The sequence below is a fragment of the Neotabrizicola paludis genome, assembly GCF_044142105.1.
Taxonomy (GTDB): Bacteria; Pseudomonadota; Alphaproteobacteria; order Rhodobacterales; family Rhodobacteraceae; genus Pseudogemmobacter.
The window spans coordinates 226,857-398,607 of record NZ_JBGTYM010000003.1 but is presented as its reverse complement, the minus strand read 5'-3'; the positions used below and the strand labels follow the sequence as shown (position 1 = coordinate 398,607).

The 171,751-nt window shown below is 64.2% G+C and carries 156 protein-coding genes and 1 pseudogene (1 of these 157 running past the window's edge); 62 read left to right on the top strand and 95 right to left on the bottom strand.

Annotation, left to right across the window (positions count from 1 at the left end):
* Positions 1 to 91 precede the first annotated feature (91 nt).
* Genes ACED67_RS10345 through ACED67_RS10325 form a run of 5 tightly spaced genes read right to left on the bottom strand, consistent with a single transcriptional unit; the run spans position 92 to position 7,102 of the window.
* The gene (locus ACED67_RS10345; protein ID WP_395541518.1) at positions 92 to 2,755 is read right to left on the bottom strand and encodes a phosphoenolpyruvate carboxylase; all 2,664 of its coding nucleotides are present in this window, start codon (positions 2,753 to 2,755) and stop codon (positions 92 to 94) included.
* 3 nt (positions 2,756 to 2,758) lie between these two features.
* Entirely contained in the window at positions 2,759 to 3,730 is a 972-nt protein-coding gene (locus ACED67_RS10340) for a 2-hydroxyacid dehydrogenase (RefSeq protein WP_395541517.1), read from the bottom strand.
* 13 nt (positions 3,731 to 3,743) lie between these two features.
* A complete protein-coding gene (gene sucD, locus ACED67_RS10335; protein WP_395541516.1) occupies positions 3,744 to 4,637 on the bottom strand; it encodes a succinate--CoA ligase subunit alpha in 894 nt (297 codons plus the stop codon).
* Positions 4,637 to 5,833 carry a malate--CoA ligase subunit beta gene (locus ACED67_RS10330; RefSeq protein ID WP_395541515.1) on the bottom strand — a complete coding sequence of 399 codons (1,197 nt, stop codon included), beginning with the start codon at positions 5,831 to 5,833 and terminating at the stop codon, positions 4,637 to 4,639. The genes sucD and ACED67_RS10330 overlap by 1 nt, the downstream gene beginning before the upstream one ends.
* A gap of 21 nt (positions 5,834 to 5,854) precedes the next feature.
* Positions 5,855 to 7,102, bottom strand: coding sequence for a pyridoxal-phosphate-dependent aminotransferase family protein (locus ACED67_RS10325; protein ID WP_395541514.1), 1,248 nt, complete (start codon positions 7,100 to 7,102; stop codon positions 5,855 to 5,857).
* A gap of 310 nt (positions 7,103 to 7,412) precedes the next feature.
* Between ACED67_RS10325 and ACED67_RS10320 the strand changes: the two genes are divergently transcribed.
* The 4 genes from ACED67_RS10320 to ACED67_RS10305 all read left to right on the top strand — a co-directional run bounded on the left by ACED67_RS10320 (position 7,413) and on the right by ACED67_RS10305 (position 12,177).
* Positions 7,413 to 8,015 (top strand): LuxR C-terminal-related transcriptional regulator, encoded by a 603-nt coding sequence (locus ACED67_RS10320; protein ID WP_395541525.1) that lies wholly within the window; start codon positions 7,413 to 7,415, stop codon positions 8,013 to 8,015.
* Positions 8,016 to 8,106: 91 nt separating this feature from the next.
* Positions 8,107 to 9,084 (top strand): HpcH/HpaI aldolase/citrate lyase family protein, encoded by a 978-nt coding sequence (locus ACED67_RS10315; RefSeq protein WP_395541513.1) that lies wholly within the window; start codon positions 8,107 to 8,109, stop codon positions 9,082 to 9,084.
* The gene (locus tag ACED67_RS10310) at positions 9,071 to 10,339 is read left to right on the top strand and encodes a glycerate kinase type-2 family protein (protein WP_395541512.1); all 1,269 of its coding nucleotides are present in this window, start codon (positions 9,071 to 9,073) and stop codon (positions 10,337 to 10,339) included. The genes ACED67_RS10315 and ACED67_RS10310 overlap by 14 nt, the downstream gene beginning before the upstream one ends.
* Positions 10,340 to 10,632: 293 nt before the next feature.
* Complete coding sequence (locus ACED67_RS10305; protein ID WP_395541511.1) at positions 10,633 to 12,177, top strand: acetolactate synthase large subunit; 1,545 nt, start codon at positions 10,633 to 10,635, stop codon at positions 12,175 to 12,177.
* A gap of 304 nt (positions 12,178 to 12,481) precedes the next feature.
* Here the strand turns inward: ACED67_RS10305 and ACED67_RS10300 are convergent, their stop codons facing one another.
* The 8 genes from ACED67_RS10300 to ACED67_RS21665 all read right to left on the bottom strand — a co-directional run bounded on the left by ACED67_RS10300 (position 12,482) and on the right by ACED67_RS21665 (position 18,103).
* Positions 12,482 to 13,477, bottom strand: a complete 996-nt coding sequence (locus ACED67_RS10300) for an MDR family oxidoreductase (protein ID WP_395541510.1) — start codon at positions 13,475 to 13,477, stop codon at positions 12,482 to 12,484.
* A complete protein-coding gene (locus tag ACED67_RS10295) occupies positions 13,474 to 14,244 on the bottom strand; it encodes a FadR/GntR family transcriptional regulator (protein ID WP_395541509.1) in 771 nt (256 codons plus the stop codon). The genes ACED67_RS10300 and ACED67_RS10295 overlap by 4 nt, the downstream gene beginning before the upstream one ends.
* Before the next feature lie 171 nt (positions 14,245 to 14,415).
* Positions 14,416 to 15,141 carry an MFS transporter gene (locus ACED67_RS10290; protein ID WP_395541508.1) on the bottom strand — a complete coding sequence of 242 codons (726 nt, stop codon included), beginning with the start codon at positions 15,139 to 15,141 and terminating at the stop codon, positions 14,416 to 14,418.
* 233 nt (positions 15,142 to 15,374) lie between these two features.
* On the bottom strand, positions 15,375 to 15,785 hold the full coding sequence (locus ACED67_RS10285; RefSeq protein WP_395541507.1) for a sensor histidine kinase: 411 nt from the start codon (positions 15,783 to 15,785) through the stop codon (positions 15,375 to 15,377).
* Positions 15,786 to 15,800: 15 nt separating this feature from the next.
* Positions 15,801 to 16,655: a cache domain-containing protein gene (locus tag ACED67_RS10280; RefSeq protein WP_395541506.1), complete on the bottom strand. Its 855-nt coding sequence runs from the start codon at positions 16,653 to 16,655 to the stop codon at positions 15,801 to 15,803.
* Positions 16,656 to 16,661: 6 nt separating this feature from the next.
* Positions 16,662 to 17,153: a hypothetical protein gene (locus ACED67_RS10275; protein WP_395541505.1), complete on the bottom strand. Its 492-nt coding sequence runs from the start codon at positions 17,151 to 17,153 to the stop codon at positions 16,662 to 16,664.
* Entirely contained in the window at positions 17,146 to 17,199 is a 54-nt protein-coding gene (locus ACED67_RS10270) for a hypothetical protein (protein WP_395541524.1), read from the bottom strand. Before ACED67_RS10270 ends, ACED67_RS10275 begins: the two co-directional genes overlap by 8 nt.
* Positions 17,200 to 17,293: 94 nt before the next feature.
* Positions 17,294 to 18,103, bottom strand: coding sequence for a response regulator (locus ACED67_RS21665; RefSeq protein ID WP_508436220.1), 810 nt, complete (start codon positions 18,101 to 18,103; stop codon positions 17,294 to 17,296).
* A gap of 176 nt (positions 18,104 to 18,279) precedes the next feature.
* Here ACED67_RS21665 and ACED67_RS10255 point away from each other — a divergent pair, with 176 nt between their 5' ends.
* From ACED67_RS10255 to ACED67_RS10235, 5 genes are all read left to right on the top strand, one after another.
* Positions 18,280 to 19,089 (top strand): 2OG-Fe(II) oxygenase, encoded by an 810-nt coding sequence (locus ACED67_RS10255; protein ID WP_395541504.1) that lies wholly within the window; start codon positions 18,280 to 18,282, stop codon positions 19,087 to 19,089.
* On the top strand, positions 19,086 to 21,842 hold the full coding sequence (locus ACED67_RS10250) for an AMP-binding protein (protein WP_395541503.1): 2,757 nt from the start codon (positions 19,086 to 19,088) through the stop codon (positions 21,840 to 21,842). The genes ACED67_RS10255 and ACED67_RS10250 overlap by 4 nt, the downstream gene beginning before the upstream one ends.
* A 111-nt stretch (positions 21,843 to 21,953) precedes the next feature.
* Positions 21,954 to 24,530, top strand: coding sequence for a condensation domain-containing protein (locus tag ACED67_RS10245; RefSeq protein WP_395541502.1), 2,577 nt, complete (start codon positions 21,954 to 21,956; stop codon positions 24,528 to 24,530).
* A gap of 1 nt (position 24,531) precedes the next feature.
* Positions 24,532 to 25,665, top strand: a complete 1,134-nt coding sequence (locus tag ACED67_RS10240) for an amidohydrolase family protein (protein WP_395541501.1) — start codon at positions 24,532 to 24,534, stop codon at positions 25,663 to 25,665.
* Positions 25,658 to 26,404, top strand: a complete 747-nt coding sequence (locus tag ACED67_RS10235; protein WP_395541500.1) for a hypothetical protein — start codon at positions 25,658 to 25,660, stop codon at positions 26,402 to 26,404. The genes ACED67_RS10240 and ACED67_RS10235 overlap by 8 nt, the downstream gene beginning before the upstream one ends.
* A gap of 62 nt (positions 26,405 to 26,466) precedes the next feature.
* Here ACED67_RS10235 and ACED67_RS10230 read toward each other — a convergent pair whose 3' ends face one another.
* From ACED67_RS10230 to ACED67_RS10215, 4 genes are read right to left on the bottom strand one after another with little or no spacing between them, the layout of a single operon-like run.
* Positions 26,467 to 26,616 (bottom strand): hypothetical protein, encoded by a 150-nt coding sequence (locus ACED67_RS10230; protein ID WP_395541499.1) that lies wholly within the window; start codon positions 26,614 to 26,616, stop codon positions 26,467 to 26,469.
* Positions 26,617 to 26,645: 29 nt separating this feature from the next.
* Positions 26,646 to 27,752 carry a tricarballylate utilization 4Fe-4S protein TcuB gene (gene tcuB / locus ACED67_RS10225; RefSeq protein ID WP_395541498.1) on the bottom strand — a complete coding sequence of 369 codons (1,107 nt, stop codon included), beginning with the start codon at positions 27,750 to 27,752 and terminating at the stop codon, positions 26,646 to 26,648.
* Positions 27,742 to 29,148 (bottom strand): FAD-dependent tricarballylate dehydrogenase TcuA, encoded by a 1,407-nt coding sequence (gene tcuA, locus ACED67_RS10220; protein WP_395541497.1) that lies wholly within the window; start codon positions 29,146 to 29,148, stop codon positions 27,742 to 27,744. The genes tcuB and tcuA overlap by 11 nt, the downstream gene beginning before the upstream one ends.
* A complete protein-coding gene (locus ACED67_RS10215; protein ID WP_395541495.1) occupies positions 29,145 to 29,813 on the bottom strand; it encodes a GntR family transcriptional regulator in 669 nt (222 codons plus the stop codon). Before ACED67_RS10215 ends, tcuA begins: the two co-directional genes overlap by 4 nt.
* A gap of 78 nt (positions 29,814 to 29,891) precedes the next feature.
* Between ACED67_RS10215 and ACED67_RS10210 the strand changes: the two genes are divergently transcribed.
* Complete coding sequence (locus ACED67_RS10210) at positions 29,892 to 30,962, top strand: AbrB family transcriptional regulator (protein ID WP_395541522.1); 1,071 nt, start codon at positions 29,892 to 29,894, stop codon at positions 30,960 to 30,962.
* Here ACED67_RS10210 and ACED67_RS10205 read toward each other — a convergent pair.
* The 4 genes from ACED67_RS10205 to ACED67_RS10190 form a co-directional block, all read right to left on the bottom strand.
* Entirely contained in the window at positions 30,907 to 31,872 is a 966-nt protein-coding gene (locus tag ACED67_RS10205) for a D-2-hydroxyacid dehydrogenase family protein (RefSeq protein WP_395541494.1), read from the bottom strand. The two genes, ACED67_RS10210 and ACED67_RS10205, sit on opposite strands and share 56 nt — an antisense overlap.
* Entirely contained in the window at positions 31,869 to 32,960 is a 1,092-nt protein-coding gene (locus ACED67_RS10200) for a 4-oxalomesaconate tautomerase (RefSeq protein WP_395541493.1), read from the bottom strand. The genes ACED67_RS10205 and ACED67_RS10200 overlap by 4 nt, the downstream gene beginning before the upstream one ends.
* A gap of 60 nt (positions 32,961 to 33,020) precedes the next feature.
* Positions 33,021 to 34,955, bottom strand: a complete 1,935-nt coding sequence (locus ACED67_RS10195) for a tripartite tricarboxylate transporter permease (protein WP_508436221.1) — start codon at positions 34,953 to 34,955, stop codon at positions 33,021 to 33,023.
* A gap of 169 nt (positions 34,956 to 35,124) precedes the next feature.
* Entirely contained in the window at positions 35,125 to 36,231 is a 1,107-nt protein-coding gene (locus ACED67_RS10190) for a type 2 periplasmic-binding domain-containing protein (RefSeq protein ID WP_395541491.1), read from the bottom strand.
* A gap of 151 nt (positions 36,232 to 36,382) precedes the next feature.
* Here ACED67_RS10190 and ACED67_RS10185 point away from each other — a divergent pair, with 151 nt between their 5' ends.
* Positions 36,383 to 37,048, top strand: coding sequence for a response regulator (locus ACED67_RS10185; protein WP_395541490.1), 666 nt, complete (start codon positions 36,383 to 36,385; stop codon positions 37,046 to 37,048).
* A complete protein-coding gene (locus ACED67_RS10180; RefSeq protein WP_395541489.1) occupies positions 37,048 to 38,415 on the top strand; it encodes a sensor histidine kinase in 1,368 nt (455 codons plus the stop codon). Before ACED67_RS10185 ends, ACED67_RS10180 begins: the two co-directional genes overlap by 1 nt.
* Positions 38,416 to 38,684: 269 nt before the next feature.
* Here ACED67_RS10180 and ACED67_RS10175 read toward each other — a convergent pair whose 3' ends face one another.
* A complete protein-coding gene (locus ACED67_RS10175; protein ID WP_395541488.1) occupies positions 38,685 to 39,587 on the bottom strand; it encodes a LysR family transcriptional regulator in 903 nt (300 codons plus the stop codon).
* 103 nt (positions 39,588 to 39,690) lie between these two features.
* Here ACED67_RS10175 and ACED67_RS21660 point away from each other — a divergent pair, with 103 nt between their 5' ends.
* On the top strand, positions 39,691 to 40,956 hold the full coding sequence (locus ACED67_RS21660; RefSeq protein ID WP_508436219.1) for a PrpF domain-containing protein: 1,266 nt from the start codon (positions 39,691 to 39,693) through the stop codon (positions 40,954 to 40,956).
* Here the strand turns inward: ACED67_RS21660 and ACED67_RS10160 are convergent.
* The 8 genes from ACED67_RS10160 to ACED67_RS10125 form a co-directional block, all read right to left on the bottom strand.
* Complete coding sequence (locus ACED67_RS10160) at positions 40,932 to 41,531, bottom strand: glutathione S-transferase family protein (protein ID WP_395541487.1); 600 nt, start codon at positions 41,529 to 41,531, stop codon at positions 40,932 to 40,934. The genes ACED67_RS21660 and ACED67_RS10160 overlap by 25 nt on opposite strands.
* Positions 41,532 to 41,535: 4 nt before the next feature.
* On the bottom strand, positions 41,536 to 42,894 hold the full coding sequence (locus tag ACED67_RS10155; RefSeq protein ID WP_395541486.1) for an MmgE/PrpD family protein: 1,359 nt from the start codon (positions 42,892 to 42,894) through the stop codon (positions 41,536 to 41,538).
* Positions 42,895 to 42,907: 13 nt separating this feature from the next.
* Positions 42,908 to 44,272, bottom strand: coding sequence for an MmgE/PrpD family protein (locus tag ACED67_RS10150; protein ID WP_395541485.1), 1,365 nt, complete (start codon positions 44,270 to 44,272; stop codon positions 42,908 to 42,910).
* A 4-nt stretch (positions 44,273 to 44,276) separates the two neighbouring features.
* On the bottom strand, positions 44,277 to 45,680 hold the full coding sequence (locus ACED67_RS10145) for an MmgE/PrpD family protein (RefSeq protein WP_395541484.1): 1,404 nt from the start codon (positions 45,678 to 45,680) through the stop codon (positions 44,277 to 44,279).
* A 52-nt stretch (positions 45,681 to 45,732) separates the two neighbouring features.
* The gene (locus tag ACED67_RS10140; RefSeq protein WP_395541483.1) at positions 45,733 to 46,509 is read right to left on the bottom strand and encodes an amino acid ABC transporter ATP-binding protein; all 777 of its coding nucleotides are present in this window, start codon (positions 46,507 to 46,509) and stop codon (positions 45,733 to 45,735) included.
* Between the two features lie 21 nt (positions 46,510 to 46,530).
* Positions 46,531 to 47,637, bottom strand: a complete 1,107-nt coding sequence (locus ACED67_RS10135) for an amino acid ABC transporter permease (RefSeq protein ID WP_395541482.1) — start codon at positions 47,635 to 47,637, stop codon at positions 46,531 to 46,533.
* 3 nt (positions 47,638 to 47,640) lie between these two features.
* Positions 47,641 to 48,837, bottom strand: a complete 1,197-nt coding sequence (locus ACED67_RS10130) for an amino acid ABC transporter permease (RefSeq protein WP_395541481.1) — start codon at positions 48,835 to 48,837, stop codon at positions 47,641 to 47,643.
* 86 nt (positions 48,838 to 48,923) lie between these two features.
* Entirely contained in the window at positions 48,924 to 49,964 is a 1,041-nt protein-coding gene (locus ACED67_RS10125) for an amino acid ABC transporter substrate-binding protein (protein ID WP_395541480.1), read from the bottom strand.
* Positions 49,965 to 50,081: 117 nt separating this feature from the next.
* Here ACED67_RS10125 and metC (ACED67_RS10120) point away from each other — a divergent pair, with 117 nt between their 5' ends.
* Positions 50,082 to 51,248, top strand: a complete 1,167-nt coding sequence (gene metC / locus ACED67_RS10120) for a cystathionine beta-lyase (protein WP_395541479.1) — start codon at positions 50,082 to 50,084, stop codon at positions 51,246 to 51,248.
* A gap of 128 nt (positions 51,249 to 51,376) precedes the next feature.
* Entirely contained in the window at positions 51,377 to 52,033 is a 657-nt protein-coding gene (locus ACED67_RS10115) for a GntR family transcriptional regulator (protein ID WP_395541478.1), read from the top strand.
* 161 nt (positions 52,034 to 52,194) lie between these two features.
* On the opposite strand, the gene ACED67_RS10110 is transcribed toward ACED67_RS10115, so the two are convergent.
* From ACED67_RS10110 to ACED67_RS10090, 5 genes are read right to left on the bottom strand one after another with little or no spacing between them, the layout of a single operon-like run.
* Positions 52,195 to 52,965 (bottom strand): SDR family NAD(P)-dependent oxidoreductase, encoded by a 771-nt coding sequence (locus ACED67_RS10110; RefSeq protein ID WP_395541477.1) that lies wholly within the window; start codon positions 52,963 to 52,965, stop codon positions 52,195 to 52,197.
* A gap of 3 nt (positions 52,966 to 52,968) precedes the next feature.
* Positions 52,969 to 53,790, bottom strand: coding sequence for an ABC transporter permease (locus ACED67_RS10105; RefSeq protein ID WP_395541476.1), 822 nt, complete (start codon positions 53,788 to 53,790; stop codon positions 52,969 to 52,971).
* A 7-nt stretch (positions 53,791 to 53,797) separates the two neighbouring features.
* On the bottom strand, positions 53,798 to 54,649 hold the full coding sequence (locus tag ACED67_RS10100; RefSeq protein ID WP_395541475.1) for an ABC transporter permease: 852 nt from the start codon (positions 54,647 to 54,649) through the stop codon (positions 53,798 to 53,800).
* Between the two features lie 4 nt (positions 54,650 to 54,653).
* Entirely contained in the window at positions 54,654 to 55,814 is a 1,161-nt protein-coding gene (locus tag ACED67_RS10095) for an ABC transporter substrate-binding protein (protein WP_395541474.1), read from the bottom strand.
* Positions 55,815 to 55,834: 20 nt separating this feature from the next.
* Entirely contained in the window at positions 55,835 to 56,926 is a 1,092-nt protein-coding gene (locus tag ACED67_RS10090) for an ABC transporter ATP-binding protein (RefSeq protein ID WP_395541473.1), read from the bottom strand.
* 107 nt (positions 56,927 to 57,033) lie between these two features.
* On the opposite strand from ACED67_RS10090, the gene ACED67_RS10085 reads away from it, so the two are divergent.
* Complete coding sequence (locus ACED67_RS10085) at positions 57,034 to 57,840, top strand: helix-turn-helix transcriptional regulator (protein ID WP_395541472.1); 807 nt, start codon at positions 57,034 to 57,036, stop codon at positions 57,838 to 57,840.
* A 339-nt stretch (positions 57,841 to 58,179) separates the two neighbouring features.
* Here the strand turns inward: ACED67_RS10085 and ACED67_RS10080 are convergent, their stop codons facing one another.
* Positions 58,180 to 59,190: a LysR family transcriptional regulator gene (locus tag ACED67_RS10080; RefSeq protein ID WP_395541471.1), complete on the bottom strand. Its 1,011-nt coding sequence runs from the start codon at positions 59,188 to 59,190 to the stop codon at positions 58,180 to 58,182.
* A 36-nt stretch (positions 59,191 to 59,226) separates the two neighbouring features.
* Here ACED67_RS10080 and ACED67_RS10075 point away from each other — a divergent pair, with 36 nt between their 5' ends.
* Positions 59,227 to 59,946 (top strand): isochorismatase family protein, encoded by a 720-nt coding sequence (locus ACED67_RS10075; RefSeq protein ID WP_395541470.1) that lies wholly within the window; start codon positions 59,227 to 59,229, stop codon positions 59,944 to 59,946.
* A gap of 9 nt (positions 59,947 to 59,955) precedes the next feature.
* On the opposite strand, the gene ACED67_RS10070 is transcribed toward ACED67_RS10075, so the two are convergent.
* On the bottom strand, positions 59,956 to 60,861 hold the full coding sequence (locus ACED67_RS10070; protein ID WP_395541469.1) for a LysR family transcriptional regulator: 906 nt from the start codon (positions 60,859 to 60,861) through the stop codon (positions 59,956 to 59,958).
* Between the two features lie 155 nt (positions 60,862 to 61,016).
* Here ACED67_RS10070 and ACED67_RS10065 point away from each other — a divergent pair, with 155 nt between their 5' ends.
* The 7 genes from ACED67_RS10065 to ACED67_RS10035 all read left to right on the top strand — a co-directional run bounded on the left by ACED67_RS10065 (position 61,017) and on the right by ACED67_RS10035 (position 67,665).
* The gene (locus tag ACED67_RS10065; RefSeq protein ID WP_395541468.1) at positions 61,017 to 62,081 is read left to right on the top strand and encodes an ABC transporter substrate-binding protein; all 1,065 of its coding nucleotides are present in this window, start codon (positions 61,017 to 61,019) and stop codon (positions 62,079 to 62,081) included.
* 25 nt (positions 62,082 to 62,106) lie between these two features.
* Complete coding sequence (locus ACED67_RS10060) at positions 62,107 to 63,015, top strand: ABC transporter permease (protein WP_395541467.1); 909 nt, start codon at positions 62,107 to 62,109, stop codon at positions 63,013 to 63,015.
* Positions 63,015 to 63,830, top strand: coding sequence for an ABC transporter permease (locus ACED67_RS10055; RefSeq protein WP_395541466.1), 816 nt, complete (start codon positions 63,015 to 63,017; stop codon positions 63,828 to 63,830). Before ACED67_RS10060 ends, ACED67_RS10055 begins: the two co-directional genes overlap by 1 nt.
* A gap of 12 nt (positions 63,831 to 63,842) precedes the next feature.
* The gene (locus tag ACED67_RS10050) at positions 63,843 to 64,913 is read left to right on the top strand and encodes an ABC transporter ATP-binding protein (RefSeq protein ID WP_395541465.1); all 1,071 of its coding nucleotides are present in this window, start codon (positions 63,843 to 63,845) and stop codon (positions 64,911 to 64,913) included.
* A gap of 19 nt (positions 64,914 to 64,932) precedes the next feature.
* Complete coding sequence (locus ACED67_RS10045; protein ID WP_395541464.1) at positions 64,933 to 65,934, top strand: dipeptidase; 1,002 nt, start codon at positions 64,933 to 64,935, stop codon at positions 65,932 to 65,934.
* Positions 65,935 to 66,419: 485 nt separating this feature from the next.
* Positions 66,420 to 66,635, top strand: coding sequence for a hypothetical protein (locus ACED67_RS10040; RefSeq protein WP_395541463.1), 216 nt, complete (start codon positions 66,420 to 66,422; stop codon positions 66,633 to 66,635).
* Position 66,636: 1 nt separating this feature from the next.
* Positions 66,637 to 67,665 (top strand): FUSC family protein, encoded by a 1,029-nt coding sequence (locus tag ACED67_RS10035; RefSeq protein WP_395541462.1) that lies wholly within the window; start codon positions 66,637 to 66,639, stop codon positions 67,663 to 67,665.
* 269 nt (positions 67,666 to 67,934) lie between these two features.
* On the opposite strand, the gene ACED67_RS10030 is transcribed toward ACED67_RS10035, so the two are convergent.
* Positions 67,935 to 68,558: a methyltransferase family protein gene (locus tag ACED67_RS10030; protein WP_395541461.1), complete on the bottom strand. Its 624-nt coding sequence runs from the start codon at positions 68,556 to 68,558 to the stop codon at positions 67,935 to 67,937.
* Position 68,559: 1 nt separating this feature from the next.
* Complete coding sequence (locus ACED67_RS10025; protein ID WP_395541460.1) at positions 68,560 to 70,800, bottom strand: heavy metal translocating P-type ATPase; 2,241 nt, start codon at positions 70,798 to 70,800, stop codon at positions 68,560 to 68,562.
* A gap of 84 nt (positions 70,801 to 70,884) precedes the next feature.
* Between ACED67_RS10025 and ACED67_RS10020 the strand changes: the two genes are divergently transcribed.
* From ACED67_RS10020 to ACED67_RS10005, 4 genes are all read left to right on the top strand, one after another.
* Entirely contained in the window at positions 70,885 to 71,310 is a 426-nt protein-coding gene (locus ACED67_RS10020) for a MerR family transcriptional regulator (protein WP_395541459.1), read from the top strand.
* Positions 71,311 to 71,479: 169 nt separating this feature from the next.
* Complete coding sequence (locus tag ACED67_RS10015) at positions 71,480 to 72,994, top strand: sensor histidine kinase (RefSeq protein WP_395541458.1); 1,515 nt, start codon at positions 71,480 to 71,482, stop codon at positions 72,992 to 72,994.
* A complete protein-coding gene (locus ACED67_RS10010) occupies positions 72,991 to 73,599 on the top strand; it encodes a response regulator transcription factor (RefSeq protein WP_395541457.1) in 609 nt (202 codons plus the stop codon). Before ACED67_RS10015 ends, ACED67_RS10010 begins: the two co-directional genes overlap by 4 nt.
* Positions 73,600 to 73,687: 88 nt before the next feature.
* On the top strand, positions 73,688 to 74,176 hold the full coding sequence (locus tag ACED67_RS10005) for a GlcG/HbpS family heme-binding protein (protein WP_395541456.1): 489 nt from the start codon (positions 73,688 to 73,690) through the stop codon (positions 74,174 to 74,176).
* Positions 74,177 to 74,352: 176 nt separating this feature from the next.
* Here ACED67_RS10005 and ACED67_RS10000 read toward each other — a convergent pair whose 3' ends face one another.
* Together ACED67_RS10000 and ACED67_RS09995 are read right to left on the bottom strand one after the other, a co-directional pair.
* Positions 74,353 to 76,752, bottom strand: coding sequence for a hypothetical protein (locus ACED67_RS10000; RefSeq protein WP_395541455.1), 2,400 nt, complete (start codon positions 76,750 to 76,752; stop codon positions 74,353 to 74,355).
* 4 nt (positions 76,753 to 76,756) lie between these two features.
* Positions 76,757 to 77,398, bottom strand: coding sequence for a hypothetical protein (locus ACED67_RS09995; protein WP_395541454.1), 642 nt, complete (start codon positions 77,396 to 77,398; stop codon positions 76,757 to 76,759).
* A 184-nt stretch (positions 77,399 to 77,582) separates the two neighbouring features.
* On the opposite strand from ACED67_RS09995, the gene ACED67_RS09990 reads away from it, so the two are divergent.
* The gene (locus ACED67_RS09990) at positions 77,583 to 78,263 is read left to right on the top strand and encodes a hypothetical protein (RefSeq protein ID WP_395541453.1); all 681 of its coding nucleotides are present in this window, start codon (positions 77,583 to 77,585) and stop codon (positions 78,261 to 78,263) included.
* A gap of 603 nt (positions 78,264 to 78,866) precedes the next feature.
* On the opposite strand, the gene ACED67_RS09985 is transcribed toward ACED67_RS09990, so the two are convergent.
* The 11 genes from ACED67_RS09985 to ACED67_RS09935 all read right to left on the bottom strand — a co-directional run bounded on the left by ACED67_RS09985 (position 78,867) and on the right by ACED67_RS09935 (position 90,460).
* On the bottom strand, positions 78,867 to 79,208 hold the full coding sequence (locus tag ACED67_RS09985) for a RidA family protein (RefSeq protein WP_395541452.1): 342 nt from the start codon (positions 79,206 to 79,208) through the stop codon (positions 78,867 to 78,869).
* A 26-nt stretch (positions 79,209 to 79,234) separates the two neighbouring features.
* On the bottom strand, positions 79,235 to 81,562 hold the full coding sequence (locus ACED67_RS09980) for a molybdopterin-dependent oxidoreductase (protein WP_395541451.1): 2,328 nt from the start codon (positions 81,560 to 81,562) through the stop codon (positions 79,235 to 79,237).
* A gap of 15 nt (positions 81,563 to 81,577) precedes the next feature.
* Entirely contained in the window at positions 81,578 to 82,273 is a 696-nt protein-coding gene (locus ACED67_RS09975; protein WP_395541450.1) for a GntR family transcriptional regulator, read from the bottom strand.
* Positions 82,273 to 83,670 carry an FAD/NAD(P)-dependent oxidoreductase gene (locus ACED67_RS09970; protein WP_395541449.1) on the bottom strand — a complete coding sequence of 466 codons (1,398 nt, stop codon included), beginning with the start codon at positions 83,668 to 83,670 and terminating at the stop codon, positions 82,273 to 82,275. Before ACED67_RS09970 ends, ACED67_RS09975 begins: the two co-directional genes overlap by 1 nt.
* On the bottom strand, positions 83,667 to 83,951 hold the full coding sequence (locus tag ACED67_RS09965; protein WP_395541448.1) for a (2Fe-2S)-binding protein: 285 nt from the start codon (positions 83,949 to 83,951) through the stop codon (positions 83,667 to 83,669). Before ACED67_RS09965 ends, ACED67_RS09970 begins: the two co-directional genes overlap by 4 nt.
* Entirely contained in the window at positions 83,935 to 85,038 is a 1,104-nt protein-coding gene (locus ACED67_RS09960) for an NAD(P)/FAD-dependent oxidoreductase (protein ID WP_395541447.1), read from the bottom strand. The genes ACED67_RS09965 and ACED67_RS09960 overlap by 17 nt, the downstream gene beginning before the upstream one ends.
* 4 nt (positions 85,039 to 85,042) lie before the next feature.
* Positions 85,043 to 85,759 (bottom strand): aspartate/glutamate racemase family protein, encoded by a 717-nt coding sequence (locus tag ACED67_RS09955; protein WP_395541446.1) that lies wholly within the window; start codon positions 85,757 to 85,759, stop codon positions 85,043 to 85,045.
* Between the two features lie 25 nt (positions 85,760 to 85,784).
* Entirely contained in the window at positions 85,785 to 87,671 is a 1,887-nt protein-coding gene (locus ACED67_RS09950; protein WP_395541445.1) for a TRAP transporter permease, read from the bottom strand.
* Between the two features lie 68 nt (positions 87,672 to 87,739).
* Positions 87,740 to 88,726, bottom strand: coding sequence for a TAXI family TRAP transporter solute-binding subunit (locus tag ACED67_RS09945; RefSeq protein ID WP_395541444.1), 987 nt, complete (start codon positions 88,724 to 88,726; stop codon positions 87,740 to 87,742).
* A 102-nt stretch (positions 88,727 to 88,828) separates the two neighbouring features.
* On the bottom strand, positions 88,829 to 90,010 hold the full coding sequence (gene metC / locus ACED67_RS09940) for a cystathionine beta-lyase (protein ID WP_395541443.1): 1,182 nt from the start codon (positions 90,008 to 90,010) through the stop codon (positions 88,829 to 88,831).
* A 303-nt stretch (positions 90,011 to 90,313) separates the two neighbouring features.
* On the bottom strand, positions 90,314 to 90,460 hold the full coding sequence (locus ACED67_RS09935; RefSeq protein ID WP_395541442.1) for a hypothetical protein: 147 nt from the start codon (positions 90,458 to 90,460) through the stop codon (positions 90,314 to 90,316).
* A gap of 101 nt (positions 90,461 to 90,561) precedes the next feature.
* Here ACED67_RS09935 and ACED67_RS09930 point away from each other — a divergent pair, with 101 nt between their 5' ends.
* Both ACED67_RS09930 and ACED67_RS09925 read left to right on the top strand, forming a co-directional pair.
* A complete protein-coding gene (locus ACED67_RS09930; protein WP_395541441.1) occupies positions 90,562 to 90,954 on the top strand; it encodes a carboxymuconolactone decarboxylase family protein in 393 nt (130 codons plus the stop codon).
* A gap of 73 nt (positions 90,955 to 91,027) precedes the next feature.
* Positions 91,028 to 91,500, top strand: a pseudogene (locus ACED67_RS09925) (transposase family protein); the annotation flags it as partial.
* Positions 91,501 to 91,508: 8 nt separating this feature from the next.
* Here ACED67_RS09925 and ACED67_RS09920 read toward each other — a convergent pair.
* From ACED67_RS09920 to katG, 12 genes are all read right to left on the bottom strand, one after another.
* Complete coding sequence (locus tag ACED67_RS09920; protein ID WP_395541440.1) at positions 91,509 to 92,984, bottom strand: sensor histidine kinase; 1,476 nt, start codon at positions 92,982 to 92,984, stop codon at positions 91,509 to 91,511.
* Positions 92,985 to 93,192: 208 nt separating this feature from the next.
* Positions 93,193 to 93,885, bottom strand: a complete 693-nt coding sequence (locus tag ACED67_RS09915; RefSeq protein ID WP_395541439.1) for an N-acyl amino acid synthase FeeM domain-containing protein — start codon at positions 93,883 to 93,885, stop codon at positions 93,193 to 93,195.
* A 22-nt stretch (positions 93,886 to 93,907) separates the two neighbouring features.
* Positions 93,908 to 94,531, bottom strand: a complete 624-nt coding sequence (locus ACED67_RS09910; protein WP_395541438.1) for a class I SAM-dependent methyltransferase — start codon at positions 94,529 to 94,531, stop codon at positions 93,908 to 93,910.
* Positions 94,532 to 95,465: 934 nt separating this feature from the next.
* Positions 95,466 to 96,899, bottom strand: coding sequence for an aldehyde dehydrogenase (locus tag ACED67_RS09905; protein ID WP_395541437.1), 1,434 nt, complete (start codon positions 96,897 to 96,899; stop codon positions 95,466 to 95,468).
* A gap of 144 nt (positions 96,900 to 97,043) precedes the next feature.
* Positions 97,044 to 98,627 (bottom strand): GMC family oxidoreductase, encoded by a 1,584-nt coding sequence (locus tag ACED67_RS09900; RefSeq protein WP_395541436.1) that lies wholly within the window; start codon positions 98,625 to 98,627, stop codon positions 97,044 to 97,046.
* 37 nt (positions 98,628 to 98,664) lie between these two features.
* Positions 98,665 to 100,551 carry a dipeptide ABC transporter ATP-binding protein gene (locus ACED67_RS09895; protein ID WP_395541435.1) on the bottom strand — a complete coding sequence of 629 codons (1,887 nt, stop codon included), beginning with the start codon at positions 100,549 to 100,551 and terminating at the stop codon, positions 98,665 to 98,667.
* Positions 100,548 to 101,468 (bottom strand): ABC transporter permease, encoded by a 921-nt coding sequence (locus ACED67_RS09890; RefSeq protein ID WP_395541434.1) that lies wholly within the window; start codon positions 101,466 to 101,468, stop codon positions 100,548 to 100,550. The genes ACED67_RS09895 and ACED67_RS09890 overlap by 4 nt, the downstream gene beginning before the upstream one ends.
* Positions 101,468 to 102,457 (bottom strand): ABC transporter permease, encoded by a 990-nt coding sequence (locus ACED67_RS09885; RefSeq protein ID WP_395541433.1) that lies wholly within the window; start codon positions 102,455 to 102,457, stop codon positions 101,468 to 101,470. Before ACED67_RS09885 ends, ACED67_RS09890 begins: the two co-directional genes overlap by 1 nt.
* 142 nt (positions 102,458 to 102,599) lie before the next feature.
* Positions 102,600 to 104,150: an ABC transporter substrate-binding protein gene (locus ACED67_RS09880; protein ID WP_395541432.1), complete on the bottom strand. Its 1,551-nt coding sequence runs from the start codon at positions 104,148 to 104,150 to the stop codon at positions 102,600 to 102,602.
* A 271-nt stretch (positions 104,151 to 104,421) separates the two neighbouring features.
* Positions 104,422 to 105,447 (bottom strand): helix-turn-helix domain-containing protein, encoded by a 1,026-nt coding sequence (locus ACED67_RS09875; RefSeq protein ID WP_395541431.1) that lies wholly within the window; start codon positions 105,445 to 105,447, stop codon positions 104,422 to 104,424.
* A 167-nt stretch (positions 105,448 to 105,614) separates the two neighbouring features.
* Positions 105,615 to 105,980: an IS3 family transposase gene (locus ACED67_RS09870; RefSeq protein ID WP_395541430.1), complete on the bottom strand. Its 366-nt coding sequence runs from the start codon at positions 105,978 to 105,980 to the stop codon at positions 105,615 to 105,617.
* 233 nt (positions 105,981 to 106,213) lie between these two features.
* On the bottom strand, positions 106,214 to 108,430 hold the full coding sequence (gene katG / locus ACED67_RS09865) for a catalase/peroxidase HPI (protein WP_395541429.1): 2,217 nt from the start codon (positions 108,428 to 108,430) through the stop codon (positions 106,214 to 106,216).
* A 141-nt stretch (positions 108,431 to 108,571) separates the two neighbouring features.
* Here katG and ACED67_RS09860 point away from each other — a divergent pair, with 141 nt between their 5' ends.
* The 3 genes from ACED67_RS09860 to ACED67_RS09850 all read left to right on the top strand — a co-directional run bounded on the left by ACED67_RS09860 (position 108,572) and on the right by ACED67_RS09850 (position 112,374).
* Entirely contained in the window at positions 108,572 to 109,510 is a 939-nt protein-coding gene (locus ACED67_RS09860) for a hydrogen peroxide-inducible genes activator (RefSeq protein ID WP_395541428.1), read from the top strand.
* A 211-nt stretch (positions 109,511 to 109,721) separates the two neighbouring features.
* Complete coding sequence (locus ACED67_RS09855) at positions 109,722 to 110,222, top strand: hypothetical protein (protein ID WP_395541427.1); 501 nt, start codon at positions 109,722 to 109,724, stop codon at positions 110,220 to 110,222.
* A 133-nt stretch (positions 110,223 to 110,355) separates the two neighbouring features.
* A complete protein-coding gene (locus ACED67_RS09850; protein WP_395541426.1) occupies positions 110,356 to 112,374 on the top strand; it encodes a sigma-54-dependent Fis family transcriptional regulator in 2,019 nt (672 codons plus the stop codon).
* 83 nt (positions 112,375 to 112,457) lie between these two features.
* Here the strand turns inward: ACED67_RS09850 and ACED67_RS09845 are convergent, their stop codons facing one another.
* From ACED67_RS09845 to ACED67_RS09805, 9 genes are all read right to left on the bottom strand, one after another.
* Positions 112,458 to 113,501 (bottom strand): NAD(P)-dependent alcohol dehydrogenase, encoded by a 1,044-nt coding sequence (locus ACED67_RS09845; protein WP_395541425.1) that lies wholly within the window; start codon positions 113,499 to 113,501, stop codon positions 112,458 to 112,460.
* Between the two features lie 72 nt (positions 113,502 to 113,573).
* On the bottom strand, positions 113,574 to 115,208 hold the full coding sequence (locus ACED67_RS09840; protein ID WP_395541424.1) for a molecular chaperone GroEL: 1,635 nt from the start codon (positions 115,206 to 115,208) through the stop codon (positions 113,574 to 113,576).
* 72 nt (positions 115,209 to 115,280) lie between these two features.
* A complete protein-coding gene (locus ACED67_RS09835) occupies positions 115,281 to 116,096 on the bottom strand; it encodes an iron-sulfur cluster assembly protein (protein WP_395541423.1) in 816 nt (271 codons plus the stop codon).
* 3 nt (positions 116,097 to 116,099) lie between these two features.
* The gene (locus ACED67_RS09830; RefSeq protein ID WP_395541422.1) at positions 116,100 to 117,122 is read right to left on the bottom strand and encodes an amidohydrolase family protein; all 1,023 of its coding nucleotides are present in this window, start codon (positions 117,120 to 117,122) and stop codon (positions 116,100 to 116,102) included.
* 35 nt (positions 117,123 to 117,157) lie between these two features.
* Positions 117,158 to 118,237 carry an NAD(P)-dependent alcohol dehydrogenase gene (locus ACED67_RS09825; RefSeq protein ID WP_395541421.1) on the bottom strand — a complete coding sequence of 360 codons (1,080 nt, stop codon included), beginning with the start codon at positions 118,235 to 118,237 and terminating at the stop codon, positions 117,158 to 117,160.
* Between the two features lie 61 nt (positions 118,238 to 118,298).
* Entirely contained in the window at positions 118,299 to 118,670 is a 372-nt protein-coding gene (locus tag ACED67_RS09820; RefSeq protein WP_395541420.1) for an MmoB/DmpM family protein, read from the bottom strand.
* Between the two features lie 11 nt (positions 118,671 to 118,681).
* Positions 118,682 to 119,740 carry an aromatic/alkene monooxygenase hydroxylase subunit beta gene (locus ACED67_RS09815; protein ID WP_395541419.1) on the bottom strand — a complete coding sequence of 353 codons (1,059 nt, stop codon included), beginning with the start codon at positions 119,738 to 119,740 and terminating at the stop codon, positions 118,682 to 118,684.
* A 52-nt stretch (positions 119,741 to 119,792) separates the two neighbouring features.
* Positions 119,793 to 120,851, bottom strand: a complete 1,059-nt coding sequence (locus ACED67_RS09810; RefSeq protein ID WP_395541418.1) for an NADH:ubiquinone reductase (Na(+)-transporting) subunit F — start codon at positions 120,849 to 120,851, stop codon at positions 119,793 to 119,795.
* Positions 120,852 to 120,950: 99 nt separating this feature from the next.
* Positions 120,951 to 122,618 carry an aromatic/alkene/methane monooxygenase hydroxylase/oxygenase subunit alpha gene (locus ACED67_RS09805; protein WP_395541417.1) on the bottom strand — a complete coding sequence of 556 codons (1,668 nt, stop codon included), beginning with the start codon at positions 122,616 to 122,618 and terminating at the stop codon, positions 120,951 to 120,953.
* 746 nt (positions 122,619 to 123,364) lie between these two features.
* On the opposite strand from ACED67_RS09805, the gene ACED67_RS09800 reads away from it, so the two are divergent.
* A complete protein-coding gene (locus tag ACED67_RS09800) occupies positions 123,365 to 123,814 on the top strand; it encodes a hypothetical protein (RefSeq protein ID WP_395541416.1) in 450 nt (149 codons plus the stop codon).
* 5 nt (positions 123,815 to 123,819) lie between these two features.
* On the opposite strand, the gene ACED67_RS09795 is transcribed toward ACED67_RS09800, so the two are convergent.
* Positions 123,820 to 124,086, bottom strand: a complete 267-nt coding sequence (locus tag ACED67_RS09795; RefSeq protein WP_395541415.1) for a hypothetical protein — start codon at positions 124,084 to 124,086, stop codon at positions 123,820 to 123,822.
* 47 nt (positions 124,087 to 124,133) lie between these two features.
* Between ACED67_RS09795 and ACED67_RS09790 the strand changes: the two genes are divergently transcribed.
* The 3 genes from ACED67_RS09790 to ACED67_RS09780 are packed head-to-tail and all read left to right on the top strand — an operon-like array spanning position 124,134 to position 125,774.
* Positions 124,134 to 124,415 carry a hypothetical protein gene (locus ACED67_RS09790; protein ID WP_395541414.1) on the top strand — a complete coding sequence of 94 codons (282 nt, stop codon included), beginning with the start codon at positions 124,134 to 124,136 and terminating at the stop codon, positions 124,413 to 124,415.
* Between the two features lie 10 nt (positions 124,416 to 124,425).
* Entirely contained in the window at positions 124,426 to 125,571 is a 1,146-nt protein-coding gene (locus tag ACED67_RS09785; RefSeq protein ID WP_395541413.1) for a WD40 repeat domain-containing protein, read from the top strand.
* 17 nt (positions 125,572 to 125,588) lie between these two features.
* Positions 125,589 to 125,774: a hypothetical protein gene (locus ACED67_RS09780; RefSeq protein ID WP_395541412.1), complete on the top strand. Its 186-nt coding sequence runs from the start codon at positions 125,589 to 125,591 to the stop codon at positions 125,772 to 125,774.
* On the opposite strand, the gene ACED67_RS09775 is transcribed toward ACED67_RS09780, so the two are convergent.
* The gene (locus ACED67_RS09775) at positions 125,749 to 126,738 is read right to left on the bottom strand and encodes a hypothetical protein (protein WP_395541411.1); all 990 of its coding nucleotides are present in this window, start codon (positions 126,736 to 126,738) and stop codon (positions 125,749 to 125,751) included. The two genes, ACED67_RS09780 and ACED67_RS09775, sit on opposite strands and share 26 nt — an antisense overlap.
* A gap of 29 nt (positions 126,739 to 126,767) precedes the next feature.
* Here ACED67_RS09775 and ACED67_RS09770 point away from each other — a divergent pair, with 29 nt between their 5' ends.
* Positions 126,768 to 127,991 (top strand): RNA polymerase factor sigma-54, encoded by a 1,224-nt coding sequence (locus ACED67_RS09770; RefSeq protein WP_395541410.1) that lies wholly within the window; start codon positions 126,768 to 126,770, stop codon positions 127,989 to 127,991.
* Here the strand turns inward: ACED67_RS09770 and ACED67_RS09765 are convergent.
* On the bottom strand, positions 127,988 to 129,859 hold the full coding sequence (locus ACED67_RS09765) for a sigma-54-dependent Fis family transcriptional regulator (RefSeq protein ID WP_395541409.1): 1,872 nt from the start codon (positions 129,857 to 129,859) through the stop codon (positions 127,988 to 127,990). The two genes, ACED67_RS09770 and ACED67_RS09765, sit on opposite strands and share 4 nt — an antisense overlap.
* Before the next feature lie 322 nt (positions 129,860 to 130,181).
* On the opposite strand from ACED67_RS09765, the gene ACED67_RS09760 reads away from it, so the two are divergent.
* The 7 genes from ACED67_RS09760 (at position 130,182) to ACED67_RS09730 (ending at position 137,615) form a co-directional block, all read left to right on the top strand.
* Positions 130,182 to 131,234, top strand: coding sequence for an NAD(P)-dependent alcohol dehydrogenase (locus ACED67_RS09760; RefSeq protein ID WP_395541408.1), 1,053 nt, complete (start codon positions 130,182 to 130,184; stop codon positions 131,232 to 131,234).
* 37 nt (positions 131,235 to 131,271) lie between these two features.
* A complete protein-coding gene (locus ACED67_RS09755) occupies positions 131,272 to 132,804 on the top strand; it encodes a type 2 periplasmic-binding domain-containing protein (RefSeq protein ID WP_395541407.1) in 1,533 nt (510 codons plus the stop codon).
* Positions 132,805 to 132,926: 122 nt separating this feature from the next.
* On the top strand, positions 132,927 to 133,796 hold the full coding sequence (locus ACED67_RS09750; protein ID WP_395541406.1) for a carbohydrate ABC transporter permease: 870 nt from the start codon (positions 132,927 to 132,929) through the stop codon (positions 133,794 to 133,796).
* Positions 133,793 to 134,635: a carbohydrate ABC transporter permease gene (locus ACED67_RS09745; protein ID WP_395541405.1), complete on the top strand. Its 843-nt coding sequence runs from the start codon at positions 133,793 to 133,795 to the stop codon at positions 134,633 to 134,635. The genes ACED67_RS09750 and ACED67_RS09745 overlap by 4 nt, the downstream gene beginning before the upstream one ends.
* The gene (locus ACED67_RS09740; RefSeq protein ID WP_395541404.1) at positions 134,635 to 135,693 is read left to right on the top strand and encodes an ABC transporter ATP-binding protein; all 1,059 of its coding nucleotides are present in this window, start codon (positions 134,635 to 134,637) and stop codon (positions 135,691 to 135,693) included. Before ACED67_RS09745 ends, ACED67_RS09740 begins: the two co-directional genes overlap by 1 nt.
* Positions 135,686 to 136,744, top strand: coding sequence for an ABC transporter ATP-binding protein (locus ACED67_RS09735; RefSeq protein ID WP_395541403.1), 1,059 nt, complete (start codon positions 135,686 to 135,688; stop codon positions 136,742 to 136,744). Before ACED67_RS09740 ends, ACED67_RS09735 begins: the two co-directional genes overlap by 8 nt.
* A gap of 259 nt (positions 136,745 to 137,003) precedes the next feature.
* On the top strand, positions 137,004 to 137,615 hold the full coding sequence (locus ACED67_RS09730; protein ID WP_395541402.1) for an MFS transporter: 612 nt from the start codon (positions 137,004 to 137,006) through the stop codon (positions 137,613 to 137,615).
* 279 nt (positions 137,616 to 137,894) lie between these two features.
* Here the strand turns inward: ACED67_RS09730 and ACED67_RS09725 are convergent, their stop codons facing one another.
* From ACED67_RS09725 to ACED67_RS09695, 7 genes are all read right to left on the bottom strand, one after another.
* Positions 137,895 to 139,151, bottom strand: a complete 1,257-nt coding sequence (locus ACED67_RS09725) for an aminotransferase class III-fold pyridoxal phosphate-dependent enzyme (RefSeq protein WP_395541401.1) — start codon at positions 139,149 to 139,151, stop codon at positions 137,895 to 137,897.
* A 27-nt stretch (positions 139,152 to 139,178) separates the two neighbouring features.
* Positions 139,179 to 140,465: a TRAP transporter large permease gene (locus tag ACED67_RS09720; RefSeq protein WP_395541400.1), complete on the bottom strand. Its 1,287-nt coding sequence runs from the start codon at positions 140,463 to 140,465 to the stop codon at positions 139,179 to 139,181.
* A 7-nt stretch (positions 140,466 to 140,472) separates the two neighbouring features.
* A complete protein-coding gene (locus ACED67_RS09715; RefSeq protein WP_395541520.1) occupies positions 140,473 to 140,919 on the bottom strand; it encodes a TRAP transporter small permease in 447 nt (148 codons plus the stop codon).
* A gap of 2 nt (positions 140,920 to 140,921) precedes the next feature.
* A complete protein-coding gene (locus ACED67_RS09710; RefSeq protein WP_395541399.1) occupies positions 140,922 to 141,902 on the bottom strand; it encodes a DctP family TRAP transporter solute-binding subunit in 981 nt (326 codons plus the stop codon).
* A 189-nt stretch (positions 141,903 to 142,091) separates the two neighbouring features.
* A complete protein-coding gene (locus ACED67_RS09705) occupies positions 142,092 to 142,991 on the bottom strand; it encodes a LysR family transcriptional regulator (RefSeq protein WP_395541398.1) in 900 nt (299 codons plus the stop codon).
* Between the two features lie 96 nt (positions 142,992 to 143,087).
* Entirely contained in the window at positions 143,088 to 143,861 is a 774-nt protein-coding gene (locus ACED67_RS09700; protein ID WP_395541397.1) for an SDR family oxidoreductase, read from the bottom strand.
* A gap of 22 nt (positions 143,862 to 143,883) precedes the next feature.
* On the bottom strand, positions 143,884 to 145,566 hold the full coding sequence (locus tag ACED67_RS09695) for an FAD-dependent oxidoreductase (protein WP_395541396.1): 1,683 nt from the start codon (positions 145,564 to 145,566) through the stop codon (positions 143,884 to 143,886).
* 127 nt (positions 145,567 to 145,693) lie between these two features.
* Between ACED67_RS09695 and ACED67_RS09690 the strand changes: the two genes are divergently transcribed.
* Positions 145,694 to 146,569 carry an NAD-dependent epimerase/dehydratase family protein gene (locus ACED67_RS09690; RefSeq protein WP_395541395.1) on the top strand — a complete coding sequence of 292 codons (876 nt, stop codon included), beginning with the start codon at positions 145,694 to 145,696 and terminating at the stop codon, positions 146,567 to 146,569.
* Here ACED67_RS09690 and ACED67_RS09685 read toward each other — a convergent pair.
* From ACED67_RS09685 to ACED67_RS09670, 4 genes are all read right to left on the bottom strand, one after another.
* Positions 146,566 to 148,446, bottom strand: a complete 1,881-nt coding sequence (locus tag ACED67_RS09685) for a bifunctional sugar phosphate isomerase/epimerase/4-hydroxyphenylpyruvate dioxygenase family protein (protein WP_395541394.1) — start codon at positions 148,444 to 148,446, stop codon at positions 146,566 to 146,568. The two genes, ACED67_RS09690 and ACED67_RS09685, sit on opposite strands and share 4 nt — an antisense overlap.
* Before the next feature lie 84 nt (positions 148,447 to 148,530).
* Entirely contained in the window at positions 148,531 to 149,697 is a 1,167-nt protein-coding gene (gene pobA, locus ACED67_RS09680; RefSeq protein WP_395541393.1) for a 4-hydroxybenzoate 3-monooxygenase, read from the bottom strand.
* Positions 149,698 to 149,713: 16 nt separating this feature from the next.
* Entirely contained in the window at positions 149,714 to 150,274 is a 561-nt protein-coding gene (locus ACED67_RS09675; protein WP_395541392.1) for an NIPSNAP family protein, read from the bottom strand.
* A 100-nt stretch (positions 150,275 to 150,374) separates the two neighbouring features.
* On the bottom strand, positions 150,375 to 151,271 hold the full coding sequence (locus ACED67_RS09670; RefSeq protein WP_395541391.1) for a helix-turn-helix domain-containing protein: 897 nt from the start codon (positions 151,269 to 151,271) through the stop codon (positions 150,375 to 150,377).
* A gap of 111 nt (positions 151,272 to 151,382) precedes the next feature.
* On the opposite strand from ACED67_RS09670, the gene ACED67_RS09665 reads away from it, so the two are divergent.
* From ACED67_RS09665 to ACED67_RS09655, 3 genes are read left to right on the top strand one after another with little or no spacing between them, the layout of a single operon-like run.
* Positions 151,383 to 153,062, top strand: coding sequence for an FAD-dependent oxidoreductase (locus ACED67_RS09665; RefSeq protein WP_395541390.1), 1,680 nt, complete (start codon positions 151,383 to 151,385; stop codon positions 153,060 to 153,062).
* The gene (locus tag ACED67_RS09660) at positions 153,059 to 153,832 is read left to right on the top strand and encodes an SDR family NAD(P)-dependent oxidoreductase (RefSeq protein WP_395541389.1); all 774 of its coding nucleotides are present in this window, start codon (positions 153,059 to 153,061) and stop codon (positions 153,830 to 153,832) included. Before ACED67_RS09665 ends, ACED67_RS09660 begins: the two co-directional genes overlap by 4 nt.
* Complete coding sequence (locus tag ACED67_RS09655; protein ID WP_395541388.1) at positions 153,825 to 154,571, top strand: SDR family NAD(P)-dependent oxidoreductase; 747 nt, start codon at positions 153,825 to 153,827, stop codon at positions 154,569 to 154,571. The genes ACED67_RS09660 and ACED67_RS09655 overlap by 8 nt, the downstream gene beginning before the upstream one ends.
* A 79-nt stretch (positions 154,572 to 154,650) precedes the next feature.
* On the opposite strand, the gene ACED67_RS09650 is transcribed toward ACED67_RS09655, so the two are convergent.
* From ACED67_RS09650 to ACED67_RS09620, 7 genes are all read right to left on the bottom strand, one after another.
* Positions 154,651 to 155,373, bottom strand: a complete 723-nt coding sequence (locus ACED67_RS09650; RefSeq protein WP_395541387.1) for an ABC transporter ATP-binding protein — start codon at positions 155,371 to 155,373, stop codon at positions 154,651 to 154,653.
* A gap of 3 nt (positions 155,374 to 155,376) precedes the next feature.
* Entirely contained in the window at positions 155,377 to 156,123 is a 747-nt protein-coding gene (locus ACED67_RS09645) for an ABC transporter ATP-binding protein (protein WP_395541386.1), read from the bottom strand.
* Complete coding sequence (locus ACED67_RS09640) at positions 156,120 to 157,094, bottom strand: branched-chain amino acid ABC transporter permease (RefSeq protein WP_395541385.1); 975 nt, start codon at positions 157,092 to 157,094, stop codon at positions 156,120 to 156,122. Before ACED67_RS09640 ends, ACED67_RS09645 begins: the two co-directional genes overlap by 4 nt.
* Complete coding sequence (locus ACED67_RS09635) at positions 157,091 to 157,969, bottom strand: branched-chain amino acid ABC transporter permease (protein WP_395541384.1); 879 nt, start codon at positions 157,967 to 157,969, stop codon at positions 157,091 to 157,093. The genes ACED67_RS09640 and ACED67_RS09635 overlap by 4 nt, the downstream gene beginning before the upstream one ends.
* 115 nt (positions 157,970 to 158,084) lie before the next feature.
* Positions 158,085 to 159,212, bottom strand: a complete 1,128-nt coding sequence (locus ACED67_RS09630; RefSeq protein ID WP_395541383.1) for an ABC transporter substrate-binding protein — start codon at positions 159,210 to 159,212, stop codon at positions 158,085 to 158,087.
* Between the two features lie 117 nt (positions 159,213 to 159,329).
* Positions 159,330 to 160,142 (bottom strand): shikimate dehydrogenase family protein, encoded by an 813-nt coding sequence (locus ACED67_RS09625; protein WP_395541382.1) that lies wholly within the window; start codon positions 160,140 to 160,142, stop codon positions 159,330 to 159,332.
* 179 nt (positions 160,143 to 160,321) lie between these two features.
* Positions 160,322 to 160,444, bottom strand: coding sequence for a hypothetical protein (locus ACED67_RS09620; protein WP_395541381.1), 123 nt, complete (start codon positions 160,442 to 160,444; stop codon positions 160,322 to 160,324).
* 42 nt (positions 160,445 to 160,486) lie between these two features.
* Here ACED67_RS09620 and ACED67_RS09615 point away from each other — a divergent pair, with 42 nt between their 5' ends.
* From ACED67_RS09615 to ACED67_RS09590, 6 genes are read left to right on the top strand one after another with little or no spacing between them, the layout of a single operon-like run.
* Positions 160,487 to 161,554: a Gfo/Idh/MocA family protein gene (locus ACED67_RS09615; protein WP_395541380.1), complete on the top strand. Its 1,068-nt coding sequence runs from the start codon at positions 160,487 to 160,489 to the stop codon at positions 161,552 to 161,554.
* A 27-nt stretch (positions 161,555 to 161,581) separates the two neighbouring features.
* Complete coding sequence (locus tag ACED67_RS09610) at positions 161,582 to 162,412, top strand: IclR family transcriptional regulator (RefSeq protein ID WP_395541379.1); 831 nt, start codon at positions 161,582 to 161,584, stop codon at positions 162,410 to 162,412.
* 44 nt (positions 162,413 to 162,456) lie between these two features.
* Entirely contained in the window at positions 162,457 to 164,181 is a 1,725-nt protein-coding gene (locus tag ACED67_RS09605; protein WP_395541378.1) for an FAD-dependent oxidoreductase, read from the top strand.
* Position 164,182: 1 nt separating this feature from the next.
* Complete coding sequence (locus ACED67_RS09600; RefSeq protein ID WP_395541377.1) at positions 164,183 to 164,794, top strand: NIPSNAP family protein; 612 nt, start codon at positions 164,183 to 164,185, stop codon at positions 164,792 to 164,794.
* Between the two features lie 5 nt (positions 164,795 to 164,799).
* A complete protein-coding gene (locus ACED67_RS09595; RefSeq protein ID WP_395541376.1) occupies positions 164,800 to 165,618 on the top strand; it encodes a sugar phosphate isomerase/epimerase family protein in 819 nt (272 codons plus the stop codon).
* Between the two features lie 50 nt (positions 165,619 to 165,668).
* Positions 165,669 to 166,586: a LysR family transcriptional regulator gene (locus ACED67_RS09590; RefSeq protein WP_395541375.1), complete on the top strand. Its 918-nt coding sequence runs from the start codon at positions 165,669 to 165,671 to the stop codon at positions 166,584 to 166,586.
* Between the two features lie 18 nt (positions 166,587 to 166,604).
* Here ACED67_RS09590 and ACED67_RS09585 read toward each other — a convergent pair whose 3' ends face one another.
* Positions 166,605 to 167,534: a LysR substrate-binding domain-containing protein gene (locus ACED67_RS09585; RefSeq protein WP_395541374.1), complete on the bottom strand. Its 930-nt coding sequence runs from the start codon at positions 167,532 to 167,534 to the stop codon at positions 166,605 to 166,607.
* A gap of 66 nt (positions 167,535 to 167,600) precedes the next feature.
* Between ACED67_RS09585 and pcaD the strand changes: the two genes are divergently transcribed.
* The 6 genes from pcaD to ACED67_RS09555 form a co-directional block, all read left to right on the top strand.
* Positions 167,601 to 168,392 (top strand): 3-oxoadipate enol-lactonase, encoded by a 792-nt coding sequence (gene pcaD, locus ACED67_RS09580; protein WP_395541373.1) that lies wholly within the window; start codon positions 167,601 to 167,603, stop codon positions 168,390 to 168,392.
* The gene (pcaC, locus tag ACED67_RS09575; RefSeq protein WP_395541372.1) at positions 168,389 to 168,781 is read left to right on the top strand and encodes a 4-carboxymuconolactone decarboxylase; all 393 of its coding nucleotides are present in this window, start codon (positions 168,389 to 168,391) and stop codon (positions 168,779 to 168,781) included. The genes pcaD and pcaC overlap by 4 nt, the downstream gene beginning before the upstream one ends.
* Entirely contained in the window at positions 168,778 to 169,515 is a 738-nt protein-coding gene (gene pcaH, locus ACED67_RS09570; protein ID WP_395541371.1) for a protocatechuate 3,4-dioxygenase subunit beta, read from the top strand. Before pcaC ends, pcaH begins: the two co-directional genes overlap by 4 nt.
* Positions 169,515 to 170,129 carry a protocatechuate 3,4-dioxygenase subunit alpha gene (pcaG, locus tag ACED67_RS09565; RefSeq protein WP_395541370.1) on the top strand — a complete coding sequence of 205 codons (615 nt, stop codon included), beginning with the start codon at positions 169,515 to 169,517 and terminating at the stop codon, positions 170,127 to 170,129. The genes pcaH and pcaG overlap by 1 nt, the downstream gene beginning before the upstream one ends.
* 6 nt (positions 170,130 to 170,135) lie before the next feature.
* Positions 170,136 to 170,972, top strand: a complete 837-nt coding sequence (locus tag ACED67_RS09560; RefSeq protein WP_395541369.1) for a 3-oxoadipate:acetyl-CoA acetyltransferase — start codon at positions 170,136 to 170,138, stop codon at positions 170,970 to 170,972.
* A gap of 84 nt (positions 170,973 to 171,056) precedes the next feature.
* Positions 171,057 to 171,751 carry the 5' portion of a lyase family protein gene (locus tag ACED67_RS09555; RefSeq protein WP_395541368.1) on the top strand. Its footprint extends 616 nt past the window's final position, so the window shows 695 of its 1,311 coding nt (coding positions 1-695); it begins with the start codon at positions 171,057 to 171,059; the stop codon falls past the right edge of the window.

Here is a 171,751-nt window from a genome sequence, read left to right as displayed (position 1 = left end):
ACCGCGCCGTAGAGCTCGGGGTCGCGGGACGAAAGCGCTTCCGTGAAGAAGCCGGTATCGCGGTGGGGGGCGTTCATCAAGATCTCCTTGTTCAACCGGTCCAGCCCAGGCCGGCGGCGATGCTGTTCATCGATTGGATCAGGGGTACGGCGGCGCGGTTGCTGGGCTTCGTCCTGGTCTCGCGCAGCAGGCTGACCTGCAACCGGTTGATGCGGTCAAGCTGGGGTTGCAGACGCGCGAACCTGTCGCGCATCAAGGGGAACCGCATGCCGATGGCGGCGCTGCCCGTCAGGGCACGCATCGCCGCGATCGTGCGGGCATGTTCGTCGCGGATGCGGGTGAAGATGCGGGCGCGGATCTCGTCATCCTCGACCAGACCGGCATAAAGCGCCGCGATCTCCATATCCGACAGCATCAGCGATTTCTCGACCTCGTCCACCATCAGCCGGAACAGCGGATGTCGGGCGAACATTTCGCCAAGGAGCCGGTCGCCATCCGTACCCCGCACCTGCCGGAACGAGGCGACGGCCGAGCCGAAGCCATACCATCCTGTCAGCAGGTGGCGGTTCTGCGACCAGGCGAACACCCAGGGAATGGCGCGCAGATCGGCCAGACTCTTGGCACCGAAGCGGCGCGCCGGACGGGAGCCGAGCTTGAGCATCGCCAGCTCCTCGACTGGACTGGCCATCTGAAAATAGTCGATGAAGCCCGGCAGTTCGAGCAGGTTGCAATAGGCTGTCTGCGACATGGCCGACAGCGCCTCGAGCGCGTCGGCATGTTCGGGATTGGCGGCGGGCTGCACCCGCGTCTGCATATGCGCCAACACGGAAGAGGCCAGGAGTTCAAGCTGGTTCAGCGCCGTGCCGCGATTGGCGTATTTCGACGAGACGACCTCGCCCTGTTCTGTGATGCGCAGCTGGCCATGGATCGTACCGGCGGGCTGGGCCGCGATGGCGCGTTCCGTGGGCGCGCCGCCCCGGCTGACCGATCCGCCCCGGCCATGGAAGAAGAGCGGTCGCAACCCGTGCCGTGCCAGCATCTGGGTGATGCGGCGCTGTGCCTTGTCCAGCTCCCAGGTCGAGCATATGAAGCCGCCATCCTTGTTGCTGTCGGAATAGCCGAGCATGATCTCGACCATGCCGTTGCGCATTCGGATGCTGCGCTGCGCGAGCGGAACAGTGAGAAGATCGTCATAGATGGCAGCGGCGCGACGCAGGTCGCCGATGGTTTCGAACAGCGGCACCACCCGCAGGTCAAGCTTCTCGGCCCCGAATCCGGCATAGCGCGCCAGCAGGTAGACGCCCAGGATATCGTCGCTCGACCGGCTCATCGACAGGATGAAGGGTCCGATCGCCTCGGGGTCGCAGGACAGTTGCGTGGCGCGCATCAGCGCCAGAACATCCAGAAATTCGCACGCCTCGGGGGACAGGCGGGCGCGGTCGATATAGGGCAGGTCGGGCTGGCCCAGCTCGCGCCGGAGCTGGTCTGACCAGGCTCGACTGCCGAATTCGGGCGCGGCCCCGGCCAGTTTCCAGATCTCGGCCAGCACGGCGGTGGTGACGGTCGAGTTCTGCCTTATGTCCAGCGTCGCGGTGCGGAAACCAAAGGTTTCGGCCCGCCAGCGGATTGGCCGCAGATGGCGTTCGGCGATGACATGGGCGTCGATGGCGACAAGCGCCGCGTCCAACACCGACAGGTCGGCCACGAATTGCGCGACCGAGGCATAGGCCCGGCCCGTGCCTGCGCCGGTTGCCTCGATCCGCTCGGCCATGACGCTGAGCGCCTGGCGGAACAACTCGCCCGGATTGCGGGATTCCTGCAAGGCCGGATCGCCGGTGCGGGCGATGATGGCGCGCAGGCGCGTCTCATCGGACAGGGGAAGCCGGACGATGCGTGACGTGATGCTGATCGCCCCCGCAGCGGCGCGCAGGGTGGCAAGATATTTGTCGAGAACCGTCTGGCGCGACCGGCGGATCGCTTCGGCGGTCATCGCCGCAGTGACGTTCGGATTGCCGTCGCGATCACCACCGATCCAGGAATGGAATTTGATGCAGGGCGTGATTTCGGGCATCGCGCCGAAGCGCGCCGTCGCGGCCGAGGCAAAGCGGTCGAACACCTGCGGCACGGCGTCGAAGATGCTGTCGCGAAAGAATTGCAGACCCCAGTCGATTTCATCCTTCAGGCTGGGCCGTTCCAGGCGCAACTCGCCCGTCATCCACAGAAGATCGATCTCGCTTTCGATATCGCGCAGGATCTCGTCGCGCTCGCGCGGGGTCCAGCGCTGGGTTTCCAGCGCGACGAGATGGCGATAGATTCGGCGGTGGATTTCCAGAACCGTCACCCGCTTGGCCTCGGTCGGATGGGCGGTCAGCGTTGGTCCGACCGAAAGCTGGCGCGCCATTTCGGCAAAAGCCGCGCCGGACATGGCGGGATCAAGCTCGGCCAGGGCCTTGGCGAAACTGCCGTCGACCGCGGCCGCCCCTTGCTGGGCCTCGGTCTGGCGCCTGTCGCGCATCGCAACATTCTCGTCCATGATCCGGGTCAGCTGGAACCAGATCGTGATCGCCTGAAGGCAGGGAATTGCCGCATCCCCCGGCGGCAGGTCCATCTCGGGCCCTTCGATCAAAGCAGCAACCTGCGGGGCCCGGCGCCCGATGACGTTGCGCCAGAGCCTGTGCAGGTCGGCGCGCAGGCTATCCGAATAATCGTAGGTCTCTGCCGGGATGCTGTCGCGCGGCTTCAATGTGGCGGCCATGACCTAGGCCACCCGATCGCGCGGCGTCTTGCCGTCGAAGAAATCGGTCAGGTTGTCGAAGACGCGGAAACCCATCGCCTCGCGCGTTTCCCGCGTGGCCGAGCCGAGATGCGGAAGAAGCACAAGATTGTCGGCGTTCAGAAGCGCGTCAGGCACCTGCGGCTCGCGTTCAAAGACGTCCAGGCCCGCCCCGCCGATGGTGCCGAACCACAGGGCCTGGGCCAGCGCATGTTCCTCAACCACCTCGCCGCGGGCGGTGTTGATCAGGAAGGCGCCGGGCCGCATAAGATCAAGCCGGTGGGAATTGATCAGATGGCGGTTCGCCTTGCCGCCGGGGCAATGAAGCGAGACGAAATCGCATTCCGGCAGCAGGTCTTCGATGGTCGGCACCTGCACCGCGTTGTAGCGGGCCAGAATCTCGGCGGGGACGGCAGAGCGGTTCTGGACCAGGATCTTCATGCCGAAGCCGAAATGTGCCCGCTGTGCCATAGCCTGGCCGATGCGGCCAAAGCCGATGATACCCAGCGTTGCACCCGAAACCTTGGTGCCGATCAGATGGGTCGGTCGCCAGCCCGACCACCGGCCCTCGCGCAGCTCGCGTTCGCCTTCGCCGGCCCGGCGTGCGACCATCAGCATCAGCGTCATGGCAATGTCTGCGGTGCATTCAGAAAGGACATCGGGCGTGTTCGTCACGGTGATGCCGCGCGTCTTGGCCGCTTCGGTGTCGATATGGGCAAAGCCCACTCCGTAGTTGGCCAGTATCTTTGTCCGCCTGCCCGGGCCGTCGAAAACCGGCGCGGGCAGGCGATCTGTCACTGTGGGAAGAATGGCGTCATACTGGCCCAGGGCGTCGCGAAGCGCCGCCTCGGACAGCGGCTTGTCATCGCGGTTCAGGTCAAGGTCAAAGACCTCGGCCATCCGTGTTTCGACAGCCTGCGGCCAGCGCCGCGTCACCAGAACCTTCGGCTTCGCCATATTTCCCTCCCGTTTATGCTGCCTTGCGGCCCATGACCCGTGCGACCGTCTCGCCGATGACCGAGGGGTTCTCGGCCACGGTGACACCGGCAGCGGTCAGGATCTCGACCTTCTCGGACGCGCTTTCGCCAAAGGCCGAGATGATCGCGCCCGCATGTCCCATGGTGCGCCCCTTGGGCGCGGTCAAGCCGGCGATATAGGCGATGACCGGCTTGGTCATGTGCTCCTGGATATAGGCAGCCGCCTCAGCTTCCTGCGGCCCGCCGATTTCCCCGATCATGCAGACGATATGGGTTTCGGGGTCCGCCTCGAACCGCTCAAGGATATCGCGGAACGAAGAGCCGTTGATCGGATCCCCGCCGATGCCGACCGAGGTGGACACCCCGATGCCGCGATCCATGAGCTGTTGCGCGGCCTCATAGCCCAGCGTGCCCGAGCGACCGACGATGCCAACATGGCCCGGCAGGTAGATATGGCCGGGCATGATGCCGAGAAGGGCCTTGCCCGGGCTGATCGTGCCGGCGCAGTTCGGACCGGTCAGCACCATGCGGCGCTCGCGCGGGTAGCGCATCATGTAGCGCTTGACCCGGATCATGTCCTGCGCGGGGATGCCGTCGGTGATGCAGACGCAATAGCGGATGCCGCCATCGGCCGCTTCCATGATGCTGTCCGCAGCAAAGGGCGGCGGCACGAAGACAAGGCTCGAATCCGCCCCGGTCGCTTCGACGGCCTGTTTCACCGTGTCAAAGACCGGCACGCCGAAGACGGTCTCGCCGCCCTTGCCGGGCACCACCCCGGCCACGACATTCGTGCCATAATCCAGCATTTCCTTGGTGTGGAACTGTGCCATGCGGCCCGTGATGCCCTGAACGACAACGCGGCTTTGCCGGTCGAGGAAAATGCTCATCAGATCGCCCTCATCTTGGTGTTCTGTTTCTGATCGTTCTTCCAGGCCGTGACCGCGCGCTCGGCCGCTTCCATGAGCGAGCCTGCACGAAGGATCGGCAGACCGGAATTGGCAAGGATCTTCTGCCCCGCCTCGACATTGGTGCCCGCCAGCCGGACGATGACCGGCACATCGACAGGGTTCGCCGTCAGCGCCTGCACGACACCTTCGGCCACCCAGTCGCAACGGTTGATGCCCGCGAAGATATTGACAAGGATCGCCTGGACATTCTCGTCCGACATCACCAGCCGGAAGGCCTTGGCCACCCGCTCGGGCGTGGCCCCGCCGCCGATGTCGAGGAAGTTCGCAGGCTCGCCCCCGGCAAGCTTGATCGTGTCCATCGTCGCCATGGCAAGGCCCGCGCCATTGACGATGCAGCCGATATTTCCGGTCAGGCCAATATAGGCCAGGCCGCGATCCGCCGCGCGCGCTTCGCGCGGGTCTTCCTGGCTTTTGTCGCGCAGTTCGGAAATCTGCGGATGCCGGAACAGCGCGTTGTTGTCGAAGGTCATCTTGGCGTCCAGCGCCAGGATGCGGTTGTCGGCGGTGATGACCAGCGGATTGATCTCGACCATCGTGGCGTCAAGCTCGCGGAAGGCCCGGTAGCAGCCGGTCAGGGTGCGGACCATCTGCTGCGTCAGCGCAGGCGGGATATTCAGCGCATAGGAGATTTCGCGGGCCTGGAATTCCTGCAGGCCGACCGCGGGTTCGACCGTCGAGCGCACGATCGAGTCGGGGCGAGTCTCGGAAATCTCTTCGATCTCCATCCCGCCTTCCGAAGAGGCGACGATCATCACCCGCTGCGTCGTGCGGTCCAGCACGAAGCCGAGATAGATCTCGCGGCCGAAATCCACGGCATTCTCGACATAGACGCGATAGATCCCCTTGCCCTCGGGCCCGGTCTGATGCGTCACCAGCTTGCGGCCGAACATCTCGTTCGTGGCATCCTGGATTTCGTGCTCTGACTTGCAAAGCTTGACGCCACCCGCCTTGCCACGCCCGCCGGCATGAACCTGCGCCTTGACGATCCAGCGGTCGCCGCCCAGTTCGCGGGCGCGGTAGGCCGCCTGCTCGGGGCTGTAGGCCAGGCCGCCCTGCGGCACGGCGACGCCGAACCGCGCAAGGATTTCCTTGGCCTGGTATTCGTGAATATCCATCTTAGCCTCCCTCTCTTCCGGCTATTCCGCGGCCATCAGGTTCTTGTAATAGGCTTGCAGCCCCTGGGTGGCGCGGGCGATGTCCACCCCGGCCCCCATGTCGTTCATCGCCGTGGCAAAGCGCGTCACGATGTCGGTGATCGCGGCCTCGGACAATTGGTTCAGGATGCCGATCCGAACCTGGACCGGCTCGGACAGGGTCGGCCAGATGCCGAAGCCCTTGGCGCGGCAGGACTGGACCAGCTCCTTTTCACGCCCCGCCAGCGCGCCGGGCAGGTTAAGAACGACAAGGCTGGTCATGTTCGACGTGACCTCGCAGCCCATCGCCGACACGGCTTCGCGCAGGGCGCGTTCATGATGCGCATAGTCTGCCGCCTTGCGGGCCCTGCCATGCTGAAGGTTGATGCGCAGCGCCTCGTGGAAAGCGGCAACCGCATAGCCGGAATGGGTGCGGTGATAGCTTCCCGCGGCCACGTCCTTGCCATCCACGATGCCCCAGTGCCGGGCCTCGAGAATCGGATGGTGGACATAGGTGTGGCAGCCATTGGCGCGCACTTCCTCGATATACTTGTCGCTGAAGCTTACGGGCGCATAGGTCAGCGGCAGGCAGAGCACGCCCTTCTGCGGGCAGGATGCCCAGCCCACGACTCCCGGATAATCGTCGATCGAGAAATCCGCGATCCCCAGCGACGAGACAGCGTCGACAAGGCCAAGGGCGGAATGGCGCTGGCAGGCATCCGAGAAGCCCTGCAGGTCGTTGATGCGGCCCGACCCGGTTTCCCAATGCGCCATGAAGGCCCATTTCGGTTTCTTCTCGGCCAGGACCCGGTCCACCAGTTCGCCGCTGACCGACTGGCCATGCGGAACGGTGACGATGGTCACATTGCCTGGGTGCGGATCCATCGGATTGGCGCGCAAATCCTCGCGGCTCGAGGCCTTCATGCGTATCGAGAGCCCGTCGATGCCGCTGAACGTGCCGTTCACAAAGACAACGACAGTGTCTCCCGGCAGAATGGCCGAGACGAGGCAGTCCAGCCCGCTGAATCCGGTGCCGCCGACGCCATAGGTATAGGTGTTCTTCGTGCCCCAGACCTTGCGCAGCATTTCCTTGCATTCGATCATCCCGCGCAGGACATCGGCCTGCATGTGATCGGCAAGGCCTGCATTGGCAAAGCTTGCCAGAACACGCGCGTCGGTGTTGCCCGGACCGGGGCCGGCGGCCAGGGTCTCGGGAATCGAGAGTTGCGGGAAAATTTCGGTATCTGTCATGCGACGCCCCTCCCAAGGCGATTGACGGCGTGACCGAGCGTTTCGGAAGACCTGCGACCTTCCGGGTGCAGCGGAAGAAAGGGTCGCGGGGCCTGCCTGGGACGTCGGTCCTGACGCTTAGGAAAGCGGCGCTCGACAAATCCCACAACAGTCGAATATCCTGCTTTTGGGCATCTATTTGGATGGGTAAATACCTACCCAAAAAGGTTGATATACTGCGGTATGCAATTTGCACCCTACCAAAACGGGTAGGGCGGAGGTCGGAATGGCTGCTTTTGAGGCACAGAACAAGGCCGAACGGATCACGCTGATGCTGGCGGATGCAAACCCGCTCATGCTGACCGCGCTGTCCGAGATTTTCGAGAAGGATCGCCGATTCTCTTTGGTGGCGACTGCGGCCACAGCCGAAGGGTTTCTTGGCATGGCGATGCGTATGCCGGTGCAGGTTGGCGTGATCGGTTGGACCTTGCCTGCCCTTGGCGGTGCGCGCCTGATCGACGTCTTGCGCGCCCAGGCCAATGCGCCGCGCCTGGTGGTCTATGCCGAAGACAGCGGCGACATCCCGCGCAAGGCCATGACCGCGGGGGCTGCCGGATTCGTCTCGCGCTCCGAATCGGTCGAGCGGCTTTTGGAGACCTGCCTTGCCGTCGCCAACGGCCAGATGGTCTTTCCGTTCCTGGATGTGCGCAGCCTGAAACAGGATCCGATCGAATCGCTGTCGCCGCGCGAACGGATTCTGCTGGAAGCCCTGTCCAAGGGGCTGACCAACCGCGAGCTGTCGCGCGAGCTGAACATCAGCGCGAATACAGTGAAATTCCACCTCTCGAACCTGTTCGAGAAGCTGGCCGTGAAGAACCGCGCCCAGGCCATCGCCTTTTTCTATGCCAATCGCATGACCCGAGGCGAGGTTTAGGCCGCGACATTTTCTGTCTTGACGAAGCACCCTGCCTTCGCGGATGCCTTAAGACGGGTGCAGCTCCTACGTCTTGGCAGGAGCCCAAACAATGTCTTTCCACGTCATCCAGCAGGCGCCCGCGCGCTTGAACCGCAGCGAGCTGGCCGTTCCAGGCAGCGCCCCCCAGATGTTCGAAAAGGCGGCCGCTTCGGATGCGGACGTGATCTTCCTTGATCTGGAGGATGCCGTCGCCCCCGATGACAAGGCCCAGGCCCGCAAGAACATCATCAAGGCCCTGAACGAGATGGATTGGGGCAAGAAGACCATGTCGGTGCGGATCAACGGCCTTGATACCCATTACATGTATCGTGACGTCGTCGATGTGGTCGAACAGGCCGGCGAACGTCTTGACCTGATCATGATCCCCAAGGTCGGCACCGCCGCCGATGTCTATGCCGTCGACATGATGGTGACCCAGATCGAGGATGCGAAAGGGTACAAGAAGCGGATCGGCTTTGAGCATATCATCGAGACCGCTCTGGGGATGCAGAATGTCTCGGACATCGCCGCCGCCTCGAAGCGCAATGAAAGCCTGCATTTCGGCGTGGCCGATTATGCCGCCTCGACCCGCGCCCGCACGACGATCATCGGCGGCGTGAACCCCGACTACTCGGTTCTGACCGACAAGCTGGACGACGGCAGCCGGGCCGTGCATTGGGGCGATATGTGGCACTATGCCCTGGCGCGCATGGTCGTGGCCGCGCGCGCCAACGGCCTGCGTCCGGTCGATGGTCCCTTCGGCGATTTCTCGGATCCCGACGGCTATCGTGCCGCGGCCAAACGTGCCGCCGTGCTGGGTTGCGAGGGCAAATGGGCGATCCATCCCAGCCAGGTTGCGCTGGCCAATGAGGTGATGAGCCCGTCCGAGGCCGAAGTCACCCGAGCCCGCCGCATCCTCGAGGCGATGGAACAGGCCGCGCGCGAGGGCAAGGGTGCCGTGTCGCTGGATGGCAGGCTGATCGACTATGCCTCGATCCGTCAGGCCGAGGTTCTGGTCGAGAAGGCCCGTCAGATTGCCGGAGCCTGACCTCGTCATCGGCCTGCGCGAAAGGGCACAGCAGCTCTTCGCGCAGGCCTGCGCCGCCGCCGATCCGGCCCGTGCACTGGCAAATGCGCTGGCCGAGGCGCCATTGCCCCGACCTGATCCCGGCGGCATCTACCGCATCGTCGCGGTGGGCAAAGCCGCCATTCCCATGGCCGAATACCTTCTTGGTCGGCTGGGGCGCGCGGCATTCAAAGCGGTCGTGGTGACGAATGCGGAAAATGGTCGCCCGCTGCGCGGTGCCCGTGTCTATGTCGCGGGCCATCCGGTGCCTGATGATCGGGGCGCGCGCGCGGCTGCGGCGGTCGAGGCGCTGCTGACGCCCGCTGTTGCGGCGGATCGCGTGATCGCTCTGATTTCAGGGGGCGGATCGGCGCTGCTGCCTGCGCCCGTTGCCGGCCTGACTTTGGCCGACAAGGCCGAGGTGAACCAGATTCTTCTGGCGGGTGGCTTTGACATCACCGAAATGAACCTTGTCCGCCAACAGCTTTCGCGGCTGAAAGGCGGCGGGCTGCTGCGGATCGCCAGCCCTGCTCCGGTGACGGCCCATATCCTGTCCGACGTGATCGGCGATGACCTGCGGGTGATCGCATCGGGGCCGACCGTTGCGCCGATTGGAGACCGCAAGGCCGCCCGCGACCTGTTGCACGCGCGCGGTGCCTGGCAAAGCCTGCCCGAAGCCGCAAGGCTCGTGCTGGCACAAGAGGATGTCGCTCTGGCACCCCTGCCCCCGGCGCGGAACATCCTCATCGGATCAAACCGCAAAAGTCTGGACGCCGTCGTGGCGGCAGAGGGGCCGCAGGCGGTTGTGGTGAACGACTGCCTGACCGGAGATGTCGCCGATGCCGCTGCCAAGGTCATCGAGGCGGCGCGGCGGGAAAGCCATGGGCGACCGGCCTGCCTGGTCTTCGGCGGCGAGACGACGGTGACACTTCGGGGCGATGGCCGGGGCGGGCGAAATCAGGAGCTTGCGCTGCGCATCGCGATGGCGATGCCGGATCTGGGCCGAAGCTGGGTTTTCCTCTCGGGCGGCACCGATGGGCGCGACGGGCCGACAGATGCCGCCGGCGGCTTGGTCGATGCCGCGACGCCGGGGCGCATCCGGGCCGCGGGTGGGGATCCGGGGTTGCTGCTTGCCCGAAATGACAGCCATGCCGCCCTTGGCCTGGCGGGCGACCTGCTGAAGACCGGACCAACAGGGACAAATGTCGCCGATGTCCAGATCCTGCTCTTCGCTTGATCGACCCGGGTTTTCGTTCGTCTGACGAGCCGGGCCGCCCCCGGCCCGTCCCCGTCGCAGAGCCGGGATTGCGCGTCCCGCCACAGGGCATTCGGGTGGCAGCACCCTGCGCCGGCAGCTGGCGATTGAGCTTGCGCGAGGCTGCGGAAAAGCACGCCGCGATGGAAGCCGCGATTGCAGCCTGCGCCGCGCGGAAATACGCTGCCTTCTCAGCCTGATCGACGCTGCCCCTCCTTCTGGCCTGGGCGTGCCGCGCGCCGGGCCGAGGTTGAACCACCTGCCCGGAGGACGGAATGAACGGCGCCGACATTCTTTGCGAAACATTGCTGGCGAACGGGATCGACACCTGCTTTGCCAACCCGGGCACGTCCGAGATGCATTTCGTCGCCGCGCTGGACCGCCAGCCGCAGATGCGCTGCGTCCTTGGCCTGTTCGAAGGCGTGGTGACCGGCGCCGCCGATGGCTATGCCCGCATGGCTGACCGCCCCGCCGTCACGCTGCTTCACACCGGGCCGGGGTTGGCGAACGGGTTGGCCAATCTCCACAATGCCCGGCGGGCGCATACTCCGATGGTCAATATCGTCGGCGACCATGCCACCTATCACCTGATCTATGACGCCCCGCTGACTTCGGACATCGATTCGCTTGCGCGGCCGATGTCGGATTGGATCGGCCGGGCCGACAGCACCGCGAATGTCGGAGCGCGCACCGAAGAGGCGATCCGCGCCGCCCTGACCGGGGCAGGCGGGATATCGACCCTGATCCTTCCTGCCGATGCGGCCTGGACCGAGGGCACCTTTCCGCCCCCCACCGTTATCGCCCCTCCGCCGCTGCCCCTGCCCGATCCCGCGCAGCTGCGAGCGGCAGCCGAGGCCTTGCGCAACGGGCGCCAAACCACGATCCTTGTCAGCGGCCTGGCCTTGCGCGCGCCGCAACTGGAACTGCTCGACCGGATCGCGCAAAAGACCGAGGCGCGGCTTCTGGCCCAGCAGGCCAATGGCCGGATGCAGCGCGGCGCGGGGCGGATCGCGCTGGATCGCGTGCCCTATGTCATCGACCAGGCCCTGGCCTGTTTCGCCACCACCGAGCAGGTCATCCTGATCGGGGCCAAGGCGCCGGTCGGCTTCTTCGCCTATCCGGGCAAGCCCGGCAGTATGCTGCCGGAAAGCTGCGCCGTGCTGGAGCTTGCACCGCCGCATCACGATCTGCCCGCCGCCATCGCCGCGCTGGCCGATGAAGTGGGCTTGGCCCCGGTGGCCCGGCTTGCGCCGCGCCAGCGCCCCGACCTGCCGCGCGGCGTGCTGACCCCAGACGCCATCGCGCTGGCGCTGGCCGCCGCGATGCCCGAGGGCGCGATCATCTGCGATGAATCCATCACCTCGGGACGCGATTTCTTCGGCGCAACCTATGGCGCTGCACCACATGACTTTTTGCAACTGACCGGCGGCGCGATCGGCGACGGCATCCCCATGGCGGTCGGTGCTGCTGTCGCCTGCCCCGACCGCAAGGTCATCGGCCTTCAGGCCGATGGCAGCGGCATGTACACGGTTCAGGGCCTCTGGACCCAGGCACGCGAGCGCCTGGACGTGCTGACCATCGTCTTCGCCAATCGCCGCTACCAGATCTTGCACGGCGAATTGCTGAATGTCGGGGCCGGTCCTGCCGGGCAGAATGCACGCCGAATGCTCGATCTTGACGATCCAGCGCTGGACTGGGTCGGTCTGGCACGGGCCATGGGCGTCGAGGCCGCCCGGGCTGACACCGCCGAAGCCTTCTGCGAGCTGCTGCGCGCCGCGCTGACCCGCAAAGGCCCTTTCCTGATCGAGGCGGTGATCTGAGTGTTTGCAGAGTGGGTCCACCGCGTTGTGGAGTGCAGCCATAGGGGTGCTTCGCCAGGGTAAGGCCTATCTCTTCTCGTTTGCGATCGCGCCCGTCTGCAAAGGGCGCGCCGGAAACGAGGCTTGACGTGCGGTCTTTGTGCGACGGGATGTCTCGAGGAAAACCCGTCGCCAAACGCGGAAAAACGTGCTCACTGACCAGCCGCAGCGTGCCGCTGTCAAGATGCCCTTCGGCGCGGACACTGACGGACTGGGTCGCCACGCGCCCCCATCGGGCGTATCGACCCGTCCCTTTCCCCTGGCCTCAGGCGGAAATGTCGATCACGACCCGCCCCCGAATACGTCCCGCGACGATATCGGCGGCGAGGGTGGGCACGGCAGAAAGCGGCTCGACCCGTGCAATGGCGGCCAGGTATGCCTTGTCCAGCCGGGCCGCCAGCAGCGCCCAGGCGCGGTCCCGCCGGGCCTGCGGTGCCATCACGCTGTCAATGCCCAGAAGAGCCACGCCGCGCAGGATATGCGGGGCCACGGTGGCCGGCAGATCCATGCCGCCGGCCAGACCGCAGGCCGCAACCGCGCCGCCATAGATCGTCTGCGCCAGCACATTCGCCAGCGTGGTAGACCCGACCGAATCCACCGCGCCGCCCCAGCGCTCTTTCTGCAAGGCGCCCCCCTTCTCGGCCAGCGCAGCCCGGTCGACAAAGCCGGTGGCGCCCAGAGCCGCCAGATAGTCATGCGTCTCGGGTCGTCCGGTGGCGGCGGTCACGCGATAGCCCGCCGAAGCCAGCAACGGGATCGCGGTGGACCCGACACCGCCGGCAGCGCCAGTGACCAGAACTTCGGCTCCGCCGGGCTGGATCACGCCCCAATCCTCCAGCGCGTTCACCGACAGGGCCGCCGTATAGCCCGCCGTCCCCACCGCCATCGCCTGTTCCGGGGTGAAGCCTTCCGGCAGGCGCGTGAGCCATTCGGGCTTCAGCCGCTGAAAGCGGCTATACCCGCCCCACTCGGTTTCAGAGAGGCCCCAGCCATTGACGATCACGCGGTCGCCAGGCGACCAGAGCGGCGAGCGGCTTTCCACGACCGTTCCGGCAAGATCGATCCCTGCGACCATCGGCAGCCGTCGCGCGATCCGGCCCGTGCCGCTGACGGCCAGCCCATCTTTGTAGTTGAGCGTGGAATGCGAGATCTCGACCAGAACGCCGTGATCCGGCAGGTCGCTCAGCGCGATCTCGCGAAATTCAGCGCGTGGCTTGCCCTCGTGGTCGACGATCATCAGGGCGCGGAAGGTGTCGGTCATTTGTTGTTTCCTTCTGAAGAGGCGGCTGCGGCATTGCGGCTGGCGCGCCGGGCAAGGGCCCGGTCAAGAATGGCATGCATTCCGTTCAGATGCTCGCGCATCGCCTTGGCGGCACGATCGCCATCGCGGGCGGAAACCGCATCCAGCACATGGGCATGCCCGTCGACGGTGAGGCGGCGCTCGTGGTCGGCATAGATCAGCAGATTGGTCACCGGAACGAAGCTCTCGATCACCGCATACATCATCAGGCACAGAGGTCCGTTGCGGGTGGCTGTCGCCAAGGCACGGTGGAACCGCACATCCGAGGCGCAGAATTCCTCATCCGACAGAGATTGGTCCCGTTGCCTGGCGATCTCGGCGGCAAGCTGCTCCAGATCCTCGTCGCGGCGATACTCGGCTGCCAGGCGGCAGCAGACAGACTCGGTCTCGAGCCGCGCAGAGACGATTTCATCTACGCTGAACGTGCCGACACCGATCAGCAGGGTTGCCGCATCGGTCAGAGTGCGGCCGATCTGCTCGGGGTCGGGGCGGCAGACAAATGTCCCGCCGGTCGGGCCGCGGCGGGCGCGGATCAGATTCTGCGCCGCCAGCACTTTGAGCGCCTCGCGCACGGTGGGCCGTGAAATGCCAAAGCGCTGTGCCAGTTCCTCTTCGGTCGGAAGGCGTTCATCGACTTTCAGCCGCCCTTCCAGAATGGCGGTGCGGATCAGGTCCGCCACCTGCCGCGGCAGGCCGCTGCGCACGATTTCTTCATATTCCAGCGCCATGCCACTCTCGGGTTGTTCAGAATCGCCTCGAGGATAGCACGAGCGCAGATATACTAAAAGGTTTGACAAATAGACAAATGATTGGCTGAATAGGCTGACGGCGCCTCGGGCGCAACGAAACTGCGCCAAACTGACCCCACCCGCGAAGGTGCAAAAGGGCGCGCGCCGCTTTCAGCCGGCGGGCGGGATGCGATAGCCGAAGGCGCCGCCCATCATGAAGACCAGATAGATCGCCGCCATGGTCAGGAAGGTCTGCCAGACCCCGATCGAGCCATCGGCACTGAAATGTTCCATCAGCTTCTGTGCCAACGGCGAGCCGACCATGGCACCGCCGCCAAAGCCCATGATCGCCATGCCGGTCGCCATGCCGCGCCAGTCGGGGAACCATTTGATCAGGGTCGAGACCGGCGAGATATAGCCCAGGCCCTGCCCGATGCCGCCGATCACCCCCGCCCCCAGCCACATCAGCCAGAGCTGATGGGTCATCACCCCCATCGTCGCCACCGCGATGCCGCCCGACCAGCACAGGGCCGAGACAAAGCCCGCCTTGCGGGGCCCGCCGCGCTCAAGCCAGCCGCCCCAGATCGCGGCCGAACAGCCCAGAAGCGCGAAGAACAGCGTGTAGATCCAGCCCAGATCGGCGATACGCCAGTTGCATTCGGTGGTGAACAGCGCCGTGCCCAGCCCCATGGCCTTGCAGGCTTCGCTGGCCTCGCCGGGAATGGCATTGGTCAGCGGCAGCCAGAACACCGAGAAGCCATAGGCCATGCCGATACACAGATGGATGGCCAGGGCCGCGGGGGGCACCAGCCAGCGGTTGAAACCCGGTTTCGCGATGATCCTTTCCCGGTCAAGCAGCCCGGGGCTGCCCGCCATCCCTTCGGTTATTGCAGTCATCTTTCCCTCCCTCGGCCTCTTTGGCCCTTTGCGGGGGAAGGCCCTTCGCAGAGCTGCGCCTGCGCCTCCTGGCCTGTCTTGCTGTAAGACCAGGCCCCTGCCCCCGCCTTTCTGCAAGCGCAGATCGTGCCAAACTGCGACAGCCTGCCTTTCTGCATGAAATCAATGTGTTGAATTGGAAGAAGGGCGACGCGGGCGGACAGTCTATCCTGCGCTGCGGTCAATCTGTCCGGTCAGACCGCTTCGGGCAGCCAGATGGTAAAGGTCGCGCCCTCACCCAGACGGCTTTCGGCCTCGATGCTGTCGCCCTGGCGGTCGATCAGCGTGCGGCAAATCGACAGGCCAAGCCCGGTACCGCCGCGTGCGCCGCGTGTGGTGAAGAAGGGATCGAATATCCGCGCCAGGGTCTCTTCCGCTATGCCGGTCCCGGTATCGCTGAACCGCAGGCAGATGCCGCTGACCCCGTCGCGGTCGGCGTCGCTGGCGTTGATGGTGATCGTGCCGCCTGCGGGCAGTGCATTGCAGGCATTGGCGATCAGGTTGACGATCACCTGCTGCAATTCGGTCCGGTTCATCGATACCTGTCGGCTGGCCCGCCCGTCCAGCCGCAACTCCACCCCCACCTCGGCGAGCTGATGGCGCACCAGCGGGAGAGAATCCTAAACCACCTGCATCGGGTCCACCCGCTGGGTCCAGCCGGCATATTCCTCGGGCCGGGCGAATTGCAGCAATTGGTTCACGATCGAGGAGATCCGGTGGACCTGCGCGTCCATCAGCCGGAATTCGGTCTCGACCTCGTCCATCCGTTCCGCCATCACCTCGCGCAACACGTCCAGATTGCCCTGGATGACCGCGACCGGATTATTGATCTCATGCGCGGCGGCGGCGGTGATCTCGCCGATGGTCGCCTGCTTCACGGACAAGATCAGCTTGCGCGTCGTCTCTTCGACCCTGGCGTTCAGCTCGTCATTCCAGCGCCGCAGTTCTTGATCGCGCGCTTGCAACTGGTCCAGCAGAAGGTCCAGATGCTGCGCCACCCGAACCACCTCGTTGTGCTGGCCGGTCACGCCGGTCCGCGCGCCAAGATTGCCCGTCTCGACCTGACCCATCGTATCCGTCACCTGTTCCAGCGGCCGGAACACGCTGCGCGCCCAGGCCAGGAACACCGGAACCGTCACCAGCGTTGCGGCCAGGAAAGCCGCCAGCACGTACCAAAGGGTGCTGCGCTTGGCTTCGGCAAAGGGTGCATCAAGGAAACCGACATAGAGCATCCCGACTCGCGTGCCCTGCCGGTCGCGGATCGGCTCACAGGCCGAGACATACCAGTCGTTCATTACAAAAGCCCGGTCCAGCCAGGTCTCGCCCCCGGCCAGCACCCGCTCGCGCACCGCCGCCGAGACGCGGGTTCCTAGGGCCCGGCGCCCCTCGAACAGCCGCACATTGGTCGAGATCCGCACATCGTCGAGAAACAGTGTCGCTGTGCCCTGCCCGCCCCCGGGCAGCGTCACCGGCACGAAGGATTACACGACCATGCCGCGATCTTCGCTGGCGCGGTCGGTCGGCACCGCATTTTCAGTCGGCACCAAATCCAGGCGCGCCCGCGCCGCCAGATCCGGCGACAGGGCCGCGATGACTGCATGGGGCAGGATGTCGATGGCCGTGCCGCGCAGGCCTGGCTGTGTCGGTGGCGGCCGCGCGCCCACCGGGCTGACCCCCATCACCCGCCCTTCGGCATCCAGAAGGTAGAGATAGTCCAGCCCCAGCGCGCGGCGCCAGGTTTTGGCCTTCTCTCCGCCGCCCTGCGCCCGCTCATCCGTCGTCTCGAGAATCCGCTCCAGATACTGGCGCGCCACGGTCAGGTCGCTGTTGACCTTGGTCATCAACCGATCGTCGACCTTGCCCGTCCAGCGCAGCATCGTTGTGCCAAGAAACAGGAGCAGCACCACCAGCATCGGCAGCAGCAACCGGTGCCGGACCGAGCGAAACAGGCCCGGCGACGCGGTCTCAGCCATTCCAGTCGGCCAGCCGCCGATCGATGGTCTTGCGCGAGATGCCCAAGCGCTGCGCGGCCGCCTATCGGTCACCCCCGGCTGCTGTCAGCGCGGCCAGGATCGCCTGTCGCTCCACACCGGCCAAGGTCTCGGCCGGAGCTTCAGCCCCAGCGCCGGTCCGAGGCGTGATCGGTGCCTCCAGCTCTGCCGGGAACCGCCCCAGGATCAGTGTCCGCTCGATCATGTTGCGCAGCTCGCGCACATTGCCGGGTCAGTGATAGGCGGCCAGGCCCGCCTCGAGCCGGGGCGTCAGCGCCACCTCCGGCCCGCCCATCTGCTGTGCCATCCGGTTCAGAATCAGCCGCGCCGCCACTTCCTTGCCGGTGCCCGATGGCCCGGTCAGCAGCACCGAAGAAGGCAGCGGCGCCAGCCGGCGATGGTCTGCCGCACCGCCTCAATGGCCGGTGAGTTCCGATCAGCCGGTCGCGCAGCAGCCGGTTGTCGGAATTGGCGTGCCGCTCATGGCGCGGCATGTGGTTCTCGCGCTCAAGACGCACTCGCTCCAGGCAGCGCGCCACCGCGTTCAGGATCTGGTTCGATCGGAACGGCTTGAGCAGGAAATCCGAGGCACCCGCCTTCAGCGCTTGAATGGCGGTTACCAGATCGGCGAAGGCAGTGATCAGGATCGCCGGCGGCAACAGGCCCTTCGCCCGCTGTTCGGCCAGCCAATCGACGCCACGCTTGCCCTGCATCATGTTGTCGACGATCACCAGATCGAAGTGCCGCGCTTCCATGAGCGCCATGGCCGCGTCGCAATCCTCGGCCACTGCCACCGCCTTGCAGCGGCTCGACAACGAGCGCGCAAGAAAGTGCCGCATTCCCGCCTCGTCATCGACCACCAGCACGCTGGCGTGTGCCAGCGCATCGCCGAAACCCCGTTCCGGCTCGGTGACTTTGGTGGCAGCGTCCATCCTTTCCTTCGGGCGCGGCGCAATTCCCGCCCGCCCTCGCCAAGGCGCAAGGCCGCCAGGGCTTAGCTGACGGCGAGCCCGATGTTCGTGCCCGACCCTTGCGGGGCACGATTGACGGAGGGATGGCAGCTGCCTAGTAGAACAGGTCATGTGCGATTGCTTTCGGGAGGCATGACTTGGAGGGAATCGTCATGCCCTGGGCGCGGGCTGACCTGACGCTGCGCCAAGACCCCTTTCCCCAGGGCCATGTCGACGATTTCCTGCCCGCCTCGCTCTATCAGCGCCTTGCTGCTGCTTTCGTGGAGCCGGAGCTCCATCCCGATCTTGAAATTCTTGGCAAGGGAAAAAAGCGTCTGCGCTTCACGGCGCCCCGCGGCCCAGCGGGCTTGGCCGAGCAGGCGCCGGCCTGGGCCGATTTCCTGGCTTTCCTTGACCGCGAGGATATTAGGGCCGCGGCGCTTGACTGGGTGCGCCGCCTGATCCCGCTTGGCAGCCTGCCCGAAGGCCCTTACCGCGCCCTCTATGCGCTGCGTCACGCGCTGCGCCCCGACCAGCTTTGCTGGTCTTGTGAATTCTCCAGCCTTGATCCGGGCGTAAGCCTGCCACCGCACAGCGACTCGACAGACAAGTTGCTGACCTTCGTGCATTATTTCGCGTCGGAGGCTTGGCAGGACGACTGGGGCGGCGGAACGCAAGTCTACGCGGCAAAAGACCCCGCCCAGAACCTGAACTTCAGCAACTTCTTTTTGACACAGGACAAGGTGACGGTCCTGGACAACTGCGGCTACCGACCGAACCGGCTGTTCTTTTTCGCCAAGACCCCAGCCGCCTGGCATGGCGTGGCCCCGGTCAGTCCTGCCACGGCGCTGGCCCGCCGGTCGTTTAATTTCAGCCTCAGGACTTCACCCGAGGTCGATCTGCTGCCGCGCATGACCGAGCTGATGACTGAGATCCATGCCCTCGAAGCGGCGGCTTTTGCCCGATGACCCAGGCCTTAATCGACCGCCTGCAGCGTCTTGCCGCAACCCGCGACGGGAGGCCCGCCCTGTTGGCGCCCGGCCGCGCCCCGCTGCACCATGGCGACCTTCCCGGGGCGGTGGCGCGGATCGCCGGCCTGCTGCCACCCGGCGGCCATGTGGGAACGGTTCTGCCGCCGGGGCCGGATTCGGTGCTGGTTGCGGTGGCGGCCATGCAATCCGGGGTCGTCCTGCCACTGAATCCTGAAAGCACGCCGCATGAGCTGACAATCGCGCTTGACCGGCTGCGACCGGATCTCGTTGTAACGGCGGCGAATATGCCTGGCGATGTTGTTGCCGCAGCGCGGGCGCGAGGCATTGCGGTGGCGCTTGCTACCAATGGCGACGCCATCGGGGATCTGTCGCTATCGACTGAACCGGGCGCAGGGCAAATGCGGCTTGCGTTGCCGGCGGGCACGCGAATGCTGCTGCAAACCTCGGGAACGACAGCGCTGCCGAAACTCGTGCCGCTGACAGAGACGAATCTGATGGCCGCCGCCGAAGCGCTGCGGGGGTCTCTGGCGCTTGGTCCTGATGATCGGGCGCTGAATCTCTTGCCGCAATTCCATATCGGCGGGCTCTGGGATCTGGTCGCGGCCCCTTTGCTTGCCGGGGGAAGCGTCATTTTCGGCGGCAGCTTTTCCCGGCGCTCCTTTGCCGCGGGCATGGAGCTTGCGCCGACCTGGGTTCAACTCGCCCCGCCGATGATCGCCGATCTGGTCGCTGACCCCGACCAGGGTCCGCTTGGGTTGCGTTTCCTGCGCTCGGTTTCCGCCGCACTGCCCGCATCGCTGCGGCGGGATGCCGAGGCAAAGCTGGCTGTGCCGGTGATCGAGATCTATGGGATGACCGAAACGGCCGGCGTCATTGCGAGCCAGCCGCTCGACCACCAGGACGGATCGGTCGGCGTGCCGGTCGGGCCGAAGGTTACAATCCTCGCAGGCGAGATCGTTGTCCAAGGCCCGCAGGTGTCACCCGGCTACGTTCTGGCAGAAGAGGACGAAACCGCCCGGTTCGGATCGGCGGGGTTCCGCACAGGCGATTTGGGCCGGTTCGATGCGATGGGGCATCTGTGGATCACGGGCCGGGCAAAAGACCAGATCAACCGCGGCGGCGAAATGATCGCCCCGGCGGAGGTGGAAGAGGCGCTGCTGACCCTGCCATGGATCACCGATGCCGCCGCCTTCTCGGTGCCGCATCACACATTGGGCGAGGAGATTGCCGCCGCCATCATCGTGGCAAATCCGCCAGAGGATGCCGAAGCCGAGGCCCGCCGCGCAGTGCGGCGGCTCCTGGGGCACGGGCGGATGCCGGCCTCGGTTGATATCGTTGATGCGATCCCGCGTTCGGCGGTGGGCAAGTTGCTGCGGCGCGTCCTTTCCGAACGTATTGCGAACCCGCCCGCGCCACGCACTCCGGACGCATCGGCGTTGGCGGTGGGGCTGACGCCGGTCGGCGATTGGGTCGCCGCGATCCTGGCATCAGTGCTTGGCCGCCCCGCCATCGGCGGCGGAGACGATTTCTTTCTGCTGGGCGGCACATCCTTGCAGGCCGCGCAGGCGATCGCGCTGATGCAGGACCGCTTTCCCGATGCCATCCTCTATGTCTCATCGCTCTATGAAGCGCCCAGTCCGGCGGCTTTCGAGGCATTGCTGCGCGACAGCTATCCTCAGATTTGCGCCGAGATTCTGCATGGTCGCATGCCCGCGGCGCCTCCCCTTCTTCCACTGACGCAGGCCGAGCAGGAGGCATTCGATGCCAGCCTGCGCTGTCCCGCCCCGCCTGTGCTGAACGCTGTGCCAAATGACCGTGCAGTGTTCATCCTTAGCGCGCCACGGTCAGGCTCAACGCTCTTGCGGGTGATGTTGGCGGGCCATCCCGCCCTGTTCGCGCCGCCTGAGCTTTATCTCCTGTCCTTCCGCGATATGGCAGCGCGGCGGGACTGGTTCGGTCAGGCCCATCGCTCGCAGCTTGAGGGCCTGCCCAGGGCGATGATGGCCGCCAAGGGCATCGGGGCCGAGGCCGCCCTTGCTGCCATGCAGCAAGCGGAAGCGGATGCCCGGCCGGTTGCCGAGGTTCTGAAAGACTTGCAAGCCGCCGTCGCCCCGCGCCTTCTGGCCGAGAAGACGCCGTTCAATGCCGTTCATCCCGAAACGCTCAGGGCGATGGCAGATCTTTTTCCCGATGCACGGTACATCCATCTCACGCGCCATCCCTATGGCATGATCCGTTCGTTCGAAAAGGCGCATATGGAGCAGTTGTGGTGGCCCCGGCTGACCGGACCGGGGGGGCCCGCCCTGCCCTTCGCACCGCGGCAGCTGGCGGAACTGCTTTGGACACGGATCGCCGAAACGACGGTCGCCTTCCTGCGCGATATCCCGGCGGAGCGGCAGATCCATCTGCGTTACGAGACCCTGGTGGCCGAGCCCGAGGTGCAAATGCAGCGGCTTTGCGCCTGGCTTGACCTTACCTATGACGCGGCGATGTGCGCGCCGCAGGGACATGGGCGGCAACGGATGACGGATGGGCTTCATGCTGGATCGCGGATGATTGGCGATCCGCTATTCCATCGCCACAGCGTGGTGATTCAAGCCAGCGCCAGTCTCTGGCGTGCCGAATTTTCCGCCGATTTCCTTGCGCCCCGAACCCTCGCCGTCGCGGCCGGGCTGGGACATGATGAGAAACTCTCGCGGGATGATAACTTCATCTCTTTCGAGCTTTGATTGTGCCCGCGCGATTTGCCTTCCATAGTGCCAAGGCAGGGCCGCGCGCGGGGCACTTTTCGCGCCTGCTTCCTGACAGGCCACATTAAAAGTTAAACGGCGCTCATATTTGTGACCCAAACAGTCGACCTTCTAAATGATCTTGCCGCGCAGGGAATCTGCCTCACGCTGGATGGCGACCGGATTTCGGTGAGCGGACCCGCCACGGCGCTGGGACCGGCGATGCGTGAACGGCTGAAGGCGGCGCGCGAGGATCTTGTCATCTTGCTCCAGGATCAATCCGCCGCGGTCGCGCCGACTACGTTGACATTGGCGCAGGCCGCCCTTCTGCCATTGGCGCGAAGCTTTCGTGACGATGCCCGCTATCACGTGCCACTGGTGGTCGAGGTTGAGGGGACGATCGACCTATTCCGGCTGATCGAGGCGCAGAATATCCTTCAAGATCGGCACGATGCGTTGCGCCAGTGCTTTCCATTGGATCAGGACGCCCCAGAGCTGCGTCCGCGTGGTGCGCGGCTGGGGCTTGATGCGGTTCTCGAGCTTGACCGAGAAGCCGCGGATGGGGCGCTCCGCACGTTTGTTGGCCGATCCTTCGATCTGGAGCAGGGGCCACTGTGGCGGGCGCTGGCCATCCAGCTTCGTCCCGACCGCTTTCTGCTCGCCTGGGTATTTCATCACCTGATCTTCGACGGATTCTCACGCGATGTCTTTCTGGGCGAACTCGCGGCCATCGACCGTGAGCTTTCGCAAGGCGCGGCCCCGGCGCGGACTTCCGGGGCCTGGCAGATCGGCGATGTTGGGCGCTGGGAACGGGGGCAGTCCAGCCCCTCGCGTCAGGCGATGGCGCTGAACTGGTGGCGGGGCCATCTGGAAGGCCGGCAGACGGCAACGGCGCTGCCGCTGTCCCGTCGCGACTGCGACCCCGAGGCGTCCCGCAGCCATGCTTTCGCGATCGCGCCCGAACTGGCGTCGGGCCTTCGCGCGGATGCTCGGGCGTTGGGCATTCCTATGGGCGCCATCGCGATCGCCGCCGTGGCGCGGGCGATGGGCGCGGCGACGGGGCAAAGCCGCATCGTCGTGACAACACCAGTGCTGAACCGTGACCATCCGCAATCGGCAGGCACCATCGGGTATCTGAACCGCGTTCTGGCGATCTCGGTCCCGACTCAGCCCGGAAATGCCGCCGAGATCGGACGGCTGCTTCTGGCCGCCAACGACCACCGGCATGTGCCGGGCGCGGAACTGGCAAAGCTTGCCGCCGTGCCGCTGAACCGGCTGATGGTCGGCTGGCAAGAGCGCGGACCGGCCGGGCTGCTGCAAGGCCAAGCCTTGCGGCCGGTCTTTGTTGCGCGCGCGCAATCTGATTTCGACCTTGCAGTGAATTTCGAGGCCCAGGGGCCCGATCTGGCATGCCGGATCGACTGGGCGGAAGGCGTATTCGACCCGGACCAGGCCCGGGCCTTTGCCGCGCTGTTGCAATCCGCGCTGCGCGGCATCGATATGCTGGCGGGGCCCGATCTTTCTGCGCTGTTGGCAGCGGCCGAAAGCCTGCCCGCTGTGGCAGCCGCGGCTGGCCATACCGACAATCGAAGTGGCGTGACGACGCTCTGGCTGGAGCTTGATGAATTCCATCCGGTCGCGCGCCCGGCGTTGCTTACGGCTCTTGCAGGGTCGGCGGCAAAGGTGCTTCCGGCGATCCGTTTTGTAACTTGTGCCGCGCTTCCCCGCCGGGCGGACGGGTCGGTGGATCTGGACCGGCTGCGGGTCGAACACCCTGCGGCCCGGCCCGGTGCGGTTCCGCCCGAGACCGCCTTGCAGCGCGCCATTGCGGCGATTTGGCAGCGGTTGCTCATGGCAGAGACCCCGGTGGGGATCGACGACGATTTCCGCGATCTTGGCGGCCATTCGCTTCTGGCGGTGCGAATGCTGACTGAGGTGGCCGCGCTTGCGGGCCGCAAGAGCCCTTCGGTCGCAATGGCCTCGGCGCGGACGATCCGTACGCTGGCCGAGACGGTGACGGCGCCGGAAAGCGTCCACCTAAGCAATGGGCTTGACCCCGAAATCCTGGCGAGACTGCGCAGCTTTACCGGAATCTGGCAAGGAACACGCCATTCCAGCGATGCCCTGATCGTCGGGCGCAACGCGGATGGTCCCCGCTTGCCGCTGTTCTGGTGCCTACAGTCGGAACGCGAACTGGACGCGCTGGCCCGCTATCTGGGCGCGGACCAGCCGGTCTACGGGATGCGGTCCGGGTATGAGGTGATGATCAAGTCACCAGAGAACATTGAGCGCCTCGCCTTGGTCTATGCCGGCGAGATTGCCGAAATCCATCCGAAGGGCCCGCTTTTCATCGGGGGAAATTGTCAGGCGGCTGTCATCGCCTTTTCGCTTGCCCGGCAATTGCGTGCAGCGGGTCGGCAGGTCGACCTGCTGCATCTGCATGAAAAGATGGTGCCGACCTCCTATGATGGTCGCATTGCCCTGACTTTCGGCCGGGACAGCGACCGCAACCCCTATCTTGCCGGCGGAGATCCGGCGGCTGATTTCGCCCGCTACTACACCGGAGAGCTGAGCGTCGAGCTGGTCTCAGGAAGCCATGGCATCTATTTTCAGGAGCCGCATGTCCTTGATCTCACAGGGGCGATCAAACGGCTTCGCGATGCGGTGCCCAGCCTGCGCAAGGAGTGACATGTCCCGAATCTGGTACAAACGGCTCAAGGACGCGGTGCAGATGCAAGGCGGGCTGTTCAACGCCCATTTGCATCTGGACCGGGCCGGAACTTTCGAAGATCGCTATCTCGCCAGCGCCGATCATCGCGCCTATGAAGACTTCCACATCTCGCTTCAGCAGAAACATGCGATGATCGCCGATCTCCATGCCGGGCCGGCCTTTGACCGCGACGACTTTTTCGCCAGGGTGAACGAGACGCTTGAGGAAATGCACGAGGTCGGCACCCGGCGCGCCGACACGATGGTCGATGTCACCCCCGACCGGGTAGGTCTGACAGGCCTGGAATGGATGCAGGAAATCAAGGCGACCTGGGCGGACCGGATCGACATCCGGCTGGGCGCCTATACACCGTTCGGATTCAAGGACAGTGAACCGCAGCGCTGGCGGGTGTTCGAGGCGGGGGTGCGTGAGGCCGATTTCATCGGATGCCTGCCCGAAGCCGACGATATCGACGATTACCCCGATCATATCGGCTTCGAGGAAAGCTGCCGCCGCGTGCTGGCCCTGGCGCAAGAGACCGGGAAGATGGTCCATGTCCACACCGATCAGCGCTTCGAGGATTCCGAACGGGGCACCGAGCGCCTGGTCGAAGTGGTGCGCCAGCACGGCGCGCCGGTTTCGCCCAATGGTGAACCGATGGTCTGGGCGGTGCATATGGTCTCGCCCTCGACCTATGACGACGCGCGCTTCTACCGTCTGGCCGAGGCCATGGCCGCGCTTAAGATCGGGCTGATCGCCTGCCCGTCGGCGGCGCTGGGAATGCGGATGCTGCGGCCGCTGATCGCGCCCACAGGCAATGCGATGCCACGGATTCTGGAACTGGTGGCGCGCGGCGTGCATATACGGATGGGATCGGACAATATTGCCGATATCTGTTCGCCCAGCACGACCGCCGATCTGATCGACGAAGCGATGATCCTGTCTGCGGCACTGCGTTTCTACAATCCCGAAGTGATCGCCAAACTGCTGTGCGGCGAGGCGCTGGATCAGGCGGATCGGGCCTTCGTCACGGATCATCTGGCGCGCAACAGCGCCGAGATCGACAAGGCGCTGGCAAAACGCGAGCGGCGGATGGGGGCGACAGGTGCCTGACCAGACCGTCCATATCAACTGCTTCAAATGGGGCAATCTCTATTCCGCAGACGATGTGAACCGGCTTCATGCCATGTTTGCCCGCCAACTCTCGATCCCGCATATTTTCCACTGTGTCACCGACGATACGCAGGGCCTGCGCGACTCGATCCGTGCGCATCCGATGCCTGATTATGGATTCGCGCCACGGGATTGCGGCAATGGCAAGAAGCTCGCAGTGTTCATGCCCGGTTTCCTTGGGCTGGAAGGGCAACTGCTGCTGCAGGTGGATATCGATGTCGTGTTGATCGACAAGGTCGATTTCCTGTTCGATCATCCCCAGAATGATTTCATGGTCGCCCGCGGGCGCAACCAGGCGGGCAATACGCGTGGCCATTGCGCCGTCATGCGCGTGCGGGTTGGGGCGATGCCGCATCTCTGGACAGATTTCGTTGCCGATCCCGAAGGGACTGTTGCCCGCTGCCAGCATCATCGCGGCGCGGCGGGCTTTGTCTCGGATCAAAGGTATCTGGACTGGAAGCTGCAGGAGATGGCCTATTTCAGGGATGGGTCTATCGTCTATTTTCGCCAGGATTGCGGTGCCTATGCCGATCATCCCTTGCCGCAAGGCATAGCTGCGCCGCCAGCCGGGGCGTCGATCATCTCCTTTGCGGGGCAGATCAAACCGGCCATGGTCAAGGACGGTCCCCACGGCACCTGCCGCCACGCGCCCTTCGTCGCGGAACATTGGCACGAATAGCCCGCGACGCGGTCTGCAGCGCCACAAACTTCCGTACCTGGTCTGAATGGAGGCACCGCGTGTCAGGCGATCTTGGTATCGCTCTGGCGATAGCGGAACTTCACATCGGTCAGGCCAAGGGCATCCGACAGGGTAGCCGCCAGAAGCTGCGGCGCAAGAATGTCCAGGACGGCCTGCGCGGCGACGCTCGCCTGGACACGTCTCTTGATCATGCGGTGATCCTGCCTCGGCTCGCCGATTGCTATTCCGCCCCGCCGACGGGTGCCGGTTTGCCGGCCTCGGCTACCAGCGCGGCCAGCCGGAAGAAGCCATGCACCATCTTGGAAAAGGGCATAAGCAGGAACAGCACCATCACCGACGCCAGGTGGATCGCCAGAAGCGGTCCGACCGCACCCGTGCCGGTGGCTGCATAAAGCGCAAGGCCAGTGAGCGCGACGAAGCCCAGAAGCAGGATGAAGGCCATCTCGCCGCCCCAGACCCGCCGGGCCCCCAGCGCCGGATCGGCCCGCAGCTTCAGCAGCGCCAGCCCCGCCGCCCCCGCCAGCATCATCACCCCGCCCGGCACGCCCAGAAGCTTGGGCAGCGAGAACAGCGGATAGGGCGCTTCCCAGCCAAAGGCATAATGCATCACCGTGCCGCTGGCGGTTGACGCGAAGCACAGAAGAAAGCCGTACATCATCAACTGGTGGAACAGCCGGCGGCGGTCGCTGAAGCGGTCGCCCTTCTCGAAGTTGCAGCCCTCGCCATGGCCGCCCGACAGGTTCTTCATCCGCGCGGCACTGTCCATCGCCTGCAGCAGATGCGCCAGGCGCACGCGGCCGCCGCCGACCTCGCGCCAATAGTCGCGCAGCGACAGCGCGATCAGCGCCAGGGGCAGCAGGAAGGCCGGCACGAAGATCGCCACCAGCGTGTTATGCGCCAGATGGGCATAGAAGCCCGCGCCCGCCAGGGGCTTCAGCGCCGCCAGCGCCCAGAAGAACCCCGCCAGCGCCGCCACCAAGAGCCCCGCCATCGCCACGCCATGGCTTTGGAACAGCCGCGCCAGCGCCTGCGGCCGCGCCAGCCTTTCCCAGCTTTCCACCCGCACCTCGGCCAAGGCCGCCGGGATGTTCAGCGCGAATTCATGCGGCGCGGTATATTGGCAGGCGTAATAGCAGCCGCGACAGTTGTGGCACAGGTTCGCCAGCTGCGTCAGGTCGCCATCGGCAAAGGCCTTCTGCCGGGTCATCGCCGGAAAGACCGAGCAGAAGCCCTCGCAATAGCGGCAGGCATTGCAGATCTCGATCTGGCGGCGCGCTTCGCCGGTGGCCGACAGAAGCGGGGCGGTGGGGGTCAGGTCAAGCGACATGGGCGGCGGCCTCCTTGCCCGCGATGCGTCCGAAGACGGTGCCGATGGTCATGCCGAAGCCGGCAAGATAGCCCTGGCCCAGGATCGAGCCGGCCATGATCTCTCCGGCCGCCCAAAGGTTGCGGATCGGGCCGCCGGGGCCGTGAACCTGGGCCCGGGCATCGACCTTCAGGCCCAGATAGGTGAAGGTCACGCCGGGGCGCAGCTGGTAGCCATAGAAGGGCGCCGTATCCAGCGGCCGCGCCCAGTTGGTCTTGGCGATGTCCAGCCCTTCGGTGCGCAGCCCGTCCAGCTCGGTCGGGTGGAATTTGCCGGGGCGGCAGGCGGCGTTGAACCCGTCGACCGTGCGGCGCACCGCCTGCGGATCCAGGCCCATCTTCGCCGCCAGTTCCTCGATCGTGTCGGCCTTTACCGGCGGAAAGACCGAGGGCATGAACAGGTCGATCGACTTGGCGTCGATCAGCGCATAGCCGACCTGATCGGGCTGGGCCGCGACCAGCCGCCCCCAGATCGCATAGCGCTTGGGCCAGACATCCTCGCCCTCGTCATAGAAGCGCTCGCCCTTCTGGTTCAGCACGATCGAAAACGGCACGCAGTCCAGCCGGGTGACGATGCCGCCATCGTATTTCGGGGCCCGCCCGTCGATGGCCACGGCATGGCACTGGGTCGGATCGCCGACCGATTCCGCGCCCTGATCCAGCATGTCGCGCAAGACGACGCCGCGATTGTAGGGCGTGCCGCGGATCAAGAAATTGCGCGCCGAGGGCCCCCAGGCCCGGGCCAGCCAGTCGATATCGGCCTGAAGCCCGCCCGAGGCCAGCACGAAGGCCCGCGCCTGCACCGTCACCGGCTTGCCCGCGATCTCGGCCTGAAGATGGGTGATCCGGTCGCCGTCCAGATGCACATGGGTGACCTGCGCCTCATAGGCGACCTTCACCCCCAGATCCTGGGCGGTGTTGTAATAGGCATTCACTAGCGCCTTGCCGCCGCCCAGGAAGAAGGCATTGGTCCGCCCCAGGCTGAGCGTGCCCGACAGCGAGGGCTGGAAGCGCACGCCATGCGCCTTCATCCAGGGCAGGCATTCCTCGGACGAGCGGATCGCCATCCGCGCCAGGCCCTCATCCGTCTTGCCCTTGGTCACCAGCATCAGGTCGTGGAAATATTCGTCTTCCTCATAGCTGCCGACCAGCGGGTCCATCGGCGCGCGGTGCATGCAGCGGAAGTTGCGGGTGTGCCGGCTGTTGCCGCCGCGATAGGGCTTCGGCGCGCCTTCCAGCACCAGAACGCTGGCCCCGGCCTCGGCCGCGGTGATCGCGGCGCACAGGGCGGCATTGCCGCCGCCCACCACGGCCAGGTCGAATGTCTCGGGCCAGGATGTTTGCGGCCAGTCCGTCATGCCTCGTCCTCCAGGGGAATTTCGCGTCCGCGCATGCCGCGCAGCCGGGCCGACAGCGCCGCCTCGACATGCACGCGCATGGCCGCTTCGGCCGCGGCGCCATTGCGCATTTGCAATGCCGCCAGAACCGCGCTATGTTCCTCGACCGCCGAAACCGCCCGTTCGGGTTCAGCCAGCGTCGTCGGACCCAGGATCAAAAGTGTTTTCTGCAGGGCACTCATCGATTTGACGAGAAACCGGTTGCGCGCCGCCTCGATCAGCGTGCGGTGGAATTGCCGGTTCGCTTCGCGCGCTTCCGGCCCTACCGCCGCCTGGGCCAGTTCGCCGTTCAGCGCCACCAGTTCCGCCAGTTCGATGTCCGAGGCGGCCCGCGCCGCCAGCCGGGCCGCCGTGCCTTCCAGCACCGCCCGCATCTCGTACAGCTCGACCACTTCGGCATGGTCCAGACTGCGGATCGTCGCGCCCTGACGCGGCAGATGCACGACCAGACCATCCGCCTCAAGCTGGCGGATGGCCTCACGCACGGGGGTGCGGCTGATGCCCAGCCGCTCGGCCAGTTCGGTTTCGCGCAGCCGCATGCCGGGCGGCAGCGCGCCATCACGGATCTCGTCCAGAAGGCGGCGATAGGCCCCCTGCCCCTGCGGAATTTCAGAGTCATCTGCCATGATGCGACTCGCTTGCAATTTTTGTATCCGAACGTATACAGTTGGATACAATTTGATGCAAGGAGAACAGTCATGCCCATGTCGATGCTGCACCGTTTCGGGACACTGGCATTGGCCTTGCTGGGGACCGCGCTGTTCCACCTTGCGGGCCTGCCACTGCCATTCCTGTTCGGGCCGATGTCGGCCTGCCTGATCGCGGCGCTGGCGGGGGCGCCACTCAAGGGGATGGGCACGGTCTCGATCCTTGCGCGCACGATCCTGGGCGTCGCGGTCGGCGCCTCGATCACCCCCGAAGTCGTCGCCCGCATTCCGCAGATGGCGGGCAGCGTGGCGCTGGTGCCGCTCTATGTCGTGCTGATCGGGCTGGTTGGTGTGCCCTTCTTCCGCCGCCTGGGCTACGATCCGGTGACCGCCTGGTATGCGGCCATGCCCGGCGGACTTCAGGACATGGTGATCTTCGGCACCGAGGCCGGCGGCGACGGCCGCGCCCTGGCGCTGATCCATGCAACGCGTGTCCTGGTCATCGTCACCTTGGCCCCGATGATCCTGGCGGTCTTCTATGGCGCCGGGCTGACCGGTGCGGTCGGCGCGCCGCTGCGCGATCTTCCGGCGCTGGAAATCCTGCTCATGGCCGCTGCTGCGCTGATCGGCTGGAAGGGAGCCGAGCGGATCGGCCTTTTCGGTGCGACGATCCTTGGCCCGATGATCCTGACTGCGGCCCTGTCTTTGGGCGGGTTGATCCACAGCCGCCCGCCGGCCGAGGCGGTCTGGGCCGCGCAATTCTTCATCGGCATTGGCATTGGCGTGCAATATGTGGGCGTGACCTTCCGGGAACTGCGCAGCTTCATCCTCTCAGGGCTGGCCTTCGTGCTGCTGCTTGCCGCCCTTGCGGCCGTTTTCACCGAGATCGTGACGCTCAGCGGACTTGCCCAACCGATTGAGGGCTTTCTTGCCTTCGCGCCCGGTGGTCAGGCGGAAATGACGGTGCTGGCGCTTGTTGCCGGGGCCGACCTTGGCTTCGTGATCCTGCATCACCTGACCCGGCTGGTCATCGTGATCCTTGGGGCGCCAGTGGCGGCGCGGCTGATGGGCGTCAGAGCGCCCCCGGGCCAACCAGATGCAGGGGCCGGCCCGCGGCAAAGGCGTTGACCTGCGCGAAGACATCGGCGAACTGCAAGTCCAGCTCCTCCTCTGTGACGAACCCGATATGCGGGGTGGCGATCACCCTCGGATGAGACAGCAAAGGATCGGTCGCGTCGGTCAGCGGCTCGCTCTCGAACACATCCAGAGCCGCGATTTCGGGTCGACCTGCCTCCAGCCCGGCCAGCAGCGCGCCGGGCGCGATCAACCCCGCCCGGGCTGTATTCACCAGGATCGCGCGTGGCGGCATAAGCGCCAGATCTGCCGCAGTCACGATAGCTTGCGTCTCCGGCGTCAAGCGTAAGTGCAGCGTCAGGATCTCGGCCTGGGCGAAGAAGGCCGCACGACTCTCCGGCACTTCGCCGCCCTCAAGGGCCGCGCGCGCCCTTCCGGCCTCAGAGCCCCACCAGATCACCCGCGCTCCGAAGGCGGTAGCGCAATTGGCAACCAGCTTGCCGATCCGGCCATGTCCATAGATCGCGACGGTCCGGCCGCGCAGGCTGCGCCCGATCCCGTGTTGCCAGAGCCCGGCCTTCGCCCGGGCGATTTGCCCCGGAAGATCGCGCAGCGCCGCAAGGATCAGCGCCCAGGTCAGCTCGGCCGCCGCATGGTTCGGCGCCTCGGGCGGGCGGTGGCTTGAAAAGGCAACGCCGCGCGCTGCACAGGCCGCCACGTCGACATGCGGCCAGGCGCCACGCCCCGAAACCAGCCGCAGCGACGGCAATGCCCCAATCAGATCGGCGGTGATGCGCGTCCTTTCGCGGAACAGGCAAATCGCCTCTGCGTCCCGAAGGCGCGCCTTAAGGTCTGCGCCTTCGGCCCGGTCGGTCCAGACAGTGACCTCATGTCCTGCCAATGCCGCGAAGCAGGGAAGATGCCGGAGGCTATCCGCCCAGTCGTCGAGGATATGAACTTTCACCTGCCGTCCCAGACCGCGTGAGGAACCATCACCTCGCCGCGTGCAAGAAGGCGCGCCGTGCGCAACAGGCCCGCCGACTTCAGCGTGAACCCGTCCTTGCCTGTCTCGTAGTCGACTGTCACATCAATGGCGCCCGATGGATGCTCGATCAGGACCAGCGCAGGCGCGCCCTCGGGTGGCGTGAACAGCCCTTCGGCCACAGTGCCCGGCGTCAGGACGCAGGAGGCGAGGCATTGTGCCCCGGTCACCGCCATCGTCGGATGGCATTTCCACGGCATGAAATACCGGGCCGTGATCGTGCCGCCATGCTGCGGCGGCGCCAAGACCGCGAATTTCGGCGTGACCGAATTGGCGACATCGCCCATGCCCATGCGACGCCCGGCCTCTAGCCGGATCGGCTCCATCCGGGCGAAGAAGGCGCTGTTGGCGTCCAGCTCTTCGGCAGTCTCGACGCCGGTCAGGCCGAAATCAGCGGCGCGGGCCACAACGACGGGCATGGCCACGTCCATGCAGGTGACCTCGATCCCATCGATCACATCACGCAGGTTGCCGGTCGGCAGAAGCGCACCCGTGGCCGCGCCGACAACGTCCATGAAATTCAGATAGACTGGCGCCGCAGTCCCGGGAACACCGTCAATGGCCGCGTCGCCCGCGTATTCGACCTGTCCCCCCGGTGTCCGCACAACCGCCTCGACCTTGGCGCCGGTGTTGACAGACCGGATCCGGATCCGTGTCACATCGCCCTGCGGCGCGATCAGCCCCATCTCGACTGCTGCGGGCCCGACGCCCGACAGGATGTTGCCGCAGGTCGGCTTGAAATCGACCTTGCCGTCTTCGACGCTGACCTGGGCAAAGAAATAGTCGATGTCGGCGTCATTCGTCTCGGAGGCCGACAGCATCGCAACCTTGGTGGTGACGGCGGCGCCGCCGCCGATGCCATCGATGTTCAGCGCCTGACCCGAGCCAAGGGCCGAGACGAGCACGCGCGCAAGTGCTTCGGGGTCCTGGGGCAGATGCTCGCGCCTGAAATAGGGACCGCGCGAGGTGCCGCCACGAAAGAAATGAAAGGGGATCGCTGTCTGGGTCATTCCGACCTCCTGAAAGAAAGGGAAATGGGCCCGCGCTTGCTGCGCGGGCCTAGTGCCGTCTCAGCGCAGCGGCCAGGGCAGATGCACCAGCGATTGCAGCAGGCCCGACGGGAAGTTCAGCGTCAGCAGCCAGGCGGCCAGAACGATCCCGCCCACGGCCCAGGCCGTCATGTGGATGCTGCGGAACCAGCTTGCACCGGCCCGGAGCCGCATGAAGGCCAGGAAGAACAGCGTCACTCCCAGGACAAAGCCCACCAGCGTCGACAACACGACCAGAGCCGCCAGCCAGCCAAGGCCCGACCACATTCCGTGGACGCCGTCCTTGCCGACATGTTCGCCGGTCAGTTCGGCATCGAAATGCGAGTGGTGCCCCGGCTTGCCGGCCCAGAGCTCCCAAAGGAGCACTCCGACAATCACCAGACCGACGATCGAGACCGACAGCGGGAAGACCTTGCCCAAGAAGTCGTGCTGCAAGGAGTCGACCAGCGCGAAGCCCATGGCCGCCAGCACCACCGCCGCAAAGCCGATCTGGGGCAGATGCGCCTTGAGCTGCGGCACGTCCGGCACATTATCCTGCACCGGGCCGACCTGACCATGCTCGTCCACGCGGTTGCGCAGGCCGAAATAGATCGAGGCCAGCGTCAGCACGCCAATGATGATCACCCCCGGGCGACCCAGGAAGGACCAGCCGTTGAACTGCACCGCCTGATAGAGGAAGGTTTCGGCCTGCGGCGCCAGAACGTAGCCGATCAACAGCGCCGGGCGCGACCAGCCGAAGCGCTTCATCAGCACGCCGACACAGCCGAGGATCAGCAGGGCGATCAGGTCGTCGATCGACCGCGTGGACTGGAAGGCCGCGAAGGCGATCATCACGATCAGGAAGGGCGCCATGTACTGGAACGGCACCTTGGTCAGGCCGGCAATCGGGCGGGCCAGCAAGACGCAGGCCAGCGCGCCGAAGATATTGGCCAGAGCCAGAGACCAGATCATCGTATAGGTCAGATGCAGGTCGGTCGTGACCATCGAGGGGCCGGGCTCGATCCCGATCAGCACCATGCAGCCCAGGAAGACCGCCATCGAGCCCGAGCCGGGAATGCCGAACAGGATCGTGGGCAGCATGGCCCCACCGGTCATCGCGTTATTGGCACTTTCCGGCGCGATGACGCCGCGGATATCGCCCTTGCCGAATTGCGACGTGTCCTTGGTCGTTTGCACGGCATGGCCATAGGCGATCCAGTCCACGACCGATCCGCCCAGACCCGGAATTACCCCGACGATGCAGCCCACGGCCGAGCAGCGCAGCGACAGGAACCAGTTGTTGGCCCAGTCGCGGATTCCGCGGCCCCAGCCCTTGCCCAGGGGCATCTCACCCGCGATGGCTTGGTTCTGTCGCATCAGGTCGACGATCTCGGGTATGGCGAAAACGCCCATGCCCACCACGACCAGCGGGATGCCGTCGTAGAGATACTCGATGTCAAAGACCATGCGGAATTCGCCCGTCGCAGGCGCAGCGCCGATCGAGCCGATGACAAGGCCGATGCAGCAGGCGCCGATCCCCTTCACCAGGCTGCGCCCGGACAGGACCGCCACCATCGACAGGCCCAGAAGGGCCAGCATGAACAGCTCCGCCGAACCGAAGGCCAGGATGACCGGCCGGGCGATGAAGACGAAGCCGGTCAGAACAATGGCACCGAACACACCACCAAACATTGAAGAGATGAAAGCCGTGGAAAGCGCTCGCGCCGCCTCGCCCTTCTTGGCCAACGGGAAGCCATCCAGCACCGTGGCCTGACTTGACGATCCGCCCGGAATTCCAAGCAAGATCGACGAAAACGTGTCGCCGGTGGGCATGATCGCCAGAAGACCGATCAGCATGGCCAGGGCCGAGACCTGGTCCATACCGTAGATGAACGGGATCAAGAGCGACAGGCCGGCGATCCCGCCAAGGGCCGGCAGGATGCCGATCAGCAGGCCCACAAACAGGCCCAGGAACATATAGGCGAGGTGCTTCAGGCTTAATAGCTCGGTCAGAGCCTGCAATAGGGTATCGACCACGGAGGGAACTCCCGTGTTGGTCGCCTGCGTGGCGACGGGTGGGGTGTTGAGGAAAGCTTCGGGTCAGGATGGCGGGCCAAGCGGCCCGCCGCTGATCAGGGCTGCGGGGTCACTCCTCGCCCAGCTTGACGCCATATTCCGCGCCAAGCATGGTCGCGACGCTGCTGCGCAACTCGGGCGTGATGGTCGTGCCCTTCTCGAACAAGGCCTGAGCAAGAGCGCCGGTGACCTGACCATAGCTTCCAAGCACGGCTTCGGCATTGGCCTGATAATCAGGATCGGCCTTCATGTCCTCGAACGCCTTTTGATAGGCTTCGACGATATCGTCCGGCGTGCCCTTGGGCAGGAAGACCATCTTCTGTGCCGGGAAACCGGCAGTGAAAAAGGCGAAATAGGCATCGTAGTCAGGACCCGAGGGGGCCGCACCCGTCATTGTCTCATACGCTTCGACGAAGGACGGCAGGTCCGGGAAGGTCGGATCGCGCACCACCTCGCCTGCTTCATTCAGGACGCCCCAGCTGAACAGCGGAACAGCCTGGCCGGCATCCACCAGCGGCTGCACGTTCTTCAGATAGGCCGACGAGGTCTGGTAGTCGATGTTCACCTCGCCACGCTCGAAAGCCAGACGGCCATCGCCGCGGCCCTTGAAGCCGAACACATGCTGCACTTTCATGCCCATGAGCCGGAAGCCCAACAGCGGCACCAGATCCAGCGACGTCGCGCCCTGGCTGGCATAGACCAGATCCTTGTCCTTCAACTTGCCGATATCCTCGGGCCCCTTCAGGCCCAGCGACGGCGTCGTATAGACCACGCCGCCGGTCGGGCCGGCCATGGCGATCTTCCAGTCCTTGTATTCATAGCGCACGCGGGGATCGCCCAGAAGATAGGGGAACTGCGTCGAGCCCGAAGTGCCAAGAATCATCAGCCCGTCCGGCTCGGCCCGCGCGGCGAACAGGTTCGTGCCCTTGGTCGACCCGCCGCCTGGCTCGTTCACCACGACGACCACCGGATTGCCGGGCAGGTATTTCGACAGAAGCGGCGCGTTGAACCGCGCCCAGGTATCCGACCCGCCACCGGCCGAGAACGGGATGATCCATTCAATCGTCTTGCCGGCAAAGTCGACTTCGGCCGCCGCCGGACCAGCCAGACCCAGCGCAAAGGCACCGGCTACCAGACCAAAGGTGGCACGGCGGGTGAATCCCACAGGTTCCGTCATTGCTTTTCTCCCTCTGTTGTCCCACACGCCCTCCCCTGCGTTCAACGCGACAGGACGCGACGCCGTTCTTGATTTCTCCTCCCAAGAACAGCCTGATGCAGAGCTAAGGGGGAATTCTGTCGGCAACCTGTCTAGCGCAAAAGGGTTTTTCATGCGTATCGTTCTGGTGGAAGACAATCTTAGCCTGGCGAGAGGCATCGAAAATGCCCTTAGAGATCAAGGGCATGCGGTTGATCATCTGGATGACGGGCTTGACGGTGACACCTTCCTGTCGCGCCAGCGCGCCGATGTCGCCATCGTCGATGTCAACCTTCCCCGGCTGTCCGGGATCGAAATCATCCGTCGTGCCCGCGCGCGGCGCGACACTATTCCCATGCTGATTCTGACCGCTCGGGGAAAGACCTCGGAACGGGTCGAGGGGCTGGATGCCGGGGCGGACGACTATCTTGTGAAGCCCTTCGATATGGAGGAACTGATTGCCCGCCTGCGGGCCCTGGCCCGCCGCCGCCCCGAAGTGGCGCTGGCGCGCGAAGCGGTGGGTCAGCTGATCTATGACCGCGAACAGCGCGCCGTTTTCTATGGCGAATGCAATCTGGATCTGCCCCGGCGCGAACTGGCTCTGTTCGAACTGCTCCTGGAAAATCGGGGCCGTCTGATTGAAAAGGACCGGATCGCCGACGCGCTTTACGGCACCGGCGCGCCGGTCGAGCCGAACGCGATCGAGCTTCTAATCTCGCGGCTCAGGCGCAAGATCGAAGGGTCCGGCGTGTCGATCCGCACGGCGCGCGGCCTTGGCTACATGCTGGACGGCGGCTGATGCTGCGGCGGTTGTCGCTGCGCGGGCGACTATATCTCCTGCTGATGATGCCCCTGATCGCGGTGGCCACCATTGCCGCCGTCGCGCGGTATCAGGCCGCGAACCGGCTGTCGCAGGAACTCTACGACAATATGCTTCTTGCCGTCGCCCTGACGATCTCGCGCGATGTGGTGCTCTCGGAAGGCGACATGCTGACCGAGACCCTGCTGGAAGATCTGACCTCTGCGCTTGGCGACCCTGTCTATTATCGCATCACCGGGCCCGGGGGCAGCTTCGTTACCGGCTATTCCGACCCCCCCGATCCGCCCGAAGGGGTGGAAGCCCAGGGTGGCGCGCCCATGTTCTATGACAGCATCTCGCTCAGCCGCACGGTCCGCGCCGTGACCCTGCGCGAATTCATCAGCGAGCCACAATTCGGTGGCTGGGTCACGGTCGAGGTCTGGCAGACCACGACGCAGCGCCACGCCCTGTCTCGCGAGCTCGTCATCCAATCAATCATGCTGCTTGGCTCGGTCCTTGTCACCGCCGCCATCATCCTGTGGTTCGGCATCCAGCTTGGCCTGAAACCGCTTCTCGACTTGCGTGAGGCTATCGGACAGCGCAGCGCCGACGACCTGCGCCCGATCCGGCGCTGGGTTCCGCCCGAACTTCGCCCCTTGGTCCGAACCCTGAACTCACTCTTCGACCGACTCTCCAAAGCCATCGCCCTGCGCGACGGCTTCATCTCGGATGCGGCGCATCAGATGCGAAATCCGGTGGCCGCGATCCAAAGCCTTGCCGAAGCCGCCATCAGCGCGCCTGACGAGGCCGAACTGCGGTCGCGTGTACAGGATGTCGCTGAAAGTGCCCGGCAGACAAGCCGCCTTACCTCGCAGCTGCTTTCGCTGGAGCGGGTGCGCGGCCGCAGCCTGCGAGAGCTGGCCAAACCGCTGGACCTGGTCGCTTTGGTGCGCGAAAAGATACGGCCCTTCGCCGAAACGCAGTTGCGCCGAGGTGTCGATGTCGGGTTCTCGGTAATCGGACAGCCCGAGCCGGTGCGCTGCGATCCTATTCTGATCGAAGAGCTTGTCACGAATATCCTCGACAACGCCGCGAAATATGCCCTGCAACCAGGCGGCCTTCTTGATGTAGTCATCAGCTTTGAAGCTGATACCGTCTTCTTGCGGTTTCGCGATGACGGCCCAGGCGTTCCGGCCGATCTGCAGGAACGCATCTTTGACCGGTTCTTCCGCGTCGATACGGATCAGTCGCTCGGCTGCGGTCTGGGCTTGGCGATCGTGAACGATGTTGCACAGGGCCATGGCGGCTCCGTACGCTGTATTTCCAGTTCAGAAGGCTCGACCTTCGAGGTTGCCTTGCCGCTATAGCCGCCGCCAGATCCTCTCATCGCCTTCCCATATGCAAGTGAACGGCACTGGCTTTGCCGACGGCTGATGGTCATTCGTTGCGCGGCGGTGGGGTCAGCTTTCAGCGCGGCGCAGGCAGCCCGCGCGGAAAGGGGTTAACAAGTGGTCGTCTCGTTCGGAGCGGGCCCTATCGGCGCAGCAAACAGGGCGATGCGACGGGTCGGGTTGCGGCCCTAAAGGCGGCGATTGACACGCAGGCAATCGTGAACCCTGGCAAGATTTACGCCACGCTATTCGCCGGGCTGCCAGGAGCCGATCAGCATCTTCATGAACCGCTCGGCGGCGGGCGACAGCGTGACACTGCGCCGTTTGAGGATGCCGATCGTGCGCGTCACTTCGGGTTGCCCAATCGGGACGGCTGCCAGAAACGGGTGATCGAGCTGGGGCATTGCCAAGCGAGGCAGAACGGCAATGCCCAATCCTGCCTCCACCAAGCCAAGCGAAGTGGACAGATGCGTGACCTCATAGGTCCAGGGCAGATTCTGGTTCGACTTGGCCAAAGCTGAATCAAGCAATGTGCGGTTAGCCGAGGAACGGTGCACCGATATCAGCGGGAAGCGCTGCAGATCGGCCCAAGTAACCTGCGGTTCTCTGGCCAGCCTGTGGTCTTTGCGCAATGCGAGGACGAATGGGTCTTCGATCAGCCGGATGAACTCCGGCTCCGGTTCCGTGTTTCCCATGAAGTTGATGCCGAATTCGACCTCGCCCTGCCCCACCGCCTGCACCCCCTGCGTTGCCGGAAGGTCGAGAATCGAGAAGCGGACCTGCGGGAACTCCTCCGAAAAGCGGCGGATTACCGAAGGCAGAAAGTAGAAAGCAGCTGTCGGTATGCAGGCCATGTTGATGATCGCTGCGCGCTGAGGCCGCGTAGCGCGTGACGCAAAAAGCGAACTGTCAAACTCTTCCAACATGCGCCGCACCAGCGGAACAAGTTCCATCCCCATGGCAGTCGTGGTGACATGACGCGTCGAGCGATCCAGCAGCGCCCCGCCGATGGTCTGTTCCAGTTTCTGGATCCGACGGCTCAACGCGGGTTGCGACATATTCAGCGCCTCAGCCGCAAGATGAAAGTTCCCCAGTTTGACGATCATGAGGAACGACGTGAGATCGAGGATCTCGCAATTGATACGCAAGACGGATCACTCTCTAGATTCTTTGCATTTCAAGTACTATTCGATTTGCGAAATGCTTCATTGAGACCAGCCGCTGCAATTCACGCATCGAAAGTTATGTACATTGCATCAATTAGCAGAGAGCCAATCGAATGAACGATCGATCGGGTATCCCCTGTGGATGATGCGCGGCGGGACATCTCGCGGCCCCTTCTTTCTGGCGAAGGACCTGCCGGTAGACCCGCAATCGCGGGATGAAATCCTGATTTCGGCAATAGGTTCGGGGCATCCGCTGCAAATCGATGGCATCGGTGGCGCGAATGCGGTGACCAGCAAAGTGGCAATCGTTTCCCGCTCCAGCCGACCGGGCGTGGATGTAGATTATCTCTTTGCCCAGGTTGGAGTTGGAAAGCGCTTTGTGGACACATCGCCCAATTGCGGCAACATGCTTTCTGCCGTGGGTCCTTTTGCCATCGAGTCGGGGCTTGTCCGCGCCACCGATCCGGTCACCATCATTCGCACCTATAACGTGAATGCGCGGTCTGAGATCGAGGCTGAAGTCCTGACCTCAGGCGGCGTGGTTGCCTATGCCGGCGCGGCCAAGATCGATGGCGTCCCCGGAACTGCAGCGCCCGTGATGCTGATTTTTCTTGACGCATCCGCTCGGTCGCATGAATCGATGTTCCCGACGGGCCTCGCGCGTGAGCGGATCAGCGGGATTGAAACGACCTGCATCAACGCCGCGATGCCGATGATGATCCTGCGCGCGTCGGACATCGGCGTCACAGGCAATGAAAGCACGCAGGACCTGACTGAAAACACCACTCTGCTCGCCCGGCTCGAGGAGATGCGACGTGAAGTCGGGCGCCGAATGGGGCTTGGCGACGTTTCGGAAAAGTTGTTCCGGAACCTTTGCTCATCGCGCCGCCTGCGCAGGATGACGATCTGCTTGTGCGCTATTTATGCCTCACAGCTGTCATCAGACCCTCGCCACGACCGGCGCAATCGGCCTTGCGACGGCGGGCATGATCAAAGGAACGGTGGTCGAACGGGTCGCCGGTCTTCGTACCCCGTCATCGGTCATCGTTTTCGAGCATCCGATGGGCCGTTTGGATGTCGGCATGCGCCTGCGCGAGGGCCGGCCTGTCGCCAGCCTCTTGCGCACCGCGCGCCGCCTGTTCGAAGGACGCATCATGGTGCCGGCCGACATAGGAAAAGACCGAAAGCCTCTGGCGGGTGCGGAGGGCAAAACGGGAATGCCTGTCCATATATGACGCCGACGGATGCCGAGCTGAGATGTCTGAAAGGCAGCCCGTGGCGGGCCCTGCCGCGGTCGCGGCTCCGGGCGCAACGACGCCGACCAGATCAGCCAAGCGCCGAACGGATATGACGGACATATCCCTCATTCCTCTCCAACCGGTCACGATAGCGCGCCAGCGCCGGCAAAGACAGACTGCTTTCCGGCAGGCGAAACCAGCGATACACCGACGGGGCTGCGGCGATATCGGCCAGCGAAAGTTTCTCGCCTGCCAAGAATGACCGTGGCGCCAGCCAGGTATCCAACGCTTTGGCCGCATTGATCACAGCCGCCAGATCCGCCTCGCTGCCGGGCTTGCCGTCCGCCCGCGCCTTGCGCAGCCGTGTCATCGGCGGGGTCAGCGAGATCGAGGCCCAGTCCATCCAGCGATCCGCCAGGCTGCGCCCGGCGGGGTCGGCGGGCCAAAGCGCGTTGGGCTTCCGCCCGGCCAGATAGCGCAGCACCGCATTCGATTCCCACACCACCGTTTCGCCGTCGCGCAGGACCGGCACCTTGCCGAACGGGTTCAGCGCCAGGAATTCCGGCGTATCGGTCGGGGCAAAACTCCGGCCGGTCAGGATCAGCTCATAGTCTTCGCCCAATTCCTCCAGCAGCCAGAACACCTTGGCGCTGTTCGAGGAATTGGCGCGTCCATAGACTGTCAACATCGGCTCAGCCTTTCTTCCCGGCAACCCGCGCCAGCAGGGGCGCAAGCGGCGTGTCCGGCCCCAGCGCCAGGAAGGCGGCATAGACATCGGCCGCATCGCCCAGCCGGTCCCCGGCGCAATCGGTGAACTTGTCGCCCAGTTCGGCATCCGACATCGGGTTCAGCGGCCCGCGGCCGAAATTGGTCGAGGCGTGATCGGTGAAGACCCGGCCGTCCTTCATCTCGACCCGCACCTCGCCCAGATAGGCATCGGCCTGTTGGTGACCCACCGAGTGGACGCGCGGCAGCAGGTCCGCGATCTCGGGCGTCAGGAAGCTGGCATCGTCGAAATCCGAAAGGCGGATCCGGCCGGTGGTCAGGGCCTTGGCGGTCAGGAACTGCACGCTGAACTTGGCATCCAAACCCGAGCGCGGCGTGGGCCGGTTTGTATGGGCAAGCCTGCGCTCATGCGTGCTGGTGTCGATCCGGGCGATGGCATCCGGGGAAAGCAGCCCCTCGCGCGCGACGATGCGCATCGCGGCGTCGATGGCGGAATGTGCGCTGCCGCAGCAGGGATGCTGCTTGATCGCGATGCCGGGGGTCAGTACTTCCAAAGCGCCGTCCCAATCCGCCAGGATCGCATCGGCATCATAGGTGCCCGCGTCGTTGAACAGGTTGAAGAAGCCGTAAGTATGCTCGAACGCTTCGGGATTGGCGGTCATGCCGCGCTGGGTGACCAAGGCCGCCATGATGCCATTATGCGCGGCCTGGCCCACATGCAGGGGTTTCACCGGCGTGCCGAAATTGGATTTCAGACCCGAGGCCATCGACACGGTCACCGCCAGCGCGGTGGTCATGTGGTCTTCGTCCAGATCCAGCATCCGCCCCGCCGCGGCCGTGGCGCCGAAGACGCCCAGCGTGGCGGTCGGGTGCCAGCCCTTCTCGTAATGATGCGGCAAGAGCCCGCGCGCCAGCCGAGTTTCCACCTCGACCCCGGTGACCCAGGCTTCCAGCACCTTGCGCGCCGGCAGGCCATAGGCTTCGGCCAGACCCAGCACCACCGGCACCACCGGCGCCGAGGGGTGACCGCCCATCGTGGTCGAGCAATCGTCGAAATCCAGCGCATGGGCGGCGGTGCCGTTGATCAGCGCCGCATGCAGGATCGAGGCGCGCTTGCCCCCCCTGCCCCAGAGCGAGACCTGCCCCGGTGCGGCACCGATGGCCAGCACGTCTTCCAGCGCATCCAGCGCCGGCGCATCGGCGCCGGCCAGCGCCACGCCGACCGTGTCGGCAAGGGCGCGGCGGCCGATATGCAGCGCCTCTTCGGGCAGGGCGTCGTAACGGATGCCAAGGGCGCGGCGGGCCAGTTCGCGTGCAAAACTCATCTCTCGGGCTCCTTCAGCGGGTCGCGGCTTCGATGGCGGCGGTCAGGTCGGCGGCGCGGGGCAACGTGTCGAGGCGCATCAGCAGGTCGAACACCGCCTGCGCGCCTTCGGGCGTCAGGCTGGCGCGGGCGCAATCGAGGAACTTCGCCTCCAGCATCTCTTGCGGCAGCGGCACTTCGGGGCCGCGGCCCAGGGGGGCGGCCACCGCCTGGCGCAGCACCTGCCCATCGGCCAGCGTCACCACCACTTCGGCGCCGTAATCATTGGCGTCATCGTCATGCGGTTCCATCCGGATCAGGCCCGAGACGCGGGTGACCTCGGGATCCTGCAGCGCCGCATCCTCGAAATGCTCCAGCAGCACCGCGCCGTTGACCAACCCGCGCGCCACCGCATAGGGCAGCGAGAATTTTGCGTTCAGCGCGCTGGTGGCGGGATTGCGCACATGCGGCAGCAGGCGGCGCGGATGCATGCGCACCAGCACGTCAGAGACCTGCGCCGCGCCCTTCAGCGCGCCGTCATGCAGCATGATCGCCGCGTCGATGGCGCCATGAACGCTGTAGACACAAGGGTATTTCTTGATCGAGATCCCCGGCGCCAGCAGGTCCAGCGGTTCGGCCCAGCCGGTCAGCATCCGTTCGGCCTGGTAATTCCCCGCACCGTTGAACACTTCCAGGAAGCCCTGCGGATGTTCCAGCGCGACCGGCGCCCCGTTCACGCCCTGCGCCGCCATCATCGCGGCAAACAGCCCGTTGCGCGCGGCGATGCCGGCATGCATCGGCTTGGTCGAAGTGCCGAAATTCGCCTTCAGCCCCGAGGCGAGCGAGGCCGAGATCGCGATCGCATGGGCGATCTGCTCTTCGTCCAGATCCATCAGCACGGCCGCAGCGACTGCGGCGCCGAAGATGCCCAGCGTGGCGGTCGGGTGCCAGCCCTTCTCGTAATGCTGGAAGTTCACGCCCCGGGCAAAGCGCGTCGCGGCCTCGACGCCGATGATATAGGCGTCGGTCAGTTGCTTGCCGGTGGCGCCGCGCTGTTCGGCCAGGGCCAGTAGGCCCGGAATGATGATCACCGTCGGGTGGCCCGACAGCGATTTCGACGTGTCGTCATAATCCAGCGCATGGCCGGCAGTGCCGTTCACGAAAGCCGCATCCAGCGCGCCCAGCCGCACCTTGCGGCCCAGCACCAGGCAGGGGCCCGGCCCGTAGAGATCGGGCATCAGCACGGCATCGGTCGTCTCGGTCGGCGCGCCCAGAAGCGTGCAGCCGATCATGTCGGCAATCGCATTGCGGGCCCATTTCACCGCCTCGGGGTCGAACCCCGCCGGATCAAGCGCGACAACCCGCTTGGCGAGTTCGCGGGAGAGAGGCATGGAGGTCATCGGATCACCTTTCGTGCTGCGCGCCCGGGGCGGCGCGGTCGGATTCGGGGCGGGGAGAGGTAAGAGAAGCGGGCTGCATCAGCGCGGTCAGCGCCCGGGTCGAGCGCTGGTCGGCCAGCGCGGACAGGCCCGCATGCAGCGCATCGGCCTTTGCGGGGGGCAGCACGGCGCGGGTGCAATCGTCGAACTTGGCGCGGAACTGCGCTTCGGTCATCGGGTTGGCGGGGCCGCGGCCCATGGCGACGCTGGCGCTGGCCTTCAGCCGGCGGCCATCGGCCAGGGTCACGGTCACATGGCCCAAGGACAGATCCTCCGCGTCATGCGCGCTCAGCCGCACCCGCGCCGCCAGCGCCTTGGTCGCGGCATCGTCCAGCAAGGGCGGCTCGAAATCGGCAAAGCCGACGCGGCCGGCCAGCAGGGCCCGCGCGGTCAGATACTGGGTCGAGAATTTCGCATCCAGCCCGTCGCGCGGCTGCGGCCGGTCGATGTTCTTTAGCCGGCGGGGATGCAGGGCCACCTCGACCGCGGCGATCTCGGCCCCGTCGATATCGTCGCGCAGCGCCGCGGCGGCGTCGATGGCGCAATGGATGAAGGCGCAGCAGGGATATTGCTTGATCGCGATCCCCGGCGCCAGCAGCGCATAATCTTGCCCCCAGCCGTCCAGCGCCGGCGACAGATCAGCGGGCACGCTGCCGTTGAAGGCGGCCATATAGCCGAACTTGTGTTCAAGCGCCGCCGGATTGGCGGTGAAGCCCGCCTGCGCCAGCAAGGCCGCCTGCAGCCCGTTGCGATTGGCCTGCCCCGCATGCAGCGGCTTGGTCATCGTGCCGGAATTGGCCCGCAGCCCTGCGGCACAAGACGCGGCAATGCCAATCGCCACCGCCATTTGCGGCGCCTGCAGGTTCAGCAGGCGCCCGCAGGCGACGGCCGCGCCCAGAACGCCGAAGGTTACGGTCGGATGCCAGCCGCGATCGGCATGGGCGGGGTTCGACAGCCGCGCGATGCGGATTTCCGCCTCGACCCCCGCGACATAGGCGGTCAGAAGATCGGCGCCGCTGACATCCTGCCGGTCGGCCAGCGCCAGAAGCGCCGGCACGATTGACACGGACGGGTGACCGTCCATTTCCAGATTGCAATCGTCGAAATCCAGCGCATGCGCCGCGATGCCGTTGACCTGCGCCGCATCCAGCACATGCGCCTGCCCCGGCTGACCGATCAGCGCCGCAGGGCCCGGGGCCATCGGCAGCACGGCCTGCACCTGACCCACCACCGCCTCCGAAGCGCCGGCGATCGCGCAGGCGACGGTATCGGCAAGGGCGCGGCTGGCCCAGTGCCGCACGGCGGGATCAAGATCGCCAAGAGAAAGGCCTGCGGCGCGGGCCGCAAGTTCGGGCGTCAGAGACGTCACGCGGGAAGCTCCTTCAAGGCGCGGCCCCCGGCTTTCGACCGGGGGCGCGGCATCAGTGTTTCAGGATCTGGTCAAGGAAGGCGCGGGTGCGTTCCTCGCGCGGGTTGCCGAAGAACTCTTCGGGCGGCGCCGCCTCGACCTTGCGGCCATCAGCCATGAAGACGACCTGATCGGCCACGGTGCGGGCAAAGCCCATCTCATGGGTCACGACGATCATCGTCATGCCGCTTTCGGCAAGCTCGATCATCGTATCCAGCACTTCCTTGATCATCTCGGGATCAAGCGCCGAGGTCGGCTCGTCGAAAAGCATGATCTCGGGCTCCATGCACAGGCTGCGGGCGATGGCCACGCGCTGCTGCTGGCCGCCCGACAGTTGCAGCGGGTATTTCTGCGCCTGTTCGGGAATGCGCACCTTGCGCAGGAAATGCATCGCCAGTTCTTCGGCGGCGGATTTCTTCATCTGCCGCGTCAGCATCGGGCCAAGCGTCAGGTTTTCCAGAACGGTCAGATGCGGGAAAAGATTGAAGTTCTGGAACACCATGCCGATGTTGCGGCGGATCTTGTCGATGTTTTTCACATTGTCGGTCATCTCAAGGCCGTTGACGAAGATGTCGCCGGACTGGTGCACCTCCAGCCGGTTGATGCAGCGGATCAGCGTCGATTTACCCGAGCCCGAAGGGCCGCAGACGACGACGCGTTCGCCCTTCGCAACATCAAGGCTGACTTCGTGCAGAACCTGGAACTGGCCGTACCATTTCGAGACGTTCTTCATCTGGATGACCGGCTCGGCGGTCGCGGCAAGCGGGGCGGTGGGGGCGGTCTGGGTCATGGGAAACTCCGGGAAGGGGCGCTAGATGCGGCCCGCAGCGATCCACTTCTCCACCTGCCGCGCGTAACGCGAGAGGGCATAGCCGAAGAAGAGGTAGACAGCGGCGACGAAGAGATAGGCCTCGACATAGAACTTGCGCCAAAGCGGGTCCTGCATCACGGCGGTGGTCGCGGTCAGGATGTCGAACAGGCCGATGATGATCACGAAAGAGGTGTTCTTCATCGCCGCGATGATGTGGTTGGTGATCGCGGGCAGGCTGATGCGCAGGGCTTGGGGCAGGATGATACGGGTGGTCGTCTGCCAATAGGTCAGGCTCAGCGAGGTTGCGGCCTCGTATTGCCCACGCGGGATGGCCTGAAGACCGCCGCGGATCACCTCGGCCTGATAGCAGGCGAAGAAGATCGCGATCCCCACGGTGATGCGCAGCAGCTTGTTCACCTCGACGCCGGCGGGCAGGAACAGCGGAAAGACGTTCACCGCGACGAAAAGGATGGTGATCAGCGGCACGCCGCGCAGCGATTCAATGAACACAACCGAAACGCCCCGGGCGACCGGCAACGGCGCGCGCCGGCCCAGGGCCAGAAGCACTGCGATGGGCATCCCGATCAGCACCGTTCCGGTGAAGAGCAGCATGGTCAGCGGCAGCCCGCCCCATTCCGAGGTCGGCACGAAGCGCAGACCTAAGACGCCGCCAAACATCAGCACCCCAATCGAGACGACGGCAAAGATCCACAGCGGCACCAGGAAGCGCAGGTTCCAGCAGCGCGGCCAGAGCGACAGGACGACGGTGGCAAGATAGATCACCATCATCAGCACCAGCCGCCAGTGTTCCTCGTAAGGATAAAGCCCGAACAGCATCGGCCGGTGCTTTTCCACGATCACCGCCCAGCAAGCGCCGGTGGCGGCGCGGCAGAGCTCGGGGTCGGTGGTGTAGAAGACGGCGTTCACGACGCCCCAATCCAGCACGAACCACAGCACGCGGATCACCACCGCCGCGACGGCCAGCGTCAGCAGCGTCTGCCAGATCGAGCTGAAGAGGTTGGTCTTCAGCCACAGCCCGGCGGAGAACCGGGCGTTCGGATCATAGGCACTGACCGGCGCCGCAGCTTCTGTTGTTGCAAGGGCCATGTCTCAGCGCTCCTTGATCGCGACGAGGCGGTTGTAGAAATTCATCGCGATCGAGGTGACGAGGCTGACGATCAGATAGACGACCATCATCACCGCAATGGCCTCGACCGCCTGGCCGGTCTGGTTCATCACCGTGTTGCCGATGTTCACCAGATCCGGGTAGCCGATAACGACGGCGATCGAGCTGTTCTTGATCAGGCTGACATATTGGCTGGTCAGTGGCGGCACGATCACCCGCAGCGCCTGGGGCAGAACGACATAGCGCAGGATGAAGCGCGGCCGCAGCGCGATGGACCGGGCGGCCTCGACCTGACCGCGCGGGGTGGCCTGAATGCCGGCCCGCACGATTTCGGCGATGAAGCCCGAGGAATACAGCGCAATCCCCGCCATCAGCGCCACGAATTCCGGGCTGATCGTTGCGCCGCCGGCGAAGTTGAAGCCCTGGCGTTCGGGAAAGCTCAGCTCATGCGGGGCGCCGAAGCCCAGCCAGGTCAGCAGCGGCAGACCCAGGATCAGCCCGACCGAGGGCCAGAGCATGTCGATATAGCGCCCGGTCGCCTCGCGGTGGCGGCGCGCCAGACGGGCCGCGATCACCGCCGCCACGATCCCGATCGCCAGCGCGGCCAGCATCCAGGCATGCGCCGGATCGGCGACCGGCATCAGGAAGGTCAGCCCGCGGTTCGACAGGAAGCCCAGACCCCAAAGGTCCAGCGCCTGACGCGGGGCGGGAAGGTTGCGGATCACCGCGGCCCAGAAGATCACCTGCAGGATCACCGGAATGTTGCGGACGATTTCCACATAGGTCAGCGCGATCCGCTGCAGAAGCCAGTTGCTGGACACCCGCATGATGCCGACCGCAAAGCCGATCACCGTGGCCAGCACGATGCCCGCTGCGGAAACCGACAGCGTGTTCATCAGCCCGACCATCAGCGCCCGGCCATAGGTATCGCGCGAGGAATAGCCGATCAGCGTCTCGCCGATCTCGAATTGCGAGACTTCCTTCAGAAAGCCGAAGCCGGTGGCGATGTTCTGCCGGCTCAGGTTCTCGACCACGTTCTGATATAGATAGAGGCCCAGAAGCGCGACGGCCGCTGCCAGCGCGATCTGATAGATCACGGTGCGGAAGCCTTCGCTGTAGAGGATATCTTTAAGGGGGCGCTTCGGCGGCTTTGCGCTGCGGCCCGCAGTGGCATCGGTCATGTCGGAATCCCGGCGATGGCAGTGTCGGCTAACCCTCCGCAGGCGGCTGGTCCGGTGCGGAGGGTCGTTTCAGATGTTTGCCAAACCTACTGCATCGGGAAGCCGTAGAGCAGCCCGCCTTCGGTCCAGAGGGCGTTCAGATCCCGGTCCAGCGCCACCGGGCTTTCCGGGCCGAAATGGCGCATGTAGATATCTTCGTAGTTCCCCACCTGCTTGACGATCGCATAGGCCCAGGTGTTGTCGACACCCAGTTTGGTGCCGTTGTCGCCGATCACGCCCAGAAGCGTCTGGATATCCGGGTCGTCCGAGGCCTTCATCTCGTCGACATTGGCCTGGTTCACGCCCAGTTCCTCGGCGTTGAAAGTGGCGAAGGTAACCCATTTCACCAGATCGTACCACTGGTCGTCGCCCTGCCGCACCGCCATGGCCAGCGGTTCTTTCGAGTAGATGCCGGGCAGGATCATGTGGTCGGCGGGATTTTCGGTGTCAAAGGCTGCCACGCCCGGCAGGGCGGCCTTGTCCTTGGTCAGCGCATCGCAACGTCCGGTCACATAGGCGTCGACCAGTTGCTTGTTGTTCTCGATCACGACCGGCGTGTAGGTCATGCTGCGGGCGGCGAAGATCTGCGCCACATTGCGCTCGGTGGTCGAGCCGGGCGCCATGCAGATCGCCGCGCCGTCCAGATCCTCGATCTTCGCGATGCCATCGGCCTTGCGGACCAGAAAGCCGGTGCCGGTGTAAAAGATCGGGGGCGCGAAATTCAGCCCCAGCGCCGTGTCGCGGCTGAGCGTGGCGGTGACGTTGCGGGCCAGAACATCCACCTCGCCCGACTGGATGGCCGGAAAGCGCTGTTGCGATGACAGCGCGACGAAGCGCACCTTCGTGGCATCGCCAAAGACGGCCGCCGCAATGGCGTGGCAGAAATCGACCTCGAAGCCGCTCCAGTTGCCCTGACTGTCAGGCGCGGCAAAGCCGTGACGCGCCGGGTGAACCCCGCACAGCAGCTCGCCCCGCGCCTTCACGGCTGCCAGTGTATCGCCCGATTCCGCTTGCGCCATGGTCGCGCCAGTCGCCGCAAGAGCCATAGTCGCAGCTGCGGCAAGCCGGGTCAGCTTCGCTTCTTTCATCGTCTTCCCTCCTGTTGCGGGGCTGTTCCAATGATCAGGTTGACGCCCCTTGCTTCACTGTATACAAATGTTTTGCGATGCATGCAACAGTGAACTGATCGAACGAAGGTGCCGGGAATGAGCGAAGAAAATCTGGGATTTGACACGAGGCTGGCCCATGCCGGCCGCTCTCCGGCGGATCATTCCGGGGCCGTGAACACGCCGGTCTACCGCGCGTCGACAATCCTTTTCCCGAATCTTGCCGCCCTTGATGCCAAAGAGGGGGCAAAGCTGCGCTACGCCCGCCGCGGTACGCCGACGACGCATGCGCTGGAAGATGCCATTTGTGAACTGGAGCAGGCCGACCGCGCGCTGGTGTCGCCCTCGGGCGTCAATGCAATCAGCACCATCTTGATGAGTTTCGCCGAACCGGGCGCGCATATCCTGATGACCGACAATGCCTACGGTCCGGCGCGCAAGTTTTGTGAATTCACGTTGAAGAAATTCGGGGTGGAGACCACCTACTACGATCCAGTGATCGGTGCCGGGATCGAAAGCCTGATCCGGCCGGAAACCCGGCTGATCTGGATGGAATCCCCCGGCTCGCAGACTTTTGAGATTCAGGATGTGACTTCCATCTGCGAGGTCGCCCGCAAGCATGGCATCGCCACCGCAATCGACAACACCTGGAGCGGTGGTTATTTCTGCCAACCGCTGATACAGGGCGCCGACATCTCGGTCCAGGCAGGAACGAAATACATTTCCGGCCATTCCGATCTGATGCTTGGCACCATCGCCTGCCGCGACGGCGTCTATGACCGCCTGCGCGATACCTATCTGCGCTTCGGCGTCTGCATCGGCGGCGATGATGCCTATCTGGCGCTGCGCGGCCTGCGCACCCTGGCGGTGCGGATGGCGCAACATCAAGCCAGCGGCCTCAAGGTGGCGAACTGGCTGGTGCAGCAACCCGAGGTGATGCGGGTCATGCATCCCGGCCTGCCGAGTGACCCCGGCCACGCGCTATGGGCGAAACACTTCACCGGGGCCTCCGGGCTTTTCGGCTTTGTGATACGAGAGACTGATCGCGTAGCCCTTGCCCGGATGTTCGACGGTTTGCGCCTCTTCGGCATGGGTTCAAGCTGGGGTGGCTTTGAAAGCCTTCTGGTTCCATCGAACCCGTCGGTCTACCGCAGCGCCACACAATGGGCGCCTGGGGGGCAAACCGTGCGCATCCATGTCGGGCTTGAGAACGCGGACGACCTGATCAATGAATTGCGCCGCGGTCTTGATCGCCTCAACGGCTAGTGCCGGGCATAGCAGGACCGGCAGTGCAAGCGTCTGGCGCGAAAGGCAGAACATTTGTATACATGACTCAACCACATGCCTCAAAGCTGTTAACTGGCGGGGCAGCGACGCGAAGGGCAGGCATAGGCATGAAGCGCGAGATCGAACCCGACGAAGCCAAGCGCAGCCCGCTGGACCACATCATGACGCTCATCGAGCAGGGTGAATTGCGCCCGGGCAGCCGACTGACCGAGGTGGAGCTTGCACAGCGGCTTGGCATCAGCCGCACGCCGGTGCGTGAGGCGCTGCACCGGCTGCATGCCATGGGCTTGGCCGAACATGGCCCGCAGCGTGGGTTGATCGTCGCCCATATGAGCTATGATCAATTGCGCCAGCTCTTCTCGGTCCGCGAAGGGCTGGAAGGCATGGCGACCCGCCTTGCCGCAGAACATGCGTCACGCGCCGAGGTTGGGCTTCTGCGCGACATGGTCGAGGCCGACAAGGGATTGCGCGACCCGGTCAAACTGCTCGAGCGCAATAAGATGCTTCATCGGCTGATCGTGCAGGCGTCGCACAACAAGTTCATGATCGAAGCTCTTGGCAATCTTCGGGTGCATCTGAGCCTGCTTTCCGGCTCGACCTATGCAAGTGCCGAACGTGTCGAAGCTGCTCAGAAAGAACATGAGGAAATCGTGGGCGCCATCGCCGACGGCGACGGTGACCGCGCGGAGCGGGCGGCGCGTCAGCACATACTGTCAGGCTACAGGGTGCGGCTGAAGATGATGGCGGAGGCCGGTCAAGGCTGATCACCTCAGTCCTTCGCCCGGTTTGCAGCGCAGGCGGCAGAACACGCCAAAATCTACGACTGCTGCCGCTCAACGCAGAGCTTTGCGACAAAACCTACCGAGGCCTGTGAAACCAAGACCCCGCGCGTGATCGTGATGTCCGGCGACTGACCGGCACGCGCCTAGAGCGATTCCGCGCCGTCGATCACAAGGGCATGGCCGGTCATGAAGGATGAGCGGTCCGAAGCGAGGTAGACGATGCTTTCGGCAATCTCTTCCGGGGTGCCCCAGCGCCCCATCGGGATCGTGTCGGCGACGTAGCTTTCAAGCGCCGCCCGCCCGCCCATCTGGCTTTCGAATCCGGCGTTGAACACCGTGTCCACGAAACCGGGGCAGAGCGCGTTGCAGCGGATGCCATGGCGGGCATAGTCGACGGCGATCTGGCGGACCATGGCGATGACGGCGTGCTTGGTCGTGCAATAGGCGATCATCTCGCGGTCATACTGGACCCCGGAGTTGGAGGCGGTGATGATGATCGACCCGGTTCGCTGCGGCTTCATCACCGCCATGGCGGCGCGGGCGGCGGTGAAATGCGACCGGACGTTCAGCCGCCACGAGTGGTCCATTTCGTCAGGGGTGACTTCCTCCAGGCTGCCGGGAATCTGGATGCCGGCATGGGAATGCAGGATGTCCAGCCGACCGAAGCGGCGATGGGTGGCCGTGATAGCGGCTTCCAGCTCGGCGTCGCGGGTCACGTCAAGGCCCTGGGCATGGGCTCGCCCTCCGGCTGCAATGATCGCATCGGCGACGGCATTGGCGCGGGCAGGATCGAGGTCGGTTACCACCACTTCTGCCCCGTTCCTGGCAAGCGCCAGCGCCCCCGCCCGGCCGATGCCGGCGCCTGCCCCGGTCAGGAAGGCCACGTGATCCTTGAGAAGCGTCCCGTCCTTCATGGCTTAGCTTGCTTTCCGGCTGCGGCCGCGATGCAGGATCGATTGCGCTACGACGAGGATCAGGAGCGAGACTGCCAGGACCATCGTGCCGATGGCATTGATCTCGGGCGTCACGCCGCGTCGGATCGAGGAGAAGACGTAGATCGGCAAGGTGGTTTCCGATCCCGCGACGAAGAAGGCGATGATGAAGTCATCGAAGCTGAAGGTGAAGGAAAGGAGGAACCCGGCAAGGATCGCCGGGAAGATCTGCGGCAGGGTCACTTGCCGGAAGGTGCCCCATGGCGTGGCGCCAAGATCGGCCGAGGCCTCGATCAAGCTGCGATCCATGCCGGCCACGCGCGCTCGGACGATGATGACCACCAGCGCCATGGCAAAAAGCCCATGCGCGGCGATCAGTGAGCCCTTGCCGAGATGCAACTGCGGAGCGGCTTCGGCTAGGGGCCAGAGCGCGGCGATGGCCGGGTTGATCCAGTCGAACAGGGTGACGAGCGCGATCAGGGTGGCGATGCCGATGACGATGCCGGGCACCATGACGGCGATGTAAAGCAGGGCGTCGAAGATCAGCCTTGGCCGCCCAGAGACGCCCTGCAGCGCAAGGGCGGCCAGGGTGCCCGCTATGGTGGCCAAGGTGGCCGAGGCGAAGGCGACGGTGGCGCTGGTCTGCAGCGCCTCCATCACGAAGGGATTCGACAGGGCCTTGCCGTACCACTGCGTGGAAAAGCCCTGCAATTGCGCGGCGTGGCGGCCCGCGTTGAAGGAGAAGACCGCGATGACCGCGATGGGGACGTAGAGGAACAGGTATACCGCAAGCGCGTAGGCCCTCATCGCGCCCTCACATCAGGGAAACGTCGTCACGGCCCCCGGCCCACTTGCGCGTGGCGCGCATATAGGCGGTGACGGTGACAAGCATGATGACGACAAGCGCGACCGCGACCGCCGCGCCGAAGGGCCAGTTGCGCGATTGCAGGAAAAGGTCGACCAAGGCATTTCCGACGAAGAACACCTTGCCGCCGCCCAGCATCGCGGGGATCAGGAATTCGCCCATCAGAAGGATGAAGACCAGCATGCAGCCGGTGGCGACCCCGGGCAAGGAAAGCGGCAGCGTCACTTGAAGGAAGCTGCGCCAGGGCGGGCTGCCAAGATCGGCCGAGGCTTCCAGCAGGCGCTTGTCCAGCCGTTCGAGGCTGACATAGATCGGGAAGACCATAAGCGGCAGATAGCCATAGATGATGCCGGTCAGCACGGCGAAGGGCGTGTAGACAAGCCGCGGATTACCAAGCCCGGTCAGGGAAATAAGCTTCGGAATCCCCTGGCCGCCCAGCAGATAGATCCAGGCATAGGACCGGATCAGCATCGAGGTCCAAAACGGCACTATGACGAGGATCAGCAGCAGCGTGCGCCATTTCGGATCGCATCTGACGGCAAGGTAGTAAGCCAGGGGGTAGGCGATCAGCAGACACAACACGGTGCCAACCGGGGCGAGCACCAACGTGTTCTGGAACGCTGTCCAGCGCGTGCCGAGATTGGCAAAATTCTCGAAGGTGAAGGCGGCAGAGTAGCCCCCGGCCGCCGCGCGCTCGCCGAAGCTGAAGACAAGGACGACCACCAGCGGCAGCACCAGCATGGCCAGAAGCCAAAGCGCGGCGGGAGCGAGCAGAAGCCCTGTCTTCAACCTGGGCGACATGGCTTCAGGCCGATTTGAAGCGCGCCATCAGCTCGGCGCGGTTGGGATCGGTCAGAGTGACGGCGGCCCCGAATTCCAGCGCGTCCAGAAGTTCCTTCGCCGGATACAGGATCGGGTCGGCCAGAATCTCGGGCGGCATCAGGGCGTCTACCCTGCTGTCGGCGGTGGGATAGCCGTGGAACAACGCTTCCTTGGCGTTCACCGCCGGGTCCAAGAGGAAGTTTATCAGCGCATAGGCCGCGTCCAGATGCGGCGCGCCTTTCGGGATGGCGTAGAAATCGGACCAGAGCTCGCCGCCTTCCTTGCCCAGCACATACTCGATTTCCGGCATGTCGCGGTTCATCTGCTTGCCGTCGCCGGTCCAGCAGATCGTCATCCAGGCATCGCCCGACCGCATCGAGGGCTGGTAGTCCGAGGAAATGGCAAAGAGATGCGGCTTGGCGTCAAGCAGCAGCTTCTCGGCGTCGGCCAGTTCCTTCGGATCGATCGAGTTGAAGGAATAGCCGAAATATTTCAGCGCATTGCCGATGGTGGTCAGCTGATAGTCATGCACCATGGTCCGGCCGGTAAAGTCGGTCATGGTCAGGTCCCAGAATTCCTTCCAGGTGGTAAGCTTGGGTTTGTCGCCAAGGTTCGCGGTGTTCACGGCAAAGCCGGTGGTGCCCCAGTTCTTGGATACGGCATAGACCTTGCCATCCACCGTGCCCGGCCCGGCAAAGCGTTCGTTGAACGCGGCGGGGTCGTAGTTCGGGATGCGCGACAGGTCGAGCGGCTCGATCAGATCTTCTCCGACATAGGTGGTGATCGTGTAATTCGTCGGCACGAAGACATCCCAGCCCGAACCGCCCGCTTGCAGCTTCGCCAGCATCTCTTCGTTGGAACCGAAGACGTTCACATCAACCGCCGCGCTGGTGGCGGCGGTGAAAGCCTCGAAATTCGCTGGGTCGTGGTAGTTGGGCCAGGTCGCAAGAACGACACGATCGCCAATTGCGCCTTGCGCCCAGGCGGCGGAACGCAGGCCCGGCATAGCGGCGCCCAGAACTGCCGTTGCCGTGCCAAGGCCCGTCACGCCCAGAAAATGGCGGCGTGTGACCGAGCCCTTCTTGTACCGGTAAAGCTCGGCCATGAATTTTTCGCGTGAGATGAAGTCCTTCCGGTCGGTCATGTTCAGTCTCCCGTTGGGTTTCAGTCGTTGCTGAGAATGAGAGCCGCGCCATCGCGCCAGCTCGCGTATCCGGTTTCGCCCGGTTCGAATGTGCCCTCGCCTGCTTCGACCTGACGCGAAGCGAGGACAAGGAATTGTCCAAGATCGGGGTTGCGCACCAGATATTCGGTGTGTTCGCCCAGAAAGATGCGGTTGATCACCGTGACAGGCACGCCGACCTTGCTCCGCGTCAGGTGAATCTGTTCGGGTCGCAGGCTCGCAGTCGCTGTATCGCCGTGGACCAAGCCCTCGACCGCGGGGCCGATGAACCTTACGCCGTTGGGGCCGAACAGCCGGGCAGTCCCGCCTTCGACGCCTTCCACCGTTCCAGAGAAGAAATTGGACTTGCCGACGAAATCTGCGACATAGCGGCTTTTGGGTCGGTCATAGAGATCGCGCGGGCTGCCGATCTGGACGATCTCGCCCTCGCGCATGATGCAGATGCGGTCGGACATCGACAACGCCTCTTCCTGGTCATGGGTGACCAGGATGAAGGTGATGCCAAGCTGGCGCTGGAGGGTCTGCAACTCGATCTGCATGTCGTGGCGGAGCTTCTTGTCCAGGGCCGCCATCGGTTCGTCCAGAAGAAGCATGTTCGGTTCGTTGATGATCGCGCGCGCCAGCGCCACGCGCTGCTGCTGGCCGCCGGACATTTCCCAGATGCGCCGGGGGCCGAAGCCGGGAAGGCGCACGGTTTCCAGTGCCCGGTCGACAGCGGCGTCGATTTGCGCTTTCGGCGGTTTCGGACGCCGCTGCCGCAAGCCGTATGAGATATTCTCGGCCACGGTCAGATGCGGGAACAGCGCATAGTGCTGAAAGACCATGTTGACCGGCCGGTGATGCGCCGGAACATCGTTGACCTGCTGGCCGTCCAGAAAGACGGCGCCTTCGGTCGGGGCCTCGAACCCTGCAAGCATGCGCAGGGCGGTCGTCTTGCCGCAGCCGGAGGGGCCGAGGAAGGACAGGAATTCGCCCCGGCGGATCGTCAGGTTCAGGTTCCGCGCCGCGACGACCGAGCCGAACCGCTTGGTCGTGCCGCGCAGCTCTGCAATCGGGGAGTCATCCACCTGCATCACGCGCCCCACATCCACGTCTATGCCATGAAACCACAAAAATCGTAGAAAATGTGAGAAAAGTTGTATATACCACAAAATGCATAGAGTTTCAAAAATCCTACGATATGAGCATAGAGGTCCAGTTCGAGCAGATCGGTCGCCTGATCGCCGCCGAAGGCACGGGCGAGTTTCCACAACGTCTTGCGGATTTTCTACGCAGCATCGCGGTCTATGACTTCACGGTCATCTTCGGCTATTCGGGCACAGCCCGTCCGCTGGATCTTTACGACGACTTTCCGGGCAGCAAGCGGGCGATCTTCGTGACCGATTATCAGGCCGGGCCCTACCTGCTGGACCCGTTCTATCTTGCCGCGACACGACCTCTCGCCATGGGGCCGGTCGCGGACGGATTGTACCGCCTGCGCGATCTTGCGCCGGACCGGTTTTATCAGGGGGAATATTTCCGCAGCTACTATGCGCGGACAGGTCTGGCCGAAGAGATCGGCTTCTTCGTCGAGATCGGGCGGCATGCCAGAATCGTCCTGTCGCTGATGCGCGCGGACAAGGTGTTCTCGACGCGGGAACTGGCCACGTTGCGCAAGGCCTGGCCCGTGGTCGAAGCCGCCGTGCAGCGGCACTGGAAAGACCTTCCAGGCAGGTTCAAGACAACCGAGCTTGGCGCGGCGGGAACCGCGGACCCGCAGATCGAACGCCGCTTCCAGCGCTTCGGTGAAGGGCTGCTGACCCCGCGCGAGCGCGAAATTTCGGAATACACGCTGAAAGGCTACTCTGCGGAAGGGATCAGCCAGATCCTTGGTATTTCTTCTGGCACGGTGCGCATTCACCGGCGCAACATCTATACCAAGCTGGGCATCGGCTCTCAGGGCGAACTGTTCGCGCGGTTCATCGACACATTGACCAAGGACCGTTGAGCTTTCGGCAAAGCCCTGGCGCAAGGGCTGGCGGCTGGGGGCACCAGTCAGCCGCAGCCCGGACTGCTGATCCGGGTCTCGTCAGAACTTCTCGGCGGGCCTTGTCAGAATGTCAATCGACGCGCGAAACCTGCCCCCGTTGCGACCGAGGTGGCAGCGGAAATCTGACCTGCCGGGCCAAGTGGATTTTCCGCGCGCCGTGGGGGTTTGCGGCAGCACGCAAGGCTTTCACACCAGCCCGTTGCTGACCAACGCACGATAGATCGTGTCACACGCCTGCGTCTGCCCCGACGGAACGCCCGACCTCCTGACGGGTCTCCGGGTGGCGCCCGACGCCGTTCAGCCCGGGGATGGTGACCGGGCGACCACCAGTGAGAGAAAATCCCGAAGTTCTGGCGAGGTGTTGGCGCTGTTCCAGGCGATGGCGATGCGCGACCTGAAAAGCGGGTGGTCGATCCGGCGCGCAACCACGCCTTGCCCCAGAACCCCGACCAGGCTTTCGGGAAAGACCGTGACACCCAGCCCCGCCGCGACCAGCCCCGCAATGGCCAGCGTATGCGCCGCCTCAAAGCGCGGGGTCAGCGACAGGCCCTCGGCGCCGAACAGGCTTTCCAGCCGCCAGCGATATTCGTCCCATTCCTGCATCTCCCCCAGGACAAGCGGCTGCTCCGCTACCTCCGCCGGCGTCACGGAAGCGCGAAGCGCCAGCGGATGCGTGACCGGCAGGACCGCATAAAGCGGCTCATCTGCGAGTTGTCGGCTGTGGAAATCGGGGTGATCAAACCCGCCGATCAGAAAGCCCGCATCGATCTCGTTCTTCGCCAGGGCGAGTTTCTGCGCCTGTGTGCGCAGATAGATCGTCGTCAGACGGACATAGGGATAGGCTGCGTGATATTGCGCGAGCAGACCGGGCATCAATTGCGGCGCGGCAAAGGTCATATAGCCGATGCGCAGCCCGTCGGTATGGCCCGAGGCGACACGACGGGCCGCTTGAACCGCGTCGCGATAGCTGTCCATCAGCGCCGCGTTGTCTCGATAGAAGGATTCGCCCGCAGGTGTCAGCGACACTTCCCGAGTGTTGCGCTGTAGCAGCCTGAAGCCCAGAAGATGCTCCAGTTTCTGGATGCGCCGCGTCAAGGCCGACTGGTCCAGGTTTAAGCGCTCCGCACTGCGGCGAAAGTTAAGCTCTTCTGCAACAACGATAAATGATGACACGAGCTCAAGGCCACCGAAAGGTTTCACAACAGATTCCCGCCAATTTCCATGATGCATAACATGCATCAATCCTTGATCAATGACCATTTCATTTTCGTCTTTACCCCTCGCATCCTTGGCCCAGATGCCCTGCATCGCTCTGCGGGGCACGTCTTAGGAACGGAGAGACACATGCAAGACCTTGACCCGAAAGAACTGGACCGCCTGCTCCAGCAGGCCTTCGATACGGCCAGCAAGCTTTACAAGGAACGGGGTTTCCAGCGCCGCGTCGGCCTTGGAAACCGGCCCGCGCTGATCAGCGTCGACCTTGCGAATGCCTGGACGCGGCCCGGCAATCCCTTCACCTGCGATCAGGAAAAGATGGACGGAGAGATCATCCCATCGATGCAAAGGCTGCTCGCGGCCTGCCGCGCGAATGGGGTGCCGGTCATTCACGTCACCACCGCCTATGAGATCACCGACCGCACGTCACCCTTCACCGATATGGGTCTCTGGCATGACAAGATCCCGGTCGATGTCGTGAACCTCAAGGACAAGGAACTCTGGGCCATCGACAGTCGGATCGCGCCGGTCGAGGGCGAATACACGCTTCTGAAGAAGCGCGCCTCGGCCTTTCACGGCACGGAACTCGCGGGCATCCTGCGTGCCGCGAATGTGGACACGATCCTGGTCACTGGGGTGACCGCCTGTGCCTGCGTGCGTCAGACCATCTGTGACGGGCTGGCCGATGGGTTCAGAACCATCGCGGTCAGGGAAGCCATCGGCGATCGCGTACCGGGGGCAGTCGCCTGGAACCTCTTCGACATCGACGCCAAGTTCGGCGATGTGGTCAGCGTCGACGACTGTGTCGGCTATCTCAACGGGATCAAGGATCGCCAGGCCGCAGCCTAGCCCTGAATCCTATGGCTGCGCCGCCGGCTTCCGGGCCGAGCGGCGCAGATATTTCAGGAACGTGTCCAGCGCCTGCGACCGGCTTGTCCTGTCCCAGACCGCCGTGACCGGCAGCTTGTTGGTCACATCGCTGAGCGGCCGCACCACGACGCCCTGACGCGGCAGATTGCCGACACAGCTTGAATAGATGGTGATCCCCACTCCGGCCACGACCAGGCCGAAGATGCCCTCGCTGTTCGACGCCTCGAGCGCGATGTCCGGGAAAAAGCCCCTGCTGCGACATTCCGCGAAAAGGCGATTGCGAAAGGCAGACCAGTTGTCGCCCGTGCCAAGGACGAACTTCTCTTCCGAAAGTTCGGCCAGTGTCAGCGCCTCACGCGCGCAGAGGCGATGAGATGCCGGCAGAAGCGCGACATAGTCATCCTCGTCGAATGTCAGGCTGCTGGTTGTCTTGTGCTCGAAAGCGCCGATCATGAATCCGATGTCGATCGTCTGCTGCAGCAAGGCCATGTGCTGCGCGGTGGTCGGCATGAAGATCAGGTTCAGCCGGATATCGGGATGCGCCCCCGCAAAGTCGCGCAGCATATGCGGCAGCCGCCCGTTGATCGCGAAATCCGTGTAACCGATTCTTAATTCCCCCCGGATGCCGCGGGCCGCGTGGCGCGCGCTTGCCACGGCTCTTTCGATCTGCGCTTCGACGCTGGCTGTCTCGGCCAGAAAGGTCTTGCCGGCCTCGGTCAGCTCGACCCGGCGCGTCGTCCGCAGCAAGAGCGGCGCCCCGATCTCGGCCTCAAGCTGCTGAATGATCTTGGAAAGCGCGGGTTGCGCTATGTGAAGCTGATCCGCTGTCCGACCGAAGTGAAGCTCTTTACCAAGGGCCGTGAAAGCGCGCAGATGACGAAGATCCAAGCTCATTCTGTACTCGAAATTTGATATCAATGTGGAATTAATAAAATGACAATTGATATTTTACAATCACTGTCGCAACCCGCATCGTAGCCCGACAACACAAGGAGGACCGGCCAAGGCATCGCACCTGCCGGCCCAACAGAACAGGGAAGTAGACACAGATGACAGCCGATCTTCGCACCGCGACCTCCCTCTCCCGCCGCCGCATTCTTGGCCTGCTCATGGCCGGGGCCGCCCTTCCCGCGCTCATGCCCAGGGCAGCGCAGGCGGCGGGCGGAACCATCGTGGTTTCCAATTGGGGCGGCGACTGGAACGACCGGACAGTCCGCTTCGTTGAGAAGCCACTCCTTGAAGACAAGGGCTTCACCCTCGTTCGCGATCTGGGAATGGAGCCGGAGCGCAAGGCCAAGCTTCTCGCCGAAAAGCGCATCCGCCGCGCCTCGGTCGATGTGATCCACGTCAACAGCTCGGATGCGTACGAACTGCGCCAGCAAGAGGTGGTGGCGGAACTGGATATGGCGCAGATCCCGAACTACGCCGATGTCGTGGAAGAGCTTAGAGCGCCCTACTTCGTGCCCTGGCTCTACAGCGCGGTCGTCATCATCTACAACAAGGACAAGGTCTCGGAGCCGCCGAAATCTTATGCTGAGCTTTTCGATCCGAAATGGGCGGGGCGCATCGGCCTGACCAACCAGCTTTATTTCAACTACATGATGATGGCCGGACTGGTCTCCAAAGGCGACATGACCAGCGTCGAGGATGGCAAGCCCATGCTCGAGAAGCTGGCCGCCGAAAACGGGCCGCGGCTCTATGCGGCGCATCAGCAGCTGCAGGCCGGGCTGGCGAATGGCGAAGTGGATATCGCTGTGAACTACAAGGCCCGCGGCCTGCAATGGGCCAAGGACGGCCTGCCGCTGGCGATCCAGTATCCCGAGGAAGGGGCGATCGCCGTAACCTTCGGCGCCTGCCTGACGGAGTTCGGCCCGAACCGCGACGGCGCTTATGCCTATCTCGACGCGATGCTCGATCCGCAGGCGATGGCGGGCCTGGCCGAGGCGAGCCTCTACGCCCCCGCCAATAGCAAGGCGACCCTGTCGGACGAACTGCGCGCCCTGGTCGACTTCTCGGAAGAGGAACGCAAGAAGATGCACTTCCTGGACTATGCCTATGTTGCCGAAAACACGGCGGCATGGCTGGAGTGGTGGAACAAATCCTTCGCGGTTTGATCCCGGATCTGGCCGGAGAAAGCGCATGAGCATGACACAAACCGCTGCCGGCAGCCCTGCTCCCGTCGCCCCGAAAGGGGCGGCTCGCAGGGCTGGCACCCCCATGCTGGCCGCGCCCGGCCTGATCTTCGTGTCTCTGGGCCTTCTGTTGCCGCTCGCATTGATGCTGCGCAACAGCCTGAACCGCTACGACCCTGCCGAGTTGATGGTCAGCGCGGTCACGGCCGAGAACTATCTCAAGTTCTTCAGTGATGCCTTCTATCAAGAAGTGCTGTGGCGCACGGTCTGGATCTCGGGCCTGTCGACGGCGATCTGTCTGGTAGCGGGCGTGCCCGTCGCCTATTTCCTGGCACGTCACGTCAGTGCCTTGGCCAAGCGTATGCTGCTGATCGTCATCCTTGTGCCGCTGCTGATCGGCAATGCCGTGCGCACATCGGCCTGGATGCTGATCCTGAACGACAAGGGGGTGCTTGCGGCATTCCTCGGGCTTTTCGGGCATGAGGGACCGCTTGGCCTGATGTATTCGGCGCCGGGCGTGATCATCGGTCTCGTCTCGGTTCTACTGCCTTTCATGATCATCACCCTGAACAGCGTCTTCGAATCCATCGACCAGAACCTGGAAGATGCCGGTCAAAGCCTGGGCGCTGGCCATTTCACCATCATGCGCCGCATCGTGTTGCCGCTGGCGATGCCCGGTATCCTTGCCGGCTCGGTTCTGTGCTTCATCCTCTCGATGAATGCCTATGCCACGCCGGTCCTCATCGGTGGCCCCACCTTTCACATGATGGCGCCGACCGTCTATCAACAGATCGCCAAGGTGATGAACTGGCCCTTCGGTGCCGCCCTGGCCTTCATCCTCATGGCCGTCACGATGATCCTGACCGTCGGCGTCTCGGTCGTCGTGCAACGCAGATACCGGAAATGGAGCGAATGATGCGCGCGGGTCAGTCCACGTCCATCCGTCTGGGCTATACAGCCTTCAGCATGCTGGTGATCGGCTTCATCGTCCTGCCGCTGATCTTCATCATCTGGATGAGCTTCTTCTCGAACAAGATCCTGTCCTTCCCGCCCGAGGGCTATACGCTGGACTGGTATCGCCGCGCCTGGGAACTGTCGGATTTCCGCAACGGGTTTTTCCTCAGCCTCCGCACCAGTCTGATCGCGACGGTCGTCGCGCTTTGCCTCGGCCTCCCTGCCAGCTTCGCGCTCGTCCGCGGCCGGTTCCGGGGGCGGGAGACCATAAACACGATCCTGATGTCGCCCATGGTCGTTCCCGGTATCGTCGGGGGCAGCGCGCTGTTCGTCTTTTTCCTCGAGGTCGAGTTTCTGACCGGCTGGCGTGTCGCGGGCACCAATCTGGGGCTGATCGTAGCGCATAGCCTGATCGCGCTGCCCTGGATGATCCGTCTGGTGACCACTTCGCTCATCAGCGTGAACCCCTCGATAGAAGAAGCAGCCAGCAGCCTTGGCGCCGCACCGCTGACCGTCTTTTTCCGCATCACGCTGCCGGTCATCAAGCCGGGGGTGATCGCCGGATCGCTGTTCGCCTTCATCAACTCGTTCATCGACCTTGAAAAGTCGATCTTCCTGATCGGACCTGACAGCACCACCCTGCAGATCGCGTTGATCAACTACCTCGAATGGAACTTCGATTCGACCATCGGCGCCGTGGCGACCGTACAGATCGTGCTGATCACGGTGCTTCTGCTGATCACCGACCGCTACGCCAAACTCAGCCGCGCCTTCTGAAAGGACAAAAGCATGCCGGACGTCGTTCTTCAGGATGTCGCAAAGCACTATGGCACATCGGTGGCCGTCGCGAATATGTCGCTCCGCATCGGCGACGGTGAACTGGTCGCGCTTCTAGGCCCCTCGGGCTGCGGCAAGACCACGACCCTGCGCATGATCGGAGGCTTTGTCGACACGACCAGCGGGCGCATCACGGTGGGCGGACGCGATGTGACCGCCCTGCCCCCAAATCGGCGCAACATGGGCTTCGTCTTCCAGAACTACGCACTTTTCCCGCATATGACCGTGGCGCAGAACGTGGCCTTCGGGCTTGAGATGCGGGGCGTGAACCGCAGCGATACCGACCGCAAGGTGCGCGAGGCGCTGGTGCGGGTGCGCCTGGCCCAATATGCCGACCGTCTTCCCCGGCAATTGTCCGGCGGTCAGCAACAGCGCGTGGCGCTGGCCCGCGCGCTGGTGATCGAACCCGATGTTCTTCTTCTGGACGAGCCGCTGTCCAACCTGGATGCCTCGCTGCGGCAAGAGATGAAGATCGAGATCCGCCAATTGCAGCAATCCCTGGGACTGACGACCGTCTTCGTCACGCATGACCAGGACGAAGCGATGAGCACCGCCGACCGCATGGTGCTGATGTACAATGGCAAGGTCGAGCAGGTCGGTCCCCCGGACGAGGTCTACGGAACCCCCCGCTCGGCCTTCGCGGCGGGCTTTCTGGGCATCCCGAACCTTCTCCCCGGCAAGATGCTGCCAGGCCAGCAGGCCTTTGCGATTGAGGCCGGCCCCGTTCTGCGCCTTTCCGGCCAGGCGGCCGTCGCCGGGCGATCCTTCCTTGCCCTTCGCCCCGAAGTCATCTCGATTCTGCCGACCGCGCCTTCCGGCGCCGAGAACTGCCTTGCCGGCCAGGTCGAGATCATGACCTATCACGGTTCTGCCGTGGAATATCAGGTGCGCACCGAGACGGGCCTGACCCTGACCGCCCGCGCCGTGGCGGCCGGTCTGGGTGGGCCCGCGATCTTGCCCAAGGGCAGCCAGGTCTGGCTGTCCTGGCCCCCGACGGCAGGTGTGATCGTCAGCGAGAACTAGCTTTTCAGGAGTTGAAATGATGAACCAGTACACCCTCCTTTCGGAGGCCGAAAGCCTGCATGCCCGCCTGACCGTTCTGGACGGGCTGATCGTGTCCGATTTCGGCCCCGAGGTCTTTCGCGACATGCAGAAGGGCGGCATCACTGCGGCCAACTGCACCTGCTGCATCTGGGAAGATTTCACCGCGACGATGCGCAACATCATGCAGTGGAAGGCCTGGTTCCGCGACCATGGCGACCTGATCTTGCAGGTGAAGACCACCGCCGACATCCGCCGCGCCAAGGCCGAGGGCAAGACCGGCATCATCCTGGGCTGGCAGAACGTCACGGGCATGGAAGACCAGCTTGGCTATCTGCCGCTTTTCAAGGAGTTGGGCGTCGGCATCATCCAGATGGCCTACAACACGCAGAACCTTGTCTGCACCGGCTGCTACGAGACCAAGGACGGCGGTCTTTCCGATTTCGGCCGCGAGATGGTGGCCGAGATGAACCGTCTTGGCATCCTTTGCGACCTGTCGCATGTCGGCGCAAAAAGCAGCCATGACATCATTCTGGCCTCGACGCAGCCCGTCGCCTATTCCCATTGCCTGCCATCCGGTCTCAAGGCGCATCCGCGCAACAAGACCGACGAACAGCTGCGCTTCATCATCGACCATGGCGGCTTTGTCGGGGTGACGATGTTCACGCCCTTTCTGGCCCGCGGGGTGGATGCCACGGTCGACGACTATGTCGAAGCGATGGAATACGTCATCAACCTCTGCGGCGAGGACCGGGTCGGCTATGGCACCGATTTCACCCAGGGCCATGAGCAGCAGTTCTTCGACTGGATCACCCATGACAAGGGTTATGCCCGCCGTCTTACCGATTTCGGCAAGATCCAGAACCCCGCCGGCCTCGACACGATCGGCCATACGGGCGCGCTGACCGCCACAATGCTGCGCCGCGGCTGGAAGGAAGCGCGGATCGAGAAGATCATGGGCGAGAACTGGGTCGCCTTGCTGCGCGAGGTGTGGGGGGCCTGATAGGGTCCGCTCCTGCGCCGTCTGTTGCCTGGAATGGCGCGTGGTGCCGCGTACCCGCGCTGGATGCGGACGTTGATCAGGGCAAAGACCTTGGGATCAAGCTACGTCTGCGCCCGCGCCGGGAGCAGGCGCATTCGCCACCTTGGCACAGATGCGGGGGGCGCTCTTGCCTCACAGCCAGAACTGGACTCTTGCGACCAGCGCGCTGCCCGAGAGGCGGGCTTTCAGGGTCGGGCCTTCGCTTGAGGGTCCAATCTCGATTTCACCACATGACAAAGCGGGGTAGGCCAGTCGTCAAAGGCTGCACCGAACCGGACCGCACAAAAATCCTGACATGTTGGAATAACCGTCACGCCCCGGACGTTTCTCTTTCGATTGTGACGGCTGCATGACGGCGACGTTGTGCAGCGCCTGACCGGAGAGAACCTCGAAATGACCTGGTATTCGACCCTCAACCCCGATCTCGCAGCACTCAGGATGGGCTGGTGGTGAATCAGCCCACCAATCGCTGGTTTGAACCAGCGCGGCGCATTCCCGTGCGGATCGAGCTTGAGGGCGGGATGGACGCCTGGCCCACCAACGTCCGGGTCGGCGGCAAGGTCCATGCCGTCATCTTTGCCAGTGGCAGCGACAGTGGTCTCATCGTGCTGCTGGCGCGCAGCCTCCAGCGCCTCCGGTCCTGGGCAAGCTATCTGCACTGACATGTATGTCACGCCCCGCCCCGATCTGCGCGAAGACCCCAATTACGGCATTCGCCTTGGTCTGACCGGCGCGCTGGCCTATGCTGCGATCCCGCTCTTGGACCCCGCGCTGCCGCCGATCGTCGCGGCGCTGCCAGTGGGCCTGATCGCAGCACAGCGCCGGGCGTTTGATCCGGCCAAGCTGATCGGCGGGGTGGCCGCGATGATCATTGTGCCCTCGATGATGACGTGGCTGGTCGAGTCGTTGCGCCCCATGCCGTGGGCCTATGTCACGGTCATGTGGGGGCTCTACTTTCTTGGCTTCCTGATGATCCTGCGCTCTGGCGCACAGGCGGGCATGCTGCTCGTCGTTGTCACCGTGCTGATCTCGGTGATGGGAATACACGGCTGCGCCACGGTGGAAACGCTTCGCGATGGCATTGTCCAGGCGGCCCTTGTCGCGCTTGTCGTCGGTCCCATCGTGTATCTGCTGGTGCCGGCGCGCACCAAGGAACGCCATGTCGACGAACCGACGCCAGGACAGGGCAACCCGGTCAAAGGGGCGGCTATCCGGGCCACCATCCTCCTGGGCTTCAGCATCTGGCTCTACGCCGTGATGCAACCCTCCGACATGATGATGGCGGTGGTGGCGGCGATGGTCCTCGTGTTTCCGACCCGCCAGGCGGTGTTTTCTGAAGCAGCGCAGCGCGTGTGTGCAACAATCTACGGCAGCGCAGTGGCGCTTGGTGTTCTGGCACTGTTCGTCCTGTCGCAGCATCTGCCGATCATCCTGGGCCTGATCTTCCTTGGCGGCCTCTGGTTTGGCCAGAAAATGCTGTCCGGGCCGCAGCCCAGCATGGTTTATCAATACGCATTCTCGGTCATGCTGGCGCTTGTGGCAGGGGCGCTCAGCACGCAGGATGCGGGATACGCGGTCTTCATCCGTATCGTTCTCACCATGATGGGGGCATTTGCCGCCGCCTTCGCGATCGCACTGTTGGATAGGCTGGCCGCTCTGCGTTCAACCCGCGCAGAAACAAGCGCGCCATGAAACGCATCCGTCGCTGGCGACTGTGGCGGCGTCGGGTCATCCAAGCCAGCTCAGCCGGTATCGCCGCGTCAAAGCTACCGTCCACGGGGCCCGCCTCCTGGTCTTGCACCCAGCATCCCGGATCTCGCCCGTTTGTTGAAGCCGAGCGTTGGTCGTGACCCCTGCAGAACGGGGATAAAAATCCCGGAGGGACAGGACAGCGATCACCTATTTCTTGGTGAGGCGAACGCCAGCAGCCGCCGCTGCCGCCAGCACCAGACAGAGTCGTGTCATCGCTCACCGTCATGCGGCCAGCCGATCCAGCGCGGCACGGTCTGGACGAACTCCCCATACGCCGCGCCATTCGCAGCCATGAGCGCCTTTTCCTCGGACAGAACCTGCGTCCGCGCTGACCAGAGAAACAGGCCCGCGCTCAAGGCGGTCGGGATCGAAGGGATGGCCAGCGCCACACCCGCCAGCAGCAGCCCCTGCCCAAGGAAGGTCGGATTGCGCGAAAAGCGGAATAGACCGTCCCGCACCAACACCCCCGTCTCGCCCGCCTTCACGCCGACCCGCCACGACGCGCCCATCGCCCTCTGCGCCATGACGGCCAGCCCCGCGCCCGATGCCGCCATCATCGCGCCGACAAGGCCGAGAGGCGGAAACCGCCCCTCGGTCCAGAGCGGGTCGATCTTGTGCAGCACGGGCAGGATCAGCCACAGAAGCGGACCCGCGAGCGCCAGCACAAAGGCAGCGCGGAACCCGATCGCCGCCAGACGGTCGCGGCCCGTCGCCGCGTCGAAGAGCCACGCTGAACGCCCCGCCGCCCGCGCGGCCAGTCTCCCTCCCGCGAAGAAAAGGACCAGATAGACCGCAAGGACAGCGAGCACCGCCCAGCCGAAGAGATGCAGCATCTTAGCTCTTCTCCGGATTTTGGGCCAGCAGACGCAGGGCGTTCAGCGTCACGAGGACCGTCGCGCCCGTATCGGCAAGGATCGCGAGCCAGAGCCCGGTGATCCCCAGCACAGACGTCACAAGAAACACCGCCTTCAGCCCCAGAGCCAGCGCCACGTTCTGCCGAATATTCCCCATCGTTGCCCGCGCAAGCCGGATCGTTGCCGGGATATCCGTCACGCGGTCGCGCAGGATCGCCGCGTCGGCAGTTTCCAGGGCCACGTCGGTTCCAGAACCCATCGCGACCCCGACGTTTGCCTGCTTCAAGGCGGGTGCGTCGTTGATCCCGTCGCCCACCATCATCACGCCGCCTTGAGCAGCCATCTCACGGATCGCGGCCAGCTTATTTTCGGGCAGCATCTCGGCCCGGAACTCGGTGCCAAGGGCCTCTGCGATCGCCGCCGCCGTGCGGGAATTGTCGCCCGTCAGGATCGTGGGTGTGATGCCCATCGCGCGCAATTGGCGGACCGCATCCGCGGCATCCGCACGTGGCTCATCCCTGAGCGCAATCAGGCCAAGCGCCGACTTGTCGTCGAACAGCACGGCAACGGTCTTGCCGCCCTCCTCCAGCTCTGCCACCCGGACGATCCAGTCGCCCTGCAGCGCCCCCTGCTCGGTCGCGTAGCGAGGGCTTGCGATGGTCAGGTCGCGCCCCTCGACCTTCGCCGAAACGCCCTTGCCGGCAAGGGAACGGGCGGCGGTGGCGGCAGGAACCGCAATTCCTTCGGCCCGCCGCAGAATGGCCTGAGCAAGCGGATGGCTCGACCCTGCTTCGACCGCAGCCGCAAGACGCAGCACCTCTGTCTCGGTCGCGCCCGCGACAGGGACCACCGCCACCACCTGCGGACGTCCCAGCGTCAGCGTCCCTGTTTTGTCGAACGCGACCTGCCGGACCCTGGCCGCCGCCTCGATTACCGCACCGCCCTTCATCAGAAGACCCCGCCGCGCCCCAGCCGAGAGGGCCGAGGCAATGGAGGCCGGAACCGAGATCACCAGCGCACAGGGGCAGCCGATCAGAAGCAGCGTGAGTCCCCGATAGATCCAGGTGTTCCAGTCCGCTCCGGTGGCGAGCGGCGCGATCAGGATCACCGCCACCGAAAGGGCCACGATCATGGGCATGTACCAGCGGCTGAAGCGGTCGATGAACCGTTCGGTCGGCGCACGCGCCTCCTCGGCCTCTTCGACCAGGCGGATGATCCGGGCGATGGTATTGTCCTCGGCCATCTTCGTCACACGGATGCGCAAGGCCGCCTCGGTGTTGATCGACCCGGCAAAGACCATCTCGCCCGGCCCCCGCGTCTTGGGGACGCTTTCGCCAGTGACGGGGCTTTCGTCCACACCGCTTGTGCCCTTGACAATCTCGCCATCCGCCGGGATGCGGTCGCCGGGGCGCGTCAGAACCACTTGCCCGATCCGCAGGCTGCCCGCCGGAACCTCTTGCGTCTGGCCGCCATCGACCAGAAACGCAGTCTTGGGCACAAGGTTCGCCAATGCGCGAATACCGTCGCGTGCCTTGTTGGCGGCCACGCCCTCAAGAACCTCTCCGACCGCGAACAGGAACACGACCAGTGCCGCTTCCTCGGTCGCTCCGATGAACAGGGCGCCTGCGGCGGCGATGGTCATCAGGCTTTCGATGGTGAAGGGCTGGCCCATGCGCAGCGCCGCATAGGCGCGCTGCGTGACGGGGGCCACGCCGATCACGCAGGCCGCGACGAAAGCCCAGTATCCGAGCGTATGGCCGGAGAGCAGCTCCACAGCCCAGGCTGCGGCCAGCAACAGCCCGGTGACGATCACCAGCCGCCCCTTGGCCGTCTGGTACCAGCGCTTGCCGCGGTCGGCCGGGTCGTCATGGACATGGCCCGGACTGCCATGACCGGTATCGGCCACATGGGCCGACGCTTCGTGGTCATGGTTGCGATCTCCGGGCCCGCGATCATGCGACGCGTCCCCAGGCATCACGAACGCCTTCTTCTTCGGCGCCGCGGTACCCTTCGGCGCGATGCCATAGCCAAGTGCCTTGACCACCGCCTCGATCTTGTCCTTGGGGGTGGTGTCTGACGCAAGCGTCAGGGACAGCTTCTCAGCCATCAGCGCGACCGAAACGTCGCTGACGCCCGGCATGCGCTCCACCGCCCGCGTCACCTTGGCGACGCAGGAGGCGCAGTCCATGCCGCTGACGTTCCATTCGAGCCGCTCTGCCATTTGCTGCCCTTTCCTTCACCTTGTTCGAATCAGGTCAGCCTCTTACCTAATTGCTCTAGCCGCTATAGCTTCAAGGACATTCGCATGCTGACCATCGGGAAGTTGGGACAAGCGACAGGCGTGAAGGTTCCGACCATCCGCTATTATGAACAGATCGGCCTTTTGCCCGAGGCCGGGCGCAGCTCAGGCAACCAGCGCCTTTATGATCGCGGCACGCGCGATCGCCTCGCCTTCATCCGCCACGCCCGCGAATTGGGCTTCCCGCTCGATGCGATTCGCGACCTCCTCAGCCTGTCCGATCGACCCGAGCAGCCCTGCGCAGCAGTGGACGATATCGCCAAGGCTCAGCTCAAAGCCGTGCAGGCTCGCATCGCCCGCCTCAAAGCGCTCGAGGCCGAACTCCACCGCATGATCGACCAATGCGCCTGTGGCACCATTCGCGACTGCCGCGTCATCGAGACGCTTGGCGACCATGCGCTTTGCGCCCAGGATCACGGCAGAGAGGATTGAATGGTCTGACGGAGCTGTTCTCGGAAAGCAGATCGAGAGAACCGATCGACCTGCGCAGCGATCCAACGCTCTGGTCCGGCTTTCGAACCTCCGTCACGGCGACTTTTGCGCAGGCCCGCGGGCTGAACAGGCCATTTCCCTTCCCTGTCCGACCTGCAAGATTGGCGCCATGACGCGATCTGTGCCCTTTCTGGAAAACCCGGCAAGGTTGGCTCTTCTTTGGGCCGGATTGCTGCTTGTTCTGCTGACGGCCATGGGGATCCTGCAGCACCGGGCACTGACTGCCGAGCTGGCGCAGGAAACCGCTGTGCTGCATCGTCTGGCCTCGCAACGGGCCGATCAGCATGATGCGCATCTGACGGCGCTGTCCGCGATCGCGGTGGCGAGTGACGATCCCGACCAAAGGCTATTTCTGGAAGTGGCGGCCTCGATCACCCGTTTCTATCCACGCATCAGCGCCATCACGCTGGTGCCGCTGCAGGGGGATGGCGCGGCAGTGGGAACGGCCCTGGATCCCGCGCTGGTGACCCAGATCCGGGCGGCGGCCCTGGCCTCGGACGGAGAGATCGCGCTTTTGCCCGATCCGGCACGGACCGGGCATTACATCATGGTCAAGCGCAGCCCCAATTCCAGTACAGCGCGCCACGGGCTCATCCTGTCGATCGACGCCGCCCGCCTGCTGGACGAGGCCGGCCCCTTCTGGACTCGGCCCGGACTCGGCCTGGCCCTGTCGCTGCCGGATGGAACGCCGCTGTTCCGGCGCGGCGCGGTTGAAGAGGCATGGCAGACCAAGATCCTGGGCAGCGCCTCGCAACCCTTGCGGCTGGACACGGCACGCAGCATCGCGCTCCGCGACCTTTTCCCGCCGCTCCGCACGGCGTTGGTCCTGTTGGCCGCCACCTTGGCCGCCGTTGGTGCACTGGCCTTCCTGCGCCAGCGGCGACGGGCAGGACAGGCGATGGAACAGGCGCGGCTCAGCGCGCTGGACTCACGGCTGGCCCACGCCGCGCGCGTCAATGCCATGGGCGAGATGGCCAGCGGCTTGACGCATGAACTGACGCAACCCTTGACCGCCATTCTGGCGCAGGCGCAGGCCGGGCGACGGCTGCTGGCGCGCGGCGATAGCAATCGGCTGGCCTCGGTGCTTGAGGATACCGTGGCCCAGGCCCGCCGCGCCTCGGCCATATTGGAAAGGTTCCGCAACTGGTCGCGCCCGCAGACGGCGACGGTGCTGGCCTTCGACTTGCGCGCCGCGCTGCGCAATGTCGCCGCGCTGCTGGGCGCACAGGCCCGGGCGCAAAGCGTGGCGCTGGCCTTCGACCTGCCACCAGATCCGGTCCTGCTGCGTGCCGACCCGGTCGAGATGGAACAGGTGGCGTTCAACCTGGTGCGCAACGCGCTGGAAGCGCTGAGCGACAGGCCCGCAGGGCAGGTCCGCGTGACCCTGCGGACCGAGGCGGGCCAGGCCGTGCTGACGATCCGCGACAACGGCCCCGGCATCGCGCCCGACATGCGGGCGCGGCTCTTCACCCCCTTTACCACCACCCGCGCGGACGGCACCGGCCTTGGCCTCGCGCTCAGCCAACGGCTGGTCGAACGCGCCGGAGGAGAGATTGCGCTGGAAGACAGCCCCGACGGCGCTAGTTTCCGCATCACCCTGCCGCTGGCCGGTGATACGCCATGACCCATACCGTCTATCTGGTCGATGACGATGCAGCGGTGCGTCAGGCGCTGACCCTGCTTCTTTCGACCGTGGACATTCCGGTGACCGGCTTTGCCGATCCGCAGAGCTTTCTAGGCCGCCTGCCGCATCTGGCGCCAGGTTGTCTGCTGATCGACATTCGCATGCCGGTGATCTCTGGCCTGAAATTGCAGGAACGGCTCGCCGATCTGGCCATCGACTGGCCGACCATCATCATGTCCGGCCATGGCGATATCGAGGCCTGCCGCCGCGCCTTCCGAAACGGCGCCATCGACTTCCTGTCGAAGCCGGTCGACGAGCAGGACCTGATCGAGGCGATCCAGAAAGCGCAGGCGCTCCTCGACCGCAAGCTGGAGCGCCGGGCCGAGCTGGCCGAGACACTGGCGCTGCTTTCCACCCTGACCCCGCGCGAGGCCGAGGTTCTGGAACGCATCACAGCGGGCTTCACCACACGGCAGATCGCCGCGGGGCTGGGCCTGTCGCCGCGCACGGTGGAAAGCCACCGCGCCGCCATCGGGGCCAAGCTGGGCACCAGTTCCCAGGCCGAGATGACCCGGCTCTGGCTGGAGAGCCGCGCAGCTCGGTAGTTCTACGGAGGCCGATGCAAGGGCTACGCATACCCGTTCGGGCGGAGCGGGATTAACTTCCGGTCATCGCCAATGACAGGAGATTTCCATGATCCGCACCACCATCCTTGCCGCCGCCTTCGTGGCACCCCTCGCCGCCGCCGCGCAAGACCTGCCGACCGCGCCCTATCTGCCGGTGGATCTGGCGGTGCAGGCCGCCGATGCCGCGCTGAAGGCCTGTGCCGCCGAAGGCCATAATGTCAGCGTCGCCATCGTGGCGCGCGATGGCGCGACCAAGGTGCTGCTGAAGGCGGATGCCTCTGGGCCACATACTGGCGCCAGCGCGACGGGCAAGGCTTTCACCTCGGCCGCCATGGGCCGCGATACGGCCGGGCTGGCCGGGTTCATCGCCTCGTCCCCCGAGAATGCCGGCCTGCGCGATATGGATTCGCGCATGGTCATTCAGGCGGGCGGCCTGCCGATCCGCATCGGCGAGGCGCTGCTCGGCGGCATCGGAGTCGGCGGCGCACCCTCGGGCGATATCGACGCGGCTTGCGCCACGGCCGGCCTCACCGCCATCGGCGCAGCGGTCGAGTAATCGGCATATGTCGTGCGGCCCCCGCGGGGGCCGCGCTTTTCCGAAGGTTGGAAGGTTCGGCAAAATGGTGGCTTGCGCAGCGCCCGCTGCGAACGCGTTTGCGGAAGCTGGCGCCGATATGGCGTGCGCACGGACGCTGCTGCCACTGAAAGCAGGGCGTCGCAGAAGCGGCGGTGCTAGAGCGGGCGGTCCAGGTCGAAACGCAGGCGCAAGGGCAAGTGATCGCTGACAACCAGCGAATAGCCAAGCGCCCAGCGGACCGCCGGCCGGGTGTCGATATTGTCGAAGATGATCTGAGAGTCTGCAAGTTCGGCCAGGAAATCGCGGATGTGCCGCTGGCGCGTTCCGTCCAGATCGTTCCAACGGACGTGGGTCTCAAGTTCGCGCAGCTGTGTCATGAGAACCGCGACCGGATCGGCGGCCAGGTCGTCGGCCGTGGCATTGGCCGCCAGCGGCCGCGCTTCGAAGGCACGCAGGCGCGCGCTCAGCCGGTCCTCCAGATTTCGGAAATCCGCCTCGCGGAGGCAGAACAGATCAGCCCGAATTCCGCCGACAGCGCGCAGATCGGCCAGGATCGTCATGAAGGCCTCATGGACGTTCCGGTTGCGCGGCAGGTTTTCAAGCAGCCGGGCCCGGCGATTGCGCAGCCGCTCCAGAAGCCCGCCCATCTTGCGGCGGTAATAGGCCAGGACATAGGGCTTCAGCCGCTCGATCAGAGCGTTGCCCAGGGCCGTGCCAATATCTTCGATCGTCATGATCGCCGATGCGAAATGACCGTCGGGAATGCCCTGAAGATAGGCCCCATCATAGGCGGCGCTGTAGAAATCTTGTCCCTGACGCGCGATCGTTCCGGGCGAGCACAGGGTCGACAGCGGCTGACCACCCGGCACCCGCGCAAAGCCCAGGTCCTGCATCTGGCCATCGAAATGTGTCAACACGGGATGGCCTTCGTTGATCGGCAGGTTGAAATCGCCGCACATCACGATCGGGATGCCCCAGCCGTCGGTGACAGCCTGCGCCACGGTCAGGATGCTGTCGCTGCGCATCCGCAGCGTCCGGGCGACATTGGTGCCCTCCGCTTCATTCTCAAGCGCCTCGCGCGAGGGGGTGAAGCGGGTATGAAAGAGCAGCACCTCGACCCAGCGCGTGCCTGGAAGCCGCACCGCGGCGCGCCAGGCCGATCGCCAGTTGAACGGGCTGCCGGGGCGCTGGGTGTCAAGGACATTCCCCTCGTCGTCGAAGCGGATGATCGACCAGTTGCCGACGACTTGCAGCATCTCCTGACGCTGGTGATTGGTGCCGCGGAACAGCGCGCCATAGGTTTCGAAGTGGAAGTCGACACAGCCGAAATGCCGCAGCGCCTCGTAATACAGATCGGCGTCCTCATGCTGGTCCAGCGGCTCTTCCCAGCGTCGCTCAAGCGTGATCCGGCGATAGGCGACCAGAAGCACAGCGCAGACGGCCAGCATGTCCTTGCTGCGGCGATGCCAGATGTGCCGCACGATGGTGCCCGCTCCACTGGGGTTCTCGGCCAGAAAACGGTAGAGCCCCTTCACCTCAAGCATGTCGATCCAGCACATCAGCCGGCGCAACTGCGTGTCGGGGTCAAAGTGCGATGGAGGCCGGACGCCGAACCGGACCAGACGCGCCTCGTCGCGCAAAAGGTCCATCGCCTGGATCCAGGGCAAGACCTGCTCGGGGCGCGAGGGGATATCGCAATCCAGCCCGGGGATCGCGTCAGCGGACAGGATCTGGCCGCTGATCGCGATGCGCAGGGCGCGGATTTCGGCAAAGCGGGCGCCTGGCTCGTCCAGCAGCGCCGCCGCGCCGGGGCAATTGTTCAGCTGCTCAAGCATCGCGAAGACCGTCGCCTCGGTCCAGTGGCGCGGATCGCTGCAATCCAGGCGGAACTGTTCGGACAGAAGCCTCAGGCGCAGCACATCGCGCACCCAGGGATGGGGCACCTCGACCATATGCCGGGTGACGGCCGGCGTGTCATGGGTATGCGGGCTGACCAGCGAGGTATAGGCATTTCCAGCATGGCGCCGAATCGATTCCATCGCCGCGCTGACATCCGATCCGGTCTCCATCACCAGCAGCAGATCGATGCCCCAGACCTGCATCAGGCGCGCGACGATCTCGGCCCGCAGCTCATTGGCAGGCGATCCGATCGGGCCGTTGGTTCGACCCATGCGATGGTCGCCGGTGAAGTTCTGTAGATTGAAGCTGAGCACCGACAGCCGGTTCGGCGGTGGGGCGAGCGTATTCTGATCATGGCGCGCGACGGTGACGTGCTGTGGCACGAAGCCCTGCGGCAGGTCCGGCGATTGCAGGGCCGAGGGTTGCGGGGGCGGTTGCGGCGGTTCGGGATTCTGCCAGCCCGGCCCAGCGAACCCCTGACCAGCAAAGCTCGTCCCGGCCTGGGGATCGGGGCCGACCGGCGGACCCCAGCTGATCTGACGGCAGCGACAGACGAAACCCTGCCGATGTGTGAAGCAAAGATCGGCCAGCGCGCCGCAGGTCGTGCATTGAAATCTGGCCGCCAGCGCGTCGCAATTCATCACATCGCAGCGCATTCACTCAGCTCCCATGCGCGGCGCGCAGCTTCTGCCCGATCTCGCAGATCGCCGCCGAGTCCCAGTCGCGGCTGGCGGCGGCGGCATCGTCCAGGAAGCCCGCAATTGCCCGTCGCGTGGCATCGCCCACCTCGCCGCGCCGGTCTTCGTCGCAGGCGAAGCCAAGATTCTTCAGCCGCTGCTGCACCCCTGCGATGCAGTCATGCGGGGGCAGGTGGCCAAGGTCGATCTGATAGACCTCGCCGGTTTCAAGTTTCAGCTCGGCCTTCTGTGCGTTGGCGGGAATGGCCTGGCGGATCCAGCCATCGCCATCGGTGACACCCGATCGGGCTGCGCCATCCACGGTGATGTGGTAGGAAAGGTCGGCGCGTGGCTGATCAAGCAGGTCGAGAAGCCTGATCTGCAACCGTTCGGGCACGCCCCGGCGGCGGAAACGGTGGCGCTGGTCGCAGGGCTTTTCCACCTCGTCGGGATCGAGATCGGGAAGATGCAGCACATCGCCGGCGGCTAGAACATTGCCGGTGACCCGCTTATCGCGCAGGGCGGCATTTTCAGGGTGGTCCCAGATCCTGTCGGGCAGAAAGCCGTTCTCGAAGGCGACGCTGGCGATGCAGTCGCCCGCCTCTACCCGGTGTTTCTTCGGCATTCAGCCTCCCCCTTCCCGTATCGTTCCGTCATTTTTTCTTTGAACTGAACCGCACCCGCAGGGATTGTGTCAAAGGAAAGTAGGGGTGACTTTCGCGCGAGTTCGACCTTTCCCGACCCTGGCCCGCTGCGGCTGTCCGGTTGACAAGCGCGGGGCGCAAGGCGGGAGCCGCGGAGGGAAGGATATGGTTGACAAAGCGAATCTGCTTGGCGACGGCCCGGCGCCGCTTCTGCGCTTTGAGAACGGTTTCGAGTACTGGCTGATCTATCGGCCCTGGCATCTGCGCGAGGCGCTGCGCCGAAGGGAGGAGTTGACGGAACATGGCTGGTCAGGCGTGACCGAAGCGCGGCTACGCAGCCTGCTGTTCCGGCCAGGCCAGATCGAACCGGTGCGCGGCCTGATGCATGGCGACGGCGCGGGACCGGGGGTGGAAACCGGGGATCATGCCGTCATCGACTGGCTTTGCGATCAACTGGCGGCGGGCTGGCTGCGGATCGCCGTCTTGCCCTGGCCGCGGGGTGAGCATCGGCCGGTCTACGATTTCGAGGCAGCGGTGGAACGGGCCGCGGTGCTGATGCAAAGCTTTCTTGCGCAGCCCCAGGCGCCGATCGACCCGACGCCGGCGCGTGATCCGGTGGTGGAACGTCATTGGGTCGAGATCGAGCTGCTGGACGAGGCCGATTGCGCCGTGCCGAATGAGCGGTACGAGGTCGTCCTGCCGACCGGGCGGGTGGCGAAGGGGCGGCTGGACCGCAATGGCCATGCGCGGCTGGAATGGTCCGGCGATGCCGGCACATGCCATATCAGCTTTCCTGAACTTGACCGCAGTGCCGTTGGATTCATCGCCTCGCTAGGCGCGCTGTAGGCAGGGCCGGGCTTATCGCAGCACCGGGCATGAAAAGGTAGACGTTTGCGGAAAAGCAGATCATCGCGATCCTGCGCGAGCAGGAGGCTGGGCCAAAGGCTGCGGAGGCCTGGTGCAGGCAAAGGATCAGCGGCTCCACTTTCTGGCGAATTTCGGGGCGTGCCGCCGTCCAATTCCAGCCGGCTGAAGGCGCTCGAGCACACGACGCTCAAGCATCTGTTCGTCAAGGCGAAGCTTGATAGCTGCGCTGAAGGCTCTCATGCCAAATATGTATGCTCCGCCGCGCAGTCGCAACATTGTCGGGCGTGGCGATCCGGCTTGCGCAAACGTCTCCGGCCTCTGATCGGTCAGCCGCTTTTGGCGGCAAAGCCCTGATGATATCCGCGCCTCGGATTCCAAATTAACGGTGCGGGATCAGGCTCCGCTTCTTTTGCATGGCATCGGCCTCGGCAAGGCTTGAGGGAATCGAGAGGGCGAACAGGCGCCGCAAGGGTCAGTTGACACCCGGACTCTGCCCGTTCGCCCAATGCGCCGCACTGGCGGCCCCACAGAAAGAGATTAAAGGCCTTCTCTGACGGGCGTTGAAGTTTGCGGCCGGGCCGGTCAGAGGATCGCGGTCGGGATGATCTCGACCAGAATGCGGGGATCAGCCATTTCGACCACGCCACAGGAGCGCGTGGGCGCGCGGTCACGGTCGATCCAGGAATCCCAGACGGAATTCATTGCGGCATAATCCTCCATCGACTTCAGCCAGATCTGGGCCGAGACCAGCTTGGAGCGGTCGCTTCCCGCCTGGGTCAGGATCGCGTCGATCCGCGCCAGCGCCTGTCGGGTCTGCTCCGCCGCGTCGGCGGTGAAGTCATCGGCCACCTGCCCGCCCATGAAGATCGTGCCATTGGCCACGATGGCGCGCGAGCGGCGGCCGTTATTGTCGATATGCTGCATCAGAGGTCCTTCTTCGTCTTGCAATCTTAACGGGGAACAAAGGTGGGCGGGTCGAAGGCGCGCACTGGGGGAAGCGGGCCGTCAAAGCGTTCGACCTGCACGAGGCAGGATTGCGCCGAAGGTCCCTGCGCCAGCCGCGAGGTGCCACGGTCGCCGGTCAGGACATTCGGGTTGCCATGGCGTTCAAGCGGCTGGGGGGCATCGCCTTCTTCGGGGTCGAACCAGGCGCCGGTCGGCAGTTGAACCACGCCCTGCATCAGGTCATCGCTCAACGCGACGGCGGCAAGGCAGGCGCCCCGATTATTGAAGACACGGACGACCTCGCCGTCGCCAATGCCGCGTGCGGCCGCATCGGCGGGATGCATCCGCATCACCTCGCGCCCCAGATGCTTGGCGGCAAGCGAGGGGCCGGACAGGTCATACTGGCTGTGCAGGCGGGTGCGGGGTTGGTTCGAGATCAGATGCAGCGGATAGGCGCCGGTATCACCCAGCCATTCCTTTGGCGGCAGCCAGGTCGGGTGGCCGGGACAATCGTCATAGCCAAAGCTTGCGACGCGGGTGGAATGGATCTCGATCCTGCCCGAGGGCGTGGGCAAGGGCGAAGCCGTGGGGTCGGCCCGGAACGCGCCCAGAAGATCGGGCTGGTCCTTGAGCGCCGGAGGATCCAGCAGGACGAGGCCCTGCTGCCAGAAGGTGTCGAAATCGGGCAGGGGCAGATCCGAGGCGGCGGCGCGCTGGCGGGCCTGGCCATACATCTGGCGCAGCCAATCCTCGGCACTGCGGCCTTCGGTGAACACCTCGCCCGCGCCAAGCCGCGCGGCGATGCCGGCGAAAATGTCATAATCGTCGCGCGCCTCGCCCGCCGGGTCGGCGACGCGATGCGAGGCAGCAACAAAGCGGTCGCGGCCCGAGGCGGCGATGTCGTCGCGTTCAAGCACGGTCGTGACGGGTAGGATGATGTCGGCGTGCCGCGCCAGCGGGTTCCACCAGCTGTCATGCACGATCACCGCTTCGGGCCGCTGCCAGGCACGGCGCAGGCGGTTGAGGTCCTGATGGTGGTGGAAGGGGTTGCCACCCGCCCAATAGACCAGCCGCAGGTCGGGATAGACGCGATCCATGCCGTTGAACTGATAGACCTCTCCCGGATGCAGCAGGGCATCGGCGATCCGGGCGACGGGAATATAGTCGCTGACAGGATTGTCCAGCTGCGGCAGCGAGGGAAAGCCGAAGGCCGGAGTCGGATTACCGATCCCGTTGACCGAGGCATAGCCGAAGCCGAAACCGCCGCCCGGCAGGCCGATCTGGCCCAGCATCGCCGCAAGCGTTATGGCCGCCCAATAGGGCTGTTCGCCATGATCGGCGCGTTGCAGCGACCAAGCCATCATCACGAAGCTGCGGCTGCGTGCCATGCCTTGGGCGAGATCGCGGATACGCTCGGCGGGAATGCCGGTGATCGCGGAGGCCCAGTCGGGCGTCTTGGCCACGCCATCGGAATTCCCGGTCAGATAGGCAGCAAAGACCGGGAAGCCTCGGGTATGGCTGTCAAGGAAAGCCTGATCGGCCCGCCCCTCCTGCACCAACGCGTAGCACAAGCCAAGGATCAGCGCGGTATCGGTGCCAGGGCGCAGCGGCAACCATTCGACATCCTCGCCCGCCGTGTCGTCGCGGATGGGCGAGACCGAGACGAGACGCGCCCCGCGTGCGCGCAGGGCCGCCAGGTTCTCGGTCAGGATATGCCGCGCGATGCCACCCGAGGAGACTTGCGCATTCTTCCACGGCACGCCGCCGAACATCACCAGCGTTTCGGTATTTGCGGCGATGACCGGCCAGGTCGTGTGGTCGGAGACAAGGCCGCGCTTGTCGCCCAGCACATGCGGCACCAACGTGTCGGCGGCCGCATAGCTGTAATTCTGGATCGAGCGGACATAGCCGCCCGCGGCATTGAGAAAGCGATGAATCTGGCTTTGCGCATGGTGGAAACGCCCGGCCGAGGCCCAGCCGTAAGAGCCGCCATAGATCGCGCCATTGCCATGGTCGCGACGAATGCGAGCGATTTCCGCAGCCGCCAGGTCCAGCGCCTCGTCCCAGGGCAGTTCGACAAAGGGTTCATGGCCGCGGCCCGCACCCTCGGTCGCGACACGGCCCGCCTCGCGCGCGCGCAGGAACGAGGCACGGATGGCGGGGCGCTGGATGCGCGCGGGGGCGTCAAGAGCGGCTATCATGCCTTCGGACAGGGGCGAAGGGTCTGGATCGGCCGCGATGGGATGCAGGGCCGTGACACGGCCCTGCGCCATGCCGGCGGTATAGGTGCCCCAATGGGCTGCGACCGTGGGGCGTTCGGGACGGGGAAGCATGAGATCGGTCCTTCCTTACAGGCGCGCCCAATCGTCGATCAGACGCCAGGCCACCAGGAAATGCGCCTTCTGCAGCTCGGCCATCCGGGCCGTGTCGCGGGCGCGCAGCGTGTCGATCAGAAGACGATGTTCCCCAGCGCGTCCCTGCCAGATTTCCTGCGCCATGATGGCAAGGTAGCGGACGCGATAAAGCCGCAGCGATAGGTTGGCATGAATCTCGATCAGGGTCTTGTTGCGCGAAGCGGCGATGATCGCCATGTGAAAGGCTTGGTTGGCGCGGAAATAGCGGAAGCGGTCGCCCTCGGCCACGGCGGCATCCATCGCGTCAAGATGGCGCTCGGCGCGCAGGATGTCGCCCTCGTTGGCCATGCGGCAGGCGGCGACACCGCCTAGCGCCTCAAGCTCAGTGTAGATCGACAGCATGTCGGCGATGTCATCGGTGCTGTTCTTGACCACGATCGCGCCGCGATTGGGAATCAGCTCGACCAGACGTTCCACCGAAAGGATCTTGAGCGCATCTCGCATCGGCGTGCGTGACACGTTGAGCTGTTCGGCGATGATGCGTTCGCGGATCGGCTCGCCCGGTTTCAGGATGTCATGGATGATCTGGTGGCGGATATGGCTGGCGATCTGGTTCGGCAGAGGATCGTCGCCATCAAGCTCGATCGCTGGACTGGAGGCGCGAATCTGGTCGGCAACATTCAGGGTCATCACTGTCCTCTCGCGCGGTCCTGGGCGGGGCGGGGCAGGCCCGCAATCTCGCCGACGGTAACGGGTTTCACGGGCATGCGGATACGATAATATCCTGCGTTCTGGGGCTCTTGCCCGGTCAGATCAGCAAAGACCTGGGCGATGGTCGTGCCGCACATGCGGCCCTGACAGGGGCCCATGCCGGCGCGGGTGAAAGCCTTGAACTGGTTGGGGCCGGGGCAGCCCTCGGCCACGGCGCGGGCCAGCGCGCCACGGGTGACCTCTTCGCAGCGGCACAGGAGGGTGGCGTCATCGCGCGGGGCAAGGAAGTGGGGCGACGGACGGTACAGCCGGTCAAGGAAGGGACGCGCGGCGGTTTCGCGGGCAAGGTGGGGCAGAAGGGCGGCGGGATCCGCCGCCATCCGCCCCAGATCGCGTGCGATGGCACGGGCGGCAATGCGGCCCGACAGGGCGGCGGCACGGGCGCCCGCGATGCCCCCGCCATCGCCCGCGACCCAAAGCCAGTCCTGGCTGGTGCGTCCATAGGCGTCACACGCGACGACAAAGGCCGCCTGCGCGGCATCCCAGCGGTGGGCGGCGCGGGCAGCCATGGTCATGTTGGGATTGGGGATCACCCCGTGATGCAGGAAGACCTGGTGACTGTCGAGCGACTGGTCGCGCCCCGCAGAGGTCCAGCATACGCGGGCCAGCGCGGTGTCGCCCTCGAACCGCAGGGCGGCGACATTCCGGTGGATCGGCACGCCGCTGCGGCGCAGCTTTGCCAGAAGCCCGGCGCCCTTCCACAGAAGTCCTGGCTGCCGCAAGGCCCGCGGCAGATGCGGCAGCGCCGCGGCGAAGGCGCCCTTCGGCGTGGTGTCAAGGATGGCGGCGATGCGTGCGCCCGCCTGAAGATACTGGCAGGCGACGAGATAAAGGAGCGGTCCGCAGCCGGCAAACACCGCCCCTTCGGCCAGCGAGCCGGTGGTCTTCAAAAGGATCTGCGCCGCACCTGCCGTCATCACGCCGGGCAGGGTCCAGCCCGGCACGGCGAAGGGCCGCTCCATCGCGCCGGTGGCGACAAGAACATGGCGCGCGGCCAGATCACCGCCGCCTTCGGGCGTGGTGAAGGACAGGCCGTCGGCGCCGATGCGCCAGACCGTGCTGGCCGGGTGATAGGCGGCACCCGAGACGAGGAACGCTTCGGCCAGCGGACGACCGGCAGCATAATCCCTGCCCAGAACACGGGCCTGCAGGGTGCCGCGCGGCTGGGTCACGTTGCGGTAGATCTGGCCGCCCGGCGCAGGCTGTTCGTCGAAAAGCGCGACAGAAAGGCCCAGAGCCCGCGCCTCGGTCGCGGCGGACAGGCCCGCCGGGCCTGCTCCGATGATGGCAAGGTCTATGGTTGCCTCCGCCATCATGCCGCGCCCTCCTGCCGGGCGATGACCATCCCCTCGCGCACGGTTTCCAGACAGGTCTGGCGGTTGGGTTGGCCGTCGATCTGGGCAAGGCAGTCGAAACACACGCCCATCATGCAGAAGGGCTGGCGCGGCGCCCCGCTGACGGGCGTGCGGCGGAAGGGCGTGAAGCCCGCGGCCAGCAGGGCGGCGGCAAGGTTCGCGCCTGCGGGCAGAAGCGAAGGCTGACCGTCCAGCGTGACGGACACCATGGGCTGCGGCGTGGGATCAAGCGGCCTGAACATCGAACCGCTCCGGCTGGAAGGACTGGAAGATCTGGGGGTCGAAGGCGCCACGCCGCAGATGCTCGACGATCCCCCCTGCGTGCCAGGGCGCGAGGGTTACGCCGGAATGGACGCAGACCACGAACGCGCCGTCGCGGCCCTGATACACCGGAACGCCATCGGGCGTCATGATGCGCAGGGCGCCCCAGGCGCGGACGACACGGGCATCGCGCAGCATGGGAAAAGCGGTGACGGCCTTGCGGGCCGTTTCGCGCAGGACGGGCAAAGTGGTGCCGTCATCGGTGCCAACCTCTTCCGAGCTTTCGCCGAAGATGCAGCCGCCCTCGATTGTCTGGCGGATGAAATTCGTGCCCATAGGAAGGAAGGGGCGCAATTTCTCGGTGACAAGGATCTGGCCGCGCACCGGGCGCACCGGGGCGGACAGGCCGAGATACGGTGCAAGCGCGGCATTGCCCAACCCTGCCGCCAACACGATCCGTCCGCAGGACAAGCGGCCCTGCGGCGTCTCGACGGCGAAGCCCGCGCCATCGCGGGACAGGCCGGTGACTGTATGGTGCGGCAGGTATCGCCCGCCGCGCGCGCTCATGGCCTTGATCAGAGCGCGCAGAAGGTAAAGCGGGTTCGCCGTGCCGTCATCGGGGCAATAGGTGGCGCCCGCCACATCGGGGCCGATGGCGGGCAGTCGTTCGGCCAGGGTGGCGCGGTCCAAAACCTCAAAGGGGCTGTAGAGACGCGCCTTGAGGTTCGAGGCGGCCAGAGTGGCGGCGCGTTTGCCCAATTCCTCGGGTGAGAAGCAGATATAGGCGGCGCCGGGGCGGCGGAAATGCAGCTCGATCCCGGTTTCATCCTGTAGCGCGGCGGAGAAATCATCCCAGTCGGCAGCGGCCTGGCGGGTCAGGTCGGCGTAATCAGGCGCGGTCGCGCCCTTGCCCTGCACCCAGACATTGCCAAAATTGCCGCGCGCGGCCCGTAGTGCCACGTCGCCCTCGTCCAAGAGCGTGACGGCCTCGCCCGCGCGCGCCAGCCCATAGGCGATGGCGGCACCGACAATGCCGCCTCCCACCACGATATGATCCACCGCCGCCATGCCTTTAGAACATCGGATAGGCGCGCGGGCGCAAGCTGGCCTGGAAGGTGTTGACCATGGTCACCGTGTCATAAACGGCAAGGCCCGTCGCCTCGGCGATCCAATGCGAGAAGGGCGCAAGATTCGTGCATTCCAGAACGATAGCCCCGATCTGCGGATGGGCCGCGACGAAGCGGCGGGCAGTCTCGACCACTTCGGACTTCAAGGTCTCATAGGTGACAGAGGTATCGCCTTCCTTGATCCAGCGCACGAAATTCGAGTCCTGCGGGATGCCTGCCACCGGCGTGTCCTGCGCGATGCCCACCGCATCGAGGTAGGGGCCGTTCAGCACATCGCCATTGTAGGTCATGATGCCCACGCGCTTGCCCGTCGGCAGCATGCGTTCGACCATCGGCACCTGAAGCAGGCTCGAGGTCGCAACCGGAACCGCGCAATGGTCGGCCAGCTCGCGCTGGTAGATCGAAAGGAAGCCGCAGGTCGTGGTGATGCCATCGACGCCTGCCGCGATCAGCTCATCCGCGGCGCGCTTGAACGGATCAAGAAGGCTTGCATTGTGCAGGTCGGTCATCTTCGACGGCACGGCGTCGTGGACGATCTTGTACTGGACCGGAAAATTCCAGGTCATCGCATTGCCGATATCGCCGATGTAGCGCTGGAAGGTGGTGTTCACCATCAGGATGCCGATCGAGACGCCGTAATAGGTTTTCTTCTGATTCATCATGGCAGGGTCCTTTGCGGCACGGGGGTCATTGGGGCGCGGAGGCGGGTTCGGGCACGGATTTTGGCAGGAAGACAAGCCCCGCGAAGACCGCATAGCCCGCCAGCCCGCGCAGGATCTCGGGCGCCTCATGCCACAGCGCGCAGGCGACCCCCGTGAAGAACAGGAGGACGCGCAGCCACAGCGGCAGCGGGCGCGTGGTGTAGCCGACATAGGCAATGCAGATGAGGATGATCCCCGCCGAGACGGCCAGGGTCGCGGTGACGATCTCATACAGCGTGCCGTCCAGCGTCAGCGCCGGTTCGAAGATGAAGGCAATGCCAGTGATGAAACCGCCAGCCGCCATCCGGAAGGCCCAGGCACCAGTCGCCAGCGGATTGGCCTTGGCGATGGCGGCAGCGGCATAGGAGGCGGCAGCGACAGGGGGCGTCGCATCGGCCATGACGGCGAAGTAAAGAACGAAGAGGTGGATCGCCATCAGAGAGGCTGTGCCATGCTCGGCGATCAGCGGCGCGCCAATGGCGGCGGTGATGATATAGGCGGGCGTCGTGGGCACGCCCATGCCGAGAAAAAGGCAGGACAGGGCCACCAGCACCACAAGAAGAAGAAGCGAGTCCCCTGCCAGCATCTTGATGATGCCAGTGAAGGCCAGCAGAAGGCCGGTATTGGTCAGGCCTGCGGTGATGATCCCCGCCGCCGCCACGGCCACGGCGATGACGCTGATCGTGGCGCCGGCATCGACGAAGGCAGCAAGTACCTTGCGCCAGCCCATGCGGGTATGGGCGCGCAGCCAAGAGGTGGCGAAAACCGCGACCGTCGCCCAGAAGGCAGAGTAATAGGGTGAATAGCGCTGGCTCATGAGCACCAGAAGCACGATCAGCGGGATCGCGAAGTGGATGTCGCGCAGCACGTCGCGGAAGGTGGCGATCTCTTCCTTGGGCAGCGCCTTGATGCCCAGCTTGCGCGCCATGAAATGCACCGAGACGAACACGCCCAGATAATAAAGGACGGCCCCGATGGCGGCGGCGGCAACGATGTCGACATAGGGCACCGAGATCATCTCTGCCATGACGAAGGCGGCAGCGCCCATGATGGGCGGCATGATCAGCCCGCCGACCGAGGCCGCAGCCTCGATCCCGCCGGCCATAGCGGGGGGAAAGCCCATGCGCTTCATCTCGGGGATGGTGACGGCGCCGGTGACGACGACATTGGCGACCGAGGAGCCGCTGGTCATGCCGAAGAGGCCGGATTCCACCACAACGACCTTGGCAGGGCCGCCGGAATAGCGCCCGGCGACGAAGGTGCCGACATTCATGAACAGGTTGCCCATGCCGCTGGCCTGAAGGAAGGCGCCGAAGATCAGGAAAGTGGCGACGATCGTGGCCGAGATGCCGGTAAGCTGGCCGTAAAGGCCCGAACCGTTCATCAGATAAAGGATGTCGACGATCTGCATCGTCGGCAGGTCGCGGTAATACCAGATGCCCGGCAGCAGGTTGCAGACGACCATGTAAAGGATGACCACGCAGACCAGGATCGACAGCACCACCGACAGCGCACGGCGCACGGCTTCCAGAACGAGGACCGTCATCGCCACGCCAAGGACCATCTCGGTCATGCTGAGCGGGTCGATATAGGCGCTGCGGTTGTAGACGCGATCGGGATCGAGCCAGATGTACAGGCTTGGCAGGATCGCAAGCAGTGCAAGACCCCAGTCAAGCAGTGTAGGGTGGTCGATCGGCGATTTCGGCGTTGCGGGATAGAGCAGGAAGATCGGTGGCACCGCCAGCATGAGGTGCAGCGAGGCCAGCTCCAGCGGCGGTGGATAGCCCCCGATGGTGAACCAGAAATGCAGCATGGCCATCCCGGCCAGCCAGATCGAAACGCCGTAGCTTACCGGTCCGCTGAGTTTTCTCATGTCGTCCGTTCCCTGTCCCTGTCACGAGCTGGTGGAGGGCCGCGCGGCGCGACCCTCCACCCCTCCGGTTACTTCATGAAGCCGAGTTCTTTATAGGCCTTCTCAGCGCCCGGATGCAGCGGCACGGGCTGGTTTTGCCAGGCGATGGCGGGGTCGTATTTCGCCAGAACCTTGTAGATGTTCGGGAAGCGGTCGCGGTTCTCGATCAGGGATTTGGTCATGCGGTAGACCACGTCTTCCGGCACGCTTTCATGCACGAGGATCAGTGCCTCGAGCGTCGTCACCGGGATGTCGCCCGCGCCCGCCTCTTGCAGCTTCTCGTAGCTGCCGGCGGGAATGACGCCCTTGCCATAGCCATAGGTCGCGGACAGGTAATCCATCAGCGGCGCGTCCATGGCGATCAGCTTCGCCGCGCGACGGCCGTTTTCAACCTCGAGCGCGATGCCGGTCGGCACCGAACCGGCGCCAAAGATCACGTCGATCTGGCCGTCATCGAAGGCCGAAACAAGCTGGGTATAGGTACCGTTGATCACCGCACCGCCGCCAGCCGAGACCTTGTTGGCGCTGTTTTCATAGAAGGCGAGCGCCCGCTGCAGGGTCAGCTCTTCCGAGGTCGCCTTGGGCGAGGTGCCGACCTTGACCGCCGGGTCCGCCAGAATCTCGCCAAGCGTCCGGGTTTCCGAGGCATCGACGATGATGTGGAACTCGGCCGGGGCCCAGGTGCCGCCCATCGAGGTCAGGCCGACATGCGGTTTGGTATAGGGCTCTTCGCCCTTGGCGGCGGCGGCGGCGAGAAAATCGATCCCCATGCCCATCTGGCTGATGCCGCCGTCGATCATGGTCGGGTTGTCCCGCCCGCCGCCCGGTACGACGCGGATCGCGATATCGGGGTTCTTTTCCATGATGATGTTGGACAGGCCGGTCACGATGGTGAACCAGCTGCCGCCCGGCGAGCCCGAGGCCCATTCGAGGTTGGTGGTCTGGGCATTGGCGGCGCCCGCCGCCAGGCCAAGGCCGAGCGCAAGGCTGAGGCCTGTTCTGGAGAAGAAGTTCATTCGTCTGCCTTTCCTGTTGGTGCCCCGTCTGGCGGGTGCGGTCGTTGCGGGTCTTGAAGTCGTCGGATCGCGCGCCCCTGGCTTTGCGGGGACGGGCGACGATCAGGTCGGGAAGCAGCGGACCAGCGCCTGCGCCAGATCGGCGCGCAGATCGGCCGGGTCCTCAAGCCCGGCATGCAGCCGGACCAGCTGTCGCTTTTCGGTCCAGACGGTCGCTGTGCGCGCATGCGCCGGGTCGCCCGGCAGCACCAGGCTTTCAAAGCCGCCCCAGGAGAAGCCCAGGCCGAACAGCGCCAGGCTGTCTGCAAAGCGGCTGGCAATGGCGCGGTCGGTCGTGTCAAGCAGCACCGAGAACAGGCCCGAAGCCCCGCGGAAATCGCGGCGGAAGATGGCGTGATCGGGATGCGAGGCCAGGCCGGGATGCAGGACGCGGGCGATGCCGGGTTGGGTTTCCAGCCAGCGGGCCAGTTCAAGCCCGGTGGCGTGGTGCTGTTTCAGCCGCGCGCCCAAACTGCGCAGACCGCGCGCGCCAAGATAGATAGCATCCGGCGCGACCGCATGGCCCAGCCAGTTCGCGGCCTCGCGCAGCGGCTTGTGCAGCGCGGCATCGGCCACGGTCACGGTGCCCAGCATCGCATCGGAATGGCCGACGATATATTTGGTCGCCGCCTGCACGACGATGTCGATCCCCAGCGCGAGCGGCTGGCAGAAATAGCCGGTGGCCCAGGTATTGTCGCAGACGGTGACAATCCCCCTGCCCTTCGCCAGCGCCGCGACGGCAGGAAGATCCTGCAATTCGAAGGTCAGCGAGCCGGGGCTCTCAAGATAGATCATCCGCGTTTCCGGCCGCAAGAGCGGCGCCAGATCGGCGCGCGGATCGACATATTCCACCGCCACGCCGTTGCGGGCGATGAAGGCGTTCAGGCTGGTGCGGGTCGGTTCATAGATCGTGTCCGCCACCAGGACATGATCGCCGGGCTTGAGGAAGGCCACCAGCGGCAGTACGCAGGCAGCAAGGCCCGAGGGCACGGCCACAGTCGCGACACCGGCTTCCAGCACCGAGACGGCATCCTCGAAGGCGAAGGTGTCTGGCGTGCCGAAGCGGCCGTAGAACAATGTGCCCTTGGCGAAACGGGCGGCCTTGGCCGTCTCAAGCTCGGCCACACTGTCGAACAGGATGGTCGAGGCGCGATGAACCGGCGTATTGACCGGTCCCTTGCCTTCGGCGCGGCCGGCATGCAGCAGAGTGGTGTCGCGGGCGGTCTGGGCTGGAACTTCGGACATCGGCACTCCGAGTCTATGTAGGGCTCTTGGCCTGATCAGCATGCGATATGAATTTTTTGTATGCAATTTTTATTTTTATCATACCGAAACTTCGAACGCTCTGTGCTGGAAAATCAGAGGACAACAGGGGTTATGTTCCACGACCAGCAGGTTCCAGGGAATTCTGTCGCTCGGATTAGACGAGGCAGGCCGTGAATCTGTCGGCTGGCAGAGGGATTCGCGCCCTTCAGGCCTGAAGGACGATCGGCCCTGTGATGCGCCGCGCCGCGCCTCAGGAGTTGCACGCCCGGGCAGCCGCTGGCCTTAAGCCAGGCGGTCAGGAGGTGCCCGACCCACCGCAGCATGGATCAGAACCGCCGGGCCCTCGCGGGCGGGCGTGGTCTTGTAGCGCAATCGCTCGGCCGTCGCGCGCTTGAACATCAGGGCGGCGGCGTAGATAGGCGATGTCATCGCGCGGAGGCATGAGCCGCTCGGCAGTAAAATTGCATGCCATATTGACATATAGAATGCAATTCCTCAGGCTCAACGGATTGAGTTCACAGGAGGAAGACATGGCCCGTCCCCAACCGATCGACTATCGCGACGCCTCGCCCGAGGTGAAAGCTGTCTATGACGACATCATGGTCTCGCGTGGCTTGAAGGATGTGAACAACTTCTGGAAGCTCTTGGCCAATGACCCCAAGGGTCTGAAGCGGACCTGGGAAAGCGTCAAGGAAGTGATGGCGCCGGGGGCGCTGGACCCGGTGGTGAAGGAGATGGTCTATCTGGCCGTCTCTGTCACCAACAATTGTGGCTACTGCATCGCAAGCCATACGGCGGCGGCGCAAAAGGCCGGCATGACCCCCGAGATGTTCGGCGAGCTGATGGGCGTTGTCGGCATGGCGAACGAGACCAACCGCCTGGTGAATGGCTACCGCGTCCAGATCGACCCGCAATTCGAATAGGCTTCCAGCGGGCCCGACCCCGAAACTCGATGAGGCGCCGAACAGCTGCGGTCAAGCGAAGATCAACTTCGCTTCTGGCACGATCCGCGCCCACCGTCAGGCAACGGGCGCTGGAGGAGGCTGACGCGGCAGGGGTGCCGCCCTTTTCGCGGCAGCTTCGCGACCAAGATCGATCTCCGCGTCCATGCACGCGGCCCGCGCAGAAGGACGGGAATCGGTCCGGGTCAGATATCCGAGTCCCTCGGCTTCGACCTGCTCATGGCGGACAATCTGCCCTGCCCGGGCCGTTTCTGGCGGATAGCGGCCATGACGCAAGCAGCATCAGGCAGCCCTAGATATACGAAACGCGCTGCCGGTGATCCCGATGCGCAAGAAGCGGATCGCCCTGGACCGTGCGCTGCAGCGCTTGCGAAAGCTCGTCGGCGCTGCTTAAAAAAGCTCAAGAATGCCCGGCGAGTGTGACCCGTTATAAAAAGACGGGGAAGCGTCCTTGGCCTCATTGACCTCACGTCTATCCGCCTCTGGCCACGCCATTTGTCGACATGACCTCTCCTTCATGTTCTGGATTTGGCGATCCTTGCGTCTGGTCTCCAGGATGTTGATTGCGCGACTTTGCTGCATTCGGCCAATTCTGCGACCTGCCGGAGTCCCGCATCCACTTTGCCTGGCTCGGTCGCCCGGTCGAATTCGATAAAGAACACAGAGCCCACACCAAGCTCGCTGACATATCCGATCTTGCCCTTGTGGCGCTCTACGATTTGCTTGGATATGTGAAGGCCAAGGCCGGTGCCGCCGACCTTCCGCACATCGGAAGAATCCACCTGGCTGAATCTGCCAAAGACGCGTTCCTCGGCATCTTTGGGGATGCCCACGCCGTGGTCATGGACGGAAATCCGGATACGGTCGGACATGGAGTCCACTTGCACCTTTACAGTGCCGCCGTGGGACGAGAACTTAAGCGCGTTCGACAGCAAGTTATTCATCACTTGCATCACGCGGCCTCGGTCGCCCTCGAACCGGCAGTCGCCCGCATAGGGAAGCGTCGTGACCTGGATCCCCAGCTTCTCGGCATATCCAGAGGTTGACTCGACGGCCTCGGACACCAACTCGTTGGCGTCGATCATCTTGAAATCGAACACCATTTCGTCGGCTTCGATCTTTTGCAGATCCAGCAGATCGTCGATCAGCTTTCCAAGCTGATGCCCGTTCTTCGCCGCTATGCGAATGATCGGCTGCAGGTTCGCAGGCACCTCACCAAGGACCCCGCTGTTGACAAGATCAAGCCCCCCCATGATCGAGGTCAACGGGGTACGCAGTTCGTGACTGACGGTGGCAAGGAATTGCGACTTCACCTCCAATGCGGCTCTGGTTCGCTGGTTTTCCTCATTGATCAACTTCATCTGATGTACGCGGTCCCGATACCCGACGTAAAATTTCACGGAAGTATCGATCAGGAAATACAATACGAAGATGATCGTGAAGAACTCGAGCCAGACAGGCGAGCTGAGGGGGGGCGAGTAAAGGACGATGTCCAGAAGCGCGATGAAGAGGAATGCGCAACTGTATATCGAAAGGCGCAGCATCAGGATGCCCGGCATCAGGCTGTTATACATGGCGGCAAACAGCGAGGCCGAGAACAGGAAGAACAATGGCGTGAAATGCCCTCCAGAGGTCTGCTGAACGGCGATGTTGATGACAAAGACACTTATCGCCAAGGCGCTGATGGCGGTGTTCAGCACGATGTGTATCAGGATCTCGCGACCGACAACCGGATCGTTTCCATCCCATGCCTTGGATTTGCGTCCAAGCATCACGTCAAGAACTTCGGTCAGCACGACCAGCAGGTAGGCAGACATGGTCGAGATGGGGTCAAAATAGATCGCCGCTAGCATGGCCGCAGCGAAAAAGCTCGCCTGGCGTTGCCAGACCAGCTGATTGAGGAGGACCACGTAATCCTTGATCTGTTTCTCACGACCGTTCGGGTCGAGCCAATGCTCCCAGGCTGCCCAGAACGTCTTCAGACTAATCATGTGTGCCTCTGACACCTCCGTGGCATTCACTCCTATCGCATCAATATGTCAAAAAATCGGCCAGAAGCAGGCGGAAGGCAGGGCTTCCTCGCGCGCCTTCGACCTTGAAAACACGAGACGCGGGCCGGGCGCGGCAACGTTCCGAACCGGGTACAGCCTGTGGCGCCGACATAGCTTTGTGGCGGCCGCGGGGCGGGCGGCGCGCTGATCAGGCCGCTGCGGAACGACCTTTGCGGGACGGGGCATAAGCCCCTTCAAGCGACGGAAAGGCGATGTTGGCTTGCGGAATTTCGCTTACCGGACCGAAGATCGGCGTCCGCGCCAGAACCGTGTCGCGCTGGTCGCGGAACTTGGCGACCAGGAGATGAAGGGGTTTCTTCAGCTCAGGGTATCTGCGGGCAGGGATGACCAGTTCATAGCCGAGGTATCGCCGGTAGAACGGGATATGCTCCGTCCGCAACGACGCGAAGGCCAGGTCCACATCATAGAACATGGCGGCAAGGAACGGGATGCGCAGGGCCAGAAAGTGCAGGGGCACGCGGCTCTTGCGGGAGGCCGGATCGATCGCGAAGCGGGTCGGGTCAAGCGCCGTCTGCCCAGCCTTCAGATCGGCTAGCAGCTCGGGGAACACTTCCAGCGTCGGCGACAGAAGCGAGAGTTCAGAGAGAAGGTGCAGCCGCATCGCCGCCACAAGCGCACCGTCCACCTCGATCGCGACATGGACGCAGTTCGGCGTCTCATCGAAGGCGTCCGTCATGATCAGACGCTCGTTATCGGCAATCAGGCCTTCCGCGCGATAGCTTTTGTATCGCAACCGAAGGATCGCCTCCAGGTCATCACCGCTGGTCGCAACCTTGTAGCGGCAGTGCGTCAACGCCTCGTAAGCTTGTGAATTCAACATCGGCTTGCTTGTCCCGGCGCTTCTACGGTCTCGGCCGGCATATGAGGAGGTCGCTGTACCCGCGATACACCGATTTCTGTTCTACGATGTCGAACCCCGCAGCAATGACGTCCGCGGCAAGCTCAGCCTCGGTATGGGTCCAGTAGACACCCTTTTTCTGCGCCTCGAAAATTGCCTTGTTCTGCTTGCTGATTTCGCGACCCTGCCACAGAATCCGCAGCGCACCGGCCAGACCATGCTCTTTCCTGAGAGCGGCAAACAGATATCTGCGCCAGTCACTTACGTCGATGTAGCGGCCAATGTCGACGAGATAGAGCCAGCCGCCCGGACGAAGCATCCGCCGCAGATCAGCGATCCGCTGCTTGGGCGACGGCATCGTGTAGATCGCATGCACGCAGACCACCAGATCAGCCGTGCCCGTGGCATCAATCTCTTCGAAGGGGCAGGACTCGTAGTGGATGTTTGCGTAGTCAGCCAGTTTAGCTTTCGCCGCTCCGATCATGCCTGCGTCGGGCTCGACAAGATGGATCTCGCTGCCGCGGAAAGCACGCGCCGCGATCTGGCTATAGTTCCCGGTGCCGCCACCGATGTCATAGATCACACGCGGCGCCTCGATCGTTTCGAGGAATGCCGCAAAGTTGCTCAAGAGCGCCCTATACTCAGGGTTGTGCTCTGACAGCAAATCATAGGCTCTCGCGTACGAGCTCCAGTCAACACGGTCGCGCCGACCCGCAGGACTTGCGATGTGGCGCGTCTTTGACCTGGCCCCCTCGACACTGGCACCTGACCACATAGGAGAACGACTCCAACATTGATTGGCAGCGGACGTCTGCATGACTTCTTAAGTTATCAATAAGTTAACCTTCGAAGCTCACATTGCAAGGGGTTTCGGAAACAGTGCGTCTGACATGCCCTCAATGTTTCAGCCGGAGAGCCCCATGCGCCGCGGATATGCCTTAGGTTGTGTGACGACATCGATGACCGACGATCACGCCTATCGGGTCGATGCTTGCTACCAAATCTGCCTATGACTGAAGAACAATCTCTAATTGTAGTGGGATCGTTCAGTGTCCGGGCGGAAGAGCGCCGATGCACCCAGGCATGATCGAGCCGTTGAGACGGGTCGATTCGCCCGCTATCCCGCGCGGATCGACAGGAAGAACTGTGGCATTTTCGCGGCAAAATGTAGCAGGCCTTGGGCGCAGATGGCGCTGATCCGACAAAATCTAACCCCAATTCTGGACGACAAGGATGCGAATCGATTGGGTTCAATCCTCTTGAGGACGCAATGAAATTACGAGTGGTTGATTTCGACCTGGCCGCGCTGGAGTTTGTGGCTCATTTTCTGGGTATCGCGACGCATGACAACCTCAACGCGGCCCCTTGCGTGAAGGCGGTGCCGAAGGGTGCCATCCGCTGACCGCGAGAGGCGGGGCCGAAGTGGACCTTGTTCCGCCGGGATAGGCTAGCAAGAAGCTTCTCTCTGGACCTCCGACCACCTTTCCTTCTGCAGCTTGACTGGCCCGCAGGCCATTGAACCGCTCCGGACTTGCCGGTGGCAGACCAGCGCTCTGCGCGACCTAAAGCGCTATCGTCTTGTGTTCGATATAGTGGTTGATCCCTTCGGAGCCGAACTCGCGGCCGATGCCGCTTTGCTTGAAGCCGCCGAATGGCGACAGCAGGTCGATCGCGGCGTTTCCATGCGTCATGGTTCCCGTCCGGACGTTTCGGGCAATGGCCTCGGCCCGTTGTGCGTCGGGCGTCCAGACCGATCCGGCCAAGCCGTATTCTGACGCGTTGGCCAAGGCCACGGCCTCTTCCTCGCTATCATAGGGGATCATGCAGACCACCGGACCAAATATCTCTTCTTGGGCGATCCGGGCACTGTTGTCGACGTCGGCGAACAAAGTCGGGCGAATGAAGTTTCCATGGTTCATGCCATCCGGCATCCCGCTGCCACCGATCGCAATGCGAATGCCTTCCGCTTCGGCTTGGCAGATATAGTCGATGATCCGCAACCGTTGGCGTTCCGAGACGACCGGTCCAAGGAAAGTCGCGTCGTCGCTGGGGTCACCGATGGTCATATCCTGTATCATCGCCACCATCGCCTCGGCATATTCCGATTGGCGGCGGCGCGGCACCAGAATGCGCGTCTGTGCCACACAGACCTGCCCGTTGTTGGGGAAGGACCGGTATTTCAGCGCCGCAACCGTCGCCTCCAGGTCCGCGTCGTCGAGGACGATGGCCGCGGATTTGCCGCCCAATTCCAGGCTGACCCGTTTCAGCAACGCTCCACCCAGACCGGCAATGCGCCGCCCCACAGCGGTCGATCCGGTAAAGCCGATCTTGTCGATGCCAGAATGCGTGATCAGTCGTTCGCTGGTCTCTCTGTCGGCGGCGACGACACTCAGCACACCTTCGGGCAGGCCGGCCTCGGTGAAAAGCTCGCCCAGGAACTGGCCGTCCACCGCTGTTTCCTCGGCCAGTTTCAGCACGACGGTACAGCCGGCGATCAAGGCAGGATATAATTTGCCGAGTGCCACCTGATGCGGGGCATTCCATGGAATGATCGCAGCGACCACGCCCACTGGCTCGCGCAGCCACAGACCCTTGCCCGAAGGGAAACCGTCGCGGCGGTCTTCCCAGGGATAGCCGCGCGCAGCTTTGAAGAAGGCGTGGCTCTGGTTGGTGATAAGGCTGCGGATGGCTTGCGTGAACCAGTGCGGGGCACCCATCTCGCGTGTCGTCAACCGGGCGAATTCGTCCGAGCGGGCTTCGTACAAGGCATGGAACCGTTCGATTATCCGGATGCGCTCTTCGACCGGCAGGCGCGGCCAAGGTCCATGATCGAAGGCCCGGCGGGCCTCGGCGACCGCAAGGTCGATATCCGCGGGGCCTGCCAGCGGGGCGGTGCCCACGACTGTACCGTCATAAGGTGACCGGACCTCGATGATCCGAACGGTGGTCGAGGTGACACGACGGCCACCGATAAAGAGTTCCGAAAAATACGTCATGTCAGAACCGACCCTTTGAACGTGAAGCATTGGTCTGCGTCCCGACGGGGGCGCAGGGGCGAGAAGTGGGCGCGGGCACAGGGAGTGCCGGTGCAGTCAGGCTTTTGGTACGGCCGAGCGAACCCCGCCCCTACCGGCGCGGCGTCAGGCGTGGATCAGATCCGCGGCCTTGTCGCCGATCATGATGGCCGTGGCGTTGGTATTTCCCGAGATGTGCCGCGGCATGACCGAGGCATCGGCGACCCATAGCCCCTCTACCCCGCGCACTTTCAGGTCGGGGCGAACCACCGCCTTGTCGTCAGGCCCCATGCGGCAAGTCCCGATGGGATGGTAGAACGGCACCGTGGCACGGCGCAAATAGGCGATCTCCTCCTCGCGCGAACTGCCCTCGGGCGGCAGGTCGAGGAAACGCAGCATGTCGTTTGAAAACGGCGGCTTCGAACAGATACGGCGAATCCATTCGATACCGCGCAGCAAGGTCTCGATATCGTCAGGATGGTCCAGCATCCTGGGAAAGATCGCCACCTTCTCGCGTGGGTCAGCCGTCCGCAGTTCAAGATGGCCGGTGCTTTTCGAATGATTGATATTCATCAGGATGGTGACGAGGTCCGTCTTCGGAATTTCCAGCCTGGTCTTGCCCTGCACCAGCCCGAATGGAAAAAGGTGGAACTGCAGGTCCGTATGCTCCAGCTCCGGTCGCGACTTGATGAAAGCGATCAACTGGGCGGTTGGAACGCTCATCACCCCACGCTTCCGAAACAGCCATTCGCCAAGCGCCAGAGCGCCCCGCAGGGGGCGGGCCATCCGGTTCGCGGTGGGCACCTTCATCTCGGCCAGCGCATAGAGACCAGGATGCTCGAGAAGATTCCGGCCGACATCGGGGCTGTCCACCAATGGCGTGATGCCATGTTTTTTCAGCTGCGCCGGATCGCCGATGCCGGACAGCATCAACAACTGCGGCGAGTTGATCGATCCAGCTGCCAATATGACGCCGCGCCCGGCAGCAAAGCTTACGCGTTGCCCGGATTGAACCGCCTCCACACCCGTAGCTCTTCCGTCTTTCAGGATCAGACGTTCGACATACGTGTCGTCGATGAACCTCAGCCTCGGATCTCCAAGCTTCGGGCGAACGAAACTGTCGAAACTTGACGCGCGAACCCCTTTGTTGGTCGAGCCCTGGTTCCAGGCTACGCCCTCATGCGATACGCCGTTCATGTCGTCATTGAACGTGGCGCCCGCAGCGATGAAGCTCTTGAGGAATATCTCGGATACCGGATGTTTCCAGCGCAGCGCAGAGACCCGCTGCGGTCCCATGCCACCTCTTACGCCGTTGTCCTTGTCGCTGTCCGCAGTTTCCATTCGGCGGAAATAAGGCAGGACATCATTCCAGCCCCAGCCTGGGTTGCCCATCTTCTCCCACGCGTCGTAATCGTGCTTGGCACCACGAATGAAGATCATGCCGTTTATTGCGGACGAACCGCCCGGAACCTTGCCGCGGGGCCAGGACTCGGTCAGTCCATCACGGGTCGGATCAGGTTCGGTTTTGTAGCACCAGTCATACCTGGGATTGCCAACCGTATGGATCAGAGCCGCGGGCAGGCGAGTGACAGGAATGCGCTCGCGCTTGCCCGCTTCTATCAGAAGCACTTTCATGCCCTTCTCGAGAAGGCGGGCCGTCAGGGCCGATCCAGCACTTCCCGATCCAATCACGATATAGTCGAATTCCATAACACGAAGTCCTCAGTCTAAGCGTCCATGCCGGCGTTCACGCGGGCACGGAATCCAGATCGTTGGTCGGCCATACGACCGGCGGAACAGGAGGGGGCATGCCGCCTGCGGCCAGATGACAAGCGGCCAGATCATCCTCGCCTCTTACGGAAAGGCTCGGATCGATCTTGTCACACTGATCGAAGGCGAAGGGGCAGCGGGTACGAAAGCTGCATCCCGGCGGAATGTTGATCGGGTTCGGCGGCTCGCCTTCCAGCAGGTAGGTCGCAGCGTCGTAGGGGCGCCGCTCGATCGCGGGCACCGCCGAGAGAAGGGCTCTCGTGTAAGGATGAGCGGGATTGAAGAAAGTTGTTTCGTTCCCGGCCAGTTCGACCACCCGCCCCAGATACATGACCGCAACGCGACTGCACACCCTGCGAACCATCCCCAGGTCATGCGAGATGTAGATGTAGGTCATTTTGTGCCGCGACTGCAGTTTCTCGAACAATCCCAGAAGCTTGGCCTGTTCTACCTGGTCCAGCGCGGACAGCGTCTCGTCAAGGATCAGAAGTTCTGGCTCCAGCACCATCGCGCGCGCAATATTGACCCGCTGCCGCTGCCCTGCGCTTAGACCCACCGGCAAGCTATGAGCCAGCTCCGGCGCAAGGCCGACCTCGGCCATCGTCTCTCTGACCTTCTCGAGGATCTCGGTCTTGGATTTGCCGCCATGGATGATCAGCGGCTCCGCTATGGTCCGACCAATGGTCAGATGCGCCGGGATCGCGTTATATGGGTCTTGCAGCAAGAGCTGAAACCCCCGCCGCAAGTTCAGAAGATCGCCCCCCCGCAAGCCGGCAATATCCCTGCCCTTGAACAGGATGCTGCCGCTGTCGGGCGCCTCCAACCGGCTCAGCAGGCGCGAAAGGCTAGACTTGCCACAGCCGGATTCTCCGACAATCCCAAGGCTGTCACCCTTGAAGACATCGAATGAAACGCCCCGCACAGCCTGCACCTGCTGCTTGCCGAACAGACGGTTGCGGTCCTTGGTGGCATAAGTGCGGCTGACATCCCGTACCGACAGAATGACCTGACGGTCGTCCCTGACGATCACCGGGGCTGGAGCGGCTGGTGCGTCGCTGGGCACCTCCCAGATCCGGGGCATGTCACGCACCAAATGGCGGGTATAGGCATGTTCGGGCGCCTGCAGTATGCCCTGCATCGACTGGCGCTCGACGACTTTGCCATTGGCCAGAACCAGCACGTTGTCCGCAATCTCGTTGACCACGCCCAAGAGCGAGGAGACAAACAGGATCGCCGTTCGGTACTCGGCTTGAAGGTCCCGCAGCAGTCGCAGGATCTGCGCCGCCACCGTCACGTCCAAAGGTTGAGTAATGTTGTCCGCGACCAAAAGGTCGGGACTGGTGACCAGCGCATCGACGATCATCACCCGCTGCATCATCCCGCCCGAAAACTGGAACGGAAACTCGTTGAATCGTTCGGCGGCTGACGGGATCCGCACCGCCTGCAGCGTCTCGATGACCCGCTTCTTGGCGTCTCCTTCCGAGATTCCCGGCTCGACCGCCTTCAGCTTTTCGACGATCTGCCGTCCTATCGGCAGCGTCGGGTCAAGGGCGCTGGTCGGGTCGGCACCGATGTAGGCAATTTTGCGACCGCGCAGCCCCTGCAGCCTTGCCGCAGGCATCTTCCGCAGATCTTCATCGTGATAGAAAATCTCTCCACTCGTCATCTCAAGCGGGCGTGAGACCCAGTTCACCATCGCCCGAGACAGCACGGTCTTGCCCGAGCCGCTTTCGCCGATGATCCCCAGCACTTCGTCGGCATGGAGGTCGAGGGAAATGCCATCCAGCACCCTGCGCCGTCCGGCAGCCGTTGTCAGTTCGACGGTAAGGTCGCGGACCTTGAGGATGGGTTGCGCGTCGTTCATGACACCCCCTGCAGAAGTTTGTTGCGGGCCCGCTCCAGCGCGCCACCCATCAGGTTGATTCCGCACAGTGAAATCGCCAGCAGCAATCCGGGGACGGTGGTGATCCACCAGGCATTCATCAGATATTTCGTGCCATCGGCAATGATGGTGCCGAACGTGGGGGTGGGGGGCTGGATGCCGATGCCGATGAAGCCGAGGATGGCCTCGATAATCATCATCCGCGCCACATCCAGAACCGCGACAAAGGCAATGGGCGGCAGAATGTTCGGCGCTATATGCACCATCAGGATACGCAAATCTGATGCGCCAAGGATCTTGGCCGCGCGCACGTACTCTTTGCGTCGTTCGGACAACATCACGCTGCGCGCCGTTCGGGCATAGGCGGGCCAGCCGGCGAGGATGAGCACACAGACGATGGTAAAAGGCGTCGGTCGCGATACGCCAAGGATGGTGATCGCCAGGATGATGACCGGGATGGCCATCTGTGCGTCGGTAATTCGCATCAGAATCAAACCCACCCAGCCGCCGACATAACCGGCAATCATGCCGATGGCTGAGCCCAACAGGAACATTCCGACAACCGAGATCAGCCCGATCATCAGCGCGTTGCGCAGACCGATCAGCGAACGGGCAAAGAGATCACGACCCAATTGGTCAGTTCCAAGCACATGCGCCCAGCTTCCCCCCTCAAAACCGATGGGAGGCAGGAACTTATCCGCAACGCTGAACTTGGTCGGCGAGACGCCGAGCAACGTCGGCCCCAGGATGGAAAGCAGAATAAGCCCAAAGAAGACGATAAAGCCTATGCGGAACTCGGTTGTCTTCCAGGCCGTTATGAACATGGTCGCTGAAAGCGAACGCTGACTGCGGAGCTTGTGCTGAGCGTCAGAGGTGGTGGAGGCAAGTTCGGCCGTCATCAGTATTGCAGCCTTCTGTCAATCGTGGTGGCAGCGAAGTCCACGAGGATGTTGACCAGCACCAGAACCATGCAGGCGAGTATGGCGATGGCTTGGATCACGGGAAAATCGCGCTGGAACACGGCATTGATCATCAGCAGCCCAACGCCAGGGTAGTTGAAGGCATATTCGATGACGAAGAGGCTGCCGAGCAGCAGGCCGATGGCCTGGATGCCGACGACATTCAGCAGCGGTATCATGGAGTTGCGGAGGACGTGTGCCACGACCATCCTGGTTCGCGACAGACCGCGGATCATGCCTGACGACACATATGACTCCATCATGTTGCTGGAAACAGCGACCGAAGCGGACCGAATGAACACGGGTGACAGCTCAATTGCCAGAACGAGCGCGGGCAGAATGGCGTAGGTCCAATTCTGATATCCGATCGCCGGCAGAAGCCCCCCCTTAACCGAGACCAGGAAGATCAGAACCAGGGCCAGCCAGATATTCGGCAGCGAAACGAAGATCGAACTGAGATATAGCGCCAGCCGGTCGGGCCAACGCCCGGCGCTTAGCCCGGCCGCTATGCCGATCGGAAGCGAGATCGCCAGAGAAATGCCCAGGGCGAGCCCAGCCAAGAGAAGGCTGTAGGGCAAGGCGGTCGCTATGAGTCCCATCACCGGGGCGCGATTGGCGGCATCGAAAGTGTCCCCTCCGCGCGAACCGCCGGTACTGCCCCCTTGCGCACTGCGCACGAATGAACGGCCGAAGTCACCGCTTAAGATCTGACCGGCGTAGCGGATGAACTGCACCGGAATCGGATCGCGCAGACCCATGCTCTGCGCTGTCTCCTCGGCCATCTCGGCCGTGACCATCGGGCCCAGCATGATGCGGACGGGATCGCCTGGCACCACGCGAAGCAGCGTGAAGATCAGCATCGCCACAAGCACGATGATGACCAGGCCCTGCAGCAACCTGCGCAGAAAGAAGTCTAGGGCAAATAGCATGACCTGTCCTGTTTTGGGTCGCCGGGCAAATCAGCCCGGCTAAGAAGTCTTTTGCAACCGGTCCGCACACAGGCGGGCCGAAGCGAGTTCTGGCGTGAGGACGCGCCCATTTCAGGGAAAGCGCGCGTCCCGATGCGCGGCTTCAAACCAGATCGGCCTTGGTCAAATCGATCGGCCCATTTGGGAAATAGTAGGCGCCTTCCAGGTTTTTCGCAGCACCATGGAAGACCACCGCCGAGAAGAGCGAGAAGCTGGGCACCTTGGCGGCGAGAAGCGGGAAAGTCTCCTCTGCCAGCACCTTCATCCGCTCCACTGGGTCCAGCGTTGCCCGCTCCTTGTCCAGCGCAGCATCGATCTCTGGATCGTTGACACCATTGATAAGCGCGGCCGAGGAATGCCAGTTCGGGCGCAGCACCAGATCGGGCTCGGGCGAGCCAGTCATCCAGCCCACATCGCACATATGGCCCGGGCCCTGACCATCGGCACCGCGATAGATTGCCTGTTCCCATGCCGCGGGCTCCAGAACGGTCAGTTGGACATCAAAGCCAACCTCCATCAGCATCGCTGCAATCAGCTCACCGTATTCCTTGGTCTTTGGGTAGAAGCCGATAGAGGTGATGTACTCCAGCTGCGGCAGCCCTTGCCCGCCGGGGTAGCCAGCCTCTTCCAAGAGGCGCGCGGATTCGGCAGGGTCGTAGCTCGGATAATTCGGAACGTCAGTATAGCCGAACTTCATCGGCGAGACGAAGCAGTTCGAGGCCACGCCAGCATCGCCCATCAGCTCCAAGATCTGGTCGCGGTCGATGGCATGGCAGGCCGCCATACGGATACGCTGATCGTCGAAGGGCGCCTTGTTGCAGCGAAAGTGAAGATACTTGTTCTCGGTCGACATACCCTTTCGCACGGCCACCGTGTCATTCGACAGCAAGGATTGATACTGCTCGGGCTCAAGCCGCTCCGCGATCTGGTACTCGCCGTTCATCAGGCCCAAGACGCGGGTATTTGCGTCGGGCACATAGGCATAGACGATCTCGTCGATCTTCGGCCGGCCGCCATGGTAGCCGTCGAAGGCTTCCAGCGTGCTGCGGTCGCCTTCTGTCATCACGTATTTGAAGCCGTTCGTGCCGTTCGGGCGCGACTGCAATTTGGCCGGGTCGGCAATGTCGGCCGCGCAGAGGATCGGCAGATAGCTCGACACGAACCAGAAGGTCGACGCCGGATAGCCGTATTTCTCGGTCTTGATGCGGACCGTCAGCGGATCGACGACCTCAACCTCGACCTGCCCCGGGTAGAAGGACGAAGCAGGGCGATCCGGCTGTGATGCGTATTCGTAGGTGGCCTTCACATCCTCGGCCGTAAAATCCTGCCCGTCATGGAATTTCACGCCGTCGCGCAGCTTAAACTCCAGAGTATGCTCGTCGATGATCTGCCAGCTGGTCGCCAGATCCGGTTCAAGAACATCGGTCTTGCCTTCCTCCATCGGCGCGCGGGTCAGATGGCTGAAGATAAGCTTATCGAAGTTGCCTTGGCCCAGCGTGGTATGCGACGTCGGGTCAAAGTTGCCGGTCAGTGGACCCATAGAGGCCAGCACGACGGTCTTTTTGCCTTGGGCCTTGACGGCCCGGGGCAACCCCATCGCCCCGAGTGCCAAGGCTGCGCCTGCGCCTGCCAGGATCTGTCTGCGAGTTGTCATTGGCTTAACCTCTTTCCTGTTGGACTTATTGACGAAGGCGCCACACCGCGTCTTCGCATTCTTGATCCGATGCCGCGAGACCGCGTCTGGACGAGAAGCGACCCCAAAGGACGAACACCGGTGCATGCTATGTAAATTCTTAACGAAAGCCTTTGTCCGCGCGGACAAATTCCTTGTCACAACGGACAGGATCACAGGCCACTCGGTCGGATTTGGCTTGTCGGGTACAGTGAGCCGTCCGACACCTCCCGGCTGGGCGGCGTGCTCGGGCTCAGCCTTTGGAACGCATACGCGACGGGCTTATCCCGAAGGCTCGAGAAAACGCACGAGAGAACGAGGCCAGCTCGGCATAGCCAAGCTGCTGTGCCAGTTCGCTGATTGCCACTCTCTCCTCGCAGAGGCGATCGCGGGCGTGGTTCATGCGGCACTGCTGCCAATAGACCTCAACCGAAGTTCCCATGAGCGCGCGGAAACCATGGGTCAAGCGCGTCCGGCTAATGCCCACCTCGCGAGCGATTTCATCAAGGCTGCCCATGCAATCCAGCCGTGAAGCCACAAGCGTGGCGGCGCGGGCAACGGCTTCGGCGGTGCGCGGCGTCAGCGAAGCGCTCAGGCCAGCAGTCTCGGCGGGCATCTCGACGGCCGCCTGATAGATCAGCGCAAGGATCTCAAGATAGCGAGAGCGAACGAAGGCACGCCGGGTACCACCAGTGAAGGGACAGTCCAGGACTTGGTTGACCGCCAAGACCATCCGCCCGTCCAGCGGCAGCGAAAAATGCGTCGGCGTATCGATATGGCCGGGATCGACCAAAAGCGAGAGGTGCTCGGGCACGCGAGAAACCGTGGTTTCAAGGAATCGCAACACTGCAGCAGGGCGCAGCCAGAGGCAGGCTGTACGCCAGCCATCTACCGGAGAGGAAATACGCTCTATCCGCGCACCGGCAGGGTATCGGGTGACAATGCAGCTCCGGCTGGGCTGATCGATATCGGCGAAGTTCGAGATACTCTCCAGGCCCCGCCCACCCAGACGCAGGCAGAAATGCAGCCAGTCACCGCTCTCGATTGTCTGGTTGTGATGCCCGACAAGCGGCAGGGGACGCGGCGTGCCGCTGCCGGTAAACGCAAATGCATCAGGATCGAATTGTATCAGATCTTGATGAAACGGGTTTCCATCGATGTCCGAGCGCACAACCAGCCCGCGGTCGTCGTCATAAAAGCGCCCGGCACGCTCTGGTGCGGACCCATAGAAGGCTTCGGCCATGGCCCGGTCGAAGAGCATGTCGTTGGAAAACTCCATCCGTGCCCGCGTTGCAGCGTCGGGCCCGTCTCTCTCAGGCAAGCTGGAAGTCAAACATGGTGTCGGCATCGGCGGCCCCATCGAATGTCGAAAGGTGGCGAAGACTCAGATTGCCTCAAACAGTGTCAGCCTTGCCTCAGTGGGTCAACTGAGGTGCCCCTAGTTTCCTAGACACTTGCCTCGTTCAGTTTCTCCTGCCTGATTTTGAAGTCATCAGACGACAGCATGTTGATGTTCATGTGCTTGCGCCTTGGGGTGGAGAACATCTCTATGTAGTCAAACACGTCCGATCTTGTGGTTTCCCCGCTCAGGTATGTTCGTCGGTGGATGCGCTCTCGCTTGAGGATCTGGAAAGAGCTTTCCGCGACGGCATGTTCATGACGGTACCCACAGCGGCACATGCTGGCCTCGAGACTTTGCTGGGCCGGGAACAACTGCCACACGCGCCTGGTGAACCGCGATTCCTGGTCGGAATGGATGATTGCCCTGATCTTGGACTTGCGCCGCCAGACGGCCGCGAGGAGCGCCTGCAAGGCCAGATCGGTTAGGCGAACGCCTGAATGAGCTGTGCAATAGTTCGACCTCGGATGCGCAGATCGACACGATGGGAGATCTGCGCAATTTTGGCCTGACCACCTGCAGATCTCGACGACATGCGCGGATCAGGTATCTGAACACCATCGTCGAACAGGACCAACGCATCATCAAGACACGGGTCTGGTCGATGCGCGGCGGGTTGGCCCCGTCGCGCATTCGGGTCCGGGCGTCACACGCCGAACAGATCCAGTTCCATCACCTTGACCCACGCACGGACGAAATCAGCAACGAATTTCGCCCCGTTGTCAGCCTGGGCATAGACCTCGGCCAGCGCCCGCAACTGCGAGTTCGATCCAAAGACCAGATCGGTCCGCGTGCCGGTCCAGCGCAGCGCACCGGTCTTGCGGTCGCGGCCTTCGAATAGGGTCTGATCTTCATTCGCCGAACGCCATTCGGTGCCCATGTCCAGAAGATTGACGAAGAAGTCATTCGTAAGCCGCCCCTTGCGGTCGGTCAGCACGCCATGGGAGCTGTCCCCGTGATTAACGCCCAGCACACGCAACCCGCCCACAAGCACCGTCATTTCCGGCGCGCTGAGCGTCAGAAGCTGCGCCCGGTCCACCAGCATTTCTTCCGGCGCGGTGCGATACCGGCCGTTCGAATAGTTGCGGAACCCGTCCGCCTCCGGCTCCAGCGGGTCAAAGCTGGCGGCGTCGGTCTGTTCCGCCGTGGCGTCCATCCGCCCGGGTGTGAAGGGCACCGAAACCGGCCGTCCCGCGGCAAGAGCTGCGGCCTCAATCCCTGTGCCGCCGGCCAGCACGATCAGATCGGCCAGCGAGACGCGCTTGCCCCCGGTCTGGTCGGCGTTGAAATCGGCCTGAATGGCCTCGAGCGCGGCGAGCACCTTTGCCAGTTGCGCGGGCTGGTTGACTGCCCAGTCCTTTTGTGGCGCAAGGCGGATCCGGGCGCCATTGGCCCCGCCGCGTTTGTCAGACCCGCGGAACGTCGAGGCCGAGGCCCAAGCGGTTGCCACCAGTTCTGCCGTGGATAGGCCAGCCGCAAGGATTTCGCCTTTCAGCCCTGCGATATCCGCTGCGTCGATCAGCGCATGGTCGCGCGCCGGGATCGGGTCTTGCCAGATCAGCTCTTCTGCGGGCGCTTCCGGGCCGAGATACAGCGTCTTCGGCCCCAGATCGCGGTGCAGCAGCTTGAACCACGCGCGGGCGAAAGCATCGGCGAACTGGCCCGGATTCTGGTGGAAGCGGCGCGAAATCGGCTCATAGATCGGGTCGAAGCGCAGCGAGAGATCCGCCGTCGTCATGAAGGGCGCGTGTTTCACCGCAGGGTCATGCGCGTCGGGGATCATATGTTCCGGACGGCAGTCCTTCGCGCGCCACTGGATCGCGCCGGCGGGGCTTTTCACCTGCTCCCATTCATAGCCGAACAGCATGTCGAAATAGCCGTTGTCCCAGGTGGTCGGGTTCGGCTTCCAGGCGCCCTCAAAGCCCGAGGTGGTGGTATGGACGCCCTTGCCCGAGCCATGCCTGTTCAGCCAGCCAAAGCCCTGCGCCTCGATGGCGCCGCCTTCGGGTTCGGCGCCCACCAGCGTTGGATCGCCCGCGCCATGCGCCTTGCCAAAGGTGTGGCCGCCCGCGACCAGCGCCACGGTTTCCTCATCATTCATCGCCATCCGGGCGAAGGTGTCACGCACATCGCGGCCCGAGGCGACCGGATCGGGGTTGCCATCCGGCCCCTGCGGGTTCACGTAAATCAGCCCCATCTGCACCGCCGCAAGAGGGTTCGCCAGATCACGCTCTCCCGAATAGCGGCTGGACGGCTTGTCGGAAGTGGCGAGCCATTCGCCCTCCGGACCCCAATAGATATCCTCCTCCGGTGCCCAGATATCGGCGCGCCCCCCAGCGAAACCGAAGGTCTTGAAGCCCATCGTCTCCATGGCGACATTGCCGGCGAGCAGCATCAGATCGGCCCAGGAAATCCGGTTGCCGTATTTCTGCTTGATCGGCCACAAGAGGCGCCGCGCCTTGTCAAGATTGCCATTGTCCGGCCAGGAGTTCAGCGGCGCAAAGCGCTGGTTGCCGGTCGAGCCGCCGCCACGCCCGTCTGCGGTCCGATAGGTGCCTGCCGCGTGCCAGGCCATGCGGACCATCAGCCCGCCATAGTGGCCCCAATCCGCCGGCCACCAGTCCTGGCTGTCGGTCATCAGCGCTGCGAGGTCTTTCTTCAGCCCGGCATAATCCAGCTTCTGAAACTCGGCGCGATAGTCAAAATCCGCGCCCATCGGGTCTGACTTCGGCGCATGCTGATGCAGAATCGACAGGTTCAACTGGTTCGGCCACCAGTCCTTGTTGCCGCGCCCCCCAAGGGTCGCGTGCGGCATAGCGCCGTGGATCACCGGGCAGCGCCCGGCGGGGGTGTTTCCGTCCATATTGTCCTCCCAAAGGATCGGCGGGTGTTGATCTGCCCCGGACCGACCTCTCCCGTGCCGACCCCGAAACTGGAATCATTCTAGCCAGGCGATCGCTTCAGGGAAACTTGAATATTCTGATAAGATGTATCAGACTTCCTTATGCGCAGCCTGACCCTGAAACAAATTCGCTACTTCGATGCCCTCGCCCGGCTGGGAACCTTCAGCGCCGCCGCCGAGGCCTGTTCGGTCACACAGCCCGCCCTGTCGATGCAGATCAAGGAAATGGAGGAAGGGGCCGGCAGCCCGCTTCTGGAGCGCGGCGCGCGCGGGGTGCGGCTGACCTCGTTTGGCGAGATGGTGCATCTGCGTGCCCGGGCGATGCTGGCGATCCTTGACGATCTGGACGATCTGGCCCGCACCGCCGGGACGAAGCCCGCAGGCAAGTTGCGCCTTGGCGTGATCCCGACGGTTGCGCCCTATATGCTGCCATCGGTCGTGCGGCGGCTGGAGCAGGAGTTCCCCGGTCTCAGCCCGATTCTGCGCGAAAGCATGACCTCGCGCTTGATCGAAGAGTTGAACGACGGGCGCATCGACGCCGCGATCCTTGCGCTGCCAGTCTCGGAACCCTCGCTGAACGAGGTGCCGCTGTTCAATGAACGTTTCGTGCTGATCCGCCCCGCCGAGGATGCGGCCAAGCCGGTTCCGAACCGCGACAAGCTGCGCGAGATGAGGCTATTGCTGCTGGAAGAGGGGCATTGTTTTCGCAACCAGGCGCTGTCGTTTTGTGACATGCCTTCGACCCAGCCCCGCGAGATGCTGGATGGAAGCTCGCTTTCGACACTGGTGCAGATGGTGGGCGTCGGGGTCGGGGTGACGCTGATCCCCGAAATGGCGGTGCCGATCGAAACCCGTTCGGCCGAGGTTTCAGTTGCCCGGTTTCGCGACCCGCAACCGCTGCGATCCATCGGCATGGTCTGGCGCAAATCCAGCGGGATGGAGGCGCAGCTGATGCAGATCGCCGAGGTGGTGCGGGACTGCGGCATCCGTCTGAGAAAGGCCAGCGGACTGACCAAATTGCCGGGCTGGCGCCACGACTGAAAGCCGGAGAAGATGACGACAGCGTGATGCCACGCGCAGGTGGAGTTTTCGGAAATGCTTGCTGAACGCAGTATCCATATTATAGCTTTTGGTGCAGAAGATGCGGCGCAAGGTGACACGGAACCGACGTTGCAACCAACGGCACGCGGGGAGGCGGGCCCGGACTTCGTTCGGGGGCAATTGGTTACGAGTCTCACTGGACATTGGGAGGATGGCCATGGTCGATATCATTTCGAAGCGGAGTGGCCCGCGCCGCGAGGACGAACGAGCCAACCGAATCATCCAGGCGAACCGGGGAGCTATCACTCAGATCGCCGATCACCTTACGCAGGGCGGCTATAGCGCGAACAAACGGGCCAAGGCAGAAGCGGCCAGGGCACCGGCGGCTGAGGAGGGCCGTCGCATCTATGCCGTCTCTGCCGGGCACAGCCCTGCGGCGGACGCCGGGGATATTCGGATCAAGGTCAGCGTGAACAACCGGGTTGTAGCCTATGACAACGGCTCGGGACGGCAAGTCCATCTGCTGGGCGAGATCCGGCGCCAGGAGGGAACCCGTTACTTTGCTATAGCCTCGCGCGAGAACGGCTTTGTCTCGGGCCTGCCCGATGACATCACCGAAAAGATCGGCGAGCTTGACGGGCAGATCATTGATCATGCCTGCCCGGAAAGCCTGCTCGCCGGTGAGATTGCCGAACGACTGGGTCTGGGCTGATCCTGCGCGTCACAATGACATGCCGGCGCCTGCCCCCACGGACGCCAGACCTCCTGCAAAAGCCAGACCACGTGCATGTGCACATGCAACAGCAAGGGCGACGCCATCGCCCCAGCCCTTTGGGAGGAGATGCATGACCGATCAGCTTTCGGGATACCATACCCGGACCGGCATGTTCGATGACTGGCTGGACCAGCGTGCCACGATGCGCGCCTGGGAGGATTTTTTGACCTACCGGGACATCGAGCACAGCCGAACCTCAGGTGTGCGGCGCGAAATCCTTGAATCCTGGTCGCGCAGTCTTGCCTCCGGAATCGACGCCACCGCAGAACTGGCGCCGCTGAATGAGACCGAGGAACTGCTGGAAGATGCGCGGCAGAAGACTTCCGATCTACGCGCCGCCGCCCATGCGCCGTTTCAGAAGATTGGACCGCTGCTGTCCGAGGCCAACGCCATTCTGGTGCTGACCGACGCCGAGGGACTGGTTCTTGAACAGATCGGCGATCTGCGCACCCACAAGGCAGCGCGCAGCATCCATCTGATTCAGGGCGGAAAATGGGATGAGGCCGCAATCGGCACCAACGGGATCGGCACGGCAATCCGCTCGGGTCGCCCCACGCTGGTGCATGCGTCCGAGCATTTCTGTCAAGGCATCAAGGCCTGGACCTGCGCCGCCGCCCCGATCCGCGATCCGGTTGATCAGCGCATCATCGGGGTGGTCGACCTGTCCGGGCCGCCCCTGATCTTCCGCCCGCATAATGTTGCGATGATCGCTTCGGTCGCGCGCGAGATCGAAGCGGCACTGGCCGAACGGCAAGAGATGCGGCGCACCCGGCTGCTTGAGGCATTTCTCGACAGCAGCCCGGCACAAGGCGGCCGCGATGCGGTGGTGATCCTCGACCGGATCGGGCGGGTGATGTATCACCGCCTGCCCTCAGGTACCCTCCGCGATCATCCCGCGCCGAAACTGTCGCTTGGCCAGCAATTCATACCGCTGACCGTCTCGATGAGCGATCAGGACATTGCCCGCGCCATCCCGCCACATCTGCGCCCCAGCGGGGTCAGCCGCCTTTTCCTTGACGGCGAATTCAGCGGAGCAGCGCTGATCCTGCCGCCGCGCCCACAAGCCGCTGCCGCCCCGGCAGCGCCGGTCGAAGCCTTCCGCATCCCCCCCCGTTCGGGGGCCGAGCGGGATGAGTTGCTGATGATCGGGCAGGCGCCGAAATTTACCGCTGCGGTTGATCTGGCGCGGCGCACGGCCGCCGCGGGTTCGGCCGTGCTGATTCAGGGCGAAACCGGAGCAGGCAAGGAATTGTTCGCCCGGCTGATCCATACCTCGGCCGCCCACAGGGGCCGCGCGCCGTTTGTGACGGTGAATTGTGGGGCGATCTCGGCCGAGTTGTTCGGATCAGAGCTCTTCGGCCACGCGCCGGGCGCCTTTACCGGTGCCACCCGTGATGGCAAAGCGGGCAAGTTCGAACAGGCCAATGGCGGCGTGCTCTGCCTTGACGAGATCGGCGAGATGCCGCTGGAATTGCAGCCCTATCTGCTGCGGGTGCTGGAGCAGCGCGCGGTCTACCGGATCGGCGATTCCAAGCGCCGTCAGATCGACGTGCAACTGGTGGCGATGACGAACCGCGACCTGCGCGAAGAGGTTGAGGCCGGGCGCTTCCGTCGCGATCTTTACTATCGGATCAGCGCGATTACGATCGAGGTGCCGCCGCTGCGCGAACGGCTCAGCGACATTCCGGCGCTGGCCGATCACTTCAACCGCGCGGTGGCGACGCGGCTTGGTCGGGCGCCGCTGGTACTGACCGAAGGAGCGGCACAACTGATGGCCGGTTATGGCTGGCCCGGCAATGTGCGAGAGATGCGCAACCTGTTCGAGCGGCTGCATCTGATGGTCATCGGCGACATGGTCGACGAGGAAGATCTGCCCGCCGCCCTCCGTACCCAACCGCGCGGGACGTCCGCGCCGCCGGTCGAGGCCCCGGCGCCCGCCAACCTGACCGATATGGAGGAGCAGGCGATCAGACGGACGCTGATTGCCGAAGAGGGCAATCTGACCCGGGTGGCCCATATTCTGGGCATCTCGCGCCCCACGCTGTATCGCAAGCTGAAGACCTACGGCATCCGCCGCACCTATGAGTGAGATCGGGTAGAAAAGGCGCCACCTGGAAGGGTGTGGCGCCTTTTCCTAAAATTATTTCAAAAGCCTGACGGCGGCCACCAAGATCAGGGCACGATCACGCCCCGCCCCGTGAAGCGGCGGTTCTTGAAGTCGTCGATCGCGGTGTTGATGTTGTCGAGCGTGTAGGCGGTGTAGTGCATCTTCACCTTGCCGTCCGAGTTCAGCTCCATCAGTTCGACCAGTTCGGTATAGTCGCCGACCAGGCTGCCGCCGATCTTGATCTCATTGGCTACGAGATCCAGCGTCGGCACCTCGATCCTGCCGCCATAGCCGACGACGATACATTCACCGCCCTTGCGCAACAGCTTCCAGCAGATGTTTTCGACACCAAGCTCACCGACGAAATCGATCACCACATGCGCCCCGCCGCCGGTGATCTCTTTCAGCTCCTCAATCAGGTTCGGCCCGCCATCCAGCACCACGTCAGCGCCCAGTTCCTTGGCAAGAACCTGTGCCCCCGGCTCACGATCAATGGCGATCAGCCGTGCGCCACACAGCTCGCGCAGTGATTGCAGCGCGATATGGCCAAGGCCGCCCACACCCAGCACGGCGCACCAGCTTCCAGGCGGCAGCATCTTTGCGGCCCGCTTTGCTGCACGATAAGCGGTGATTCCGGCATCTGCCATCGGGGCCACGTCCAGCGGCATGATATTGGTGTTCAGCTTGATCAGCGAACGCTCGTTCGTCTTGAAATACTCTGCAAAGCCGCCGTCCAGACCCAGGCCTGGGAAAAGACCGTGATCGCAATACATGTCATGGCCATGGTGGCAGTTCAGGCAGACACCGCAGGTGCGCAGCGGGTGGCAGATCACGGCATCACCCGCCTTTACCGTCCGCACATTGCTGCCGACGTCTTCAACCCAGCCAGCGTTTTCATGGCCCATGACATAGGGCAGCAAAGTGTTGTGCGGGTCCATGATCGGTTTCCACACACCTTCGATGATATGCAGGTCGGTGCGGCACAGCCCGGCCGCGCCAACGCGGACGATCACCTCGTCGGGGGCAAGGATGGTGGGAGCCGGGATATCCTCGATCACCAACTGCACGTTCATCGCCGGATCGTATTCATACAGTCTTGCGGCCTTCATGGCGCGTTCCTTATCCTATGGATTTCAAGGGCCTAAGCGGCGTGAGGCGGCACATCCGGCCGCCCCTGTCCTTTACTGGCGGCCAAGCCGCTCCGAACCGCCTCCAAGGGCGGGGCCTGCCGTCGGATCAACATATTCTTCGGCATGACCGATAAGGGTCTCAGTGGTCAGGATCAGGCTGGCGACCGAGGCCGCATTGGCCAGCGCTGAACAGGTGACGCGCACTGGATCGACGATCCCAGCCTCGATCATGTCGCGGAACCGGCCCTGTGCGGCGTCGAAACCGAAACCGCTGGCCGAACGGACAACTTCGGCGATGACGGCGTTCGGGTCCGATCCGGCATTGATCGCAATCCGCGCCAACGGCCGGGTCAGGACTGAACGCACCAGTTCCACGCCCGCGGCCACATCGCCGGATACCTCCGACGCCACAGCATCCAGCACCGGCGCGGTGTGGGCCAGCGCCGAGCCGCCGCCGGGCACCACGCCCTCTTCGACCGCCGCTCGGATTGCGTAGAGCGAATCCTCGATCAACTGAATCTTGCGCTTCTGTTCCACCGGGGTCAGGCCGCCGGCATGAATCACCGCCGTGCCGCCCGACAGTTTGGCCAGACGCTCGCGCAGCTTGTCCTGCTCGATATTCGGCGGTGCAATGTCATACTGCCGCTGCACCTGCAGCCGCCGCGCCGCGATAGCCGCCGCATCGCCCGCACCGCCGATCACCGTGGTCTGGCTGGCCGAAGCGCGTACCTGCCGCGCCGCGCCCAGTTGTTCACGGCTGACATTCTCGATCTTCTTGCCCAGATCGCGGGCCAAAACCTCACCTCCGGTCAGGATGGCCAGATCATCCATCATCGCCTTGCGCCAATGGCCGTATTCCGGTGGGTGCACGATCAGATACTTGCCCGGAGGGGCAGCCTCCAGCAGCGTTACCACCACTTCGGGGGCAATCTCTTCGGCCACGATCAGCAGCGACCGCCCTTCGGCATCGGCAATCTCACGTGCCGCATCCAGCGCGGAAGGTGCGAGAATTTTCTGATCGGTCAGCAGGATCAGCGGCTTTTCCAGCACCGCCTCCATCTCATCCTGGTCCGTGACCATGTGATGAGAGATATATCCGCGCTCGAAAGACATGCCCTCGATCACCTCGAAGGTCGTCTCGACCGTCACTGAGAAATCTGCGTTGATGATGCCGTTTTCGCCGACACGGCTGTGCGCCTCGGCCACGATTTCGCCCAGACGGGGGTCGGTGGCGGCGATATTGGCCACAGCGGCTAGAAGGCGTGGATTGTCCTTGACCGGCACTGCCTGCCGCTTCAGCTCCTCAACAACCTTGCCGACGGCCAGTTCGATTCCACGGCACAGATCGACCGCCCGAGCACCGCGCTCGGCCTGGGTTACGCCCTGCTGGATCATCGCATTGGCGAGCACGATCGCCGTGGTGGTGCCGTCACCGGCAACCTCGTTGGTCTGCATCGAGACCTCGCGCACCACCTGCGCGCCCATGTTTTCAAACCGGTCCGGCAGTTCGATCTCGGTCGCGATGGAGACCCCGTCGCGGGTGATCAGCGGCGTGCCGACCGGACGGTCGATCATCGCGTTCAGCCCCTTCGGACCAAGCGTGGGTTCGACGGCGGCGGCAAGGCGGGCCACGCCGCGTGCCAGCGCCCGACGGGCCTCGTTCGAGTGAATCAGAAAGTTCGGCATCGGATAATTCTCCCTTGTGACCGGACCCGCAGGGCGCGCCGGTTCCCCTTCATGGTGGTGGGTTGGCGTGGCTCAGCTTCGGCTGTCCGGGCTGGCCCCGTGATCCCGGGGCGGCACACGCCCCAGAATGAAGTCGATCAGTTCGGGCTCCTCTCCCTCACGGACGACTTCCTTGTAGCGCGCGGCGGCGAGGCCGCGGCACACGGCACCGTTGAACTCCATGTTGATGCGGAGCGCTCGCAGCCGCCTCAGATGGTTCTCCAGATCCTCGGCGACAATCGGATCGCCGCGCCAGGTTACGAAAGCGTGGTCCTCGGGCAGAAGGGCAAGCCCGTCACCGACAAGGATCTCGCGGTAGCGCGGCTTCTGCGCCGCGGCCTCGGGCAGATTGCCAAAGTTCAGCGCATCAAGGCCCGAAAGGGTCAGCCCCGCGATCTGCGCCGCAGACCAGCCCATCGACCTCAACCCCAACATCACCGCTTCCTGACGGCGCAGGAAGGCCTTCTCGCGAAACGTCTCGCGCACCACGCCGAGATCGGCACCTTCCGTCAGTTCGGCAAAGACCACCTCAAACGCCCGGTCGCCGTTGATCGCGTCATTCACGCGGTCGGCAAAGCAATGGTCCAGCAACTGGACGCGCGCCTTCTGCGCCCAGCCCGGCGCCATAGCCGCCTTGCGGATGCCTTCCGCCATCAGAAAGGCGAAGTTCGGCGAGCACCAATAGGTTGGCAGCCGGAAGTCGATCTCGACATCTCCCAGATGCGACACCTCCAGCCGTTCGACAAAGCCCATATCGGTAATCGGCTCATCCAGCTCGGGGTCGGTGACGGCGGAAAGCCGCCGCCACACTTCCCTTGCCTTCGAGCCACTGATCTGTGGCACGCTCATCGCTCACTCCGCCGCGATACGAACCGGCGATTGCGCCAGCTCGGCTTTCTTGGCTGCCACATCGATGCCGTAGAGCCGGGCCGCGTTCAGACCAAGGATCTTTTCCTTGTCCGCATCGGTCAGGGTGACGCCACGGCCGGCCACGGCCTCTTCGTCCAGCTGGAAGTTCCAGAACCGCTCGACCAGCCATTGCGGGGTCCAGATCCCGTAGTCCGAACCGAACAGGATCTTCTCCGGACCGATCCAGAACAGAAGTTCGGTCATGATCTCGGCAAAGTGCTTCGGCCGGTTGAAGATCAGCGGCAGCGCCACCGCAAGGCCACCATAGACATTCGATTCCTGCGTCGCGATCCAGGTGAAGTCATCCAGACGCGGCAGGCCGCAATGTTCGATGATCCAGTTCAGGTTCTGGAAATCCGTCGCGGCATAATCGACATCCGTCACGTCAAAGGAGTCAAGGCTCAGCGGCTTGATCGTCGGCCCCTTGTGAACGTGGATGTTCTTGATCCCCAGCTTCTCGCACAGCTCGAAGCATTTATAGGCCTGCGGATCGTTCAGCCGCCACCCTTTGGATGCCCCGTTCCATTCGGCGGTGTACATCTTCACGCCTTTGATATCATACACTTCTTTCATGAAGTGGATGTATTCAAGCGCCTTTTCACCATCGCGCGGATCGAACGAGCCGTTGACGATGAAGCGTTCGGGATAGCGCCGTGCCACCTCGAAATTGCGTTCGATCGTGTTGAAGCCATTCTTGTAAAAATCCTTCAGATAGGTCGACTGAATGATCGCCATATCGTCCGGGCCGTTGACGAACAGATCGTTATACAGATCGTCCTCGGAGTATTTTTCGAATTTCTCCTTGCTCCACTGCACCTCTTTCGGGCTGAAACCCGTGTGATAGGCGTAGAAGCAGTCAATGAACTGCTTGCCATGAATGTTGCGCTGGTTTTCCGGGCTGCCATCCCAAAAGTGGACATGGCCGTCGAGAACGAAAATCTCTTTACCGTCCGCTGTCTTGTACATGAAGTTCCTCCCTTGCGTATCTATTGATGGGTGAGTCAGAAGGTGATCGCGACCTTGAGCACGCCATCGCGCTGATTGGCGAAAAGCTCATAGGCATCCTCGATCTGGTCAATCTTGTAGCGGTGGGTGACCAGCGCACTGAAATCGACGCGGCCCGCGCGGACCACATCCATCATCCGGCGCATCCGTTCCTTGCCGCCGGGGCACAGCGCGGTGCGGATGTTCTTCTCGCCCAGACCGGCGGCAAAGGCATCAAGCGGGATTTTCAGATCGGTGGAATAAACCCCAAGACTTGAAAGTGTGCCGCCCGGACGGATCGAGCGCAGCGCCCATTCAAAGGTCGCCTGCAGCCCAAGCGCCTCGATCGCCACGTCACAGCCACGACCGTTGGTCATTTCCATTATGGTCTCGACCACATTGTTCGAGGCCTTGAAATCGACCACTTCATCGGCGCCCATGCGCTTGGCCATGGCCAGCCGTGCGGGAACGGTATCAACGGCGATGATGCGGCTCGCGCCCATCAGCTTCGCGCCGGCCGTGGCACAAAGGCCGATGGGTCCTTGCGCAAAAACCACAACCGTATCGCCGATTTTGATATTTCCGTTCTCGGCGCCAACAAAACCCGTCGACATGATGTCGGGGCACATCAGCACCTCTTCATCGGTCAAGTCGTCGGGGATCGGGGCCAGATTGGCCATCGCATCCGGCACCAGCACATATTCGGCCTGACAGCCGTCAATGGTATTGCCGAACTTCCAACCACCAATCGCTTTCCAGCCATGCGGCGTGCCTGCGCCATCCTGCGAGCAAAAGCCGCAAAGGCAGGCGTTCGACCAACCCGAGGGCGTGATCGCGCCGGCGATTACACGCTGGCCCTCACGGAACCCTTTGACGGCCGAACCCAGCTTCGCGATCACGCCGACCGGCTCGTGGCCGATGGTCAGCCCGCGCTCGACAGGGTATTCGCCTTTCAGGATATGGATGTCGGTGCCGCAGATCGTGGTGGTGGTGACCCGCATCAGCGCGTCGTTGGGACCAACATCCGGGATCTTCTTGTCTTCAAGAACGATCCGACCCTTTTCGACGAACACCGCCGCCTTCATCATCTGAGCCATTCCGCCCTCCTGCTGAATTGAGAAAGCCGGGGGCACGTGGTCGCGCGCCCCCGAAAGTCGCTCAGATGAACTCGAAAACTTCGTCCATGTCGCCGAACAGGATGACGGTGTTGTCGTCGATCCTGACCATGCGGCCGTAATGGGTGGAGGTGTTGACCTCGAAGATCTCGGCGGTCATTTCGCGGCCGAGATATTCCGAGATGTCATCCATCTTGAAGATCAGCTTGCCTTCGCCGTCGATGCGGATGGTGGCCGGATTGTAGGTCACCGTCACCTTCGGATCCTGGTCCATGTATTCGGCGATGGCGCGGGCCTCGACCGAGTCATTCATGGTTACCCCGCATTCATGCGAGATTTCGCGGCTGCTCAGGTCGATGTCCTTCATCGACTTGAAGATGTTGCTCTTGGTGCTGTCGCGTGCAGTGCTGGACATGGTGGCTCCTCTCAGCGGCTCAGACCGACTTCGCCAAGGATATGCGCCAGCCGCTCATGCGAGGCGGCCTGGGCATCGGCGAAGGACACGGGTTTCGAATGGGGTTGCGACCAGACCGGTTGCAGCGCGGTCGCGGCCTTGTCCGCCAGATCGGCGTGCTTCTTCACCCAGCCGTTGAACAGAGCGCGGTTGTGGGCGCCGTGCTGTTCGTCATGTGCCAGGAGGTAGATCAGGTCGATGGTGTTGGCGAGGTTGCGCTCGTAGTCCGCTTCCGCTGCCGAAATGACCGGGGGAGTGATGAAGTCGTTGTTCGCCGCCGCCGCCTGCATCAGGAAGCCCGAACGGAACAACTCTCCCACCAGCGGTTCGAAGATCAGATTGATCGCGAAATACTGCTCGAGGTAGTCCTCGGAGCCCATGATCGTCTCGACCGCCAACCGGCAGGGCTGCCAGACTGGATCTTCCAACCAGGCCTTCTTGCCCAGCTCGTCATCCCAGCCCTCGATATCCATGCCGATCTCGGCCAGATAGAGCGTGATGTCCTGCGCCAGCCGCATCTTGTAGGACGAATTGGTCAGCGTGGCGTTGTTGATCATCTGCGTATAGCCGTAGCGCTGCGCCTGCATGAGCGAGGTGCCAAGGCCGAACTCGGCATGTTTCCATGCGCCCAGATGCGTTTGCAGGACCTTCTGCCAGACCCGATCAAAGACCAGATGCGCGCCGGCTTTGCGGGCGTTGCCGATCACCGCCTGCACCATCGTCTCGATCTTCGACTGGCGCTGATAATGGGTGCGTTCCCATTCCTGGTCCGGCGCCCGGAAGGCGTGCCAGTTCGACGAGAGCGCGCGGGTGTTGTCCTTGGTATAGGCACCCTTGCCGTTGCCGAAGCTGATGATCCAGTCCTGGATCAGGTAGCGTTCGGGATCGGGCTGGACGTCAACAGTGACGTCCTCGTAGTGGGTGGCACGTTTGCCCCGCGGCTCGAAGTAGTTGTATTTGCGGCTAGTCGATCCCGCGAAGATCGCGGAGCCTGCGGCGCCGGATTTGACGGGGTTGGCTGTTGCTGCCATCGGTCTTCCTCCCTAGGTGGTTTGGTTCACAGCGAAGAGCGGTCGGGCCGCCTTAGTGGCCCGACGAACCGGACGTCGTGGTGAACTTGTCGTAGAAAATCCGCTCGCTTTCGTAGTCGAGCATGAAGAGCGTCGGGGTCAGCGCATCGATCATCGGAGGCGGGCCACAGGCATAGACATCGCCCTCGCCGGCAACTCCCAGCTCGCGCAGCTTGCGGTCCACGGCCTGATGGACAAAGCCGGTCTCACCGGTCCAGCCGCTGTCCTCCGGGGCGTGGGACAGAACAGGGATGAACTCGACCGAAGGATGTTCAGCGGTGATCGCCGCCAGTTTGTCGAGATGGAAGAGATCGAGTTCGGTGCGGGCGCCGTAGAAGAACAGCACGGGCCGGTCCTCGCCACTTTCGATGTGGTCGTGCAGGATCGACCAGACCGGCGACATGCCTGACCCCGCGCCGACCAGAACCACTGGCCCCTCGCGCCCCTCGCGGCGGAAGCACATGCCATAGGGGCCGACGACACTCACTTTTGCTCCTGCCCGGATTCCTCCGTTGTCGAGTTGGTTGGAGAACTTTCCTTCCGGGTATTTCTTGATGATGAAGGAGAGCTTTTGGGTTTCGCTCGGCGGATTTGCCATGGAGAACGAACGCGTGATCGTCTCCCCTTCTTCCGTGGTGACTGTGATGTCGACATACTGACCCGCCCAGAACTTGAGCGGCGCGTTCAATTCGATCTCGACGCCGCGGATGTCATGCGTGAGTTTGCGAAAATCCGTGATCCGGCCTTCGAACTGCTTGACCGGAATGGATTTCGACAGGACCTCCTCGTCATAATTCAGAAGGTCGATCGTCAGATTGTCGAAGGCCTTGGCGCGACACATCAGGATCTGACCGCTGTCGCGGTCGCCATCATTCAACGCGAAGGTGGAATATTTCAGCATCTCGACCTCGCCGTCGAGAAGCACGCATTTGCAGGCCGAGCATTGCCCCTCCTTGCACCCGTGGGGCAACGCGATCCCCTGGCGGAATGCGGCGTCTAGAACGGTTTCGTCCTCTTCGACCTCGAACTCCACGCCAACGGGTTCAAGTCTTACGGTGTAAACCTCTCCCATTCTGTCCGGCCTCCCCGCCGTCAGTCTGGCAGCCTCACAAGGCCGCCTCAGTCTATTCCCGGTGAGCGGCGGGGCCGGAACCGGCCCCGCCAACCTGCCTTAGTTGCAGGGATTGATTGTGAAGCCCGCCTGGTATTCGGCGACGTGCTTGGCGCGTGCCTCGGGGGTCATCTCGCGCAGCAGGGTCAGCGGCGACAAAAGGGTGTGGCCGCGCACATCGTCCAGCGTCCACATGTCCTTGTTGTCAAAGCGCAGGTGCGGCTGCGGCACGAGGGTCTTGCCATCGTCACGGACGAAGTTCAGGTCCTTGATCGCATCGGCGAGATCCCAGCCGTGATAGACAGTTTCCCACTCGCGTTTGCCCGAGAACTTGCCCATCGCCGGCGTAGGACGGCCCTGGTACTCGTTCGAGAAGGCCTCCACGGCGGTCCAGCGGTCCAGCTCATGCGCGAAGGTGTGCAGCTGGCCGTCGATCTCGTCGACCACCATGTCCTCGCGGATAAGGCAGGGCACGAGGCAAGACCAGCAGCGATGCGGGTAGACGTATCCGGTTTCCTCGTTGAACGTGATGACCTTGTTGCCCGGCTTGGACAACTTGGCATACCATTTCCAGAATTCACCGAATTCCGCATACCACCCCGGATACTTGGCTTCGAACCATTCGAAGTCCTTGTCGGTCTGCGCCTCGATCCGCCAGAAGTTCACCGGCCAGCCGACCGCGAAGAACTGCGCGACCTTGTGGACATAGTTCTTCTTGGTGATGCGATTCCACGCCTCCTGGACATCGTCGTGGTGGACCTTGATGCCGTATTTTTCCAGCGGCAGCATGTAGGTGCGGTAGTAGTCCTCGAAGATCCAGCGGTGCCACATCTCCGCGTAGGATTCCTTTTCCTTGTCGCGGTTGGTGGTGCCATATTCGATCAGCGTGCCGATGGCAGCGTCGACGATCGCGTGGTTCTGCCAGAAGGCATACCGCAGGTCGCGCTCCAGCAGCAGGTGGTTTTCCGGCTCTTTCAGCGCGGCCATCAGCAGCGAGTGGCCGTTGCCGATGTGGCGGCTTTCATCCGACTGCACCGACAGGAACACGGTCGGCAGCGCGTAGTCGCCGTTGCGGGCGGCTTCCGACGGCATGGCGACGAAAAGCGTGTTGGTGAAGGCAGTTTCCGCGACAACGGTCAGATACATACAGGCCGAGGTCATCACGTCGCCGGTGATGAAACCTTCGCCGAACTGGCGGCCGATGGTGGTGGCATAACACTTACCGAACGCTTCTTCGGTAATGTCAAAGCCAGCAGGGTCGATATAGTTCTCCATGTACCACTTCTTCAGGTTCATCTGAATGGTGGAATGGCGGAACTCGTCAACCATCTGCATGGTAAAGCCGGTGCGCAGGTCTTCGCCGGGCGCGATCCGGGCCACCATCGCCATCGACCGCGCGGCCGAGATTTCCGGGAAGGGGATGATCGCGAGGAACAGCTTCATCCATTCAACCCAGCGGGGCTGAACGTTGCGGAACATGTCGCCGCGGAGCGCCGCATCAAGCGCGCCGTAAACGCGGTTGTCTTTCTCTTCCTGCATCGGGAAGTAAGAGCGCAGCACCTGTTTCATCGGGTCGCGCGGGGCTTTGGCGATCTTGTAGTCGGTCGGGAAGGTCGCGGCTTCCTGGACATAGCTGGGATTCCAGCCAAGATCCGAGATCTTCTTCGTGGCTTCGCCGACCGAGATTCCGCGCTGAGCGGTAATCTTGTTGAGCGTCAGTTGCGTCATGCCATGAGTCTCCTGATGTTGACGGTCGGGACGGGCTTGTCCCGGCCGTTGGGCGGGTTATCCGCCCCGGTTTTTCCGGCCCCTGTTGCGAGGGAAGGGCCGGGTCAGGTCACGGCAAAGGTTGCGGGCAACGAGGCCGGAAACCACAAAGCGACAACGCATTAGGTGCTGCCGTTTTCCGGTGGCCTCGCTTCTCCTCCCATTCCTTCGTTCTTTCGGGGTCTGCCCTGGCATCAGGGAACCGCCTTATTGTGCTTGGGATACATGCAGAACCGGTGCCAGCGCGGGATCTCCGCCCAAATATTCTTGCGGGCCCGTTGGAGATGGAAAATAATAGACTGATATATAATGATTTATTTTTTGCGAACTTTTTCATCGGCAAGTTCGGCGCGCCAGACGACGCCCCTCCCCCGGCGTTCCAAAACGTTACAATCGTTACGGTCCTGCGGGCTCGAGTTGCACAAATCTGTAACAGGAAGGCCGTTACAGCAGGGTCTCCCACGATTCGGACCCCGTTCTAGGTTTCGGAAGTGCAGAAAATTTATGCGGCAGCGCAGTATGTAAAATGGCCCGAAATCTGTAATCCGTCACCGGAATAAAATGTTACAATCGTAATGCAAAATTACGCTTTTCCTATTTATAATCATAGCCTTAATATCAATAGTCTCTGTTTGCACCGACTTGCGGCTGTTACAATGGGCACATGAGCCGGCGTTGGTCGGCCTGTTCGCCAAAGGCCGTCCAAGATGTCAGACCATTTACACTCCGATCAGTCATCTTCCCGCATTACCGCCGGAGCGGTGGTCGCGCGCGCGCCACAGGATCTGGTGTTCACCATGCGCTTCCTTGGTCAAAGCCAGGAAATCCTGCACAGCCATTTCCGCCATTTCCTCGAGGCCCGCCTTGCCGAGGCCGGTGTGACGCCAGACAGCCATCCGCTGTTGCCGTTCTTCATTGACAGCCATGCGGTTGAGCTGCGGGAGTTTGTGACCACAGGCGTCTCACTGGCGCGCAATTTTCGGCTGGGCGAGATCGAGATCCTGATCGGCGACGTGGAAACCCTGATGCGGGTCGACATCTGGGACGCGATCGCCAGCCATATCGACATTGCAGAAAAGCGCTTCAGCGAGGGGATCGCCCGCGTGGTCGCCGGTCTGAATGCCGATGAAGCCGCCCTGCGTCCGGTGCGGCCATGACGGGCTCAGTGGATAGTGTCGCCCTGTGCGGTCCCGGGCAGGTGGCTCCAGATTGCCTGAATATCCTCGCGCATCTCCTCGTGAGCGGCGGCAAGGATGCGGTCACGCGCCGCTTCGTTCAGCGTGACCAGCAGCTCTTGCACATGGACGCCATCGCCCGGACTTGCAGCCTCGCGCGCGGCAAGGGCAAGCGGATGGTCATGGCCCAGTTCTGCCGCAGCCGCGCGGGAGATGGCGGCCAGAAACCGGGTTTCGGAATCGACCTCCTGCATCTGCGGCTCCTGTCTGCGGGTCGGTTGTCAGGCGAATGGGGAAGACTATGACAGCGACAGCACGCGGCGCTCAAGAGATTCTCGCCGATCAGTTCCGCCTTACTGCCGAATTGAGCGCCCTGACCGGCGAGTATCATCGGCTGCTGCAGAAGGTCGCCGCCGCGGGTTTTGCGCGCCAGATGGCCGAAGATAGTGGCGGCGCCGATCTGGCGCAGGCCGAGCGCGCCGAAATCGCCGCACAGCTTATCGCCGAAGCCTACGAAACGCAGGTGCAGGCGTTGGAAAGACAGCTCTCCGCCCTCGGGCAAGAGTTTCTGGCTCTAAAATGAGGAACATCCGATGAGTGCGACCGCCACACAGGAGGCCCCGGCCAAGCCGGCCCCTCAATCCGGCCAATCCCCGCTTTTCGATCTGCTGGCGCGCAGTTGGTCGCTCGATGCGCCGATCTGCGATGTCGCTCTCGACATTGCAGGCACGATCGCAGGCTTTGCGCTGGAGAACGGCCGTCTGGCGCTGATGGCGCTCAAGGACCCGGAGTCGGCGCTGAACCGGATGCGGGTCGAGGCGGACTCAGGACGCAGCACCATCCGCCCGCGCGAAAAACCGGTGGGCACCCCGATCCTGACGTCAGAACTGGCCAATGGCGCGCCGCTCTTGGCGGCTTCGGGCGCGATCGGCCTGATTGCTGCGGCGCGCGATGGCCGCATCCACCGGGTCACGCCGCGGGGCCAGGTCATTCCGATGCTCAGCAAGACCAGCCCGATCTTCGCCGTTACCTCGGACCTTGCGGGCCGGCTGGCCGTGGGCCGCGACGGCCGCACCGATCTGTATGAGGAAGAGGGAATGCGAAGGCTTGCCGGCCTTCTGACCCCCGGTCCGGCAAATGCTCTGGCTTTCGCGCCGGATGACCGTTCGCTGGCTGTGATGCTAGCAGAGAACCTGCTCCTCGGTCAGCCCAGCCAGGGCTATGAAAACCACCCGCTCGGAGGCAGCGGGCCGCTGTCGTTCTCGGCCGACGGAATCTGGATCGCTGGATCAAACGGCAGAGACGGGTTCTGGTTGTTGCGGCGCAACGATGGTGCGATCGGCCGCATCGGCAACTTCCGTGCACCGCCCTCCTCCGTCGCGTTCAGCAAGGCGGGTGAGGCGATCTTTGCATCCGGTGCCTTCCGGGCAGCGGGCTGGTCACTGGCAACACCGCCCTTGGCCAGCGAGGCGACAGGCGCATTGAAAACCGGACGATCCGGCCTTGTGCTGATCGAGAAGATCGCCGCCCATCCGGGTCGCGACCTGATCGCGCTTGGCATGGCTGATGGGGCCGTCGCGATTACGCGGGTCGGCCAGCCCGAGGAAATGCCGCTGCGCCACGCCGACGGCAGCCCGGTAACGGCGCTGGCCTGGTCTGCGGACGGGCTTCACCTTGCCATTGGCACGGCTGCCGGCTCTGCGGCGCTTGTGACACTGCCGCCCCAGCTCTTCAAATGACGAAAGGAAGACCCGAGATGATCGAAGCCCAGCCCCAGCAGACCGCCGAGGATGCCAGCAAGGACGCCTTCTTCGCCAGAATCGCTGAAATCTCGCAAGAGATGATCGGCGCCCATGGCAAGGAATTCGCGATGGGAACGCTCGTGCTGGCCGCGCGCTGGATCGCCAGCGACAAGATCAGTGAAGGGTCTGGCCGCCACTGAACAGGCCAGGGCCGGTGGGCATGGCTTCCCTGCCTTGCCCGCCGCTGGCCTGTCCGGCGGTGACCGCCCAACGCATCTGGTCAAGCAGGATGTCGCGCGACCCGGCCGCAAAGACGAGCAACCGCGCCTCATCCCCGGCGACCGAGGAGATCAGCGTCAAATCCTCTTCCAGCCCTATGTCGATCAGATGCGCCCAGGCGCAAAGTTCGTGCAGCCGATGCGTCACGAATTCCAGACAATCACGCGCAACCGGATTGGCGGGCCATGCGGCATCGCGCAGCCGGTTGCCCTGACCCAGCGGAGAGCTATGCACTGCCGAACCCAGGAGCGTCAGCACCTCGCGCCGCCAGCGGCCGTATTCGCTCTGGTCGGAATGGTCGAGGCCGATGCTGTACAGCTTTTCCGCGACCAGCCGGAAGGCCCGGCCACCGGCGATATGGCGCCGCCAGAAATCATTCGCCTCTTCGGCACTGCGGCAGGCGACGAATTGCTGTGCCAGCTTGCGCCGCAACAAAAGCGCCAGCAGCATATCGACATCTTCCGAAACGGATCGCACCAGTTGCAGCGACGGCACCGCCAGTTCCGACAGCACCAGAAGCCGCAAGGCAGCGACGGTTTCGACCACCCGCCCGCTCAGGATATGCAGCGCGCAAAGCTGGTCGCGACCCAGAAGCAGCCCATCGATCTTCATCCCTGCGCCGGCCGCCTGATGCAGCGCCATGGTCCAGATCAGCGCCTGATCGAACAGGCACAGCCGGTCATGGGCACGACTATCGGTCTCGGGTCGCTCGGTCATGGGCAGGGGGCGAAAGCCGGGCAGGCCGCGAATGCACTCTCCCCAGAGCTTGTCGAGATCGTGCCCGCGGGCAGACCACATCTGCCGCAACCGCGCCGCAAGCTGCGGCGACATTTCGCGGTAGAACCGTTCGGGTCCAATGGGTTGATCCGGTGCGAGGGTCGCCAAGGCCAATGCTCCCACAGGGCGTGGATCAGATGACGCTAACCGCGCGCCTGACACAAAGCCAGCGTCAAAACCTTGGGTTCCGGCAGATCCAGGCGGTGAACCTGCTGCTGCTTTCAAACGAGGCGCTGGCTGAGGATCTGATGCGGCGGGCGGCAGCAAACCCGTTCCTGCGTCTTCGGCTGCCGCCGCAGTCGACCGCGCTGATCGAGGATCAGGGCGAAAGCGAGTGCGGGCTCTACGCCCATGTGATCGGGCAGTTGCGTATGATCGGCGCAGCGCGGGCCGATGAGGCGCTGGCCACGGCCTTTGTCGAGGCGCTGGACGGCAACGGTTGGCTTGACCGTTCACTGGCCGAGATTGCCGCCAGCACCGGGCGCAGCCCCGCCGCCGCCACCACGATGCTGACAGCCATCCAGCAAGAGATCGAGCCGGTCGGGCTGTTCGCCCGCGGGCTTTCCGATTGCCTGCGACTGCAAGCGGCGGATCGCGGGCAGTTGACGCCCGCGATGGAGGCGGTGCTTTGCCATCTTGAGGCGGTCGCCAGCGGCGGGGTGGCAGCCTTGGTACAGGCCACTGGAATGCCGCCCGAGGTGGTGGCGCTTTGTCTTGCTCAGATCCGGCGGATGGACCCGCGTCCTGGCCTGGCCTTTGGCGGCCCCCCCGCGCCGCTGCGCGCGCCTGATATTATCGTGTCGCGCGGGGCCGAAGGCTGGCAGATTGCGCTGAACCGCGCCACGCTGCCGGTGCTGACCCTTGCGCCCGGCAGAGAGGGGGCGGCGGGTTTGCGTGCCGTGCGGGCCGAAGCGGAATGGCTGGCCTCGATCGTCGAGCGGCGCAACCGCACGGTACTGGCAGTGGCGCGCGCTGTGCTGGCCCGGCAGCGTGGCTTTCTAGACCATGGGCCGGGCGCGTTGATGGCGCTCAGCCGGTCCGATATCGCCGCGCGCCTTGGCCTGCATGACAGCACGGTCGGGCGGGTGGCGCGCGATCTCTTGGTCGAGACGCCGCAGGGGTTGCGAACGCTGTCCAGCCTGTTCGACAGCGGGCCGACCAGAGGCAACGGCACGGCGGCAACAGCGATCCGGTATCGGTTGGGGCAGATTGTGGCGACGGAAGACCCGCGCGCGCCCTATGACGATGCCGCGCTGGCCGCCCTTCTGCGCAGAGAAGGCAAGCCGCTGGCTCGGCGCACCGTCGCGAAATATCGCGAGGAACTGGGCATCCCTGCCCGCAACCAGCGGCTGCGCACCTAGGGTTGCTCACCCAAATGCTTGTAGATCGTCGTTCGCGACATGCCGAGCGCCCGTGCTGCCAGCGAAACATTTCCCTCATGCCGCTGCACCATGGCGCGGATGGTCTGACACTGGCTTTCCTTCCAGGGCACGCCGGCGCATTGCGGGCAACATTCCGCCGGGGCCTCGCCGCCGATTGCGGGCAGCAGCGACTCCAGATCGCGCGCCTCCAGCACGGCATCCGGACAGATCAGCATCGCCTGGGTGATGATGGCGCGCAGCTCATGCAGGTTGCCAGGCCAGGCATGCGCCGCTAGCCGGACGAGCGCCGCCTCTGAAATTCGCGCCTCGGGCCGCACCGAGATCGCGAAGCGCAGGGCCAGCGCCGCAAGGTCGCCGCGGTTGCGCAGGGGCGGCAGTACCAGCCGGAATCCTTCCAGCCGATAGCGCAGGGCGGGCAGCAGCCCCGCCAACCCGTCCGGTTCGCTGGTCACACTGACGACCCGAAGATCACAGCGGATCAGCGCGCCAGTACCGGGCTGACGATACTCACCACCGTCCAGCGCGGCCGCAAGGGCCGCCTGAGCGGCCCTTGGCAGGGCCGTCACTTCATCCAGAAACAGGGTGCCGCCATCCGCCTCTTGCAACAGCCCGGGCTGAGCGGCCGTACCGAGGATCTGTGACAGCTCCGCCTCTTCCAGCATCCGCCCGTCCAGCACCACCAGCGGCCCCTTGCGCCCGGTAGCGGTATGGGCCAATCGGGCGATCAACGCCTTGCCGGTGCCGGTCTCGCCACTGATTGCGATAGCGACACCGCGCCGCGCCGCATCGGGCAGTGCCTGAAGCCGTTGCCACAGCGCCGGGTCTTCGACCACCACATCGCGGAAAAAGTTTTTCACTGGTGCCGCTTCTTCACCCTGACTCGGGCGCAGCCGGCGCGCCAGCGCGAAGCTCGCCCGGTTTGCCACGCAGCGGAGAGAGACAGCCGAGCCTATGCGGTCGCGGATGCGCAATGTCTCGCCCTCGGCGAGCCTGCGCTGGATCGCCGCGAAGGGCTGCTCGAATATCCGGTCGAAACTTTCGCCCAGCAGGCGCGGGAACCCGGTCAGGAACATCTCGCCCTTGCGGTTCACCGCCGTCACGGTGAGGTCTTCGCCCAGTACCAGCATCCCCATCGACAGCGTGCCGAGGTATTCAGGGCGCGGATGGAATTGCAGCACCATGCTGCGGTCATGGCGGGCGCGGATCAGGCTGTTCTCGATGCTCGACGCTGCCATCTGCACGAGTGCCGCCGTGTGCTGCTGACGCACCGCCGACATGGACGAGGCATCCAGCACCCCCGCCAACCGCCCGGCCCCGTCAAAGATCGGCGCCGAGATGCAGGATACATCGCCATGCGCGCGCAGGAAATGCTCGCCGCCATAGACCTGCGCCGGGCGGCCCGTGGCGATACAGACGCCCATCGCATTGGTGCCACGGAGATCCTCGCTCCAGACAGAACCGGGAATGACTTGTGCACCCGCATCGGTCTCGGCGAACTGGGCATCGTGCAGCGTGTCCAGCACCACCCCTTCGGGCGAGCCGAGCGCGATCATGAAATTGGACCCGGCGATCTGGTCGAACAACAGTTCCAGCTCGGGCCGGGCAAAGCGGATCAGATCCGCATGCATTTGGCGCGTGGCCGAGAATTCGGTTGCCGACAGGATTAGTCGCCTGCTTCGTTCCAGCGGGTCAAGCCCGTGCGACAGGCTTCGCAACCAGCTTTCAGTGATGTCGCCCGGCAAGGCGCCGCCGGGAAACCGTCCTTGAGTTTCAAGCTGATGCCGCGCGCGGGTCAGCGCCGATGTCTGCATCTCCATGGCACCGGCCCCTCCCTGGGCGTTGTCCATTCTTGGTCCCGGCGCATCTCCTCCTGCGACCTGGGCGCCCTCGTCCCGGGCCGATCAAAGCGTATCGGCTGCGCACCCCCTGTCAATCGGCGCAGGCGATTCGCCCGCATCTGTCCAACTTGTGAACAGTGCGCCAGTCGAGCGGTTTCTCCCGCCCCCCGCCCGCGAAACTGTTCAGAGGCTGAACGCCCCCTGCCCCCGTTCGTCCAGATCGCGAACGACCGCATCGGCAGCATCGCCAAAATTTGCGCCCGCGGCCGACCTCGCCGAACGTCCCCAAACCGCCGGGGAGGGCGGTATCCGAAGAGGCGAGAAACCGACCATGAAAGCCCAGGTTCTTCATACCTATGATCCCAGCCTGACCGCCCCCCAATGGGTGCGCGGCCAAGAGGTCGCGGATCCGAAGATCGTGAAATCCAGTGACGTGATCATCCGCATCGGCGGCGCGGGCGTGTGTCGCACCGATCTTCATATCATCGAGGGCATCTGGCGTCCCCACACCGACCCTTCAGGCACCGCCCTCCTGCCCCTGATCATGGGGCATGAAAACGCCGGCTGGATCGAGGAGACCGGGTCCGAGGTCGAGGGGTTCAAGAAGGGCGATCCGGTGATCGTGCACCCGAAAGTGACGGGCGGCACATGCATCGCCTGCCGGCGCGGCCATGACATGCATGGCGATGGCAAATTCCCGGGGCTGGACAGCAACGGTGGCTATGCCGAGCTGCTGCATACTTCGGTCCGCAATCTGATTGCGTTGCCCAAGACATTGGCTCCAAAGGATGTGGCCCCCTATGCCGATGCCGGGCTGACCGCCTACCGCGCGGCGAAGAAGGCAGCACAGCAATTGCTGCCCGACCAGACGGCGGTGGTGATCGGCGCGGGCGGGCTTGGCCATATCGGCATACAGGTGCTGCGGGCCATGTGCGCGGCGCGGATCATCGTCGTCGATATCTCCGACGCCTCGCTATCGCTGGCGGCCGAGCATGGCGCCGACCATCTGGTGAAAGCCGATGGTGGCGAGGTCGAGGCCGTGCTGGCCCTGACCGGGGGCAAGGGTGCCGAGGCGGTGCTGGATTTCGTGGGCGAGAAGGGTACCACGAAAAAGGGCCTCGATATGACCCGCCCGGCGGGCTCCTACTACGTCATCGGCTATGGCGAGGAGATCCGCGTCCCCACCGTGGACATGGTGATCACCGAAAAGAACATCATCGGCAATCTGGTCGGCACATGGGCCGAGCTGACCGAGCTGATGGCTTTGGCCGACCGCGGGCTCGTTGAGTTGGCGACGAAACACTACCGGCTCGATCAGGCCAATCAGGCCTTGCAGGACCTGCATCACGGCAAGATCAGGGGCCGCGCTGTTCTGGTGCCCTGACCGCGATCTGACAAGAAACTGACTCTGGGAGGCTGTCATGACCAAAGGAACCGCATTGAAGCGGATGTTCGTTGCAACCACCGCGCTGGCCTGCACGGCCAATGGCGTCGTTGCTGAAGACTACACGAAATACGGCATCAAGACCGATGTGCCGGGCATTTGCAGTTTCGAGGCCATCGACGCCAAGGACTATTCCGGTCGCACGCTGAACGTGATCACCCACGCGATCCCCGTGATCGGAGAGCCGACCGCCCTGCACGCAAGCCAGTTCCAGGAACTGACCGGCGCGACGGTGAATGTCGTCCATGTGCCCTTCGGCGATCTGTTCCAGCGCATCATGATCCCGTTCCAAACTGGGCAGCAGGCCTATGACGTGCTGTTCTACGGTTCGCTCTGGCTGGGGGATTTCAACCCTTATCTGGCCGAGGTTCCCGCCGCCTATCAGGAAGTCGCCGGCATGGCCGAGGTGACCGAGACCTATCGCGGTGTCGCCTCATGGGGCGGCAAGATGCTGCAATATACGATGGATGGTGACCGCCACTATCTGAAATACCGGGCGGACGTGTTCAGCAACCCCGAAGCGCAGGCCCTGTTCAAGGAAAAGACCGGTCGCGATCTGACCGTGCCTGCGACGTGGGAGGAATACAACGAGGTCGCCGCCGTCTTCACCAATACCGATTGGGACGGCGACGGGGCGCCGAACTTCGGTACCGCCGAAGTGACGAAGCGCGACGACCTGATGTTCTCGGCCTTTATCAGCCGGGTCGCGCCCTATGCCAAGCATCCCGACGTGAAGGGCGGCTTCTTCTTTGATCTGGAAACCATGACCCCGCTGGTCAACTCGCCCGGCTGGGTGCGCGGGCTGGAGTTGTTCGTGGAAGCGCAGGCGTCGATGCCGCCCGGCGGCACCTCCTTTGGTCTTGGCGACGAGATCTTCTCGTTCGGCGGCGGACAGACGCTGATGTCCTACAGCTGGGACGACGCGTTCATTCAGGCGATGCAGTCTGACAGCCCGATCCGCAACAAGGTTGAGGCGGCACTGCTGCCAGGCGCGAAAGAGGTCTGGAACCGCACCACCGGCCAATGGGACACGTTCGATGAACCGAACCGCGTGTCCTATGTGACCTGGGGCTGGACATCGGCGGTCGCGAAGGACAGCGTCAATCAGGATATGGCCTTTGATTTCCTGTGCTTCTTCGCCAATGAGGCGAATACCGAGGCCGACCTTCAGATCGGGCGCTTCGGCATCAACCCCTATCGCGACAGCCATTTCGATCCGGCCTTCTACGAAACCGCGCTCGGCTGGGACAAGGCCGTCGCCGAAACCTACACTGCCACGCTGAAAGGCATCGATACCGCGCCGAACCAGGTCTTCGACCTGCGGGTGCCGGGAGTGGGTGAATTCATGTCCTCACTGGCAGCCGGCGTTGCCCGGGCACAATCGGGCGAACAGACGGCACAAGAGGCGCTGGATGGTGTTGCCGCCGAATGGACGGCGATCGTTGACCGCATCGGCGCCGACCGCGTGCGCGAGGCCTATGCCAACGTGGTGGCACTGGAAGACCGCTGATCCGGTCTGTCAGGCGGAGGGCCAGCTCCCGGTCCTCCGCCTGTGTGACTCCGGCAAGCCATCAGGACACCCGCTTCCCGTCGGCGCCAGACAGCCAGCCGGCTTTTCGCCAAAGGATTCCCATGTACCGCCAGAAATACATCTTCCTCTTGCCGGGCCTGCTGGTGCTTGTCGCGGTGATCCTGTTCCCGCTGATCTTCACCATCCGCGTCAGCTTTTCATCCTGGGATGTCTATAACCCCGGCCTGAACAGTGCGGGCGGGGCGATGTATGCCCGTATGTGGGAAGATGCCCGCTATTGGGAGGCGCTGTGGCGGCTTTCGCTGCTGAGCGTCTCGACCGTGCTGATCCAATATGTGATCGGCTTCGGTCTGGCACTGCTCGTCTGGCGCGAGATTGCCGCGCGGCGGTTCTTCCGGGTGCTGTTTCTGGTGCCGATGATGACGACGCCGGTGGTGATGTCGGTGATCTGGCGCACGATCTTTCACGAAAGCCTTGGACCCCTGAATCCCGTCCTTGAAACCATCGGCATCGGCGCGCAGCCGTGGCTGTCGCAACCCGGCTTTGCCTTCGCCGCCGTGATGATCGTGGAGGTGTGGCAATGGACGCCCTTCATGTTCCTTCTCTTGCTGGCGGGGCTACTGTCCCTGCCATCCGAACCCTTCCTTGCGGCCAAGGTGGATGGCGCCGGGCCGATCCGCACCTTTCTGTCCGTCACCTTCCCCATGATGGGCGCGATCTCGGTCGGGGCTATTCTGATCCGCGCCATCGAGGCGTCAAAGATTATGGAGACGGTCTACGTCCTGACCTCGGGCGGGCCGGGAACATCGACGGAAACGGTCAGCTACTACATCTATATCCGGGGCATGCGCGACTTTCAGATCGGCTATTCGGCGGCGCTGTCGCTGACCTATCTGATCATCATGGCGGTCGCCCTGACCCTGATCGCAAAGGCGCTGATGCGGCTTATGGTGCGGGGGGCGCAGGCATGAAGACCCTGTATCTGCTGTTGAAATATCTGGCCGTCACGCTCTGGTCGGCTTTCGTGATCGTCCCGTTCCTCTGGATGCTCACGACCAGCTTCAAAACCCAGCAAGCCGTGACCGAAGGCGCCACCTGGCTGCCTTGGGCACAATATGAACCGTCACTTGCCGGCTGGAAGGCCCTGTTCGGCGGTGCAGGAGGCATCAACATCATGAAACCGTATATAAATTCGGTTATCGTCACCGGGACGGCCTCGGTCATCGCCCTTATGCTTGGCACGCTGGCGGCATATGGCCTGTCGCGCTTCACCTTTCGCGCCGGTCCGATCCGAAACGGCGACATCACCTTCTTCTTCATCAGCCAGCGGATCATGCCGCCAATCGTGCTGGCGATCCCGTTCTTCCTGATGCTGCGCTGGCTTGGGCTTCTGGACAGCCTGCCGGGGCTGATCCTTGTCTATGTCGCGGCGCTGATGCCGATCGCGGTCTGGGTGATGGTCGATTTCTTCAACACCATCCCGCGCGCCCTGGATGAAATGGCCTGGATGGACGGCTGCCCCCCGGTCACAACTTTCCTTCGGGTGATCCTGCCGAACGTGTTGCGAGGGCTGGTGGTGGCGGGATTGTTCTGCCTGATCTTCGGCTGGAATGACTTCTTCTTCGCCTTCACCCTGACCTTCACACAGACGCAGCTTCTGCCCGTATCTATCGTGGCGCTGAACTCGTCCGTCACGCCATGGTGGTCGCTGTCCGCCGCCGCCATCGTCTCGGTCGCGCCCCTGGCAGTGCTGGCCTTCGTGGTAGAACGCTTCCTCTCGCGCGGCGGTCTCGCCGGGGCGGTGCGCTAATGCTGCTGCTTCAGGACATCGCGCTGGCCGAGGCCAAGGTGCCGCATCTCTCCGGCATCACACTGGAGTTTGCGCCGGGCCGGATGACCACGCTTCTGGGTCGAACCGGGGCGGGCAAGACCACACTGCTGCGTGTCATCGCCGGGCTGACGCTGCCCGACACCGGTCGGATTACGCTGAACGGAACCGACTGGTCGCGCCTGCCGCCGTGGAAGCGGCCGGTCGCCATGGTGACACAGCAGTTCATCAACTATCCGCATCTCAGCGTGCTGGACAATGTGGCCTTCCCCCTGACTCGTGCGGGCACCCCGCGCGACGAGGCGCGTGCCGTGGCCGAGGCGATGCTGACCCGCGTCGGTCTTGGCGCGATGATCGGCCGCCGCCCCTCAGAGCTTTCGGGTGGGCAGCAGCAGCGGGTGGCCATTGCACGGGCGCTGGTGAAACGTGCGCCGGTCCTCTTGATGGATGAACCCTTCGTCAACCTCGACTACAAACTGCGCGAAGGGCTGCGCGAAGATCTGGCCGAGCTCTTGCGCAAGGAAACCGGCACCGTCGCCATCTACGCTTCGACCGACCCGCGTGAGGCCTTGCAGATGGGCGACCACATCGTCCTGTTGGCCGAAGGCCGCGCCCTGCAATCCGGCCCGCCGCGTCAGGTCTTTGCCGCGCCAGCCACCGTTGCGGCCGCGGCTGTGGTGAACGATCCGCCGATCAATCTGCTGCAGGCCGAGGCTTCCGGCGGACAGATCCGCATCGCGGCGCTGGATTCCCCGCCCATGCCGGGGCCGGATTTGCCTCCGGGTCGCTATACCCTTGGGCTACGCGCCGAAGATGTGCGGACGGGCGGTGATCTTTTGGCCCGGGTCGCCCTGACCGAAGTGTCGGGCTCTGAAACCGTGACCCATCTGGAGGCGGGAAGCCAGTCGCTGGTGATGCTGGAACGTGCGGTCAGCATTCACCCCCTTGGCAGCCACCTCGGGCTGCACCTTGATCTGTCGCGGGCGCTGGTCTTTGACGCCAAAGAACGGCTCGTGACGCTGGAGCCCGCCCATGGCTGAGATCTGGTTGCAGAACCTTGCCCATACCTATGCGCCGGGCGCACCCTATGCGCTGAAGCCGCTGGACATGACCTGGCGGTCAGGCGGCACCTATGCCCTGCTTGGCCCTTCGGGCTGCGGCAAATCCACCATGCTGAACATCATCTCGGGCCTTTTACGCCCCTCCGAGGGGCGGGTGCTGTTCGACGGGCGCGATGTCACCGCGCTGTCCACCGGCCAGCGCAACATCGCGCAGGTGTTTCAGGTGCCGGTGATCTACCGGTCGATGACGGTGGGGCAGAATCTTGGCTTTCCGCTGGTCTGCCGGGGTATGTCCGGCCTACGCATCCGCAAGCGGGTCGACGCCGTGGCCGAACGGCTGGGCCTCGCCCCACTGCTGAAACGGCCGGCGAATGCGCTGACCGCCGATCAGAAACAGCTGGTGTCCCTCGGCCGGGGCCTGGTGCGCGCGGATGTGGCGGCGATCCTGCTGGATGAACCGCTGACCGTGATCGACCCGCATATGAAGTTTGAACTTCGCCGCATCCTGAAAGAGATCAACGCGGAATTCGGCGTGACCATGGTTCTGGTAACGCATGACCAGACCGAGGCAATGACATTTGCCGAAGAGGTGATCGTGATGAATCATGGCGAGGTGGTTCAGGTCGGATCGCCGACCGAGCTGTTCGAACGGCCCGCGACCCACCATGTCGGCCAGTTCATCGGCTCGCCCGCGATGAACTTTTTGCCCGCCCAGCGTGACGGCGACCGGATCGCCGTGCCGGGTACCGGACTGGCGCTTCCTGCGCCGGTGAACCTGCCCGATGGTGATCTGGCACTGGGTTTCCGCCCGGAACATGCGGCGCTTGCGGCGGGGGACGGGCAGTTCACCGGGCAGGTTGCCCGTCTGTGGTTCGAGGGGCTGGACGAAATCGTCGCCCTGTCCAACCCGGCGGGCGAGGTGCGTGTCCGCTGTCCTGCGGGCCAGCCGCTGGCGCGCGGCGACAGCGTGGGCATCCGGCTCCGCGACGGTGCATTGCGGCTTTACAGCGGCGGGCGTCTGGTCGCCTGAACATGCACCTCCGGTGACGTCGGGGGCGCCGCCGGACGGCGGGCCCCGTCTCTTGATGATGCGGCGATCCTGTTTGACGATGGTGTTCAGATACCTAAGCCGAACGATCTCGACCGGGCTCGGGATGTCCAAGGATGTCAGCATCTGGTTGCACCTGCGCGCCTCGCTTCCCAAGGGTCTCTGTGAGATCCCGATACGGCGCCGTGTCGCGGCCGTATACGACGGCGACGAGAACGGCATCTCGGGGGAATGAGCCCCTTTGAAAGAGCCCATCAGGCAACGCTGCGCCCTGATCTGCCGCGACAAGCACCGTCCAAACGCTCAAGCTTCAGGTCAACCGCAGCAAGGTTGCGACCGATCCTCACCACACCCCATCGCGTTTGATGAAAACTTCCCGCTCACGACTTTTTTCGGCATCGCCGCCCCAACCGTGGCACTTGTCATCGGCCGCCTCGATCGCAAGCTGGTCAACCTCGCTCTCTGCGCGCTGCTGATCGCATCCAACATCGCCGTGGCCCTCACATCCGAATATTTCGTGCTGCTCGCCGCCCGCATGCCTTTGGGCATCGCCATCGGCGGGTTCTTTACCCTGGCCGTTGCCACGGTCGTGCACCTTGTCACGCTGGACGATATCGGCCAGGGCATATCCGTCGTTTTCGTTGGGATGTCGGCCGAGCTCGTCGACAGCCCAACCCTGGCCACTTTGATCGGCGAGGCCTTCGCCGGCGTATGGCATTCCTGGCTGGCGCCGGATGCGAATTGGTTGCGCTCTTCTTGCAGGCAGCGTGCCTGCCAGGCGCAAGGCGGCAGGCGGATCGGACCTTCGCCATCCTTCTGGAAGTCTTGTCCTCAACACCCCTGGCGGGAATGACAAAGCGGTGCCGATTTGTGCCACTCAGAGCCGAGCTCAAGCAAAGACACGCTTGATGAGGGCAGATATCAGCGGCATTGATTTGGCGGATGCCTGCCAGACGAAGCTACCCAGCGGGTCAGCGGCGCATGATCCGCGCCGGCGCCACCTTCGGCCATGATCTCTTCCCGATCCCGGTTCAGATGATGGTCAATGTCAGCTGCGGCCCCCGTAAACCGGAAAGGTCTGCGACAGAACCGCCGCCTTGATGGCCCGCGGGGGAATAGCCCCCGCGGCAGTTTACAGAACGTCAGCTGCCGCAACAGCCCGCGCCGCGGCGACAAATGCCGTGCGGGTGATCTCCAGCTCGGCCGCGCCATGTTCGCCCGACACGAAATAGCGGCCCCAGGGCGAGGGCAGCGCGACCACGCCGTTCCGGCGCAGGCTTTCATAGACGATCCGCGTCGCCTCCGGCCGGGACCGCTGCATCGCCTCGGACAGCGTCTTGGGCACAGTATCGCAGAACCACAGCGAAAAGGCCGCGTCGAAGCCCGATGTGCGGGCGGTGATCCCCTCTTCGGCAAAGGCATCGGCTATGGCGGCACGCATGGCGGCGCCATAGCCGTTCAGCCGGTCGTAGAACGGCTGGTCCAGAAGCCCCATGGTGGACAGAACCGCCTGCATTGCCAGGGGGTTGCCGTGATAGGTGCCGAAGCGCATGACCTGTCCGCTCTCCGTCACCTTGAAGGCCTCGGCCGTGCCCAGCACCGCGGCGACCGCAATGCCGCTGCCGATGGCCTTGCCCATGGTCACCAGATCGGGCATCAGCCCCAGCTGTTCGCTGACCAACCCGCGGCCCAGACGCAGGCCGACCATCACCTCATCCGAAATGATCATCGTGCCATTGGCCTTGGCGAGTTCCGTCAGCCGCTCAAAGAAGGCGCGGTCGGGCACAAGGCAGGCGGTGTTGCCCAACATCGGCTCAACCAGGATCGCGGCCAGATCGGCGCCATGCTCCTGAAACAGCTTTTCGATGTCGGGAATATCACTCACCCGGAACAGGGTGATCTCATCCTTCAGCGGACGGTCGTTATTGGCCGGGTCCGCCTCGGGCGAGCCGACATTGCCCAGACGCAGCGGATCGAACCAGCCGTCATAGCCTCCAGCGGCCTTCGCGATGATGCGCCGCCCGGTCGCACCGCGCGCCATCCGGCAGGCCAGATGCACGGCTTCGGTCCCGGTGGTGACAAAGGTGATGCGCTCGATCCGCGGCCCCATCAGCGCGACCAGCGCCTCGCCCGCGGCTTCCTCAAGGTTGTTGCGGAAGCCGGGCATCGGCCCGTTTTCCAGCGCCCCGGTGCAGGCGGTGACAACGGCGGGATGGGCGTGGCCCACAAGACAGGCACCCATCGCCATGCCATAGTCGACGAAGCTGCGGCCCGCGGTATCGGTCAGCCGCGCCCCCTTGCTGGAGGCGACGATGAAGGTTTCGCCATCCACGTCGGGAAGCGTCCTTGGCTGGCTGGAGATGCCAAGAGGAACGGTCATGTGTTTCATGGAAGAACTCCGGTATAGGGTTCGGGTCTAGAAGCCGAAGACCCGGGGCAGCCATTCGGTCGTCGCCGGAACGAAAGCGACGATCAGCAGGCAGATGTTGCTGGTGATGAAGAAGGGCCACAGCCGCCGCGTGACGGCGCTCACGCCGACCTTGGCCACGTTGCAGACCACGAAGATGTTTGTTCCGACCGGCGGGGTGAACAGGCCAATCCCGCCCGAGATCACGAAAATGAGGCCCAGCTGATAGGGCTGCAGCCCGGCCTCCAGCCCGATGGGGTGCACGATGGGGGCAAGGATGATGATGGTGGGGCCAAGATCCGCCCATGTGCCGACGAAGGTCAGAAGAAGGATGATCAAGAGGATCATCATCACCGGCCCGGCACCCGAATTGTGCAGAAGCGAGGCGGCCCAGTCCGGCACCTGTTCCACGGTCAGGATCCACGAGAACGGCGTGGCCACGGCCATGATGATCATGATAGCGCCGGTCATCCGGGCGGTCTCGTTGCAGGTCTCCCAAAGCGATGCCCAGGTCAGTTCGCGGTAGACAAACCCGCCGACGAGGATTGCCCAGACCACCGCGACAAAGGCGGCCTCAGTCGCGGTGGCGAAACCGCCCAGCATCGAGCCCAGCACCACAAGCGGCATCAGAAGCGCAGGCAATGCGCGCCAGATATGCCGGACGGTAGAGCCGAAGGTCGGCCGCGTGTCTGACCGCGGAAAGCCCTCTTTCACGCCCACCCACCAAGCCGTCAGCATGAAGGTGATGCCCAGCATGATGCCGGGAATGACCCCTGCCGCGAACAGACCACCGATCGAAGTGTCGGTGATCACGCCATACATGATCATCACCACGCTTGGCGGCAGGATGATGCCCAGCGTTCCCGCGGCGGCGGTGACGGCGGCGGAGAAATCTTTGGGATATCCCTTTTTCTCCATCGCGGGGATCATGATCGACCCCACGGCCCCGGTGTCGGCGGTGGCCGATCCGGTAATGCCGCCATAGACCATGCAGGTGGCGACGTTGACGATGCCCAGACCGCCGCGGACCCAGCCCAGAAGGTCATCGGCCAGGTCGATGATGCGCCGGGTCAGGCCGCCGGAATTCATGATGCCGCCTGCCACAAGGAACAGCGGGATGGCGGCCAAGTGGATGGAATTCGCACCGCCGAAGACCTGCTGCGCGAACCATGCGGGCGGGAGTGGCACCAACCCGGTCAGGATGACGGCCAGCGTCGAGGCGGCGATAGCCCAAGCGACGGGCACGCCGGTATAAAGCGTCAGCCCGAAGACGCCGAACAAAACGAGAAGGGTCATTGGCGTCCTATCTGGTCAGACGGAAAAGGCGCAGCAGGGCGATCAGCCCCAGGCCCACGCCCATCAGGGGGATGGTGGCCTGCATGATCCAGCTTGGCGCACGCATGACGGGGGTGGGGGTAAAGGCGGTGCGGTCCAGCATGGCCCATCCGCTCCAGACCATCACCCCTGCGACGATCAGCAAAACGATGGCATGATAGGTGCCCTTGATCCGGCCCGGCGTGGCGACCACGCCGTCGATGGAGACGTTTTCGTGCCGGATTTCCGAGAGAACCGCGCCGAACGCAGTGACCCAGAGAAACAGGATACCGACAAGTTCGAACGACCACGTCACGCCGCCAATGTGGAAATAGCGGGCCACGACGCCAAGGCCGGTGGCTGCGACGACCGCAACCACCGAGAGCACCCCGCCAAGCGTCAGCAGCCAGACCGCAAGCTTGCCGGTCCGTTCCATCTTCACGCTGCCGCCTTGCGGATGGCGTCCACCAGGTCGGCCCCATATTCCTTCGAGAAGGTTTCGTAGACCGGCCCGACCATGTCCTTGAACGGCGCGACATCAAGGTCGTTGACCGTGACTCCTGCGGCTTTCAGGGTCTCGATGATCTCGCCATAGACCTTCTTAATGCCTTCCCGGAACCAGGTCTGGGTATTGGCGGCGGCAGCAAAGACGGCGGCGCGGTCGGCCTCGTCCAGGCCGTCCAGCCGGGCCTTGTTGGCGTACCAGTAATTCGCCGTCCAGACATAGTTCGACAGCGACAGGAATTTCTGCACTTCGTACCATTTGGCATCGTAGAAGTCGCGCAGCTCGGGTTCTGCTCCGTCCACCACGCCGCTTTGCAGGGCGGTGTAGACTTCGCCATAGGGAATGGATTGCGGCAAAGCGCCCAGAACCTTGATCGTCTCGATGATGACCGGGATCGGCGGGCAGCGCATTTTCAGTCCGGAAATGTCGGCAGGCGCGGCGATCGGCCCATTGTTGTTGGTGAAAGAGCGGAACCCGGAATCCAGGAATCCCAGGATTTCATAGCCACGGGCGGGCGCCATGGCCTTCAGTTCGTCGCCCACCGGGCCGTCCAGCACGGCATGCACCTTGTCGAAGCTTTCGAACAGGAAGGGCAGCGACACGACGTTCAGCCGCGGGTCGATCGCATCGACCACGCCGCCCAGCCCCATGTCGATGGAGCCATCGCCCACGGCTTCGTTCACCGGGCCTTCATCCCCAAGAAGGCCGTTGGCGAAGATCGTGATGGCGATACGCCCCTCGGTCGCGGCTTCGACCTCGTCCTTGAATTTCAGCATGGCCTGCTGGATCAGGCTGGAATCGGGCGAGGAATGCGCGACACGCAGAGTGGTGGCGGCCCGGGCCGGAGCGCCGGTCAGCGCCAGTGCGGACACGGCGGCGCTGCCCGCAACAAAGTTGCGGCGAGTGATAGACATGCAAAACTCCCATGTTGGCGGCCCCGGACTGCGTTCAACGATGCTGCTGCGCCGGTCTCGGAAGGCTCTTGTTTATGCCGCCCAGTAAGCGGCGCGCCGTAGGCGCCGTCAATCGCCGGGACGCCAGGGCAGGGCAACTTCGGTTTATGCCGGCATAATCACGAGTGATCTGCGCCGGCGGCTCGGCCTTCAGGCCGGGCGCTCGCTCAGCCCGGACAGGCTGTTCTGATCGCCGTATCCGGTGAACTCGGCCTGAAGAAAGGCTGCAATCTTGCGGACGGCCAGCCTCTGGTTTTCCGGCGTCACGATGGTCAGGAAGGACTCGGGCAAGACGGGCAGGTTTGCGGCCACCGGGTCGATGATGCGCCATCCCGACGGCACCGCACATTCCGGCAGCACGGTCAGCATCCGTCCCGAGGCCACGGCCATCAACAGACCCGCCAGATGCGACGAGGAATGCACCATCCGCCACGGACGCCCGTACCGCTCCAGCGCGGCGGCGATGCGCGGCCGGGCCGAGCATTCTTCGGAAAACAGGGCCAGCCGCAGCACGTCCTCGGTTTCAGGCGTCCCCGAGGGGCCGGTGCACCAGAGCTGCCGGTGACTGAACAGGATTTCCCCCTTGGGCCGGGCGTCGATCTGGCAGACAGCGAGGGCAATATCCACCTGCCCGTTATCCACCATCGTATGCAGCCGGGTGGAAAAATCGCAGGTCAGGTCGATATAAATCGCCCGGTGCTGCGGGGCGAATTTGTGCAGCAGAAGATTGCCGATCAGGCTCAGGTAATCGTCGGGCATCCCCAGCCGGACCCGCGCCTCCGCGATGCTGTCGCTGACGAAGGACAGCGCCTCAGCCTCCAGCGCCACGATCTTGCGGGCATAGCCGATCAGGCTTTGTCCCAAGGCCGTGGGTATGGCGCCGTGGCGTGTCCGCTCGAACAGGCGCTTCTGAAGCTTTTCCTCGGTCCGGGCGATGCACATGCTGACCGCGGCCTGCGTCTTTCCCAGCCGATCGGCCGCAGTGGTGAAGCTGCGGGTTTCGGCCACGGCGATCAGAACCGCCAGAGTTTCACTTTCAAGGTGTCGCATGTTCGCGCGCGTCCTTCAGGGCCTGGGAAATCATGATGCATGTTTTGCCGGAATCAATGCTAGCCCAGCCCGGCCTCGCGCGCATTCACGATGTGCCTACATAAGCAGCGGACTTTCGGGCAGCGTGGCCCCACCATCCACCACGATGGTCTGGCCGGTGATATAGCGCGCCTCGTCCGAGGCGAGGAACAGCATGGCATGGGCAATATCCGCGGGCTGCCCGATCGCACCCGCCGGAATATATTGGGCCAGCGCCAAAGACCGCGCGTCCTGCCCGGTGCGGCCCAGATCCGGCGCGGCGATAAAGCCGGGCTCGACGCCGTTCACCGTGATCCCGTCCCGCGCCAGCTCCAGCGCCGCGGCACGGATGAACCCGTTCACCCCCGCCTTTGACGCGGCATAGGCCGCCATGCCGCCGATGGCCACCCGCGGGCCGGTCACCGAAGAAGTGATGACGATCCGCCCGCCGCCCCGCGCCTTCATATGGGGCTGGGCGGCCTGGGCCAGCCAGAAACAGGCACCCAGATTGACCGCCAGCGTCGCCTCAAGCTCTGCCTCGGTCAGATCGGCCAGCGGGCGGCTTTCCACCAGACCGGCATTCTGGATCACGATGTCCAGCCCGCCAAACGCCGCGACAGCGGCCTGCACCGCCGCCGCATTTCCGCTGCGCGTCTCGCCTTCATAACCGCAGGCGATGGCCTGACCACCCCCCGCCCGGATGTCCTCAGCCACGGTTTCGGCCCGGGCGACCGTCCGGTTCGCCACCACCACCTGTGCGCCCTGCGCCGCCAGAAGGCGGGCCGTTTCGGCCCCCATGCCGCGCCCGGCACCGGTCACCAATGCCACTTTGCCAGTAAGTCCGAAGGTCATCTTTCGCTCCGCTTTGCGCGCATCAGGCCGCACGGGCCGCCGCCTGCGCGATCCGCCAAGCCATGACCATTGCCGGGCCGATGGTCGTGCCCGGGCCGGGGTAGGTGCCGCGGAACAGCGATGCCGCATCGTTGCCACAGGCGTAGAGCCCCGGCAGCACGGCGCCGGAGCCATCCAGTACCGCGCCATCCTCATCGGTGCGCAGCCCGGCACTGCCCGCCAGGTCCACGGGAACCACCCGCAAGGCATAGAACGGCGCCTTGTCCAGCGGGCCAAGGCAGGGATTGCCCGCAGCCTCGGGATCGCCGTTGAAGCGGTTCATCACACTGGTGCCCCGGCCGAAATCGCGGTCCACCCCTTCGGTCGCAAAGCGGTTGTTCGCGGCCACACTGGCGGCGAGACCCGCCGGATCGACGCCGATCTTTGCCGCCAACGCGGGCAGAGTGGCGGCGCGGGTCAGATAGCCCTTCCGCAACAGCCGCCCTAGCCCGCGCCCGCCGGGCAGCACAAGACCAAGGCCGTAGCGGCGGATGAAGGCATCATCCACCACCAGCCAGGCGGCATCCAGCCCGGCGCGGATCATGCCCATGCAGAAATCGTGATAGCTGTCGGATTCGTTCACGAAACGCCGGCCGTCGGGACCGACCGCGATCAGCCCCGGCTTGGCGCGGTCCAGAAGGATATGCGGCCAGATCGCCGGCGCCCCGTCCTTCTGCGCAAGGAAGGAGCAGGGCATCCACAACCCGGCACTGTCGCCGCCATCATCCACCGCAGCGCCCAGCCGCGTCTCGGCCAAGCTGATCCCGTCGCCCGTGCTGCCCGGACCTGCCTGACTGACGCGGGCGATCTCGGCCGGGAAGAGCCGGTCGCGCAGCGCCTGGCTGTGGCCGATGCCGCCGGTCGCCAGCACGACGCCGCGCCGCGCGCGCACCCGGCGCGGGCCTTCGGGCGTGTCAATCACTGCGCCGATGATGCGCCCATCCTCGCGGAGGAAATCAGACAGCGGGCTGTTGAACCAGACCGGAACCTTGCGCTGCCGCAGGCTGTAGAACAGCCGCGCCACCAGCGCGTTGCCCATCAGAAGCCGGGTCCCCCGCCGATGGGTCAGCCGGTCGCGGACATAGGGCAGCACGATGCCCAGCGTGGTGCGCAGATTGCCAAGGCTGGCAAAGGGTTTCAGCAGCGCACCCAGTTCCGCGCGCCCTACCATCATCCCGCCCAAGCCCATGAAAATGGCGCGCGGCGGTCGGATGCGGTTGAAATCCTGTCCCAGCCGACGGCCATCAAAGGCCACCGGGGCCAGAGCCCGCCCGCCATAGGCAGCACCGGGCCCGTCCAGATAATCTGGATGCGCGGCCGAAGCGACGAAGCGCACCTCGGAATGCGCTTCCAGATCGGCGATAGCCGCATCGCCCGAAGCCAGGAAGGCCTCGCGCTGCGCGTCGCCGCCACGGTTGCCCACCACATAGCGCAGGAATTCGGCCGCATCCTCGGCCCGGTCCGGCACCCCGGCCGTTTTTGACAGCTGGGTGCCCGGCACCCAGGTCGTCCCGCCCGAGGTCGAGGTGGTGCCGCCGACCTGATCGGTTTTTTCGCACAGCAGCACCGAAAGGTTGCGGATAGCGCCCGACAAGGCGGCCGTCATCCCGCCAGCTCCTGCACCGATCACCAGGAGATCCACCTCGGTCTCGAATCCCTGCTGCATCGCCGCGTCCTTTCCATCGGGTTTCGCCGCGCAAACTTGCACAAAGCTTGCTTGAATGGAAGATCAATTCATATTGGAATAACGTTCCATTCATGCGAAAAAGGCTCGCAAACAGGGAGAGGTCAGAATGCGCATCCTGCTGGTCGGCGGAACAGGTTTCATCGGCCGACGCGCCGCAATGCTGCTGGTGGGCCAGGGGGCGCAGGTCCGGATTCTGGACCTGCCCGCCGCCATCGACCGCTTTGCCGCCCTGCCGGGGGTCCAAGCCATGGCGGGCGATGCAACCGATGCCGCCACCCTGCGCGCGGCAGCGGAAGGATGCGACGGTATCATCCATCTGGCCGGCATCATGACGGTGGACTGCGCAGCAGATCCGACGCGGGCGGTGCAGATCAACGTCATGGCCAGTCTGAACGTGTTCCAGGCCGCCGCCGGGCTGCGGATTCCGGTGGCCTATCTGAGCACAGCCGGGGTTTTCGGGCCTGAAGATGCCCATCATCCGTGGCCGATGACCGTCTATGGTGTCACAAAACTGGCAGTAGAGGGGCTTGCGCGTGTCTTTGCCGCCGACCACGGGCTGAATACACTCGGGCTGCGACCCTATATCGTCTATGGGCCGGGCATCAGCAGCGGCATCGCGGCGGGGCCGTCTGTCGCGCTGGCGGCGTCGGTCCGGCAAGAGCCGGCGGTGATCGGCTTTTCGGGCCGGGTCGGGCTGGTCTATGTGGATGATGTCGCACGCCTTCTGGTCTCCGGCGTCACGCGGCCCTTGTCCGGGGCGCATGTCCTGACCATCGCGGGCGACACGCAGGATGTGGCGGATTTCGTGACAGAACTGTCGCGTCAGACCGGCTGGATCGGAATTTCCGTCGAAGGGCTGCCCTTGCGTATCCCGGCGGAGCTGGTCTCCGACCCAGTGCCCGCTGCCCTTGGCGCGCATCCGGTCACCCAGCTGCGCGATGGCATCGCGCTGAGTCTGCGCGACCTGCAGGCCGCGGGTTAGATCCGGGGCATCCCCGCCGGGCGGGCATCCCGCTTCTGCGCCGCGATGCGGAAGGGCGCGTTCGGCGCCCCGTAGCCACGATAATTGCCGATGCGCTGCACCACTTCCAGAAACAGGCCACCGGGCCGGGCCTGACCGTAGAATTGCAGGAAGCGTCCGCCGGAATCTTCGTCATACATGATGTTGCGGTCGCGCAGGCGGCGTGTCAGCTCCGGGTCCAGCCCAAAGCGCGCCTGCACATCGGCATAGTAATTCGCCCCGATCTGTAGCGCGGGAAAGCCGCGCGCGGCCATGGCATCGGCGCTGGCAAAGATATCGGCGCTGGCAAAGGCGATGTGCTGGACCGACGCCCCGAAAGTGTCGGTGATGAATTGCCCCGCCAGCGTGCCCCGCGCCTCGGTGCCGTTCAGCGTGACGCGCAGCCCGCCGCTCTGGATCGCCTGTGATCGGACCAGTCCGTCGGGGTCGATCACATCCACCACGGGCGCGCGTTCCGCATCGAAGATCGAGGTATAGAACAGCGACCAGCTGAGCATTTCGTCATAGGCCATGGTCTGGCCGATATGGTCTATCCCGGTCAGCCCGGCGCCGGTCGGAACCGGGGTCGAGACCGTGAAATCCACATCCCAGATCCGGCCCAGGTCGGAACTGCGATCCAGAAGGCGGATCACGCTGCCGCCTACGCCGCGGATGCCCGGGATCTCCAGCTCTGCCGGATCATGGCGGGCCGAATGCGGTTCTGCCCCCAAGGCCAGCGCGCGCTTAAGACAGGCCCGGGCATCAGGCACCATCAGCCCCACCTCGGACACCGCCGTTCCGTGCGAGGCCCAGGCACTGCGCGCGAAGCCCTCGGCGTCGGTGTTCACCAGCACATTGGCGCCGCCCTGCCGCCACAGCGTGACCTGCTTGCTGCGGTGCTGGCCTGCGCGTTCGAATCCCGCCGCAGACAGGACCGCCTCAAGCGGTGCGGCCTCATCGGCGCTGGTGGCGAATTCCACGAACTCAATCCGCTCTACCGGGGCCGGCGGGGCGAAGGCGGACAGGGTCACCGGCAGCGCCGGTTCGGCCCGGCGGACCCGGTCCATCAGCGCGACAAGGCTGCGGTGCCCGTCCACCGCCACCAGCCGCGGCAGGCTGGAACGGAACTGGTCGTTGAAGATCTCAAGGCTCAGCGGTCCGGCATAGCCGGTTGCGGCGACCGCGCGCATGAAGGCGGTCACATCCAGATCGCCCTCGCCCGGCATGTTGCGGAAATGGCGCGACCAATAGAGCAGGTCCATGGGAATGGCGGGCGCATCGGCCAGCTGGACAAAGAAGATCCGGTCGCCGGGGATGCTGCGGATCGTGTCCGGGTCAGTCTTGCGGCCAAGGGTGTGAAAGCTGTCGAGAATCAACCCGATGTTCGGGTGATCGGCGCGCCGCACCACCTCCCATGCGTCGCGATGATCGTTGATGTGGCGACCCCAGCACAAAGCCTCGTATCCGACGCGGATGCCATAGGGGGCGGCAATATCGCCCAGCTCGCGGAAATCCTGCGCGATGCGATCGATACCACCCATCGCCTCGGGATGGGTGGAGGAGCAGACCAGCAACAGATCGGTGCCCAGTTCCGCCATCAGCTCGAACTTGGCGCGGGCGCGGGCGAAGGCCCGGCTGCGCAAAGGCTCCGGCAAGCCTTCGAAATCGCGGAACGGCTGGAACAGCGTGATCTCCAGCCCGTGATCACGCACCATCCTGCCCACCTCGGCCGGGCTGTGATCCGAGGCGAGGAAATCCTGCTCGAAGATCTCGATCCAGTCGAAGCCGGCGGCGGCGATCGCCTCCAGCTTGTCGCGGAAGCTGCCCGAGATTGAGACGGTGGCGATCGAGGTTTTCATGGCGCCCTCCTGACGGATGGCCTCAGTATCCCCTATGCGGGCGCTAACCAGAAATACCGATATGATGCCCAGCGGAACATGATGTTAATAAGGCAACCCCACATAATTCTCGGCCAGCGCAGTTTGTGCCGCTGGTGCACCGGCCAGATAATCCACCTCTGCCGCCTGCATCCGGGCCAGAAACGGGCCTTCGGACGGGAAGCTGTGCAGCATCCGCGTCATCGACCACGAAAAGCGCGAGGCTTTCCACACGCGGGCCAGTGCCTGTGCCGAATAGCCCGCCAGCGGCGCGGCATCGCCCCGATACTGCGCGATCAAAGCCTGGCTCAGATACCACACATCTGATGCGGCAAGGTTCAGCCCCTTGGCCCCGGTCGGCGGCACGATATGGGCGGCATCACCGGCAAGGAACAGGCGTCCCCAGCTCATCGGTTCCGAGATGAAGCTGCGCAGGGGCGCGATGGACTTTTCGATGGACGGGCCGGTCACCAGCACCTCGGCCAGATCCGGCGGCAGGCGGCGTCGCAGTTCGGTCCAGAACGCCTCGTCCGTCCAGTCCTCGGCCCGATCGGTCAACGGCACCTGCAGATAATGGCGCGACAGGTTGGAATTCCGCATGGAGCAGAGCGCAAAGCCGCGCTCATGCCCGGCATAGACCAGTTCGTGATGCAGCGGCGGGGTTTCCGACAGGATACCCAGCCAGCCGAACGGATAGACATGCTCGAACTCCTGCCGCAGGGCTTCGGGGATGGTGCGGCGGCTGACACCGTGAAACCCGTCGCATCCTGCGATGTAATCGCAATCGATGCGCTGTTCCCGGCCGTTGCGGGTGAAGGTGACATAGGGCGCGTCGCTGTCGGCCTGATGGATCGTGACACCTTCGGCCCCGTGCAGCACAGCCGCCTCCATCGCGTCCAGCGCGTCATAGAGATCACGCGTCACCTCGGTCTGACCATAGATGGTCACCGTCTTGCCGGTCAGCGCCTTGAAGTCGATATGCACCCGGCGGCCATGCGCCACGATCAGCGTGCCGTCATGGACAAAGCCTTCGGCCACCAGCCGCTGACTCACCCCCGCGTGGTGCAGGATATCCACCAGACCCTGTTCCAGCACACCGGCGCGGATGCGCGCCAGCACATAGTCGCGGCTGCGCTGTTCCAGCACGATGGCATCGACCCCGGCACGTCGTAGAAGAAGGCACAGCAATAGCCCGGAGGGGCCGCCGCCGATGATGCAGACCTGATGACGCATTGGGATCTCCGGTTCGTCAGAGCGGGGAAAAGACAAGCGGGCGCAGGACCGTATGGTCTGCTCCAGGCAGGGGGGCCGCAGGCAGCGGATCGGCGCGGCGCGGAAGCAGGGATAGCGGTCGAGGATCGCCCGACAGCGGCGTCCACTGCGCGATGGCAGCTTCGGATGGCGGACCGATGACCAGACCCGCACAATCCGCCGCGAACAGCGGCACCCCCGCGGCCCGGACCGGATGAGAATTGCGGCGCCGGGACAAGGCTGCCTCAAACGCGGAGGAGGACCGGTTCAGCTGCAGCAGACGGTTCTGCTGTTCTTCGACCAGGGCGAAAGCGCGGGGAATGAAGCCACGGGTCCAGCCCTCTTCGGTGGCCAGCCCGGCACGGGCGGCCTCGCGCTCGGCCCAACCGGCATAGGACCATAGGTGATGGATCACGTTCAGCGCGCCGGTCTCGGCCAACCAATAGCCCATTAGCGGCAGATGCCGGGTGACCAGCGGCAGGCCTTGATCGGCCAGCAGCACCAAGTATTCGGCCGCGGCGCCTGGCTTCAGCCGGTAGCTCCGCCATTCATGGATCATGCCCACACCCTCCGGCCCTCAGTCTCCCGTTCCCTGTCTCGCGCAGATGGTGGGTTCAGGAAATGGACCGGGGATCGGAAAGATTGGACGATTCCCGGCCTCAGCCGTCGGGATGCGCCACTTTACGGAAGGCCCCCGGCGACTGCCCCACCCGCTGGGTGAAGAAGCGGTTGAAATAGGCCGGATCGTCGAAGCCGGTCAGATGCGCCACCTGCGCGACGCTGCTTTCGGTATAGATCAGATAGCGCTTCGCCTCGGTGATCAGCCGGTCGTGGAGGAGTTCCGAGGCGGTCTTGCCCGCCCGCGCCTTGCAGGCCGCATTCAGCCGGGCCGGGGTCACGGCCAGTTCGCCCGCATAGAAGGTCAGGGCGCGCTGCACCCGGAAATGGTCTTCCAGCAGCGCGCGATAGCGCAAGAGCAGGTCATAATCACGGTCCGGGGCGCCACCCGTCTGCCCCTCGGCCGCTACTGACAGCCGCAGGATCATCACCAGAACCCGGGTGAGCAGGGCAACGATGGCCGCCCGCCGCCCCGGCGCGGACCAGATGAATTCGCGGTGCAGCGCCTCGAACGTCTCCAGCACGGCGGGCAAGGGCAGGCCCGAACCCGCCACCGGATAGACCGCCGCATGCCCCGCCGCCTGTGCCAGCCGCGCATCCTGTGCCGAAGCGGCCTGCAGACATCCAAGTGCTGCCGTCACCACATAACCATCCGTCCCCGGCTCAAAGTCGATCTGATGAACGATCCCCGCCGGAATGCACATCACCGCGGGCGCGGCAATCGGCACCTGCCGATCCTCGAACCGGATGGTGCCCGCCCCGTGCCAGACCAGCAGCACCTGTATGTGATCGGGGTGGGCATGGGGACGAATCCTCCAGTCGTTCGGGCCAGACCTGTCGCGGATCGGCTCGACATGCAGGAGGTCCAGTTCGACATCCTGCCCCTGATCTCCATACAGATAATACAGCGGGATGCCCCCTGTCCGCGCACCAGCCATCCGCCCCTCCGCCGTAGTGCCGCATGAATTGTGCAAGAAATGCCCGGCAGCGTCCATTGGTCCCGGCCCGACCCGCCGTTAGCAAAGGCGCACGGGCAGCAGGAGGGTGCGATGGATCCGTCATACGATGTGCTGGTGATCGGATCGGGGGCGGCGGGGCTGGCCACCGCTATCACGGCGAAAAAGCACGGGCTTTCGGTGCTCGTCCTCGAGAAGGAGCCGGTGTTCGGTGGCACCACTGCCTATTCCGGCGGCGTGCTGTGGGTGCCAGGCAACCGCCATGGCCGCACCAACAACCCGGACGACACCGCCGAGGCCGCCCGCAGCTATCTTCAGGCCGAGACCGGCAATTTCTACGATCCCGGTGCTGTCGATGCCTATCTGGAGGCCGGTCCCAAGATGCTCGACTGGTTCGAGCGCGAGACCGAGGTGAAATTCATCCCCACCCTATATCCCGACTATCACCCAACGATGCCGGGCGGGGTGGACATCGGCCGATCGGTTCTGGCGGCGCCCTTCGACAGCTCGTCCTTGGGGGCAAATCTGAAACGCCTGCGGCCGCCACTGTCGACGATCACCTTCATGGGGATGATGTTCAATTCCTCGAACGCGGACATCAAGCATTTCTTCAATGCAACCAAATCCTTGGTCTCCTTCGCCTATGTGACGAAACGGCTGGCGGCGCATGCTGCCGAGGTCGCCCGCCACGGCCGCGGGGTTCAGGTGACCTCGGGCAATGCGCTGGCGGCACGGCTGGCAAAAAGCTGCTTCGATCTGGGGATCGAGATCCGCACAGCCGCGCCCGCGCTGCGGCTGGTGACGGAAGAGGGGCGAGTCACCGGCGTCGAAAGACGCGGCGGCACAATCGCCGCGCGCAAGGGCGTGGTGCTGGCCTGCGGCGGCTATGCGCAGGATCTGGCCCGGCGGGCCGGGGTCTATGCCCATCTGAAGGCGGGCGGCCAGCATTTCAGCCCGGTGCCCGAGGGCAATACCGGCGACGGCATCCGGTTGGGAGAGGAAGCGGGCGGCGCCTTTGATGCCGAATTCGCCCAGCCCGCTGCCTGGATGCCGGTCAGCCGGGTGCCCGGACAGGGTGTGTTCCCGCATCTTCTTGACCGCTACAAGCCGGGAATGCTCGCCGTGGGTACGGATGGCCGCCGCTTCACCAATGAAAGCGAAAGCTACCATGACGTGGGCGCCGCGATGATCGCCAATATGAGGAACGGCGGAGATGCCAGCTGCTGGCTGATCTGCGATCACCGGACCATCCGCAAATACGGCCTTGGCCACGCGAAACCAGCGCCGATGCCGTTGTGGCTGTGGACCCGCAACGGCTATCTCAAAAATGGCCGCACGCTGGTCGATTTGGCCCGTGCCTGCGGCATTGACGCCGCCGTGCTGCAGGAAACCGTCAACCGCTACAACCAAGGCGCGATCCACGGCCGGGACGAGGAATTCCGCCGCGGCGAGACCAGCTTCAACCGCTATCTGGCGGACCCGGACCACAAGCCGAACCCCTGCGTCGCCCCGGTCGCGCGCGGGCCCTATTACGCGGTCCGGCTGGAGATGGGCGATCTGGGCACCTTTGACGGGCTGAAGACCACGGTGCAGGGGCAGGTCATCACCCGGCGGGGTGCCCCTATTCCGGGTCTTTATGCCGTGGGCAATGACCGCGCCAGCATCATGGGCGGCAATTACCCCGGCGCGGGCATCACGCTTGGCCCGGCCATGACCTTTGGCTGGATCACCGGGCGGCATCTGGCAGGGATCGAGACGGGAGGGAAGGCATGAGCTGGCTTGGGCTGAAGAACAGACGCGCGGTGATCACCGGCGCGGGGGGTGGCATCGGGCAGGTGCTGGCGCGCGGCTTCGCGGCCGAAGGGGCGCAGGTGGTGCTCCTGGACCGCGATCTGGACCGCTCGGCCCCCTTGGCGGCGGAACTGGGCGGGCTGGCGCTGATCTGCGATCTCGCCGACCCGGACAGCGTGGCCGGTGCCGCCGACCGGGTTGAGGCCGAGGGCGGCGCCGATGTGCTGGTGAATGCCGCAGCGATCCTGCGGCCCGGCGCGCTGGACGCAGTCAGCACTGCAGACTGGTCGGCCATGCTGGCAGTGAACCTGACCGGCTATCTGACGGCCGCACAGGCCTTTGGCCGCGGCATGCTGGCGCGTGGGCGCGGCAGCCTTGTCCATATCGCCAGCATCGCGGGCAGCCAGCCACAGCCCGCAAGCGGGGCCTATTCCGCCTCCAAGGCGGCGACGCTGATGATGTCGCGGCAGCTGGCGCAAGAATGGGGGCCGCGCGGCGTGAGATCGAACTGTGTCAGCCCGGGGCTGGTGATGACGCCGATGTCCGCGGCCTTCTACGCCGATCCGGATGTGAAGGCCCGGCGCGAGGCGATGGTGCCGCTGCGCCGGATCGCCACGCCGCAGGATATGGCGGATGTGGCGCTGTTCCTTGCCTCGGACCGCGCAGGCTATGTCACCGGGCAGGATATCGTGGTGGATGGCGGGCTGTCGCAGGGTCTGATGGGTCTGGTGCCGAGGCCGGGCTATGCATGAGGCTCTGGTAACGGGCGGGGCCGACGGCATCGGCTGGGCCATTGCCCAGGCGCTGGCGGCGCAGGGCGCGCGCGTAACGATTGCCGATCTGGACGGGACGAAGGCCGCGGAACGGGCGGCAGAGCTGGGTGCAGGCCACTGCGGCCTTGCCTGCGACATCACCGATGAGGCGCAGGCCGTGACCGCCGCCGCTGCGGCCCCGTTCGACGTTCTGGTGAACAATGCGGGCATCGGCGACAGCCACCTGCCCACGCTGGAACAGGGGCTCGACGCTTTCCGCCGGGTGCTGGATGTGCATCTGTCCGGCACCTTCCTGATGACGCGGGAGGTTGCCCGCGGCATGGTGGCGCGAAAGCGCGGGACGGTGGTCAATCTGTCCTCGATCGCCGGGCTGACCGGCCTTCCGAAACGCAACGCCTATGGTGCGGCCAAGGCTGGGATCGTAGCGATGACCCGCGCCATGGCCTGCGAATGGGCGGGCCAAGGGGTAAGGGTGAACGCTGTGGCCCCTGCCTTCGTCGAGACGACACTGGTCAGAAAGCTGGCAAAAGCCGGTCGTGTGGACCTGCCCACCATCGCGCGCCGCACGCCCATCGGGCGGCTGATCACGACGGAGGAGGTAGCGGCGGCGGTGGCCTTCCTCGCCTCGGACGCGGCCAGCGGTATCACCGGCGCGGTGCTGCCGGTCGATGGCGGATGGACCGCCTTTGGGGATTTCGGCGACGCCTCGGCCAACTGATCCGCCCTGCTCATTTGGAAAAGCCCGGCAGATCGCTCTGCCGGGCCTTTCCTTTTGCCTGATCCTGGGAAGAGGACCGTCAGGCTGCATCCTCGATATGGCCGCCCAGGAAAAGCTGTCCGACCCGAGGATCAGCCAGAAGCTTTTCAGCCTTGTCGAACATGCGCGTCTGGCCCAGTTCCAGCACCAGCCCGTAATCCGACATGGCCAGCGCCGCCTTGGCGTTCTGCTCCACCATCAGGATGGTCACGCCAGAATTGCGCAGTTTGATCAGCGTCTGGAACACCTCCTGCACCAGATTGGGTGACAGGCCGATAGAGGGTTCGTCGATCAGCAGAAGCTTGGGATCCAGAAGCAGGGCGCGGGCGATTTCAAGCTGCTTCTGCTGCCCGCCCGAAAGCTCGATCGCTTTCTGGTCCTTGCGCTGGCGCAGCATGGGAAACTGGTCCATCACCTCTTCCATCCGGCGGCGCACCTTGCCCTGATCCTTGGCGGTGATGCCGCCCAGTTCCAGATTGTGCCAGACCGACAGCTGCGGCACCACGTTGCGGCCCTGGGGCACATAGGTCACGCCACGGGCGATCATCTTGGCCGGGCTTTGCCGGGTCACATCCTGCCCGTCCAGCAGGATCTGGCCGGAATGGATGTTCAGAAGCCCGAACACCGCCTTGAACACGGTGGATTTCCCTGCCCCGTTCGGCCCGATCACCGTGGTGATCGACCCTTTCGGAATGGCGAAGGAGGTACCGTTCAGGATGGTGATGCGGCCGTAGCCGCCGGTCACATTCTTCAGTTCCAGCATGGTTCAGCCCCCCAGATAGGCGTCGATGACCATCTGGTTCGACCGGATTTCGTCCGGCGTCCCCTCGGCGATGATCTCGCCCTGCGCCAGCACGATAATGCGGGTGCACAGCGACATGACGAATTCCATGTTATGCTCGATCACGACGAAGGTGGTGCCGTGGTCGCGGTTATAGGTCATCAGCCGGTCCTTCAGATGCGCCAGCATCGTCAGGTTTACGCCGCCCGCCGGTTCGTCCAGAAGAACGATGCCGGGACCAGCCATGAAGGCCATCGCCGCATCGACCAGCTTCTGCTGGCCATAGGACAGCGACCCCGCCTCGGTATCCAGATAAGGCGTCAGCCGGAAGAACTCGACCAGTTGCTTGGCCTTTTCGGTCAGCCCGGCATCGGATTTGCCAAAGAGGCGCGAGAGCATCGAACCCTCATGCTCCTGCCCGGCAAGGATGACATTGTCGAGGACGGTCATCTTCGGAAACACCGACAACTGTTGGAAGGTGCGGCCCACGCCCATCAGCGACAGATCGGCCGGACGAACGCCATCGGTGGATTTGCCACCGATCTCGCAATGCCCCTCGGTCGGCTTCAGCTGGCCGAGGATGCAGTTGAAAAGCGTGGACTTGCCCGATCCGTTCGGGCCGATCAGGCCCAGAATCTCGCCCTTCTGCACATCGAAGCTGACGTTGTTCACCGCGCGGATGCCACCGAACTGCTTTGAGATGTTGCGGACGGAAAGGATGGGAGCGTTCACAGCTGGAACCCCTTCTGCATGTCACGGCGTTCTTCATGCTTGGGCTTGAACTTCAGCCAGATCTTCTGCCCGGCGCCGATCAACCCATTGGGCGAGAAGACCATCAGCACGATCACCAGCGCGGCGTAGATGATCAGGTAATAGCCTTCGGTGAACCGCAGCAGTTCGGGCAGCAGGATCACCACGGCGGCGCCCAGCATCGGGCCGTAGAAGAAGCCCGCGCCGCCTACGACGACCATCAGCAGGATCTTCAGCGAATGGACCAGCGCAAAGCTGCCCGGTTCGATGAACTGCACCAGAGGCGCCTGCATCGCACCCGCCAGACCACCGAAGGCCGAACCGATGGCAAAGGCCAGAAGGGTCTGGCGGCGGATCTTCAGGCCAAGGCTTTCGGCCCGAACCGGGTTTTCCCGCAGCGCCTTGAAGGCACGCCCCCAGGGCGAGCGCAGGATCCACCACATCGTGCCCGCCGCGATGAGGAAGCAGACGAGGCTGAAGTAGTAGAAGCCAAGGTTAGAGCTGGTGGATAGGCCGAAGAAGTCCGGCCGCGGCATGCCCACCAGCCCGAACGAGCCGCCGGTCACCTCTTCCTCGTTGCGCAGGACAAGGAACAGCAGCGTGTTGAAGGCCAAAGTCACGAAGGCCAGAAAGTGGTGCTGCACCCGCAGCGCCGGATAGCCGAGGATCAGCCCGACCGCAAAGCTGGAGGTGATGGAAACCCCCGCCGCGACGACCCAGTGGATGCCCGCCAGCGTCATCAGCGCGGTGATATAGGCGCCGATCCCCATAAAAGCCGCCTGTGCCAGCGACACCTGCCCGGCATAGCCCAGCGTCAGGTTCAGCCCCATGGCCGAGATCGAGAACAAGAGCCAAGAGCACAGCGTGTAGATGATGTAATTGCCCTGCCCGATGGGCGCCACGACCAGCGCGGCCAGCGCAAGGGCAAGGAGGATGATCTTGAGGTTCTTCATACCGTGCGGCCCTCCTTGGTGCCGAGCAGGCCCTGCGGACGCAGGAGGATGATGGCGATCAGCAGGATCAGCGGCATGGCAGAACGGTATTCGGCCGAGACATAGACCGCCGACAGGTTGTCGATGACACCGATCAGGAGCCCGCCCACCAGCGCCCCGCGGATCTGGTTGAAGCCGCCGACGATGGCCGCAATGAAGGCCACCAGACCAAGGGTTTCCCCGTTCGAGAATTTCGCCAGATAGATCGGAGAGATCAGAACCGAGGCGATGGTCGCCAGCGCGGCATTGATCAGGAAAGTATACATCACCATCCGCTTGACGTTGACGCCAAGGATCGTCGCCACCGCCGGGTTCTGGGCCGAAGCCTGCATGCAGCGCCCGGTCCGGGTCCGTGACAGGAACAGCTGCAAGCCCGCGATGGCCAGCATCGATACGATCAGATTGCCGATGTCCTGCAGCGAAACGCTGGCCCCGGCAACATTATAGACGGTCTGCGGAAAGATCGGCGGAAAGGGCTGCGCCGTCGCGCCGTAGAATTCCTTGACGCTTTCCTTCATCAGCAGGCCAAGCGCGATGGTGGCAATGACCAGAGGCAGCGTGCCGTGTGGCAGCATCGGCTCGACGATGACCTTTTTGAAGGTCACACCAAGGATCAGCAGCGACAGCACCAGCGCAAAGCCGATGGCGGGCCACATCGACAGGCCAAGAAAGTTCATGCCCACCAGCACAAAGAAGGCGGGCAGCATCACGAATTCGCCCTGGGCGAAGTTGATCGTCTGTGAGGCCTGCCACAGCAGGGTGAACCCGACCGCAGCGAGGGCGTAGATCGAACCGGCGGCAAGGCCGGAGACGAAAATCTGAATTAGCTCGGCCACGGGGTCATCCTCACAGCGCGTTGTTCAGCCGGATGGCAGGGAAAACCGGACAGGCGCGGGAGCAGCGCCTGTCCGGGCGATGTGCGCGCGCCCCGAAGAGCGGCACAGGCGTGGCTCAGTTCGGCGGTAGAACGGCCTTGATCGTCTGCTTGCCGTCCTGCACCTCGACGAAGAAGCTCTCGCGCGACATTTCGCCGGTTTCATCCCAGGACACATCCATCAGGACACCGGGGCATTCGGCGGCGGTCAGGGTCAGGCCATGCATCGCGTCGGCCAGTGCCTGGCTGTCCACCTTGCCGTTCTTCTCGGTCACGCATTTGATCACATAGGCCGCGGTATAGCCTTTGATCGCATTGTGGTCGGGGGTGTATTTGAACTTCTCGGTGAACCGGTCCACCATTTCCTGGATTGCCGGAATGTCGGCGGCGGCGGTCAGGCCGACATGGCCCATGGCGCCATTCGCCGCATCACCGGCCAGTTCGATGACCTTGGCGCCGATCAGCGTCGTCTCACCGATCATCGGCAGACCGATCGACTGCTTCTGCGCTTCCCGCAGGAAGCGCGCGCTTTCCTCTTCGGTGAGATAGACGAACACCGCATCGGCGCCCGAGTTCTTGGCCTTCAGCACGTCGGCGGAAAAGTCGGTCTGGGCCTGTTCGGTGGGAATGTCGGCCACGATCTCGAACCCATAGTTCCCGGCCTCGGCGATGAAGGCCTCATGCCCGCCCTTGCCGAATTCGGTGTTGGCCCAGACCACAGCGACCTTCTTGATGCCCATTTCCTCGGACATGTATTTCGACATCTTCGGGATGCCCTTCTGCGAGCCGAAGGCGGTGCGGAAGATGTAGGGGTTGTTCATCTGGGTGATCTTCGGCGCTTCCGAACCGGTGAACTGCGGGATGCCCGCCTGCTGGGCCACCAGCATGTTCACGATGGTCGACGACGAGAAGACAGTGCCGGTGATCACATAGACACCATCGTCGATGGCCTTCTGCACCATGGCGCGGCTGACCTGGGGATCGGTCTGGCTGTCATATTCGGTGATGGCCACCTGCTCACCCAGAATGCCGCCGGCGGCATTGATTTCCTCGAAGGCCATATGAACGCCGTCGCGGAAGTTGGTGCCCGCCGCGGCGCCCGCGCCCGACAGTTCGACAATCGAGCCGACCTTGATCTCGGCAAGTGCCGCGGTGGTGGTCAGGGCAAGGGCAACGGCGGCCGTTCCCAGCAAAGTCTTGAACATATGGTTTCCTCCCATGTTTCCGAATCCTGTCTTTGGGGGCGCGCGGCGACCCGGTAACCGCTCCGGCCCGTGGCATAGGTCCCAGTGGGACCCGTGCCGCCTCCTCCGTCCGGGATGTCAGGCGTCGATCCGCCGGACCCCCATCAGCAGCTCGGCCAGCAGAACGGCCTGCGCATTGAACATTCCCGATCCCGGCATGGTGCCACAGCCCTTGGCCCGTGCCGCAGCGATCAGCGGCGGCACTGCGGGGCGCGTCACCACATCGGCCACGAACTGATCCGCGGTCAGCAGATCGGTCTGCACGGGCAGCGGGTCGCCTTCCCGCATGCCAAGGGGCGTTGCATTGGCCACCAGCGCAAAGCCGCGCGGATCGGTGCTGCCGATGCGGACCTTGCCCGGAAAGGCTGTATTCAGCCGCACGATCAGGCTGTCGCGCCGCGCGGTGTCAATGTCGTGCAAGGCCAGTTCGGACGCACCACGCGCCAGAATTTCATAGGCGATGGCCGAACCGGCGCCGCCAGTCCCCACCAGAAGCGCGGGTTTGCCCGCCACGTCAAAGCCTTCTGCGGCGATCCCGTCCAGATAACCATGGCCATCGGTCGCATCGCCCACCCAGTCGTCGCCGTCGCGGATCATGATATTGACTGCGCCCGAGGCATGCGCCCGGGCCGAAACGCGGCTGCAGACCTGCAGGCAGGGCGCCTTGTGCGGCACGGTCACGACGATCCCACCGCAATTGCGCATCGCCTTGGCCTGGGCGAGCCAGGCGGCCAAATCCTCGGGCAGGATATGTACGGGCAGGACCATCCCGTTGAAATTACGCTCGGCCATGATGCCACTCAGCGAGGTCGGCGATTTCACCTGCCCGATGGGATGGCCGATGATCGGAAAGATCTTTGTCTCGCCGTCGATGCGAAGTTGCGCGGTCATTCGGGTCTCTGTCCTGAAACTTGTTCCGGTTGGACGCCACAGGCCGCCGGAAAGGCGGCCAGGCCGGACGGATGGTTTCGCTGTGTTCTGATCATGGGTCCTCGCTCCGTCCATAAGCTGCCACACGCGGATTGTGATTGATAATGCAAAGTCATCTGAAAATCATAACCCCACAGTTATCATTTTTGCGCATTTTCCGGCCTTGCTTCCTCGGTCGGAGCAACCGCTGCGGCGATGACGATGCCAGCGGCCGGAGTCGCATCAAAAACTGAATGATATTCAAAAACAAATTGCGCTTCCATATTTTGCGCTGCTATGGCTGTCGGCGACAGCGGGAGGATCGCATGTCCGAAAGTCTCGGAATCGCCGTCATCGGCGCGGGCGCCATCGGGCGCACCCATATTGAAACGCTGGCCGGCATGCCGGGCCTGCATCTTTCGGCGATCGTCGATCCCATGCCCGCAGCCCGGACGCTGGCCGAATCGCTTGATGTGCCCTGTCTTCCGCAGATCGGCGATCTGCTGGAATTCGGTCTGGCCAGAGCCGCCATCGTGGCCACGCCCAACGAAACGCACTTACCGGTCAGCGCTGCCCTGCTGCGCGCCGGGCTGCCGGTTCTGCTGGAAAAGCCGGTGGCGGAAAGCCTGTCTTCGGCCCTGAAGCTGATCGCGGTGGCGGATGAAACCGGCGTGCCGCTTCTCGTGGGCCATCACCGGCGCCACAATCCGATCATCCGCACCGCCCGCCGGGCGATTGCCGAGGGCTGCATCGGGGATCTGGTCATGGCCACCGTGACCTGCAGCCTTGCCAAGCCAAACAGCTATTTCGAAGCGGCATGGCGGCGCAGCCCGGGGGCCGGGGGCCCGCTTCTGATCAATCTTGTGCATGAGATTGACCTTTTGCGGCATTTCTTCGGTGAGATCGCCCATGTCCAGGCCACCGCCTCGCATGACCGGCGCGGCTTCGCGGTCGAGGATACCGCTGCCGTGACCGTCAGCTTTGCCCGAGGCGGGCTGGCCACGCTCTGCATCTCGGATGCCGCGGTCGGCCCCTGGGCCTGGGACCTTTCGGCGGGCGAGAACCCGGCGCGGTTCCCTGCCCATCCGGTGACGCCACATCTTTACTGCGGCTCGACGGCGGGGCTGTCGCTGCCGGACCTTGCGCTGTGGCAACCGCCTGGCGCCCCGGACTGGACCGTGCCGCTTCAGCCACATCGGCTGGAGGTCACGCCCGGTGATCCCTATCGCGCACAACTGGAGCATTTCGCCGATCTGATCCACCACGGCGGCACGCCGCTGGTATCCGTGCGCGATGCCACGGCGAACCTGATGGTGCTGGATGCCATCGTCCGCGCCGCCGAAAGCGGACAGCGCGTTGCGGTTGACCTTTCCCCGCTGGGACATGAAACCTGAAGCAGGTTCAGCATCGGAAAACAGGTCATGAGCAGCGTTCTCGAAAAATCTCTGGCGATCGTAGAGCTTCTGGTCGATCACCCGGCCGGGATGCCGGTCTCGGCCATCGCGGCGGCGACCAATCAACCGGCCAGCGGCGTGCACCGGACGCTTCAGGAACTGGCTCGACTGGGCTATGTCCGCCAGTTGCAGGCGCAAGGCGACTATGCCCTCACGATCAAACTGCCTGCCATGGGTCTGGGTTTCATCGGCCGCGCCGGCATCACCGATGTGGCACAACCGATCCTTGATGCGCTGGCGGCAGACAGCGGGGAATTGGTGCGCCTTTCGGTCATCGACGGGGACCGGCTGATCTGGGTGGCCGTGGCGCAGGGCGCGACCCGCGGGCTGCGCTATGATCCCGGCCAGGAACAGGGGGTCGTTGTCCATCTCGCCAGTTCGGCCGGGGGGAAAGCCTGGCTCTCGGCCATGAGCGATGAAGAGGCGCTGCTTCTTGTCGGTGCGCAGGGGCTGACCCGGCAGGCCGATGGGCAGGGCGAGAACGCGCCGCGCAGCCTTGGCCTCCTGATCGAACAGCTGGCCGAGGCGCGGGCGCGCGGCTATGCCACCGCGGTGGACAGCTATATCGCCGGAATGGCCGCAATGGCGGTTCCGGTGCGCTACCGGGGCGATGGACCGGTGCTGGGCTGTCTGTCGATTGCAGGCCCGGCGGTGCGGTTGAATGCCGAACGGATGATGCAACTGGCCGGGCGGCTGCAATTGGCCGCGACCGAGCTGGGCGCGGCCGCAGCGGGATCGAAATTCTTTCAGGCGAATGTGCGAGCGCTGGATGCGCTGCCCGGGCGGTCTGGCGCATGATCTGGCGTCCGTCCCCGAAGGCATCCGCGCGGAAGCGGGGTTGAATGGAGCGGACGGAGGGGCACGTCATCCAATGTGATGTGCTGGTGATCGGATCGGGTGCCGCGGGGCTGACCGCAGCGGTGACGGCGGCGGAACTGGGCCTGCGCGTCGTGGTGGCCGAGAAAGAGACGCAGTTCGGCGGCACCAGCGCCTGGTCGGGCGGCTGGCTGTGGATCCCGCGCAATCCGTTGGCCCGCGCCGCCGGGATCGACGAGCCACGGGAAGAGCCGATGCGCTATCTGCAAAGCGAACTGGGCAACCGCGCGGGCGATCCGCGCTTGCCGGTCTTTCTGCAGAACGGGCCGGAAATGGTGCAGTTCCTGCAGGATCGCGCCGGAATGCGCTGGATCGACGGCAACCGAGTGCCGGATTTCCACGAAACTCCGGGGGCCGGCAAGGGCGGGCGCTCCGTCTCGGCCCTGCCTTATGACGGGCGCGACCTGGGAGAATGGATCAACCTGCTGCGCCCGCCCCTTCCCGCGGCCAGCCTTTGGGGATCGGGCCTTGGTCCCGCGCCCGACCTGCGGCATTTTTTCGACGCCACGCGCAAGCCAGCCTCGGCCCTTTATGTGATGAAACGGGTGCTGGGAATCTGGCGCGACCGACTTCTGCATGGCCGGCCGATGCGGCTGGCGAATGGCAATGCGCTGGTTGCGCGGCTGATGCGGGCGGCGCTGGATCGCGGTGTCACGCTTCTGCACAGCGCACCCGCGGTGGCGTTGGTGCAGGACGGAAGCCGCATCGCCGGCGCACGGCTGGCCACCGCCGAAGAGGAAACGCTGGTGCAGGCGTCCCGCGGGGTGGTCCTTGCCGCAGGTGGTTTCCCGCATGATCGGGCGCGGCTGGCAGATTGGGCGGCAACGGCGGGCGGGCGCGATCACCATTCCGCGGCCCCGCCTTCGAACACCGGCGATGGGCTGCGGCTGGCCGAGGCGGCTGGCGCCCAGGCCGACAGCACATTGGCATGGAATATGGCCATGGCTCCGGTCAGCCGCCTGCCCAACCGGGATGGCAGTTTCACCAATTTCCCCCATCTGATCGAGCGGGCAAAGCCCGGAATCATCGCGGTCACCCCCCAAGGGCAGCGCTTCGTGTCCGAGGCGGACAGCTACCATGGCTTCATGCGCGCGCTGATCGGCGCCACGCCGCCCGGCGAATATCCGACCTGCTGGCTGATCGCCGATCACAAGGCGCAGCGCCGCTGGGGCCTTGGCGCGGCGAAACCCTTCCCGTTCCCCTTGGGCCACGCGGTGCAGTCCGGCTATCTGAAATGGGGCCGCTCGCTGGACGATCTGGCACGGGCCTGCGGCATTCCGCCCCGCACGCTGTCCGAGACGGTGGCCCGCTTCAATCAGGGCGCTGCGCAGGGCCGCGACCCCGACTTCCATCGCGGAGAAAGCCTCTACAACCGCGTTCAGGGCGATGCCGAGCACGGACCGAACCCCTCGCTCGGGACCCTGACCAAGGGGCCGTTCTATGCGGTGCAGATCGTGCCCGGCAGCCTTGGCAGCTTTGCCGGGCTGAAGACCGATCCTGCCGCCCGCGTTCTCGATGGCACGGGTGACCCGATCCCCGGACTCTTTGCCGTGGGCAACGACATGGCCTCCATCATGGGGGGCAACTATCCGGCCGGGGGCATCACTCTTGGTCCCGGCATGACCTTCGCTTACATCGCTGGCCGCGTTCTGGCCGGCCAGCCCGTTCCGGGCCTGACAGAGGAGAGCTGAAATGAGCTATTATGAGATTGCCACGCTGGACACGGTGATTTTCGGCGCCGGAAAGGCGGCGGCCGGCATTCAGGACTGGCTGGCCGGAGGGGCGGGGCGCTTTCTGGGCGCATGGGGTACCGACATCGGCACGCTGAACCGCGTCTTCCTGCTGCGCGGCTTCGACAGCCTTGATCAGATGATGGCCGAACGCGACCGCGCCCTTCGGTCGGACAACCCCTTCGGTTGCACAGAACATCTGATGCGGCTGACGATGGAAAGCTACCGCGCCTTCGACTTCCTGCCCCCGGTGGAACCGGGCAGCTTCGGCCCGGTCTACGAATTTCGCACCTACAAGACCAAGATCAACGGCATCATGCCCACGATGGGCAAATGGGCCGAGGCCGTCCCCCCGCGTGAGGCCTATTCCAAACTGACCGTCGCGATGTATGGCCTTGATGGCGAACCGCGCGTCACCCAGATCTGGCCCTATGCCAGCCTTGCCGCCCGCAGCGAGGCGCGGTCGAAATCGGTCGCCGATGGCAAATGGCCGCCGAAGGGCGGGCCGGACTGGCTGTCGCCCGACATGACCAGCCAGATCGCCTTGCCCCTGCCCTTCTCTCCGCTGAAGTGAGTGCCATGACCCATCCGCTTTCGCTGGCCTTCCTGACCACCTTTGAAGTCGGCCCCGTTGAAGCCGTGAAGATCGCGGCCGAAACCGGTTATCAGATGGTCGGCCTGCGCATCCTGCCCGCCGCCGCCGCGGGAGAACCGGCCTATCCTCTGCTGACCGATGATCGCGCACTGACCGAGGTCCGCGCAGCGCTGGCCGATACCGGCATGACGGTGGGCGATGTCGAGATCATCCGCCTGAAGGCGGAGCCCGACTGGGATCTGTTCGCCCGGTTCTGCGATCGGTGCGAGGCGCTGGCCGCCCGGCATGTGTTGGTGGCTGGCGACGACACCGACCGCGCCCGGCTGACCGACAGTTTCGCCCGGTTCTGCGAGATGGCCGCCCCCCACCGGCTGACCGCGGATCTGGAGTTCATGCCCTGGACCGCGGTGCCCGACCTGAGCGCCGCGCTGGAGATCGTCACCGCGGCGGGGGCCACGAATGGCGGGGTGCTGGTCGATGCGCTGCATTACGACCGTTCGTCCACCACGCTGGCCCAGATCGCCGCCCTGCCGCGCGATAGGGTCAACTACGTCCAGTTCTGCGATGGCGCCGTGCCCTATGACCCAAGCACTGAGGAGCTGATCCGCATTGCCCGGGGCGAACGGCTTTTCCCGGGTCAGGGCGGCATCGACATGATCGGGCTGGCCCATGCCATCCCCGAAGGCGTGACCGTCAGTGTCGAGGTGCCCCACCGGGCATTGGCCGAAAAGCTGGATGCGCGGGCACGGGCGGAAATGGCTATTGCAGCCACCCGTGGCATCCTGCGGGCAGCCGGACGCTGAGCCCGATTTCCCCTTGCCCCCCGCGGGGCAGCATCAGTTAGGCTGGCCACATGACCGAACTCACGCTCCGTCAGGTCGAGGTGATCCGCGCGGTGATGCTGGCCGGGACGATTCAGGGCGCGGCGCGTCTGCTGAATGTTTCGGCGCCCGGCATTTCGCGGCTGGTGAAACATGCCGAGGATGTGCTGAAGATCCGACTGTTCGAGCGGAAGGAAGGGCTGTTCGTCCCCGCGCCCGAAGCGCATGGCATCTTTGAGATGGTCCTGCGCTTGCATCGACAGATGGAGAACCTGAACCATGCTGTCACCGCGCTGCAGAAGGGCGGCGGCACGCGGCTGTCCTTTGCCTGTGCGCCCTCCATCGCTCAGTTCATCGCCGCGCGGGCCATCCGATCCGTGCGCCAGCAATTTCCCGATCTCTTCATCGACCTGAACATCCTGAAGATCGAAGAGACCGCGGATTATCTGCTGCTGGAGCGGGGGGAATTCGTCATCCTGTCCTCTCCCATGGACAACCCGGCCATAGAAAGCGCCCCCCTGGCGCATGGGCGCCTGGTCGCCGTGGTGCCCGAGGGCCATCCGCTGGCCGACAAGGCCGAGATTTCGGTCCGGGATCTGGCGCGCGAGGATTTCGTGGGCGTCGATCCCGAAGATCCCTATGGTGCCATTCTGGCCCGCCCGTTCCGCGAGGCCGGCATCACTCCGCGGTATACAATGCGCGGGCGGTTCGCGCAGACCGTGGTCAGCCTTGTGCGCCACGGGCTGGGGGTGGCGGTGATCGACGAATTTTCGGTGGCCGAGGTCTATATGCCCGGCCTCGCCCGCCGCCCGCTGGCCGAAAAGACCGAGGTTTCGGCCTGGGTGGCGCAGCGCAAGGGGCGGGCTTTGTCCAGCTTCGCCGATCATGCGATCACCTGCTTCCGGCGTGAACTGGCGCGCGCGGTGCAGCGGGCGGACTGGAAGCACTGAGCCCGATCCGCCCCGCCGTCAGCCCGCCTTCGCCTCGGGCATCCCGGGCGCAAGCTGGCGGGCGATTTCCTCGAATGCCGCCAGACCGGGGGCCGAGGCGCTTTGCCGACGGGTGATGCCCACGGCACCCGACATGAACCGGGCGCCCAGCTGAAACTCGATCAGCATGCCGCGCTCCAGCTCTTCGGCCACCACCCCGCGCGAGATGAACCACAGCGCGTCCGAAGCGAGACAAATGCCGCGGCCCACGGCCAGCGACACGGTTTCCACCGCAGGCTGGATGCCCACCAGCCCCAGCGAGGCCAGGTAGTCGTTCACCGGCCGCCGGATCAGCGCGGTCTCCGGCGGCAGGATCAGGACCGAGGCCTTCAGCGCCTCGGTCACCGTGCGGGCCTCCATCGGATGATCCCGGCGCCCCACCAGCAGCACGTCTTCCTCATAAAGATGCTCGAAGCTGAGACCCGGCATTTCCGACACATCCGGCAGGCGTCCGACCATCAGGTCGATCCCGCCATCCCTCAGCAGGCGGATCAGATGGTGATGCGGCCCGGTCTCCACCCGCAGCAGGATTTCCGGCCGCATCTCGCGGAACCGCAGCATCACGGCAGGCACCATCCGCGTCGCCGCCGTGGGCAGGACCCCGATCCGCAGCGACCCGCTCGTGCCGGGGCGCAGCGCCGCCGCCCCCGCCTCCAGCGATTCCAGCGCCAGCGCCGCATGGCGGCGGAAAAGCCGCCCGCCCTCGGTCAGCACCAGCCGCCGCTTCTGCCGCAGGAACAGGGGCTGGCCCAGCAGATCCTCCAGCTCGGCCAGGGTGCGCGACAGGGCGGGCTGTGAAATCCCCTGTGCCCGCGCCACCGAGGACAGCCCGCCTTCGGCCGCGATCTCCAGAAATGCGCGGATGTGGCGCAGCTTCACCCCCGGATGCATAACTGTGGGCTTATCCATTATCGCGCGCTTTGCATTATCCAAACCAATTTTCCCGTGCGAAATTATGGAAGAGTGGAGGGTCTCATGCAAGTTCTCATCCGCCCCTGGGGGGCGATGCACTATTTTTGTGACGGTGCGGAAGACGGGCCTTGCGTGGTTTTCGCCAATTCCCTTGGCACCGATCTGCGGCTTTGGGACCCTGTCATGCCGCTTTTGCCGCGGGGCCTGCGGACGATCCGATACGACAAGCGCGGGCATGGTCTTTCCGACACCGGGCCAGACGCTCCGATCACGTTGGACGATCTGGCACAGGATGCCATCGCCCTGATCGAAGCGACGGCCGGCGGACGACCGGTGGTCTTTGTCGGCCTGTCGATTGGCGGGCTGATCGGGCAGGCGGTGGCGGCGGCCCGCCCTGATCTGCTCCATGCGCTGATCCTGTCCAACACCGCGGCGAAGCTGGGCACGGCCGAAAGCTGGCAGGCGCGCATCGCCGCCGTGCAGGCGCAGGGTCTGGCCGGAATCGCCGATGCGGTGATGGAACGCTGGTTCGCGCCCGACTTCCGCGCCACGCCCACGCTGGCGCCCTGGCGCAACATGATGATCCGCACGCCCGCTGCGGGTTATATCGCCGCCTGTGCGGCGCTGGCCGGGGCTGACCAGACGCAAGCCAGCGCCGCGCTGCGGCTGCCGGTGCTGGTCATCGCCGGCGGGGCGGACGGTGCCTCGCCCCCGGATGTCGTGCGCGCAACGGCAGACCTCATTCCCGGCGCCCTGTGGCACCTGATCCCCGATGCCGGCCATCTGCCCTGTGTCGAGACCCCCGAAGACTGGGCCGCGGCTGTCGCGGCTTTCCTGCAGGAACATGCAAGATGAGCGATACCTACACCGATGGCATGGCAACTCGGCGCCGGGTCCTGGGCGCAGCCCATGTCGACCGCGCCGAATCCGAAAAGACCGATTTCGACAGCCCCTATCAGGCGCTGATCACCGAAGCCGCCTGGGGCCATGTCTGGTCCCGCAAGACCATATCGCCGCGTGAACGTTCCATGCTGACCATTGCCCTTCTGGCGGGTCTGGGCAACGATCACGAGCTGGCCATGCACATCCGTGCCACCGCGAACACGGGCGCTTCGCCCGATGACGTGCTGGAGGCGCTGTTGCATGTGGCCATTTACGCCGGCGTCCCCCGCGCGAACCATGCCATCAAGATAGCGAAGGAGACGTTCGCAATGATGAACGCCGAAAAAGAGGGGGAAGCATGACCCTTTCCAATTCCACCGACCGGGGGCCGCTGTTCTTCCGCGACCGCGACTGGCACCCGGCCGCCTATACGCCGGGCTACAAGACCTCGATGACCCGCGCGCCGTTCCGGCCGCTGGTCGCGCTCGGCTCGACCCTGTCCGAAGAGACCGGCCCCGCCTTCGGCCAGTCGATGATCGGGGCGCTGGACAACAACCTGATCCTGAACTTCACCGGGCAGCCCGCCATCGGCGAACGCATCATCATGCATGGCCGCGTGCTGGACGAGAATGGCCGCGGCGTGCCCAATGTTCTCGTGGAGATGTGGCAGGCCAATGCCGGCGGCCGCTACCGCCACAAGAAGGACGGCTATGCCGCCCCGCTCGATCCTAATTTCGGCGGCTGCGGCCGGACGCTCACCGGGCCGGACGGCATCTATGAATTCCTGACGGTCCGGCCCGGCGCCTATCCCTGGCCGAACCATGTGAACAACTGGCGGCCGATGCATATTCACTGGTCGGTGTTTGGATCGGGCTTTGGGCAGCGGCTGATCACCCAGAACTATTTCGAGGGCGATCCGCTGATCGACCTTTGCCCGATCGTCAACACCATCGGTAAGAAAGAGGCCGTCGGCGCGCTGGTCGCGGCGCTGGACATGAACCGGGCGATCCCGATGGATTGTCTGGCCTACAAGTTCGACATCGTGCTGCGCGGGCGCCGGCAGTCCTTCTTCGAAAACCGCAAGGAGGGGATGTGATGGTCCAGCGTCTTGATTACCTGAAGGAAACCCCGTCGCAGACCGCCGGGCCCTATGTCCATATCGGGCTGACCCCGAACAAGCTGGGCAATCCGGGCATCTATCCTTTTGATCTGGGTGAAAGCCCGGTCCGCGATGGCGCCAAGGGCGAAAGGGTTGTGATCACCGGCCGCGTCATCGACGGGGCGGGCATGATCCTGCGCGATGCGTTGTTTGAAACCTGGCAGGCCGATGCGGCGGGGATCTATCCCGCCAACGACCCGCGTGGCACGGCCGACCCCAATGTCACCGGATGGGCGCGGGTGGCGGCGGATTTCGACACCGGAATCTGGCGGCTGGAGACGATCAAGCCCGGCCGCGTGCCCTTTCCGGACGGGCGGCTGATGGCGCCCCATATCTCGGTCTGGCTGGTCGCGCGCGGCATCAACCTTGGCCTTCAGACCCGGATCTACTTCGGGGATGAGGCCGAGGCCAATGCCGCCTGCCCGGTCCTGAACCGGATCGAGCATGTGGAACGCCGCGCCACGCTGGTGGCGGCAAAGACCGGGCCCGGCGAATACAGCCTCGACTTCCGCCTTCAGGGCGAAGGCGAGACAGTGTTCTTCGACATCTGATCCGCCATGACCCGCCCCTGTATCCTTTGCGTCGCCATCACCGGATCGCTGCCCACCAAGGCGGACAATCCGGCGGTGCCGGTTTCGATCGCCGAACAGATCGAATCCACCCACGAAGCCTTCGAGGCAGGGGCCAGCATCGCGCATTGCCATGTGCGCGATGATGCCGGGCAGCCCACATCCGACCCCGCGCGCTTTGCCGCGCTGATGGAGGGCCTGACGAGACACTGCCCGGGTCTGATCGTACAGCTGTCCACCGGCGGACGGTCCGGGGCCGGGCAGGCAAGGGGCGGCATGCTGCCCCTTCGCCCCGATATGGCCTCGCTTTCGGTCGGGTCGAACAATTTTCCGACCCGCGTTTACGAAAACCCGCCCGATCTGGTGGATTGGCTGGCCTCGGAAATGCTGCGCTATGACGTCAAGCCCGAGATTGAGGCCTTTGACCTGTCGCATATCGTGCAGGCGGCAAAGATGCAGGCCGATGGCCGCCTGAAAGGCCCGCTCTACGTGCAGTTCGTCATGGGCGTGAAAAACGCCATGCCTGCGGATGAGCGCATCCTGGACTTTTATATCGAGACGCTGGCGCGGCTGGCCCCCGGTGCCGAATGGTGCGCCGCAGGAATTGGCGCCGCGCAGATCACGCTGAACGAATGGGCCATCGCCAAGGGCGGCCACACCCGCACCGGGCTTGAGGACAATGTCCGGCTGGATCGGACCACGGTTGCGCCCTCGAACGCCGCGCTGGTGCGCCGCGCCGCCGATCTGTGCGAGCGTTACGGCCGCCCCGTCGCCACCTGGCAGCAGGCCCGGCAAATCCTTGGCCTGCGGATGCCCTCTGGCTGACCCTTTCCTCATTTCCTGTCCCGAAATATCCTCGGGGGTCCGGGGGGCCGACTGCCCCCGACCGGTTTCCAGAAAGGCCGATCCATGCCCGCCTCTCCCGCCGACAGCGCGCTTTATCGTGGCCTGTTCTCCGACGCTGAAACCGCGGCGCTGTTCACCGACAGCGCGGAAATCCGCGCCATGCTGCTGGTCGAAGGTACGCTCGCCCGGGTGCAGGGGCGACTGGGGCTGATCCCTGAAACCGCCGCCGCCTTCATCGACCGCTCCTCTCGTGAGGTGCAGATCGACCCGGCCGCGCTGGCGGGCGAGACCGGGGCCAACGGTGTACCGGTGCCCGCGCTGGTCACCGCCTTCCGCAAGGCGATGCAGGCGCCGGATCATGCGCAATACCTGCATTGGGGCGCCACCAGTCAGGACATCATGGAAACCGCGCAAAACCTGCGGCTACGGCGGGTTCTGGCGATCTGGGACGGGCGGCTTCAGGCGGTGGCACGGGCGCTTGGCCAACTAGCCCGAACCCATGCCGATCTGCCGATGGCAGCGCGCACCTATGGGCAGGCCGCTACGCCGACCAGCTTTGGCGCGGTGGTGGCGGGCTGGGGGCATCCCATGCTGCGCCACCGAGAACGGCTGACCGCGCTGGCGCCCCAACTGGCCACCGTGTCTCTGGGCGGGGCGGCGGGCACGCTTTCAGCCATGGGCGCCGAAGGACCGGCAGTGCGCGCGGCATTGGCCGAGGCGCTGGAACTGGCCGATCCTGGCCACAGCTGGCATGCGGA

Excerpts from the sequence above, each read along its gene's own strand:
- ACED67_RS09985 (WP_395541452.1), bottom strand. The coding sequence starts at position 79,208 with ATGCAGCATATCGACAATAACGGCCGCCGCTCGCGCGCCATCGTGGCC.
- ACED67_RS10045 (WP_395541464.1), top strand. The coding sequence starts at position 64,933 with ATGAACCAGTACACCCTCCTTTCGGAGGCCGAAAGCCTGCATGCCCGC.
- ACED67_RS10035 (WP_395541462.1), top strand. The coding sequence starts at position 66,637 with ATGTATGTCACGCCCCGCCCCGATCTGCGCGAAGACCCCAATTACGGC.
- ACED67_RS10015 (WP_395541458.1), top strand. The coding sequence starts at position 71,480 with ATGACGCGATCTGTGCCCTTTCTGGAAAACCCGGCAAGGTTGGCTCTT.
- ACED67_RS09590 (WP_395541375.1), top strand. The coding sequence starts at position 165,669 with ATGACCGAACTCACGCTCCGTCAGGTCGAGGTGATCCGCGCGGTGATG.
- ACED67_RS10210 (WP_395541522.1), top strand. The coding sequence starts at position 29,892 with ATGTCGATGCTGCACCGTTTCGGGACACTGGCATTGGCCTTGCTGGGG.
- ACED67_RS09700 (WP_395541397.1), bottom strand. The coding sequence starts at position 143,861 with ATGACCTTCGGACTTACTGGCAAAGTGGCATTGGTGACCGGTGCCGGG.
- ACED67_RS09810 (WP_395541418.1), bottom strand. The coding sequence starts at position 120,851 with ATGGGAGAGGTTTACACCGTAAGACTTGAACCCGTTGGCGTGGAGTTC.
- ACED67_RS10080 (WP_395541471.1), bottom strand. The coding sequence starts at position 59,190 with ATGCAGGGCATCTGGGCCAAGGATGCGAGGGGTAAAGACGAAAATGAA.
- tcuB (WP_395541498.1), bottom strand. The coding sequence starts at position 27,752 with ATGTCGCTTGACCTGACCCCCACCGCCCCGCTTCTGTCGGCCACCGGC.
- ACED67_RS09745 (WP_395541405.1), top strand. The coding sequence starts at position 133,793 with ATGAAGACCCTGTATCTGCTGTTGAAATATCTGGCCGTCACGCTCTGG.
- pobA (WP_395541393.1), bottom strand. The coding sequence starts at position 149,697 with ATGCGTCATCAGGTCTGCATCATCGGCGGCGGCCCCTCCGGGCTATTG.
- ACED67_RS09805 (WP_395541417.1), bottom strand. The coding sequence starts at position 122,618 with ATGACGCAACTGACGCTCAACAAGATTACCGCTCAGCGCGGAATCTCG.
- ACED67_RS10195 (WP_508436221.1), bottom strand. The coding sequence starts at position 34,955 with ATGTTCCTGGGCCTGTTTGTGGGCCTGCTGATCGGCATCCTGCCGGCC.
- ACED67_RS09715 (WP_395541520.1), bottom strand. The coding sequence starts at position 140,919 with ATGGAACGGACCGGCAAGCTTGCGGTCTGGCTGCTGACGCTTGGCGGG.
- ACED67_RS09820 (WP_395541420.1), bottom strand. The coding sequence starts at position 118,670 with ATGTCCAGCACTGCACGCGACAGCACCAAGAGCAACATCTTCAAGTCG.
- ACED67_RS09835 (WP_395541423.1), bottom strand. The coding sequence starts at position 116,096 with ATGAGCGTGCCACAGATCAGTGGCTCGAAGGCAAGGGAAGTGTGGCGG.
- ACED67_RS09790 (WP_395541414.1), top strand. The coding sequence starts at position 124,134 with ATGACAGCGACAGCACGCGGCGCTCAAGAGATTCTCGCCGATCAGTTC.
- ACED67_RS09630 (WP_395541383.1), bottom strand. The coding sequence starts at position 159,212 with ATGTTCAAGACTTTGCTGGGAACGGCCGCCGTTGCCCTTGCCCTGACC.
- ACED67_RS10300 (WP_395541510.1), bottom strand. The coding sequence starts at position 13,477 with ATGACCGACACCTTCCGCGCCCTGATGATCGTCGACCACGAGGGCAAG.
- tcuA (WP_395541497.1), bottom strand. The coding sequence starts at position 29,148 with ATGACGGACTGGCCGCAAACATCCTGGCCCGAGACATTCGACCTGGCC.
- ACED67_RS09615 (WP_395541380.1), top strand. The coding sequence starts at position 160,487 with ATGTCCGAAAGTCTCGGAATCGCCGTCATCGGCGCGGGCGCCATCGGG.
- ACED67_RS10340 (WP_395541517.1), bottom strand. The coding sequence starts at position 3,730 with ATGGCGAAGCCGAAGGTTCTGGTGACGCGGCGCTGGCCGCAGGCTGTC.
- ACED67_RS09845 (WP_395541425.1), bottom strand. The coding sequence starts at position 113,501 with ATGAAGGCCGCAAGACTGTATGAATACGATCCGGCGATGAACGTGCAG.
- ACED67_RS10070 (WP_395541469.1), bottom strand. The coding sequence starts at position 60,861 with ATGAGCTTGGATCTTCGTCATCTGCGCGCTTTCACGGCCCTTGGTAAA.
- ACED67_RS09585 (WP_395541374.1), bottom strand. The coding sequence starts at position 167,534 with ATGGATAAGCCCACAGTTATGCATCCGGGGGTGAAGCTGCGCCACATC.
- ACED67_RS10050 (WP_395541465.1), top strand. The coding sequence starts at position 63,843 with ATGCCGGACGTCGTTCTTCAGGATGTCGCAAAGCACTATGGCACATCG.
- ACED67_RS09770 (WP_395541410.1), top strand. The coding sequence starts at position 126,768 with ATGACGCTAACCGCGCGCCTGACACAAAGCCAGCGTCAAAACCTTGGG.
- ACED67_RS10305 (WP_395541511.1), top strand. The coding sequence starts at position 10,633 with ATGAACGGCGCCGACATTCTTTGCGAAACATTGCTGGCGAACGGGATC.
- ACED67_RS09855 (WP_395541427.1), top strand. The coding sequence starts at position 109,722 with ATGGCCATGGTCGATATCATTTCGAAGCGGAGTGGCCCGCGCCGCGAG.
- ACED67_RS10055 (WP_395541466.1), top strand. The coding sequence starts at position 63,015 with ATGCGCGCGGGTCAGTCCACGTCCATCCGTCTGGGCTATACAGCCTTC.
- ACED67_RS09780 (WP_395541412.1), top strand. The coding sequence starts at position 125,589 with ATGATCGAAGCCCAGCCCCAGCAGACCGCCGAGGATGCCAGCAAGGAC.
- ACED67_RS10135 (WP_395541482.1), bottom strand. The coding sequence starts at position 47,637 with ATGGCCCTTGCAACAACAGAAGCTGCGGCGCCGGTCAGTGCCTATGAT.
- ACED67_RS10295 (WP_395541509.1), bottom strand. The coding sequence starts at position 14,244 with ATGGCGCTGGAATATGAAGAAATCGTGCGCAGCGGCCTGCCGCGGCAG.
- ACED67_RS09920 (WP_395541440.1), bottom strand. The coding sequence starts at position 92,984 with ATGATTAGTCTGAAGACGTTCTGGGCAGCCTGGGAGCATTGGCTCGAC.
- ACED67_RS10160 (WP_395541487.1), bottom strand. The coding sequence starts at position 41,531 with ATGTTGACAGTCTATGGACGCGCCAATTCCTCGAACAGCGCCAAGGTG.
- ACED67_RS10030 (WP_395541461.1), bottom strand. The coding sequence starts at position 68,558 with ATGCTGCATCTCTTCGGCTGGGCGGTGCTCGCTGTCCTTGCGGTCTAT.
- ACED67_RS09795 (WP_395541415.1), bottom strand. The coding sequence starts at position 124,086 with ATGCAGGAGGTCGATTCCGAAACCCGGTTTCTGGCCGCCATCTCCCGC.
- ACED67_RS09705 (WP_395541398.1), bottom strand. The coding sequence starts at position 142,991 with ATGCGACACCTTGAAAGTGAAACTCTGGCGGTTCTGATCGCCGTGGCC.
- ACED67_RS10155 (WP_395541486.1), bottom strand. The coding sequence starts at position 42,894 with ATGAGTTTTGCACGCGAACTGGCCCGCCGCGCCCTTGGCATCCGTTAC.
- ACED67_RS09625 (WP_395541382.1), bottom strand. The coding sequence starts at position 160,142 with ATGACCGCGCAACTTCGCATCGACGGCGAGACAAAGATCTTTCCGATC.
- pcaC (WP_395541372.1), top strand. The coding sequence starts at position 168,389 with ATGAGCGATACCTACACCGATGGCATGGCAACTCGGCGCCGGGTCCTG.
- ACED67_RS09650 (WP_395541387.1), bottom strand. The coding sequence starts at position 155,373 with ATGCTGGAACTGAAGAATGTGACCGGCGGCTACGGCCGCATCACCATC.
- ACED67_RS10190 (WP_395541491.1), bottom strand. The coding sequence starts at position 36,231 with ATGACGGAACCTGTGGGATTCACCCGCCGTGCCACCTTTGGTCTGGTA.
- ACED67_RS09895 (WP_395541435.1), bottom strand. The coding sequence starts at position 100,551 with ATGAACGACGCGCAACCCATCCTCAAGGTCCGCGACCTTACCGTCGAA.
- pcaD (WP_395541373.1), top strand. The coding sequence starts at position 167,601 with ATGCAAGTTCTCATCCGCCCCTGGGGGGCGATGCACTATTTTTGTGAC.
- metC (WP_395541443.1), bottom strand. The coding sequence starts at position 90,010 with ATGTCCGAAGTTCCAGCCCAGACCGCCCGCGACACCACTCTGCTGCAT.
- ACED67_RS09660 (WP_395541389.1), top strand. The coding sequence starts at position 153,059 with ATGAGCTGGCTTGGGCTGAAGAACAGACGCGCGGTGATCACCGGCGCG.
- ACED67_RS09980 (WP_395541451.1), bottom strand. The coding sequence starts at position 81,562 with ATGCTTCCCCGTCCCGAACGCCCCACGGTCGCAGCCCATTGGGGCACC.
- ACED67_RS10075 (WP_395541470.1), top strand. The coding sequence starts at position 59,227 with ATGCAAGACCTTGACCCGAAAGAACTGGACCGCCTGCTCCAGCAGGCC.
- sucD (WP_395541516.1), bottom strand. The coding sequence starts at position 4,637 with ATGAGCATTTTCCTCGACCGGCAAAGCCGCGTTGTCGTTCAGGGCATC.
- metC (WP_395541479.1), top strand. The coding sequence starts at position 50,082 with ATGAGCGAAGAAAATCTGGGATTTGACACGAGGCTGGCCCATGCCGGC.
- ACED67_RS10290 (WP_395541508.1), bottom strand. The coding sequence starts at position 15,141 with ATGACTGCAATAACCGAAGGGATGGCGGGCAGCCCCGGGCTGCTTGAC.
- pcaG (WP_395541370.1), top strand. The coding sequence starts at position 169,515 with ATGGTCCAGCGTCTTGATTACCTGAAGGAAACCCCGTCGCAGACCGCC.
- ACED67_RS10345 (WP_395541518.1), bottom strand. The coding sequence starts at position 2,755 with ATGGCCGCCACATTGAAGCCGCGCGACAGCATCCCGGCAGAGACCTAC.
- ACED67_RS09750 (WP_395541406.1), top strand. The coding sequence starts at position 132,927 with ATGTACCGCCAGAAATACATCTTCCTCTTGCCGGGCCTGCTGGTGCTT.
- ACED67_RS09900 (WP_395541436.1), bottom strand. The coding sequence starts at position 98,627 with ATGGAATTCGACTATATCGTGATTGGATCGGGAAGTGCTGGATCGGCC.
- ACED67_RS10025 (WP_395541460.1), bottom strand. The coding sequence starts at position 70,800 with ATGGCAGAGCGGCTCGAATGGAACGTCAGCGGCATGGACTGCGCCTCC.
- ACED67_RS10090 (WP_395541473.1), bottom strand. The coding sequence starts at position 56,926 with ATGCAGGTGGATGACTCCCCGATTGCAGAGCTGCGCGGCACGACCAAG.
- ACED67_RS09875 (WP_395541431.1), bottom strand. The coding sequence starts at position 105,447 with ATGGAGTTTTCCAACGACATGCTCTTCGACCGGGCCATGGCCGAAGCC.
- ACED67_RS09840 (WP_395541424.1), bottom strand. The coding sequence starts at position 115,208 with ATGCCGAACTTTCTGATTCACTCGAACGAGGCCCGTCGGGCGCTGGCA.
- ACED67_RS09970 (WP_395541449.1), bottom strand. The coding sequence starts at position 83,670 with ATGATGGCGGAGGCAACCATAGACCTTGCCATCATCGGAGCAGGCCCG.
- ACED67_RS10240 (WP_395541501.1), top strand. The coding sequence starts at position 24,532 with ATGTCCCGAATCTGGTACAAACGGCTCAAGGACGCGGTGCAGATGCAA.
- ACED67_RS09800 (WP_395541416.1), top strand. The coding sequence starts at position 123,365 with ATGTCAGACCATTTACACTCCGATCAGTCATCTTCCCGCATTACCGCC.
- pcaH (WP_395541371.1), top strand. The coding sequence starts at position 168,778 with ATGACCCTTTCCAATTCCACCGACCGGGGGCCGCTGTTCTTCCGCGAC.
- ACED67_RS09655 (WP_395541388.1), top strand. The coding sequence starts at position 153,825 with ATGCATGAGGCTCTGGTAACGGGCGGGGCCGACGGCATCGGCTGGGCC.
- ACED67_RS10315 (WP_395541513.1), top strand. The coding sequence starts at position 8,107 with ATGTCTTTCCACGTCATCCAGCAGGCGCCCGCGCGCTTGAACCGCAGC.
- ACED67_RS09990 (WP_395541453.1), top strand. The coding sequence starts at position 77,583 with ATGGTTGACAAAGCGAATCTGCTTGGCGACGGCCCGGCGCCGCTTCTG.
- ACED67_RS09600 (WP_395541377.1), top strand. The coding sequence starts at position 164,183 with ATGAGCTATTATGAGATTGCCACGCTGGACACGGTGATTTTCGGCGCC.
- ACED67_RS09595 (WP_395541376.1), top strand. The coding sequence starts at position 164,800 with ATGACCCATCCGCTTTCGCTGGCCTTCCTGACCACCTTTGAAGTCGGC.
- ACED67_RS10065 (WP_395541468.1), top strand. The coding sequence starts at position 61,017 with ATGACAGCCGATCTTCGCACCGCGACCTCCCTCTCCCGCCGCCGCATT.
- ACED67_RS10275 (WP_395541505.1), bottom strand. The coding sequence starts at position 17,153 with ATGGCTGAGACCGCGTCGCCGGGCCTGTTTCGCTCGGTCCGGCACCGG.
- ACED67_RS09685 (WP_395541394.1), bottom strand. The coding sequence starts at position 148,446 with ATGAAAACCTCGATCGCCACCGTCTCAATCTCGGGCAGCTTCCGCGAC.
- ACED67_RS09930 (WP_395541441.1), top strand. The coding sequence starts at position 90,562 with ATGGCCCGTCCCCAACCGATCGACTATCGCGACGCCTCGCCCGAGGTG.
- ACED67_RS09695 (WP_395541396.1), bottom strand. The coding sequence starts at position 145,566 with ATGCAGCAGGGATTCGAGACCGAGGTGGATCTCCTGGTGATCGGTGCA.
- ACED67_RS10200 (WP_395541493.1), bottom strand. The coding sequence starts at position 32,960 with ATGACCCAGACAGCGATCCCCTTTCATTTCTTTCGTGGCGGCACCTCG.
- ACED67_RS10215 (WP_395541495.1), bottom strand. The coding sequence starts at position 29,813 with ATGGCAGATGACTCTGAAATTCCGCAGGGGCAGGGGGCCTATCGCCGC.
- ACED67_RS09620 (WP_395541381.1), bottom strand. The coding sequence starts at position 160,444 with ATGGAAGCGCAATTTGTTTTTGAATATCATTCAGTTTTTGATGCGACT.
- ACED67_RS10125 (WP_395541480.1), bottom strand. The coding sequence starts at position 49,964 with ATGAAAGAAGCGAAGCTGACCCGGCTTGCCGCAGCTGCGACTATGGCT.
- ACED67_RS09960 (WP_395541447.1), bottom strand. The coding sequence starts at position 85,038 with ATGGCGGCGGTGGATCATATCGTGGTGGGAGGCGGCATTGTCGGTGCC.
- ACED67_RS10330 (WP_395541515.1), bottom strand. The coding sequence starts at position 5,833 with ATGGATATTCACGAATACCAGGCCAAGGAAATCCTTGCGCGGTTCGGC.
- ACED67_RS10105 (WP_395541476.1), bottom strand. The coding sequence starts at position 53,790 with ATGAGGGCCTACGCGCTTGCGGTATACCTGTTCCTCTACGTCCCCATC.
- ACED67_RS09740 (WP_395541404.1), top strand. The coding sequence starts at position 134,635 with ATGCTGCTGCTTCAGGACATCGCGCTGGCCGAGGCCAAGGTGCCGCAT.
- ACED67_RS09815 (WP_395541419.1), bottom strand. The coding sequence starts at position 119,740 with ATGGCAGCAACAGCCAACCCCGTCAAATCCGGCGCCGCAGGCTCCGCG.
- ACED67_RS09765 (WP_395541409.1), bottom strand. The coding sequence starts at position 129,859 with ATGGACAACGCCCAGGGAGGGGCCGGTGCCATGGAGATGCAGACATCG.
- ACED67_RS09905 (WP_395541437.1), bottom strand. The coding sequence starts at position 96,899 with ATGACGTATTTTTCGGAACTCTTTATCGGTGGCCGTCGTGTCACCTCG.
- ACED67_RS09610 (WP_395541379.1), top strand. The coding sequence starts at position 161,582 with ATGAGCAGCGTTCTCGAAAAATCTCTGGCGATCGTAGAGCTTCTGGTC.
- ACED67_RS09675 (WP_395541392.1), bottom strand. The coding sequence starts at position 150,274 with ATGATCCATGAATGGCGGAGCTACCGGCTGAAGCCAGGCGCCGCGGCC.
- ACED67_RS09860 (WP_395541428.1), top strand. The coding sequence starts at position 108,572 with ATGCGCAGCCTGACCCTGAAACAAATTCGCTACTTCGATGCCCTCGCC.
- ACED67_RS10140 (WP_395541483.1), bottom strand. The coding sequence starts at position 46,509 with ATGACCCAGACCGCCCCCACCGCCCCGCTTGCCGCGACCGCCGAGCCG.
- ACED67_RS21665 (WP_508436220.1), bottom strand. The coding sequence starts at position 18,103 with ATGGACGCTGCCACCAAAGTCACCGAGCCGGAACGGGGTTTCGGCGAT.
- ACED67_RS09785 (WP_395541413.1), top strand. The coding sequence starts at position 124,426 with ATGAGTGCGACCGCCACACAGGAGGCCCCGGCCAAGCCGGCCCCTCAA.
- ACED67_RS09690 (WP_395541395.1), top strand. The coding sequence starts at position 145,694 with ATGCGCATCCTGCTGGTCGGCGGAACAGGTTTCATCGGCCGACGCGCC.
- ACED67_RS09965 (WP_395541448.1), bottom strand. The coding sequence starts at position 83,951 with ATGTTCAGGCCGCTTGATCCCACGCCGCAGCCCATGGTGTCCGTCACG.
- ACED67_RS09995 (WP_395541454.1), bottom strand. The coding sequence starts at position 77,398 with ATGCCGAAGAAACACCGGGTAGAGGCGGGCGACTGCATCGCCAGCGTC.
- ACED67_RS10000 (WP_395541455.1), bottom strand. The coding sequence starts at position 76,752 with ATGCGCTGCGATGTGATGAATTGCGACGCGCTGGCGGCCAGATTTCAA.
- ACED67_RS09670 (WP_395541391.1), bottom strand. The coding sequence starts at position 151,271 with ATGGCTGGTGCGCGGACAGGGGGCATCCCGCTGTATTATCTGTATGGA.
- ACED67_RS10230 (WP_395541499.1), bottom strand. The coding sequence starts at position 26,616 with ATGATCAAGAGACGTGTCCAGGCGAGCGTCGCCGCGCAGGCCGTCCTG.
- ACED67_RS09890 (WP_395541434.1), bottom strand. The coding sequence starts at position 101,468 with ATGACGGCCGAACTTGCCTCCACCACCTCTGACGCTCAGCACAAGCTC.
- ACED67_RS09850 (WP_395541426.1), top strand. The coding sequence starts at position 110,356 with ATGACCGATCAGCTTTCGGGATACCATACCCGGACCGGCATGTTCGAT.
- ACED67_RS09975 (WP_395541450.1), bottom strand. The coding sequence starts at position 82,273 with ATGACCCTGAATGTTGCCGACCAGATTCGCGCCTCCAGTCCAGCGATC.
- ACED67_RS10130 (WP_395541481.1), bottom strand. The coding sequence starts at position 48,837 with ATGACCGATGCCACTGCGGGCCGCAGCGCAAAGCCGCCGAAGCGCCCC.
- ACED67_RS10325 (WP_395541514.1), bottom strand. The coding sequence starts at position 7,102 with ATGACAGATACCGAAATTTTCCCGCAACTCTCGATTCCCGAGACCCTG.
- ACED67_RS09935 (WP_395541442.1), bottom strand. The coding sequence starts at position 90,460 with ATGACATCGCCTATCTACGCCGCCGCCCTGATGTTCAAGCGCGCGACG.
- ACED67_RS10060 (WP_395541467.1), top strand. The coding sequence starts at position 62,107 with ATGAGCATGACACAAACCGCTGCCGGCAGCCCTGCTCCCGTCGCCCCG.
- ACED67_RS10180 (WP_395541489.1), top strand. The coding sequence starts at position 37,048 with ATGCTGCGGCGGTTGTCGCTGCGCGGGCGACTATATCTCCTGCTGATG.
- ACED67_RS09725 (WP_395541401.1), bottom strand. The coding sequence starts at position 139,151 with ATGAAACACATGACCGTTCCTCTTGGCATCTCCAGCCAGCCAAGGACG.
- ACED67_RS10115 (WP_395541478.1), top strand. The coding sequence starts at position 51,377 with ATGAAGCGCGAGATCGAACCCGACGAAGCCAAGCGCAGCCCGCTGGAC.
- ACED67_RS09720 (WP_395541400.1), bottom strand. The coding sequence starts at position 140,465 with ATGACCCTTCTCGTTTTGTTCGGCGTCTTCGGGCTGACGCTTTATACC.
- ACED67_RS09830 (WP_395541422.1), bottom strand. The coding sequence starts at position 117,122 with ATGTACAAGACAGCGGACGGTAAAGAGATTTTCGTTCTCGACGGCCAT.
- ACED67_RS09950 (WP_395541445.1), bottom strand. The coding sequence starts at position 87,671 with ATGAGAAAACTCAGCGGACCGGTAAGCTACGGCGTTTCGATCTGGCTG.
- ACED67_RS09760 (WP_395541408.1), top strand. The coding sequence starts at position 130,182 with ATGAAAGCCCAGGTTCTTCATACCTATGATCCCAGCCTGACCGCCCCC.
- ACED67_RS10185 (WP_395541490.1), top strand. The coding sequence starts at position 36,383 with ATGCGTATCGTTCTGGTGGAAGACAATCTTAGCCTGGCGAGAGGCATC.
- ACED67_RS10085 (WP_395541472.1), top strand. The coding sequence starts at position 57,034 with ATGAGCATAGAGGTCCAGTTCGAGCAGATCGGTCGCCTGATCGCCGCC.
- ACED67_RS10020 (WP_395541459.1), top strand. The coding sequence starts at position 70,885 with ATGCTGACCATCGGGAAGTTGGGACAAGCGACAGGCGTGAAGGTTCCG.
- ACED67_RS09755 (WP_395541407.1), top strand. The coding sequence starts at position 131,272 with ATGACCAAAGGAACCGCATTGAAGCGGATGTTCGTTGCAACCACCGCG.
- ACED67_RS09955 (WP_395541446.1), bottom strand. The coding sequence starts at position 85,759 with ATGATGAATCAGAAGAAAACCTATTACGGCGTCTCGATCGGCATCCTG.
- ACED67_RS09605 (WP_395541378.1), top strand. The coding sequence starts at position 162,457 with ATGGAGCGGACGGAGGGGCACGTCATCCAATGTGATGTGCTGGTGATC.
- ACED67_RS10110 (WP_395541477.1), bottom strand. The coding sequence starts at position 52,965 with ATGAAGGACGGGACGCTTCTCAAGGATCACGTGGCCTTCCTGACCGGG.
- ACED67_RS09885 (WP_395541433.1), bottom strand. The coding sequence starts at position 102,457 with ATGCTATTTGCCCTAGACTTCTTTCTGCGCAGGTTGCTGCAGGGCCTG.
- ACED67_RS10095 (WP_395541474.1), bottom strand. The coding sequence starts at position 55,814 with ATGACCGACCGGAAGGACTTCATCTCACGCGAAAAATTCATGGCCGAG.
- ACED67_RS09880 (WP_395541432.1), bottom strand. The coding sequence starts at position 104,150 with ATGACAACTCGCAGACAGATCCTGGCAGGCGCAGGCGCAGCCTTGGCA.
- ACED67_RS09825 (WP_395541421.1), bottom strand. The coding sequence starts at position 118,237 with ATGGCTCAGATGATGAAGGCGGCGGTGTTCGTCGAAAAGGGTCGGATC.
- katG (WP_395541429.1), bottom strand. The coding sequence starts at position 108,430 with ATGGACGGAAACACCCCCGCCGGGCGCTGCCCGGTGATCCACGGCGCT.
- ACED67_RS10100 (WP_395541475.1), bottom strand. The coding sequence starts at position 54,649 with ATGTCGCCCAGGTTGAAGACAGGGCTTCTGCTCGCTCCCGCCGCGCTT.
- ACED67_RS10150 (WP_395541485.1), bottom strand. The coding sequence starts at position 44,272 with ATGACCTCCATGCCTCTCTCCCGCGAACTCGCCAAGCGGGTTGTCGCG.
- ACED67_RS10010 (WP_395541457.1), top strand. The coding sequence starts at position 72,991 with ATGACCCATACCGTCTATCTGGTCGATGACGATGCAGCGGTGCGTCAG.
- ACED67_RS10005 (WP_395541456.1), top strand. The coding sequence starts at position 73,688 with ATGATCCGCACCACCATCCTTGCCGCCGCCTTCGTGGCACCCCTCGCC.
- ACED67_RS09915 (WP_395541439.1), bottom strand. The coding sequence starts at position 93,885 with ATGTTGAATTCACAAGCTTACGAGGCGTTGACGCACTGCCGCTACAAG.
- ACED67_RS09945 (WP_395541444.1), bottom strand. The coding sequence starts at position 88,726 with ATGAACTTCTTCTCCAGAACAGGCCTCAGCCTTGCGCTCGGCCTTGGC.
- ACED67_RS09735 (WP_395541403.1), top strand. The coding sequence starts at position 135,686 with ATGGCTGAGATCTGGTTGCAGAACCTTGCCCATACCTATGCGCCGGGC.
- ACED67_RS10250 (WP_395541503.1), top strand. The coding sequence starts at position 19,086 with ATGACCCAGGCCTTAATCGACCGCCTGCAGCGTCTTGCCGCAACCCGC.
- ACED67_RS09665 (WP_395541390.1), top strand. The coding sequence starts at position 151,383 with ATGGATCCGTCATACGATGTGCTGGTGATCGGATCGGGGGCGGCGGGG.
- ACED67_RS09640 (WP_395541385.1), bottom strand. The coding sequence starts at position 157,094 with ATGAAGAACCTCAAGATCATCCTCCTTGCCCTTGCGCTGGCCGCGCTG.
- ACED67_RS09560 (WP_395541369.1), top strand. The coding sequence starts at position 170,136 with ATGACCCGCCCCTGTATCCTTTGCGTCGCCATCACCGGATCGCTGCCC.
- ACED67_RS10320 (WP_395541525.1), top strand. The coding sequence starts at position 7,413 with ATGCTGGCGGATGCAAACCCGCTCATGCTGACCGCGCTGTCCGAGATT.
- ACED67_RS09710 (WP_395541399.1), bottom strand. The coding sequence starts at position 141,902 with ATGTCTATCACTCGCCGCAACTTTGTTGCGGGCAGCGCCGCCGTGTCC.